Origin of the sequence: Escherichia sp. 20412-1, from assembly GCF_003027595.1 — a bacterium.
Taxonomy (GTDB): Bacteria; Pseudomonadota; Gammaproteobacteria; order Enterobacterales; family Enterobacteriaceae; genus Escherichia; species Escherichia marmotae.
Genome location: NZ_PYQM01000001.1, coordinates 56,268 through 285,594, shown reverse-complemented (window position 1 = coordinate 285,594; position 229,327 = coordinate 56,268). Strand labels below are relative to the sequence as shown.

The window sequence follows — 229,327 nt, the reverse complement described above, 5'->3', positions numbered from 1 at the left end:
CACCGCGACCGCTGCAATACGCGGGTCTTTAATCATCCGGCTGACACCATCGTTGTCAGCATTCAGCCAACCATATACGCCTTGTGGGATACCGGCATCTTGAAATACCTGGGCAATTAACTGTGCACAACCTGACACATTCGGCGCATGTTTAAGTAAGTAACTGTTACCCGCAAGAATGATAGGAACAGCACCGCGCATGACCTGCCATAACGGGAAGTTCCACGGCATAACCGCAAGGATTGTCCCCATTGGGCGATATTCAATGACCGCTTGCTGGTTCTCAACCAGTGTAGGTTCAGCTTTCAGCATTGCCGGGCCATGCTCTGCATACCAGTCGCACAAATTCGCTGATTTCACCACTTCGGCACGCGCCTGTTTGATGGGCTTACCCATTTCACGGGTGATCATTTGCGCCATCTCTTCGCTACGCGTACGCAGAGCCTTAGCGATATCACGCAGTTTCTTCGCCCGGTAATCTATGCTCGTCTCGCGCCAGTCGCGATAGCCTGTCGCCGCAAGCTGAAGAGCGTTTTCAATATCGTCAGCACCAGCCCACGGCAGTGAAGAAAGTTGTTCACCATTGGCTGGATTTATCGAAATGGCATGGGTCGCCGGAGTGATGGTCATTGGGGTATCTCCTTCATGAGTCAGGGTAAAAAGATACGCAGATTTACTCTTACTTTAAAATGAATAATATTAAGCCACTTATTCACGAATTGAGAATACTATGGATCTAACCCAACTGGAGATGTTTAACGCCGTTGCTGAGGCAGGCAGCATTACCCAGGCTGCGGCAAAAGTGCATCGTGTACCTTCTAATCTCACGACCCGTATACGCCAACTGGAAACAGAACTCGGCGTTGAACTGTTTATTCGCGAGAATCAGCGGTTACGGCTTTCTCCCGCCGGGCATAATTTTTTACGCTATAGCCAACAAATTCTCGCGCTGGTGGATGAGGCGCGGAACGTTGTAGCTGGCGATGAGCCGCAAGGTCTGTTTTCTCTCGGGTCGCTGGAAAGCACCGCCGCTGTGCGTATTCCGGCAACGCTGGCTGAATTTAACCGTCGCTACCCTAAAATTCAGTTTTCACTCTCTACCGGCCCATCCGGCACCATGCTGGACGGCGTACTGGAGGGAAAACTGAATGCGGCATTTATCGATGGGCCAATCAGCCATACTGCCATCGACGGGATACCGGTTTATCGCGAGGAGTTGATGATCGTCACGCCACAAGGGCATATGCCAGTAACCCGCGCCAGTCAGGTTAATGGCTGTAACATTTATGCCTTCCGTGCCAATTGCTCGTATCGCCGCCATTTTGAGCGCTGGTTTCATGCTGACGGCTCAGCGCCGGGGACTATTCATGAGATGGAGTCATATCACGGCATGCTGGCTTGTGTTATCGCGGGTGCAGGCATTGCGCTTATCCCTCGCTCTATGCTGGAAAGTATGCCAGGGCATCATCAGGTTGAAGCCTGGCCGTTAGGTGAGCAATGGCGTTGGTTAACAACCTGGCTGGTCTGGCGTCGCGGTGCGAAAACACGTCCGCTTGAGGCATTTATTGAGCTGCTGGATGTGCCAGACTAAGCATGATGAAAAAATTTTCTGCTCTGTATGTTGTACCTGCCACTCACGCAGTAGTTGGCACAACATGAAGCGGCAAAACGCGACACAGGTCACAAAGTCATTGTATTCAGATCATTAACCGTTTTAAGATCATTTCATTACCTTTTCGCAACTCACCCGATAATCTGTTATGACAACGAATATTGTTTCCCGCAAAGTGGCGTGGCTACGGGTAGTTACGCTGGCAGTCGCCGCCTTTATCTTCAATACCACTGAATTTGTTCCTGTTGGTCTGCTTTCTGACATTGCGCAAAGCTTCCATATGCAAACCGCACAAGTCGGTATCATGTTGACCATTTATGCGTGGGTAGTGGCGCTAATGTCACTGCCTTTTATGCTAATGACCAGTCAGGTCGAACGCCGCAAGTTGCTGATCTGCCTGTTTGTGGTGTTTATCGCCAGCCACATCCTGTCGTTTTTATCGTGGAGTTTTACTGTTCTGGTGATCAGCCGTATTGGCGTAGCTTTCGCTCATGCTATTTTCTGGTCGATTACGGCGTCACTGGCGATCCGTATGGCACCCGCCGGAAAGCGAGCGCAGGCATTGAGTTTAATTGCCACCGGCACAGCACTGGCAATGGTATTAGGTTTACCTATCGGGCGCATTGTGGGGCAATATTTCGGCTGGCGAACGACATTCCTCGCGATCGGTATCGGGGCGCTTCTTACCCTTCTGTGCCTCATCAAGCTACTGCCATTACTGCCCAGCGAACATTCCGGCTCATTAAAAAGCCTTCCGCAACTGTTCCGCCGCCCGGCATTGATAAGCATTTATTTGCTGACTGTGGTGGTCGTTACCGCCCATTACACGGCATACAGCTATATCGAACCTTTTGTGCAAAACGTTGCGGGATTCAGCGCCAACTTTGCCACGGCATTGCTGTTGATGCTCGGTGGCGCGGGCATTATTGGTAGCCTGATTTTCGGTAAGCTTGGTAACCAGTATGCATCTATTCTGGTCAGTGCTGCGATTGCGCTGTTGCTGGTGTGCCTGGCGTTACTGTTACCTTCGGCAAGTAGCGAGATACACCTCGGCGTACTGAGCATTTTCTGGGGGATCGCGATGATGATCATCGGGCTTGGGATGCAGGTTAAAGTGCTGGCGCTGGCACCGGATGCCACCGACGTTGCGATGGCGCTATTCTCCGGGATATTTAATATTGGCATTGGTGCCGGGGCGCTGGTGGGTAATCAGGTCAGTCTGCACTGGTCGATGTCGATGATTGGTTATGTGGGCGCAGTTCCGGCACTTGCCGCATTGATATGGTCGATCATAATATTCCGCCGCTGGCCTGTGGCACTCGAAGAACAGACACGATAATTGGAAGGCCCGAACGCGGTGCCGGATTCGGCGGGAACGCCTTATCCGGCCTACAAAACCACGCAAATTCAATACATTGCAGAGATCAGGCCTGATAAGCGTAGCGCATCAGGCAATTTTGCTTTTGTTATCAGTCTCAAAGGCCCATTCGGGCCTTTTTTAATGGTAAGTTTTAATAATTTCCAGGATGCCGTTAATAATAAACTGCACACCCATACAAACCAGTAAGAACCCCATCAGGCGGGAGATCGCTTCAATTCCTCCCTTGCCCACCAGCCGCATAATGGCACCAGAGCTACGCAGACTTCCCCATAAAATGACCGCCACCAGGAAAAAGATCAGCGGCGGCGCAACCATCAGTACCCAGTCCGCGAAAGTTGAGCTCTGACGCACAGTGGACGCCGAGCTAATGATCATCGCAATGGTTCCCGGCCCGGCAGTACTTGGCATTGCCAGCGGCACAAAAGCAATATTGGTGCTGGGTTCATCTTCCAGTTCTTCCGATTTACTTTTTGCCTCCGGAGAGTCCGTTGCCTTTTGCTGTGGAAAGAGCATACGAAAACCGATAAACGCAACGATTAGTCCGCCTGCAATCCGCAGACCGGGAATCGAAATGCCGAAGGTATCCATCACCAGTTGCCCGGCGTAATACGCCACCATCATGATGGCAAATACATACACTGAGGCCATCAACGACTGGCGATTACGTTCGGCACTGTTCATGTTGCCCGCCAGACCGAGAAACAACGCTACGGTAGTAAGCGGGTTAGCTAACGGCAGTAACACCACCAGCCCCAGACCAATCGCTTTAAACAAATCTAACATTGGTGATTGTTATCCTGTGTCTCTTAGTTATCAGCGAAAAGTATAAAGGGTAAACAAGGAGAAAGTTTCACTCTTTAACTTTCCTTGCATTGCGCTGACCAAAACTTGAACCGATTTAGCAAAACGTGGCATCTGCCAACCCATTCATTTGACTTATACTTGCCTAGGCAATATTATCCCCCGCAACTAATTACTTGCCAGGGCAACTAATGTGAAAAGTACCAGCGACCTGTTCAATGAAATCATCCCATTGGGTCGCTTAATCTATATGGTTAATCAGAAGAAAGACCGTCTGCTTAACGATTATCTGTCACCGCTGGATATCACTGCGGCACAGTTTAAGGTGCTCTGCTCTATCCGCTGCGCAGCGTGCATTACACCGGTCGAGCTGAAAAAAGTGTTGTCGGTCGACCTGGGAGCACTGACCCGTATGCTGGATCGCCTGGTCTGTAAAGGTTGGGTGGAACGGTTGCCTAACCCGAATGACAAGCGCGGCGTGCTGGTAAAGCTCACCGCCAGCGGCGCGGCAATATGTGAACAATGCCATCAATTAGTTGGCCAGGATCTGCATCAAGAATTAACAAAAAACCTGACGGCGGACGAAGTGGCAACGCTTGAGCATTTGCTTAAGAAAGTCCTGCCGTAAACAAAAAAAGAGGTATGACGATGTCCAGACGCAATACTGACGCTATTACTATTCATAGCATTTTGGACTGGATCGAGGACAACCTGGAATCACCACTGTCACTGGAAAAAGTGTCAGAGCGTTCAGGTTACTCCAAATGGCACCTGCAACGGATGTTTAAAAAAGAAACTGGCCATTCATTAGGTCAATACATCCGCAGCCGTAAAATGACGGAAATCGCGCAAAAGCTGAAAGAAAGTAACGAGCCAATACTCTATCTGGCAGAACGTTATGGTTTCGAGTCCCAGCAAACCCTGACCCGCACCTTCAAAAACTATTTTGATGTTCCGCCGCATAAATATCGAATGGCGAATATACAGGGCGAATCGCGCTTTTTACATCCGTTGAATCATTACAATAGTTAGTTAAAACGTGACAACGTCACTTGAGGCAATCATGAAACCACTTTTATCCGCAATAGCAACCGCGCTTATTCTCTTTTCCGCGCAGGGATTTGCGGAACAAACTACGCAGCCGGTCGTTACTCCCTGCGGCGATGAAGTGATTGTTCCTCCATCGCAGGAACAACCCCCTTTCGATTTAAATCACATGGGGACAGGCAGTGATAAGTCGGATGCGCTGGGCGTGCCTTATTATAATCAACACACCATGTAATTAATTCTGGCCCCGGGATATCGGGGCTTATTAGCCTCTCACCTTCACCGCTTTACGCCAGCGCAAACCAAACACATTGATATACAGCCCACCCATTATCAGCACCGCACCGAAAAATTGCAGACCCGTTAATCGTTCATCCAGCAATAATGCCGCACTTGCCAGACCAACTACCGGCACCAGTAACGATAACGGTGCAACACGCCAGGTTTCATAGCGACCCAGCAGCGTCCCCCAGATCCCATAACCGACAATTGTCGCCACAAACGCCAGATACATCAGAGACAAAATGGTGATCATGTCGATAGTGACCAGGCTGTGAATCATGGTTGCAGAACCATCGAGAATGAGTGAAGCGACAAAGAACGGAATAATGGGAATTAATGCACTCCATATCACCAGCGACATCACCGCCGGACGCGATGAATGCGACATGATCTTTTTATTGAAGATGTTGCCACACGCCCAGCTAAATGCTGCCGCCAGGGTCAACATAAAGCCGAGCATCGCTACATGCTGACCGTTCAGGCTATCTTCGATTAACACCAGTACACCAAAAATCGCTAAGGCGATCCCCGCCAGTTGTTTGCCATGCAGTCGCTCACCGAAAGTAAACGCGCCAAGCACGATAGTAAAAAACGCCTGAGCCTGTAATACCAGCGAGGCCAGTCCAGCCGGCATACCGAAGTTAATGGCGCAGAAGAGAAAGGCAAACTGCGCAAAACTGATGGTTAAACCATACCCCAGCAGTAAATTCAGCGGTACTTTCGGCCGTGCGACAAAAAAGATAGCCGGGAAAGCGACCAGCATAAAGCGCATACCGGCCAGCATCAGCGGTGGCATGTTGTGAAGTCCCACTTTGATGACCACAAAATTAAGCCCCCACACCACCACAACCAGTAGCGCCAATAACCCATCTTTTCGCGACATTCTACCGCCTCTGAATTTTCATCTTTTGTAAGCAATCAACTTAGCTGAATTTACTTTTCTTTAACAGTTGATTCGTTAGCCATCGTTTCCGACGGCATTAATGGCAAATAAGTCGCTATACTTCGGATTTTTGCCATGCTATTTCTTTACATCTCGAAAACAAAACATAACAAAACGCACCGCCGGACAGCCAAATGAACTTATCCCTGAGACGCTCTACCTGCGCCCTTCTCGCCTCATCGTTGTTATTAACCATCGGACGGGGTGCCACGCTACCGTTTATGACCATTTATTTGAGTCGCCAGTACGGTCTGGGAGTCGATCTGATCGGTTATGCGATGACAATTGCACTAACCATCGGCGTGGTTTTTAGCCTTGGATTTGGCATTCTGGCGGATAAGTTCGACAAGAAACGTTATATGTTACTGGCAATTACCGCCTTCGCCAGCGGTTTTATCGCCATTCCCCTGGTGGACAGCGTAACGCTGGTGGTGCTGTTCTTTGCTCTCATCAACTGCGCCTATTCCGTTTTTGCTACCGTGTTGAAAGCCTGGTTTGCCGATAATCTTTCATCCACCAGCAAAACGAAGATCTTCTCGATCAACTACACCATGCTCAACATTGGCTGGACCATCGGCCCACCGCTCGGCACGCTATTGGTGATGCAAAGCATCAATCTGCCCTTTTGGCTGGCCGCCATCTGTTCCGCGTTCCCCATGCTTTTCATTCAAATTTGGGTAAAGCGCAGCGAGAAAATTATCGCCACAGAGGCGGGTAGCGTCTGGTCGCCAAAAGTTTTGTTACAGGATAAAGCTCTGCTGTGGTTCACCTGCTCTGCTTTTCTTGCTTCTTTCGTGAGCGGTGCTTTTGCCTCGTGCATTTCACAATATGTGATGGTGATTGCTGATGGCGATTTTGCCGAAAAGGTGGTCGCGGTTGTTCTTCCGGTTAATGCTGCGATGGTGGTTACGTTGCAATATTCCGTGGGTCGTCGCATTAATCCGACCAACATTCGCGCATTAATGACGGTGGGCACCCTCTGTTTTGTCGTCGGTCTGATCGGGTTTATCTTTTCCGGCAACAGCCTGCTACTTTGGGGAATTTCAGCCGCGGTATTTACCCTCGGTGAGATCATTTATGCCCCTGGTGAGTACATGTTGATTGACCATATTGCGCCGCCGGGGATGAAAGCCAGTTATTTTTCCGCCCAGTCATTAGGCTGGCTTGGCGCAGCGATAAATCCACTGGTGAGTGGTATCGTGCTCACTACCATGCCGCCTTCCTCGCTGTTTGTCATCTTAGCGTTGGTGATCATTGCGGCGTGGATGCTGATGTTAAAAGGTATTCGCACCAGAACGTGGGGGCAGCCGGTGCTTTGTTGACGGACGAGCCGTGCCAGTGTGGTACGGCGCTGCGGATTATTTTCCTGCGACAACGGCGATTAATACGCGTACAGGATTATCTGCAAAATTCGGCTTTTAACATCGATAAAATTGCCTAGCTGACGGGGTTTAGTCATTCAGCGTTACTGCGTCATCATTTTCACCAGCGTTTTTTATTATCCCCTTCACAATATCGGAAAAACAACCGACCACCATCACATTAACCACCTAATTCAGCCTTCGTTTAGGTTACCTCTGCTAATATCTTCCTCATTGAGATGAGAATTAAGGTAAGCGAGGAAATACACCACACCATAAACGGAGGCAAATAATGCTGGGTAATATGAATGTTTTTATCGCCGTACTGGGAATAAATTTATTTTCTGGTTTTCTGGCCGCGTATTTCAGCCACAAATGGGATGACTAATGAACGGAGATAATCCCTCACCTAACCGGCCCCTTGTTACAGTTGTGTACAAGGGGCCTGATTTTTCTGACGGCGAAAAAAAACCGCCAGTAAACCGGCGGTGAATGCTTGCATGGATTGATTTGTGTTTTGCTTTTACGCTAACAGGCATTTTCCTGCACTGGTAGCGGATCGCTGACACAGTAGCATCACGTTTCTCAATGAATGTTAAACGGTGTTTAAACTCGAGTAATCACGCTCTGTTCATCAATAAACATGCAGCGGTTTCTTCCGGTCTGCTTACCTTCATACATTGCTCTGTCTGCTCTTCCGATTACCGCATCCAGCGACTCTTCAGGAAATGCCCGACTGACTCCAGCGGTCACGGTTATGTTGATATGCCCGTCAGAATGTGCAATTGCGTGGTTATCGACTAACTGGCAAATACGAACTCCGGCACGGCATGCCTCTTCATCATTAGCAGCTTTGACGATGATGATAAATTCTTCGCCGCCATAGCGATAAACCGTTTCGTAATCACGCGTCCAGGTAGCTAAGTAAGTTGCCAGCGTGCGTAATACCACATCGCCTATTAAATGCCCGTAGGTATCATTAACCAATTTAAATCGGTCTATATCCAGCAATATTAAATAGAGATTCAACGGCTCAGCATTGCGTAATTGATGATCAAAGGACTCATCAAGAACCCGACGACCGGGTAAGCCAGTCAGAACATCCATATTGCTACGAATAGTTAAAAGGTAAATTTTGTAATCGGTTAATGCCGCGGTAAAAGAAAGTAACCCGTCCTGAAATGCGTCAAAATGCGCTTCCTGCCAGCGATTTTCAACAATAGCCAGCATTAACTCCCGTCCGCAGATATGCATATGCTGATGCGCAGAATCCATTAGCCGAACGTAAGGTAATTCATCGTTATCGAGTGGCCCCAGATGATCAATCCACTGACCAAACTGGCACAGCCCATAAGAATGGTTATCTGTAATTTCTGGCTTACTGGCATCTTTCGCTACCACGCTGTGAAACATACTCACCAGCCACTGGTAATGGGCATCAATAGCCTTATTGAGATCTAACAAGATGGCATCGATTTCCGTTGTCTTCTTGATCATTGCCACTCCTTTTTCACAGTTCCTTGTGCGTTCTATTGTAACGGGAGAAAAGAAAACTTATGTCAACAATTCCATAGAAAAATATTTACTAAAGGATAAAAACATAACCGCGTGATTTAAAACAAAATACGCAGAAAAAAATAATTAAATCTGGCAAAACAGGTTCAATTTAAGCCAGAAGATATAATACTGATTATGCCGAAGGGGGGAAAACAATGGCCAGATGGATTAGAGCATCTGGCAGTATTATAATTCTACAAATGTACGGAGATACCGAATAACAATTCCAGACATAGCAGTGGGAAACTAAAAACAGAAATGAATAACATAGTATATATTGCCCCGGGCAGGAATCAGTCCGGGGCAATATGGGAGAGTTAAACATCCAGCCCGCGATGTTGCAACATTGGTGCAATCTGTGGTGCCTTACCGCGCCATTGACGATACAGACGTTCTAAATCTTCGCTGTTGCCTTTAGAGAGGATTGCCTCGCGAAAATATTGCCCATTTTCACGCGTTAATCCGCCCTGCTCAACAAACCACTGATAACCATCGTCTGCCAGCATTTGCGTCCACAGATACGCGTAGTAACCCGCCGCATATCCGCCGCCAAAAATGTGGGCGAAATAACTGCTGCGATAACGTGGCGGTACAGCAGGAAGATCCATATTTTCCGCCACCAGCGCCCGCTGTTCGAAATCGTCCACATCCTGCATCGCCTCATTCTCTTGCAAACAGTGCCAACGCATATCGAGAAGCGCAGCACTAAGCAGTTCGCTCATCTCATAGCCTTTATTGAACAGGCTGGCATTGCGCATTTTCTGTTGCAGAGTTTCCGGCATGGCTTCTCTGGTTTGATAATGTCGGGCATAGCGGGCGAACACCTGCGGATGCGTTGCCCAGTGTTCGTTGATTTGCGACGGAAATTCAACAAAATCACGCGGCGTATTGGTGCCGGAAAGCGTGGCATAACGCTGGCAGGCAAACAGACCATGCAATGTATGTCCAAACTCATGGAATAAGGTAATAACGTCATCCCACAGCAACAAGGCAGGCTCACCAGCGGCGGGTTTTTGATAATTGCAAACGTTATAAATTACCGGGCGCGTTTCATTGAGCGTAGATTGCTCGACAAAATTACCCATCCACGCGCCGCCACTTTTTGAATCACGGGCGAAGAAGTCACCGTAAAATAGCGCCAGTCCAACACCGTTATGATCAAAGATTTCCCAGACCCGCACATCCGGGTGATATACCGGTATATCAAACCGTTCGACAAACTTAATGCCGAAAAGCTGATTGGCGGTCCAGAATACCCCTTCATTCAGTACCGTGTTTAATTCAAAATAAGGTTTGAGTTGCGCCTCATCAAGATCGAATTTCTCACGACGTACCTGTTCGGCGTAAAACGCCCAGTCCCACGGCTGTGCGCTAAAACCGCCTTGCTGTTTTCCGATAACCGCCTGAATAGACGCTAATTCATCGCTCGCACGCTGACGCGCCGCCGGAACAATTTCCCGCATAAAGTTGAGTGCCGCTTCTGGCGTTTTTGCCATCTGGTCGGCTATTTTCCATGCGGCATAATGAGGGAAGCCAAGTAATGTTGCCTGTTGCGCGCGGATCTCCACCAGCCGTTGAATGATAGCGCGGGTATCGTTGGCATCATTTTTTTCCGCACGCGTCCAGGCTGCAGTGAACAGTTTTTCACGTGTGGAACGATCGCGGAGTTCCGCAAGCGCCGGTTGTTGCGTAGTGTTCAGCAGTGGGATAAGCCATTTGTTATCCAGACCTTTCTCGCGAGCCGCCCCGGCCGCCAGGGCAATCTCTTGCTCACTCATGCCTGCCAGTTGCTGAATATCGTCAACCACCACTCCACCGAATTTGTTCGCAGCTAATAAGCGCTGGTTAAACTGACTGGTCAGCGTCGCGGCTTCGGTGTTCAGCACTTTTAATTTTGCTTTATCCGCATCTTCAAGTTGGGCTCCGGCAAGGACAAAACGCTGATGAATAACGTCAACCAGTCTAATGGATTCACTATCAAGCCCCTGGGATCCGCGGCGCTGCCAGACTGCATCCACCCGCGCGAATAATTCGCCGTTCAGATAGATATCATTAGCCAGTTCCGCCAGTTCGGCGGAAAACTGTTCATCAAGACGCTGTAACTCATCGTTGGTATGCGCCGCTGTCATGGCAAAAAAGACGCTGGTGACGCGGGTAAGCAATTCACCGCTCTGTTCCAGCGCCAAAATCGTGTTAGTGAAATCAGGTGTCTGCGGGTTGATCGTGATAGCGGTAATCTCAGCCCGCTTTTGCCGCATCCCCTCGTCGAAAGCCGGACGATAGTGATGATCTGCAATTTGATCAAAACGGGGAGCCAGATACGGCAGTGTGCTTTGCACAAGGAAAGGGTTCATTGTTGTCATTTTCTTCTCCTGAACGCGAGGTGTCCCATAGCGTAGGCTGACTGGTAACGGAGTGCAAACCAGTATTACCTGCTCTTAAGCATCACGTGCTATGTTAAGGGACACACAAAAGCGTTGAGGAACAGTGAGATGATCGTTTTAGTAACTGGAGCAACGGCAGGTTTTGGTGAATGCATTACTCGTCGTTTTATTCAACAAGGCCATAAAGTTATCGCTACGGGTCGACGCCAGGAGCGGTTGCAGGAGTTAAAAGACGAGCTGGGCGATAACCTTTATATCGCCCAGCTCGATGTTCGTAATCGCGCCGCTATTGAAGAGATGATGGAATCGCTTCCTGCCGATTGGCGTGACATTGATATTCTGGTGAATAACGCCGGGCTGGCGCTGGGTATGGAACCTGCACATAAAGCCAGTGTCGAAGACTGGGAAACAATGATTGATACCAACAATAAAGGCCTGGTGTATATGACGCGTGCCGTGCTGCCTGGCATGGTTGAGCGTAATCGTGGTCATATTATTAACATTGGTTCAACGGCAGGTAGCTGGCCATATGCTGGTGGCAACGTTTATGGCGCAACAAAAGCATTCGTTCGTCAATTCAGCCTGAATCTGCGTACTGACCTGCATGGCACTGCGGTTCGTGTCACTGACATCGAGCCAGGTCTGGTCGGCGGTACTGAATTTTCCAATGTCCGCTTTAAAGGCGATGACGGTAAAGCGGAAAAAACCTATCAAAACACCGTTGCGCTGACGCCAGAAGATGTCTGTGAAGCCGTCTGGTGGGTGGCGACTCTCCCGGCTCACGTTAACATCAATACTCTGGAAATAATGCCAGTTACCCAGAGCTATGCCGGACTGAATATCCATCGCCATTAATTTTTATACCCGGCCTAACCGCCGGGTTATTGTTTGTCACAAAAAAGTGGTAGACTTGCTCAGTTAACCCACTCAAAAGCAAGAACGAATGACCGTCGAAACACAACTCAATCCCACGCAACCAGTCAATCAACAGATTTATCGTATTCTCCGTCGCGACATTGTGCATTGTCTGATTGCACCGGGTACGCCGTTATCGGAAAAAGAAGTTTCTGTTCGTTTCAATGTGTCGCGCCAGCCAGTTCGTGAAGCCTTCATTAAGCTGGCGGAAAATGGCCTGATTCAAATTCGCCCGCAACGTGGCAGCTACGTCAATAAAATCTCCATGACTCAGGTACGCAACGGTAGTTTTATCCGTCAGGCCATTGAGTGCGCCGTAGTCCGCAGAGCGGCGACCATGATTACCGATAGCCAGTGCTACCTGCTTGAGCAAAATCTCCACCAGCAACGTATAGCCATTGAACGCAAACAACTGGATGATTTTTTTGAACTTGATGATAACTTCCACCAAATCCTGACGCAGATTGCCGACTGTCAGCTCGCGTGGGACACCATTGAAAACCTGAAAGCGACCATTGACCGGGTACGCTATATGAGTTTTGACCACGTCTCGCCACCAGATATGTTGCTGCGCCAACACATGGATATTTTTACTGCGCTACAAAAGCATGATGTCACTGCGGTAGAAAAAGCAATGACACTGCATTTGCAGGAAATAAGTGAATCCGTGCAGCAAATCCGCCAGGAAAACAGCGACTGGTTTAGCGAAGAGTAATTCATGTCCTCTCATCCCACCCGGGATGAGACTCCATTCCCTTCTTCTGGTTCATGCAAGCATCAAAAAAGATGTGAACTTGATCATAAACAAAAAAATATTCACTCGACAGGAGTATTTATATTGCGCCCGTTACGTGGGCTTCGACTGTAAATCAGAAAGGAGAAAACACCTATGACGACCTACGATCGTAACCGTAACGCAATCACCACTGGCAGCCGTGTTATGGTTAGCGGCACCGGTCACACTGGCAAGATCCTGTCGATTGATACTGAAGGTCTGACCGCAGAGCAAATCCGCCGCGGAAAAACCGTGGTTGTTGAAGGTTGTGATGAAAAACTCGCGCCTCTGGACCTGATTCGTCTCGGCATGAACTAAGCGTGTGAATGCCGCCGATGGCGGCATTGCTGTTTTTACGCCACGGTTGCTTTCGCGCCTTCAGTCAATAAAGACAAATACGCCTCTGTTACTTTATCTGTGAATAAAGCATTGTTCGGCAAATCGTTACCAAAGATCGCCTCAATCGCTATCAATGCCCGCACGCGTTCTTTCCCTTCCTCACTATTTTGTACGGTCTGCTGGATCACAGACAATAACGGGTCGCTGATCTCAATTGGATTACCCAGCTCATCTACACCGCCGACATAACGCATCCAACCCGCGACACCAAGCGCCAGGAGATTAAATGAACTGCCATGCGCTAAATGCCAGCGCACAGAATCCAGCATACGTTGCGGCAGTTTCTGACTACCATCCATCGCAATCTGCCAGGTCCGATGGCGTAAAGCAGGGTTACTGTAGCGCTCAATCAATCGGTTAGCATAATCTTGCAGATCCACTCCCTGCACTTTCAGCGTCGGTGCCTGTTCCTGCAACATTAATGTAAGCGCTGCACGGCGATAATTATCATCTTCCATACAATCATTAATATGCTGATAACCCGCCAGATATCCCAGATAAGCCAGGAAGGAATGGCTGCCGTTGAGCATACGCAGTTTCATCTCTTCATATGGCAGTACATCACTAACCAGTTCGGCTCCCGCTTTTTCCCATTCCGGGCGTCCGGCAACAAAGTTATCTTCAATCACCCACTGGCGGAAAGGTTCACAGGCAACACCTGCCGGATCACGCACACCGGCGAGTTGTTCGATTTTATCCAGTGTTTCTGCCGTGACCGCGGGTACAATGCGATCCACCATTGTCGATGGGAAAGTCACGTTTTCTACAATCCATTGCGCCAGTTTTTCGTCGACAGCACGCGCATAAGAAGTGACAACGTCACGCATGACATGACCATTCTCAGGCATGTTATCGCACGACATCACCGTAAGTGCCTGTAACCCTGCCGCTTTACGTCGTGCCAACGCCTCGACGATAACCCCTGGTGCCGTTTTGGGCTGGTGAGGATTGTTCAGATCAGCGACGATCATTGGGTGATCCAACATTAACTGGCCGCTCGCCGGTGAGTGGAAATAACCTTTCTCCGTAATTGTCAGGGAGACAATAGCAATTTGCGGTTCACACATGGCAGCCAGTACCGCTTCCAAACCGTCGATTTGCACATGCAGCGCTTTTTTCACTACGCCAATGACACGAGCAGTCCAGGCATCTGCGGACATCTCCGCAACGGTATAGAGATTATCTTGCTGTTTTAGATCGACGATTTGCTGTTCCCCGCCGATTAAGTTGACCTCATAATATCCCCAGTCACTGCAATGTTCAGCGGCAAGAATATCGGCATACACGCCTTGATGCGCGCGATGAAATGCGCCAAAACCTAAATGAACAATTCGAGGTATCAAATTATTACGCTCATAGACAGGAAGCGTAGCCTTCGCTGATAACAAATTATTTCCCATGACAATTCCTTTAATTTAAATTTGGCAAGATGAGATGAATGGCTTGTTATATGAATAAAAAATCCCTTCTCCGTAAAAGAAGGGATTCAGGATTTACAGACTTCTTGAAGGTTGCGCAGCTCTTACAATACGTGGTTGATCTTCCGCGGCATCTTCCAACGCACTCAGATCGCGGTCTTTAACTTCTGGCATTTTCAGCGCGGAAATTAATCCGATAACAGAATAAGCCATAATCATTATTGCAATCGGATACCAGGATTCGGTCATGGTGCAGAAAATGCCTGCCAGAATAGGACCAAAACCTGAAGCAACAAGACCACCTATTTCTTTGGATATTGCCATTCGGGTAAAGCGACTTTTACAGCCGAACATTTCTGCCATAGTAATGTTTTCCAGGGCAAATAATCCCAACACCGCACAGTTGTGAATTACAATCAACGCAACCATGATGGTACTTGGAGCATAGCTTTTATCTACGATAATAGAAAGCATTGGCCACGCCAGTACAATGGCTGAAGTATTCATAATGATATAGGGAATACGACGGCCAATTTTATCGGATAACCAACCGAGGAAAGGTATCGTCATAAAACCAATAATGGAACTGATCATTAATGCATCTGTTGGAATTGCTTTATTGAACAGCAGAGTCTGCACTAAATATCCGGCAAGGAAGGTTTGAATCAAACCAGAGTTTCCTGCCTGTCCAAAACGCAGACCCGTTGCCAGCCAAAAAGATTTACTCTGGAACATACTGCCAGAAGGAACAGCTTTTGGCGCAGGCTGCTTACTGTCATTAACTTTCTCAAAAACCGGGCTTTCTTTCAGGTTCATGCGCAACCAGATAGCAAAGACCATCACCACAACACTAGCGAGAAACGGAATACGCCATCCCCATGCCAGCAACTCTTCTTTGCTGAGGATAAAGAACATAAAGGCCCAGATTGCCGTTGCACTCAAAGTACCGCAGTTCGTTCCCATCGCGACGAATGAGGAGATAATGCCGCGTTTGCCTTTCGGCGCATATTCCGCCAGCATCGTACCAGCTCCGGAAATCTCAGCACCAGCCCCCAACCCCTGAATAATACGTAGAGTCACCAGCAAGATTGGCGCAAAAACACCAATCTGTGCATAAGTCGGCAACACACCAATTAGGGTAGTACAGATCCCCATCATAGTGATGGTAATAAAGAGAACTTTTTTACGCCCTATTCTGTCGCCCATTTTGCCGAAAATAAATGCCCCAACAATGCGTGCTACATAACCAGCACCGTAGGTTCCCATTGCCAGAATTAACGCCATTGCGGCTGATGATTCCGGAAAAAATATTTCATGAAATACTAACGCTGCACCGAGCGAGTACAACTGAAAATCCATAAATTCAAGTGCCGTACCTAACCATCCTGATACCGCTGCCTTCACTAAATCCTTAGTGCTTCTTTCATGTTTTTCTATTGTCATAATTATTATCTCTAAATAAGAGGTAAGATGCGTACTGCTTATCCGCTGTTATTGATATTATTCAGAAAAAGTGAGTAAAACTTTGCAGCAATGCTTTTGATCATTTTCAAATAATGAAATAGCATCAGCGACATGTTGATAATCAAAGGTATGGGTAATTAATTTATCAGGGTTAATTAAACCTTTGCTTAGCCAGTCGATAACCACCGGAAATTTATTGGCATTTAACCGAGAAGAAAAAATAGAGAGTTCTTTACCAGTAATTCCCTGTTGAATAACTTCAGACGGCTCACTGGAGAATCCCATTAACACAATTCGTGCCGCAGGAGATGCCAGCATAACCGCTTCTTTCAGAATTGATGGATGACAAGCGGCATCAATAATTAATGTTGGTTTAATACCCTTTTCAGCGAATATTTCGCCAAGCGGTGTCTGGCTGTTATTAATCGCCCAATCTGCTCCGCTCTCTTTCGCTTTGTCCAGTCGTTCATCAATGCGATCGGCAACAATCACATTTTTAACGTTATAGACCCCCTTTAATACCTGAACAATAGTCAGACCAATTGGACCTGCGCCATAAACTAGCACGGTGTCATCTTCAGTCGGTTGACCGTGTCCGGTAACGTTCGCCGCAATGGTAAAGGGTTCGATCATTACCGCGAATTTATCAGCCACTGCATCGGGAATTTTCCACGCGTTTTTTGCCGGAACTACCGCATATTCGCTAAAACCGCCGTCGGTGTGAACACCTAATACTGCTAGCGTTGTGCAGACGTTCGGCTTACCAATTGAACACGGATAACAATGTCCGCAACTGACTACCGGATCTACCGCAACACGTTCGCCAACTCTGGTGTTCACTACGCCTTCACCTACGGCATCAATCACGCCAAAAAACTCGTGCCCAATGACGCGCGGATATTTCGCAAATGGATTATGACCGCGATAAATATGACTATCCGATCCACAAATCCCGGCGAGTTTCACTTTTACTCGCACTTCACCCGCTGATGGGGTAGGTATTTCCCGTTCGATAATCGCCAGTTGATTCGGTTTTTCAATTAAGATGCTTTTCATTATTTTACTCCTTACCAGTTCCATAACGTGCCATCTTCCAGACGTGCGACTGGCAGATAAGCAGGTTCGTAGGGATATTTCGCCGCCAGCTTTTCATCGAACTCGATGCCAATACCTGGCTTGTCACCCGGATGCATATAGCCGTTATCGAAGCTCCAGTTGTGCGGGAACACTTCGAGCATTTGTTCTGAGTAGCCCATGTATTCTTGTACGCCAAAATTCGGCACCCACAGGTCAAAGTGCAAAGCCGCAGCCATGCAGACTGGTGACAAATCGGAAGGGCCGTGTGAGCCTGTGCGCACCTGATAAAGCGAAGCAAAATCCGCAATCCGACGCATACCGGTAATGCCGCCTGCATGGGTCAGCGTGGTACGGATATAGTCGATAAGTTGCTCTTCAATGAGCTGTTTGCAGTCCCAAATGCTATTGAAGACTTCACCCACCGCAATTGGCGTGACGGTATGTTGGCGAATCAGACGGAAACACTCCTGGTTTTCTGCGGGGGTCGGATCTTCCATCCAGAACATGCGAAAATCTTCAATGCTTTTACCAAAGCGCGCCGCTTCAATAGGCGTTAAGCGATGATGCATGTCATGCAGCAAATGTTCATCAAAACCAAACTTGTTACGTACCGCGTCGAACAGTTTTGGCATGAAGTCGAGATATTTTTCCGTTGACCACAACTGCTCTTCTGGCCACTGCCCTTTGGTCGCAGGTTCATAGGCCTGCCCTTTTCCTTTGGACATACCGTAAGTCGTTTTCATGCCAGGAATACCGCACTGCACGCGGATGGCCTTGAATCCCAGTTCCTGATGACGGGCATAATCATCCAGTGCCTCATCAATACTGTGACCGGTGGTATGGCAATAGACCATCACCCCTTCGCGAGACGCGCCGCCGAGTAACTGGTAAAGCGGCATGTTGGCAGCTTTGGCTTTAATGTCCCATAGCGCCATATCAACGGCTGAAATGGCCGACATAGTCACCGGGCCGCGACGCCAGTAAGCACCTTTATAGAAAAACTGCCAGATATCTTCGATACGGTGGGCATCGCGGCCTATAAGTTGCGGACACAGGTGATCCTGCAAATAGGACGCAACGGAAAGCTCGCGTCCGTTGAGAGTGGCATCACCAAGACCGGTAATACCGTCCTCGGTGGTGATTTTTAAGGTGACGAAATTACGCCCCGGACAGGTAACAAAAACTTCAGCCCCTACAATCTTCATGTTCTATTCCTTGCATCGCTTATCGTGATGCATGAAATCTACGCAACTGAGCTACTACCATACAAGTATGAAGATCAAAAAAAGCCAGAACGATCACAAAAAAAGCGCATATTTGCGCCATGAATAGTTCTAAAAATAGTCAAAGCTTATTGTTTTTCAGTGCCCTGAAAACGCGTATGTCATTGATAATAAAATATCTTATAGACCAGAAAAATCAGGCACGTCCCCAGCCAGCAACAATAATCAACATACCGCAAAGCGCAATTATCGCGCCTGTCCAGTCGTAGAGACTGAGCTTCACCCCATCCACCACACGCAGCCAAATCAACGCCGTACAGACATAAACGCCACCATAAGCCGCATAAACTCGCCCACTTGCTGCGGGATGTAACGTTAACAGCCAGACAAACAGCGCCAGGGAAATCCCCGCCGGAACCAACAGCCAGACGCTGGCATTTCGTTTCAGCCATAACCAGGGTAAAAAGCAACCCATGATTTCACACAGGGCAGTAACAAAAAACAGTAACGTTGTTTTAATCATCTTTGTCACTTATTGACATCATGTATATTTATAGGGCGACATAATATCATCAACATATACATCCTTCTGTTACGTTTCGTGTTCACAGTGGATCGTGTAAAATCGCCTTTAATCATTCATACAAGGAATGAATCATGAATATCACTCTCTGCAAAAAACTCAGCCTGCTCGCTTTTCTGCTGCCTTGCGCACTGGCATTTAGCGCAACTACTCATGCAGAAACTAACAAACTGGTGATTGAATCTGGCGACAGCACACAGAGTCGCCAGCAGGCGGCGATGGAAAAAGAGCAATGGAATGACACGCGTAATCTGCGTCAGAAAGTCAACAAACGCACCGAGAAAGAATGGGATAAAGCTGACGCCGCATTCGATAACCGCGATAAATGTGAGCAGAGTGCCAACATTAATGCCTACTGGGAGCCGAATACTTTACGCTGTCTGGACCGTCGTACTGGCCGCGTAATCATCCCCTAACCTGTTATTGATATAAGGAATGTAAGGACACGTTATGACAAGCGCCCACAGTGTTAAGCTACGTCCGCTGGAGCGTGAAGATTTACGCTATGTGCATCAACTCGACAATAACGCCAGCGTAATGCGTTACTGGTTTGAGGAACCCTACGAAGCCTTCGTTGAACTCTCTGATCTGTACGATAAACATATTCACGATCAGAGTGAACGCCGTTTCGTCGTGGAATGTGATGGCGAAAAAGCCGGTCTGGTAGAGCTGGTGGAAATTAACCACGTCCATCGCCGCGCTGAATTTCAGATAATCATCTCCCCGGAATACCAGGGTAAAGGTCTGGCAACCCGCGCCGCGACATTAGCGATGGATTATGGCTTCACTGTTCTTAATCTCTATAAACTTTATCTGATCGTCGATAAAGAGAATGAAAAAGCGATTCATATTTACCGTAAGCTCGGTTTTACGGTCGAAGGTGAACTGATGCATGAATTCTTTATTAACGGTCAATATCGCAATGCCATTCGCATGTGCATATTCCAGCATCAGTATCTGGCGGAACATAAAACGCAGGGGCAGACTCTACTGAAACCGACCGCGCAATAGCATTAATAATAATCAATGGTATTTTTGATGGTGTAAACCCGTTCGACAGCGGGTTTTTCCCCCTCATCCACAATGATTAATTGGCAGTCCACCGGATTGGCGTGGCTGTCATATTCACAGGTCTGCCTGATATTACCAACCTGTTGATTATTCAGCAAAGTAATGGCCGTATAATCGAGTTTTTTGATCGGATCCTTTGACGGTGTCGCGGTGACAGATAACGTTTTGTCGTTGCTTATTGTCGTTTTACCCAGCGGATACCCCTGGCCATCATACCGATACTCCATCTTCATCTGTTTACTGCTGGCTTTAACCACGAAGCCATTATCATCGGTTTCCCAACTCACCCCTGCGGAAGGTAATTCCGCTAACTGACATTTCCCCTGTAAACGTACTCGCTTCTCCAGCGTCTGTGCATCACGGTAATAATTTGCGTCTAACACCAGGGCAACTACAGTATTATTCTCCAGATCCAGCAATTCGAGAGAATCAAAACAGCCTTCTTCCGATAAAGTACCTGAAACGCGCTTCGTTACTTCCCCTTGCTCATTTATTAATGTCTGAGTGAAATCCTTAACCGGACCACGCAGCGGATCAAAATCGAATTCATTAGAGAAACTGGCCATCTCTGGCGTAAAAGAGAGCGTTACTTCTGTGCGGTCACATCCTATAAGCGTTATCGCGAGCAAACATGGCAGTAATTTGGCATTCACATCAGTCACCTGACAGTAAAGATGATTCTCAATCATAGTAGCAAATACAGTAATTTACACGTGAAATGCTATGCTTAGGTAGTAATATTCATGTAAGGAGCCAATGATGAAAAACGTCGCCTGTAGTGCCGCACTTCTGCTCGCCCTGGCCTCATCCACAGTGCTCGCCGCGTCGGATTCTTGTGAGCGTATAAAAAGCGATATTTCACAGCGCATTATCAATAACGGCGTCCCGGAAAGCAGCTTCACTTTAAGTATTGTGCCGAATGATCAGGTTGATCAGCCTGATTCACAGGTCGTCGGGCATTGTGCCAACGACACGCATAAAATTCTCTATACCCGCACCACCAGCGGTAATGTTTCTGCCCACTCTCAACCAACCCATGATAGTGGCCCTGCCGAACCGCAGCAATAAACCTGTGGCTGCCTGATACGACGCTTACGCGTCTTATCAGGTCTACGTCCAGGTCTGGCGCGTGTGGTATTGTTATGCACTGGTCTAAGATGCAGGCTGTGTTCACTAATCCACGCCATAACCCTTGCCGGGTTTGTGCGGGAATGAATCCTCATACCTGATGGCGAGATGATCGGGCGTGCGCTCTTTTATGGCCTGCATATGACCGTCGGAATGGCCGTCGCAGGTTAACAAATTAGTGCGGGTTACCCCGCACGTTTCAGGATGATAAGAATGACGCATTTTTCACAACAAGATAATTTTTCTGTCGCGGCGCGCGTGCTGGGCGCGCTGTTTTATTACGCTCCAGAGAGTGCAGAAGCCTCTCCGCTGGTTTCTGCGTTAACCGGCGACGGCTGGGATACCCAGTGGCCCTTGTCACAAACGTCATTAGCACCGCTGGTAACGACTTTTAAGGAAGAGTGTGAAGAGTCGCGTAATCAGGCCTGGCAACGGCTGTTTGTCGGCCCGTATGCGCTACCGTCACCGCCGTGGGGATCTGTCTGGCTGGATCGCGAATCGGTGCTGTTTGGCGATTCTACATTGGCGCTCCGTCAATGGATGCGCGAAAAAGGCATTCAGTTTGAAATGAAACAAAACGAACCGGAAGATCATTTTGGTTCACTGCTATTGATGGCAGCATGGCTGGCAGAGAACGGTCGCCAGACCGAGTGCGAAGAATTGCTGGCGTGGCACCTTTTACCGTGGTCGACACGTTTTCTTGAGGTGTTTATCGAAAAAGCAGAACACCCTTTTTATCGCTCACTCGGTGAGCTGGCCCGTTTAACACTGGCACAATGGCAGTCACAATTGTTAATTCCTGTCGCGGTTAAGCCTCTGTTTCGTTGAATAATCGTTAGTATGACCGAAAGGCGGTAACTGCACGCCTTTCGGATAAAATAAGTGACAACGTCACGATTAATTTCTCATAAAGCACATACAGCTTTTGCTCCAGACCCCTTTTCCCGCAAAATAGATGCCTGTGTTTAATTTGCCATTTCTGCTCATGCATCATCTACACATCTACCCGGATCTACGCACCATGTTCCGCCGTCTGTTTATTGCGACGGTGATCGGTATTCTCGCGGCTCTTGCCGTCGCAGGGTTTCATCATGCGATGCTGTTGCTGGAGTGGTTGTTCCTGAACAATGATTCCGGAAGTCTGGTTAATGCTGCCATGAACCTTTCGCCGTGGCGTCGCCTGCTAACTCCGGCACTTGGCGGACTGGCAGCAGGTCTATTGCTGATGGGATGGCAGAAATTCACGCAACAACGCCCTCACGCGCCTACCGATTATATGGAGGCATTACAAACCGATGGGCAGTTTGATTATGCCACCAGTCTGGTCAAATCTTTCGCGTCTTTGCTAGTGGTGACGAGCGGCAGTGCCATTGGACGTGAAGGTGCGATGATCCTGTTGGCAGCGCTTGCCGCCTCCTGGTTTGCACAACGTCTTACACCGCGTGAAGAGTGGAAATTGTGGATTGCCTGTGGCGCTGCTGCGGGGATGGCTGCGGCCTATCGCGCCCCGCTTGCCGGAAGTTTGTTTATTGCTGAAGTGCTGTTTGGCACCATGATGCTGGCCTCTCTCGGTCCGGTGGTAATTTCCGCCGTAGTGGCACTGCTTGTCAGCCATCTTCTTAATAATAGCGATGCTTTGCTCTACAGCGTGCAACTCTCAGTAATAGTTAAGACCCGTGACTATGCGCTGATTATTAGTACTGGTGTACTGATGGGACTGTGCGGTCCACTGTTTTTAAAGCTAATGAACGCCAGTCATCGGGGCTTTGTTAATCTCAAACTTGCGCCCCCCTGGCAACTGACATTGGGAGGTTTGATCGTGGGACTGCTTTCCCTGCTCACACCGGCTGTGTGGGGCAACGGCTATAGTACGGTACAATCCTTTTTAACTGCCCCGCCACTGCTTACGGTCATTGCAGGGATCTTTCTTTGCAAACTTTTTGCCGTGCTGGCCAGCAGTGGTTCCGGCGCGCCAGGCGGTGTGTTTACGCCAACACTATTTATCGGACTGGCTATTGGTATGCTGTATGGTCGTAGCCTGGGGTTATGGCTTCCTGGCGGAGAAGAAATTACGCTGTTACTCGGGCTAACCGGGATGGCAACACTACTGGCTGCAACCACGCATGCGCCAATTATGTCGACATTGATGATATGCGAAATGACCGGAGAGTATCAGCTACTCCCCGGTTTATTAATTGCTTGTGTGATTGCGTCAGTAACGTCGCGGACGTTACACCGTGACTCTATCTACCGCCAACACACTGCGCAGCATGGGTAAGCGGATGTATTGCCCCAGTTCACGCTGTTCTGCGCGCGGCAAATAAGGCAGTTCGCCAATGAGCGGTGCCGGGAGTTTTTTACCCAATACATCTATGATTTCAGCGTAATGTGCTAACCCTGGGTTGATACGGTTAGCCACCCAGCCAATGAGCGGAAGACCATCGTTCGCAATCGCCTGTGCGGTCAGAAGCGCATGGTTAATACAGCCTTCCTGAATGCCCACCACCATCAACACCGGTAGCTGCTCCTGAACCACCCATTCAGAAAGCGGACGCAGGTCATTCATCAGACTACGCCAGCCGCCAGTGCCTTCGACCACCACATGGTCGACTTTATTCGTCAGGTTAGCCAGACCATTTGAAATGAGGGTGTAATTGATCGGGCAACTGTGCGCCACACTACTTTCTTCTTCGCTTAACGCAATGGGATTGACTGCTTCATAAGGCAGTTCAATAGATGAAACACTCTGCAACACCAGGGCATCTTTATTACGTAGCCCATCGGGTGTCTCTTTGCTCCCCTTCGCTACGGGTTTATACCCCGCAACCGTTTTTCCCTGGGAGGCTAACGCTTGTAGCAATGCGCGGGAAACCACCGTTTTCCCTACAGAAGTGTCTGTACCTGTTATAAAGAAACGCTTCAGCATCACTAACTCCACCGTTATGCTTCACAAATATAAGCCAGGAAAATAATTCAACTTTGGAAGTCTAAGTTATGCTTTCCTGCCCCAATTTGAGATAGCGCAAATTTTGGTAGAACAGTTAAAAAATGTTAACCCTGCAACAGACGAATCAACAAAGAACCGTTATACATAGCGTCTTTTACCAATGCGGCTCCCGCCATCGTCCCCTGATTAGAAAACTGAGTGCTTTCGACGCTAATGTGCTGGCTGTAGGCAGGAAGCGCCTGCTGACGGATGCTGTCAGAAATGACAGGGAACAGGATTTCTGCCGCTTTGCTTAACGGCGAACCAATCAGTATTTTTTGTGGGTTAAATAAATTCACCATGATGGCAAGAATGCGCCCAACATGCGCCCCCACACCGGTAATAATATCTTTTGCCAGCAGATCGCCCCGCAGTGCCGCCTGGCACAATGAGTCCACGGTTAACGGCTGTCCGTGTAACATCGAACTCATGGATTGATTCAAACGTAATTGCGCCAGTTCAAGAATGCTGTCAACACTGGCGATGGTTTCCAGGCAGCCGTGGTTACCGCAATAACAGCGTTTTCCATAGGGGTCGACCTGAGTGTGGCCTATCTCCACAAGGCTACTGCTTCCTGCGTGTAACAGATGACCATCGGTAATCACACCCGCTCCCACATTGTGATCGATAACCACCTGAATCACATCGCGCGCTCCGCGGGATGCGCCGAACAAGGCCTCGGCCATCGTCCATGCGCTGATATCATGCTGAATATAAACCGGTACACCGGTATGCTGCTCAAGCGCTTCACCGAGCGGCATCTCTTTTACGTCCTCGTAGAACGGCATACGATGTACAATACCATTTTCCGTATCAATAATTCCCGGCATGGTAATGGCAATAGAAGTCAGGCGCTCGAGTTTTTTCTGATGGCGAATAAAAAACTGATCAATATGAGTAATGATGCGATCCAACAGCGGTAATTCATCCTGCAGCGCCAACTCCAGCGAGTCTTCCACCACCAACTTGCTGCTTAAATCACGCAGTGCAAGAAAAATCTCGCCACGACTAATACGCAAAGAAAGATAGTGCCAGGCTTCCGTTTCTACTACCAACCCCACCGCCGGACGGCCACGGTTTCCAGCCTCTTTAATTTCCAGCTCTTGCACCAGGTGCGCTTCAAGCATTTCGCGGACAATTTTGGTAATACTGGCTGGCGCGAGCTGCGCCATGCGAGAAAGGTCGATACGCGAAATGGGACCAAGCTGATCAATCAGGCGATATACAGCACCTGCGTTGGTCTGCTTTATTTGATCAATGTGCCCCGGCTGGTTTTCAGCAACCACCTCATACTCCCTATATTTTCGCGCTCCGAAATAATCTGTAGGCTATGGTGAAGCACTTCAATGCGTAACGTCAAATTTTTACTTAGCCATGTGATTGACAGCACATTTTTCGGGATTTTTTGCTGAATTTTTCCTCATCAGAGAGCATTCAGTAGCTGAATACGAAAGTTACGTGCTGCCGGGCTTTGTTCATGATGTTTTGGCCAAACCAGCCACATCTCAGAAACCGCATCCTCTTCCGCAATAGATACCCAACGCATTTCATTGAGTTGTACGCGTTTGAAAGAAGCGGGCAAAATCGAAACGCCAAGACCCGCGGAAACCAGGCCGATGATAGTCATCGCCTCGCCGACTTCCTGGGTGATGACTGGGGTGAGATTGTAACGTCGCATCAGGCCGAGAATGTCATCATACAGCCCCGTCCCTACGTGCGGATCAAAAAAAACAAAGGGTTCTTTTGCCAGTTCTGCCAGCGTTACATTCGATTTATTGGCCAAAGGATGATCATGCGGGATCATCGCCATAAGTGGTTCATGCACAATGACCGCGTGGTCCAGCGTCTCCGGCAACACAGTATTTCGTAGCAACCCCATATCCAGCGTCCCTTCGATAAGGGGTGCTATTTGCTCGCGGGTGTTCATCTCGCGTGTCTGCAAATGAACATCAGGAAATTCGCGACGAAACAGCGATAAGGTATCAGATACTGCGCGAATAAATGGCGCTGATGAGGTAAAGCCAATGCGTAACTCTCCCGCCTCTCCCTGATGCAGGCGTTCAGCGCGAGCGGCAGCGTCATCCACCATAGACAGGATTTGCCGACTATCAGCAAGGAACTGCTTCCCTGCTGCCGTCAGCATTACGCTGCGATTGGTTCGTGCCAGCAGTCGCGCGCCAATTTGTTGCTCCAGTATCTGAATCTGCTGGCTTAGCGGCGGTTGTGAAATATTCAGTCGGGCAGCAGCGCGACCAAAATGCAGCTCTTCCGCAACAGCAATGAAGTAACGAAGGTGGCGCAATTCAATATTCATATTTTAAACATCTTATTTGAGACTATTAATATATTAGACATAACAATTCGATTTTCCTAATCTATTCCTAATCCCACATCACGGGCATATTTAGCAAGGATTTCAAGTGAGTCGTACTACAACTGTTGATGGCACTCCGGCAAGTGACACTGACAAGAAAAACCTTTCCCGGACAAACGAATTCATTAAACGCGGTACGCCGCAATTTATGCGTGTCACTCTGGCTCTATTCTCGGCCGGGCTGGCAACCTTTGCGCTTCTTTATTGTGTGCAGCCTATTCTTCCGGTGCTTTCGCAAGAATTTGGCTTAACGCCTGCTAACAGTAGTATTTCACTGTCAATTTCAACGATCATGCTTGCCATTGGTTTACTATTTACTGGCCCACTTTCCGATGCCATAGGTCGCAAGCCGGTGATGGTGACGGCACTACTGTTGGCCTCCATCTGCACGTTACTTTCGACGATGATGACTAGCTGGCACGGTATTTTGATTATGCGCGCCTTGATTGGTCTGTCGTTAAGCGGCGTAGCTGCCGTTGGCATGACCTACCTTAGCGAAGAGATCCACCCCAGTTTTGTGGCATTTTCAATGGGGCTGTACATCAGCGGCAACTCAATTGGCGGTATGAGTGGGCGCTTAATCAGCGGGGTATTTACTGACTTCTTTAACTGGCGAATTGCTCTGGCGGTTATTGGCTGTTTCGCTCTGACCTCAGCGTTAATGTTCTGGAAAATCCTCCCGGAGTCACGCCATTTCCGCCCATCCTCGTTGCGCCCAAAAACGCTGTTTATTAACTTCCGTCTGCACTGCCGTGATCAGGGATTACCCTTATTATTCGTCGAAGGTTTTTTGCTGATGGGGTCGTTCGTCACTCTGTTTAATTACATTGGTTATCGGTTGATGCTTCCCCCCTGGCATGTCAGTCAGGCCGTGGTTGGCTTATTATCGCTAGTCTATTTGACTGGCACCTGGAGTTCGCCAAAAGCAGGCACCATGACTACCCGCTTCGGTCGTGGTCCGGTGATGTTATTTTCGACAGGTGTCATGCTTTTTGGCCTTCTCCTGACATTGTTCAACCCACTGTGGTTGATTTTTGCCGGTATGATGCTTTTCTCTACAGGATTCTTTGCCGCTCACTCTGTCGCCAGTAGCTGGATTGGCCCACGTGCTAAACGCGCCAGAGGCCAGGCTTCCTCGCTGTATCTATTTTGTTACTATCTGGGTTCAAGTATTGCAGGGACATTAGGTGGCGTCTTCTGGCATAACTATGGCTGGAACGGCGTCGGTGCATTTATTGCCGTGATGTTGGTGGTCGCTATTCTGGTCGGAACACGTTTACATCATCGCCTGCACGCCTGAAAAATAAGCCCGGACTGAGTTAAAACCTGTCCGGGCTTATTGTCTGCTCAACTCAACGTTAATAACCATCCCAAAATAGACGAAGTGCCGGCCATTTCTCGCAGTGCATCTAACGCCATCAGGATAATAAGCACCCAAATAAACGGATTCATTTTGCTGTGTGTCATTTATTGTTAATACACGGTGATTCTACCAATTTATAGGTAATGAAAAAGTTAAGTCAATCAATACTACCGATATTGGTGGGAAAATCTCCTTAAGTCACAATGCGTTATTATTTCTCACGTCATCGCTACTCGCTTTGTACATATCGTTACATGCCGAAACCAACCACTCACGGAAGCCTGCTATTTCCAGAGATATAGTCATTACATCGGCCCCGCAGTGGGGTTGCATAAAAAACCAAATTGAGGGTATGACAATGAAAAAAGTATTAGCTCTGGTTGTTGCCGCTGCTATGGGTCTCTCTTCTGCTGCCTTTGCCGCAGAGACTGCGACCACGCCTGCTCCGACTGCTGCTACCAAAGCAGCACCTGCAAAAACCATTCATCATAAAAAACAGCATAAAGCAGCGCCCGCCCAGAAAGCGCAAGCGGCTAAAAAACATCATAAAAAAGCAAAAACTGAACAGAAAGCACCTGAGCAAAAAGCACAGGCCGCCAAAAAGCACAGCAAAAAACACAGCCAGCAACAACCGACAAAACCTGCAGCACAGCCAGCCGCATAAGTTTTCGACAGCAATAGTGGCGCGCCCCCTCGCGCCTGAAAATTACGGTGCTAAGCGGGTAACGTTTAGCACCGCCTTTAGCGGAGGGTACTATGGTGGGCCGTTATCGCTTTGAGTTCATTCTTATCATCCTTATTTTATGTGCGCTGATTGCCGCCCGTTTTTATCTTTCCTGAGCGTAGTTATCTGATTTTACTCCCACTTTCATCCCGTCCCGTCTATAGTATTTACGAGGGTTTGCTTTTAATAATCATAATTACTCGCCAGAGTGTGATATGCGTACAACCATTGCTGTAGTACTGGGTGCAATTAGTCTGACGTCTGCATTTGTGTTTGCGGATAAACCGGACGATCCTAAATCGGCTCATGATGAGGTCAGCACCCTATTTTTTGGTCATGATGATCGTGTACCGGTAAATAACACGACCCAATCGCCGTGGGATGCGGTTGGGCAACTGGAAACGGCCAGCGGCAATTTATGTACGGCGACGCTGATTGCCCCTAATCTCGCATTAACTGCGGGCCACTGTTTATTAACGCCACCAAAAGGTAAACCAGACAAAGCAATTGCGCTGCGTTTTGTTTCGAATAAAGGGCTATGGCGCTATGAGATCCACGATATTGAAGGTCGTGTTGATCCGACGCTAGGGAAACGGTTAAAGGCTGATGGTGATGGCTGGATTGTCCCGCCCGCAGCCGCGCCGTGGGATTTCGGTTTGATTGTGCTGCGCAATCCCCCTTCTGGCATTACGCCGTTGCCATTATTTGAGGGAGATAAAGCCGCGCTTACCGCCGCATTAAAAGCGGCTGGTCGTAAAGTGACTCAGGCGGGGTATCCCGAAGATCATCTTGATACCTTATACAGCCATCAAAATTGCGAAGTGACTGGCTGGGCGCAAACCTCGGTGATGTCGCATCAGTGCGATACCCTGCCGGGTGACAGCGGTTCGCCACTGATGCTGCATACTGATGACGGCTGGCAGTTAATTGGTGTGCAAAGTTCAGCTCCTGCAGCGAAAGATCGCTGGCGCGCCGATAACCGGGCCATTTCTGTCACCGGTTTTCGCGACAAGTTAGAAGAACTGACCCGGCAATAATGTTCAAACGCTGCCCGCATTGTCGGGCAGCGTGGTCATCAGGCGAGTTTCACCATGATCATTCCGGCCAATAGCAAGATCAGGCCAACCCAGCCTTTGCGATTTAAACGTTGACCAAACAAGATCCACCCCGCAGCTAAAGTGGCGGTAATACCAAACCCACCCCACAATGCATAGGCTACAGACAAGTCGATCCCTTTAACGGCCTGCGAAAGCGCGCTAAAGGCAGCAAGCACCGCCGCCAGCGAGAGCAAGCCATAAACTTTGCGGCGAAAGCCATCAGAAAATTTCAAAAAGACGTTAGCCATGATTTCCAGCACAGTTGCCAGTGCCAACCAGGCGGCATGAACCCATTCAAACTGCGCCACGGTTCACCTCCAGCGAGGGTTTACGTACTTTGCGTGTACCAGATTTAATCAACACAATCCCGACAACCAGGGTTGTTAACCCGGCAATTTTTAGCAGCGATAAGCTTTCATCGAATAACAGAACGCTAAATAGCGTAATAAATAAAATACCGATGCCTTCCCACAGAGCATAAGCCACACCAAGCGCTATTTTTTTCACGGCGAAAGAAAGAAATATATATGACAGTGAAATCATCACCAGCATTAAAATAAATCCACCGTTACCGTTACTGACGCTCGCCCATTTCATTGACAGCGTTCCGGTAATTTCTGTGGCAATAGCCAGACCTAATAAAGCCCAATAAATATACATCGTCCTTCCCCTGCAAGAGAATTATTTTAATGTTCGCTGAATTCAGCGAAACCAAAGAAAAGTATTCAGTCCAGCGCAGAGCGCCAGCTTTGACAGAAGAAAGGACTAAAGCGCGTTGCGCCAGTGTTGCTCGCCTGCGAGCAAGATGCTGGATGAGGTACGAAGATGGGTAAATGTAGAAAATAACGTCCTGAACAAATTGTCCATAATATTACAATTATCCGCAGTGTTGCTTCTCGTCATCGCGGATGATAATTGTCCTCGGTAGTTGTACACGCCTGATTTGTATCATAGCTTAAGAATTAACTCAAAACATTTTCATATCTTTACCTGAGTAGTTTGATTTTCGTTATAATGCCGCAGAAAAAATATTATTAGCGAAGAAAAAAACGGGGATAAACATGGCAAAGCCGATCATCACGCTCAATGGCCTAAAAATCGTCATTATGTTGGGAATGCTGGTCATTATTCTCTGCGGTATCCGGTTTGCCGCCGATATCATCGTCCCCTTTATCCTCGCCCTATTTATCGCAGTCATTCTTAACCCGCTGGTACAACGCATGGTTCGCTGGCGAGTACCGCGCGTACTGGCGGTGTCGATTTTAATGACCATCATCGTAATGGCGATGGTGCTTATGCTGGCCTATCTCGGTTCAACACTCAATGAACTGACCCGCACTTTGCCACAGTATCGCAGCTCAATCATAAAGCCTCTGCAAGCTCTGGAGCCTTTATTACAGCGCGTGGGTATTGATGTCTCAGTTGACCAACTGGCGCATTACATTGACCCGAACGCGGCGATGACGTTACTGACCAACTTACTGACGCAGTTATCTAACGCCATGTCATCAATATTTTTATTGCTGTTGACGGTGCTGTTTATGCTGCTCGAAGTTCCGCAACTGCCCGGCAAACTCCAGCAAATGATGGCACGTCCGGTCGAAGGAATGGCGGCGATTCAGCGCGCGATTGACAGTGTGTCGCATTACCTGGTGCTGAAAACGGCCATCAGCATCATCACCGGACTGGTCGCCTGGGCGATGCTCGCAGCACTGGACGTTCGCTTTGCTTTTGTCTGGGGATTGCTGGCCTTTGCGCTTAATTACATTCCTAATATTGGTTCGGTTCTTGCGGCTATTCCCCCTATCGCCCAGGTACTGGTGTTTAATGGTTTCTACGAAGCGTTGTTGGTGCTGGCGGGATATCTGCTGATTAATCTGGTCTTCGGTAATATTCTGGAACCACGCATTATGGGACGCGGATTGGGGCTTTCCACACTGGTGGTCTTTTTGTCGTTAATTTTTTGGGGATGGTTGTTAGGACCGGTGGGGATGCTGCTTTCGGTGCCGTTGACGATTATTGTCAAAATTGCGCTTGAACAAACAGCGGGAGGTCAAAGCATCGCCGTGCTGTTAAGCGATCTCAAGAAAGAGTAACGGCCTCCGCAGAGGCCGTTGAGGTTACAGTGCTTTCAGAATCGCATCCACGCTGGCTTTGGCGTCACCAAACAGCATGTGGGTGTTTTCCTTGAAAAACAGCGGGTTTTGCACACCAGCATAGCCGGTGTTCATCGAACGTTTAAAGACAATCACGTTCTGCGCTTTCCACACTTCCAGTACCGGCATTCCGGCAATTGGGCTTTTCGGATCGTCCTGCGCCGCCGGGTTAACCGTATCGTTCGCACCAATTACCAGCACGGTATCGGTATCAGCAAAGTCATCGTTGATCTCGTCCATTTCCAGCACGATGTCATACGGCACTTTCGCTTCTGCCAGCAATACGTTCATATGCCCAGGCAAACGCCCCGCAACCGGGTGAATACCGAAACGCACGTTGATACCGCGGGCACGCAGTTTCTCGGTGATTTCTGCCACCGGATATTGCGCCTGCGCGACTGCCATGCCGTAACCTGGGGTGATGATCACTGAATGCGAATTTTTCAGCAGTTCCGCCGTCTCTTCCGCCGTAATTTCGCGATGTTCACCCACTTCCTGATCGTCGCCGGTAGAGGAACCATCGGTGCCGAAACCACCCGCAATGACGCTGATAAAGGAACGGTTCATCGCCTTACACATGATGTAAGAAAGGATTGCCCCCGAAGAACCGACCAGCGCACCGGTCACAATCAGCAAGTCGTTGCTGAGCATAAAGCCCGCGGCCGCTGCCGCCCAACCAGAGTAAGAGTTCAGCATCGACACCACCACTGGCATATCTGCGCCACCGATGGAAGCCACTAAATGCCAGCCGAAGACCAGTGCAATGGCGGTCATTATCAGCAATGCCAGAACTTGCAGGCCAACGCTTTCGGTGCGGACAAACACAATCAGCAGCAGGAAGGAAACGACCAGAGCAGCCAGATTCATTTTGTGACGGTTTGGCAGCATCAGCGGTTTAGACGAAATTTTGCCGCACAACTTACCGAATGCCACGACCGAGCCGGTGAAGGTCACCGCACCAATGAAGATACCGAGGAATACTTCCGTCAGGTGAATGTTGGCCAGAATCGGAGCCATATCCGCATCGTGATGCAGATAGCTATTAAAACCAACCAGCACCGCCGCCAGCCCCACAAAACTATGCAGGATCGCCACCAGTTCCGGCATTTCAGTCATTTCGACCTTCTTCGCCAGGCGGATACCAATTGCGCCACCGATGACCATCGCCAGCAAGATCCAACCAACATTGCCAGTATCCGGCCCCAAAATAGTAGCGATTAACGCAATCGCCATCCCGGCGATACCGAAGTTGTTACCCTGGCGAGAGGTTTCATGTTTCGAAAGCCCGGCCAGGCTGAAGATAAACAGGATCGCGGCAACAATGTATGCAGCTGTAACTAATCCTCCAGACATATGTTACCCCTTAGTTTTTGCGGAACATTTTCAGCATACGCTGAGTCACGGTGAAGCCACCGAAAATATTAATGCTGGCTATAAGCACCGCGATAAAACTAAGGAAGCTAACCCAGCCGCCCTGGCCAATCTGCAACAGTGCTCCGACAACAATAATCCCTGAAATCGCGTTGGTGACCGACATCAGCGGCGTATGTAGCGCGTGCGATACATTCCACACCACGTAATAGCCCACAACGCACGCCAGCGCGAACACGGTGAAATGCCCGAGGAACTCTTTTGGTGCAACATTTGCCAGCCAACCGAAGAGGATGATTGCCAACGCCATCAGGGCGTATTTACGCCACGGTGAACAGGTGCATTTTTCCTCAGCTTTGACTTCCGGTGCGGCTTTCTGTGTCGCCTGTGGCTGGGCTGAAACCTGAATCGGCGGTGCCGGCCAGGTAATTTCGCCAGCACGAATCACGGTCACGCCGCGAATCACTACATCATCAAAATCAACAGTAATGTTGCCGTCTTTCTCCTTGCACAACAGCTTCAGCAGATTGACAAGGTTGGTGCCGTAAAGCTGTGAGGATTGTGTTGGCAGACGCCCCGGAAGATCGGTATAACCAATCACTTTGACGCCATTTTCCGTAGTGAAGATTTCACCCGGCACGGTGTATTCACAGTTACCGCCGTTTTGTGCGGCCAGATCGACAATCACACTGCCCGACTTCATGGAGTCAACCATTTCGCGGGTAATCAGTTTCGGTGCCGGTTTACCTGGAATAAGCGCGGTGGTCACAATGATATCGACCTCTTTTGCCTGCGCAGCAAAGAGTTCCATTTCTGCCTTGATGAACGCTTCCGACATCACTTTGGCATAGCCATCGCCGCTGCCTGCTTCCTCTTTGAAATCCAGTTCGAGGAATTCCGCGCCCATACTTTGAACTTGTTCTTTCACTTCCGGGCGGGTATCAAACGCACGCACAATCGCACCGAGACTGTTTGCCGCACCAATGGCCGCGAGACCCGCAACACCCGCACCAATCACCATCACTTTTGCCGGAGGCACTTTACCTGCCGCGGTGATTTGCCCGGTAAAGAAACGCCCAAACTCATGCGCCGCCTCAACAATGGCGCGATAGCCGGCGATGTTCGCCATCGAACTTAACGCGTCCAGTGATTGCGCGCGTGAGATACGCGGTACGGAGTCCATCGCCATCACGGTGACGTTACGTTCCGCAAGCTTTTGCATTAGCTCCGGATTCAGCGCAGGCCAGATAAAACTCACCAGCGTTGTTCCTGGATTCAGTAACGCAATTTCATCATCTAACGGCGCATTGACCTTCAGAATGATATCTGACTGCCAGACGTTATTCCCTTCTACTATTTCAGCGCCCGCTTGCACAAACGCTTTATCGTCAAAACTTGCCAGTTGACCCGCGCCGCTCTCTACCGCGACGGTAAAACCCAGTTTCAGCAACTGCTCCACTGTTTTGGGCGTTGCTGCAACACGGGTTTCATTGGTTAACCGTTCTCTTGGTATTCCAATTCGCATGATATTCCCTTCCATCGGTTTTATTGATGATGGTTTGCCTGTGTCAGGAACCACACAAGCCGCTCATATACGAGCTAAATGTTACTCCGTTAAAATAAATTAGTAACAAACGCCCTATAACGTACTGAAAATAATGCTTGCGATCTAGCGCCAAAAATCACTATTTCGGCGTTAACTCGAAAAATATTAACGATTCAGCCTTGATAGTGAGATAAACACCATAGAACAACGGATAAAGGGCGATAATTGTCTCCGATAGCCAGGTAAAACATGAGATCACCCCGGTGCAAACTGTCACTTAACATTAAATTAACTTATACAATTCAGCCGTTTCAGCCGTTGCATGTTGCTACGGTTACTTTTTAATCACAGATGGTTATTCGATCAGGTTTAAAATCAAATCAGGAAGTCTGATATGAAAAATCACGCAGACAGTTACACCGTTTAAATGCAATAATCAGCCACGTTTCTCGTTAATAACAATACCAGTACCTGGTTTGCGCAAGGCGAAGGATTATTTTTATGAAGCTTAAGAACACCCTCCTGGCGTCGGCACTGCTTTCTGCTACGGCATTCTCCGTTAACGCAGCAACAGAACTGACACCGGAGCAAGCGGCAGCGGTTAAACCTTTTGATCGTGTAGTGGTTACCGGACGTTTCAATGCCATTGGCGAGGCGGTGAAAGCCGTTTCCCGTCGTGCTGATAAAGAAGGTGCAGCCTCCTTTTATGTTGTCGACACGTCAGATTTCGGTAACAGCGGTAACTGGCGAGTGGTTGCCGATCTCTATAAGTCTGATGCTGAAAAAGCAGAAACCGAAAAAAATCGCGTGATTAACGGTGTGGTTGAACTGCCAAAAGACCAGGCCGTTCTGATTGAGCCGTTTGACACTGTCACCGTCCAGGGCTTCTACCGTAGCCAACCGGAAGTGAATGACGCCATCACCAAAGCGGCGAAAGCAAAAGGCGCATACTCTTTCTACATCGTTCGCCAAATCGATGCCAACCAGGGCGGTAACCAACGCATTACAGCGTTCATCTATAAAAAAGATGCTAAGAAACGTGTAGTCCAAAGCCCGGATGTGATCCCGGCAGACTCCGAAGCCGGACGTGCAGCCCTGGCTGCCGGTGGCGAAGCCGCGAAGAAAGTTGAAATCCCGGGTGTTGCCACTACCGCATCACCAAGTTCCGAAGTTGGTCGTTTCTTCGAAACTCAGTCCTCAAAAGGCGGACGTTACACTGTCACGCTTCCTGACGGCACTAAAGTCGAAGAACTGAACAAGGCAACCGCAGCGATGATGGTGCCGTTCGACAGCATTAAGTTCTCAGGTAACTACGGTAACATGACCGAAGTCTCCTACCAGGTTGCTAAACGTGCCGCGAAGAAAGGTGCGAAGTATTACCACATCACCCGCCAGTGGCAGGAACGTGGTAATAATCTGACCATCAGCGCAGACCTGTATAAATAACTATTCAGTATCCCAATGAGGCGGCTTTATGCCGCCTTTAGCATTTTTAGTCACAAATTTCCCCGTGACCATTGCATGCAGACACATCTCTTCGTAAAATCCCGCGCTTCAGTGGCAAACACCATTTTTATGCGTCCTGCCCTAATATTTATTCTTTTGAACACCTTTTAAACACTGGATATCGATGGAAAAGAAACTGGGACTGAGCGCACTCACCGCGCTGGTATTAAGCTCAATGCTGGGCGCAGGTGTTTTCAGTCTGCCACAAAATATGGCCGCGGTTGCCAGCCCGGCAGCACTGCTCATCGGTTGGGGCATTACTGGCGCTGGCATTTTATTACTCGCCTTTGCCATGCTGATCCTGACACGCATTCGTCCCGATCTTGACGGCGGCATCTTTACCTATGCTCGTGAAGGTTTTGGCGAACTCATTGGTTTCTGCTCCGCATGGGGATATTGGCTGTGCGCGGTTATCGCTAACGTCTCCTATCTGGTGATCGTCTTTTCTGCATTGAGTTTCTTCACCGATACGCCGGAACTGCGTCTGTTTGGCGATGGCAACACCTGGCAATCGATCGTCGGTGCATCCGCACTTTTGTGGATTGTTCACTTTTTGATCCTGCGCGGTGTACAGACCGCTGCCAGCATTAACCTGGTGGCAACGCTGGCAAAATTGTTGCCATTGGGACTGTTTATTGTACTGGCGCTGATGATGTTCAAACTGGACACCTTCAGACTCGACTTCTCTGGCCTTGCACTTGGTGTACCGGTGTGGGAACAGGTGAAAAACACCATGCTGATCACCCTGTGGGTATTCATTGGTGTGGAAGGTGCGGTGGTGGTTTCTGCGCGTGCGCGTAATAAACATGATGTCGGCAAAGCGACACTCCTGGCGGTACTTTCCGCGCTGGGCGTTTATTTACTGGTCACTCTGCTTTCGCTGGGCGTGGTTGCGCGTCCTGAACTGGCGGAAATTCGTAACCCGTCTATGGCGGGCCTGATGGTGAAAATGATGGGGCCGTGGGGCGAGATTATCATCGCTGCCGGATTGATCGTTTCCGTTTGTGGCGCATATTTAAGTTGGACCATTATGGCGGCAGAAGTCCCCTTCCTGGCAGCGACCCATAAAGCATTCCCGCGCATTTTTGCCCGCCAGAACGCACAGGCTGCGCCATCCGCCTCGCTGTGGCTGACCAACATCTGCGTGCAAATTTGTCTGGTGCTAATCTGGCTGACCGGTTCCGATTACAACACGTTGCTAACCATTGCCTCAGAAATGATTCTGGTGCCCTATTTCCTTGTTGGCGCGTTCTTGCTGAAAATCGCAACCCGCCCGCTGCATAAAGCGGTAGGTGTCGGTGCCTGCATTTATGGCTTATGGTTATTGTACGCCTCTGGTCCAATGCACCTGTTGTTGTCCGTCGTTCTGTATGCGCCGGGGTTGCTGGTATTCCTGTACGCGCGTAAAACGCATACACATGATAATGTTCTGAATCGTCAGGAAATGGTACTGATTGGCATGCTGTTAATTGCCGCAGTTCCGGCGACCTGGATGCTGGTGGGATAACGTTCGTCCCATCGTTGGATAGCAAAGGAGATAACGATGGGTAATACCCAGCCCTTGCCAATATTAATCACTGGCGGAGGCCGTCGCATCGGCCTCGCCCTCGCCCGGCATTTCATTAATCAAAAGCAACCGGTGATTGTCAGCTATCGGACGCACTATCCTGCCATTGATAGCCTGATTCAGGCGGGAGCACAGTGTATTCAGGCTGATTTTTCGACGAATGATGGCGTGATGGCGTTTGCCGATAAAGTATTAAAAAGCACCCACGGCCTGCGTGCCATTTTGCACAATGCCAGCGCGTGGATGGCAGAAAAACCAGGTACGCCACTGGCTGACGTGCTGGCCTGCATGATGCAAATCCACGTAAATACCCCATACCTTCTTAACCACGCTCTGGAAAGATTACTGCGTGGTCACGGGCACGCCGCCAGCGATATTATTCACTTCACCGATTATGTGGTGGAACGAGGCAGCGACAACCATATCGCCTATGCAGCAAGCAAAGCAGCCCTGGATAATATGACCCGCTCATTTGCCCGCAAGCTGGCACCGGAAGTGAAAGTGAATTCTATTGCACCGTCGCTGATCCTGTTTAATGAACATGATGATGCTGAATATCGCCAACAGGCGCTGAATAAATCGCTGATGAAAACCGCGCCTGGCGAGAAAGAGGTGATCGATCTGGTCGATTACTTGCTCACCAGTTGCTTTGTTACCGGGCGCAGTTTCCCGCTTGATGGAGGTCGACATCTGCGTTAATGCAGTTTCATCCAGCAAATAATCAGCACCCATGCGCTTAGTCCCCAGCACACCACAGAACCTACAAAAGCCGCGGGCAAGCGCATGATTCCAGTGAAATACCACAGCGACGCCAGATAAATAAAATAAGGAATGATCGACCACATACTGAAAATGATGGTTGCGCGTAAGGCTTCAATGCCGCGTTCGCTGGCAACAATATAATGCGCGATGAGCGCAAAGGTTGGGAAAAGCGGGATCAGCCCGGCTATGTAGTAATTTTTCGTTTTTGCTAATACACCAATCAACACCACCACCAGCGCACCAAGCGCGGCTTTGATTACCAGCCCCATCTTTTTACCTTAACACTTCCATAACAAGTCCTTAGTAGAATACCTGATGCAAACTTGTTTAGAAACGATTGATAGTAAGTAAAAACGGTGCAGTGTATTGTGACGTTTTTATATCTACCGTGAATAATATGAACACTATCGTATTTGTGGAAGATGACGCAGAAGTTGGTTCACTGATTGCCGCATACCTGGCAAAACATGATATGCAGGTAACCATAGAACCTCGCGGCGACCATGCAGAAGAAACGATCCTGCGGGAAAATCCGGATCTGGTGCTACTCGATATCATGCTACCAGGCAAAGACGGCATGACTATCTGTCGCGATTTAGGTTCTAAGTGGTCCGGACCAATCGTTCTGCTGACCTCCCTCGACAGTGATATGAACCACATTCTGGCGCTGGAAATGGGTGCCTGCGACTATATTCTCAAAACGACTCCTCCTGCAGTTCTGCTGGCTCGGCTACGTTTACATTTGCGTCAGAATGAGCAAGCGACGCTGACCAAAGGCATTCAGGAAACGCCTCTGACGCCCTACAAAGCATTGCATTTCGGCACGTTGATCATCGACCCTATTAACCGCGTAGTCACCCTTGCTAACACTGAGATTTCACTCTCTACCGCCGATTTCGAACTGCTCTGGGAATTAGCCACTCATGCGGGGCAAATTATGGATCGCGATGCGTTGTTGCGAAATTTACGCGGCGTCAGTTATGACGGTCTGGATCGTAGCGTGGACGTGGCTATTTCGCGGTTAAGAAAAAAACTGCTCGATAACGCTGCTGAACCGTATCGTATTAAAACTGTGCGTAACAAAGGCTATCTTTTTGCGCCCCATGCATGGGAATGAGCGATGAAAAAACTGTTTATCCAGTTTTATCTTTTACTGTTTGTCTGCTTTCTGGTGATGTCCCTGCTGGTTGGACTGGTGTACAAATTTACCGCCGAACGCGCGGGCAAACAGTCGCTGGATGATTTGATGAACAGTTCGCTGTACCTGATGCGTAGCGAGTTGCGGGAGATCCCCCCGCACGACTGGGGAAAAACGCTGAAGGAGATGGATTTAAATCTCTCTTTCGATCTGCGCGTCGAACCCTTGAGTAAGTATCATCTCGATGAAATTTCCATGCACCGACTGCGTGGCGGTGAGATTGTTGCTCTGGATGATCAGTACACTTTTTTGCAACGCATCCCACGCAGCCACTACGTGCTGGCCGTCGGTCCCGTTCCTTATCTCTATTACCTCCATCAAATGCGTTTGTTGGATATCGCGCTGATTGCCTTTATTGCCATCTCTCTCGCCTTTCCAGTATTTATCTGGATGCGTCCGCACTGGCAGGACATGTTAAAACTGGAAGCAGCGGCGCAACGATTTGGCGATGGCCATCTCAATGAACGCATTCACTTTGATGATGGTTCGAGCTTTGAACGACTGGGCGTAGCATTTAACCAGATGGCGGACAATATCAATGCATTAATTGCCAGCAAAAAACAGCTTATCGACGGGATTGCTCACGAACTGCGAACGCCGTTAGTGCGCCTGCGTTATCGGCTGGAGATGAGCGATAACCTGAGTGAAACAGAGTCTCAGGCTCTGAATCGTGATATCAGCCAACTGGAAGCCTTGATCGAAGAACTGCTGACCTATGCCCGATTAGACCGCCCGCAAAATGAGTTGCATCTTAGCGAGCCAGACCTACCGTTATGGCTGTCAACACATCTGGCCGATATCCAGGCTGTTAACCCCGACAAAACGGTACGGATAAAAACGCTCATGCAAGGTCATTATGCGGCGCTGGATATGCGCTTAATGGCGCGCGTGTTGGATAACTTGATCAATAACGCCCTGCGCTACTGCCATTCAACCGTAGAAACCAGCCTGCTACTGGCAGGAAACAGAGCGACATTAATTGTCGAAGATGATGGGCCAGGAATAGCCCCACAGGATCGCGAGCATGTCTTTGAACCCTTTGTGCGTCTCGATCCTAGCCGTGACCGTTCAACCGGCGGTTGTGGGTTGGGACTGGCGATTGTCCACTCTATTGCACTGGCAATGGGCGGCACGGTTAACTGTGACTCCAGCGAACTGGGTGGTGCCCGCTTCTCGTTTAGCTGGCCGTTATGGCATAACATCCCGCAATTTACCTCTGCCTGACACTACGCGCACGGTGGTCAAGTTACCGCCGTTGTGTTATATAATAAGTATGTTGTAACTAAAGTGGTGATTTTATGGCTCGTTACGATCTCGTTGACCGACTCAATACTACCTTTCGTCAGATGGAGCAAGAACTGGCCGCGTTTGCCGCTGAGCTTGAGCAGCACAAGTTGCTGGTTGCCCGCGTGTTCTCTTTACCGGAAGTCAAAAAAGCGGATGAGCATAATCCGCTGAATTGCATTGAAGTTAAGCAACATCTCGGCAAAGAGGCGCAGGCGCTGGCACTACGTCATTTCCGCCATTTGTTTATTCAGCAACAGTCCGAAAACCGCAGCAGCAAGGCCGCTGTTCGTCTGCCTGGCGTGTTGTGTTATCAGGTCGATAATCTTTCACAAGCGGCGCTGGCAAGTCATATTCAGCGCATCAATCAACTCAAAACCACTTTTGAACATATCGTCACGGTTGAGTCAGAACTCCCCACGGCGGCGCGTTTTGAATGGGTACATCGTCATTTGCCGGGACTGATTACCCTTAACGCTTACCGCACGCTCACGGTTCTTCACGATCCTGCCACTTTACGTTTTGGCTGGGCGAATAAGCATATCATTAAGAATTTGCATCGTGATGAAGTACTGGCTCAACTGGAAAAAAGCCTGAAATCACCACGCAGCGTCGCGCCGTGGACGCGCGAGGAGTGGCAAGGAAAACTGGAGCGTGAGTATCAGGATATCGCCGCCCTGCCGCAGGATGCGAAATTAAAAATCAAACGTCCGGTGAAGGTGCAGCCAATTGCCCGTGTCTGGTATAAGGGAGATCAAAAACAGGTACAACATGCCTGCCCTACGCCGCTTATCGCGTTGGTTAATCGGGATAATGGTGCTGGTGTGCCGGACGTTGGCGAGCTGCCAAATTATGATGCCGACAATGTGCAGCACCGTTACAAACCCCAGGCGCAGCCGCTTCGCTTAATCATTCCACGGCTGCACCTGTATGTTGCAGATTAACGCCCGACTTTCATACTGCCGACCATCTGTTCTGGTCGTACCCAACTATCAAACTCGGCTTCGCTAAGATACCCCAACGCAAGGGCTGCGGCTTTTAAAGTCAGCCCTTCTTTGTGTGCTTTTTTAGCGATCTCAGCGGCTTTGTCATAGCCAATGTGGGTGTTGAGCGCAGTCACCAGCATTAGCGACTCATTGAGCAATTGATTGATTCGCTCACGATTCGGCTCAATTCCCACTGCACAATGTTTGTTAAAACTTTCCATGCCATCCGCCAGTAAGCGCACCGATTGCAGGAAATTGTGGATCACCATCGGGCGGAAGACGTTCAGTTCGAAATTACCGGAAGCGCCACCGATGTTGATCGCCACGTCGTTTCCCATCACCTGACAGCAAAGCATGGTTAACGCTTCACACTGCGTTGGGTTCACTTTCCCTGGCATGATTGAGCTGCCCGGCTCGTTTTCCGGAATTGAGATTTCGCCAATGCCACAGCGAGGGCCTGAAGCCAGCCAGCGGACATCGTTCGCAATTTTCATCAGTGACGCCGCCAGCCCTTTCAACGCGCCATGAGCCTGAACCAGTGCATCGCAGGTCGCCAGTGCTTCAAATTTGTTCGGAGCAGTAACAAACGGCGCACAGGTAACTACCGAAAGCTCATCCGCTACGCGACGGGCATATTCCGGATGGGTATTCAGCCCCGTCCCTACCGCTGTACCGCCCAGCGCCAGTTCCGCCACATGCGGCAGGCTGTATTCAATATGTTTGAGATTATGCTCCAGCATCGCTACCCAGCCGGAAATCTCCTGGCCCAGTGTCAGCGGCGTGGCGTCCTGCAAGTGGGTACGACCAATTTTGACGATATCGGCAAATGCGCGCGATTTCTCATTCAGCGTTTGTGTCAGTGTTTTAAGCTGCGGGATGAGTTGCTTGCGTAGCGCCAGCAGCGCCGCAACGTGCATTGCTGTCGGAAAGACATCATTTGAACTTTGGCTTTTGTTCACGTCGTCGTTAGGGTGAATTTTACGTTCCATTCCGCGCACGCCACCGAGCAGTTCGCTCGCCCGATTGGCCAGCACTTCGTTCATATTCATGTTGCTTTGCGTGCCGGAACCCGTCTGCCAGATAGCCAGCGGAAATTCATCGTCATGCTGTCCTGCCAGCACTTCATCCGCTGCCTGACGGATAGCACTCGCTTTCTCTTCAGAGAGTAAACCTAAATCTTCGTTAACTTTTGCCGCTGCACGCTTAGTCAGCGCCAGCGCATGAATCAGTGAGGTGGGCATTTTCTCCGTGGAAATACGGAAATGCTCCAGCGAGCGTTGAGTTTGTGCGCCCCACAGCTTATCTGCCGGGACATCGATCGCACCCATCGAATCTTTTTCGCTGCGTACTGTATTCATGGCCTGCTCCTCACCTGATTAATTTTTTCTTTCTGTTTTGCTTTCGTTAAGCAACTTTTAGCTCACTCATTATTTACTATTTGGTAACAAATGTTTGGTCTTTCGTGCCATGTAAAAAAGCCGCCCCGAAGTAAAGGGCGGCTCAGATTGTTTGCAAAGTACGCTTTGTTCATGCCGGATACGGCGTGAACGCCTTATCCGCCCGCTTATTTCACGCAGCGGGTACACTGCGTGAGTTGAATCTGCTGGAAGAAGTCATTCCCTTTATCATCAACAAGGATAAATGCCGGGAAATCTTCCACTTCAATTTTCCAGATAGCTTCCATACCCAGTTCCGGATATTCAACACATTCCAGGCTCTTAATACTGCCCTGCGCCAGCACTGCTGCCGGGCCGCCGATACTGCCAAGGTAAAAGCCACCATGTTTTTTACAAGCATCGGTCACCTGTTGACTGCGATTACCCTTCGCCAGCATGATCATACTGCCGCCCTGCGCTTGCAGTTGATCGACGTAAGAATCCATCCGTCCGGCGGTCGTTGGGCCAAGAGAGCCGGAGGCATAACCTTCTGGCGTTTTTGCCGGACCAGCATAGTAAATCGGGTGATCTTTGATGTATTGCGGTAACCCTTCGCCGTTGTCCATGCGCTCTTTCAGTTTGGCGTGGGCAATATCACGACCGACAATAATCGTGCCGTTCAGCGACAAGCGGGTAGAAACGGGATACTGCGACAACTGTGCGAGGATCTCTTTCATCGGACGATTAAGGTCAACGCGCACCGCTTCGCCTTCCCCTGCTTTACGCAATTCTTCCGGGATATATTTGCCTGGATTATGTTCCAGTTTTTCGATCCAGATCCCCTGACGATTGATTTTCGCTTTGATATTACGGTCAGCAGAACAGGAAACGCCCATACCAACCGGACAGGATGCGCCGTGGCGTGGCAGACGAATCACGCGGATATCATGGGCAAAATATTTACCGCCAAACTGCGCCCCCAGACCAAGATTTTGCGCTTCAATCAGCAACTCTTTTTCCAGCTCCACATCACGGAACGCCTGACCGTGCTCATTCCCTTCCGTTGGCAGCTCGTCATAGTATTTAGCGGAAGCCAGTTTTACTGTTTTAAGGTTAGTTTCCGCAGATGTACCACCGATCACAAAGGCAATGTGATACGGAGGACACGCCGCCGTGCCCAGCGTACGCATTTTCTCAACCAGATAATTTTTCAGTTTCCCTGGCGTCAGTAACGCTTTGGTTTCCTGATAGAGATACGTCTTGTTTGCGGAACCGCCACCTTTGGCGATACAGAGGAATTTATACTCGTCGCCATCAACAGCATAAAGATCGATCTGCGCTGGCAGGTTAGTGCCAGTATTCACCTCTTTATACATATCCAGCGCTGCGTTTTGCGAGTAGCGCAGGTTATCTTCGATATAGGTGTTATAGACACCGCGCGCCAGCGCCGCTTCATCACCACCACCGGTCCATACACGCTGCCCTTTTTTACCGACGATTATCGCGGTGCCGGTATCCTGACAGGTTGGCAGAACGCCTTTTGCGGCGATGTCGGAGTTGCGCAGGAATTGCAGCGCCACATATTTGTCGTTTTCGCTGGCTTCCGGGTCGCGCAGGATATCGGCCACTTGCTGCTGGTGAGCCGGACGCAGCATAAATGACGCATCATGAAACGCCTGACGCGCCAACAAAGTTAACGCTTCTGGCGCGACTTTCAAAATCTCCTGCCCTTCAAATTCAGATACGCTAACGTGTTCGCTGGTCAGCAGGTAGTACTCGGTATCATCTTTTTTGAGTGGGAAAGGAGCCTGATAATGAAAGGGTTTGTTTGACATTGTTCTCTCACTTACTGCCTGGTTTGGTTATGCTCTGGGCGGGTGTTCCATTGCCCTGTTAAAAGCGAGTTACATTATCCTACACACTTTTTTAACAAAAACTGAGACTAGTACGACTTTTTGCGGCTCCAGGTTACTTCCCGTAGGATTCTTGCTTTAATAGCGGGATTAATTTCCACATTCAAACAGGGATTGATCATGCAAAAACTTATTAACTCAGTGCAAAACTATGCCTGGGGAAGCAAAACGGCACTGACTGAACTTTATGGCATGGAAAATCCATCCAACCAGCCGATGGCTGAATTGTGGATGGGCGCACATCCGAAGAGCAGTTCACGTGTGCACAATGCCGCCGGAGATATCGTTTCACTGCGTGATGAGATTGAGGGTGATAAATCAACTCTGCTGGGAGATGCCGTTGCCAGGCGTTTTGGCGAACTGCCTTTCCTGTTCAAAGTGTTATGCGCAGCCCAGCCGCTCTCCATTCAGGTTCATCCAAATAAACGCAATTCTGAAATCGGTTTTGCCAAAGAAAATGCCGCCGGCATTCCAATGGATGCCGCCGAGCGTAACTATAAAGATCCTAACCACAAGCCAGAGCTGGTTTTTGCCCTGACCCCTTTCCTCGCGATGAACGCGTTTCGTGAGTTTTCCGAGATTGTTTCCCTGCTCCAGCCCGTCGCGGGCGCGCATCCGGCGATTGCTCATTTTTTACAGCAGCCCAATGCCGAACGTTTAAGCGAACTGTTCGCCAGCCTGTTGAATATGCAGGGTGAAGAGAAATCCCGCGCGCTGGCGATTTTGAAATCGGCGCTCGACAGCCAACAGGGTGAGCCGTGGCAAACGATTCGTTTAATTGCTGAATTTTACCCGGATGACAGCGGCCTGTTCTCCCCACTGTTACTGAATGTGGTAAAACTGAACCCTGGTGAAGCGATGTTCCTGTTCGCAGAAACACCACACGCCTACCTGCAAGGCGTGGCGCTGGAAGTGATGGCGAACTCCGATAACGTGCTGCGTGCGGGTCTGACGCCAAAATATATTGATATTCCGGAGCTGGTTGCCAACGTTAAGTTTGAAGCCAAACCGGCCAGCCAGTTGCTGACCCAGCCGGTGAAACAAGGTGCAGAGCTGGACTTCCCGATTCCGGTTGATGATTTTGCTTTCTCGCTGCATGACCTTAGCGATGAAGAAACTACCATCAGCCAGCAAAGTGCCGCCATTTTGTTCTGCGTTGAAGGCGAAGCAACACTGGGTAAAGGTTCTCAACAGTTAGCGCTTAAACCGGGTGAGTCCGCATTTATTGCCGCCAATGAGTCGCCGGTGACGGTGAAAGGCCACGGACGTTTAGCGCGTGTTTACAACAAGCTGTAAGAGCTTACTGAAATAATTAACATCTCTTGCTAAGCTTATTAAAGGCTTATAACACTTCAGGCGGCCAGTCCGCCTGATTTCATTTATGGATAATCATTATGAATAAATCGCTGGTAGCGGTAGGCGTCATTGTTGCGCTCGGCGTAGTCTGGACAGGCGGCGCATGGTACACAGGCAAGAAGATTGAAACCCATCTCGAAGACATGGTCGCACAGGCGAACGCGCAACTCAAACTGACAGCTCCTGAATCCAACCTGGAAGTGAGTTATCAAAACTATCATCGCGGCGTGTTCAGCAGCCAGTTGCAATTAGTGGTGAAGCCCATCGCCGGGAAAGAAAATCCGTGGATTAAAAGTGGCCAGAGCGTCATCTTCAATGAATCTGTTGACCACGGTCCCTTCCCTCTGGCCCAGCTTAAAAAACTGAATTTGATCCCGTCGATGGCGTCGATTCAAACCACGCTGGTCAATAACGCTGTGAGCAAGCCACTGTTTGATATGGCAAAAGGAGATACACCTTTTGAGATTAACTCTCGCATCGGTTACAGCGGCGATTCCAGTTCAGATATCTCGCTCAAGCCACTGAATTACGAGCAAAAAGATGAAAAAGTCGCCTTTAGCGGCGGTGAGTTCCAGTTAAATGCTGACCGAGACGGTAAAGCCATCTCCCTTTCCGGGGAGGCGCAAAGCGGTCGGGTCGATGCAGTTAACGAATACAACCAGAAAGTGCAGTTGACCTTTAATAATCTGAAAACCGATGGTTCCAGCACGCTGGCAAGTTTCGGTGAGCGCGTGGGTAACCAAAAACTGTCGCTGGAAAAAATGACCATTTCAGTGGAAGGCAAAGAACTGGCTCTGTTGGAAGGCATGGAGATCAGTGGTAAATCAGACCTGGTTAATGACGGTAAAACGATCAATAGCCAACTGGATTACTCGCTAAACAGCCTGAAGGTACAGAATCAGGATCTGGGCAGCGGCAAGCTGACTTTAAAAGTCGGTCAGATTGACGGTGAAGCCTGGCATCAGTTTAGCCAGCAATATAACGCGCAAACACAGGCGTTACTGGCACAGCCAGAGATTGCCAACAATGCCGAACTTTATCAGGAGAAAGTGACGGAAGCCTTCTTTAGCGCCCTGCCGCTGATGTTAAAAGGCGATCCGGTAATTACGATTGCGCCGTTAAGCTGGAAAAACAGTCAGGGTGAAAGCGCGCTGAATTTGTCGCTGTTCCTGAAAGATCCGGCAGCGACTAAAGAAGCGCCGCAAACACTGGCGCAGGAAGTTGATCGCTCGGTTAAATCTCTGGATGCAAAACTGACCATTCCGGTCGATATGGCAACCGAACTGATGACTCAGGTGGCGAAGCTGGAAGGCTATCAGGAAGATCAAGCTAAAAAGCTGGCGAAACAGCAAGTTGAAGGTGCATCAGCAATGGGCCAGATGTTCCGTCTGACCACCTTGCAGGACAATGCCATCACCACCAGCCTGCAATATGCTAACGGTCAGATCACGTTGAATGGTCAGAAAATGTCGCTGGAAGATTTTGTCGGTATGTTTGCGATGCCAGCACTTACCGTTCCGGCTGTACCGGCCATCCCGCAACAGTAATTCACAGCCAAAACGCCGGAGAGTTTTCTCTCCGGCGTTTTTTCACTTCAACATAAAGTCATACTGAATACTCATTTTCACATCCCAGTAATTCAGGCGATTGCCCAGCGTACTACCATCGCGCTTTTCCCGTCCTTTATCGGCTGCAAGAAAGAAATTCATCCCTTGTAGCGGCCCTTCGCTGACCCGATAGTTCATACCGCCTAAGATACCTGCGCCTTCAATCCGCACATCTCGTTTACTGGATTCATAGCCGCGAGTCACAATCGGTGCCAATGTCAGCGTAAATTGCGGGGTTAAACGATAATTGACACCCAATTGCCAGGACTGCATACCTTCCCGGTTACGATCAAGACTTAACGAGAAAGGATAACCAATATCGGTGTCCACCACGGCTCCGTTCATCGCATGACGCAGATAACCACCGCTACCAAACACGCTTCCCCACGGCGCGCTCCACGTCAGTTGGCCGCTAACCAGCGCCGTTTCATTGGGCTGGTTGGTGTTACGACTTAAGCCTTCCAGTTGCGCATAAAAGCCGAGCAACTCCCCTTTCAGCGCATAATCCCGGGCGAGCGAAATGCTTTTCTCAAAAATAGTTTGTAGCTGATTAGAAACATCTTTCTGTGCCGATGCCCCCAAAGAATAACGGCTGGTATCATCATGCCAACTGGCAGCTAAAAAAGAACGAGCGCGATGTTTATCGTATTTTCCGGTCTGGCTGTTATAAACACCTTCATCACGGATACCGGTTGTTGAATCAGTCCATAAAAATACCCGGGAGCGCCACATTCCCCACAGTTCAATATTGGGCGTTAAAGCCCAATAACCTAATGCTCCTTCAGAAACGGTCGGTAATGTACGTTGCGAACTGCCAGCAATTAACGGAATACGATAAGGTAAACTACCATAACTATAATCTGTCCCGAAACGACCTAATTTAAGTAAACTCTTTTCACTCGGTTTTATTTTTACCGCACCCAATGCATAGCCAAAACTTTTATCGCCATCAAGATACCATCGGGTACTCATATCAGCACGAGCACCTAATTTATAAACATAATAGGCTCCACCTTCGACGCCAATAATATTAGCGTAATAACCGCTATTAAAATCGAGCAATCCTCCTTGCACCCATGCGTAAATATCTCTTCCCGCGCCAGCACTGGGCTTGTCAGCCCGGCGCAATTCATTTTTCAGTCTGATTCGTAGTCCCGCTTCATCGTCAGCCAGTTGTGCAGCGTAAGCGGAGGTAAGGCCAGAGGCAGCCGTCAGGGAAATAACGGCCATGGCCACTATTTTTCTCATAGTTGCACCTTTGATGTTCTGATTATTTTTATAAGATATTAATTAGTGATATCGCTGATTAATTGCTGCTGCATTTTTTTACGATTATCAATTTCGACCACAATTTCTTTGAATTTTTTATCAGTCAGCGGATAAAACCAAATTATAACGAATGCCAGTAGCATAAATCCGCAAGGGACTAAGGCAATTGATGTGCGGATCCCCATAATAACTTCCGGCGTTTGTGCCTGATTCGCAATATATCCGCTTAATCCCAAAATAAAGGCGGGAATTGAACCCCCTATTGCCTGTCCACATTTTCGGGTAAATGAGAATAATGAATAGGTAAGCCCTTCAATGCGTACACCGGTCAGGTATTCACCATATTCTACAGTATCGGCCTCCAGCGCCCACATCACCGTCATGGTAACGCCCTGACCAACTGAAGCGATGGCTAACGCGATCAGTGCCACCGGCAGCGACCAGACTGAAACCCAGAAGAACAGCAAATAACCACAAGTTCCCAGCAGAGCGCCAATCAGGAAGGTATTCTTTTTACCGATTCTGGCAACCATTCCCGGTACCAGCGGTGCCGATGCCACTGTGCCGACCAGGTTTTGCACCAACACCAGCACAGTAAACAACCCGGCATCATTCAGTACATAGCGCACGTAGAACAACGACGAAGCACTGACCGCGAAGGTCGAGATCAGCACGCATAGCGCGCCAATGCACAACATAAACAGCGGACGATTCCGTTTCAGCGTTTGCAGGCTGATCTTCAATGACGGCTGCGCCACGATACGCACTACATTCTCGCGCGTCGATTTAAAGCAAATGAAGTAAAGCACCATCCCGGCAATCGCCAGGGTAATCGTCCAGAAATGGTATACCGACACCATCTCCTCCGGGCTGGAGTGCTTAATGCTCGGGCCAATCAGAAAAGCCAGGCAGACAAAGGTCAGCGAAGCGGCAATCCCGCGAGCCGCGCCCAGACGGGCGCGGGATTGTGGTTGTTGGGTCATGGCAGTTGCCAGTGAGCCATAAGGTATATTGACCAGGCTGTAACAAAGCCCCAGCCCCATATAAGTCAAATATGCATACACCACTTTGCTGCTATGACTCCAGTCGGTCGGCACCCAGAAAACCAGCACGCTGAAGATCATTAACGGTGCAGTGCCGAACAGCAAGAAGGGGCGGAATTTGCCCCAACGGGTATTTACGCTGTCTACCACCCGTCCGGCGAAGACGTCAGCAAAAGCATCGAATACCCGCACCAGTAATAGCATGGTGCCCGCCGCAGCGGCACCGACGCCAGCGACGTCGGTGTAGTAACTCAACAGGAAGAGCGCCCCCATGGCGAAGGCGAAGTTATTGGCAACGTCACCGAGGCTGTAGCCGACGATGGTGCGCCATGAGAGTTGTTGATTCATTTTTTGCCTCCCTGCTGCGGTTTTTCACCGAAATTCATGCCAGTCCAGCGTTTTTGCAGCGAGAAAGCCGCCGATTTTGGTTTGCGGTCACGAGTGAAAATCCCTTTCTTGTTACCGCCAACGCGCAGAATGCCCTGCGAAGTTGCAAAATCAGCGAAGTTCCATACCTGTTCACCAACGACAGCACTAACGCGGTCAAAGACGCGGTGATACATATCCAGCCACGCGCACTGATACTCTTCACTCCACATATCGGTGTACATCGAGTGCAGACCGGCTAACGTATCCACCCCGTATTCGGTGATGATAATCGGCTGATGCAGTTTCTCCTGCCACGCAAGCAGTTCTTTTTCCAGTACCTTTTCTGCCGTCTCCAGATCGCCGCTTTGGACATACCAGCCGTAATAACGGTTCAGACACAGCACATCAAAGAGATCGCTGATGGTATCGGTGTGAGCGTCGCAGAACATCACATTGACGCAGGTGATCGGTCGTGTCGGGTCGAGTTTACGCGTTGCTTCTGCCAGTGGCGCGAAATATTCCCGGGCACCTTGCGGGCGGGTATCTGGTTCATTGGCAATGCTCCACATCACCACGCTTGGGTGGTTTTTGTCACGCGCAATCAGTTCTTTAATCGCCTGTAAGTGCGCCTGCTGGGTTTCCCCATTGACCGCCTCTTCGCTGTACAGTTCTTTCGGTTTGTTGCCCGCTTCGAAACCAATTCCTAAAGAAAGGTTAAAGCCGACGGCGGCAGTTTCATCAATCACCACAATGCCATGTTCGTCAGCCCAGTCGAGCATCTCTTCAGCGTAAGGGTAATGCGAGGTGCGGTAAGAGTTGGCACCAATCCAGTCCATCAATGCGTGATCGTGCACCATCAGCACGTTATCGAATCCCTTGCCACGCAAATCCGCATCTTCATGACGACCAAAGCCAGTGAAGTAGAACGGTTTGTGGTTGATCAGGAACTGTTCACCCTTTACTGCCACCGAGCGGATACCGACGCGCAGTGGATAGATGTCGCACTCTGTCTGGCTTTTTGCGGTGACGCACAGTTCATAGAGATACCCATCACCGGGTTGCCAGAGATTCGGGTTCACCACTTGCAAGGTTCCGCTGTGACCTTGTCCGGCTGCGACAACCTGCTGATCAGCATCACGCAGTTCGACGCTGATATCACCATTGGCCACCACCTGCCAGTCAATGGAAGCGTGGTTGCAGTCTTGCGCTACATGCGTCACCACGGTGATATCGTCCACCCAGGTGTTCGGCGTGGTATAGAGCATTACGCTGCGGTGGATCCCGGCGTAGTTAAAGAAATCATGGAAATAAGACTGCTTTTTCTTGCCGTTTTCGTCGGTAATCACCATTCCCGGCGGGATAGTCTGCCAGTTCAGCTCATTGTTCACACAAACGGTGATACGCACACTTTTTCCGGCAATCACATATGGAGTAACATCGGCTTCAAACGGCGTATAGCCGCCCTGATGCTCCATCACTTCCTGATTATTAACCCACACTTTGCCGTAATGAGTGACCGCATCGAAACGCAGCACGATACGCTGGCCCGCCCAACCTTTGGGTATAAAGACTTCGCGCTGATACCAGACATTGCCCACATAATTACGAATATCCGCATCAGCAAACTGATCGTTAAAACTGCCTGGTACGGCAATCGCCCGACTCTCTTGCAACGTGCTTTCCCACCAACGCTGATCATTTCCACAGTTTTCGCGATCCAGGCTGAATGCCCACAGACCGTCGAGTTTTTTGATTTCACGGGTTGGGGTTTCTACAGGACGTAACATAAGGGACTCCTCATTAAGATAAAAATACTGGTCAACCTTTAATTTGATTAGTTAACCAATTAAGCAATGCAAACAGTTATCTGTGAGAAACCCACGGAAGAGAAATGGAAATAAAAAGAACTGACACCGCGATCAAAAAACCAAAAACTGCAATACCCACAGCGTGACATGGATCGCATTAATCTCTAAAACAACGTTGACAGAAGCCACAAAATAAGCAACCGAACGCTCGTTCGAGTTGCTTAAAACGCTAAATTTCCGTGACATATGGTTGTGGTGTATGTGTTAACGGGATTTTGCGATCAGGCGAGAACGTTTTGGTATGGTGCTGTTAAGGACATTAAATGCGGGCGCAGTGGTCACCGGCCCGCGGCAAGAAGATATCAGGATGCGGTTAAAATACCGCCAATCATCGCACGTAATCCCTGGGCAAATGACGCGTCACCCGCCAGGTCTTCGGCTTCGATGTCGGCCAGTACGCCATAGGTCAGATCCAGCAATAAACGAGAGGTCATCGCCGTGTTAATGTCAGGACTTATCTCACCTTTTTGCTGGGCATCGCGCATACGCTGGGCGATGTATTCGGTGATTGTCAGATGCTTATTCCTGAGCATAGCGGCAACCTGCGGATTGCGCATTCCTTCCGCCATAATCTCTACCACCAGCGCCCGCTGGGCAAAGGCTTCATGCGTCAGGGAGACTATCGACTCGACCATATATTCTACAAAATGAATCCCTTCGATAGGGTCCCGGAAGCGGGCCAGCGCCCTCTCCTGATCCTGGAGGATAATTGCCTGAATCAAGGCTTCTTTAGAAATGAAATGGTGGTAAAGCGTCCCGGGACTTATACCGCAGGATTTACAGATGGCTTTCATCGAGGCACTGTGAAATCCATTTTCTGAAAAAATCTCTCTGGCAGCATTGAGGATCCGGATCCGTGTCGGTTGTGCTTCAGTCTGCATGTTATCCATCGTTAAACCAATATAGTTAGCATGAATAACTAGTTTACCGCGTTGTCAGGTGAGCGCCTATCATTGCTGTTGAATAGTGCGAAGGCACACCCGATTCGTTTACTATTTACACGATAATTGGTCAACCAATGAACATAGCCTGGTTACCAGTTTTCTGGCGTTTTTTCACTGCTGAACTCGCTGTACCGGTAAACAACACTCACTCAGTTGTTTACCGGCCTGCTAGCGATTAATTAAGCTCCTGTACCCCACCGCCGGATACGGTGAGTATTTGCCCGCTTATCCAACTGGCAGCAGGTGAACACAGAAACAGCGCCGCGTTAGCAATATCTTGCGGTTGACCCAGACGTCTGATTGGCGTGTGCTGCAACATTTTTTGTTCAATTTCTGGCGTAATAACGGATTTTAGAGCATCAGTTAATATTGCCCCCGGCGCAATGCCATTCACCCGAATATTTTTTTCACCCAGATCAAATGCCATATTTCTCACCAGATGACTGGCCGCAGCTTTAGATGACGCATAGGAAGTCATGTTTTTATTTTTATTTTCTGCAGCCATAGAAGTGATAGTCAGAATAACGCCTCCGCCATTTTTTTCCATTTCTGGTGCAATGAGTTGTGACAGATGGAAAAAAGAAAACACATTCAGTTCATAAGCGCGGCGGAAATCCGCCATTGGCATATCAAACGGTTTAGGACCACCGCCACCCGCGTTGTTAACCAGAATATCCACTTTGCCCAACTTACTGATGGCAAAGTCTGCCAGAGCAGATAATTCCTGTTCGGAAGTAATATCACAACGCCAGGCAAATGCCTGTCCACCAAGCTGTTGAATCTCATCAACAACATGATTTGCTGCATCGGCATTAATATCACTGACCACCACAGATGCACCTGCTGTCGCGAATGTAATGGCAATTTCTTTACCAATACCAGCACCCGCACCGGTGATGATGGCGCATTTTCCGTCGAGTCTCAGGTTGTCAGAATTAAACACATAAACCTCCTGTGAACTTCAGTAAATAAATTAAAAGGCACCGCCTGTGTGCCACATTTTTTATCATTAACCTCGGGGAAAAGACACTACCAGGTATAGCAGATAAAGAGAGATTATTTCGCCGTAATGAGCCGCGCGGGGATAATCAGATTTCGAGAGTGATTCTCTTCGTGACTGATTTTTTGCATCATGCGATCGGCAAGCGTAAAGCCCAGTTCCCGCGCAGGTGTGCAGGCCCAGACAATCGGAAAATCATCAAGAGAAGTTTGCGTTACATCAGTAAATGCCGCTAATGAAACCTGTTGCTCAAAATAACGATCGACCCCGCTTTCGCCGCTTTGCCGCCCTGCTTTCAGTAAACCAAACCACGCGCCCATCGCAATGGTTTCGTTGTAGCACACCACCGCGCTGATAGTCGGGTTATGGCGCAAAAGCGCCGTTATAGCTTCCGCAGCCAGCTTCTGGCTGGAAGAACATTCCAGTACCCAATCGCTGTGAAACGGCAGACCAAATTTTAATAGTGTTGCGCAATATCCACCCACTCGTTCCGCGCGGGTTAAAGAGGAACTTTGCCCTCCCAGCCAGGCGATACGCTGATGCCCATTGCGAATAAGGTGTTCCGTCAATAACTGCGCTGCCTGCATGTTATCCGGGCGAACAGTATCCACATCTTCAAGATAGCTGGCACGGGATGCAAAAATCACCGGGATGTCTTTTTCTTCTGCCATGCGCCGCAGGTCATCACTGCTTCCTGCCGCACCGGCAATCACCACACCATCGACCCCCTGATTCAGTAGCAGTGAAAATCGCTGGGCCAGTTGCTCGCCATCTTTACCGCCGTGGAGCAAAAAAACCATCCGCCCCTGTGCTTCCAGTGCCTCTGTCAGCCCGGCCGTTAATTCAGCGTAAAACGGCGAAGATAAGTCGCGCACAATTAAGCCAATTACGCCACTCTGCCCGCCGCGCAGCGCAGATGCCTGGCGATTTCGCACAAAGCCTAACTCTTCAATGGCCGCGTTAACCCGTTCTCCCGTGGCGGCAGATATTCGCCCTTTGCCACTAAGCACCAGCGAAACGGTACTGACTGACACGCCCGCAGCCAGCGCAACATCATGAATAGTGATTTTTTTGGCGGTAGCCATGCAGATGACCTACTCCCTGATTATGTGACAGATAAAACGTTTTACCTTTAATTTATCTTATACCCGCTATTATCGTTGCGTAATGTGATTTATGCCTCACTAAAATTTGATAAAACGTTTTATCTTCTCGCGCAATTTATTGAATCCAGACTGTTCTCAACAAGGAGTCGTTTTATGACGGCGAAAGCAGCACCGAAAGTCACGCTGTGGGAATTCTTCCAGCAGTTAGGCAAAACCTTTATGTTACCCGTGGCGTTATTGTCGTTCTGCGGCATTATGCTCGGAATTGGCAGTTCCCTTAGCAGCCACGATGTCATCACCCTAATCCCGGCATTGGGTAACCCCGTGTTGCAGGCCATCTTTACCTGGATGAGTAAGGTTGGCTCGTTTGCTTTTAGCTTTCTGCCAGTGATGTTCTGTATTGCAATCCCACTCGGGCTGGCGCGTGAAAACAAAGGTGTTGCAGCATTCGCGGGTTTTGTCGGTTACGCGGTCATGAACCTTGCGGTTAACTTCTGGTTGACCAATAAAGGCATTCTACCAACCACCGATGCAGCCGTTCTGAAAGCCAATAATATCCAGAGTATTCTTGGGATCCAGTCGATCGACACCGGGATCCTCGGTGCAGTGATCGCCGGTATCATTGTCTGGATGCTGCATGAGCGTTTCCATAATATCCGCCTGCCAGATGCGCTGGCGTTCTTCGGCGGCACCCGCTTCGTGCCCATTATCTCCTCACTGGTGATGGGACTTGTCGGTCTGGTAATTCCGTTAGTCTGGCCGATATTTGCTATGGGCATTAGTGGATTAGGTCATATGATCAATAGCGCAGGCAATTTCGGACCGATGCTGTTTGGTACTGGCGAACGTCTGCTGTTGCCGTTTGGTCTGCATCACATTCTGGTGGCATTAATTCGCTTTACTGATGCGGGCGGCACGCAGGAAGTCTGCGGTCAAACCGTAAGCGGCGCGCTGACTATCTTCCAGGCGCAATTAAGCTGCCCGACCACACACGGTTTCTCTGAAAGCGCTACGCGTTTCCTCTCCCAGGGAAAAATGCCTGCCTTCCTCGGCGGCCTGCCTGGTGCGGCATTAGCCATGTATCACTGCGCACGCCCGGAAAATCGCCATAAAATTAAAGGCCTGCTGATTTCTGGCCTGATCGCCTGTGTCGTTGGCGGCACCACAGAACCGCTGGAGTTCCTGTTCCTGTTCGTTGCGCCAGTCCTGTATGTCATCCACGCACTGTTAACCGGCCTCGGCTTCACTGTCATGTCCGTTCTCGGTGTCACCATCGGTAATACCGACGGTAATATCATCGACTTTGTGGTATTCGGTATTTTGCATGGTCTGTCGACTAAGTGGTACATGGTGCCAGTGGTGGCGGCAATTTGGTTTATTGTTTACTACGTCATCTTCCGTTTCGCTATCACCCGCTTCAATCTGAAAACACCGGGGCGCGACAGTGAAATCGCCAGCTCAATCGAAAAAGCCGTTGTCGGTACGCCGGGTAAATCAGGTTACAACGTTCCGGCAATCCTCGAAGCCCTGGGTGGTGCCGACAATATTGTCAGCCTTGATAACTGTATTACTCGCCTGCGTTTGTCTGTGAAAGATATGTCGCTTGTGAATGTGCAGGCGCTGAAGGACAATCGGGCAATTGGCGTAGTTCAATTGAATCAACATAACCTGCAGGTTGTTATTGGGCCGCAAGTTCAATCGGTAAAAGATGAAATGGCCGGTTTGATGCGCACTGTTCAGGCATAAGGATAAAATATGTTCGATTTTTCAAAGGTCGTGGATCGTCATGGAACATGGTGTACACAATGGGACTATGTCGCTGACCGTTTCGGCTCTGCGGATCTGCTGCCGTTCACGATTTCAGACATGGATTTTGCCACCGCACCCTGCATTATCGAGGCGCTGAATCAGCGCCTGATGCACGGTGTGTTTGGCTACAGCCGCTGGAAAAACGATGAGTTTCTCGCGGCAATTGCCCACTGGTTTTCCACCCAACATAACACAGCCATTGATACGCAGTCGGTGGTTTATGGTCCTTCTGTTATCTATATGGTGTCGGAATTGATTCGCCAGTGGTCTGCCGTCGGTGAAGGCGTGATGATCCATACCCCCGCTTACGACGCATTTTACAAAGCCATTGAAGGTAATCAGCGCACCGTGATGCCCGTTGCTTTAGAGAAGCGGGAGGACGGTTGGTTTTGCAATATGGCAAAACTGGAAGCTGTACTGGCGAAACCAGAATGTAAAATTATGCTCCTGTGTAGCCCGCAGAACCCCACGGGTAAAGTCTGGACTTGCGATGAACTGGAGATAATGGCAGACCTTTGCGAACGCTATGGTGTACGCGTTATCTCCGATGAAATCCATATGGATATGGTATGGGATGAGCAACCACATATTCCCTGGAGCAACGTGGCGCGCGGAGACTGGGCGCTGCTGACTTCTGGTTCGAAAAGTTTCAATATTCCTGCCCTGACCGGAGCTTACGGTATCATTGAAAACAGCGAGAGCCGCGAGACGTATTTATCAGCACTGAAAGGTCGTGATGGGCTTTCCTCCCCTTCTGTACTGGCATTAACAGCACATATCGCCGCCTATCAGCAAGGCGCAGCGTGGCTGGATGCCTTACGTGTCTATCTGAAAGACAATCTGAGGTATATCGCCAATACAATGAACGCCGCGTTCCCGGAACTCAACTGGCAGCCCCCACAATCCACTTATCTTGCCTGGCTTGATTTACGGCCTCTGAACATTGATGACAATGCACTGCAAAAAGTCCTGATTGAGCAAGAAAAAGTGGCGATCATGCCGGGATATACCTACGGCGAAGAAGGCCGTGGCTTTGTTCGTCTCAATGCCGGATGCCCTCGTTCGAAACTGGAAAAAGGTGTCGCCGGATTAATTAACGCCATCCGCACTGTACGTTGATTGCGATTGCGCAACGCAAATAATCGTTGCGCAATCGTAGATTTTTACCCTGCTTTGTTTTTATAATGGTGCGCACTTTTATATCCAGAAAAAGAGTGCGACCATGATTGATACCACCCTGCCATTAACTGATATCCATCGCCACCTTGATGGCAACATTCGTCCCCAGACCATCCTTGAACTTGGCCGCCAGTATAATATTTCACTTCCTGCACAATCGCTGGAAACGCTGCTCCCCCACGTTCAGGTCATCGCCAACGAACCCGATCTGGTCAGCTTCCTGAGCAAACTTGACTGGGGCGTTAAAGTTCTCGCTTCTCTTGATGCCTGCCGTCGCGTGGCATTTGAAAATATTGAAGATGCCGCTCGAAACGGCCTGCACTATGTCGAACTACGTTTTTCGCCAGGCTACATGGCGATGACGCATCAGTTGCCTGTTGCGGGCGTGGTCGAAGCCGTCATTGATGGCGTGCGTGAAGGTTGCCGCACTTTTGGTGTGCAGGCGAATCTTATCGGCATTATGAGTCGAACCTTTGGCGAAGCCGCCTGCCAGCAAGAACTGGAGGCATTTTTAGCCCACCGTGACCAGATTACCGCGCTGGATTTAGCCGGTGATGAACTTGGTTTCCCGGGGAGTCTGTTCCTTTCTCACTTCAATCGCGCACGTGATGCGGGTTGGCATATTACTGTTCATGCAGGTGAAGCTGCTGGCTCGGAAAGCATCTGGCAGGCTATTCGTGAACTGGGGGCGGAACGTATTGGACATGGCGTAAAAGCCATTGAAGATCGGGCGCTGATGGATTTTCTTGCCGAACAGCAAATTGGTATTGAATCCTGTCTGACCTCAAATATTCAGACCAGTACCGTAGCCTCTCTGGTGGCACATCCACTGAAAACGTTCCTTGAGCATGGTATTTGCGCCAGCATTAACACTGATGATCCGGGGGTTCAGGGCGTAGATATCATTCACGAATATACCGTCGCCGCACCCGCTGCGGGTTTATCTCGCGAGCAAATTCGCCAGGCGCAGATTAACGGTCTGGAAATGGCGTTTTTGAGCGCCGATGAGAAACGTGCTCTGAGAGAAAAAGTGACTGCGAAGTAAGAACATGCCTGATAAGGCGCGTAAGCGTCGTATCAGGCATTTGAATTCATCGCCGGATGCAGTGTAGTCGCTTTATCCGGCTCCAAAAATCGATTATCACGCCAGGCACAGCGTCGCGCGATGTTTGGCGGATTCGATACCAAGTTCAATGAGTTCCATCACCTGAATCGCCTGACTTGCCGGCACCGGATTTTCTCCGTCACCATTCAACGCATCACGAATAGCAGCGTAGTAAGCCGGATAATTTCCCGGCACCGTCAGCAGTGTTTCTTCGACGCGTTCCTCACCTTCAACACGGGTAAGTACGCCGTCACGCATATCATAGCCCCAATCTTCCTGCGGCAAACGTTCGCCATTTTTCAGCCGCTCTTCCTGTGGATCGAGTCCATACTTAACGTAGCTGCCGCGAGAACCATGAACGATATAGCGTGCCGACTCTGCTGCCGCCAACATAGTGCCGTGTAAAATGACCCGCCGCTGTGGGTAGGACAAAATGGCGTGGAAATAATCTGTCGACTGCGCTCCCGGGCGTAACTGTGCTAAATCTACGGTCATGCTGACGGGTAAGCCAAACAGCGTAATAGCCTGATCGAGCAAATGCGGCGCTAAATCGTACCAGATACCGCTACCGGGGCCGCCCTGTTCACGCCAGCGATCGCGCACCTGTGGACGGAAGCGGTCGAAATGAGACTCAAAGTAAGCCACTTCCCCCAGCAAGCCTTCCGCGAGCAAACCTTTTAGCGTCAGGAAATCGCTATCCCAGCGACGGTTATGAAACACTGACAACACGCGCCCAAGACTCTTTGCCAGAGCATCCAGCTCCCGTGCTTGTGACAGTGTCACGGTGAAAGGCTTATCAACAACCACATGTTTACCCGCTTCCAGTGCCGCTTTTGCTAACGGAAAATGGGTATCGTTGGGCGTAGGAATGACAATCAGGTCAATATTAGGATCATTAAAGAGATGCTTCGGTTCAGAGACAACCGTAACTGTTGGCCAATCAGCCTTCACTTTTGTTTCGTCACTGCTGGAGATCACCGCCAGCTCCAGCCCGGGCGTGCCCGCAATCAGGGGAGCATGGAAGGTTTTGCTCGCATAACCGTACCCAATCAACCCAACACGGATGTTGTCGCTCATGTCATTGCCTCTCATTGAAGTATGATGCTATTTGACACTATCCTTTACCCTCTCTCAACAGTTTAATAACCTGCCTGCAATACGGGGGGTTATTTAACTTAAGTCAAAAAAAGAGCGAATTTTCTGAAGGCAAAAGATAAATATCGCAAAAACATCAGTAAAAATCTTGCTGGAGCAATTATTGCTAAGTAACATTTACGGCCTTAGTTAATGGATCAATCAACATAGATGTGGGCAGTAATGAATCGTCTTATTGAATTAACAGGTTGGATCGTTCTTATCGTTTCAGTCATTCTTCTTGGCGTGGCGAGTCACATTGACAACTACCAGCCGCCTGAACAGAGTACCCCGGTACAACACAAGTAATCTCTGCGTTTGCAGGGCAACATGCAGCCCGTCCGGGTGCATGTTTTGACTTGTCGGGTATTTAAACCAGGAATTTATTATTTTGCACGGTGTTGTTGACGATTGTCAGGGATAGTAAAGCGCGTTACTCTTTTATTAGCAGTATTTCATCCCAGAATTATTTGCCATCAGCACATTCTTATTATTGCTTTAACGTTCACCTATGGTGAGATTTTATCATTACATATAATGCCTACCACTTTGGTATTAGTTATTTAATGGATCTTTTATGACAGCTCAGGAATACTTATTAAAATTTCGTAAAATCAATTCACTCGAAAGCCTGGAAAAACTCTACGATCATCTTAATTACACCCTGACGGACGATCAGGATATTATAAATATGTATCGTGCAGCCGATCACCGCCGAGCAGAGCTGGTTTCTGGCGGGCGTTTGTTTGACCTCGGGCAGGTTCCGAAATCGGTCTGGCACTACGTTCAATAAAGAAAGTAGCGATCGGTTATAAAAGCTTTATAATGACGCCCCTAAAATTAGATTTGCCCGTTTGCTGTCGCTATTCTGGAGAACTTATGACCACCACAACGCCACAACGTATTGGAGGCTGGTTGCTTGGCCCGTTAGCCTGGCTGTTAGTTGCCTTACTGAGTACGACGCTGGCGCTGTTGCTGTACTCCGCAGCGTTATCTTCTCCTCAAACATTTAAAACGCTCAGCGAACAATCCCTGACAACGCAAATCTCATGGGGCGTTTCGTTTATTACCGCCATCGCTATGTGGTATTACACACTGTGGTTAACCATCGCTTTCTTTAAACGTCGGCGTTGTGTTCCTAAACATTATATTATCTGGCTACTGATTTCCGTATTACTGGCAGTTAAAGCCTTCGCGTTTTCTCCGGTTGAAGATGGTGTAGCCGTTCGCCAGTTGCTGTTTACTTTGTTGGCAACTGCATTGATCGTCCCCTATTTCAAACGCTCGTCGCGGGTGAAAGCGACGTTTGTGAATCCGTAATAACCTTACAGTTAACCTGTTGTCGCCTGCTCTGGATTAACGGATAATAGGCGGCTTTTTTATTTCAGGCCGAAAAATGACTGACTACCTGTTACTGTTTGTCGGAACTGTACTGGTCAATAACTTTGTACTGGTCAAGTTTCTGGGGCTCTGTCCGTTTATGGGGGTTTCCAAAAAGCTGGAAACCGCGATGGGCATGGGGCTGGCAACAACATTTGTGATGACGCTGGCGTCTATTTGCGCCTGGCTTATCGACACGTGGATTTTAATCCCACTCAATCTGATTTATCTGCGCACCCTGGCGTTTATTCTGGTGATTGCCGTAGTCGTGCAGTTCACCGAGATGGTGGTGCGTAAAACCAGCCCGGTACTTTATCGGCTACTCGGGATTTTTCTGCCGCTTATCACCACCAACTGTGCGGTGCTCGGCGTAGCGTTGCTGAATATCAACCTCGGGCACAATTTCTTGCAGTCGGCGCTGTACGGTTTTTCTGCTGCTGTCGGCTTCTCGCTGGTGATGGTGCTTTTTGCCGCCATTCGCGAACGTCTTGCTGTGGCCGATGTTCCGGCCCCTTTTCGTGGTAATGCCATTGCGCTGATTACTGCGGGTCTTATGTCTCTGGCCTTTATGGGCTTTAGTGGTTTGGTAAAGTTGTAATGAATGCTATCTGGATTGCTGTTGCCGCCGTGAGCCTGCTGGGCCTGGTGTTTGGCGCCATTCTGGGTTATGCCTCCCGCCGTTTTGCGGTGGAAGACGATCCGGTCGTTGAGAAAATTGACGAAATTTTACCGCAAAGCCAGTGTGGTCAGTGCGGTTATCCAGGCTGTCGTCCGTATGCGGAAGCCATCAGTTGTAATGGCGAAAAAATCAACCGCTGCGCACCTGGTGGCGAAGCTGTGATGTTGAAAATTGCCGAGTTGCTTAATGTCGAGCCACAGCCGCTGGATGGCGAAGCGCAAGAGTTGACGCCTGCGCGCATGGTGGCAGTTATTGATGAAAATAACTGTATTGGCTGCACTAAGTGCATTCAGGCGTGTCCGGTAGACGCCATTGTTGGCGCTACCCGCGCAATGCATACAGTGATGAGCGATCTGTGCACGGGCTGCAATCTTTGCGTTGACCCATGCCCTACACACTGCATCTCCTTACAACCGGTCGCAGAAACGCCTGACTCCTGGAAATGGGATCTGAACACCATTCCCGTGCGCATCATTCCCGTGGAACACCATGTTTAAGTTATTTTCTGCTTTCAAAAAAAATAAAATCTGGGACTTCAACGGCGGTATTCATCCACCGGAAATGAAAACCCAGTCCAACGGTACGCCTCTACGCCAGGTGCCACTGGCGCAGCGATTTGTCATTCCGCTGAAGCAACATATTGGCGCTGAAGGTGAGCTGTGTGTTAGCGTCGGGGATAAAGTGCTGCGCGGTCAGCCACTCACTCGCGGTCGCGGCAAAATGCTGCCGGTTCACGCACCAACCTCCGGCACCGTTACAGCTATTGCCCCCCACTCTACGGCTCATCCTTCAGCATTAGCTGAGTTAAGCGTGATTATTGATGCTGATGGTGAAGACTGCTGGATCCCACGTGACGGCTGGAGCGATTACCGCTCACGTAGCCGGGAAGAGTTAATTGAACGTATTCATCAGTTTGGCGTCGCCGGGCTGGGGGGGGCGGGCTTCCCTACGGGTGTTAAATTGCAGGGTGGCGGCGATAAAATCGAAACCTTGATTATCAATGCTGCCGAGTGCGAACCATATATTACCGCCGATGACCGTCTGATGCAGGATTGCGCCGCTCAGGTGGTGGAAGGCATTCGCATTCTTGCGCATATCCTACAACCGCGCGAAATTCTTATCGGTATTGAAGATAACAAACCACAGGCGATTTCCATGCTGCGCGCAGTGCTGGCAGACTCCCGCGATATCGCTCTACGGGTTATTCCAACTAAATATCCTTCCGGCGGTGCCAAACAGTTAACGTACATCCTGACCGGGAAGCAGGTGCCACACGGCGGCCGTTCATCAGATATCGGTGTGTTAATGCAAAACGTCGGCACCGCTTACGCGGTGAAACGCGCAGTTATCGATGGCGAGCCCATTACCGAGCGCGTGGTGACGCTGACTGGTGAAGCCATTGCACGTCCGGGCAACGTCTGGGCGCGACTGGGTACACCTGTGCGTCATTTATTGGATGATGCCGGATTCCGTCCTTCTGCTGATCAAATGGTGATTATGGGCGGCCCGCTAATGGGCTTTACATTGCCGTGGCTGGATGTGCCGGTCGTCAAAATCACTAACTGCCTGCTGGCGCCGTCGGCCAGTGAACTCGGTGAACCGCAGGAAGAACAAAGCTGCATCCGCTGTAGCGCCTGTGCTGACGCCTGCCCTGCCGATCTTCTGCCGCAACAGTTGTACTGGTTCAGCAAAGGTCAGCAGCACGATAAAGCCACCGCGCACAACATTGCCGACTGTATTGAATGTGGGGCCTGCGCCTGGGTTTGCCCGAGCAACATTCCACTGGTGCAATATTTCCGTCAGGAAAAAGCAGAAATTGCCGCCATTCGTCAGGAAGAGAAACGCGCCGCAGAAGCAAAAGCGCGTTTTGAAGCCCGTCAGGCACGTCTGGAGCGCGAAAAAGCCGCGCGTCTTGAACGACATAAGAGCGCGGCGGTACAACCTGCAGCCAAAGACAAAGACGCGATTGCTGCCGCACTGGCACGTGTGAAAGAGAAGCAGGCCCAGGCCACGCAGCCTATTGTGATCAAAGCTGGCGAACGTCCGGATAACAGCGCAATTATTGCAGCACGGGAAGCGCGTAAAGCGCAAGCCAGAGCGAAGCAGGCAGAATTACAACAGATCAACGACGCAACAACCGTTGCTGATCCGCGCAAGGCTGCCGTCGAGGCCGCTATTGCCCGCGCCAAAGCGCGTAAACTGGAACAGCAGCAGGCTAACGCCGAGCCGGAAGAACAGGTTGATCCGCGTAAAGCTGCCGTCGAGGCCGCTATTGCTCGTGCCAAAGCGCGTAAACTGGAACAGCAGCAGGCTAACGCCGAGCCGGAAGAACAGGTTGATCCGCGCAAAGCTGCCGTCGAGGCCGCTATTGCTCGTGCCAAAGCACGAAAACTGGAACAGCAGCAGACTAACGCCGAGCCGGAAGAACAGGTTGATCCGCGCAAGGCTGCCGTCGAGGCCGCTATTGCCCGCGCCAAAGCGCGTAAACTGGAACAACAGCAGGCTAACGCCGAGTCAGAAGAACAGGTTGATCCGCGCAAAGCGGCAGTTGCCGCGGCTATTGCCCGCGTTCAGGCAAAAAAAGCCGCCCAGCAAAAGGTTGTAAACGAGGACTAAATGGTATTCAGAATAGCTAGCTCCCCATATACCCATAACCAGCGCCAGACATCGCGCATTATGCTGCTGGTACTGCTCGCAGCCGTGCCTGGAATCGCGGCACAACTGTGGTTTTTTGGCTGGGGCACTCTCGTTCAGATCCTGCTGGCATCGGTCAGTGCATTGTTAGCCGAAGCGCTTGTGCTTAAGCTGCGCAAGCAGTCAGTAGCCGCAACGTTAAAAGATAACTCAGCATTACTAACAGGCTTATTGTTGGCGGTAAGTATTCCACCTCTCGCGCCGTGGTGGATGGTCGTGCTGGGTACGGTGTTTGCGGTGATCATCGCTAAACAGTTGTATGGCGGTCTGGGGCAAAACCCATTCAACCCGGCAATGATTGGTTATGTAGTATTACTGATCTCCTTCCCGGTACAGATGACCAGTTGGTTGCCGCCGCATGAGATTGCGGTCAACATCCCTGGATTTATCGACGCTGTGCAGGTTATCTTCAGCGGCCATACCGTCAGCGGCGGTGATATGAACACGCTACGCTTAGGCATTGATGGTATCAGCCAGGCGACGCCGCTGGATACGTTCAAAACCTCTGTCCGCGCCGGTCATTCGGTTGAGCAAATTATGCAGTATCCGATCTACAGCGGTATTCTGGCAGGCGCTGGCTGGCAATGGGTAAACCTCGCCTGGCTGGTTGGCGGCGTGTGGTTGCTATGGCAGAAAGCGATTCGCTGGCATATTCCCGTCAGCTTCTTAGTGACGCTGGCGCTATGCGCAACGCTGGGCTGGTTGTTCTCACCGGAGACGCTGGCATCACCGCAAATTCATCTGCTGTCTGGCGCGACCATGCTTGGCGCATTCTTTATTCTGACCGATCCGGTGACCGCTTCTACGACTAATCGTGGTCGTCTGATTTTTGGCGCACTGGCGGGCTTATTAGTCTGGTTGATCCGCAGTTTCGGCGGCTATCCTGACGGCGTGGCTTTTGCTGTCCTGCTGGCGAACATCACGGTTCCTCTGATCGATTACTATACGCGTCCGCGCGTTTACGGCCATCGCAAAGGATAAACCATGCTGAAAACTATCCGAAAACACGGTATTACGCTGGCACTGTTTGCCGCCGGTTCAACAGGTTTAACGGCGGCCATCAACCAGATGACCAAAACGACGATTGCTGAACAGGCCAGCCTGCAACAAAAGACGTTATTTGATCAGGTGTTGCCAGCCGAACGCTATAACAATGAGCTGGCACAAAGTTGCTATTTAGTGAATGCGCCTGAGCTGGGTAAAGGTGAACATCGGGTTTACATCGCTAAACAGGATGGCCAGCCGGTAGCTGCCGTTCTGGAAGCGACTGCGCCGGATGGCTATTCAGGCGCGATTCAGCTACTGGTCGGAGCCGATTTTAACGGCACTGTACTTGGCACACGCGTGACAGAACATCACGAAACGCCAGGGCTTGGCGATAAAATCGAACTGCGCCTCTCTGACTGGATCACTCATTTTGCGGGTAAAAAAATCAGCACCGCAAATGACGCTCACTGGGCGGTAAAGAAAGATGGCGGTGATTTCGACCAGTTCACCGGCGCGACCATTACGCCTCGCGCGGTGGTGAATGCGGTAAAACGCGCCGGGTTGTACGCCCAAACGTTACCAGAACAACTTTCTCAACTTCCTGCCTGTGGAGAATAGACCGTGAGCGAAATTAAAGACGTTATTGTTCAGGGGTTATGGAAGAACAACTCCGCACTGGTTCAGTTGCTCGGTCTCTGCCCGCTGCTGGCAGTCACGTCAACTGCCACCAACGCACTGGGTTTAGGGCTTGCGACTACGCTGGTGTTGACTCTCACCAACCTGACTATCTCGACGCTGCGTCACTGGACGCCAGCCGAGATCCGTATCCCTATTTACGTGATGATCATCGCCTCGGTGGTCAGTGCCGTACAAATGCTGATCAACGCCTACGCCTTTGGTCTGTATCAATCGTTAGGAATTTTTATTCCGCTGATTGTCACTAACTGTATCGTTGTTGGTCGCGCTGAAGCCTTCGCTGCAAAAAAAGGTCCGGCGCTTTCGGCGCTGGACGGATTTTCGATTGGCATGGGTGCAACCTGCGCAATGTTCGTGCTGGGTTCACTGCGCGAAATTATCGGCAACGGAACGTTATTTGACGGTGCCGATGCGCTGTTGGGTAACTGGGCAAAAGTATTGCGCGTGGAGATCTTCCACACTGATTCCCCTTTCCTGCTCGCAATGTTACCACCAGGGGCATTTATTGGCCTGGGACTGATGCTGGCAGGAAAATACCTGATTGATGAAAAAATGAAAAAGCGCCGCACTGAAGCAGCCGCTGAACGCGAGTTGCAAAACGGTGAAACAGGGAATGTCTGATGAACAAAGCAAAACGACTGGAGATCCTCACCCGCCTGCGTGAGAACAATCCTCATCCCACAACCGAGCTTAATTTCAGTTCGCCTTTTGAATTGCTGATTGCTGTACTACTTTCTGCCCAGGCCACTGATGTCAGCGTTAATAAAGCAACAGCGAAGCTCTACCCGGTAGCCAATACGCCTGCCGCGATGCTCGAACTGGGTGTTGAAGGCGTGAAAACGTATATCAAAACCATTGGGTTATATAACAGCAAAGCGGAAAATATCATCAAGACCTGCCGTATCTTACTGGAGCAGCATAATGGCGAAGTTCCGGAAGATCGCGCTGCGCTGGAAGCATTGCCCGGCGTTGGACGCAAAACAGCTAACGTGGTGTTGAATACCGCTTTCGGCTGGCCGACCATTGCTGTAGATACCCACATTTTCCGTGTCTGCAACCGCACCCAATTTGCTCCCGGGAAAAACGTCGAACAAGTTGAGGAAAAACTGCTAAAAGTAGTTCCTGCAGAATTTAAAGTCGACTGCCATCACTGGTTAATCCTTCACGGGCGTTATACCTGCATTGCCCGCAAACCGCGCTGTGGCTCCTGCATTATTGAAGATCTTTGTGAATACAAAGAGAAAGTTGACATCTGACACAAACAGGTACTGCCGTTTCTTCATCCATTACCGCTACTCATCCTCTTCAAAAACAACTTTCTAACGTTAATGATGCCGCCTCGCTGCGGCATCATTAGGCAATCCGTTTGTGAATAACCAAAAATGCAGGTTAATTGTTTTTTTAATAGCGAAATTTTCTATTCATTTGTGATCGAAATCACACTGATACACAAATGTAAAAATAATGCACCTCAAAAGTTAAATTTGACAAAGCATTGATTCAATCCGACCTGAAACCTACAAAACATTACACTGGCTATTTTTCAGATAATGGACTATCCCACTACATGAAACACCTTATAGCAGAACATATCGCCAAAGAGGAATTATTACCCGGCTCCAGTAGTGAAAAAATCTGCCGTTACGTTTTTTGAAAAATTTAACGCTGGATAACATTTCCCAAAACCGATGAATTCTCCAGGCCAGTTATATGTAACAGATTATTACAAAGGACTTGTCTGAAAGTGCAAGATAGTGAACATTACCTGCCGTTTCCCCTCCCACTATAACAATTGCGCGTATGTTTTTTAGACATCACGCGAGAATGCACCCCCGTTAATATGGGATGTAAAAAAAGAGGTAAAAGTGTCCACTGCAAACCAAAAACCAACAGAAAGCGTTAGTTTGAACGCTTTCAAACAACCGAAGGCGTTCTATCTCATCTTCTCGATTGAGTTATGGGAACGTTTTGGTTATTACGGCCTACAAGGAATTATGGCTGTCTACCTGGTTAAACAACTGGGTATGTCTGAAGCGGATTCAATCACACTTTTCTCTTCCTTTAGTGCCCTGGTTTATGGTCTGGTCGCTATCGGCGGCTGGTTAGGTGACAAGGTACTGGGTACTAAACGCGTCATTATGCTTGGCGCTATCGTGCTGGCGATTGGCTATGCGCTGGTTGCGTGGTCTGGTCACGACGCAGGTATCGTCTATATGGGTATGGCGGCAATTGCTGTCGGTAACGGCCTGTTTAAAGCCAACCCGTCTTCGCTGCTCTCGACTTGCTATGAGAAAAACGACCCGCGTCTGGACGGTGCATTTACCATGTACTACATGTCCGTCAACATCGGTTCTTTCTTCTCTATGATTGCAACCCCGTGGCTGGCGGTTAAATACGGCTGGAGCGTCGCGTTTGCGCTTAGCGTAGTCGGTCTGTTGATCACCATTGTTAACTTTGCCTTCTGCCAGCGCTGGGTTAAACAGTACGGTTCGAAACCTGACTTTGAACCAGTCAACTACCGTAACCTGCTGCTGACCATTATTGGCGTTGTGGCACTGATCGCGGTTGCAACCTGGCTGCTGCACAACCAGGAAGTTGCACGTATGGCGCTGGGCGTTGTTGCCTTCGGTATCGTTGTTATCTTCGGTAAAGAAGCGTTCGCCATGAAAGGTGCTGCGCGTCGTAAAATGATCGTTGCCTTCATTCTGATGCTTGAAGCAATCATCTTCTTCGTGCTGTACAGCCAGATGCCGACGTCGCTGAACTTCTTTGCGATTCGTAACGTTGAACACTCCATTCTGGGGATGGCGGTTGAACCTGAACAGTATCAGGCGCTGAACCCATTCTGGATCATCATTGGTAGCCCGATTCTGGCCGCTATCTATAACAAGATGGGCGACACTCTGCCGATGCCGACCAAATTTGCAATCGGTATGGTGATGTGTTCCGGCGCATTCCTGATCCTGCCAGTGGGCGCGAAATTCGCTTCTGACGCCGGTATCGTTTCTGTAGGCTGGCTGGTAGCAAGCTATGGCCTGCAGAGTATCGGTGAACTGATGATCTCCGGTCTGGGTCTGGCAATGGTTGCTCAGCTCGTTCCTCAGCGTCTGATGGGCTTCATTATGGGTAGCTGGTTCCTGACCACTGCCGGTGCAAACCTGATTGGTGGTTATGTTGCGGGCATGATGGCTGTTCCGGATAACGTAACCGATCCGCTGATGTCGCTGGATGTGTATGGCCGCGTGTTCTTGCAGATTGGTGTCGCCACTGCCGTTATCGCAGTGCTGATGCTGCTGACCGCACCGAAACTGCATCGCATGACTCAGGACGATGCTGCAGACAAAGCAGCGAAAGCTGCCGTAGCATAAATTTCAGGGAAACTCTTTTACAAGCCGCTAACTTTTCGTTAGCGGCTTTTTTTTTATTCAACAACGCACTACCATTCTTTAAACCACAGCCAAAAGGAGTTACCGATGAAACTGTTCTATAAACCGGGCGCCTGCTCTCTTGCTTCCCATATCACCCTGCGTGAGAGCGGAAAGGATTTTACGCTCGTCAGTGTGGATTTGATGAAAAAACGCCTCGAAAATGGTGATGATTACTTTGCCATTAACCCTAAGGGACAGGTTCCTGCGTTACTGCTCGATGATGCCACGCTACTGACAGAAGGCGTGGCGATTATGCAATACCTTGCCGATAGCGTACCCGACCGTCAATTACTGGCTCCGGTAAATAGTATTTCGCGCTATAAAACCATCGAATGGCTGAACTATATTGCCACCGAACTACATAAAGGCTTTACCCCGCTGTTTCACCCGGCTACACCAGAAGAGTTCAAACCGATTGCGCGCGCACAACTGGAGAAAAAACTGCAGTATGTTAACGACGCGCTGAAAGATGAGCACTGGATCTGTGGGCAACGTTTTACTATTGCTGATGCCTACCTGTTTACGGTTCTGCGCTGGGCATACGCGGTGAAACTGAATCTGGAGGGTTTAGAGCACATTGCGGCATTTATGCAACGTATGGCTGAACGTCCGGCGGTGAAAGCTGCGTTGACGGCGGAAGGATTGCAGTAATAGTCATCGGCCCACAGGAAACTGTGGGCCGAAAAGAGGTATTTCAGAGTTTCGTTGCGCTGAAATAATGTTCCGGTTTGGCTATACGATCTTGTGCTGCAACCACCTGCAGCTCATATTCCTGCATTGCTTTGGTGGTCACCATAATTTCGTATACTGCGGCAGTCACATGTTCCAGCGCCTGTTGCAACGTTGCGCCCTGCAACAGTTTCACCAACAGTAAACCGCTCGTCACATCACCAACACCGACCGGCTGACGCATACCAAAATCTACCAGCGGACGGCTGATATGCCAGGCTTCATCGGCAGTAACCAGCAGCATTTCAAAACGATCGCGGCTGTAACCCGCACGCGCCAGGTGTTTAACCAACACAATTTGTGGCCCTTGCGTAATGAGTTCGCGCGCAGCTTTAACGGCTTCTTCGACGGTATGTACCGGATGCTCACAGAGGATTTCCAGCTCCACCAGATTCGGCGCGATGATATCGCTGGCAGGCAGACCGTGACGCACATGAAACTCCGCCACACCCGGCGCGACGATGCAACCTTTTTCAGGATGCCCCATTACCGGATCGCAAAAATATTTCGCCTGTGGATTCGCCGCTTTCACCTGACGGACAATACCGAGGATATGTTCCCCCTGTTCCGCCGACCCCAGATAACCACTGAGTACAGCATCACAGGTATGTAATTTATCGATGGCGGCAATGCCCTGAACAATTTCGGTTAAATGGCTGGGCGGCATTACGCAGCCAGTCCATTTGCCGTATTGGGTGTGATTAGAAAATTGAACGGTATTCAACGGCCAGACATTCGCGCCCAGGCGGCGCATCGGAAACTCTGCCGCACTGTTACCCGCATGACCATAGACAACGTGAGACTGGATAGCGAGAATATTTTTCATCGTGTTCCCTGTATAAAAACCAGGGGAGTGATTTCTCACTCCCCTTTTCCACTTAGTGCATTATTTCCAGCAAATCAGACAGTAATTCTTTTTGCCACGACGCAGTAAGGTATAACGACCAAACAGACGATCTTCTTCTTTAAAGAAGTATTCAGGATCGGACTGTTTTTCACCGTTAATGGTGATGGCATTGGACGCGATAGTTTTACGCGCCTGACCACGGGACGGTTGAAGCTCAGAATCGACCAGTGCCTGCATCAGATCAGCGCCTTTTTCCATCTCAACCATCGGTACGCCGTCCTGCGCTAGCTGTTCGAAGTCCGCTTCACTAAGCGCACTCAAAGAACCGCTGAACAGGCATTCGGTAATACGTTTCGCGGCTTGCAAACCCTCTTCACCGTGAACCAGACGCGTCACCTGCTCCGCCAGTACATACTGGGCGCGTGGTGCTTTACCACTGTTCTTATCTTCCTCTTCGAGGGCATTGATCTCTTCAATGCTCATGAAGGTGAAGAACTTCAGGAAGCGGTAAACGTCGGCATCAGCGGTATTGATCCAGAACTGGTAGAACTTGTACGGACTGGTTTTCTTCGGGTCCAGCCATACGGCTCCGCCTTCAGTTTTACCAAACTTAGTGCCGTCAGCCTTGGTGATCAAAGGAACGGTCAGGCCAAACACCTGATTCTGATGCAGACGGCGAGTCAGATCGATACCAGAGGTGATGTTCCCCCACTGGTCAGAACCGCCAATCTGCAACGTCACACCATACTGTTTATTCAGGCAGGCGAAGTCATAGCCCTGCAACAGGTTATAAGAAAACTCGGTGAACGAAATACCTTGATCTTCACGGTTGAGACGCTGCTTAACCGCTTCTTTGTTGATCATCTGGTTAACGGAGAAGTGCTTACCGATATCGCGCAGGAAGGTCAGCACGTTCATATTGCCGAACCAGTCATAGTTGTTCGCGGCGATAGCAGAATTTTCTCCACAGTCGAAATCGAGGAACGGGGCAACCTGCTTGCGGATTTTGTCCACCCACTCCTGAACAGTTTCTTCGGTGTTCAGCTTACGCTCGGCAGCTTTGAAGCTCGGGTCGCCAATCAGACCCGTCGCGCCGCCTACCAGCGCAACCGGCTTGTGGCCCGCTTGCTGGAAGCGTTTCAGGCATAACAATGGAACAAGATGCCCCAAATGCAAGCTGTCAGCGGTAGGATCGAAGCCGCAATAGAGCGCGATCGGGCCTTGCGCCAGTCGCTCTGCTAACGCTTCTTCGTCCGTCACCTGGGCCACCAGCCCCCGCTCTTGCAATTGTTTAATCAAGTTACTGCTTGCCATCAAAATCTCCATGTATATAACGACTGCACCTTTGCCGGTACACGACTTTTCGCCAGATGCGAAAGAGACATAGAATAAAGTGCCGGAATCAGGAGTGCCAGCGATTAAAGCAAGATTTTTGCATCTTTTCAGGGTGCGAGACGATCGATTTTCCACGCCTCATTTTCACGCTGGTACAAAAAGCGGTCATGCAGACGATGCTCACCACCCTGCCAGAACTCAACCTGCTCAAGACTGACGCGGAAACCGCCCCAGAAACTCGGTAAAGGGACTTCACCCTGCTGAAACTTCTGCTTCAGCTCAAGGAATTTACTCTCAAGGATCCCGCGCGCGGAAATACGGCTGGACTGCTTCGATACCCACGCGCCAATCTGGCTGTCACGGGGACGGCTATGAAAATATTTCATCACTTCGAGAGTCGAAAGACGTTCCGCTTTACCGATAACCATCACCTGGCGCTCAAGAGTATGCCAGGGGAAAAGCAGGCTAACGCGCGGATTTTGTTCGATTTGATGCGCTTTGCGACTACCAAGGTTAGTGTAAAACACCATACCTTTTTCGTCGTAATGTTTGAGTAAAACGATGCGCTGATAAGGCTGACCATGTTCATCAACGGTCGCGACGACCATCGCAGTAGGATCAGCCAACTTAGCTTCACACGCCTGGGAGAGCCAGCGTTCGAAAAGGGTTAATGGATCGGCGGGAAGATCGCGGCGGCGTAAACCGCCTTTGGTGTATTCACGCCGCAGATGCGCGATTTGCTGCAATTCGTCGTTATCAGACATGGTTTTCTTTACGGATTGTCAGTGGGTGACGCTATTGTGCGCCGCCCCTGGAAAAATCTCAACGCTGTGGATTTTGTAACTGACAGTTATTCAAGACAATGCGGTCACGCTTATAGACCGTCGCCTCATTGCCTTTCGACCAGAAAACGTAGATACCGTCGGTATAACGCGCGCCTGATGCTGAAATGCCCTGTTTAAGGTGCAGTAATTGATTGTCGTAGACAAAACTGACTTCCTGACGTGGATTATTCAGTTTTACCGTCAACGGTTTTTCATCACACTGGTATTCCAGCGTATCGGTTTGCATGCGCTCAACCAGTTGATTGAACGCGCTACAGCCGGTGAGAAGCACCGGTAAACAGATCAGTAACAGTTTTTTCATAAACATATCCCGAAGACTTTCCTGGTCCGGAGAGCAAAACGCTCTCCTCAACATCCAAGTGTAACGGCAGAAGCAGTAGGAAAAATTCAGTTAACTCTGATATCGCGGGTTTGCGGGAAAAATTGCGCCCAATACCGTCGCCTCGCTTGCGCCAGTGACCGAGGGCAGATTGCCTGGCAGCCCCGCCAGCGTCCGCCAGGCAAGCCAGGCGAAGGCCAATGCTTCCATGTCATCACCGCTAATGCCGACAGCATCAGTGGTGGTCACTTCCGTTCCTGGCAGCAAGGCAGCAAGTCGCGTCATCACTAATGGATTACGGCTTCCGCCACCACATACCATCAAACGATCACAACCACCACTCAATAACACCTGTTCAGAAATGGTCACTGCTGTCAGTTCCACCAGCGTCGCCTGGACATCGCGCGCATCAACGCCCGGGAATTGACGCAGGTGACGCTCCAGCCAACCGTAGTTAAAGTATTCACGCCCGGTGCTTTTTGGCGCAGGCTGGGAAAAATACGCATCACTAAGCATATTTTGCAGCAGAGGGAGAATGACCTTGCCCGCGCGTGCCCACTCAGCGTCTTTATCGTAAGGTTTACCCGCCTGACGCCAGATCCACGCATCCATCAGCATGTTACCCGGTCCGGTATCGTAGCCACCCACCGGTTGCCCAGGAATGAGCAGTGACAAATTGGCAATACCACCAATGTTGAGCACCATACGCCGCTCAGTAGGATGAGCCAGCAATGCATGATGAAACGCTGGCACCAGCGGTGCGCCCTGTCCACCCAGGGCGATATCGCGACGGCGAAAATCCCCGACGACAGTAATTCCAGTGCGCGCCACAATTTGGTTGTTATCCCCAATCTGTAGAGTATGCGGCGCGACGCCCGTGGGTTCGTGCCATACAGTCTGACCGTGACAACCAATAGCAACGATATCTTTCGGCTGCAAATTTTCTTCTTTGAGCAATGCGTTAACGGCATCGGCAAACAGGCGACCAAGTTGAGTATCCAGTTGACCAAACTGCGAAAGTGTAAGCTGCTGTCCCTGGCAAATATCCAGCACCGCTTGTTTAAGTGATGGAGGGATCGGCCAACTCAAACTTGCCAACTGCGCCACCCTGTGTTCATCGATTGTCGCCAGCACAACATCGACACCATCCAGACTAGTGCCTGACATTACGCCAATAAAGCGGCCTGATTTCATAGTTCATCCTTTTTCAACCTGACGTTTGCGCTCCACTCAAACACAAACCTCTCGCGAATTCCATGCATGAGTGCCGATTTTTACCGTTGGTAGGAAAACATTATATTTATATCAATAACTACTATGAATGTTTTGTTTATACTTGGTTAACCGTATTCTAATTATGATTCCATCATGTTTTAGTGGAACATGTAATCATAGTTATACCAATGCCATTTACTTTGGCCATGAGGGATGCTTGTGAGGCGTTTCATGGTAATCAGGAGATTTTTCAATGATTAAGCGCGTACTGGTTGTATCAATGGTCGGTCTGTCTCTTGTCGGTTGTGTCAACAACGATACCCTTTCTGGTGATGTCTATACCGCCTCTGAAGCGAAGCAAGTGCAGAATGTCAGCTATGGCACAATCGTTAATGTACGACAGGTACAAATTCAGGGTGGTGATGATTCCAACGTTATCGGCGCAATCGGCGGTGCGGTTCTCGGTGGCTTCCTTGGAAATACCGTTGGCGGCGGAACCGGGCGTTCTCTGGCTACCGCGGCAGGTGCTATCGCAGGCGGTGTAGCCGGTCAGGGCGTGCAGAGCGCAATAAACAAAACCCAGGGTGTGGAGTTGGAAATTCGTAAAGATGATGGCAACACCATCATGGTGGTACAGAAACAGGGCAATACCCACTTCTCTCCGGGACAACGTGTCATTCTGGCCAGCAACGGCAGCCAGGTGACTGTTTCCCCGCGCTAAACACGTTAACGTGTGGTCAGGTAACTGGCCACACGCCTCCTTCATTTCACCCTTTGGCCTGTAACTCTATGATGTTATGCTCAATTTTTACAATGAGCTTAATCAATTGTTCCAGCTCCTCTGCGGAAATCCCATGCAAAATTTCCGCCCGGGTTTTGTTAATCACAGCTTCCATTTCGCTAATCAGCGGCTCCGCCTTTTCCGTCAGTTTAATGCGTTTGGCCCGACGATCACTGGCACAAGTTTGACGCGAAATTAACCCTTTTTCTTCCAGTTGGTCCAACGTACGAACCAGTGAAGGCTGCTCAATGCCGATCGCTTTTGCCAGTTGAATTTGCGACTGGTCTGGAGGTAACTGATGGATATTGTGCAACGTTACCCAATGGGTTTGCGTTAACTCCAGCGGTTTCAGGCGATGGTCTATCAGAGCACGCCATATGCGCACCAACCGTGCCAGATCAGAACCTAGTGGCGATTCCAATTTCATCTCCTTATAATTAGCTTGCTAAGATATTATACAGCTTTTAGAATAGTGTGCAGCAATTGTATTGCTAAAACAAATGTATTGCTGCATTTGCTTACCATCAGACATGCTTTTCAGAAATAGCGAGTAACTTTCTCGCACATAAAGAATATTTATTAATCTAAAGCAATATATTCAGCCGTAAAGGAATCTATTTTGTGAAGTTTATGCATAGTGCAACAGGATTACCCTTACAAGATCTGGTGTTCGGTGCATCCATCTACTTTCCTCCGTTTTTCAAAGCGTTCGCGCTTGGATTTGTCATCTGGCTCGTTATACACCGCCTGCTTCGCGACAAAATCTACGCCGGAGACATCTGGCATCCCTTGTTAATGGATTTGTCGCTGTTTGCGATTTGCGTTTGCTTTGCCCTGGCAATACTGATTGCGTGGTAACTATGTCAATTAAAACCATTAAATATTTCTCAACAATTATTGTAGCGGTTTTTGCAGTTCTTGCCGGATGGTGGCTATGGAACTACTACATGCAGTCCCCCTGGACACGCGACGGAAAAATACGCGCAGAACAGGTTTCTATCACGCCACAGGTGTCTGGACGTATTGTTGAGCTGAATATAAAAGACAACCAGTTGGTTAACGCGGGTGATATTCTGTTCTCTATCGATAAAACGCCCTTTCAGATTGCTGTGCTTAATGCCCAGGCTCAGTTGGCAAAAGCGCAATCTGACCTCGCCAAAGCCAATAATGAAGCTAACCGTCGCCGCCATCTCTCACAAAACTTTATCTCTGCCGAAGAGCTGGATACCGCTAACCTCAATGTTAAAGCGATGCAGGCAAGTGTCGATGCCGCACAAGCAACGCTGAAACAGGCACAATGGCAACTGGCGCAAACGGAAATTCGCGCCCCGGTGAGTGGATGGGTCACTAATCTCACCACCCGCATCGGTGACTACGCCGACACCGGAAAACCACTGTTTGCTCTGGTGGACAGCCACTCGTTTTACGCCATTGGTTATTTTGAAGAAACCAAATTGCGCCATATCCGGGGCGGTGCGCCAGCACAAATTACACTCTACAGCGACAATAAAACGTTACAGGGTCACGTTTCCAGTATTGGTCGGGCGATTTATGATCAGAGTGTGGAAAATGATTCCAGCCTGATTCCCGACGTTAAACCTAACGTTCCCTGGGTTCGTCTCGCCCAACGTGTTCCTGTTCGTTTTGCTCTCGATAACGTCCCCGGCGATGTCACGCTGGTATCCGGCACCACCTGTAGTATCGCTGTAGGCCCGTAATGAACGTACCGCCATGGTCGCTGCACAATTTCCCCTGGTTCAGAGCCACGCTGGCGCAATGGCGTTATGCGTTACGCAACACCATTGCCATGTGTCTGGCGCTGACGGTTGCCTATTATTTAAATCTTGATGAACCTTACTGGGCAATGACCTCGGCGGCGGTGGTCAGCTTCCCCACCGTTGGCGGTGTCATCAGCAAAAGCATGGGACGTATTGCTGGCAGTTTGCTCGGAGCTATCGCGGCACTGATTCTTGCCGGACATACTCTCAACGAGCCGTGGTTTTTTCTGTTGAGCATGTCTGCGTGGCTTGGCTTTTGTACCTGGGCCTGCGCGCATTTCACGAATAACGTGGCCTATGCATTTCAACTGGCGGGCTATACTGCGGCCATTATCGCCTTTCCGATGGTCAATATTACTGAAGCCAGCCAGCTATGGGATATCGCTCAGGCACGTGTTTGTGAAGTGATTGTCGGTATTCTTTGCGGCGGCATGATGATGATGATCCTGCCGAGCAGTTCTGATGCCACCGCTCTTTTAACCGCACTGAAAAACATGCATGCTCGTTTACTGGAGCATGCCAGTTTGCTTTGGCAGCCCGAAACGACCGATGCCATTCGCACAGCACATGAATCGGTAATTGGGCAAATACTGACCATGAATTTGCTGCGTATTCAGGCGTTCTGGAGCCACTATCGTTTCCGCCAGCAAAATGCACGCCTGAATGCGCTACTCCACCAGCAATTACGTATGACCAGCGTCATCTCCAGCCTGCGACGTATGTTGCTCAACTGGCCCTCACCGCCCGGTGCCACACGGGAAATTATCGAACAGTTACTGACGGTGCTCGCCAACTCGCAAACAAATTTTTACACCGTTGCGCGCATTATTGCCCCGCTACGCCCAACCAACTTAGCCGACTACCGGCACGTCGCCTTCTGGCACCGATTACGTTATTTTTGCCACCTTTATCTGCAAAGTAGTCAGGAATTGCATCGCCTGGAAAGCAGCTCAGATGATCATACCAGGCTCCCTCGCGCATCTGGTCTGGCACGTCATACCGATAATGCCGAAGCTATGTGGAGCGGACTGCGTACATTTTGTACATTGATGATGATTGGCGCATGGAGTATTGCCTCGCAATGGGATGCTGGTGCCAATGCATTAACGCTGGCAGCAATTAGTTGCGTACTTTACTCCGCAGTCGCGGCACCGTTTAAGTCGTTGTCGCTACTGATGCGCACGCTGGTATTACTTTCGCTATTCAGTTTTGTGGTTAAGTTTGGCCTGATGGTTCAGATTAGCGATCTGTGGCAATTTTTGCTGTTTCTCTTCCCGCTACTGGCGACAATGCAGCTTCTCAAGTTGCAGATGCCAAAACTGGCCGCGCTGTGGGGACAACTGATTGTATTTATGGGGTCGTTTATCGCTGTCACTAATCCTCCGGTGTATGATTTTGCTGATTTTCTTAACGATAACCTGGCAAAAATCGTTGGCGTGGCGCTGGCATGGTTAGCATTCGCCATTTTGCGACCGGGGTCCGATGCCCGCAAAAGCCGCCGTCATATTCGCGCACTGCGACGGGATTTTGTCGATCAACTTAGCCGTCACCCAACCCTGAGTGAAAGCGAATTTGAATCGCTCACTTATCATCACGTCAGCCAGTTGAGTAACAGCCAGGACGCGCTGGCTCGCCGTTGGTTATTACGCTGGGGCGTGGTGCTGCTGAACTGTTCACATGTTGTCTGGCAATTGCGCGACTGGGAATCACGTTCCGATCCTTTATCGCAGGTGCGAGATAACTGTATTTCATTGTTGCGAGGAGTGATGAGCGAGCGTGGCGTTCAGCAAAAATCACTGGCGGCCACACTTGAAGAGTTACAGCGAATCTGCGACAGCCTTGCCCGCCATCATCAACCCGCTGCCCGTGAGCTGGCGGCGATTGTCTGGCGACTGTACTGCTCGCTTTCGCAACTTGAGCAGGCACCACCACAGGGTACGCTAGCCTCTTAATTAATAACACCACAGGCATAGCGTTCACCGCCGCCGCCCAGCGGTTTTGGTTGATCGGACATATTATCGCCGCCAACGTGGATCATCAGCGCCTTGTCTTTAACTTCGTCGAGTGATTTCAGACGAGGCGCAATGACGGCATCGGTTGCTTTACCGTCATTGTTGACCACCAGCGCAGGCAGATCGCCTAAATGCCCTGCACCTTCTGGCCCTTCATGTTTACCGGTATTTTTGGGATCAAGATGTCCGCCTGCAGATTGCGCCGCAGTAGCTTTGCCATCTTTCGTTGCTGGCTGGCAGCTTCCTTTGGCATGAACATGGAAGCCATGCTCACCGGGCGGTAATGCTTTCAGATCGGGCGAAAATTCCAGACCTTTATCGGTTTCAGTAATCGTTATGCTGCCAATTGACTGCCCAATCCCCTGTGATGTGACGAGGTTCATCTCGACTTTTTCACTGGCGGCTTGCGCGCCGGTCGCAACAACCAGCGTCAGAATAGCCAGACTAAAACGTTTCATAAGACCTCCGCTCAATGTGCATACCTGAATAAGTGTAAACCAGTGACACATATTTGAACGGAGGCGATTCCGAAAGTGCTTACGGGACGTCGTAACCTAATGCCGCTTTACGGATACGGAACCACTGCTGGCGTGTCATTTTCAGGGATTCCGCTTCAACGGCGGCACGCACACGCTCAATTTTACCGGAGCCAATAATCGGCAGCGGCTGCGATGGCAGACGCAATATCCAGGCATAAACCACCTGCTCGATAGAACCCGCGTTTAATTCTTCCGTCACCACAGCAAGTTCATCACGTAGCGGCCTGAAATAATCATCATTAAATAAACGGCCACCGCCAAGACAAGACCAGGCCATCGGGCGAATACGCAGTTGTTGTAGTTGATCGAGCGTACCATCCAGCAACAACGGCTGATGCACCGGAGAAATTTCCACCTGATTAGTGGCAAGAGTAAATGGCAAACGCGATTGCAGCAGGGCAAATTGCGCAGGCGTGAAGTTCGATACGCCAAAATGGCGCACTTTGCCGCTCTGATGCAAATGTTTAAACGCATCCGCCACTTCATCGGCATCCATTAACGGGTCGGGACGGTGGATTAACAGTAAATCCAGATGATCGGTCGCGAGATTAATTAGCGACTGTTCGGCACTTTTAATAATATGGTCGCGATCGGTGATGTAATGGCCAATAACGTTTTCTTCACGCGCAGTCGTCGCGATGCCGCATTTGCTGACAATTTCCATCCGTTCACGCAAATGCGGTGCCAGTTTCAGCGCCTCGCCAAATGCCGCTTCGCACTGATAGCCGCCATAAATATCAGCGTGATCCACGGTGGTCACACCGAGATCCAGATGCTCTTCAATAAAACTAACTAACTGGCGTGCGGACATATTCCAGTCCATCAGTCGCCAGTAGCCCATCACAAAACGGGAAAACTCCGGGCCTTGCGGCGCAATAGTAATACGCTGAACCATAATCGCTTCCTCTTATCAGATATGAGAGGAGTATACGCAAGATTGCTCTCAAAAGAGTGATGGTTGCTCTGGTTCGTCTGATGACGTTGGCCTGTTCGCGCGTAATTTACGCATAAGTCGTTGTCGGCAAAGTCGCAGAACCTCCTGTTTTTCACCATCACTCATTTTATTCCAGTTAAAACGCTCATCCCGGCTACGAAAACAGCCACGGCAAAATCCGCGTTCGTCAGACTGGCAAATTCCCCGGCATGGGCTCTGGACGGGAAAGAACTCTAATTGCTCCGCCACCTCGCCCTCCTTATATAAGATTATTACCACTATTGAAGCTGTTAATGCCCAAAGTAGCAACTTTGCTTGCACTAGACCGACCGGTCTACTACACTCAAGCGCATGAACAAACATCCTGAACACGATACTCGCGAACACCTCCTGGCAACCGGAGAGCAACTCTGCCTGCAGCGTGGGTTTACCGGAATGGGGTTAAGCGAATTACTGAAGACCGCCGAAGTGCCAAAAGGGTCTTTCTACCACTACTTTCGTTCTAAAGAGGCGTTTGGTGTTGCCATGCTTGAACGCCATTACGCGGCATACCACCAACGACTGACGGAGTTGCTGCAATCTGGCGAGGGAAATTACCGCGACCGTATTCTGGCCTATTACCAGCAAACGCTGAACCAGTTCTGCCAGCATGGGACGATCAGCGGCTGTCTGACAGTAAAACTTTCTGCTGAAGTGTGCGACCTGTCAGAAGATATGCGCAGCGCGATGGATAAAGGTGCGCGCCAGGTAATCGCTCTGCTCGCCCAGGCGCTGGAAAATGGCCGCGATAGCCACTGTTTAACCTTTTGCGGAGATCCGCTGCAACAGGCGCAAGTTCTCTATGCGCTGTGGCTGGGGGCCAATCTGCAAGCCAAAATTTCGCGCAGCTCCGGGCCTCTGGAAAACGCGCTAACACATGTCAAAACCATTATTGCGACGCCTGCCGTTTAGCAGACATTTTTTATTTTATCACCAGACGACCGGGAGTCTTTATGTCATCTGAAAAACTGTATTCCCCACTGAAAGTGGGCGCAATCACGGCGGCAAACCGTATCTTTATGGCTCCTCTGACGCGCCTGCGTAGCATTGAACCGGGTGATATCCCTACTCCGTTGATGGCGGAATATTATCGCCAACGCGCCAGTGCAGGTTTGATCATTAGCGAAGCCACCCAGGTTTCCGCCCAGGCAAAAGGGTATGCGGGCGCGCCAGGCATTCATAGTCCGGAGCAAATCGCCGCGTGGAAAAAAATTACCGCCGGTGTTCATGCTGAAAATGGTCATATCGCCGTGCAACTTTGGCACACGGGGCGCATTTCTCACGCCAGCCTGCAACCTGGTGGCCAGGCACCGGTAGCGCCTTCTGCACTTAGTGCGGGTACACGAACTTCTCTGCGCGATGAAAATGGTCAGGCGATCCGCGTCGAAACCACCATGCCGCGTGCGCTGGAGCTGGAAGAAATCCCGGGTATTGTCAACGATTTCCGCCAGGCTATCGCCAACGCCCGTGAAGCCGGTTTTGATCTGGTGGAACTCCACTCCGCTCACGGTTATTTACTGCATCAGTTCCTCTCTCCATCCTCCAACCATCGTACCGATCAGTACGGCGGCAGCGTGGAAAATCGCGCTCGTCTGGTGCTGGAAGTTGTTGATGCCGGGATTAAAGAATGGGGTGCCGATCGCATTGGTATTCGCGTTTCGCCAATTGGTACTTTCCAGAACACCGATAACGGCCCGAATGAAGAAGCCGATGCGCTGTATCTGATTGAACAACTGGGTAAACGCGGCATTGCTTATCTGCATATGTCCGAACCAGACTGGGCAGGCGGCAAACCATATACCGAGGCGTTCCGCGAAAAAGTACGCGCCCGTTTCCACGGCCCGATTATCGGGGCTGGTGCATATACGGTAGAAAAAGCAGAAACGCTGATCGGCAAAGGGTTAATTGATGCGGTGGCGTTTGGTCGTGACTGGATTGCAAACCCGGATCTGGTCGCTCGATTGCAGCGCAAAGCTGAGCTTAACCCACAGCGTGCCGAAAGTTTTTACGGCGGCGGTGCGGAAGGTTATACCGACTACCCTACGCTGTAATCCAACATTGCGAGCGGCGCAAAACCGCCGCTATACTAAAACAACATTTTGAATCTGTTAGCCATTTTGAGGATATAAAGATGCGTCTTCTTCACACCATGCTGCGCGTTGGCGATCTGCAACGCTCCATCGATTTTTATACCAACGTGCTGGGCATGAAACTGCTGCGTACCAGCGAAAATCCAGAATACAAATACTCGCTGGCGTTTGTTGGCTACGGCCCGGAAACAGAAGAAGCGGTAATTGAACTGACCTATAACTGGGGCGTGGATAAATACGAACTTGGCACCGCTTATGGTCACATCGCCCTTAGCGTCGATAACGCCGCAGAAGCTTGCGAAAAAATCCGTCAGAACGGCGGTAACGTTACCCGTGAAGCGGGTCCGGTAAAAGGCGGTACTACGGTTATCGCTTTTGTGGAAGATCCAGACGGTTACAAAATTGAATTGATTGAAGAGAAAGACGCCGGTCGCGGTCTGGGCAACTAATCTCCTGCCGGGCGTGAACTCATCGCGCCCGCATCTTTACTGCATCAGCGGGTAATATTTGTCATAATGCACGCTGCAATTTTTCCGTATTAAGAGAATCAGATGTCCGATAACGCTCAACTTACCGGTCTGTGCGACCGTTTTCGTGGTTTTTATCCTGTTGTGATCGATGTCGAAACCGCCGGATTTAACGCCAAAACCGATGCACTGCTTGAGATCGCCGCCATCACCCTGAAAATGGATGAACAAGGCTGGCTGATGCCGGACACCACATTACATTTTCACGTCGAGCCGTTTGTCGGCGCTAATTTGCAACCAGAAGCCCTCGCCTTCAATGGTATTGACCCGAACGATCCCGATCGCGGTGCAGTCAGCGAATATGAGGCGTTGCATGAGATTTTCAAAGTTGTCCGTAAAGGCATTAAAGCGAGCGGCTGTAACCGCGCCATTATGGTGGCGCACAATGCCAATTTCGACCACAGTTTTATGATGGCTGCCGCAGAACGCGCCTCACTGAAACGTAACCCGTTCCACCCTTTTGTCACTTTCGACACCGCGGCACTGGCCGGGCTGGCTCTCGGACAAACCGTATTATCAAAAGCCTGCCAGACCGCTGGCATGGATTTTGACAGCACCCAGGCGCATTCCGCGCTGTACGACACTGAACGCACCGCCGTGCTGTTTTGTGAAATCGTCAACCGCTGGAAACGACTGGGCGGCTGGCCGCTCCCTGCCGCTGAAGAGGTGTAATCGAGTCGATGCCTGATGACATGTAATGACTCAGGCATCTATAGTGAGGCTATTCCACGAATCATGCATGATATTCACGGGGAATAGCGTTAATTGTTGTTCCGGGAAGTCGCCACCTGGTTCTCGAACGCTGTCACGATGAAATTGGCGACTGGCGTATTATTTTACACTCCCCTTATGGGCGACGAGTGCATGAACCGTGGGCGGGGGCGCTGGTAGTCATTGCTGGCGGAAAATTGTTGCTCTACCTGGCACAAGGCGGCAAGAAGATGCTGGTATGGCAAGAAAAAGATGAACTGCTCCCCCCAGAAGTATTCCACGCACTGGCAACCGCACTACGCCGCGAACCACGGCTACGCTTTACATTGACAGAAGTGAATGATCAACCGGTACGGCAAACGCCGATGTTTACGCTGCTGCGTGAGGCGGGATTTTCCAGTTCGCCACAAGGGCTGGATTGGGGATAAAAAACACTGACGGATGCCCGTTAGCCTCCGTCAGTATTGCGGGACGGATTATTCCGCGTCCGGCTCTTCAGACTTGTATTTAGCGGCGGTTTCTTTGATTAGCTGCTGCAGTTCGCCACGCTGATACATTTCGATCACGATATCACAGCCACCTACCAGCTCGCCGTCCACCCACAACTGTGGGAAAGTCGGCCAGTTAGCGTATTTCGGCAGTTCCGCGCGAATGTCCGGATTCTGCAGGATATCAACGTAGGCAAAACGTTCGCCACATGCGGCAAGCGCCTGAACTGCCTGGGCAGAAAAACCGCAGCTTGGCAGTTTCGGTGAACCTTTCATGTACAGCAGGATCGGATTTTCAGCAATCTGGCGTTGGATTTTTTCGATAGTGGTGCTCATTGTCTTGCTTCCTCAAACTTCTTTACGGCAGTAATCTGACATTGTAGCGGGTCAGTGCGGCAACGGAAAATAACATTTTCATCACGCTTTTGCTATTTTATCCCTTTGCTCTATTTGTTGCATTTCAAATATTCGTTTCTTCGCTGTTGCGCTGCAAACTGGCGTATTTATGACCATTTCCAGCTTTCACTGCTGCATTTTTTTACGCTCACCGACGAAATATATTTTTTAACAATAAAAGCTATTAACTTTCTCTTCTTCTATGCATTAGAATCATCAAGTTTTGTAAATCAGACGCAGGCATGATAGACCTGCCTTAACAGAGGGACGCTCAGTGGCGCGGATAAACCGTATTTCGATCACGCTCTGTGCTTTACTTTTTACCACCCTGCCTTTAACGCCTATGGCCCATGCTTCAAAGCAAGCCAGGGAGAGTTCTGCTACTACTCACATCACCAAAAAAGCAGATAAAAAGAAAAGCACGGCAACCACCAAAAAGACCAATAAAGCCAGCCAGAAAACAGCGAAAAAAGCCGCCAGTAAAAGTACCACTAAAAGTAAAACTGCTTCTTCCGTAAAAAAATCCTCCATTACCGCTTCTAAAAACGCCAAAAACCGCAGCAAACAAGTTGTGAATAAAACAGCGGCAGCCAGCTTTACGGAAAAGTGCACTAAACGTAAGGGTTATAAAACACATTGCGTGAAAGTTAAAAATGCCGCACCAGGAACCCTCGCTGACGCGCATAAAGCCAAAGTACAGAAAGCCACTACCGTGGCAATGAATAAACTGATGCAACAAATTGGCAAGCCATATCGCTGGGGCGGCAGCTCACCGCGTACCGGTTTCGATTGTAGCGGGCTGGTTTATTACGCCTATAAAGATCTGGTGAAGATCCGTATTCCACGTACAGCTAACGAAATGTATCACCTGCGTGACGCCGCACCGATCGATCGCAGTGAATTGAAAAATGGCGACCTGGTCTTCTTCCGCACTCAGGGTCGCGGAACCGCCGATCACGTTGGCGTGTATGTTGGCAACGGCAAATTTATTCAGTCTCCGCGCAGTGGACAGGAAATTAAAATCACTTCTTTAAGCGAAGATTACTGGCAGCGCCACTATGTAGGTGCTCGTCGGGTAATGACCCCAAAAACACTTCGCTAAAACTTTACCCTGTTGTTACAGCAACAGGGTAAGTTCATCTTTTGTCTCACCTTTTATTTTGCTACCCTATCCTTACGCACAATAAGGCTATTGTACGTATGCCAATTAATAATAAAGGAGAGTAGCAATGTCATTTGAATTACCTGCACTACCATATGCTAAAGATGCTCTGGCACCGCACATTTCTGCGGAAACTATCGAGTATCACTACGGCAAACATCATCAAACTTATGTCACTAACCTGAACAACCTGATCAAAGGTACTGCGTTTGAAGGTAAATCACTGGAAGAGATTATTCGTAGCTCTGAAGGTGGCGTATTCAACAACGCTGCTCAGGTCTGGAACCATACTTTCTACTGGAACTGCCTGGCACCGAACGCCGGTGGCGAACCGACTGGTGAACTGGCTGACGCTATCGCCGCTTCTTTTGGTAGCTTTGCCGATTTTAAAGCGCAGTTTACTGATGCTGCGATCAAAAACTTTGGTTCTGGCTGGACCTGGCTGGTGAAAAACAGCGATGGCAAACTGGCTATCGTTTCTACTTCTAATGCCGGTACTCCGCTGACCACCGATGCGACCCCGCTGCTGACCGTTGATGTCTGGGAACACGCTTACTACATCGACTATCGCAATGCGCGTCCTGGCTACCTGGAACACTTCTGGGCGCTGGTGAACTGGGAGTTCGTGGCGAAAAATCTCGCGGCATAATAACTGATGGCAAATGCAACATTGCCTGATGCGTTACGCTTATCAGACCTACGCGGATGAGGCGTTAACACCACATCTGGCAAGATAAATCGCACTTTGCCTGCAAACTGTAACGCAGAAGGTTATCCTTCTGCGTTTTTGTTTTATTAGCTGTTGGCAACGCAAACTGCTTCAGGTTGTTTTCTGGCTGACATAAACACCAACAATAATGCCAGTCCCGCGACAATCGCCCCCATCACCGGCACAAAACTGTCCCCCAGACCACCGGAAATCACCGCACCACCAGCAGCCGCTCCCAATGCATTTCCAAGGTTAAAGGCACCAATATTCACCGATGATGACAGACCCGGCGCTTCGCTGGCGACTCGCATCACTCGCATCTGCAAGGGCGGTACGACCGCAAAGGTTGCCGCGCCCCACACTACCATGCTGATTGCCGCACCGAACTCATTACGGGCCAGGAACGGGATTGCCAGCATAATCACCATCAGCAGCAACAAAAATCCCTTCAGCGTGCCGTTGACCGAACGATCTGCCAGTTTACCGCCGAGATAGTTACCGATAGAGAATCCGACACCAATCAGCACCAGCATGGCTGTAACAAACACCGGCGTCGCGTGGGTGATACTTTGCAGCACCGGAGAAATATAAGTGTAGAGCGTAAACATTGCGCCAGCCCCCAACACCGTCGTCAGTAAAGCCGATAACACCTGCGGACGCAGCAGCACCGCCAGCTCTTTTTTCACTTCTGGTCGCGCCCCTGCGCCACCTTTCGGTAAAGAGAAGTACAGGCTAATCATCGAAATCACGCCCAACCCCGCCGTTGCCAGGAACGACATTCGCCAGCCAATAGTTTCACCCAGCCAGGTCGCCGCCGGAACACCGCCGATATTCGCCAAAGTTAAGCCCATAAACATGGTCGCAACTGCGCTGGCCTGTTTATGTTTTGGCACAACGCTTGCGGCCACAACTGACCCCAGGCCAAAAAATGCACCGTGATTCAGACTGGTCAAAATACGTGAAAGCAGCAGTGTCATGTAATCCGGGGCAATGGCAGAAAGTACATTACCAAGGGTAAAAATCGCCATCAGGAAAATCAGCGCGCTGCGGCGGGCACGATGAGAAAGTAATAATGTCATCAGCGGCGCGCCAACCATCACACCAACCGCATAGGCACTGATTAACATTCCGGCAGCAGGAATCGAGACATCCACACCGCGCGCAATGACGGGCAACAGGCCCATTGGCGAGAACTCCGTTGTCCCGATACCAAACGCGCCAATCGCCAGCGCCAGCAACGGATAGTTAATTTTCATGCCTAATCTCCACCTCTTCGCGTCATCACGCGATGTTCATCAAAGTGGCGAAAGCATGACATCAATCACAAAAGAATGAAAATAACAAAAAGAGAAAACACTTTTGCCATTTTGCTAACAAAGAGGAGAGAGATGCGAGGGAGAACGCGCTCCCTCGAGGGGAAATCAGTGCAGCGCGGCAGTCAAACCCACTGCCACGATCAAACCAAGAACGATAATGGTTGTTACCAATGAAAATTTAAGGTCGGTGCTCATCAAGTTTTCTCCTTTTTTATTACCACACAAAAAATGATATTACTCATTTTTACACAGTGTGATGAAAAAATCTCCCGGCATTTATAATGATAAGTGTTTTTACTACTTCCCCTTTTCATCAAGATCGGCCAAAATTCCACGCTTACACTATTTGCGTACTGGCCATTGACCCCTTCCTGACGCTCCGTGTCATTTTTCCGGCGTACCGCAACACTTTCGTTGTGCGTAAGGTGTGTAAAGGCAAACGTTTACCTTGCGATTTTGCAGGAGCTGAAGTTAGGGTCTGGAGTGAAATGGAATGGCAACAATAAAAGATGTAGCGAAACGAGCAAACGTTTCCACTACAACTGTGTCACACGTTATAAACAAAACGCGTTTTGTCGCGGAAGAGACTCGTAACGCTGTGTGGGCAGCGATTAAAGAATTACACTACTCTCCTAGCGCGGTGGCGCGTAGCCTGAAGGTTAACCACACCAAGTCTATCGGTTTGCTGGCGACCAGCAGCGAAGCGGCCTATTTTGCCGAGATCATTGAAGCGGTAGAAAAAAATTGCTTCCAGAAAGGCTACACACTGATTCTGGGCAATGCGTGGAACAATCTTGAGAAACAGCGGGCCTATCTGTCGATGATGGCGCAAAAACGCGTCGATGGCCTGCTGGTCATGTGTTCTGAGTATCCGGAACCATTGCTGGCGATGCTGGAAGAGTATCGCCATATCCCGATGGTGGTGATGGACTGGGGCGAAGCAAAAGCGGACTTTACCGATGCAGTTATCGATAACGCTTTTGAAGGCGGCTACATGGCCGGGCGCTATCTGATTGAACGCGGTCATCGCGAAATTGGCGTTATTCCTGGTCCGCTGGAGCGCAACACCGGCGCTGGCCGTCTGGCGGGTTTTATGAAAGCGATGGAAGAAGCCATGATCAAGGTGCCGGAAAACTGGATTGTGCAGGGTGACTTTGAGCCTGAATCGGGTTATCGCGCCATGCAGCAAATCCTGTCGCAACCGCACCGCCCTACTGCTGTCTTCTGTGGCGGCGATATCATGGCTATGGGCGCACTTTGCGCCGCTGATGAAATGGGTCTGCGCGTACCGCAAGATATTTCGCTGATCGGTTATGATAACGTGCGCAACGCCCGTTATTTTACTCCGGCGCTGACGACTATCCATCAGCCAAAAGATTCGCTGGGCGAAACGGCGTTCAACATGCTGTTGGATCGTATCGTCAACAAACGCGAAGAACCGCAGTCAATTGAAGTTCATCCGCGGCTTATTGAACGCCGCTCCGTGGCTGACGGCCCGTTCCGCGACTATCGTCGTTAATCATCCGTTGCGGGAGTCTCTTCCGGCTCCCGCAGCCATTCCTTATTCAGCGTCTCGCTATCACCGAGATACTCCAGCAGCCAGGTTAACGCAGGCGACATATCATTCTGCTGCCAGGTCAGACAACATGCCGAATCAGGGAATGGATTTTCCAGTTCTAATGCTACCCACTTCCCCTCGTTCAGCCACGGTTTAGCGAAATGGGTCGGCACCATGCCAATGCATAACCCGGCCGAGATACAGGTTGCCGATGATTCCCAGTCCGGGACAACCAGGCGCTTTTGGTTATCGAGCAGCCAGGTAATACGTTTGGGCAGCGTCCGTGACGTGTCTTCGCGCACCAGTGACGGCCAGTTGCGCAACGTATCATCGCTGAACGGCCCATTCATCGACGCAAGCGGATGGTGGCGGGCAACAACACAACTCCAGCTCAACATTCCCATATCACGGAAGGCGTAACGCCCACCTACCGGAATCGCCCGTGTCGCACCAATCGCCAGTTCCACACGTCCGTCGGAAAGCGCATCCCAGACACCGTTAAACACCTCCTGAAAAACCAGAAGTTCGACGTCATCAAAATGGCGATAGAAATCAACAATCATCTGCCGCGTGCGTTCTGGCCTGACAATATTATCTACCGCGATGGCTAACTGACCGCGCCAACCGTTCGCTATCTGCTGACATTGCTGGCGAGTGATCTGCATTTTTTTGACAACAGAGCGCCCTTCTTTGAGAAACCACGCCCCGGCAGCGGTCAGTTCCACGTCACGATGACGCCTTTCAAAAAGCGGCACTGCCAGCCACTCTTCCAACTGACGAACGGTATAGCTGACCGCAGAAGGAACGCGATGCAACTCCTGGGCCGCGGCGCTAAAACTACCATTACGCGCCACCGCATCAACCACTTCGAGAGAATACTCAGACCACATAGTTTGCCTGCAAAATTTTTGAAACCAGTCATCAAATATTACCGTTTCACAACACGAATTTCACTCCCTACACTTTGCGACGGTGTTTAATTGAGAGATTTAGAGAATATACATGCAACCTGGGAAAAGATTTTTAGTCTGGCTGGCGGGTTTGAGCGTACTCGGTTTTCTGGCAACCGATATGTATCTGCCTGCTTTCGCCGCCATTCAGGCCGATCTGCAAACGCCTGCGTCTGCTGTCAGTGCCAGCCTTAGTCTGTTCCTTGCCGGTTTTGCCGCAGCCCAGCTCTTGTGGGGGCCGCTCTCCGACCGATATGGTCGTAAACCGGTGTTATTGATCGGCCTGACAATTTTTGCTCTGGGTAGTCTGGGGATGTTATGGGTGGAAAACGCCGTCACTCTGCTGGTATTGCGGTTCGTGCAAGCTGTGGGGGTCTGCGCCGCGGCAGTTATCTGGCAGGCGTTGGTGACGGACTACTACCCTTCACAAAAAGTGAATCGTATTTTCGCCACTATCATGCCGTTAGTGGGACTGTCTCCGGCGCTTGCTCCTCTTTTAGGTAGCTGGCTGCTGGTCCATTTTTCCTGGCAGGCGATTTTCGCCACCCTGTTTGCCATTACCGTAGTACTGATTCTGCCCATTTTCTGGCTTAAACCCACGACTAAAGCACGTAATGATAGCCAGGATGGTCTGACCTTTACCGATCTGCTGCGTTCAAAAATCTATCGCGGAAACGTACTGATTTATGCTGCCTGTTCAGCCAGTTTCTTTGCCTGGCTGACCGGTTCTCCGTTCATCCTTAGCGAAATGGGTTACAGCCCGGCCGTCATTGGTTTAAGTTATGTCCCGCAAACTATTGCGTTTCTGATTGGTGGTTATGGCTGTCGCGCCGCGTTGCAGAAATGGCAAGGTAAGCAGTTGTTGCCGTGGCTACTGATGCTGTTTGCTGTCAGCGTCGTGGCAACCTGGGCGGCAGGATTCATTAGCCATGTTTCACTGGTCGAAATTCTGGTCCCATTCTGTGTGATGGCGATTGCCAACGGCGCAATCTACCCGATTGTTGTCGCACAGGCGTTGCGGCCCTTCCCACATGCAACCGGACGCGCCGCAGCCTTGCAGAACACTCTGCAACTGGGACTGTGCTTCCTCGCAAGCCTGGTGGTTTCCTGGCTTATCAGCGTTAGCACACCTCTGTTCACCACCACTAGCGTGATGTTATCAACTGTGGTGCTGGCCGCTCTGGGTTACATGATGCAACGTTGTAAAGAACGAGACTGCCAGAATCAAAGCAATGCCGAAGTCGCTCATAGTGAATCGCATTGATATATATCGATATCTTTATACTTAGGCCGCTAACAAAATTTTGTTGTATGATTGAAATTAGCGGCCTATACTAATTTTCAGTTGTTAAGATTACGATAAATATTATGTTTCTACGGGGACAGGAGTGTTCCCGGTTTACTATGGATGGTCATTTCGGCAAGGGTTCCTCCTTTCCCTCTGTTCTACGTCGGATTATAGACTCGCGGTTTTTTCTGCGAGATTTCTCACAAAGCCCAAAAAGCGTCTACGCTGTTTTAAGGTTCTGATCACCGACCAGTGATGGAGAAACTATGAGTTCATCGTGTATAGAAGAAGTCAGTGTACCGGATGACAACTGGTATCGTATCGCCAACGAATTACTTAGCCGTGCTGGCATTGCTATTAATGGCCCTGCTCCGGCAGATATTCGTGTTAAAAACCCCGATTTTTTTAAACGCGTCCTGCAAGAAGGATCGTTAGGGTTAGGCGAAAGTTATATGGATGGTTGGTGGGAATGTGACCGACTGGATATGTTTTTTAGCAAGGTCTTGCGCGCAGGTCTCGAAAACCAACTCCCCCATCATTTCAAAGACACACTGCGCATTGCTGGTGCACGCCTTTTCAATCTACAAAGTAAAAAACGTGCCTGGATAGTTGGCAAAGAGCATTACGATCTCGGTAATGACTTGTTTAGCCGCATGCTTGATCCCTTCATGCAATACTCCTGCGCTTACTGGAAAGATGCCGATAATCTGGAATCAGCCCAGCAAGCGAAGCTCAAAATGATCTGTGAAAAATTGCAGTTAAAACCGGGTATGCGCGTACTGGATATTGGCTGTGGTTGGGGCGGTCTGGCACATTACATGGCGTCTAATTATGACGTAAGTGTGGTGGGTGTCACGATTTCTGCCGAACAGCAAAAAATGGCTCAGGAGCGCTGCGCAGGTCTGGATGTCACCATCTTGCTGCAAGATTACCGGGACCTGAACGACCAGTTTGACCGTATTGTTTCGGTTGGAATGTTCGAACATGTCGGGCCGAAAAATTACGATACCTATTTCGAAGTGGTGGATCGTAATCTGAAACCGGAAGGTATTTTCCTGTTGCATACTATCGGCTCGAAAAAAACCGACCTGAATGTTGACCCGTGGATAAATAAATATATTTTTCCGAACGGTTGTCTGCCCTCTGTTCGGCAAATTGCTCGCTCCAGCGAACCGCATTTCGTGATGGAAGACTGGCATAACTTTGGTGCCGATTACGACACCACGTTAATGGCCTGGTATGAGCGATTCCTCGCCGCATGGCCAGAAATTGCTGATAACTACAGTGAGCGCTTTAAACGGATGTTTACCTATTATCTGAATGCTTGCGCTGGTGCTTTCCGCGCCCGCGATATTCAGCTCTGGCAAGTGGTGTTCTCACGTGGGATCGAAAGCGGTCTTCGGGTTGCACGCTAAATGTCATTCTATCGCCCCCGTTTTGGGGGCGATGTCATTTCAAATCAGGCTTCAGTATCTTATTGATTCAAGGCCTGCTCACGCATTGCCAGCACACGTTCTACTGTATCTACCACTGCCTGAGTTTGTGGATCGATTTCGATATTGACACGCGCGCCGAGTTTTTTCTTACCGAGGGTGGTACGTTCCAGCGTTTCCGGAATTAAATGCACACAGAAACGGGTCGACGTTACTTCGCCTACGGTCAGGCTAATACCGTCGATTCCGATAAATCCTTTATACAGGATATATTTCATCAACTGACTATCCTGCACTTTAAACCAGATCTGGCGATTATTTTCAGAGGTTAATATTTTCGCGACTTCGGCGGTGGTCATAATATGACCCGACATTAAATGCCCACCTATTTCATCACTGAATTTCGCCGCACGTTCTACATTTACCCAATCCCCAACCTGTAAATCGCCAAGATTGGTAATGCGTAACGTCTCTTTCATCAGGTCAAAACTGATATGGTTACCGTTGATTTCCGTCACGGTCAGGCAACAACCGTTGTGTGCTACAGACGCACCGGTCTCCAGACCATCAAGCATGTAGTCAGGTAACTCAACCACATGAGTACGAAAATTTGGTTTCTCGTCAATCGACACCAGTTTTGCAGTGCCCTGCACTATCCCCGTAAACATACTTACAACTCCTGAAATCAGTTAAGGCATTCTGTTCAGCACAATAGCAGGTGGGAAACACCCTTGCCAGTAAAGGGGGCTGAATGGTTATTTTTTCACTGGAGAATTAATAAATCCTCGCTACAATAGACTGAATTTCCCCTGCTTCTTCTTTTTGCTGCCCATTCAGGCGGCTTTTTAGTCTCTCATATAACAACAATATAAAAGGTGTTCACGTGCAGAAGTATATCAGTGAAGCGCGTCTGTTATTAGCATTAGCAATCCCGGTGATTCTCGCGCAAATCGCCCAAACCGCAATGGGTTTTGTCGATACCGTGATGGCGGGCGGCTATAGTGCCACCGACATGGCGGCGGTGGCTATCGGTACGTCAATCTGGCTTCCGGCCATCCTCTTTGGCCACGGACTGCTACTGGCATTAACGCCGGTTATCGCGCAATTAAATGGTTCTGGTCGCCGTGAGCGCATTGCGCACCAGGTGCGACAAGGTTTCTGGCTTGCCGGTTTCGTTTCAGTGCTCATTATGGTGGTACTGTGGAATGCGGGTTATATCATCCGCTCCATGCAAAATATCGATCCGGCGCTCGCTGATAAAGCGGTAGGTTATCTGCGAGCACTGTTGTGGGGCGCACCGGGCTATCTATTCTTCCAGGTCGCACGTAACCAGTGTGAAGGTCTGGCAAAAACCAAACCTGGGATGGTGATGGGTTTTATTGGCCTGTTGGTGAACATTCCAGTGAACTATATCTTTATTTATGGTCATTTTGGGATGCCAGAACTCGGTGGCGTCGGCTGTGGTGTGGCGACTGCGGCTGTGTATTGGGTGATGTTCCTCGCTATGGTTTCTTATATTAAACGTGCCCGCTCCATGCGCGATATCCGCAACGAAAAAGGCACCGCTAAACCGGATCCAGCCGCCATGAAACGCCTGGTGCAACTTGGTCTTCCTATCGCGCTGGCGCTGTTCTTTGAAGTGACGCTGTTTGCTGTGGTGGCGCTGTTGGTATCCCCACTCGGTATTGTCGATGTGGCAGGCCACCAGATTGCACTGAACTTCAGTTCGTTGATGTTCGTTCTTCCAATGTCACTGGCTGCAGCGGTAACCATCCGCGTAGGTTATCGTCTGGGTCAGGGTTCGACGCTGGATGCACAAACAGCCGCACGGACAGGGCTTATGGTTGGCGTTTGTATGGCGACTCTGACCGCAATTTTCACGATTTCACTGCGGGAGCAAATCGCCCTGTTGTATAACGATAACCCAGAGGTTGTGACGCTGGCGGCTCACTTGATGTTACTGGCAGCGGTGTATCAGATTTCTGACTCCATACAGGTGATCGGCAGTGGGATTTTGCGTGGTTATAAAGATACGCGTTCCATTTTCTATATCACCTTTACGGCTTACTGGGTGCTGGGTTTGCCGAGCGGCTACATTCTGGCTCTGACCGATCTGGTGGTTGAACCAATGGGGCCAGCAGGCTTCTGGATCGGTTTTATTATCGGCCTGACTTCTGCTGCCATTATGATGATGCTGCGTATGCGTTTTCTGCAACGTTTACCGTCAGCCATTATTCTGCAACGAGCCGCTCGTTAATAAAGACAAGGCGCAACCTTCGCGGGTTGCGCCTTTGTTTTCATGCAGGCCGGAGCGTTGCGCCAATCCCGTCTTCGTCTGGCTGAAGTTTAAGCGCGCTACAGACAGGTTGCCGACTGGCATCCGTTATCTCAACGTGAATATCACCGCTAACTTCCCCTTTCACACTGATAGAGTCAGGCGAAATCTCTTTCGCACTGGTTTGCAGGCAGATCGTTCCTTCTCCGCGCAGGCTTTTCGCTTTCAGTTGTACATGCGTTGCTGCCGCCGTGATCAGCCACACTTTTCCACCGTCAAGCTTTAACTCTCCAATACGAAAAGTGACACTGTCACCCTTCACCGTGCTACCATCGAGGATTAACACGCCCCCCTGCTGTACCGTAACCGTTGACTGCTGTAAATCGGCACCATAACCAATAATCAAAGAGCTACTTTCTTGTACGGCGACGTTACCCATCAGTTCAACTGGCGCACAATCCTCTTCCACTACAAATTTATCGTCCGCGCTGGTGGGAGACATAACAATCATCGTGCCACCTTTCACCACCACATTTTCCACCGTCCCCGCATGAATTTCAGCCCGTCCCCCCGTATTCACCGCCAAATCTTTAGCCTTACCGGAACTGTAGAGCTGTAGACCGTCCGTCCCCAGGCGATAAACGGCGCTATTCTCAACCAGGGTGTGGATGTCTTCTCCACCAAGATTATTCATGGCACCGCCCACAAGTGTCGTATCGCTGGCTTTCCCCGCCAGCATAAAGACACCGCCCTGGTTAATCATACTGTTGGAAGCTTCTCCACCTGGGTAAACCAACAATTCACCGCCTTCATCCACTATTGCAGATGAAGTTGTTCCGTTAACCAACAAACCACCAGCCTGATCGAGAATAATTTTTTCTGCCCGATGACCTTCCAGTACGCGCAAGTTACCGCCGTTCTCCAGCAACAAACCGCAGGCATAGCCCTGATCAACGCTAAATTCACCTTCAGGGTGGCGGCCATTAACAGTGGCGAGCGTTGAAAGGCTAATTGCTCCACCGTCGGACTGAACAATATCTGTGGCAATGGCCCCGTCACTGACTGATAACGTGCCATTGTTGCCGTACTGTGCCCCCCTGGCGATCCCGCCTGCTTCCACTTTCAGCCAGCCCGCACCAGTCACTATGGTGTTTTCTGCCCTTCCGCCAGCCTCAATAATCAACTCACCGTCCGTAAGTTGAGTCGCACTGACGACCTCGCCTGTCTTAACAATTTGCACGTTCCCGTCGCTCATCAAATTTTTTTCATCAGATCCCATGATTTATTCCTTTGCTGCATCTGTGTGCCCTTATCACCACCTAAGTGTAAAGGCTACGAAGGATTTATCCACGCCAGAATTGATATGGAGGCAAACGGCACGGTTTACATCCTGATGCGCGAGGCCATTGACTGTGTCAGATGTAAATATGACTCTGAACAAAAACCGCCCTTTAAAATCAACAAAATATAGACGATTTGCTTAAAAGCTCTGCAAACGGTCGAAATGGTGCAGAAAATTACGTTTTACCTCTTGCCACCTTTCCACTCTGCCGCTAATATTCGTCCCCGTTGTCACCTACAACGTTGCGTTCATAGCTCAGTTGGTTAGAGCACCACCTTGACATGGTGGGGGTCGTTGGTTCGAGTCCAATTGAACGCACCATCCTGCGTCCGTAGCTCAGTTGGTTAGAGCACCACCTTGACATGGTGGGGGTCGGTGGTTCGAGTCCACTCGGACGCACCAGATTTTCTTAGTCTGGTCTCCTCATTTTTATTCCCTTATTTATTCTCTGTATCCAATACGTTAAAAGATTTACACTATTTTCGTATGTGTTATCAGAAGGAGAATAACGATGGCGACTTTGTTACAGCTTCACTTTTCATTTAATGGTCCCTTTGGCAATGAAATGGCCGAACAGCTTAAACCGCTTGCCGAGTCGATTAATCAGGAACCCGGTTTTCTGTGGAAGGTGTGGACGGAAAGTGAAAAGAACCACGAAGCCGGTGGCATCTATCTCTTTGCTGATGAAAAAAGCGCTCTTGCCTATCTGGACAAACATACAGCTCTCCTGAAAAATCTCGGTGTCGATGAAGTTATTGCCAAAGTTTTCGATGTCAATGAGCCACTGAGTCACATCAATCAGGCAAAACTCGCCTGACAGATCTTAATGAAGGGCGGTTAGCGCCCTTTTCATCCCTGTCTGAAATTTCTCATTTTATATAGATTTCAACCAAACTTATCTGATAACGCTAAATTCGAAAGAATGCACACAGGTAAGTAACAATGAAAAAAATCGCCATTGTGGGTGCCGGACCAACAGGGATTTATACTTTCTTCTCACTTTTACAACAACAAACGCCGCTTTCTATTTCCATCTTCGAGCAGGCCGACGAAGCCGGTGTCGGTATGCCGTACAGCGATGAAGAAAATTCTAAAATTATGCTGGCAAATATTGCCAGTATTGAAATACCACCGATTTATTGTACTTATCTGGAATGGTTACAAAGGCAAGAGGCCAGTCACCTGCAACGTTACGGCGTTAAAAAAGATACCTTGCACGATCGCCAGTTTTTACCGCGTATTCTGCTGGGTGAGTATTTTCGCAATTGCTTTTTACAATTAGTTGAACAAGCCCGGCAGTTGAATTTTGAGATAAACGTGTATGAATCATGTCAGGTGACCGATCTGCAGGTCACAGACTCCGGTGTCATTCTTGCCACAAATCAGGATCTACTCACAGAGACGTTCGATTTAGCGCTGATAGCTACCGGTCACGTCTGGCCTGATGAAGAAGAAGTCACCCGAACGTATTTCCCCAGCCCGTAGTCAGGATTACTGGAAGCGAAAATTGATGCCTGTAACGTCGGCATTATAGGCACATCCTTGAGCGGACTGGATGCAGCAATGGCGGTTGCCATTCAGCACGGTTCGTTTATTGAAGAAGATAATCAACACGTTCGCTTTCAACGCGATAGTAACAGTGAAAATCTGCATATTACGTTGATGTCCCGTACAGGTATTTTGCCGGAAGCCGATTTCTATTGCCCTATCCCCTACAAACCATTACGCATCGTCACAGAACAGGCTTTAAATAGAGAAATAGAAAAAGGTGCAGACGGTCTGTTGGATCGGGTATTCAAATTGATACAACAAGAAATTAGTTCTGCCGATCCTGACTGGAGTCAACGTATAGCGTTAGAGAGCCTCAATGTAGATACCTTTGCTCAAGCCTGGTTTGCCGAGCGTAAACAACATGATCCTTTTGGCTGGGCGGAAGAGAACTTAGCCGAAGTCGAGCAAAATAAACGGGAAAAACATACTGTCCCCTGGCGTTATGCCATTCTGCGTTTGCATGAAGCCGTACAGGAAATTGTGCCGCATCTGAATGTACACGACCATAAACGATTCAGTAAAGGACTTGCCAGAGTCTTTATCGATAATTATGCGGCAATCCCTTCAGAATCTATTCGTCGCCTGCTGGCCTTGCGCGAGGCGGGGATCATTCATATTCTCGCCCTTGGTGAGGACTACGAGATGGAAACCAACGAAACGCACACCGTTCTGAAAACAGCAGACAACAGCTACTCGTTTGATGTTTTTATTGATGCCCGGGGTCAACGTCCACTCAAAATACAAGATATTCCTTTCCCTGGGCTGCGCGAACAGTTGCAGAAAACAGGCGAGGAAATCCCTGATGTTGGTGAAGATTATTCGTTACAGCAGCCTGAAGAATTACGGGGGCGCGTGGCATTCGGCGCGTTACCCTGGCTGATGCACGACCAGCCTTTCATTCAGGGGCTTACGGCTTGTGCAGAAATTGGCAAGGCTATGGCACAGGCCATCGCAAAGCCTGCTTCCCGTTCACGCCGGCGTCTTACGTTTGATTAAAGGTAAAGTTATCAGCACTCAACAAACTGATGTTGCTCATTGAGACGATAGCGAACTCCGGCACAAATATTATTTTCGCCTTCAACGGCGACGGCAAAGCGCACTCTTTCGCCGTCATGATATGCCAGCACGGCGCTGCAACCTGGACCGAGAATATTAGCCATGATTTTTCCTTTGCAAGACTCACACAGTAATATCTTTCCACTCGGTTATTTTTTACTTTTGGTATTTACGGTGGCCATCATCCACGGACATGCCGTAGTACAGGCACTACAGCCAATACGCTATAAATTAAAATACATATCGAAATTATGATAATTCCCTTTTATACCTTTCTTAAAACAAATCCTCATAGAGCAATAAAATAATAGAGGATGAAGTATTGCACTCCATCCCCGAACAATTATTTCACCAGTGCGTTAATAACTGTTTCCATCGCTTGCTTTTCCAATTCGCTACGCTGAATACGTTTATTTGCTAATGCTGTACGCAACACACCAGCGATGACTATGTGCTTTGGCTCCTGACCCAAATCGCGCATCTCCAGAACCACCTTCCCTACCACTCTGCACATTTCGCGGTACAGCTCGTCATCTTTTGTCCGGTTGCCCATTATTCATACCCATTTATCATGCCAGTCATCAGCATATATCAATCTCATCAATTAAACAAAAAACAAACAAAATCAAACAAATAACCCGATAAATTATTTTAATTGTATCAGTTGAATGGTATGACTTTGCGCCAGCAGACCTTCTCTCTCCAGCTATCGTTTTCACGTTGCGCAAACAGTGATGTTTTTGCGTAATCTCTTTCTGAGGACGTTAAATCTTTGATAACAATTTATTGTGAATATGGATGATTGTTTTTTGAAACGCTGTTTTTGTTTTCCTTTTGGATTAAATTCAGCGTATAATGCGCGCCAATTGACTCTTGAATGGTTTCAGCACTTTGGACTGTAGAACTCAACGACTCAAAAACAGGCACTCACGTTGGGCTGAGACACAAGCACACATTCCTCTGCACGCTTTTTCGATGTCACCTATCCTTAGAGCGAGGCATCATCACTTTCGTAATACCGGATTCGCTTTCCGGCAGTGCGCCCAGAAAGCAAGTTTCTCCTATCCTTCTCAACTTAAAGACTAAGACTGTCATGAAAAAGACCAAAATTGTTTGCACCATCGGACCAAAAACCGAATCTGAAGAGATGTTAGCTAAAATGCTGGACGCAGGCATGAACGTCATGCGTCTGAACTTCTCTCATGGTGACTATGCAGAACACGGTCAGCGCATTCAGAATCTGCGCAACGTGATGAGCAAAACCGGCAAAACTGCCGCTATCCTGCTCGATACCAAAGGTCCGGAAATCCGCACCATGAAACTGGAAGGCGGTAATGACGTTTCTCTGAAAGCAGGCCAGACCTTTACTTTCACCACTGACAAATCTGTTATCGGCAACAGCGAAATGGTTGCGGTAACTTATGAAGGTTTCACTACCGACCTGTCCGTCGGCAACACCGTGCTGGTTGACGATGGTCTGATCGGTATGGAAGTTACCGCTATCGAAGGTAACAAAGTTATCTGTAAAGTACTGAACAACGGTGACCTGGGCGAAAACAAAGGTGTGAACCTGCCGGGCGTTTCTATTGCCCTGCCGGCACTGGCTGAAAAAGACAAACAGGATCTGATCTTCGGTTGCGAACAAGGTGTAGACTTTGTTGCAGCTTCCTTTATCCGTAAGCGTTCTGACGTTATCGAAATCCGTGAACATCTGAAAGCGCACGGTGGCGAAAACATCCAAATCATCTCCAAAATCGAAAACCAGGAAGGCCTCAACAACTTCGACGAAATTCTCGAAGCCTCTGACGGCATCATGGTTGCACGTGGTGACCTGGGCGTAGAAATCCCGGTTGAAGAAGTTATCTTCGCCCAGAAGATGATGATCGAAAAATGTATCCGTGCACGTAAAGTCGTTATTACTGCGACCCAGATGCTGGATTCTATGATCAAAAACCCGCGTCCTACCCGTGCAGAAGCCGGTGACGTCGCGAACGCCATCCTTGACGGTACTGACGCAGTCATGCTGTCTGGTGAATCCGCAAAAGGTAAATACCCGCTGGAAGCTGTTTCTATCATGGCAACCATTTGCGAACGTACTGACCGCGTGATGAACAGCCGTCTCGAGTTCAACAACGATAACCGTAAACTACGCATTACCGAAGCAGTTTGCCGTGGCGCGGTTGAAACGGCTGAAAAACTGGATGCTCCGCTGATCGTCGTCGCAACCCAGGGCGGTAAATCTGCTCGTGCAGTGCGTAAATACTTCCCGGATGCAACTATCCTGGCCCTGACCACTAATGAAAAAACTGCACATCAATTAGTGTTGAGCAAAGGCGTTGTACCGCAACTGGTTAAAGAAATCACCTCTACTGATGATTTCTATCGTCTGGGTAAAGAACTGGCTCTGCAGAGCGGTCTGGCGCACAAAGGCGACGTTGTAGTAATGGTTTCTGGCGCACTTGTCCCGAGCGGCACTACCAACACTGCATCTGTTCACGTCCTGTAATATTGCTTTTGTGAATTAATTTGTATATCGAAGCGCCCTGATGGGCGCTTTTTTTATTTAATCGATAATCAGAAACAATAAAAAATCAAATCGGATTTCACTATATAATCTCACTTTATCTAAGATGAATCCGATGGAAGCATCCTGTTTTCTCTCAATTTTTTTATCTAAAACCCAGCGTTCGATGCTTCTTTGAGCGAACGATCAAAAATAAGTGCCTTCCCATCAAAAAAATATTCTCAACATAAAAAAGTTTGTGTAATACTTGTAACGCTACATGGAGATTAACTCAATCTAGAGGGTATTAATAATGAAAGCTACTAAACTGGTACTGGGCGCGGTAATCCTGGGTTCTACTCTGCTGGCAGGTTGCTCCAGCAACGCTAAAATCGATCAGCTGTCTTCTGACGTTCAGACTCTGAACGCTAAAGTTGACCAGCTGAGCAACGACGTGAACGCAATGCGTTCCGACGTTCAGGCTGCTAAAGATGACGCAGCTCGTGCTAACCAGCGTCTGGACAACATGGCTACTAAATACCGCAAGTAATAGTACCTGTGAAGTGAAAAATGGCGCACATTGTGCGCCATTTTTTTTGCCTGCTAATGACTGCTATTGCGTCGCGCGTAACATATTTCCCTGCTCAGGCTCGCCATTCTGCGCTGACTCAACTGCGGACGCATTGCTGGCTGCGGGCGTCGCTCCGTTGCTCACCGCAACCGGATACCCTGCCCGACGATATAATGCTTTATCAACTAGCGTCTGATCTACCGCCTTATTATCTTTGAATTGTGTAAAACCAACGGGCAGTTTATACGGCATCGTCTGAACGTTCTGCTGTTCCTCTGCCGATAGCGGTCGATGCACTTCCACATAACGCATTCCGTTCGGTTCTACGGAGTATTTCACCGGCTCATTGATCACTTTAACCGGCGTTCCCGTTCTCACGCTGGAGAACAACGCTTTAATATCCGGCGCATTCATACGAATACAGCCCGAACTGACGCGCAAACCAACGCTGTCCGGCGCGCTGGTGCCATGAATGAGATACTCGCCATTACCATGCGCCAGGCGCAGTGCGTAGCGTCCTAGTGGGTTATTTGGCCCGGCGGGTACAACTGGCGGTAATTTGATGCCTCGCTCCAGTGAGCGTTGACGAATACCTGCAGTTGGCGTCCAGGTAGGATTCGGGATTTTTTGCCCTACCCGTGTTTCCATCACCGGCGTTTCCAGTCCCTGCAAACCAATTCCTATCGGGTAGACCTGTACGATATTTTCTCCCGGCGGATAATAATAAAGTCGCAGCTCAGCAAGGTTAACAATAATTCCCTGACGCGGCGCATCAGGTAATAACAATTGCGAAGGGATGGTTATCATCGTGCCAGGTTTTGGTACTGGTGCAATGGTGTTATTGGCTTCAAGGATCAACATTGCCGCAGTATCAAAACGTCGTGCGATAGCCTGAAGGTTTTTATCCCCCTCTTGAACCGTATAGGTTTGATTCTGCCCAACCAGTCGGCTTCCGGTTGGTGGAAGCGGATAATCTACCGCCCAGGCCGCGTGGATGGCGCTAAAAGCACCGATAAGAGTCAGTGTAAGCAGAGACGCGCGTTTCATTGTAAACCTCCTGTATTTGCCGGAGACTCACGCTGAGACGTCGGATGGTGCTTTTGCTTACCTGAAGCCAAAACACTCCTGTGCTGGCCAGAGTAAACATCGACCATCCGGCAATGTGAGTCATCCGGATGAAAGCTGTTCTTTTAGTTTAGCTAAGTGCAGCGGCTTTGGCGCGAATTGCACGAATCATCGCTTCCAGACCTTGTGAGCGAGACGGGGTGAGATGTTGGGTGAGCGCCATTTTTTCAAACCACGGACGCACGTCAAAATTAATAATATCCTGCGGCGTCATCTGGTCGTAGAGAATAAAGACGACCGCGATAAGCCCTTTCACAATGGCGGCATCGCTGTCGCCCTGTAATTCAATAATTCCCTGCGCATTCTGGCGCATCACAATCCACACCTGACTCTGGCAGCCCTGAATGCTATTTTGCGGGCTTCTGTCTTCGTCACGTAATTCAGGCAGACGCTGGCCCAGCTCAATAATGTAGAGGTATTTTTCTTCCCAATTGGTGCAACGTAAAAAATTACGCAGCAATTTTTCTTTATCTGGCAACACAGCCATAGAGCCTCCCTGTTATCCCAGCAGACGGTGAATACGTTGTAATCCTGTTACCAGACGATCCACTTCTTCATGGGTGTTATACATAGCCAACGATGCCCGACACATAGCGGGTACGTTGTAATACGCCATTAATGGCATCGCGCAGTGATGACCGGTACGCACAGCAATGCCATAGTTATCAAGAAAACTGCCGACGTCATAGGCATGATGTTTACCGAGATTAAAGGCAATAACGCCAAGTCTGTTCTGTGGGCCATAGAGAGTAAGATCCGGCACTGCTGCCAGTTGTGACAGCGCGTAATGCATCAGATTCTGTTCATACTCAGCAATGTGCTTAAGCCCCAGCGCCGAAACATATTCCAGCGCCGCGCCAAGTCCAATAATGCCGCCGGTATTGGGCGTACCTGCTTCAAACCGCCACGGCGCTTTGGCCCAGGTGGTGCCTTCGCTAAGACTAACGGTGGCGATCATTGATCCGCCCCCTTCCCACGGCGGCATCTCCTGCAACAAGGCTTCTTTAACATAAAGAATGCCAATCCCGGTGGGACCGTACAGTTTATGCCCGGAGAAAACGTAGAAATCGCAATCCAGCACCTGCATATCCACCGGATGATGCATCACTGCCTGAGCGCCATCCACCAGCACTTTTGCGCCATGCTGATGCGCAAGAGCAATCATTTCCGGTAGCGGATTTTCCGTCCCCAGCACATTAGACACGTGAGTAATCGCCAGCAGGCGGGTTTTCTCATCGAACAGATTAGGCAGCGTCTCCAGTTGCAGCGTGCCATCGGGGTTGAGGGGGATCACCCGCAACTCTGCACCAACGCGCGCACAAAGCATTTGCCAGGGAACGATGTTAGCGTGGTGCTCCATCTGACTGATAATGATGTTATCGCCCGCCCGCACGTTGCTGTTGCCCCAGCTATTGGCCACCAGATTGATGCCTTCCGTTGTACCGCGAACGAACACCAGTTCTTCCGCCGAGCGGGCATTGATAAACAGCGACGCCCGCTTGCGTACGTTCTCCATTTTCTCGGTCGCCTGGGCGCTCAACGTATGAATACCGCGATGCACCGCCGCATAGCCGTGACGATAGAACCCGGCTTCAGCGTCAATCACCTGGCTCGGTTTCTGCGCGCTGGCGGCGCTGTCGAGATAAGCCAGCGGCAGACCGTTCACCTCACGCGAAAGCACCGGAAAGTCGGCCCGCACTTTGTCGACGGAAAAAGTCATCTTGCACCTCCCGGCAGCCGTTGACCGATACGGGCCAGCACCTGCTGTTTAAGCCCCTCATCACGCAATGCTTCTGTCAGTTCAGCAGCAAAGGCGTAGATAATCATCTGCAGGGCATCCTGCTGATTGATCCCGCGCGAACGCAGATAGAACATCTGTTCGTCATTGATGCGCCCGACCGTTGCGCCGTGGCTACATTTCACATCATCAGCATAGATTTCCAGTTGCGGTTTGGTATCCACTTCCGCCAGCTTGCCCATCAACAGATTATTGTTGGTCATCTGGCCGTCAGTTTTAATGGCGTGCTGCGCGACGTTAATCAAACCATTAAATACCGCGCGCCCTTTGTCGCTGACGATGGTTTTGTGCACCTGACGGCTGTTACAAAACCCTTTATTATGTTCAAGCCAGGTGCGGGTATCACATACCTCGTTTTTCACCGGCATCGCCAGGCTATTAATACGTAACGTGCTGTTTTCGCCATTGAGTTGCGTACTGGTGTTATGGCGTAAAACAGCGCCACCAAGCAGGAAGCTGTGGCTAAATACGGAGGCATCGCCCGCCAGCAGCAAATCGTTATGTGCAAAGTGGTGGCTTACAGGATTTTCAAACGCGAGCTTGATATGCTGCAAGTGGGCGTTCGCGGCAACGTTGATAGTGAACCGCGCTCCGGTAAAATGACGAGCGTCATTCAGGCTGACAAAATGTTCAATCACCGTGGCTTCGGCACCTTCCGCCAGATCCAGATGATGCCGATAGTGGGCGGTGTTCACTTCTTCACCTGCCACGCCCTGGGTAATATGCATTAACAGCAATGGCTTCGCGGGCCGTTGACCGCGCTTCACGGCAATATGTGTCACGCTTTGTGCCAGGCTTTCCGTCAGATGCAGAAACACTTCCGGCTGTATGGCATCAGGCAGTCCCTGACGTTCGTCGTTAATACTCACCTCATAGCCGCTGCCTTCGGTCGTATCGCTAAGTGATGGCACGTAGCGTCCATCGACAAACACCAGCCGCACGGCGTCTAAAGTGAGTGCTAAAGCATCTCGCTGTTGCGGGGATATCTCACCCGCAATGCTGACAAACTGGCTATTGGTCAGCCCTTCCAGTGGCGTATATTTCCAGTGCTCATGTTTACGTGTCGGCAGTCCGGTACGCAGCAGTTGTTGTAAATGCTGCTGTGCTTGCGGGGAGCGTTTCGCCCCTCCGGTCTCAAACAAGTGATACCACTGTTGCAGCATGTTACTGCTGTTCGCTAAGCCAGCCATAACCCTGCTCCTCCAGTTGTTTGACCAACGTGAAATCACCGGATTTCACAATTCGCCCCTGATACAAAACATGGACATAATCAGGTTTGATGTAATCAAGAATGCGCTGGTAATGCGTAACGATGATGAACGAGCGTTTGCCATCACGCAGCGAGTTCACACCATCAGCAACCACTTTTAATGCGTCAATATCCAGCCCGGAGTCCGACTCATCAAGAATACACAGTTCCGGCTCCAGCACGGCCATTTGCAAAATATCGTTGCGCTTTTTCTCGCCCCCGGAAAACCCAACGTTAACCGAACGGGTTAATAAATCTTCCGGCATTTTCAGCAGGGCGATTTTCTCTTCCATCAAATCCTGAAAATCGAAGCGGTCGAGTGTTTCCTGGCCGCGATAGCTGCGCACCGCATTGAGCGCCGTTTGCAGGAAAAACTGGTTACTGACGCCAGGGATTTCCACCGGATACTGGAAGGCCATAAAGATACCTTCACCTGCACGATCTTCCGGCGACAACTCAAGCAAATCTTTGCCTTTAAACTCAACCGTCCCCCCCGTCACTTCATAATCTTCGCGCCCGGCAAGCGTTGCCGATAAGGTACTTTTCCCCGAACCGTTTGGCCCCATAATGGCGTGAACTTCACCTGGACGAACGTCGAGGCTTAATCCGCGCAGGATAGCTTTATCTTCCACGCTGACGTGTAAATCTTTAATACTTAACATATTTATTCCTTATCCGACGCTATGTTCAAGACTGATGGCGAGGAGTTTTTGTGCTTCAACGGCAAATTCCAGCGGCAGTTCAGAGAACACATCTTTGCAGAAACCGTTAACAATCATCGAGATGGCGTCCTCTTCACTGATCCCGCGTTGCAGGCAATAAAACAACTGATCTTCGCCAATGCGCGACGTAGTCGCCTCGTGCTCCAGTTGCGCGCTGTTATTGCGACACTCGACATACGGGAAAGTATGCGCCCCGCAGTTAGCGCCAATCAGCATTGAGTCGCACTGAGTGAAATTGCGCGCATTGGTTGCCGTTGGCATGATTTTCACCAGGCCGCGATAACTGTTCTGGCTGTGCCCTGCGGAGATCCCTTTCGAGATAATGGTCGATTTGGTGTTCTTACCGATGTGGATCATCTTGGTGCCGGTATCAGCCTGCTGATGGCCACTGGTCAGCGCCACCGAGTAGAACTCACCGATTGAGTTATCGCCGCGCAGAATGCAGCTTGGGTATTTCCAGGTAATCGCTGAACCGGTTTCCGATTGCGTCCACGACATTTTACTGTTTTCTCCTTCACACAAGGCGCGCTTGGTGACGAAGTTGAGAATACCGCCAGTATTGTTATCGCCTGGGAACCAGTTTTGCACCGTGGAATATTTCACCTCGGCGTTTTTATGGATGATGACTTCCACCACCGCCGCGTGTAGCTGATAGCTATCTCGCACTGGTGCGGAGCAGCCTTCGATGTAGCTGACATAACTGTCTTCGTCGGCTATCAGAATAGTGCGCTCAAACTGCCCGGTTTTTTCTGCGTTAATACGGAAATAGGTCGAAAGTTCCATTGGGCAGCGCACACCTTTAGGTACATAAATAAACGTACCGTCGGAAGCTACTGCCGCATTGAGTGCGGCAAAGAAATTGTCATTACCTGGCACCACAGTGCCGAGATATTTCCTCACCAGTTCCGGGTGTTCATGAATCGCTTCGCCAAAGGAGCAGAAGATGATCCCTTGCTCTGCCAGTTTTTCACGGTAGGTGGTGGCAACCGAAACAGAATCGAAAATAGCATCCACCGCCACCTCTTTGCCTTCACGCACCGGTACGCCCAACTGCTCAAATGCCGCTTCCACCTCTTTACTTAAAAAAGCGTTCGCACCCGTTTGTTGCACGGCACCAGGTTCCGACGCACAAGTATCATCACAGTTACCGCACGATGGTGCCGAGTAATAGCTGTAATCCTGATAATTCAGCTTGTCATAGTGGCCTTTCAGCCAGTGCGGTTCTTCCATCTCCAGCCATGCGCGGTAGGCATTGAGCCGAAATTCCAGCATCCATTCTGGCTCATTACGCTTAGCCGAAATTGCGCGCACCACTTCTTCGTTTATGCCCTTAGCCAGCTCATCAGTAGCTAACTGGGTGAAGAATCCTTCTTTATAATTCAGTGGGCCGCCGGTCCAGGTTTTGACATCGTCAGTTGCTTCAGTATTACGAGACATAGTACCGCCTATACCCCAAAGCTTTCGCCACAGCCACATTCATTCTGGGCTTTCGGGTTGTGAAATTTGAATATCTGATTAAGTCCTTCGTGAACGAAATCGACTTCCGTGCCATCAATAAACGGCATCGCTTGCAGCGGGACGAACAACTTCGCGCCGTCGTGTTCAAACAGCAGATCGTCTTTGTCCGGCTCGCTGACGCTGTCGAGTACATAGCCAAAGCCCGCACAGCCCGTTTGTTTAACACCTAATCGCACGCCGACCATGCCCGACTGCTTCGCCACCAACTCACGGATGTGTGCTGCCGCTGCCGGTGTTAGCGTTAAGCCTTGCCAGGCGAAATCCTCTGGATTAAACGTTCCTGAATGCATGTCCATCGATTTACCTCACTTAAATCGCTTACCGCGGATAACAGCATGTTAGTGATAATGATTATCAGTTCAACCCAGCAAACGCAGGGGCTTTCCCGTAAAACATGCTTTTTGCCTGCATTTAATAAGCATAGACCCTGATTTGTGGGTTAACAGGTACGCTAAGAATTAGGTATCTCATTGTTAGATAATGATTATTATAGAAATAGAGTTAAGGCGGTGATGGAAAAGGAAAAGTTGTATCGAAAATGACTATTTAAGGGATAGGTAAAAAAGTAGCGAGTTCAGAAATAAGAAAACCCTTAAGTCTGTTCGACACAGACTTAAGGGTTTCTACCCCATCCGGCGCTTATCTCCGGCACTCACAGTGGCTTAGCTCTTGAAGGGGCGATAAGAATAATCTCATAAGACCAGGCCACCGTTTTAACACAAACTGCGATTTGTATTCTTTTTAAGCGAGATCAAGCGGGTAAAATAAGCAGCATTAAGGAAGCCGTCGAGCCTGAACGGAGGTTAATCCAGGTCGATTTGGCGAGCTTTCGGCATTACACCACAATCAATGCACGCCCAGACGCCAGGCGAAGTAGATTTCTTCTTTTAATTCAGCAGAAGAGAGTGTGAGCAGGTCAGCGAATTCAAGTTCTAATTGTTTCAGTCGTTTGAGATATTGGGCAGGAGAAAGATTGCTCTGGTCACGGCGTAAAAATTCCATAGCCAGTTGGGTGGGATCAAGTTGAGTAGACATAGCATCCTCGTTTGTAGACAAGACCTGCACAGTATACCACCGTTTACTGCGCAGATAATAACCAAAAACAATATGCGTCACATTTTTCTGGTGACAACGTCACAAAATGGCGGTCGTCAATCGTGACGAACAGCACAAACGCTCTTTCTCATCGAAGATTTCAATCTGCCAGACCTGGTGCCTTGAACCGAGATGCAGCGGTTTGCAAACGCCGCGAACCCGCCCTTCTCGCGCCGACCGGACATGGTTGGCATTGATTTCCAGACCAACGACTTTTTGCTCGCCTTCGGTACATAAATAACCGGCAACGGAACCGATACTCTCAGCCAGAACCACAGACGCCCCGCCATGCAGCAACCCAAAAGGCTGCTTCGTCCGCTGATCTACTGGCATTGTCGCTTCCAGCGTGTCATCACCAATATGTTCAAAGCGAATATCCAGTAACCCCACCATGTTTCCTTCACCCATGACATTCAGCGCCTCAAGGGTGATTTTACGTTTCCATATCATTTAATAATCTCCAGTAATGCCTGCACAGGATGGCGTACCCCCGTGCCTTCAACCCGTTTTACCTGGCTTCGGCAGGAATATCCGGTTGCCAGGCAGCGATTACGCGGCAGTCGCTGCATCGCCTGATGCCAGGATAACTCATAGATCCCGAGCGAATTTTTATGATTTTTCGCTTCATGTCCGTAAGTCCCCGCCATGCCGCAGCAACCCACACTGACATTTTCCAGCTTCGCGCCAAAACGGGCAAATATCGTGGCCCACTGCGCTGGCGCACCCGGCAAGGCGGTGACTTCGGTACAGTGGCCAAAGAAATACCACGGCTCGCCACTAACCGCTGCCACCGGCTGTGGCTGAAGTGCGTTTGCCAGCCATTCATTTGCCAGTAAGACCTGAAAATCACCGCGCTCCTCGCCCAGCGCCAGCTTATATTCGTCGCGATAACAAAGCACCAGAGCTGGATCGACGCCCACCATTGGCATTCCCAGCTTCGCCATGCGGTTGAGGAAATCCGCCGTCTTTTTCGCTGTCTTTGCAAAACGATTGAGAAAGCCTTTGATATGCTGCGCTTTACCATTTGGTGAGAACGGCAGTAACACGGGCTGGAAACCTAATTTCTCGACCAGACGGACAAAATCCGCTACCACCTGTGCATCGTAATAACTGGTGAAAGGGTCTTGCACCACCAGCACCGTGCGTGCTTTCTGCTCAGCATTAAGCACTTCAAGCTGTTCCAGCGTCATGTTTGCCGAGCGATGCCCCACCATTTGTTGTTGCAACGACGGCACCGAAAGCAGCGGCAAGTCGACCATGCCGATATGTTTTTTCGACAGTTTGCGCACCAGCGGTTGGTTAATGAAGAAGTTAAACGTCTTCGGCGCTCGCGCCATCAGTGGCGCATAACTCTCGACCGTCGCCACCAGATGGTCACGCAGCGGGCGTAAATAACGGGTGTGATAAAGTTGCAGGAAACGAGAGCGGAACTCCGGCACATCAATTTTGATAGGGCACTGGGTTGAACAGGCTTTACAGGCCAGGCAGCCAGACATCGCCTCTTTGACTTCGTGGGAGAAGTCATACTCACCTTTATTGGCATGCCAGCTATTACGAGTGCGGGCAATCAACGTGCGCAAACTGGCTCGCGTTTCAGGCAGTTCTTGTTCCAGTTTTAATGGGTCAACACCACGGTCAGCCAGCAAACGCAACCATTCGCGCACCAGCGTCGCGCGCCCTTTCGGTGAATGGATACGATTCTGGGTTATCTTCATCGACGGGCACATTGGGCTACGAGCATCAAAGTTGAAGCATAAACCGTTGCCGTTACATTCCATTGCCCCGCGCCACTGCTGACGAACTGCGATAGGGATCTGCCGGTCAAACGTACCGCGTTTCACCGCGTCCACTTTCATCATCGGCGCGTCGATACCTTCTGGCGGACAAATTTTCCCCGGATTAAGCCGATTATGCGGATCAAACGCCGCTTTAACTTTGCGCAGTTCAGCGAAAAGTTCCTCACCGAAAAACGCCGGGCTGTATTCGGCACGAAAACCTTTACCGTGCTCCCCCCACAACAAACCCCCGTATTTCGCGGTAAGCGCCACCACGTCATCAGAGATTTGTTTCATCAAAATCTCTTGTTGCGGATCGCACATATCCAGCGCCGGACGGACGTGCAAGACCCCCGCATCGACGTGGCCAAACATGCCATAGCTTAAACCGTGACTGTCGAGCAGTGCGCGAAATTCAGCAATATAATCCGCCAGATGTTCCGGCGGTACGCAGGTATCTTCGGCAAATGGGATCGGTTTGGCTGCCCCTTTAGCATTGCCAAGCAGGCCAACAGCTTTTTTACGCATCGCATAAATGCGCTCGACTCCAGCCAGCTCACGACACACCTGCCAGCCGATCACGCCCGCTTGCTGGCTGGCGATCAGCTCATCCAGCCGCGCACAGAGTGCGTCTACCCGCTCGTCGATCAACGCCTCATCGTCCCCGGCAAATTCAACAATGTTCAGCCCGAGCATCTCTTTGTCGGGCACATCGGTAATCAGTTCGCTAACGGAATGCCAGACGATATCTTCCCGCGCCAGATTCAGCACTTTAGAGTCCACCGTCTCTACTGAAAGCGCGCGCGCCTCAACCATAAACGGCGCATTACGCAGCGCGGAGTCAAAAGAGTCATATTTGACATTCACCAGACGGCGCACTTTAGGCAAACGAGTAATATCCAGTCGCGCTTCGGTAATAAAGGCCAGCGTCCCTTCTGAACCCGTCAGAATACGAGTCAGGTCGAACTCGGTCATCTCATCGTTAAAGACATGGCGCAGATCGTAACCGGTAAGAAAACGGTTAAGTTTGGGGAACTTGTCGATAATTAACTGCCGCTGCTGGCGGCAGCGTTGATAAACCGTTTTATAGATACGCCCGATAGCGGTGTTGGTTTTACCCAGCGTTTCAGCCAGTTCTACGGGTAAAGGTTGCGTATCGAGAATATCGCCCCCCAACAACACCGCCCGCACGCCCAGCACGTGATCTGACGTTTTGCCATAGACCAGCGATCCCTGACCGGAAGCATCGGTATTAATCATCCCGCCGAGCGTTGCCCGGTTGCTGGTCGAAAGCTCCGGTGCAAAGAAATATCCGAACGGTTTCAGATACTGGTTAAGTTGATCTTTAATCACCCCAGCTTCAACGCGCACCCAGCCCTCTTCAGGATTAATTTCGATGATGCGGTTCATATGGCGAGACATATCAACAATAATCCCCTGGTTGAGCGCCTGACCGTTAGTGCCGGTGCCACCGCCGCGTGGGGTGAAGATCAGCGATGAATAGCGTTCCTGCGCAGCCAGACGGGCGATTAACGCCACATCTGCGGTTGAACGTGGAAATACCACCGCATCGGGGAGAAGTTGGTAAATGCTGTTGTCGGTCGACATTGTCAGACGATCGGCATAACTTGTCGCCGTATCGCCAGTAAAACCCTGTTGCTCCAGCTCTTGCAAAAAATTAAGCACCAGTTGAACGACGCCGGGTGCCTGGGAAATCTGTGGAATCATTATATTGACCCTTTCCTGCGGTCTGTGATGAGAGATTAATCGTTTGCGTGTTATGTCACTTGTTGTACCACATTTTTTTCTTACACGCCCATCAGAATTAAGGGCAGAATCGGCCTGTTAAAAACCGCTGAAATTGCTCATCATTATGCAGGTGAGTTTCACGTGTTCACGTCGCGTCGACGATTTGACGCACAAAAAAGGTGAAAAGTAGTTATGGTAAATGTTCGTCAGCCCAGGGATGTCGCACAAATTCTGCTTTCGGTGCTGTTTTTAGCCATCATGATTGTTGCATGTCTGTGGATTGTTCAACCCTTTATTCTCGGCTTTGCATGGGCCGGTACGGTGGTTATCGCCACCTGGCCGGTATTGTTACGTTTGCAAAAAATCATGTTTGGCCGCCGCTCTCTCGCCGTTCTGGTAATGACGCTGTTGTTGGTGATGGTGTTTATCATCCCTATTGCCTTACTGGTTAACAGTATTGTCGATGGCAGCGGTCCGGTAATTAAAGCCATTTCCAGCGGTGACATGACGTTACCCGATTTAGCGTGGCTTAATACCATTCCGGTGATTGGCGCGAAGCTGTATGCAGGCTGGCACAATTTGCTGGATATGGGGGGGACGGCGATCATGGCGAAAGTCCGTCCTTATATTGGCACCACCACCACCTGGTTCGTCGGACAAGCGGCACATATTGGTCGCTTTATGGTGCATTGTGCGCTGATGCTGTTATTCAGCGCCCTGTTGTACTGGCGCGGTGAACAGGTAGCGCAAGGTATTCGCCATTTTGCGACTCGTCTGGCAGGCGCTCGCGGTGATGCCGCTGTACTGCTGGCGGCGCAGGCTATCCGCGCAGTAGCGCTGGGCGTTGTGGTGACTGCGTTAGTACAAGCCGTTCTTGGTGGGATCGGTCTGGCCGTTTCCGGCGTTCCTTACGCCACGCTGCTGACGGTATTAATGATCCTCTCCTGCCTTGTCCAGCTTGGTCCGTTGCCGGTGTTGATTCCGGCGATCATCTGGCTTTACTGGACCGGCGATACCACCTGGGGCACGGTATTGTTAGTGTGGAGTGGCGTGGTCGGCACACTGGATAACGTTATTCGCCCGATGTTAATTCGCATGGGAGCAGATTTACCGCTCATCCTCATCCTCTCCGGGGTCATCGGTGGTTTGATTGCCTTCGGTATGATCGGCTTGTTTATTGGTCCGGTACTTCTGGCTGTTTCCTGGCGTCTGTTTGCCGCGTGGGTGGAAGAAGTCCCGCCGCCGACTGACCAGCCGGAGGAAATTATCGAAGAACTGGGCGAAGTTGAAAAAACGAATAAGTAAATCTCTCATCAGGCGGCTTTGCCGCCTGATTGTTAATCAGGGCTAATTAATATTTCCTTTTTTTCATTCACCCTCTTGCTTACTGCCATTCAGCAACGCTTACCTGTCGCAAATCCTTTACAGTTTTTAAACTAATGAGACGAATCTGATCGACGCAAAAAGTCCGTATGCCTACTATTAGCTCACGGTTATAAATCAACATATTGATTTATAAGCATGGAATCCCCTGAGTGAAAAACGAATTGCTGTGTGTAGTCTTTGCCCATCTCCCATGATGGGCTTTTTTTTAACACTTTTTCGCCCCAACAACTCGCCTCTCGATATCTCCAGGAATATTGCACAAGATACTGTGATTCTCTTCAAGCCGTTAGCTGGCTGATAGTGTTATTTATATTTTATCCTTTTATTCATGCAGCCATTACACAATGAACGCTTATGAACTCCAGGCACTACGCCATATTTTTGCCATGACTATTGATGAATGCGCGACCTGGATTGCCCTGACGGGTGACAGTGAAAGCTGGAAACAGTGGGAAGACGGCAAACGTGCCATTCCTGATCGCGTTGTTGAACAACTGCTGGCTATGCGTCAGCAAAGAAAAAAACATCTTCACGCTATCATAAAGAAAATAAATAACCGCATCGGCAATAATACCATGCGTTCCTTCCCTGACTTAACTGCGTTTCAACGTGTCTACCCTGATGGCAATTTTATTGACTGGAAGATTTATCAATCGGTAGCCGCTGAATTATATGCGCACGATCTGGAACGCCTGTGTTGATATTTTAACGGGATACGACGGACGTCATGACAAAAATAATAAACGGATGCTGACATAACAACAGCAACTTTTAAGCAATATTGCTAAGTAGATCTTATGAAAAATCCCTATCTCCCTACCGCACTGGGACTGTATTTCAATTACCTGGTGCATGGTATGGGCGTCATTTTGATGAGCCTGAATATGGCCTCGCTTGAGACGCTTTGGCAGACTAATGCCGCGGGCGTCTCGATAGTTATCTCATCGCTGGGCATTGGTCGATTAAGTGTCTTGCTTTTTGCAGGATTATTATCCGATCGCTTTGGTCGCCGCCCTTTTATTATTCTGGGTATGTGCTGCTATATGGCCTTCTTTTTTGGCATCCTGCACACCAATAACATCATTATTGCTTATGTTTTTGGTTTCCTGGCGGGCATGGCGAACAGTTTTCTCGATGCTGGTACCTATCCCAGTTTGATGGAAGCCTTTCCTCATTCACCGGGTACAGCCAATATTTTAATTAAAGCCTTTGTCTCCAGCGGGCAATTTTTATTGCCGCTAATTATCAGCCTGTTAGTGTGGGCTGAAATGTGGTTCGGTTGGTCTTTTATGATTGCCGCAGCAATTATGATCGTTAACGGTCTGTTTTTATATCGCTGTACCTTTCCACCACATCCGGGCCGTCGCTTGCCTGTGGTAAAGAAAGCGACCACTTCTGCGGGGCATCGCTGCTCAATTATTGATTTAGCCAGTTACACCCTCTATGGCTATATTTCAATGGCAACCTTTTATCTGGTTAGCCAGTGGCTGGCACAATACGGGCAATTTGTCGCTGGCATGTCATACACCATGTCGATCAAATTACTCAGTATCTATACCGTGGGTTCGCTGCTGTGTGTATTTATTACGGCTCCACTCATTCGTAAAACCGTTCACTCAACAACATTGTTGATGCTGTACACTTTTATCTCATTTATCGCCCTGCTTACCGTCTACCTGCATCCCACATTTTATGTGGTGATAATATTTGCTTTCGTCATCGGTTTTACCTCCGCAGGTGGTGTTGTACAAATTGGCCTGACGTTAATGGCGGAACGTTTTCCCCATGCCAAAGGCAAAGCTACGGGGATCTATTACAGTGCGGGCAGTATTGCGACCTTTACTATCTCGTTGATTACTGCCCATCTTTCGCAAAGAAGTATTGCCGATATTATGTGGTTCGATACCGCCATCGCTGCTATCGGCTTTTTACTGGTGCTGTTTATTGGCGTACGCAGTCGAAAAGAAGCACAACATCCATCATTAAAGGAGAATGTTTCTATAGGCGGGTAATGCAATATTCTTTTCAGGTCATGCAAGATTTTACGGATAAATTACTCTTTCTGCGCTAATTAAGGAAAATCGCGATCAAAAACAAACTATCACATGCAATATTCCTGGAAACATAAACTTTATGCCATGTACCCAGAGAAAATTATCTTCAGTATAGTGATTATGAAAACCGTCGAAATACAACACGGACGGTAACAAAATTATCTTTCAGCAAGGAGCTGTGAAAATGTCTCAAAATAAGGCTTTCAGCACGCCATTTATCCTGGCTGTTCTTTGTATTTACTTCAGTTATTTCCTACATGGTATTAGTGTTATTACACTTGCACAAAACATGTCATCTCTGGCAGAAAAATTTTCTACCGATAACGCCGGTATCGCCTATTTAATTTCCGGTATCGGTCTGGGTCGTCTGATCAGCATTTTATTCTTCGGTGTAATCTCCGATAAATTTGGTCGGCGAGCAGTAATATTCATGGCCGTCGCCATGTATATGCTGTTTTTCTTTGGTATTCCGGCCTGCCCAAGTTTAGCTCTCGCTTACGGTCTGGCAGTGTGCGTTGGTATCGCCAACTCGGCCCTGGATACCGGTGGATATCCGGCGTTGATGGAATGCTTCCCGAAAGCCTCGGGTTCAGCCGTAATATTGGTTAAGGCGATGATATCGTTCGGACAAATGCTCTATCCGATGCTGGTGAGTTATATGCTGTTGAATAACATCTGGTACGGTTATGGGCTGATTATTCCAGGCATCGTGTTTGTGCTGATCATGCTGATGCTATTGAAAAGTAAATTCCCAGGTCAGTTGGTGGATGCCAGCGTAGCTGGTGAACTACCGCAAATGAACAGTAAGCCGTTAGTCTGGTTGGAAGGTGTTTCATCAGTACTGTTCGGTGTTGCCGCGTTCTCGACCTTTTATGTAATTGTCGTGTGGATGCCCAAATATGCGATGGCATTTGCCGGTATGTCGGAATCCGAGGCATTAAAAACTATCTCTTATTACAGTATGGGTTCGCTGGTCTGTGTCTTTATTTTTGCCGCACTATTGAAAAAAATGGTACGTCCCATCTGGGCTAACGTGTTTAACTCAGCACTGGCAACGGTAACCGCTGCTATCATTTATCTGTACCCTTCTCCACTGGTGTGTAATGCAGGGGCTTTTGTTATCGGCTTTTCTGCTGCTGGCGGTATTTTACAGCTTGGCGTTTCAGTCATGTCAGAGTTCTTCCCGAAAAGCAAAGCCAAAGTCACCAGTATTTATATGATGATGGGTGGTCTGGCCAATTTTGTTATTCCGCTGATTACCGGTTATCTGTCGAATATAGGTCTGCAATACATCATCGTTCTCGATTTTACTTTCGCGCTGCTGGCCCTGATTACCGCAATTATTGTTTTCATCCGCTATTACCGCGTTTTCATTATTCCTGAAAATGATGTCCGGTTTGGCGAACGCAATCTTAGCACCCCGGTTAGACACAATTAAGCAAAGAAATTAGAGGAGTTAATTATGGATGTTACCGCTAAATACGAATTGATTGGCCTGATGGCCTATCCTATCCGCCACAGTTTATCGCCTGAAATGCAAAACAAAGCCTTAGAAAAAGCGGGATTACCATTTACCTATATGGCCTTTGAAGTGGATAACGATAGCTTTGCCGGTGCAATTGAAGGATTAAAAGCCTTAAAAATGCGCGGAACCGGTGTTTCGATGCCAAACAAACAACTGGCGTGTGAATATGTTGATGAATTAACACCTGCGGCAAAACTGGTTGGCGCTATCAATACCATCGTTAATGATGATGGCTATCTGCGTGGCTATAACACCGACGGCACGGGCCATATTCGCGCCATTAAAGAGAGCGGTTTTGATATCAAAGGCAAAACGATGGTGCTGCTAGGTGCCGGTGGTGCATCAACGGCAATTGGCGCGCAGGGCGCGATTGAAGGTTTAAAAGAGATTAAAATCTTCAACCGTCGGGATGAATTCTTCGATAAAGCCCTCGCCTTCGCGCAACGAGTCAACGAAAACACCGATTGTGTCGTCACCGTTACCGATCTCGCCGATCAGCAAGCCTTTGCTGAAGCCTTGTCTTCCGCCGACATTTTAACCAACGGCACAAAAGTGGGTATGAAGCCTCTTGAAAATGAATCATTAGTTAACGATATCAGTTTGTTACATCCAGGACTGCTGGTCACTGAATGCGTGTATAACCCGCATATGACGAAGTTATTGCAGCAGGCGCAACAAGCAGGTTGCAAAACGATTGATGGATACGGCATGTTGTTGTGGCAAGGGGCTGAACAGTTCACGTTATGGACTGGCAAAGATTTCCCTCTGGAATACGTTAAACAGGTCATGGGGTTCGGCGCCTGACAGGCTGACCGCGTGCAGAAAGGGTAAAAAATGAAAACCGTAACTGTAAAAGATCTCGTCATTGGTACGGGCGCACCAAAAATCATCGTCTCGCTGATGGCGAAAGATATCGCCAGCGTGAAATCTGAAGCTCTCGCCTATCGTGAAGCGGACTTTGATATTCTGGAATGGCGTGTGGACCACTTTGCCGACCTCTCCAGCGTGGAGTCTGTCATGGCAGCGGCAAAAATCCTCCGTGAGATCATGCCAGAAAAACCATTGCTGTTTACCTTCCGTAGCGCTAAAGAAGGCGGCGAGCAGGCGATTTCCACTGAGGCTTATATTGCACTCAATCGCGCAGCCATCGACAGCGGTCTGGTCGATATGATCGATCTGGAGTTATTTACCGGCGATGATCAGGTTAAAGAAACCGTCGCCTATGCACATGCGCATGATGTGAAGGTTGTCATGTCCAACCATGACTTCCATAAAACGCCGGAAGCCGAAGAGATTATTGCCCGTTTACGTAAAATGCAGTCCTTCGACGCCGATATTCCTAAAATTGCGTTGATGCCGCAAAGCACCAGCGATGTCCTGACGTTGCTCGCCGCTACCCTGGAGATGCAGGAGCAGTATGCCGATCGACCAATCATCACGATGTCGATGGCAAAAACTGGCGTAATTTCCCGTCTGGCTGGTGAAGTATTTGGTTCGGCCGCAACGTTTGGCGCAGTAAAAAAAGCCTCTGCGCCTGGGCAAATATCGGTGAATGATTTGCGCACAGTATTAACTATTTTGCACCAGGCGTAATAAATAACGTACCGGCGGGAGTAATCTTCCCCGCCGTATTAAAAAATTTTTTTTAAAGAGTATTTGATAAAAATATTCTGTGGGTATCTGTGCGCTATTTTTAATTCTTGCGCAGAGAAATCCACACCTGAATCAGGAAAAAATAATGAAACCTGTAAAACCACCTCGTATTAATGGACGCGTGCCGGTCCTGTCGGCACAGGAAGCGGTAAGTTATATTCCCGACGAAGCAACACTTTGTGTATTAGGTGCAGGTGGCGGTATTCTGGAAGCCACCACATTAATTACCGCTCTTGCTGACAAATATAAACAAACCCAGACACCGCGTAATTTATCGATTATTAGCCCTACAGGGCTTGGCGATCGCGCCGATCGTGGTATTAGTCCGCTGGCGCAAGAAGGTCTGGTGAAATGGGCATTATGCGGCCATTGGGGACAATCACCGCGTATTTCTGAACTCGCAGAACAAAATAAAATTGTTGCCTATAACTATCCACAAGGTGTGCTCACTCAAACATTGCGCGCCGCTGCTGCCCACCAGCCAGGAATTATTAGCGATATTGGTATCGGAACGTTTGTCGACCCTCGCCAACAAGGCGGCAAACTGAATGAAGTGACTAAAGAAGATCTGATTAAACTGGTCGAGTTTGATAGTAAAGAATATCTCTATTACAAAGCGATCGCGCCAGATATTGCCTTTATTCGCGCCACCACCTGCGACAGCGAAGGCTACGCTACCTTTGAAGATGAAGTGATGTATCTCGACGCATTGGTTATTGCCCAGGCGGTGCACAATAACGGTGGTGTCGTGATGATGCAGGTGCAGAAGATGGTTAAGAAAGCCACGCTGCATCCTAAAGCTGTCCGTATTCCAGGTTATCTTATCGATATTGTGGTGGTCGATCCGGACCAAACCCAACTGTATGGCGGTGCGCCAGTTAATCGTTTTATTTCTGGTGACTTCACACTGGATGACAGTACCCAACTTAGCTTGCCTCTTAATCAGCGTAAATTAGTCGCGCGACGCGCATTGTTTGAAATGCGCAAAGGTGCTGTGGGGAATGTTGGTGTCGGTATTGCCGACGGTATTGGCCTGGTCGCCCGGGAAGAAGGTTGTGCTGATGACTTTATTCTGACGGTGGAAACAGGCCCAATTGGCGGTATTACTTCGCAAGGTATCGCCTTTGGCGCGAACGTGAATACCCGCGCCATTCTGGATATGACTTCCCAGTTCGATTTTTATCACGGCGGTGGTCTGGATGTCTGTTATTTGAGTTTTGCCGAAGTCGACCAGCACGGTAACGTCGGTGTGCATAAATTCAATGGCAAAATCATGGGTACCGGTGGATTTATTGATATCAGTGCCACCTCGAAGAAAATCATTTTCTGCGGCACGTTAACTGCGGGCAGTTTAAAAACAGAAATTGCCGATGGTAAATTAAATATCGTCCAGGAAGGACGGGTAAATAAATTTATCCGTGAACTACCGGAAATTACTTTTAGCGGAAAAATCGCGCTCGAACGGGGACTGGATGTTCGTTACATCACCGAACGTGCTGTATTCACCCTGAAAGAAGACGGTCTGTATTTAATCGAAATCGCCCCTGGCGTCGATTTGCAAAAAGATATTCTCGACAAAATGGATTTCACCCCAGTTATTTCGCCAGAACTAAAACTGATGGACGAAAGATTATTTATCGATGCGGCGATGGGTTTTGTCCTGCCTGAAGCGGCTCATTAACAGGAGTATCACGATGGATTTTTCTTTAACTGAAGAACAAGAACTGCTGCTGGCCAGTATTCGCGAACTGATTACGACTAACTTTCCGGAAGAGTATTTCCGCACCTGCGATCAAAACGGGACATATCCGCGTGAGTTTATGCGGGCGCTGGCGGATAACGGTATTTCCATGCTTGGCGTGCCGGAAGAATTTGGTGGTATCCCTGCGGATTACGTCACCCAGATGCTGGCGCTGATGGAAGTGTCAAAATGCGGTGCTCCGGCGTTTTTGATTACCAACGGTCAGTGTATTCACAGCATGCGCCGTTTCGGTTCTGAGGAGCAGCTACGTAAAACGGCAGAAAGCACGCTGGAAACCGGCGACCCCGCCTATGCCCTGGCGTTGACGGAACCCGGTGCTGGCTCAGATAACAACAGCGCCACCACCACTTACACGCGTAAAAATGGCAAGGTTTACATCAACGGACAGAAAACCTTTATTACCGGTGCGAAAGAGTACCCGTATATGCTGGTGTTGGCGCGCGATCCAGAACCGAAAGATCCGAAAAAAGCCTTCACCCTGTGGTGGGTTGAGTCCAGTAAGCCCGGCATTAAGATCAATCCGCTGCATAAAATCGGCTGGCATATGCTTAGCACCTGCGAAGTTTATCTCGACAACGTGGAAGTTGAAGAGAGCGACATGGTAGGCGAAGAAGGAATGGGTTTCCTCAATGTGATGTACAACTTTGAGATGGAGCGCCTGATCAACGCCGCGCGCAGCACCGGCTTTGCCGAATGCGCATTCGAAGATGCCGCCCGCTATGCCAACCAGCGTATCGCTTTTGGTAAGCCAATTGGTCATAACCAGATGATCCAGGAAAAACTGGCACTAATGGCGATTAAGATCGACAACATGCGCAATATGGTGCTGAAAGTGGCGTGGCAAGCTGATCAGCATCAGTCACTGCGCACCAGCGCGGCGCTGGCAAAACTGTACTGCGCGCGTACTGCGATGGAAGTCATTGACGATGCGATTCAAATCATGGGCGGTCTGGGCTACACCGATGAGGCGCGCGTCTCCCGCTTCTGGCGTGATGTCCGCTGTGAACGAATTGGCGGTGGTACTGACGAGATTATGATTTACGTTGCAGGTCGGCAGATCCTGAAAGATTACCAGAATAAATAATCTTCAGGCGGCGCAGCTTCAGATAAAAACTGCGCCGCCACATTTACCCGGCAAAACTTACAGGTGCAGAAAATTCAGACAAGATTTCTTGTTCCGCAAAACAGTTTTTAAATTGCCTGCGATAATCGCCTGGCGAACAGCCGACATGGCGCAAAAACAATTTGGCAAAGTGGTCGACATTTTCATAACCCACGCGCCATGAGATTTCTGCCTGCGACAAATCGGTATTGGTCAGCAGCCATTTTGCTTCGGTCATACGCCGTTGAATCACATAGTTGATGGGAGAAATACGATACTCTTTAGTAAATTCATGGCAAATATAACTGACGCTGGCACGAAATTTTTTCGATAACTGTTCTAAAGTGATTTTTTCGCGGTAATTATTATTAAGATAAAAGAGAATATCTTTTATCAGGACATCTTTTTTAATATACCCCTGCTCCGAACGATAAGCATTTTTAAAGTTTTCGTAATAGAGAATCGCTAACGTATAGGAAAATGCATCCCACACTGAAGATGTGTTGCCATTTTTACTTTGCGGTAAAATCACACTTAATTCATTAAAAAGCGTTTTGATGACCTCTTTTCCCTGCCCTGCGGCAATTACCGGGCAAGAATGCGGTTGCAGTAACTGATTTTCTTCTGCGCCCTGAAACTGAAAACCGTATAGCGCACAGGTACAGGTCGTTGCCGGGTCGTTAGCATCTGAGGCCACCGCGTGCAGCCTGCCACGTTCTATCACTACAATGTCATCGGCATGTGCCACATATAACGAAGAATCAATGGTAAATCTTGCCACCCCTTTCTTAACATAGATCAGCTCGGTTTCATTATCATGAACGTGATGTCCCGACTCCCATTTAGGATCATCACTAAACGCAAAGCGCGAAAGTCGTGGTATTTTACCGGCGACAAACAGCGTTTCGCTGGCATTATCAAAACAGCGTTGATACATGACAACCTCCCTATTCCATAAGCAAGCAAAAGCAATATATGCAGGATAAAATACGGTGTGTACTGCACTTATACAACTGCGTTTAGCGAGAGCTAAACAAGATTATTTACACTGAATGCAAGATAGTACGTCCACGACGGCATAATATTGCCGCTTATTGTGCTTTTGTTTTAACGATCTCATTTTTTTTGCAAGATTGTTTGCAAGGAAAACAGATTGCTCCGTCGAAAACCCCTTCCTGCTATCGCACACTATTTTCAGGCAATTTTTACCTTCCATCGGAGATGGTTCCGTATGCGACCCACAGGAGAAATCATGAAAATAATAACCTGCTTTAAGCTGGTGCCTGAAGAACAGGACATTGTTGTCACTCCCGAGTACACCCTCAATTTCGACAATGCCGACGCCAAAATTAGCCAGTTCGATCTCAATGCCATTGAAGCCGCAAGCCAGCTTGCAATGGATGATGATGAGATAGCCGCGCTGACCGTTGGCGGCTCATTGTTGCAGAACTCAAAAGTGCGTAAAGACGTGTTATCCCGCGGACCGCACTGTCTGTATATGGTGCAGGATGCCCAGCTTGAGCATGCTCTCCCCCTTGATACGGCTAAGGCACTGGCCGCGGCGGCAGAAAAGATCGGCTTCGATTTACTGATCTTCGGTGAAGGTTCTGGCGATCTCTATGCCCAACAGGTTGGTTTACTGGTAGGGGAAATTCTGCAGCTTCCGGTAATTAACGCTGTCAGCGCCATTCAACGTCAGGGCGACAGCCTGATTATCGAACGCGCTCTGGAAGAGGAAGTTGAAGTCGTTGAGCTTTCACTGCCAGCAGTGCTGTGTGTCACGTCCGATATTAACGTGCCACGTATTCCTTCAATGAAAGCCATTCTCGGCGCGGGCAAAAAAACGGTACATCAGTGGCAGGCGAGTGATATCGGCTGGAGCCAGGCCACGCCGCTTGCTGAACTGATCGGCGTTCGCGTACCGCCGCAAACAGAACGCAAACACATCATTCTCGATAACGATTCGCCGGAAGCCATTGCCGAGCTGGTGGAACATCTGAAGAAAGCCCTGAACTAAAGCCAACGGAGAAGAAACGATGAATCAATTAAACAACGTCTGGGTCTTTAGCGATAATCCTGAACGTTATGCTGAACTGTTTGGCGGCGCGCAGCAATGGGGCCAACAGGTTTATGCCATTGTACAAAATACCGACCAGGCACAGGCTGTTATGCCTTATGGTCCAAAATGTATTTATGTTCTTGAGCAAAACGATGCACTGCAACGCACTGAAAATTACGCTGAAAGCGTTGCTGCCCTGCTGAAAGATAAACACACCTCTATGCTACTGCTGGCCGCGACAAAACGCGGTAAAGCGCTGGCTGCACGGTTAAGTGTGCAACTGAATGCGGCGCTGGTGAACGATGCCACTGCGGTTGATGTGGTCGATGGTCACGTTTACGCCGAGCACCGTATGTATGGCGGGCTAGCGTTCGCCCAGGAAAAGATCAATAGCCCGCTGGCGATCATTACCCTTGCGCCCGGTGTTCAGGAACCTTGCACCAGTGACGCCTCGCATCAGTGTCCGATTGAAACTGTGCCTTACGTTGCTCCGCGTCATGAAATTCTTAGTCGCGAACGCCGTGCGAAAGCGGCAAGCAGCGTGGACCTGAGCAAAGCAAAACGCGTGGTCGGCGTCGGTCGTGGTCTGGCGGCGCAGGATGACCTGAAAATGGTCCACGAACTGGCAGCGACACTCAATGCCGAAGTCGGCTGTTCACGCCCGATTGCCGAAGGCGAGAACTGGATGGAGCGTGAACGTTATATCGGTGTCTCCGGCGTGTTGCTGAAATCCGACCTCTACCTGACGCTGGGGATCTCCGGGCAGATCCAACATATGGTTGGCGGCAATGGCGCAAAAGTGATTGTCGCCATCAATAAAGATAAAAACGCGCCAATCTTCAACTATGCCGACTACGGTCTGGTGGGCGATATCTACAAAGTCGTCCCTGCCCTGATTAGCCAGTTGAGTCGCTAATTCCCTTTCAACCACATCTCCCGCTGTAAACGCAGCGGGAAGGGAGCATAACGCATGTCGGATGACAAATTTGATGCCATTGTGGTCGGTGCGGGCGTTGCCGGTAGCGTTGCCGCATTGGTCATGGCGCGAGCCGGACTGGATGTCCTGGTGATCGAACGCGGCGACAGTGCCGGATGTAAAAATATGACCGGCGGGCGTCTTTATGCCCACACGCTTGAAGCGATCATTCCAGGCTTTGCTGCATCAGCGCCGGTAGAACGCAAAGTCACACGCGAGAAAATCTCCTTCTTAACCGAAGAGAGCGCCGTTACCCTCGATTTTCACCGCGAGCAGCCAGATGTTCCGCAACACGCTTCTTATACCGTATTGCGCAATCGTCTCGACCCGTGGTTGATGGAACAAGCCGAACAGGCGGGCGCGCAGTTTATCCCGGGCGTTCGCGTCGATGCGCTGGTTCGTGAAGGTAACAAGGTCACTGGCGTCCAGGCCGGGGATGATATTCTTGAAGCCAATGTGGTGATTCTGGCTGATGGTGTTAATTCGATGCTTGGCCGTTCGCTGGGAATGGTTCCCGCCTCCGATCCGCATCATTACGCTGTTGGCGTTAAAGAAGTCATTGGCATCACGCCGGAGCAAATCAACGATCGCTTTAACGTCACTGACGATGAAGGTGTCGCCTGGCTGTTTGCCGGTTCCCCTTCTGACGGCCTAATGGGCGGCGGATTCATCTACACCAATCACGATTCCGTATCGTTGGGTCTGGTTTGTGGATTGGGTGATATCGCCCATGCGCAAAAAAGCGTGCCGCAAATGCTGGAGGATTTTAAACAGCACCCCGCCATTCGCCCACTGATTAGCGGTGGCAAACTGCTTGAATATTCCGCGCATATGGTGCCGGAAGGCGGTCTGGCAATGGTACCGCAACTGGTCAACGATGGTGTGATGATCGTCGGTGACGCAGCAGGCTTCTGCCTCAATCTGGGCTTTACGGTTCGCGGAATGGATTTAGCCATCGCATCGGCCCAGGCGGCAGCCACAACGGTGATTGCCGCCAAAGAACGCGCGGATTTTTCTGTCACTAGCCTGGCGCAATACAAACGCGAACTGGAACAAAGCTGTGTCATGCGTGATATGCAGCATTTTCGCAAGATCCCGGCGCTGATGGAAAACCCGCGCCTGTTTAGTCAGTATCCGCGCATGGTCGCCGATATCATGAACGACATGTTCACTATTGACGGTAAACCAAACCAGCCGGTACGAAAAATGATTCTCGGACATGCGAAGAAAATCGGGCTGATTAATCTGCTGAAAGATGGCATTAAGGGAGCAACCGCGCTATGAGCCAGAACGCTACGGTCAACGTTGACGTCAAATTAGGCGTCAACAAATTCCATGTTGATGAGGGCCACCCACATATCATTCTGGCAGCAAATCCCGACATCAATGAATTTCAAAAATTAATGAAAGCCTGCCCTGCCGGACTGTATAAGCAGGATGACGCGGGAAACATTCATTTTGATTCCGCCGGTTGTCTGGAGTGCGGCACCTGTCGGGTGCTGTGTGGCAACACTATTCTCGAACAATGGCAATACCCCGCAGGCACCTTCGGTATTGATTTCCGTTACGGCTAATTACGCTTCCCACAGGCCCGCACCTCGGGCCTGACGTTCTGTTTCGAGAGTCCAAAATGAAAGTGACATTAACGTTTAACGCGCAGCGTCGTGCAGCCTATCGACAACAAGGATTGTGGGGAGACGCTTCGCTGGTCGACTACTGGCGGCAGACTGCATGCGCGATGCCAGACAAAATAGCCGTTGTCGATAATCATGGCGAATCGTACACCTATAGCGCACTCGATCACGCCGCGAACTGTCTGGCAAGCTGGTTACTGGCTAACGGTATTGAATCGGGCGATCGTATCGCTTTTCAATTGCCTGGCTGGTGTGAATTTACTGTTATCTATCTTGCCTGCCTGAAAACCGGTGCGGTTTCCGTGCCGTTGTTGCCTTCCTGGCGAGAAGCTGAACTGGTGTGGGTGCTCAATAAGTGTCAGGCAAAAATGTTTTTTGCACCGACATTGTTTAAACAAACGCGTCCGGTAGATTTAATCCTGCCACTGCAAAATCAGCTTCCACAACTACAACAGATCGTCGGCGTGGATAAGCTGGCTCCCGCCACCTCGTCTCTCTCGTTAAGTCAGATTATTGCCGACAATCCCCCGCTGGTCGCCGCAACATCGGTCCACGGCGATGAATTAGCGGCGGTGCTATTTACCTCCGGAACTGAGGGCATGCCAAAGGGCGTGATGCTAACGCATAATAATATTCTCGCCAGCGAACGGGCTTATTGTGCACGGCTTAACCTGACCTGGCTGGATGTCTTTATGATGCCTGCACCACTCGGTCACGCGACGGGGTTTCTGCATGGCGTAACAGCGCCGTTTTTGATTGGCGCCCGCAGCGTGTTGTTAGATATTTTTACCCCGGAAGCCTGTCTCTCGCTGCTTGAGCAACAACGTTGCACCTGTATGCTCGGAGCAACGCCGTTTGTTTATGACCTATTGAATCTACTTGAGAAACAGCCTGCCGACCTTTCTGCGCTGCGTTTCTTTCTTTGCGGCGGCACCACGATCCCCAAAAAAGTGGCGCGTGAATGCCAGCAGCGCGGCATTAAATTATTAAGCGTTTATGGTTCCACAGAAAGCTCGCCACATGCAGTGGTGAATCTCGACGATCCTTTGTCGCGCTTTATGCACACCGATGGTTACGCTGCCGCTGGGGTGGAGATCAAAGTGGTCGATGATGCACGCAAAACCTTACCGCCAGGTTGCGAAGGTGAAGAGGCCTCGCGTGGCCCTAATGTGTTTATGGGTTATTTTGATGAACCTGAATTAACCGCTTGCGCGCTGGATGAAGAGGGCTGGTATTACAGTGGCGATCTCTGCCGCATGGATGAGGCTGGCTATATAAAAATAACCGGACGCAAGAAAGATATTATTGTCCGCGGCGGCGAAAATATTAGCAGCCGTGAAGTGGAAGATATTCTATTGCAGCATCCTAAAATTCACGATGCTTGTGTGGTTGCAATGCCCGATGAACGCTTAGGTGAACGTTCATGCGCCTATGTCGTGCTGAAAGCACCGCATCATTCATTATCGCTGGAAGATGTAGTGGCATTTTTTAGCCGTAAACGGGTCGCGAAATATAAATATCCTGAACATATCGTGGTGATCGAAAAATTACCGCGGACTGCATCAGGTAAAATACAAAAGTTTTTGTTACGCAAAGATATTATGCGGCGATTAACTCAGGATGTCTGCGAAGTGATTGAATAAGTTTCATCTTCAGGGATCACGTAAACCCGGCGACTGAACGCCGCCGGGTATTTATTTTACTTTTTCAGTTCAGCCAGACTTAACCATGTTTGCACCACGGTATCCGGGTTCAGGGACAAGCTATCGATCCCTTCCTCCATCAACCATGCAGCAAAGTCCTCGTGGTCAGACGGACCCTGACCGCAAATCCCGACATATTTGCCCTGTTTCTTCGCGGCACGGATCGCCATTGATAACAGTGCTTTCACGGCGTCATTGCGCTCATCGAACAGTTCAGAAACTACGCCGGAGTCACGATCCAGACCGAGCGCCAACTGTGTCATATCGTTTGAGCCGATAGAAAAACCATCGAAATATTCGAGGAACTGTTCAGCGAGCAAGGCGTTGGACGGAATTTCACACATCATGATGATCTTCAGCCCGTTCTCACCACGTTTCAGCCCCTGACGCGCCAGTTCTTCAACCACCGCTTTCGCCTGCTCAACGGTACGCACGAACGGGATCATGATCTCAACGTTGGTTAACCCCATGTCGTTGCGCACACGTTTCACCGCTTCACACTCCAGCGCGAAGCAGTCGCGGAAACTTTCGGAAACGTAGCGCCCCGCGCCACGGAAGCCAAGCATCGGGTTCTCTTCATGCGGCTCGTAACGCTCGCCGCCCACCAGGTTGGCGTATTCGTTAGATTTAAAGTCCGAGAGACGAACAATGACGCGCTTCGGATAAAACGCAGCGCCCAGCGTCGCGATCCCTTCGGTCAGACGACCAACATAAAATTCACGCGGAGAATCAAAACCTTTCATCATCTCGCGGATTTCGTTTTGCAACTGCGGTTCCTGGTCGTCAAACTCGAGCAGTGCGCGCGGGTGAACGCCAATCATGCGGTTGATGATAAATTCCAGACGCGCCAGACCCACGCCTTCGTTTGGCAGGCAGGCGAAGTCAAACGCACGATCCGGGTTACCGACGTTCATCATCACTTTCAGCGGCAGATCCGGCATGGTTTCCACGCTGGAGCTTTTCACGCTGAATTCCAGCAGTTCGGCATAAACGTAACCGGTGTCGCCTTCGGCACAGGAAACGGTAACCTTCTCACTGTCTTTCATCCGTTCGGTTGCATCACCACAGCCGACTACCGCCGGAATACCCAGTTCACGAGCGATGATCGCCGCGTGACAGGTACGCCCACCACGGTTAGTGACGATGGCCGACGCTTTCTTCATGATCGGTTCCCAGTCCGGGTCGGTCATGTCGGTGACCAGCACATCACCTGGTTCGATGCGGTTCATTTCGCTGATGTCATGAATGACTTTCACCGGGCCTGCGCCAATGCGATGGCCGATAGCACGGCCTTCTGCGATAATCTTGCCCTGTGAATGCAGGGTATAACGTTCCGTGACCTGGCCGCGTGAACGCACGGTTTCTGGACGCGCCTGCACAATGAACAATTTGCCGGTGTGACCATCTTTTGCCCACTCAATGTCCATCGGGCGACCGTAGTGTTTCTCAATTTGTACGGCCTGTTTTGCCAGTTCCTGCACTTCTTCGTTGGTCAGCGAGAAGATGTCACGCTGTTCCTGTGGCACATCTTCAATTTTAACCTGTTTGCCATGTTCCTGAGTCGGCGCGTAGACCATGCGGATTTTTTTCGACCCCATCGTGCGGCGCACGATAGCCGGACGATTCGCCGCCAGCGTTGGTTTATGCACGTAAAATTCATCCGGGTTAACCGCGCCCTGCACCACCATTTCACCGAGGCCCCATGCGGAAGTGATAAACACCACCTGGTCGAAACCGGATTCGGTATCAATGGAGAACATCACGCCAGAGGATGCGAGGTCGGAACGCACCATCCGCTGAACACCGGCGGAGAGCGCCACGCCACGGTGATCGTACCCCTGGTGAACGCGATAAGAGATAGCGCGATCATTAAACAGGGACGCAAAGACATGTTTCACAGCTACGAGGACGGCGTCAAACCCCTGAACGTTAAGGAAAGTTTCCTGCTGACCGGCAAAGGAGGCATCCGGCATGTCTTCTGCGGTGGCGGAGGAACGCACTGCAAAAGAGGCGTTTTCGTCATTGGCAGAAAGCTGGGCATAGGCTTCGCGGATGGCATTTTCCAGCTCAGGCTGGAAGGGAGTGTCGATAATCCACTGGCGGATTTGCGCGCCCGCTTTCGCAAGCTGGGTAACATCGTCAATATCCGTTTTATCCAGCAGTTCATAAATGCGCTGGTTTACGCCGCTTTGATCCAGAAACTGGTTAAACGCATCGGCGGTTGTGGCAAAACCATTCGGAACGGAAACACCCATTCCGGAAAGGTTAGTAATCATTTCACCCAGGGAGGCATTTTTGCCCCCAACCCTGTCTACATCATTCATGCCGAGTTGGTTATACCAAAGCACCAGCGGTGACGAGCCATTGTTGGACATCGAACAATCCTTTTGTGATAAATGAACGGTTTGAGAAACACATTTCTGCGCATTTATCTTTGCATATTTAACCGGATGAAAAAAACGGTGAATCGTTCAAGCAAATATATTTTTTTGCTTTTTAAGACTGCTCCCAGCGTTGCGCAAATCCACTATCTTCGATAATTCCCACATAAACCATCGGTATAAACGAAACCATAAAAATGAAATGCTATTTTCATAAAAAATAAAATTGAAGGTTCATTTTATAAACCAGTCATAACGTTCTACGCTTCTGTGCATTTTTAATTTATGCTTTCATAGAATTATGTCTGCATCTCGGGAAGAACAAAATGGATAATGCTGTTGATCGCCACGTTTTTTATATTTCTGATGGTACGGCAATTACTGCGGAGGTATTAGGTCACGCAGTCATGTCGCAATTTCCCGTTACTATCAGCAGCATTACGCTGCCGTTTGTCGAAAATGAGAGCCGTGCACGGGCGGTGAAAGATCAGATCGACGCGATTTACCAGCAGACGGGCGTGCGCCCGCTGGTCTTTTACTCCATTGTGTTACCGGAGATTCGCAACATCATTTTGCAAAGCGAAGGGTTTTGTCAGGATATTGTTCAGGCGCTGGTTGCTCCGCTACAACAAGAGATGAAGCTGGACCCGACACCAATTGCTCACCGTACCCACGGCCTGAACCCTAATAATCTTAATAAATATGATGCGCGCATTGCGGCGATTGATTACACCCTCGCCCATGATGACGGCATTTCGTTGCGCAATCTGGATCAGGCGCAAGTGATCCTGCTCGGCGTCTCTCGCTGTGGTAAAACACCTACCAGCCTTTACCTCGCGATGCAGTTTGGCATTCGCGCAGCAAACTACCCCTTTATTGCCGATGATATGGACAACCTGGTCCTGCCTGAGTCGCTCAAACCACTTCAGCATAAGTTGTTCGGCCTGACTATTGACCCGGAGCGGCTGGCAGCCATTCGCGAAGAACGTAGAGAGAACAGCCGCTATGCCTCGTTGCGTCAGTGCCGGATGGAAGTCGCAGAAGTGGAAGCGTTGTACCGTAAAAATCAGATCCCGTGGATCAACAGTACCAATTATTCGGTAGAAGAGATTGCCACCAAAATCCTTGATATCATGGGACTTAGTCGGAGAATGTACTAGAAAACTAGTATAGAAGTTCGTTTTTTTGTTACTATGCCGTCAATTGCGCGAGGTGTTGCCTGCCTCGCACTTGAAATCAGCAGGGATTGGTTTATCGTGATGCGCATCACTTCCTGGCAACCCTGCCGTTGAAGCAACAAATTTCTGAGACTTGTAATGAACAGAACTGACGAACTCCGTACTGCGCGTATCGAGAGTCTGGTAACGCCCGCTGAACTCGCGCTGCGGTATCCCGTAACGCCTGGCGTTGCCAGCCATGTAATTGATTCCCGGCGCAGAATTGAAAAAATATTGAATGGTGAAGACAAGCGACTGTTGGTCGTTATTGGTCCCTGTTCGATCCACGATCTTACCGCTGCAATGGAGTACGCCACCCGTCTGCAGGCGCTGCGTAATCAGTACCAGTCACGGCTGGAAATCGTAATGCGCACTTATTTTGAAAAACCGCGCACCGTTGTCGGCTGGAAAGGATTAATTTCCGACCCGGATTTAAACGGCAGCTATCGCGTAAATCACGGCCTCGAACTGGCGCGCAAGTTACTGTTGCAGGTGAATGAACTGGGTGTGCCCACTGCCACTGAGTTTCTCGATATGGTGACCGGTCAGTTTATTGCCGATCTGATTAGCTGGGGGGCGATTGGCGCACGCACAACCGAAAGCCAGATCCACCGTGAAATGGCTTCAGCTCTCTCCTGCCCGGTAGGTTTTAAAAATGGCACTGATGGCAACACGCGGATTGCCGTAGATGCAATCCGTGCTGCCCGCGCCAGCCATATGTTCCTCTCGCCAGACAAAAACGGCCAGATGACCATTTACCAGACCAGCGGCAACCCGTATGGCCACATTATTATGCGTGGCGGCAAAAAACCGAATTACCATGCCGATGATATCGCCGCCGCCTGCGATACATTGCACGAGTTTGATTTACCAGAACATCTGGTGGTGGATTTCAGCCACGGCAATTGCCAGAAGCAGCATCGTCGCCAGTTAGAAGTCTGTGAAGATATTTGTCAGCAAATCCGCAATGGCTCTACGGCGATTGCCGGCATTATGGCGGAAAGTTTCCTGCGCGAAGGTACGCAAAAAATTGTCGGCGGTCAGCCGCTCACCTATGGCCAATCCATTACCGACCCGTGTTTAGGCTGGGAAGATACCGAACACCTGATCGAAAAACTCGCCTCTGCGGTAGATACCCGCTTCTGAATGCGTGCCCATTCCGTCGGGAATGGGCATTTCTGCTCAACCTGTTGTCTTCTCAACGAATTATTACTTGCCCTGACGCAATATTATATTGCTAATAAGAATCATTATTATATCAATTATTATTAATTTTTATGAGCTATACGGATAGCAGCAGACTCACGCCTAAAACGGATGCAAATCAGAAGGCTCCTTCCCCACAGCCCATTCGGCGGATTGCCAGCCAGACACTGCTAGGTCCGGATGGCAAGCTCATCATTGATCATGACGGACAAGAATATCTGCTACGTAAAACACAGGCAGGCAAACTGTTGCTGACCAAGTAGCGTTTAACTTGAACAACTGACTTCCAGCCGTTTGCCCCAGTCCGGTGGACGGCTGACATAATCATCATCTCTGTCGCTGAAAGGATTTCGCAACGCCTCATGCAGGCGATGTAACTCCGTCATATCGCCTTGTTCTGCCGCCTCGATGGCCCGTTGTGCCAGCCAGTTACGCAACACCAGCGCCGGATTGACGCTCTGCATAAGTTGCTGACGTTCGCTGTCGGTGACTTCATCTTGCTGCAAACGCGCCCGATAACGCGCAAACCAGTTATCAAACGCCGCACGATCAATAAATTCATCACGCAGTGGTGATGCCGCGCTGTGCTGCCCGGTCAGACTCAACATGCGGAATGTGCGGGTATAATCGCTGCGCTCTCGCGCCATCAGGCTGAATAATTCACTCAGCAAAACGTTATCCTCTTTTTGCTCCGTCATGAAGCCCAGTTTTCGGCGCATCCGTTGCCCATATTGGCTCAACAAAACCTGCTGATAGCTGTCCAGTGCCTCATTCAACGCATCCACAGAAATAAATGGCGATAATGTCTGTGCCAGACGCTGTAAATTCCACAACGCGACGGCAGGTTGATTATCAAAACTGTAACGCCCTTGATGATCCGAGTGATTACAGATAAAGCCCGGTTCGTAATCATCAAGAAAACCAAACGGTCCGTAATCGAGCGTCAATCCGAGAATTGACATATTGTCAGTGTTCATCACGCCATGTGCAAAGCCGACTGTCTGCCAGTTAGCAATTAACGACGCGGTACGTGCAACAACATCGGTAAACCAGAGACGGTATTTGTTCTCATCATCCTGAAGGTGCGGCCAGTAATGACGAATGGCAAAATCAGCCAACTGGCGAACTTTTTCCGGCTCGCGGCGATAATAAAAGTGCTCGAAGTGGCCAAATCGTAAGTGACTGCGCGCCACACGCATCAGCATCGCGCCCGATTCCACCGTTTCCCGATAAACCGGCGTATCGCTGGTGACAATACTTAAAGCGCGCGTCGTTGGAATGCCCAGGTAATGCATCGCCTCGCTGGCGAGGCTTTCGCGAATCGTAGAGCGTAATACCGCCCGTCCATCGCCCATTCGCGAATAAGGCGTCAGCCCCGCACCTTTCAAATGCCAGTCCATTGTGGTGCCATCGGCAAGCTGTTGCTCACCAAGTAGAATGCCGCGCCCGTCACCCAACTGGCCCGCCCAGACGCCAAACTGATGACCACTGTAGACCTGCGCCAGTGGTGACATGCCCGGTAGTAATGTTTCTCCTCCCCAGACGCCCGCGCCACTTTCAAACAGCGACGATGGAATACCCAGCGTATTAGCCAGTTCGGCGTTATACCAGATCAGCCGGGCATTATTTAAAGGCGTGGGGGAAAGTGATGTATAAGTTGCAGGTAATTCATCACGCCAGCGAGTAATAAAAGACAGGGTCATAGATCCTCCTGTCTGATAGTGTAGACGGTAACCCTCGTCTTAAACACCAGCAAACAAAGGGGTTATCGCTGAACCAGAGTTGTTACCTTGCTTACGGGAACGGCTGGCCATAAGCTTCCTTGTAGGGCATGGAAACCATACGGCGTTATTTTCGCCAACATTCCTGAGGTATCAATACCCGCCGCAATGATATAGTTGCAACAGGGTGATATTTGCGCATGAATAGCACGAATAAATGGCGCGAAGGATGTATTAGCTATTTGTTGCTGAACAAAGCCTTTATCCAACATAACTCGGGTGAAAAGACCATCAAATATCGCTTTCATGGTACTGTTTCCCGCACCTAAATTTCCCAATACCAATGGAAAAATTTGCGATAAGTGCAAAAGGTTGTAATTATCTTTCCCCTCATTAAGCTGTGGATAATTTTCATTAATCCGCAATTCAACAAAGGGGATTTTTAATAGTTGGGCTGCGTAATTATTATCAATTAATAATAACCTTGCCACTTGCGGTGTCAAATTAACCCATGCAAAGAGTTTGTGTCGAATAAAAAAATGTTGGCATGATTTAAGTAATTCCAACTGCTCGACAAATAACTGCCAATGCTGCTCCTCGGAAAGTTGCGCCATGACCCGCGTCGTCGGGATGCGAACCGTACCGTCTTCACTGGAGAAATGGGTTATTAATTCAATCCCAACAAGATTTTGCTGACTATCTCTTATCGGCAGAAAATAGCAATCAGAATGATAAACATTCTCCAGTAGAACCTTCATGGTAACCACCCTTCTCCAGGAATGTTTTTGCAATTCCGGCTAAAAAAGATGAGACCATAAGGCATAAAAAATACAGATCGGATAACTTTCATTTTTTCCTTGTTAACCACTTTTTCAGGGGTCCCTTTTAAGATTATCCTAATTATAAACGAATATTCCATTTACGGAATTTTTGTCTGAAAAATACTACTTTATTCAGAAGTAAAAGGACGGCGATGTATCATCACCGTCCTTTTTGACATACTAGATCCGTCTTGCTTGCCAGAAATTTTTCTGCCAGTAGACATTATCAAGGGAAGAGCGCATCACCCCTTTGCTGGTAGAAGCATGAATAAATTGGTTGTTGGTATCATAAATACCCACATGTAAACCATTTTGCCCGGAGCCAGTTTTGAAAAAAACCAGATCGCCTGGCAGCAACTCTTCTTTATCAATTTGAGTACCGATAGAGGCCTGCTGCTTTGTTTCACGCGGCAACTGCAAATCGAAACGATCGCGCATCGTTACGACCACAAAGCCTGAGCAGTCCACCCCACGACGACTCATGCCGCCATAACGATAAGGTGTGCCATGCCAGCTTTGTAGTTGATCGTTCAAACCGGCAATGACGGTAATAGAGTCAGAAAGTCTGGCATTTGGCGGCGGCGCTTTGTGATGGCTACACCCAACCAGAAACAGTGCTGTGATTAAAATAAGGCAGAAACGCATTCCGTACGAATCCTCTGTTTTTTATTCTTGCATTAATTTAGCGTCGAAATTACCCGATTTTCAAGATGCTATTGCTATCAGGCAGTCGAAATCAGCATTCTGTGTCCTTCAATGTCCAGACGGCGGAAATTCATCCCGTAAGCCTGGGCCAAGTTCGGCGGCGTCAAAACTTCATCCCGGCGTCCACTGGCTAACAGTTTCCCTTGTTTAAGTAACCAGGCCCGATGCGCGTGACGCAATGTGTGATTGAGATCGTGACTGCTCATCACTATCGCCAGTCCTTGCTGGCACAGCGCGCTCAGAATTTTGTCTAACGCACTTTGCTGGGCAACATCAAGGCTGTTCATGGGTTCATCGAGAAGCAGCAATTGACCATCAGGATTGGCTTGCGGCGTGATTTGCAGTACCACCGCAGCAAGACGCACTCGTTGCCATTCACCGCCGGAAAGTTGATTAGTGTTACGTCCGAGCTTGTCATCAAGGGCCAGCGCCCCGGCAACATCATTTAGCAGGTCAGTACGCGTTTTATCATGCTGATGCATGGTCAGGTAATGCCATACCGGCATAGCAAATGGCGGCGTTTGTTGCTGCGAAAGGTAAGCACGATGCAGCGCGAGCTTCGCCGCGGACCATGCTTCCAGTGGCTGGCCAGCAAACTGAATGTTTCCCATACCGCTGGTCATTCCGGCCATCCGCGCCAGCAACGTACTCTTGCCTGCGCCGTTCGGCCCCACCAGATGCAGGATCTCCCCTGCCCGGACTTCGCCAGAAAGCGGCCCCAGGCGGGTTGATTCCGCAACATCCTGTAACTGCATCACAATAGACATTATTTCGCCAACGCCAGTTTAATGCTTTCCATCACAATAGGATCTTCCGGCGTCATATCCGGGGAAAAACGCTGGATAACCTTACCATCCCTGCCCACTAAGAATTTTTCAAAATTCCATAAAATATCATCAGGATACAGTGGTGCCCGCCCCTTACTGGCCAGGCGCGTATAGAATCCGCTTTCTTCCGGCGCAACGGCGGTCGGCGCTGCGGCAATCAATTTTTGGTACAGCGGATGACGACCTTCGCCATTAACTTCAACCTTACTGAACATCGGGAACGTCACACCCCAGGTCGTTGTACAGTAAGTTTTAATTTCTTCATCGCTGCCCGGCTCTTGCTCAAGAAACTGGTTGCACGGAAATCCCAATACTATAAAACCACGATCGGCCCAAGCTTTCTGAATGTTCTCTAACTGTTCATATTGCGGCGTTAAGCCACACTTTGAGGCGACATTGACAATCAGTAGCACATTACCGGCATATTTCTCCAGCGTGGTCACTTCACCGTCAATCGTCTTCACTACGGTGGTCAGTATGGAATCTTGCATCGTGTCTCCTGGATGAGGTCAGTAAAAATCTTAGCTTTTAATCATAGACCGTCTTTTGCGGCTAACGCCCTGCTTTTAACAATAACCAGATAAACACCGGCGCTCCCAAGGTTGCGGTGACCACACCAATGGGCAACTCGGCGGAAACCAGCGCCAGGCGAGCGACAATATCAGCGAGAAGCAATGCGGTAGCTCCCGCCAACGCACAGCCGGGAAGCAATACACGATGATCGGTTAACCCGCACAGCCGCAGAATATGCGGGATCACCAACCCAATAAATCCGATAGCACCAGCAAGCGCCACACTGACGCCGACCATCCAGCCGGTCGCGGCCACCAGCACATTGCGCCAGAACCACAGAGGCAAACCTAACTGTCGCGCCGGGATCTCACCAAGCGCTAACATATTCATCGGTCTGGACTGGCAGCAGACCCACAGCAGCACGGGAATCAACGCCAGCATCAACCAACTTTGCCGCCACTCAACGCCGCCAAAGCCGCCCATCATCCAATACATCAACTGCCGTAAATCAACAGAAGTGGAAAAGTAGATGGCCCACGTCATTAATGCACTACAGATAATCCCTAATGCAACCCCCGCCAGCAATAATCGGCTGGTCGAAAGATGACGACGAGCAAAACGTAAGAGAATTAAAGTGATAATGAGCGCACCAGCAATAGCACAAAGTCCCAGCGCCCACTCAGGTAATTGCCCTTGCCCCAGCAATACAGCAGCAATAAGCCCCACACCTGCACCGTTAGAGACGCCGAGTAGCCCGGGTTCTGCCAATGGGTTTTCAAATAACGCCTGCATCACTGCACCGGACAATGCCAGCGCCGCTCCAACCAATAGCACAGCCAGCGTGCGCGGAAGACGTATTTGCCAGATAAAAAGCTCGCCTCGGGGGGTAAACCAGTCATCTGGCGAGATCCATTGTTCACCAGCACAAAGGCTTAAAAGAAGCGCCAGCAGCATTAATGCTGACAAGGTAAATAACCAGCGTACATTTTGTCGCTGTTGTTGGCGGGCAAGTGTCAGCATGATATCCGTTCAGCTTCAGAATAATGCTGTTGATTTTACGGTGACTCAGCGGGAGTGAAAAGAAAAAAGGCCGCAGAGCGGCCTTTTTAGTTAGATCAGATTACTCGTCTTTGGGCGAAGCGTTTTCGACCCGGCTTTTTAACTTCTGCCCTGGTCTGAAGGTCACCACGCGCCGTGCTGTAATGGGAATATCTTCGCCCGTTTTCGGGTTACGTCCCGGACGTTGATTCTTATCACGCAGATCGAAGTTACCAAAGCCAGAGAGTTTTACCTGCTCGCCGTTTTCCAGAGCGCGACGGATCTCTTCGAAAAACAGTTCAACCAGTTCTTTGGCATCCCGCTTGCTAAGCCCAAGCTTATCAAACAGATATTCTGACATTTCAGCTTTTGTAAGCGCCATAGGTTCAATCCCTCAATGATGCCTGGAATCGCTCTTTTAATGCCTCTACACATTTGGCGACGGTAGCGGCAATCTCCTCTTCTTCGAGTGTACGGCTGGTATCTTGCAGGATCAGGCTTATGGCGAGGCTCTTATACCCCTCCGCAACACCCTTACCGCGGTACACGTCAAATAAGTTTACGCCAACTACCTGATTTACGCCAACTTTCTTACATTCGGATAAAATATCCGCAGCGGGAACGTTTTCTGCGACCACAACCGCGATGTCGCGACGGTTCGCCGGGAAGCGAGAAATCTCGCGCGCTTGAGGCACCACGCGGTCTGCGAGCTTGCTCCACTCCAGTTCGAACACCAGAGTGCGACCGTTGAGATCCAGTTTACGTTCCAGTTCAGGATGAACAACCCCAACAAAACCAATGCGTTCACCTTTCAGATAAATCGCTGCGGATTGTCCAGGATGCAGCGCCGGATTCGCTTCTGCACGGAACTCAACCTCATTCAGTTTACCAGTCAGGTCGAGAACGGATTCCAGATCACCTTTCAAATCATAGAAATCAACGGTCTCTTTTGCCAGGTTCCAGTGCTCTTCATAACGGTTACCGCAAATAACACCAGCTAACATCAGATCCTGACGAATGCCCAATGGTGCCTGGGTGTCCGGAACAAAACGCAGGCCACTTTCGAAAATACGCACACGGTTTTGCTGACGGTTCTGGTTGTACACTACCGTTGCCAGCAGGCCAGTCCACAAAGAAAGGCGCATTGCTGACATTTCAACCGAGATCGGACTTGGCAGCAGTAACGCTTCTGCACCCGGGTGGATCATCTGCTGAACTTTCGGATCCACGAAGCTGTAGGTGATCACTTCCTGATAGCCTTTGTCGTTGAGAAGCGTTTTCACACGCTTGAGCGACAGGTCAGCTTCGCGGTGAGTGCCCATAATCAGGCTCGCCTGCACCGGCTCGTCCGGAATGTTGTTGTAGCCATAAACACGAGCGACCTCTTCGACCAGATCCTCTTCAATCTCCATGTCGAAACGCCAGCTCGGCGCAACTGCCTGCCACTCGTCCTTACCTTCGGTCACTTTGCAGCCGAGGCGACGCAGAATGTCGGTAACCTGCTCATCGGCAATATGATGGCCGATCAGGCGATCCAGTTTGCTGCGACGTAAAGTGATAGTCGCACGCTTCGGCAGCGTTGCTTCGTTGGTGATATCGATAACCGGACCTGCTTCACCGCCGCAAATGTCAATCAGCAGACGAGTCGCACGTTCCATTGCTTTATGCTGCAGTGCCGGATCAACACCACGCTCGTAACGGTGAGACGCATCGGTATGCAGGCCATGACGACGAGCACGACCGGTGATAGACAGCGGGCTGAAGAAAGCGCATTCCAGCAAAACGTTTTGCGTTTCTTCATTTACGCCAGAATGTTCGCCGCCGAAGATGCCACCCATTGCCAGTGCCTTGTTGTGGTCAGCAATAACCAGAGTGTCAGCATTCAGCTTCGCTTCAGTGCCATCGAGCAACACCAGCGTTTCACCCTCTTTCGCCATCCGCACCACAATACCGCCTTCAATGCGATCTTTATCGAAAGCGTGCATCGGTTGACCCAGTTCAAGGAGCACGTAGTTGGTCACGTCAACGACCGCATCGATAGAACGAATGCCGCAGCGACGCAGTTTTTCTTTCATCCACAGCGGAGTTGGGGCTTTAACGTTAATGCCTTTTACGACGCGACCAAGATAACGCGGGCAGGCTTCAGGCGCTTCTACTGCAATCGGCAACGTATCGTCAATGGTTGCACCAACCGGAATGATTTCCGGTTCAACCAGCGGCAACTGGTTCAGCACAGCAACGTCGCGCGCAACACCAATGATGCCTAAGCAGTCGGCACGGTTTGGCGTAACGCTGATTTCGATAGTGTTATCATCGAGTTTCAGGTATTCACGAATGTCAGTACCAATCGGCGCATCCGCTGGCAGTTCAATAATGCCGTTATGATCGTCAGAAATGCCCAGCTCGGAGAAAGAGCACAGCATCCCTTCAGACGGTTCGCCACGCAGTTTCGCCGCTTTAATTTTAAAATCACCCGGCAGAACAGCACCAATGGTCGCTACCGCCACACGCAGACCCTGACGGCAGTTTGGTGCGCCACAGACAATATCCAGCAGGCGATCACCACCAACGTTGACTTTCGTCACTCGCAGTTTGTCAGCGTTTGGATGCTGTGCGCACTCAACTACTTCACCAACAACCACGCCATGGAAGCTACCGGCAACCGGTTCTACACCGTCAACTTCCAGACCCGCCATAGTGATTTGATTCGCCAGCGCATCGCTATCAATCGCTGGGTTCACCCATTCGCGTAACCACAGTTCACTGAATTTCATAATCTATTCCTGCCTTATTTAAACTGTTTGAGGAAACGCAGATCGTTTTCGAAGAATGAACGCAGGTCGGTGACGCCGTAACGCAACATAGTCAGGCGCTCCATCCCCATCCCAAAGGCAAAACCGGAGTAAACTTCCGGGTCGATACCGACGTTACGCAGCACATTTGGATGCACCATGCCGCAACCCAGCACTTCCAACCATTTGCCGTTTTTACCCATAACGTCCACTTCTGCAGACGGTTCGGTGAACGGGAAGTAGGAAGGACGGAAGCGGATCTGCAAATCTTCTTCAAAGAAGTTACGCAGGAAGTCGTGCAGTGTGCCTTTCAGGTTGGTAAAGCTGATGTTGGTGTCAACAATCAGGCCTTCCATCTGATGGAACATCGGTGTGTGAGTCTGGTCGTAGTCGTTACGATAAACACGGCCAGGTGCGATGATACGAATCGGTGGCTGCTGGGCTTTCATGGTGCGGATCTGTACGCCAGACGTCTGGGTACGCAGCAGGCGAGTAGCATCAAACCAGAAAGTGTCGTGGTCAGCGCGCGCCGGGTGGTGACCTGGAATGTTCAGAGCATCAAAGTTATGATAATCGTCTTCGATTTCCGGCCCGGTAGCCACGGTAAAGCCAAGCTCACCGAAGAAACTTTCGATACGGTCGATAGTACGGGTCACCGGATGCAGACCGCCGTTTTCAATACGACGCCCCGGCAAGGAGACATCAATAGTTTCTGCTGCCAGACGCGCATTCAACGCCGCGCTTTCCAGCTCGACTTTACGCGCATTCAGCGCCTGCTGCACCTGCTCTTTTGCTTCGTTGATAACCGCACCGGCTGCCGGACGCTCTTCTGGCGGCAGCTCACGCAGGGTCGTCATCTGAAGGGTCAAGTGCCCTTTTTTACCCAAATATTCGACGCGCACATTGTCTAACGCGGCAACATCTGACGCCTGGCTAATGGCCGCCTTCGCACTGGCAACCAGTTCTGCGAGATGTGACATGGTTTTCCTCATTGTGTCGGTGGTGACACTGGTTCGTTGGACTTAGAGCCTATCCCATCAGGCTATTTTACTTGCCATTTTGTCCCGGACAGTGCTCGAAATCCTCACGTACTTAAGTACGCTCCGGTTTCTCCGCGCTGGCCGTGTCCAAACTGACTGCGACAATTACGCCTGATGAGACAGGTTTTTTATTTTTCAGAACGCGCATACAAAAAAAGCCTCCACTGGGAGGCTTTCAGGCGCTGTTTTCCGTTTCTCTTCTCACGCGCTAGCCTCCTGGAGTCAGGTGCTAAAGTAAAAAAAGAAGCGGAAAATAGCAGCATTCATTGCTTGCGTTACCTTTTGGAACTTTTCAAAAGACCTTTATTGAAAAGGCTACGACGATAAAAGTCAATGTTCTGATAGTGTTGAAACGAAAAGAGGGAGACAAGCTCCCTCTTTCAACTGGCTTATGCCAGAGCTGCTTTCGCTTTTTCAACCAGAGCGGTGAACGCTACTTTGTCGAATACTGCGATGTCAGCCAGGATCTTACGGTCGATTTCAACAGAGGCTTTTTTCAGGCCATTGATGAATTTGCTGTAAGAAATACCGTTCTGACGTGCTGCTGCGTTGATACGCGCAATCCACAGTTGACGGAACTGACGCTTACGTTGACGACGGTCACGGTAAGCATACTGACCAGCCTTGATAACAGCCTGGAAGGCAACGCGGTATACGCGAGAACGCGCACCGTAGTAGCCTTTAGCTTGTTTCAAAATTTTCTTGTGACGTGCGCGTGCAATAACACCACGTTTTACGCGAGCCATATGTGCTCTCCTGTATCTATTCTAATTAAAAAGTTAAAAAACGTTAACGGCTTATGCGTACGGCAGGCACGCGATTACTAGGCCCAGATCGCCTTTAGAAACCATGGCTTTCGGACGCAGGTGACGTTTACGTTTGGTCGCTTTTTTGGTCAGAATGTGACGCAGGTTAGCGTGCTTGTGCTTAAAACCACCTTTACCGGTTTTTTTGAAGCGCTTAGCAGCACCGCGTACGGTCTTAATTTTTGGCATTTTAATAACTTCCACTTCGCATTGTTGATAAACAGAAACAAAGGCGAATCACCCTGTGAGCCGAGGCCCACAGGAATGATTACTTGATGGCCTTACTGTTTCTTCTTAGGAGCGAGCACCATGATCATCTGGCGGCCTTCGATCTTCGTTGGGAAGGATTCGACCACTGCCAGTTCTTGCAAATCGTCTTTCACGCGATTAAGCACTTCCATACCGATTTGCTGGTGCGCCATCTCACGACCGCGGAAACGCAGTGTGATTTTGGCTTTATCACCCTCTTCCAGAAAGCGAATCAGGCTGCGGAGTTTTACCTGATAGTCGCCTTCATCTGTACCAGGACGGAATTTAATTTCCTTAACCTGGATAACTTTTTGCTTTTTCTTCTGTTCCTTAGAAGACTTGCTCTTTTCATAGAGGAATTTGCCGTAATCCATGATACGACAAACCGGCGGCTCGGCGTTAGGGCTGATCTCGACTAAGTCTACTCCGGCTTCTTCAGCTTTCTCCAGAGCTTCTCTCAGACTCACAATACCAAGCTGCTCGCCTTCCAGACCTGTTAAGCGAACTTCCTGGGCGCGAATTTCGCCATTAATACGGTTAGGGCGCGCCGTTTGAACTCGTTTTCCGCCTTTAATACCTTATTCCTCCAATTGTTTAAGACTGCGGCTGCGAATCTCTTGTTGCAGCTTCTCGATCACTTCATTTACGTCCATGCTTCCCAGGTCTTTACCACGGCGGGTGCGAACGGCAACTTTGCCAGATTCCACCTCTTTATCACCACAGACCAACATATACGGGACGCGACGCAAAGTGTGCTCGCGGATTTTAAAGCCAATCTTCTCATTTCTCAAGTCTGCTTTAACACGAATGCCCGCATTTGATAGTTTTTGCGTCAATTCGTTAACGTATTCAGACTGCGAATCAGTAATGTTCATGATAACAACCTGAACCGGCGCAAGCCAGGTCGGGAAGAAACCAGCGAACTCTTCGGTCAGGATACCGATGAAACGTTCCATAGACCCCAGAATTGCGCGGTGAATCATTACCGGAACCTTACGCTCGTTGTCTTCGCCCACATAGGAGGCGCTCAGACGAGACGGCAAGGAGAAGTCCAGCTGTACCGTACCGCACTGCCATGCACGATCGAGGCAGTCATACAGGGTAAATTCAATTTTCGGACCGTAGAAAGCGCCTTCACCCAGTTGATATTCAAACGGGATGTTGTTTTCTTCCAGCGCAACTGCCAGGTCCGCCTCAGCACGATCCCACATTTCGTCGCTGCCAATACGTTTTTCAGGACGAGTGGAAAGTTTGACCACGATTTTCTCGAAGCCAAAAGTGCTGTACATATCATAGACTAAACGGATACATCCGTTAACTTCATCGCGAATTTGTTCTTCAGTACAGAAGATATGCGCGTCATCCTGGGTGAAACCACGTACACGCATCAGTCCATGCAGAGAACCTGACGGCTCGTTACGGTGGCAGCTACCGAACTCGGCCATACGCAGCGGCAGATCGCGATACGACTTCAGCCCCTGGTTGAAAATTTGTACGTGACCCGGGCAGTTCATCGGCTTAATGCAGTATTCACGGTTCTCTGAAGACGTGGTGAACATCGCATCTTTGTAGTTTTCCCAGTGTCCGGTTTTTTCCCACAGGACGCGGTCCATCATGAACGGACCTTTTACTTCCTGATACTGGTACTCTTTCAGTTTAGAACGTACGAACACCTCCAGTTCACGGAAGATTGTCCAGCCGTCGTTGTGCCAGAACACCATACCCGGCGCTTCTTCCTGCATATGATACAGGTCAAGCTGCTTACCGATTTTACGGTGGTCGCGTTTCGCGGCTTCTTCCAGGCGCTGCAGGTAAGCGTTGAGGGCTTTTTTGTCTGCCCACGCAGTACCGTAAATACGCTGCAACATTTTGTTGTTGCTATCGCCGCGCCAGTAAGCCCCTGCCGTTTTCATCAGTTTGAAGTGATGGCAGAAACGCATGTTCGGTACGTGCGGACCGCGGCACATATCGACATATTCTTCATGAAAATAGAGACCCGGCAGGTCATCATGGGCAATATTTTCGTCCAGGATGGAGACTTTATAGCTCTCGCCGCGTTTAACAAACGTTTCACGCGCTTCGTGCCAGCTAACTTTCTTCTTAATGACGTCGTAGTTTTTCTCAGCAAGCTCATGCATCCGCTTCTCGAGTGCTTCGACATCTTCCTGGGTTAACGTGCGGTCAAGATCAACGTCATAATAGAAACCGTTGTCAATAACCGGGCCGATTGCCATTTTGGTATGCGGCCAAAGTTGTTTAATTGCGTGCCCTAACAGGTGCGCGCAGGAGTGACGAATGATCTCCAGACCTTCTTCGTCTTTAGCGGTAATGATCGCCAGTTTAGCGTCGTTTTCAATCAAATCGCACGCATCTACCAGTTCGCCATTAACGCGCCCTGCGATACAGGCTTTCGCCAGACCTGGACCAATGTCCAGCGCAACATCCATGGGGCTTACAGCGTGGTCGTAATGGCGTTGGCTGCCATCAGGAAGAGTAATAACAGGCATGTTATATCCTTATTTGCAGTGGTGACCCACACGAAAGATCACATACAAAGATTCATATGAAATTTACCAAAAAGGTTTGGGTTGATTCCCGCTTCACTCTGCGAAATATGTCACAGCATACCGGTTGGTGATGCCAGACCTACACCCACTTTCTGATAATACCGCCTGGCAGTTTACACGGTATTTGTTGTCGGGCAAAGCGACAATCACCATGATCGATATGATATAAATCAACACAGGCAACACCTGCCCATTTTGTTACACTCGATTATCGACTACTCGAAATACGCAGGAAAATCGCATGCCGACAAAACGTTTTGACAAAAAACACTGGAAGATGGTGGTGGTACTACTGGCTATCTGTGGCGCGATGCTGTTACTGCGTTGGGCAGCAATGATTTGGGGCTGAATGGTAAGACTCTATCTGCTAACGTAAAAGCCAGACCGCACGTCGCAGTCCGGCAGTAATAGTTACATTTTATATCCCAGCGATAACGTTGTTCGGCGGTCAGTATGTTCTGGGGCCGATTCAGGCGGTTCAGAGTTCCACGTGACGTTGTAAGCCACTTTAAGACCGAAATGCTCATTGATGGCAACATTCAGCGCACTTTCCGAGTTTAACGTCGTGTCTTCCGCGCCAAAGACGGAAACACCTTGGGTAAATTTAGTGTTGTCGGTCAACTGCCACGCATAAGCCCCGGAAGCATAACCCAGCGGCTGAGTTTCACTGGCATTGTCGGTATATTTGTCGTAACGCACGCCAGGACCGAATTCAAAGCGGAAACTGTGTACCGGACCATTCAAAAACTGGCGACCATAACCCGCAGTCAGCACATCGCGTTCGCGATAACCGTTATAACGGTCTGTCAGCCAACTAGCCTGACCAAATAAATAGTCATAGTCAGTTAAATTAAAACGGCTACGCCCGCCCACCGCATATTTTTCCGAAGAACGTTCATCATTAGAAGACGTATTGCTGGCGTTCCCCCACAGCGACCAGGCAGTAGTATACCCATACCAGGTCATAGTGGTATCAGCCGTTAGTGAAGAACTTTTCGTGTTACCTGATTGTGCAAGGTAACCTGCATTCAGATTACCTTCGAAAGGTTTTTTGGCGCTGGCAGGGTCGTCCATGACAGTAAAAACGGAATCATCGGCAGTTGCATTCAGAGACGCAAACATACCCCCCGCCAACATAACGATGGCAGGAACTGTCTTCAAAAGCTTCATTTATTAAAAGTCCGTACAACAAAAAAAGAGACCATCGCGGTCCCGGAAACTTTCTTGAGGATCAAAGAGTAGCGTCCCTGGAAAGGTAACAAATTATAAAAAGGAGTGAAAAACTTAGCAATGACTTCTTATTTCATTTTTTGAATAAGCACATTGCGAAAACAGATATTTATTTATATATCTTTACCCGATTAATTTTATATAAATATCCAATAAATCATATTGTTAATTTCTTCACTTTCCACTGATTCAGTGCCAGACTGAAATCAGCCTAAGGAGGAAATGATGGTACGTATCTATACGTTGACACTTGCGCCTTCTCTCGATAGCGCAACAATTACCCCGCAAATTTATCCCGAAGGAAAACTGCGCTGTACCGCCCCGGTGTTTGAGCCTGGTGGCGGCGGTATTAACGTCGCCCGCGCCATTGCTCACCTTGGGGGTAGCGCCACGGCAATCTTCCCGGCTGGCGGCGCAACCGGCGAACATCTGGTTTCACTGCTGGCTGATGAAAATGTCCCGGTTGCCACTGTCGAAGCAAAAGACTGGACCCGCCAGAATCTGCACGTACATGTAGAATCTACGGGTGAGCAGTACCGATTTGTCATGCCTGGCGCGACGTTAAGTGAAGATGAATTTCGTCAACTTGAAGAACAGGTTCTGGAAATTGAATCAGGGGCTATCCTGGTCATAAGCGGCAGTCTGCCCCCAGGTGTGAAGCTGGAAAAATTAACTCAACTTATCTCCGCTGCACAAAAACAAGGGATTCGTTGCATTGTCGACAGTTCCGGCGATGCACTAAGCGCGGCACTGGCCATTGGCAATATCGAACTGGTGAAACCTAACCAGAAAGAGCTCAGCGCACTGGTCAATCGCGAACTCACCCAGCCAGATGATGTGCGCAAAGCCGCGCAGGAAATCGTAAATAGTGGTAAGGCCAAACGGGTTGTTGTTTCTCTTGGCCCGCAAGGGGCGTTGGGAGTGGACAGCGAAAACTGCATTCAGGTAGTGCCGCCACCGGTGAAAAGCCAGAGTACCGTCGGTGCAGGTGACAGCATGGTCGGCGCGATGACGCTGAAGCTGGCGGAAAATGCCCCTCTTGAAGAAATGGTTCGTTTTGGCGTAGCCGCAGGTAGTGCCGCCACGCTCAATCAAGGAACTCGCCTGTGCTCCCATGACGATACGCAAAAAATTTACGCTTACCTTTCCCGCTAATAGAGATATTCCCCCAACATTGGGGGAATCACCACAAACCTGTCAGCAACGCGTTTCTCCGACTATGCTAAAAAATCACGTGATAACAAAGAGGTGAATTATGGCCGGTGGCGACCTTGTCCGCTATGTCATTACCGTCATGTTGCATGAAGACACATTAACTGAAATTAATGAGTTAAATAACTTTCTGACACGCGACGGTTTTTTACTGACCATGACGGATGATGACGGAAATATCCATGAGCTGGGAACGAACACCTTTGGGCTTATCAGTACTCAAAATGAAGATGAAATAAGAGAGCTGGTTGCCGGGCTTACCCAAAGTGCAACCGGCAAATCCCCGGAAATCACAATAACCACCTGGGAGAAATGGTATAGCGACAGAAAATAAATGGTTTTTGGGCAATAATCAGTCTGTGGTGTGCGTTAGCTCGTGTTTTTTCACCGCATTCTTGCGCTAACTTTATGATCTGGCAGACAACATGGGAGAGACATCATGTGGCAGGCAATCAGTCGTCTTTTGAGCGAGCAGTTAGGTGAAGGCGAAATCGAACTGCGTAATGAACTGCCTGGCGGGGAAGTCCATGCCGCATGGCATTTGCGCTATGCTGGACGTGATTTTTTCGTCAAATGTGATGAAAGGGACCTGCTTTCCGGTTTTACCGCCGAAGCCGATCAACTGGAATTATTATCACGCAGTAAAACCGTTACTGTGCCCAGAGTCTGGGCTGTTGGCGCTGACCGGGACTACAGTTTTTTGGTGATGGACTATCTCCCGCCTCGCCCGTTGGATGCACATAACGCATTTATTTTAGGGCAGCAAATTGCGCGCCTGCATCAATGGAGTGATCAGCCACAATTTGGCCTCGATTTCGATAACGCACTTTCGACTACTCCACAACCCAACACCTGGCAACGTCGCTGGGCAACGTTTTTTGCTGAACAACGTATTGGCTGGCAACTGGAACTGGCGGCAGAAAAAGGGATCGCCTTCGGCAATATCGACGCCATCGTCGAACACATTCAGCAACGTCTGGCCTCACATCAGCCGCAGCCGTCACTGTTACACGGTGATTTATGGTCCGGAAACTGTGCGCTGGGTCCGAATGGCCCGTACATCTTCGATCCCGCTTGTTACTGGGGTGACAGAGAGTGCGATCTGGCGATGTTGCCGCTGCACACTGAACAACCGCCGCAAATCTATGACGGCTATCAGTCAGTTTCACCGCTACCGGCTGATTTCCTCGAACGTCAACCAATTTACCAGCTCTACACGTTACTTAATCGTGCAAGGTTGTTTGGCGGGCAGCATTTGGTTATTGCTCAGCAGTCACTGGATAGATTATTAGCGGCGTGATGTGAGTTGATGATAATGGCCGCTTCGCGCGGCCTTTTGATTAAATAAACCCAAGCAGAGAAAAAAACACATACCCAGCAGCAATACAAATGACCGGCAGGATATAGAGTGAAAAAAACTGCAAGAAAATGGTATGGTGCGGAACAACAATGCGTGACTCAATCTGTTCACGCGTTAACCCCTCGTCTCCTTTAGCCTTCTCCAGAATGAGTTGATCCTCAACACCTTCACGTAAGAAACGCGCCTGGCGGCTCATACGGGCACCGGAATCTTGCAACGCAAGTCCAACAAATATCAGGATGAAAATCACCCAGAACATAATATTCACACCGCCATTAAAATTGGGCGTCGGTGAGTTGTACCAGAACAGATTCAAAAAAGGCGTATTCGCCTGCATCATATCGATCATGACATGGGTAAAGTCGAGCATGACCGCATTAATGCCTTCCTGATTTTCCTGCCGGGTATTCATAAATTTCAGCAAAGAAATCAGCGTAGAGATCAGTGCGGGTATAAAAATCACCCAACCGAAAATCCTTTTCAAAACAGCAATGCGTCCAGCTTGTTGATACGTCATGAGTTCTCCTTGATTAAGACGCGTCGATTCACTTAGTTTACCTGTAGATATCTGTTTTCGCCCATTCTTTAAAGGCGATATGATAGGCGCTTAATCATAAGCACTGCTTAATACCTTACACTTAATGCTCTAAAGGAGAGGTTGTAATGTCAACCCCGCGACAGATTCTTGCTGCAATTTTCGATATGGATGGATTACTTATCGACTCTGAACCTTTATGGGATCGAGCCGAACTGGATGTGATGGCAAGCCTGGGGGTGGACATCTCCCGTCGTAACGAGCTACCGGACACCTTAGGTTTACGCATCGATATGGTGGTTGATCTGTGGTACGCCCGGCAACCGTGGCGTGGGCCGGGTCGTCAGGAAGTGGTAGAACGGGTTATTGCTCGTGCCATTTCACTGGTTGAAGAGACTCGGCCATTACTGCCTGGTGTGCGTGAGGCCGTTGCGCTGTGCAAAGAACACGGTTTATTGGTTGGCCTGGCCTCTGCGTCGCCGTTACATATGCTGGAAAAAGTGCTGACCATGTTTGACTTACGTGGCAGTTTCGATGCCCTCGCCTCCGCAGAAAAACTGCCTTACAGCAAACCGCACCCGCAAGTGTATCTCGACTGCGCAGCAAAGCTGGGTATTGATCCGCTGGCCTGCGTGGCGCTGGAAGATTCTGTAAACGGTATGATCGCCTCTAAAGCAGCCCGTATGCGTTCCATCGTCGTTCCTGCGCCAGAAGCGCAAAATGATCCACGTTTTGTGTTGGCAAACGTGAAGCTTTCATCTCTCACCGAACTCACCGCGGAAGACCTCCTCGGCTAATAAAAATCGGGCAGTGTCATCACTGCCCCTGGTTTTTTATCTGAATTTTTATTCAACTGGCGGATTTATCATCATTTTGTGATAAAGAGTTACACCGTCACCACTTCCGCGCACTGTATAAAAATCCTATACTGTACGTATCGACAGTTTAGTGAGTTTTATCATGACGGCGGAAGGTCACCTTCTTTTTTCTATTGCTTGCGCGGTATTTGCCAAAAATGCCGAACTAACGCCCGTGCTGGCACAGGGTGACTGGTGGCATATTGTCCCTTCCGCAATCTTAACGTGTCTGTTACCGGACATCGACCACCCAAAATCGTTTCTTGGGCAGCGATTAAAGTGGATATCAAAACCCATTGCCCGGGCATTTGGACACCGTGGATTTACCCACAGTCTGCTGGCGGTCTTTGCGTTGCTGGCGACCTTTTATCTTAAAGTTCCGGAAAGCTGGTTTATTCCGGCTGATGCTTTGCAAGGTATGGTGCTGGGTTATTTGAGCCATATCCTTGCCGATATGCTGACACCGGCTGGCGTTCCCCTCCTCTGGCCATGTCGCTGGCGCTTCCGCCTGCCAATTCTGGTGCCACAAAAGGGCAATCAACTGGAACGTTTTCTCTGCATGGCATTATTTGTCTGGTCGGTGTGGATGCCCCATTCATTGCCCGAAAACAGTGCCGTGCGTTGGTCATCGGAAATGATCAATACCTTGCAGATCCAGTTTCATCGCCTTATTAAGCATCAGGTTGAATATTAAAGCGGCAAAAACCGTCTTTCTGGAATAAGCAATTCCATTTGAATATAAGAGCCAGCTCACAGTTCTGTTAATCTTGCGACAACACTATGACTGTTACACAGTGATAGAAATAATAAGATCAGGAGAACGGGGATGAACTTTCCATTAATTGCGAACATCGTGGTGTTCGTTGTGCTGCTGTTTGCGTTGGCCCAGACTCGCCACAAACAGTGGAGTCTGGCAAAAAAAGTGCTGGTGGGTCTGGTGATGGGCGTGGTCTTTGGCCTTGCTCTGCACACCATTTATGGTTCTGACAGCCAGGTACTTAAAGATTCTGTACAGTGGTTTAACATTGTCGGTAACGGCTATGTTCAGCTACTGCAAATGATCGTCATGCCGTTAGTATTCGCCTCTATTCTGAGCGCGGTTGCTCGCCTGCATAACGCATCTCAGTTAGGCAAAATCAGTTTTCTGACCATCGGTACGCTGCTGTTTACCACGCTGATTGCGGCGCTGGTCGGTGTGCTGGTGACCAACCTGTTTGGTCTGACTGCTGAAGGTCTGGTTCAGGGTGGCGCAGAGACGGCGCGTCTGAACGCTATCGAAAGCAACTATGTTGGTAAAGTTGCAGACTTAAGTGTTCCGCAACTCATTCTGTCCTTTATCCCGAAAAACCCGTTTGCCGATTTGACTGGTGCCAATCCGACGTCAATTATCAGCGTGGTAATTTTTGCCGCCTTCCTTGGTGTCGCCGCGCTAAAACTGCTGAAAGATGATGCGCCGAAAGGTGAACGCGTCTTAACCGCTATCGACACGCTGCAAAGCTGGGTGATGAAACTGGTTCGCCTGGTCATGCAATTGACCCCTTACGGCGTGCTTGCGCTGATGACCAAAGTCGTTGCCGGTTCCAATCTGCAAGACATCATTAAGCTGGGTAGCTTCGTTGTCGCGTCCTACCTGGGTCTTATCATTATGTTTGCGGTACATGGCATTCTGCTGGGTATTAACGGCGTAAGCCCGCTGAAATACTTCCGTAAAGTATGGCCAGTACTGACGTTTGCCTTCACCAGTCGCTCCAGCGCCGCGTCTATTCCGCTGAACGTAGAAGCGCAAACGCGTCGTCTGGGTGTTCCTGAATCCATTGCCAGTTTCGCCGCTTCTTTCGGTGCGACCATTGGTCAGAACGGCTGTGCTGGTTTGTATCCGGCAATGCTGGCGGTGATGGTTGCGCCTACAGTTGGCATTAACCCACTGGATCCAGTGTGGATTGCGACACTCGTCGGTATCGTCACGGTGAGTTCAGCAGGTGTTGCAGGTGTTGGTGGTGGTGCGACATTCGCCGCGTTGATTGTTCTGCCAGCAATGGGCTTACCGGTAACGCTGGTGGCTCTGCTAATCTCCGTTGAACCGCTTATCGATATGGGCCGAACTGCATTGAACGTTAGCGGCTCAATGACCGCAGGTACGCTGACCAGCCAGTGGCTGAAGCAAACCGATAAGTCCATTCTGGACAGCGAAGACGACGCCGAGCTGGCACACCGTTAATCCTGGTTTATAACGCAAAACGCCTGTCATCCGACAGGCGTTTATTTATTCTTCGATCTCATTTTCTTGCCGCACCTGATTTGCCCAACGCTGGGCCGACTCCGGTACGCTAAACGCCGGTGAGCGCAGGAATGATTCCCCCACCAGGACAAACGCCACATACTTGCCGCGCAGTATCCAGACATCACGAAACGAATCCATTTTAACCGCATGTTCTGGCGGCGCGGGTTCTGTGCGCGGAACATAGCTAATAATCGGGCGGTTTTGCTGACGTAGCGGTTTCTTCATTACTGGCTTCACTAAACGCATATTAAAAATCAGAAAAACTGTAGTTTAGCCGATTTAGCCCCCGTCCGTCCTGCTTTGCGTACATTCCCAAAAACCTTCTCTGGCACCACTTCCAGAGCGAGATCCCCCTGGTGGTCTATAGTTAGAAGGTTTTTTGACCAAAACAGCGGCCCTTTCAGCAATGAAATAAGGAGACGAGTTCAATGTCGCAACATAACGAAAAGAACCCACATCAGCACCAGTCCCCCCTGCACGATTCGAGCGAAGCGAAACCCGGGATGGACTCACTGGCACCTGAGGACGGCTCTCATCGTCCAGCGGCTGAACCGACCCCGCCTGGTGCGCAACCTACTGCGCCAGGTAGCCTGAAAGCGCCGGATACGCGTAATGAAAAAATAAATTCCCTGGAAGATGTGCGTAAAGGCAGCGAGAATTATGCACTGACCACCAATCAGGGCGTACGCATAGCCGACGATCAAAACTCCCTGCGTGCCGGTAGCCGTGGGCCTACGCTGCTGGAAGATTTTATTCTGCGTGAGAAAATCACTCACTTTGACCACGAACGCATCCCGGAGCGTATTGTTCACGCACGCGGTTCTGCTGCTCACGGCTATTTCCAGCCGTATAAAAACTTGAGCGACATCACCAAAGCCGATTTTCTGTCTGATCCGAACAAAATCACTCCGGTATTTGTGCGCTTCTCTACCGTTCAGGGGGGCGCTGGCTCGGCAGATACCGTGCGTGATATCCGTGGTTTCGCCACCAAGTTCTATACCGAAGAAGGTATTTTTGATCTCGTTGGCAACAACACGCCGATCTTCTTTATTCAGGATGCACACAAATTCCCCGATTTTGTTCATGCGGTAAAACCGGAGCCGCACTGGGCGATCCCACAGGGAGGCAGCGCCCACGACACTTTCTGGGATTATGTTTCCCTGCAACCTGAAACCCTGCATAACGTAATGTGGGCGATGTCAGACCGTGGGCTCCCCCGCAGTTATCGCACAATGGAAGGCTTCGGCATTCACACCTTCCGCCTGATTAACGCCGAAGGTAAAGCAACCTTTGTGCGTTTCCACTGGAAACCACTGGCAGGTAAAGCCTCGCTGGTATGGGATGAGGCGCAGAAACTGACGGGGCGAGACCCGGACTTCCACCGTCGCGAACTGTGGGAAGCGATTGAAGCGGGCGACTTCCCGGAATATGAACTTGGCTTCCAGTTAATTGCGGAAGAGGATGAATTCAAATTCGACTTCGACCTGCTTGACCCAACAAAACTTATCCCGGAAGAGTTAGTCCCCGTTCAGCGCGTCGGTAAAATGGTACTCAATCGTAACCCGGATAACTTTTTTGCCGAAAATGAACAAGTGGCTTTCCATCCTGGACACATTGTCCCCGGTCTGGATTTCACCAACGATCCGCTGTTGCAGGGGCGTTTGTTCTCCTACACCGACACACAAATCAGCCGTCTTGGCGGGCCGAATTTCCATGAAATTCCAATTAACCGCCCAACCTGCCCGTACCACAATTACCAGCGTGACGGCATGCATCGGATGGGAATCGACACTAACCCAGCAAACTACGAACCGAATTCGATCAACGATAACTGGCCGCGAGAAACACCGCCGGGGCCGAAACGCGGAGGTTTTGAATCCTATCAGGAGCGCGTAGAAGGCAATAAGGTGCGCGAGCGTAGCCCATCGTTTGGCGAATATTATTCCCATCCGCGCCTGTTCTGGTTAAGCCAGACACCATTCGAACAGCGCCATATTATCGATGCTTTCAGCTTTGAGTTGAGTAAAGTTGTACGCCCATATATTCGTGAGCGCGTTGTTGACCAGCTAGCGCATATCGATCTCAACCTGGCGCAAGCGGTAGCAAAAAATCTCGGTATTGCACTGACAGACGACCAACTGAACATTACGCCACCACCGGACGTGAACGGGCTGAAAAAAGATCCTGCGTTAAGTCTGTATGCCATTCCGGATGGGGATGTGAAAGGCCGTGTGGTCGCGATTTTGCTTAATGATGAGGTGAGATCGGCAGACCTTCTGGAAATGCTCAAGGCGCTGAAAGCTAAAGGCGTTCATGCCAAACTGCTTTATTCACGGATGGGAGAGGTGACAGCAGATGACGGTACAGTATTGCCAATAGCCGCTACCTTTGCTGGAGCCCCCTCACTGACGGTTGATGCGGTTATTGTCCCATGCGGCAATATCGCGGATATCGCAGACAACGGCGACGCAAACTACTACCTGATGGAAGCCTATAAACACCTTAAACCGATAGCCCTGACGGGAGATGCACGCAAGTTCAAGGCAACAATCAAGGTCGATGACCAGGCTGAAGAAGGGATTGTTGAAGCCGACAGAGCTGACGGCAATTTTATGAATGAGTTACTGACTCTGATAGCGGCGCACCGCGTCTGGTCACGTATCCCTAAGATTGACAAAATCCCTGCCTGAATATAGGCGGCGCAGTTGCGCCGCCTTTGCCTGATGCACTGCGCTTATCAGGTCTGGCGTAATAATTCATAATATATTGAAATTGCGACACTTTGCTGGCCGGATAAGGTATTTACGCTACATCCGGCAAAACAACATTACCTACACATCAAGATAACTACCCAACCGATAACCTCGCTCGGCAATGGCATACTTCAACGATGCTGATGTCAACACTTCCAGCTCCGTTAACCGTGGAAAACAGTAAGCACTCTGGCGAATCGTATTATCAATAAACGCCGGATGGCACATCACTTCCAGCGAGCGCTCACCGCGATGACTGGAATCATCCACCGCTTGCAGGAACAGGGACTCGCTGATCTCTTCACCATAGAATGCGCTACTGAAGCCCTGCGAACTGCGCAATTTAGCCGGTAAATCACTATCGTTAAATACTGGCTGACGATCGATGCGCAACGCAATCCCCTCTTCAGCGGCAAACCTGGCCACAATCGGGAAAATCTGCGGAAACATATGCACATGATGATGACTATCAAGATGGGTAGGTTTGCGCCCAAACAGCTCAATGAAACGCAGATACTGGCTGGCAAGTTCCTGAGCAATTTCCTCCAGTGGTAAAGCATCTTCTTTTGCCAGTTGCCAGATCCATTTCCCCAACACGCCTTCGCGGGTTAAACCGGGCATTGCAGTTAGCGGCTTGCCTAGGGTGAGGACAAAATGCATCCCGACGGCCAGGCTCGGCTCATCACGACTCAACTGCACCGCATGGTCGATGGCTTCACCATTTACCAGCGCCGTCGTCGACGTGACAATCCCGTTGCGACAGGCCTCGATAATGCCGTAGTTCTGACCTTTACTTAAGCCAAAATCATCTGCATTAACAATCAGTAAGCGTTCCATAATCAGCCCCGGTTAATGTGCTTTTTTGAGATCTACAATACAGTCAGCAAAGTTTGGTAGCCACTTCTCGTGCGCCAGAATCATCTCACGTGCCAGCAACTCTGCGTCATGATCGGAATGCACCAACGGGCTAAGGTTTAGCGCCAGTAACACATCGTTAAATTCACCGCTAAGTGCTGCGTTGCTGGCGGCAATTTCAAAGCCTTTAATGGTGTGGATCAGCCCCATGACTTTGTCATCAAAATGGGTAATTCGCGGATGTGGCGTCGCGCCATTGCGACCCAGCGTACAGGTCATTTCTACCGCCCAGTCAGTCGGAATATTATCAATATGCCCATGATGCGGGATATTAATGTAATGTTCCGTTTGCTTGTCGTTGTAGATAGCGTTAATCACCTCGCACGCCGCGTCTGAGTAATAAGCCCCACCGCGCTGCTCCAGCTCTTTCGGTTTAACTTTCAGCTCCGGGTTTTTATACAGCTCAAAGAGTTGTTTCTCGACTTTCTGCACTATCTGCGCACGCGCACCGCCTTTGTAGTATTCACCCATTTCAATCGCCAGCATCTCTTTTTGCTTGAAGTAATAAAGCAGATAAGAACATGGCAACAGATTCAGCGAACGAATTAAGCCTTCGCTAAACGGCAGATCGAAAATGTTTTTTACGCCAGACGCTTTTAACTGCCCGGATGCCACGCCGTCGAGCAATTCGGCAAAGCGCGATTTGCCATTTACCAGCACATCCTTAATAAACACCATATGGTTCAGGCCGAACAGATCGATAGATAAATCATCGCTCTCATTCAACGCTAAAACATCGCTGATAAACATTTTCATACCCACAGGAATATTACACACGCCGATAAAGCGTTTAAATCCAGTGTGACGATAAACCGCTTCAGTGACCATTCCCGCCGGGTTAGTAAAGTTGATAACCCACGCATTCGGACATAGTTCTTCAACATCGTTCACAATATCGAAAATCACCGGAATGGTGCGCAGACCTTTAAACAGGCCTCCCGCACCGTTGGTTTCCTGGCCAAGATAGCCATGACTTAACGGAATGCGTTCATCCAGTTCACGTGCCGGTAATTGACCTACGCGCAGTTGGGTAGTGACAAAATCAGCCCCTTTCAGCGCCTCACGACGATCAAGCGTTTTATAAAGCTTTATCGGTACGCCAGCGTTATCAATCATGCGCTGACAGAGTTCAAAAATAATATCCAGTTTCGCTTTACCACCTTCGACATCCACCAGCCATAATTCAGTAACCGGCAATTCGTGATAACGCTTAATAAACCCTTCCAGTAACTCCGGGGTATAACTACTCCCGCCACCAATAGTGACGATTTTTAATTTCTGGCTCATAATTTCTCCCTTCATCAGGAAATACTGATATTCTTCATGCCTGCCTCTGTGTCAGGAATATCCCGGCTTCCCCAGGATAAACAAGGCACGCATGTAAATTTAATGATCAGCGATAACAGCTACTGATTAAATTCAGTCAATTTCTTACGATAGCTATTTGGCGTAAAAGACGTTAGTTTCTTAAACGTTTTAATGAACAGACTTGGGCTACTATAACCAGCTTCAAATGCAATATCCGTCACAGAATAGTTGGTCATTTCCAGTTGTTTTTTGGCAAAGTTAATGCGGATTTCATTAATAATCTGCATCGGCGTTTTGCCATAGTATCGCTGAGTCGCACGCGTCAAATACTCCTGCGATTTAGCCGATAACGTCACCATGTTTTCCAACGCATTTTCACTGAACTGCACTTTATCATGCATCTTTTCAACCGTATTTTTTAGCCACTGTGGCACATCATCAATCACCTGTTCTTCGCGGTAATGGCGTAAACGGTTAATGACATAAAAAGTGACTATCTCAACAAATTCTTCCAGCCCGGTTTCACTGAAATTCAATGAAGAAATTACCGTTTCCACATAAGTGAGAAAAGCATTATTAGTGCGGTAAACCTGTGGAGCAACAAAGCAATAAGGTAACAACGGTAAATAATGCTGTTCAAAAAAATGTTTACTGATCCCAACGTTCAATATGCGCGTGGCACCAAACTCATAAAAACTTTGATGGTGTGATCCTAACGGAATAAAAACAAAATCGCCCCGTTCCAGCAACACACGCTTGCCGTTAATCTCCTGGAAATAACGACCGGTTAAAACCAGGGTAAATTCATAATAGTCATGCTGATGCAACCCAGTAATACTTTCGGTTTTATTGTAGATAAACACATGGAAATTTTTGCCATTAAATAATTGCTGTTCACGGGCAGTGGCAATTTCCGGCGCGTTAATCACTGGCTGCATCATTGACTCCTTATGCTTTCAGTTTTTCATGAAGCTCAATTAATTCACTAATCAGTTCACGCGCGAGCATTGAAGTCATTAAATGATCCTGCGCGTGGACCAGCACCAGGCTAACTTTCATCTTTCCTTCGCCCTGATCGCCTTCAATCAGCTTCGTCTGTACCAGATGCGCTTCATTCAAGGCCATCCGCGATTGATCCATCATCGTTCTGGCGGCTGCAAAATCGCCCTGCTTCGCCTGCTTCAGCGCGGCATACGCCAGACTACGTGCCTGTCCGGAGTTGATGATAAGCCCCATCACCACTTCTTCCAGTTCTTCGGCTTCGGTTTGCGTGTCAGGAATGTTTTCGAGATCCATCATACATCGTTCCTCTCTATTCTTACCGGCACGAGTTGCCCGCGCCGGTGTCGATTAAAATTTCAGGGCGTTAGCAATATCTTCTTCACTCTCTTCTTTATCAATCACGTTCTGCGCTTTGTTCGCCACCACAACAAATGGCAGATAAATCAGCGTTGCGATACCAAGGTTGAAGAGTGCGACCAGCAATGCGGCGACGCTACCGTTAGTATTAAAGAAGGCTCCCAGACCGGTTGGCATGGTCCACGGCGCAATGTTGGTCACCGGCGGGATAATGCCCATGTAGTACGTCGCCAGGGTAATTGCCGCCAGAATTGGTTGCACCAGCACGAACGGGATAAACATTACCGGATTCATGATAATCGGCAGACCAAACAGAATCGGTTCGTTAATCTGGAAGATGCCTGACGGCAGTGCCAGTTTTGCCACCTGACGATAATCAGCACGACGAGAAGCGATAAAAATGGCCAGAATAAGCCCCAGGGTCGCGCCGCTGCCGCCGAGGAAAATAAAGGAGTCCAGCATCGGCTTGGCCCAGATATGGAAAGTCTTACCGGCTGCCAGCGCCGCTTCGACGGAACCATATTGCTGGTAGGTGGCGATGTTTTCCAGCGCCCACGGCGTCATAATGCCGTTGTCCAGGGCGGTCAACGCCAGCGCGCCATGAATACCAAAGAACCAGAGCAGCGGAACAAAGATCACATAGGCCCAGCCAACCACGCTACCCAACGATGCCAGCGGCGTCGAAATGGTATCCATAATAATCTGGTGGAAGTTAGTGCCCCAGGTAGTCAGCGCCCAGGCAATAATCCCCATCACGGAAAGAATAATAAAGCCGGGAATTAATGCAGAGAAAGAACGCGATACCGATGTCGGTACACTGTCGGGTAATTTAATGACCCAGTTGCGGCGGACAATAAAGGTAAACATTTCTGCTACCACCAGGCCGATAATAATCCCGGAGATAATATTCGCGCCGCCTAACCAGTTTGCGCCGACCGCATAGGCTTCACCGACGCTATAAGGAGTGACGGTCATAAATGCCGCAACGGATAACAATCCTGCCGCCAGTGCATCGACTTTACGCTCTTCTGCCAGCGCCATGCCGATAAAGAACGGTGTCATTAAAGACATAATCCCTAACGTTCCGTTATAAACGTTGCCGCCAATACCCTTCAGCCCATTGAGTGTTTCAATAGTTGAGGCATCAAGGCGAATACCTAACGAGTAAAAAAACGACCCCTCCCCAAAGCTCAGAAAAACGTTATTGATTAATACAAACATGGCCCCTGCGAGGGTTAACGGCATTAAGCGAATAAAGCCGTTTTTGATTGCATTAACGTGTGGCTGCTTTCCTATTTTGACTGCAAAAGGGAGGAGTACCTTTTCAAGCGATGCAATAACATTACTCATAGAAAAATACCCTTAAAAACCGCAATTAAAATATTGCGGTATAGATTTATGAAATAACTCTTTGACGGAAAATTTAAAAATTAATTTGCTGCGGCTTTTTTAATTGCTGCAACTGCAGCCTTAAGCACGCCTAAACCATCGACTTTGCCATATAACAGTGAGTCAATTACTTCAACCGGTTTGTTGGGTAACAAACGCTGGATTTCGGGCAACATATAAGCAATCTGCGGCCCCAATAACACGACATCGGCATTCTGACCTTTTTCACCAGCCAGTGTTTCCGGAAATGCTTCAATAATGACCGGAACTTCATATTTTTCTGCCTGAGCGCGCATTTTTGATACCAGTAAAGAGGTAGACATGCCCGCAGAACAAAACAGATAAATGTGTTTCTTTTCCATAAAACTGCCCTCATCAACGACTATCTGTCAGCCAGACACTCCGCAAGTCTTAACCTGCTTCCATGCTCTGGGTAACTTGCGAAACCAACATGACTTTTTTTGGTGGCTGAAAAGAGTATACGGTATTGACCTGAACGATAGTATTTCCTTGACCTCATAAATTGTCTCTCCTTGACCTGCCGTTATGACCTTCTTCACATTTCAGTTAAATAATTCGCGACAATAAATAAGAACAAGGGTCAAAAAAAAACCGGCGCAATGGCCGGTTTCTGTTGTAACTCAAGCTTTCTGGCGAAGAAATTACTTCGCTGCTTGTGGATCGGTGTCGTATTCGGCACAGGTCTGATAGCCGGAGTTGATGACATGTCCGGTATCATCTAACGCGACAAAATAGGTTTCTGCTTTACCATCACGTTGACCCAGGATATAGGTCTGGCAAGTACCACGAGCATGGATCATGCTCACTTCAGACGAAGGTTTACCCGCAATTTGTGCAACCTGCGCCCGGCTCATGCCTTTTTTGACGTCTTTCACCACAGGCTGTACAAACTGGTCTTTGGTACGATCATACGCCGTACAACCTGCCAGCATGGTTAATACCGCCGCTGCACCCAGAATTCCTGCCATATTCTTGTTCATATTTCGTCCTCTTGTTTATCAGCGTGTTAGATAAGCCTGGAATACATCGGGGGCTTTTTCAAGCCCGTGAACGAAACGGCTCCGCTTTCAGAGGATTCCTGTATGACGTTTTAACCGCCATTCAACTTGCTGTCGCTTGTCGTTTCTGTAGCAACGGGTTAGCTTTAAGGAAGTTTTATTTTTTTGTCTGGAGGGGTTCAATGACATTGCAACAACAAATAATAAAGGCGCTGGGCGCAAAACCGCAGATTAATGCCGAAGAGGAAATTCGCCGCAGTATCGATTTTCTGAAAAGCTATCTGCAAACCTATCCGTTCATTAAATCACTGGTACTTGGTATTAGTGGCGGTCAGGACTCCACGCTTGCCGGGAAACTGTGTCAGATGGCGATTAACGAACTTCGTCAGGAAACGGGCAACGAGGCACTGCAATTTATTGCAGTTCGCCTGCCCTACGGTGTTCAGGCCGATGAACAGGATTGTCAGGATGCCATTGCCTTTATTCAACCGGATCGCGTATTAACCGTTAATATCAAGGGCGCGGTATTGGCCAGCGAACAGGCACTGCGCGAAGCGGGTATTGAATTAAGTGATTTCGTTCGTGGCAATGAAAAAGCACGTGAGCGGATGAAAGCACAATACAGCATTGCAGGCATGACCTACGGCGTCGTGGTGGGCACCGATCATGCGGCAGAAGCCATTACCGGATTCTTCACTAAATACGGTGACGGAGGCACTGACATTAACCCGCTATACCGTTTGAACAAGCGTCAGGGTAAACAATTACTGGCAGCGTTAGGTTGCCCGGAGCATCTCTATAAGAAAGCACCAACCGCCGATCTGGAAGATGATCGTCCGTCACTGCCGGATGAAGTCGCGCTTGGCGTCACTTATGACAACATTGATGACTATCTGGAAGGGAAAACCGTACCGGAACAGGTCGCCAGAACCATTGAGAATTGGTATCTGAAAACCGAGCATAAACGCCGCCCGCCCATTACCGTTTTTGATGATTTCTGGAAAAAATAACGCAGACATGCTGTGTCAGATATCACCAGTGTTATCGGGCGCAGCATTCTAATAATGAATCACTGAACTTGATCCGGTGAATAGCCTGCAAGCCAGCTAATTTCACTGAACAGCAGTTTGCCTTGCGGTTGTAAAAGCCGCAGGGTGTGCCTGCCATCGTACCAGCATGCGCCCTGGTCGGTAGTCAACAGCTTGTCGCCCAGTTGCCACGCTCCGCTAATAACAAACACCACCCCACCACGTGAGCCAAAAGTGGTGAACGTGCGATCGGCAATTCTGACTTTCGCCTTACAGGCATCAAGGCGCGTCATAATGTTGAAATCCATCGACATCTGCCCTTCGGTCAGTTTTGCTTTTACCACCTGGTCCGCCGCGAAGGCAAAAGGCTGTAACGGTTTTAAGGTATGGCTAAAATGGCCTGCGCTTTCAAGGAGCATCTCGCCACCTTCCAACAGCGTCACACTCCTTTCCATGCCCGGAAACAAAGAAAACTCACCATTTGCGGCAATGGAAGCAATGCTGGCGCGCCAGTAAAAATCACGTTTTGCCGGGGGAAAGCTACAGATTTCGCGAGTTTCACCGGCAGCGTTTCGCCACAGGTTCACCGACATTTTACGCATATCAAAGTATTCCATACTCGCTCCCGGCATGCTCTTTTCATTGTTATCGTTCAGGCAACCGGGGATTGTTATCGGCAACTCGGGTGATTTACCTTAGTGGTGATTAGGCTTTTTTTGCAAAAGTTGAACAGCAGAAAAGAAAACCGCCGATCCTGTCCACCGCATTACAGCAAGGTAGTGGACAAGACCGGCGGTCTTAAGTTGTCAGGCTGAAAGATTATTCAGCAGTTGCAGGCATTTTACCCTTTGCCGCAGGGCGTTCTGTCAGACGCTTCTCAAAATTGGCATTAAATTGCTTTTTCTGCTCCGGCGTCAGGATGTTGTAAATCTTGTTCTGGGTTTCCAGGTGCGCCAGCATGTTAGCTTTGCGCTGCTCTTCCATTTTTGCGATCTGCGCTTCAGCTTTTGCTTTGTCGAAGGTATCGCTGGCAATAATGTCATGCATTGCGCGGCGTTCTTCCAGCGGCGGACGTTTCATCTGATCACGCTGACCTTTCATGATTTCGCGGATCTGCTGTTTCTGCGCGTCGGTCAGGTTCAGGTCTTTAAACATCATGTCGTGATGTGGACCAAATTTACCTTTATGGTGCATCATCGGCTTGGCGTCAGCCGGTGCTGCGGTAGTGGTATCAGCGGCATGGGCCAGGTTAGCCGCGCCAAAAGCCAGGGTAGAGGCAACAAACAGTGCAGTTAATTTACGCATATTCAATATCCTTCCTTTCAGTTATTTATTACGGCTTTCTTAAGTAACGTGCCGTGTTGACGAGATTAACTTTACTGACTTTAGCGTCAATTAATCAGAGCAACGGTAAATCAATGAAAGTGTAAAAAACACTTTTGCGCCAATTATGGAGAAAAAAAGAAAATTTGATGGAGAGTGATGAATAAATATTACAACACGCTGATTTTGCAGAAATTATGAAGAACTATACCTGATAGCTGGTGATAATTAAAGCAAATAACCAGGATTAATCCGTATTATTTCATTAAAAACCCAGTAAATACCCGCAGATGATTTCTGCAGGTAAGCATCAGATTATTTGTTCCAGCATTAACCCTGCACGCAATCCCAGCGCCACCAATGGATTAGGGAATAACACATATTCAACATCATGAGTCACCGTAAAGCGTTCTTCGCCATCCTGCGCTAACAACGTCCCCTTCTTAAACGCCGTGAAGTTCAATGTCTCGCTCGCCATATGCAGTTCAAAATCAGTGGAGTGGCGGGTAATTTGCGAAACCACCCGGTAACGTAATGGCGGCTTTTTATCAAAACCGACGCTCATCCCGGATAACAGCGCGGCAATCGCGCTGGACGTTGGCGCAAACTGGCAAAGATCGTTTTGCCCAAACGGCAACGCTTTGCCAAGTTCCAGCGTACACGCCTGGGTGCCAAAATGTTCGGCGCTAAAATGGGTAAACGTGCCGCCAGGCGTCTGGTGAAACACCAGTGCCTCCAGCCCCGCTGCGCCCAGCCACGTCAGAAACTTCTCATCCCAGGGAATGTCACGTTGCGGTAAAACACCAAAACGCGGATGGTATGAACCACGAATTGCGGTATGCAAATCAAGGTGCCAACGAACGGACTCTTTACCCTGTTGATAAAAATCTTCCAGACTCTGTTCCAGTTCGCGGGCGCGACAGGTTTCGCCGCTTTCGGCAAATAGCTGCCAGCGTCCGCCAAACATTCGATTCATATCGCTATGACAATAACGCTTACCTTGCTTCAGGGCAGGAGGATTTCCGAGGATCGCCAGCAGCCGCCAGCGCAACTGAATCTCACCGTGATAAATTGCCCCAAGCAACGCCTCCAGCATCTCAACAGGTGCTGTTTCATTACCGTGGATCCCCGCTGATATCACCAGCGCACCTTGCGGTGGGGTGACTGGCGTCAGTTCCAGCAGCCCGTCCCCCAGCCAGCGCCAGTGGACACCGTTGCTTTCTCTCGCTGTTACGGCTGGTTTTTTACCCGTTAACGTCAGGGCAAGAAAATTATCCATTGCCACTCCCCTCCCGTTGGAACGGGTAAACCGAACCGAGATTCAGCAAACGAGTCAGTGCATCCAGAGCTTCCCTTCCTTCGCGCAGCAATTGCGGATCGGCAAGATCGGCAGCGGTAAGACGATCGCGGTAGTAACGATCCACCCAGTCATTGAGCGCATTAAACTGTGTCTCGTTCATCATCACCGCCGGATTCACCGCCTGACGTTCTTCTGCCGTCAGCACCACGCGCAAACGCAGGCACGCAGGGCCGCCACCGTTTGCCATACTTTCGCGTAAATCAAAAACTTTCAGTTCACTGATCGGGTTATCGGCAACAAGTAATTCATTGAGATAACGCCATACCCCGGCATGTTCCCGACACTCCTGCGGCAGCACCAACACCATCGAACCGTCATCACGGCTCAACAACTGGCTGTTAAACAGATAGGTCGAGACAGCATCCGCTACGGAAACCTGTGCCGACGGAACTTCTATTGCCATAAAGCCGCTCACCCGCGCACACAGATTTGCCAGTAATTGCGCCTGACGGGCGAATGCCTGCTGATGGCAAAACAGCACCTGGCGGTTGCTCACGGCAATCACATCATTATGAAAAACCCCCTGATCGATAACTTCCGGGTTTTGTTGAGCGAAAATTACCTGTTGTGGATTAACCTGATTCAGCCTTGCTACCGCCTCGCTGGCTTCGCGGGTTTGCCGCGCCGGATAACGGGAAGGTCGCGTGCCAGTGCCCTCTTCCCGGCCATAGACGAAAACCTGTATACCCGGATCACCATAGTTACCACTGAGCCGATTGTGGTTTGCCGCCCCTTCATCACCGAGCAGCGCCACTTGAGGCAGTGCCGAATGCACGGTGAATTTCTCTTCATCAATAAAAATGGCTTTTAACAGCAATTCGGTGGTCGGTGCTTCCAGCGAACGGTGAAATTTGTTGTTCAGATTGGCAACCGTCAGGTGCACTTTGCCATCCAGCGTGTCGGCAGAAGGTGCCACCGTCGCCGCATTCGCGACCCACATTGGCGAAGCGGAACTGACACTGGAAAGCCAGTGCGGCGCCTGACGGGCAACTTTTTCCAGCACTTGCTCATCGCTGCCGCTGAATCCCAGTTGACGCAAAACCGGAATAAACGGGCGCTCGTGAGGCGGGATCACCGCCTGCGGGAATCCCGCATCGGCAAGGGCTTTCATTTTCAGCAAGCCCTGTTTTGCCGCCAGTCGCGGGTTAGATACCTGAAAACGGTGGCGGGTAGAAGCTTCATTACCAAACGACAGGCCAGCGTAATGATGCGTCAGCCCCACCAGCCCGTCGAAATTAACTTCCCGGGCGTTCATGGCACCACCTCATCGGAAAAATCCAGCCCGGGGTTAAGCGTAGTGGGCAGCGTTAACGAGTCCGATTCCAGGCTTGCCATCGGCCAGGCACAATAATCAGCGGCATACCATGCACTGGGGCGATGATTGCCGGAAGCGCCTACGCCACCAAATGGTGCAGTACTGGCCGCACCGGTCAGCGGTTTGTTCCAGTTAACGATCCCCGCTCGTGCCTCCAGTAACAGTTGTTCGAATTTTTCCCGCACTGGTGAAACCAGCCCACAAGAGAGGCCAAAGCGAGTGTTGTTCGCCATCTTAATCGCCTCATCGAAGGTGTCATAACGCCAGACACGCAGTAACGGCCCGAACACTTCTTCATCCGGCACACCAGAAATACCCGTCATGTCAATGATTCCAGGTGAAAGCAGTGAAGTACCTGGTTGCAGTAAGCGTGGCGTAAGCAACGTCCGCCCGCCCATGTTTTCCAGCTCCTGCCAAGCGGTAACAACATGCTGCGCGGCCTGTTCAGAAATCAGCCCGCCGATAAACGGCTGTGGTTCGTCATCCCAGTTGCCCGGTGTTAATCGCTGGCTGACGGCAACCAGGCGAGCAAGAAACGCATCGCCCTGCGCTCCACTTTTCAACAATATACGACGGGCGCAGGTGCAGCGTTGTCCGGCAGTAACAAATGCCGACTGGATAGTCAGATGCACTGCGGCGTCGATATCCGCCACTTCATCAATAATCAGCGGGTTATTGCCGCCCATTTCGAGGGCGAGGATTTTTTCTGGCTGACCGGAAAGCTGACGATGCAACTGGTAGCCAGTGTTGGCGCTACCGGTAAACAGCAAACCATCGAGATCTTCCAGCGCACTCAGCGCCTGACCGGTTTCGCGCCCACCCTGCACCAGATTCAGCACCCCTGGCGGCAATCCAGCCTGCTGCCATAAGCGCATTACCGCTTCGCTGCTCCACGGTGTCAGCTCACTGGGTTTAAAGATAATTGTGTTGCCTGCCAGCAACGCCGGAACAATATGCCCGTTAGGTAAATGCCCAGGAAAATTGTACGGACCAAACACCGCCAGCACACCGTGTGGGCGATGGCGTAAGCTTGCCGCCCCATCTGGCATTTCACTGCGCTGATCACCCGTGCGCACGTGATATGCCTTGATTGAAATAGCAATTTTATTAATCATCGCCGTCACTTCGGTTGCCGCCTCCCAACGCGGCTTACCCGTTTCTCTGGCAATAATCGTCGTTAATTCAGCTTTATTGCTTTCCAGCAGTCCGGCAAATCGTTCAACTCTTACCTGACGATCGCCAAAGGAGAGCCGCGCCCAACGCGGAAACGCTGCGCGAGCAGCACGACATGCCAGCGCCACCTGAGCAGCATCGGCATCATTGCCTTGCCATAAAACGTCGCCAGATACCGGATTACGCTTCACGCGCAGCGCACCCAGGCCCGTCACCCAGTCGCCGTTGATCCATAAAGTCATACTGTTTTCTCCTCTGCGCACAGGCGTACCAGACGAACGTGATCCCCGGCATGACACTTGAGAGCGTCCAGTTGTGCGGCGGTTAAAATCAAACGCTCGGTAGCCGGATCGCTACGCACCAGCACCACGCGGAAATGATGATAATTTTCATTGGCGACCAGACAGGCCGGAAAATCGCCCTGTGCGGGTTGCCCTTCTGCCACTTCCACCAGCCGGCTTTTGCGAATGGCGCGAACGCGGTCAATGTCACACTCCAGCGTCGGCCCACCGTCGAAAATGTCGATATAGTTGCGGTAGCGAAAGCCCTCTTTTTCCAGCACCGCCCGCGCGGGTGCCGTTTGCGGATGTACCTGACCGATAACGTCTTGCGCTTCCTGGGATAAAAAGTCCGTATAGATCGGATGTTTTGGCATCAACTCAGCAATAAATGCCTTTTGACCAGTACCGCAGAGAAAATCGGCTCGGCTAAAATCCATCGAAAAGAAGCGTTTACCGAGGCTTTGCCAGAACGGCGAATAGCCGTGTTCGTCAATCACCCCACGCATTTCGGCAACCACTTTGTCGTTAAACTTGTCGCGAAAGGCTGCCATAAACATGAAGCGAGATTTCGACAACAAATAGCCGTTGCCCTCTTTGCGCCAGTCCGGATCGAGAAACAGCGTGCACAATTCGCTACTTCCGGTGTGATCATTACTGAGAAAAAGCGTCGGTAGCGCGTTATAAACATTCAGCTCTTTCGAAGCATGAACCAGCGTGCCGACGCGATAGTTGTACCAGGGATCGTTTAGCCCAACAGCCACCTCAATGGCGCAAATGCCCGCCACCGTACCTGTTTCACTCTCTTCCAGCACGAACACATAACCCTGCTCACTTTTGGGTAATTCGCCTTGCCATGTTTTGATGGCTCTATCGATACGCGCCAAAAGTGTGGCTTCATTGGCAGGAAGCGACGTTAAACCGCCGCCCGTTTTACTGGCAAGTTGCATTAACGCCGCGACATCGCTGCGCTCAACGGGACGGATGACCATCATGATGAACCTCGGCTAACAACGCGTTCACAGGCCAGCGCAAAGCGATCCAGCCCGGTAGCCATATCTTCTTCGCTGACATTCAGCGCCGGAGCAAAACGCACCACGCTGCCGCCCGCAATCAGCACCATCACGCCTGCTTTTGCCGCTTCCTGAGAAATCTGTTTCGCTTGTCCGGCATAGTCGGCATTCAGAACACAGCCAATCAGCAGACCCAGGCCACGAATTTCACTGAACAAACCGCAGCGATGATTAATAGCGTTAAGCCGCTCAACAAACCCGTCGTGGCGCTGTTTGACGCCATTACGCATTTCCGGCGTATTGATAAGATCCAGCACTTTGCCCGCCACTGCTGATGCCAGCGGATTACCGCCATAGGTGGTGCCGTGGGTGCCAACGGTCATCACGCTGGCGCACTCCTCCGTTGCCAGCAGCGCACCAACGGGGAAACCGCCGCCCAGCGCTTTGGCAGTGGTCAGCAGATCGGGGGCTACGCCGTAGTGCATATAGGCATACAGTTCACCGGTACGCCCGACGCCGGTTTGTACCTCATCAAAAATCAGCAATGCATTGTGGCGGTCACACAATTCTCGCAGCCCCTGTAAAAACGCTTTGCTGGCTGGCACCACGCCGCCTTCACCCTGCACTGGCTCGACAATTACCGCGCAGGTGGCGTCGTCAATCAGCGCACTGGCAGAATTGAGATCGTTATACGCGGCATGACGGATGTCCGGCGGCAGTGGCGCAAAATCCTGAGAATAGGCTGGCTGGCCGCCTGCGCTAACGGTAAACAGCGTGCGCCCGTGGAACGCATTGTTAAACGCCACGATGCCGCTCTTATGGCTGCCGTAGCGGTCATGGGCGAATTTGCGCGCCAGTTTCAACGCTGCTTCGTTGGCCTCCGCACCGGAGTTACAAAAGAACACGCGATCGGCAAACGTCGCGTCGATAAGTTTTTTCGCCAGTCGCAGCACTGGTTCGTTGGTATAGCCGTTACCGGTATGCCAGAACTTACTCGCTTGCTCGTTTAGCGCCTCGCGCAATTCCGGATGCGCATGGCCCAGCGCGTTCACTGCAATGCCACCCGCGAAATCGATATACTCTTTCCCCTGCTGATCCCACAAGCGCGAACCTTCGCCGCGTACCGGAATAAACGGTGCCGGAGCGTAAACAGGTATCATCCATTCATCAAAGTTTTCACGCGTAATTGACTGAGACATAGCGACCCCACAGTAAATAAATAGTTATTTATATGTTAATTATAAGTAATGTTTTCGCTGTAAATGTAGATTGCAGGGTTCGTGCCAGCCAGGGGTAAAATTGCATAAGCGACGGCGGCCAACTGAAAATCAACGAGTTATAACCAACTGACATGCACTTAAAGTGCATATAAAGTGAATACGTTTGCGATACGGATGAATAAAAAGAATAAAAAACGCAATGTTATGCAGAAGTAAAATATAATTCTGGAATTGTGATCATTGACGAAATTTACTGGGAATTACTGCGCCATTCTGACGCAGACCGCACCAAAAGCGGGCATTTTTTGCGCCATCGTTGACATCATTAACAACCATCGATCAAATCACTTAACAACGGGCGGTAAGTACAGCGAATTTCTGCTACCATCCACGCACTCTTAATATGAATAAACGGCAGCGACTATGAAATTTGTCTCTTTTAATATCAACGGTCTGCGCGCCAGACCTCACCAACTTGAAGCCATCGTCGAAAAGCACCAACCGGATGTGATTGGTCTGCAGGAGACAAAAGTTCATGACGATATGTTTCCGCTCGAAGAGGTGGCAAAGCTCGGCTACAACGTGTTTTATCACGGGCAGAAAGGCCATTATGGCGTGGCGCTGCTGACCAAAGAGACGCCGATTGCTGTGCGTCGCGGCTTCCCGGGCGACGGCGAAGAGGCTCAACGGCGGATTATTATGGCAGAAATCCCCTCGCCGCTGGGCAATGTCACCGTGATCAACGGCTACTTCCCACAGGGCGAAAGCCGCGACCATCCAATTAAATTCCCGGCAAAAGCGCAGTTCTACCAGAACCTGCAAAACTATCTGGAAACTGAGCTTAAGCGCGATAATCCGGTGCTGATTATGGGCGATATGAACATCAGCCCCACCGACCTGGATATCGGCATTGGCGAAGAGAACCGCAAACGCTGGCTGCGTACCGGTAAATGCTCCTTCCTGCCGGAAGAACGCGAATGGATGGACAGACTGATCGGCTGGGGGCTGGTAGATACCTTCCGTCACGCTAATCCGGAAACAGCAGATCGCTTTTCGTGGTTTGATTACCGCTCAAAAGGTTTTGACGATAACCGTGGTCTGCGTATCGACCTGCTGCTCGCCAGCCAGCCGTTGGCGGAATGCTGCGTAGAAACCGGCATCGACTATGAAATCCGCAGTATGGAAAAACCGTCAGATCACGCACCTGTGTGGGCGACCTTCCGCCGCTAATTTATCTGCTCTCCTGACCCGCACGAGGTCAGGAGAATTAACCTTGAGAAAAATCAACAAACTGTCAGTAATGATTTGTTGCCTGCCTTCCTTTGTTATACCGTCACTGCGTTTTTAGTTGTCTGACCACTTCTCTATTATCAAGTTTGATATAGGAAACTCTACGATGAACGCTGAGCGTAAATTTCTTTTTGCCTGTCTGCTTTTTGCACTGATAATTTACGCTATCCACGCTTTCGGTTTATTCGATCTGGTCACCGATTTACCCCACTTACAAACGCTCATTCGCCAGAGCGGATTTTTCGGTTATAGCCTCTATATTCTGTTATTCATTATCGCTACCCTCTTTCTGTTACCCGGTAGCGTACTGGTGATCGCCGGTGGAATAGTCTTTGGCCCGTTGTTGGGAACGCTACTTTCGTTAATTGCCGCTACGCTGGCCTCGTCGTGCTCATTCCTGCTGGCGCGCTGGCTGGGGCGTGACTTGCTGCTGAAATACGTCGGTCATAGCCATACTTTTCAGGCTATTGAAAAAGGTATTGCGCGTAATGGTATCGATTTTCTTATTCTGACCCGCTTAATCCCGCTGTTTCCTTACAATATTCAAAATTACGCTTACGGATTAACTGCTATAGCCTTCTGGCCTTTTACCCTTATTTCGGCATTAACTACCCTGCCTGGGATTATTATTTATACCGTGATGGCCAGCGATCTCGCCCGTGAAGGCATTACCGTGCACTTTATTTTAAACCTCTGTCTGGCTGGACTGACGCTGTTTATTCTCGTCCAACTCGCCAAACGCTACGCCCGCTTTAAACACGTGGATCTGACTGCTTCTGACAGCCAACCGCTTACTCACCCTAAAAACGAAGGATAGAACGATGTTGCAACAATATTCAGTGTCATGGAAAAAAGGACTGGCTGCGCTGTGTTTACTGGCAGCGGCAGGGCTTAGCGGCTGTGATCAAAAAGAGAATACCGAGGCCAAAGTGGAATACGATGGGCTTTCGGCCAGTGAGCCACTGCGCGTCGATACACAGGCACATACGGTAACTATGCTGGTGCAAATTAATGGTCGTTTCCTCACCGACGATACCCGTCACGGCATTGTGTTTAAAGACGGCTCCAACGGGCATAAATCACTGTTTATGGGATATGCCACCCCGAAAGCATTTTATGATGCTCTGAAACAGGCCGGTGGCACACCGGGCGAAAATATGACTATGGATAACAAAGAAGCTACCCATGTTGCAGGCAGCAAACTGGATATTTCGGTGAACTGGCAAGGGGCGGCAAAAGCGTATTCCTTCGATGAAGTGATTGTTGATAGTAATGGCAAGAAACTGGACATGCGCTTTGGTGGCAATTTAGCGGCGGCAGAAGAGAAAAAAACCGGTTGTCTGGTGTGCCTGGATAGCTGCCCGGTCGGTATTGTCAGCAATGCGACATACACTTATGGTGCGGTGGAAAAACGTGGCGAAGTGAAATTCAAAGGCAATGCGTCAGTTCTCCCGGCAGATAGCACGCTGGCAACGGTGACCTTTAAAATCACAGAATAAAACATGGATAAAGGATGATGAAGATGCATTCGCGTAAAATCTGGTACTACCGTACAGCCATCATCATCCTGTTGTTCGCTACGCTGCTCGCATGGGCGCTGGTTCCTGGCGTCCATGACTTTATCAACCGCAGCCTTGCGGCGTTTGCCGCTGTGGACCAACAGGGTATAGAACGATTTATTCAGTCTTACGGCACACTGGCGGCAGTTGTCTCATTCTTGTTGATGATTTTGCAGGCCATTGCCGCACCGCTGCCTGCGTTTTTGATCACCTTTGCCAATGCGTCGCTGTTTGGCGCATTCTGGGGGGGCTTGCTGTCGTGGACCAGTTCGATGGCGGGTGCGGCGCTGTGCTTTTTTATCGCCAGAGTGATGGGCCGCGAAGTAGTGGAAAAGTTAACCGGTAAAACCGTGCTCGATAGCATGGACGGCTTTTTCACTCGCTACGGCAAACATACCATCCTGGTATGTCGGTTATTGCCTTTTGTCCCTTTTGATCCAATCAGCTATGCTGCCGGCCTGACATCAATACGTTTTCGTCCGTTTTTTATCGCCACCGGGCTTGGTCAGTTACCCGCAACCATTGTCTATTCCTGGGCGGGCAGCATGTTAACGGGCGGCACATTCTGGTTTGTTACCGGACTGTTTATCCTGTTTGCCCTGACTGTGGTGATTTTCATGGCGAAAAAAATATGGTTTGAGCGCCAGAAGAGGAATGTCTGATGGGTTTACCGCCGCTTAGCAAAATTCCTTTAATTTTACGTCCGCAGGCGTGGCTACATCGTCGCCATTACGGTGAGGTGCTAAGTCCGATTCGCTGGTGGGGGCGGATCCCATTTATCTTCTATCTGGTGTCGATGTTTGTCGGCTGGCTGGAGCGCAAACGCTCCCCGCTCGATCCGGTGGTGCGATCGCTTGTCAGCGCGCGCATTGCGCAAATGTGCCTGTGTGAGTTTTGCGTAGACATCACCAGCATGAAAGTCGCTGAACGAACCGGCAGCACCGATAAACTGCTGGCGGTGGCCGACTGGCGGCAAAGCCCGCTGTTCAGCGATGAGGAGCGGCTGGCGCTGGAATACGCCGAAGCCGCCAGCGTTACGCCGCCAACGGTAGATGATGCCCTGCGCACCCGACTGGCAGCCCATTTTGACGCTCAGGCGCTCACCGAACTGACGGCATTAATCGGCCTGCAAAACCTGTCGGCCCGTTTTAATTCTGCTATGGCCATTCCCGCCCAGGGACTGTGCCGACTTCCTGAAAAACGTTCTTAAGGAGAAATGATGCGCCATTGTGGGTGGTTGCTGGGACTGTTATCGCTGTTTTCTTTGGCAACACATGCCAGTGACTGGCAGGAAACTAAGAACGACGCCAAAGGGCAAATCGTCTGGTTTAACGCCTGGGGCGGCGACACCGCGATTAACCGCTATCTCGACTGGGTCAGCGGTGAGATGAAAACGCATTACGATATAAACCTGAAGATTGTTCGCCTGGCTGATGCCGCTGACGCAGTAAAACGCATTCAGACCGAAGCAGCCGCCGGACGTAAAACGGGCGGCTCGGTAGATCTCTTGTGGGTAAATGGTGAAAATTTCCGCACGTTAAAAGAGGCGAATTTGCTGCAAACCGGCTGGGCGGAAACATTACCTAACTGGCGTTATGTCGACACGCAACTACCTGTACGGGAAGATTTTTCTGTCGCTACCGAGGGGGCAGAATCCCCCTGGGGCGGCGCACAACTTACGTTTATCGCTCGCCGCGATCTGACACCACAACCACCGAAAACACCGCAAGCCTTGCTGGAGTTTGCCAAAGCCAATCCAGGCGCAGTTACCTATCCACGCCCACCAGACTTTACCGGCACAGCATTTCTTGAACAGTTGTTGATTATGCTGACGCCAGATCCCGCTGCATTAAAAGAAGCGCCGAACGATGCTACTTTCGCCCAGATTACTGCACCGCTGTGGCAGTATCTCGATGCGCTGCATCCGTATTTGTGGCGCGAAGGAAAGGATTTCCCCCCTTCGCCCGCGCGAATGGATGCCCTGCTGAAATCCGGCACATTGCGCCTGTCGCTGACCTTTAACCCCGCTCATGCCCGGCAAAAAATAGCCAGTGGCGATTTGCCAGCGAGCAGTTACAGCTTTGGCTTTAGCGAGGGAATGATTGGCAACGTGCATTTCGTCACCATTCCTGCCAACACCAGTGCCAGTGCTGCGGCGAAGGTGGTCGCCAACTTCCTGCTCTCACCCGAAGCGCAACTGCGTAAAGCGGATCCTGCGGTCTGGGGCGATCCTTCTGTTCTTGAACCACAAAAACTGCCTGCCGGGCAGCGCGAAACATTACAATCAAGAATGCCGCAGGATCTGCCGCCAGTACTGGCGGAACCGCATGCTGGTTGGGTAAATGTGCTGGAACAAGAATGGCTACGCCGTTACGGTACGCATTAATTTTATTGCTGTGGGTGGTGATGGCGGTGATTTACGCACCGCTGATCCCGGCAGCTCTCACGCTGATAACGCCTGCCTTGTCGTTGACACACTGGCAGGCGTTATTTGCCGATCCGCAGTTATCACAGGCAATACTGGCAACGCTGGTGTCGACAACTATCGCGGCGGTAGGTGCGTTGTTGATTGCCCTGCTGGTGATTGTGGCGCTGTGGCCTGGCGCGAAATGGCTGCATTTGTGCGCCCGTCTGCCGTGGCTGCTCGCCATCCCCCACGTCGCTTTTGCCACCAGCGTCCTGCTACTGTTTGCCGAAGGCGGCCTGGTTTATCAGTTTTTCCCTTTCCTCACTCCGCCGACAGACAGATTGGGTATCGGTCTGGGCATTACTCTGGCGGTGAAAGAAAGCGCATTTCTGCTGTGGATTTTGGCGGCAGTATTGAGTGAAAAAAGGCTGTTGCAACAAGTCATCGTGCTGGATTCACTGGGCTACAGCCGCTGGCAATGCCTGAACTGGCTGCTGTTACCCTCAGTCGCTCCCGCACTGGCAATGGCGATGCTGGCAATTGTGGCCTGGTCGCTATCGGTCGTGGATATCGCAATTATCCTTGGGCCGGGTAATCCACCGACGCTGGCGGTAATTAGCTGGCAGTGGTTAACCCAGGGCGACACCGATCAACAGATAAAAGGCGCACTTGCCAGCCTGCTGCTGATGCTGTTACTCGCCACCTGTGTTTTGCTGGGCTATCTTTTATGGCGCACCTGGCGGCGCACAATTCCCCGCAAAGATGGCGTTCGCAAACCAGCCACGCCTTTATTGCCCGGTAGTACGCTGGCGAGATTATTACCATTAACTGGCGTGCTCTGTGTGGTTCTGCTGGCGATCCTTGCAGATCAATCGACGATCAATGACGAGGCGCTATTCAATAGCCTGACGATGGGACTGGCAACGACATTCATCGCTTTGATCCTATTACTGCTGTGGCTGGAATGGGGAGCAAAGCGTCGCCAGTTGTGGTTATGGCTGCCCATTTTATTACCAGCGCTGCCGCTGGTGGCAGGCCAGTACACGCTGGCGCTGTGGTTACATCTGGATGGCTGCTGGGCTGTGGTGGTGTGGGGACATCTGCTGTGGGTGATGCCGTGGATGTTGTTTATCCTGCAACCGGCCTGGCAGCGTATTGACTCACGGTTAATTCTGATTGCCCAAACGCTGGGTTGGTCGCGAGGCAAAATATTCTTTTACGTGAAATGCCCGCTCATGCTGCGTCCTGCGCTTATTGCCTTCGCTGTCGGATTTTCAGTCAGCATTGCGCAATATATGCCGACGCTGTGGCTGGGCGCGGGGCGCTTCCCGACGCTGACGACTGAAGCAGTGGCGTTAAGCAGTGGCGGCAGCAACGGTATCCTCGCCGCTCAGGCTTTATGGCAACTGCTATTACCACTTATTATTTTTGCCCTTACCGCCCTGCTTGCAAAATGGGTAGGTTTTGCCAGACAAGGACTCCGTTAATGCTCTGCGTAAAAGATGTTTCGCTACGTTTGCCTGAAACCTGCTTACTGGAAAACGTTAATTTCACAGTCAATAAAGGTGACGTTGTCACGTTAATGGGCCCGTCTGGCTGCGGAAAATCTACGCTGTTTTCCTGGATGATTGGCGCACTGGCGGGACAATTTTCTTGCACCGGTGAGCTATGGCTCAATGAGCAACGCCTCGACACCCTGCCCACCGCCCGGCGTCAGATTGGTATTCTTTTCCAGGATGCGCTGTTGTTTGATCAGTTCAGCGTTGGACAAAATTTACTACTGGCACTACCGTCAACGCTCAAAGGTGCCGCAAGACGCAATGCAGTGGATGATGCGCTTGAGCGTGCGGGAATTGGCGGAACTTTCCATCAGGACCCGGCCACGCTGTCTGGTGGCCAACGTGCGCGGGTGGCTCTGCTGCGCGCCCTTCTCGCCCAGCCAAAGGCATTATTGCTTGATGAACCGTTCAGCCGTCTTGACGTAGCTCTGCGCGATAATTTTCGTCAGTGGGTATTCAATGAAGTCCGCGAACTGGCGATCCCCGTCGTTCAAGTCACCCACGATTTTCAGGATGTTCCTGCCAATAGTCCCGTTCTGGATATGGCTCAGTGGTCAGAAAATTACAACAAACTGCGATAACGCAAAGTTTTTCCCGATGCGTCAGTTCAGAATGGCGCACTCAAAACTACAATGTCGGGATTTTCGATGAAACGTGTTTCTCAAATGACCGCGCTGGCAATGGCTTTAGGGCTGGCTTGCGCTTCTTCGTGGGCCGCTGAACTGGCGAAGCCTCTTACACTTGACCAGCTTCAACAACAAAATGGCGCAGCAATAGATACCCGCCCCAGCGCGTTTTATAACGGCTGGCCACAAACCTTAAATGGCCCTTCCGGCCATGAACCTGCCGCCTTAAACCTTTCTGCAAGCTGGCTCGACAAAATGAGCACTGAACAGCTCAACGCGTGGATTAAGCAACATAACCTGAAAGCCGATGCGCCGGTGGCGTTATACGGTAATGACAAAGACGTCGAAGCCGTTAAAACGCGTCTGCAAAAAGCAGGCTTTACGCATATCTCCATCTTGAGTGGCGCGCTAAGCGAACCTTCCCGTCTGCAAAAATTGCCGCACTTTGAGCAACTGGTTTACCCGCAATGGCTGCATGACCTGCAACAAGGCAAAGAAGTTACGGCGAAACCTGCGGGTGACTGGAAAGTGATCGAAGCAGCATGGGGCGCTCCGAAACTTTACCTCCTCAGCCATATTCCTGGTGCCGATTACATTGACACCAACGAAGTGGAAAGCGAACCACTGTGGAATAAAGTCTCTGACGAACAACTTAAAGCAATGCTGGCAAAACATGGCATTCGTCATGACACCACAGTAATTCTGTACGGGCGCGACGTTTACGCCGCCGCGCGCGTGGCGCAGATTATGCTCTACGCTGGCGTGAAAGATGTGCGCTTGCTGGACGGTGGTTGGCAAACCTGGTCTGATGCGGGTCTGCCCGTTGAACGCGGTACGCCACCGACAGTGAAACCCGAACCTGACTTCGGCGTGAAGATCCCGGCGCAACCGCAACTGATGCTCGATATGGAACAGGCGCGCGGTCTGCTGCATCGCCAGGATGCGTCACTGGTCAGCATTCGTTCATGGGCTGAATTTATCGGCACCACCAGCGGCTATGACTACATCAAGCCAAAAGGTGATATCCCTGGCGCACGTTGGGGTCATGCGGGCAGCGACTCAACGCATATGGAAGATTTCCATAACCCAGACGGCACTATGCGTACTGCGGATGACATCACAGCGATGTGGAAAGAATGGAACATCCTGCCGGATCAACAAGTCTCGTTCTACTGCGGCACCGGCTGGCGCGCATCAGAAACCTTTATGTATGCGCGGGCAATGGGCTGGAATAATGTCTCTGTTTACGACGGCGGTTGGTACGAATGGAGCAGCGATCCGAAAAACCCGGTAGCAACCGGTGAACGCGGCCCGGACAGTAGCAAATAACACTGCAATTACTGACGCTGAAGCCCCTTCAGCGTCAGATACCCACTCCACACCCGTGTAAATGTCGTCATCCAGCACAGCGCGCCAAATATCCACGCAAACCACGGGAAATACGCTGGAAAGAGGCAACTCAGAACAAACAGCAAAATCGTCTCGCTGCCTTCAGTTAATCCCCCCAGATAGTAAAACGATTTGTGCGCATAACCGGGGTTATCAATCTGATGCTTCGCCGCCAGCGCAGCAAAAGCAAGAAAACTGCTGCCCGTGCCGATAAACGCAAACAGCAGCCAGCCGCCCGCCAGCGCATTTTGTTCTGGTGCCGCGAGAATAAAGCCAAACGGCACCAGCGCATAAAAGAGAAAATCGAGAGAAATATCAAGAAAACCGCCTGCGTCAGTTAATCCTCTACGCCGCGCCAGCGCGCCATCAAGACCATCAAGTAATCTGTTCAGCAAAATGGCGATCAGCGCAGGCAGATACCAGCCCAACGCCAGAAACGGCAGTGCCAGCACACCAACAGCAAACCCGACTAACGTTAAACCATCTGGCGTGATGCCGGGTTTATCAAGCACCTGCACGCATTGATGCAGCAAAGGTTTAATCCGGGGGTGAAGATGGCGGTCTAACACGGGCACTCCTTAAATATAAAGCCCTTCAGCTCGGGCAACACTGCGGATATTATGGCATTTTTCGCTTATCTGCCTGTGGGTAATTTATGAAAATGATTGATGTTGTTGCCGCCATTATCGAACGGGATAGCAAAATTTTACTCGCACAGCGCCCCGCTCATAGCGATCAGGCGGGGTTATGGGAGTTTGCAGGTGGCAAAGTCGAGCCGGATGAAAGCCAGCCGCAGGCGCTGGTGCGGGAATTGCGCGAAGAACTCGGCATCGAAGCTACTGTCGGTGTTTACGTTGCCAGCCATCAGAAGGAAGTGTCTGGCCGGATTATCCATCTTCATGCCTGGCACGTACCGGACTTCCACGGTACGTGCCAGGCACTCGAACATCAGGCGCTGGTCTGGTGTTCGCCAGAAGAGGCTTTGCAATATCCGCTGGCCCCTGCTGATATTCCACTTTTACAGGCGTTTATGGCTTTACGCGCCGCCAGACCAGCGGATTGGTACTAATGGTTTTGTCATCCCGCTGGCATTGCAGCAATATCCCCTCCGCTTTAATCACTGCCCCCTCCGAATAGTTTTGATCCTGATAAACGCAGCACTGGTTACAGGGCTGCACCGATTGTCCGCCAGAACTAAACACCTCCGGCGGCACATTCACCTCTACATCCGGACGATATTGCGGGTTGGCCAGCGCAAAGAATGGAAATGCCAATGTTACGGCGAATAATGCTCTACTCACAGGAAACTCCTTATATTCGTTGTCTCTGCTACTGATAACGGTAACCGGGTAGAAAAACTTTAGCGTCTGGTTGCCGGATGCGACGTGCACGTCTTATCCGCCTCGAACCACTCTTGAAAATGCGCACGGTTTTCCAGGTCTGATAAAACGCACCAGAGTCACAGCAAACATTAGGTGACGTTTATAAAACCCGCAGATCATTAATTTGCTTTCCTGCGTCATTTTTTTCTTGCTTACCGTCACATTCTTGATGGTATAGTCGAAAACTGCAGAAGCATCTAAAACAAACAACACCAGCACAATCGTATTAATATATAAGGGTTTTATATCTATGGATCAGACATATTCTCTGGAGTCATTCCTCAACCATGTCCAAAAGCGCGACCCGAATCAAACCGAGTTCGCGCAAGCCGTTCGTGAAGTCATGACCACACTCTGGCCTTTTCTTGAACAAAATCCAAAATATCGCCAAATGTCGTTACTGGAGCGCCTGGTTGAACCGGAGCGCGTGATTCAGTTTCGCGTAGTCTGGGTTGACGATCGCAATCAGGTACAGGTTAACCGCGCATGGCGTGTCCAGTTCAGCTCCGCCATCGGCCCGTACAAAGGCGGTATGCGCTTCCATCCTTCAGTAAACCTCTCCATCCTTAAATTCCTCGGCTTCGAACAAACCTTTAAAAATGCTCTGACTACCCTGCCAATGGGCGGTGGTAAAGGTGGTAGCGATTTCGATCCGAAAGGGAAAAGCGAAGGCGAAGTGATGCGTTTCTGCCAGGCGCTGATGACTGAACTGTATCGCCACCTGGGCGCGGATACCGACGTTCCGGCGGGCGATATCGGCGTTGGTGGCCGTGAAGTCGGCTTTATGGCGGGGATGATGAAAAAACTGTCTAACAATACCGCCTGCGTCTTCACCGGTAAGGGGCTTTCTTTTGGCGGCAGTCTGATTCGTCCGGAAGCCACCGGTTACGGTCTGGTTTATTTCACTGAAGCGATGCTGAAACGCCACGGTATGGGTTTTGAAGGAATGCGTGTTTCCGTTTCTGGCTCCGGCAACGTCGCCCAGTACGCTATCGAAAAAGCGATGGAATTTGGCGCTCGCGTGGTTACAGCATCAGACTCCAGCGGCACCGTGGTTGATGAAAGTGGATTTACCAAAGAGAAACTGGCGCGTCTTATCGAAATCAAATCCAGCCGTGATGGTCGCGTTGCGGATTACGCCAAAGAATTTGGTCTGGTCTATCTCGAAGGCCAACAACCGTGGTCTGTGCCGGTTGATATCGCCCTGCCGTGCGCGACCCAGAACGAACTGGATGTTGACGCTGCACATCAGCTTATCGCCAACGGCGTTAAAGCGGTGGCCGAAGGGGCAAATATGCCAACGACCATCGAAGCGACTGAGCTGTTCCAGCAGGCAGGCGTGCTGTTTGCGCCAGGTAAAGCGGCTAATGCAGGTGGCGTTGCAACATCGGGGCTGGAAATGGCGCAAAACGCTGCGCGTCTGGGCTGGAAAGCCGAAAAAGTTGATGCGCGTTTACACCACATTATGCTGGATATCCACCATGCCTGTGTTGAGCATGGTGGTGAAGGTGAGCAAACTAACTACGTGCAGGGCGCGAATATTGCTGGTTTTGTGAAGGTTGCCGATGCGATGCTGGCGCAAGGGGTGATTTAAGTCATCAGGCGTTTGTGCCGGATGCGGCGTGAACGCCTTATCCGGCCTACGAAAACCCTCTGAATCAGAGAACAGCTCTGTAGGCCTGATAAGACGCGCAAGCGTCGCATCAGGCATTTGTCCGGGTGCGACGTAAACACCCTGAAAATCTTCAGCATCACGCCTTTATGTTATCGCTCCACTGCCCGCATCTTCCGATGGTGGGCTTTTTTTCGGCGTTCGCTTGCGTGGTGAAGCCTTTTTCTTCTCTTCGCCGCTGCCCGGAGCCACTATGCCGCGAAACTGCCGCACCGGCGTGCGCTTAGCCTGATCAATCAGTTGGTACAGCGTCCCCACCAGCGGCTGCATAAAGTCCTGGTAGCGGCACTGTTTTTCGCTGATTTGCGTCAGCACCGATTCCCAGTGCGCTGTCATGTCCGGTCGCGTCGCCATTTCTGGCAGCGAATGGAATAACGCTTTTCCGGCATCAGTAGAGTGGATGTAGCGCCCTTTTTTGGTCAGGAAGCCGCGCTTGAACAGCAGTTCAATAATCCCCGCGCGAGTCGCTTCTGTGCCCAGACCATCGGTCGCACGAAGGATCTTCTTCAGATCTTTGTCCTGCACAAAGCGCGCAATCCCGGTCATTGCCGAAAGCAGTGTTGCATCGGTGAAATGGCGCGGCGGCTGGGTTTGCCGCTCTACCACTTCGCCCTTCTCGCACAGCAACTCATCGTCTTTTGCCACCACAGGAAGTGGCGTGCCGTCGTTTTCTTCGTCACGCTCTTTGCTGCCTAACAGCGTGCGCCAGCCCGCTTCGGCAAGAAAACGTGCTTTTGCAACAAATTTGCCTTTTGCTATGTCCAGTTCGATCACACACTTGCGGAACACCGCGTCCGGGCAGAATTGCATCAGATACTGACGAGCAATCAGACTATAAACCTTCGCTTCGTTCTCCGTCAGGTTGATAGCCGAACTCCGCGCGGTCGGGATGATGGCGTGGTGGGCATCCACCTTTTTGTCATCCCAGCAGCGGTTGCGTAAATCTGGATCAACCACGGGCTGCGGCAGAAGACTCGGCGCATGGACACTGATGGCATTCATCACCGCATGGCGTCCGGCAAAATGTTCCTCCGGCAAATAACGACAATCGGAACGTGGATAGGTAATCAGCTTGTGCGTTTCGTACAATTTCTGACAGATATCAAGCACGTTCTGCGCACTCAGGCCAAAACGTTTTGCCGCTTCAATCTGTAACGTCGAAAGCGAAAATGGCAGCGGCGCGGATTCTGATTCCCGTTTATCGTTATAACTGGTGACAATCGCCGGTTGGCCGCTGATGCGGTTAACGACATGCTCCGCCAGCGGACGATGCAACAAACGCCCCTCTTCATCCTGGTACGGCTCACACGCTTCGCTCGGTTGCCAGATGGCGGTAAACCGCTCATCGGCAGGCGTCACGATATGCGCTTTGACTTCAAAGAAATCTTTCGCGACGAAGTTTTCAATCTCTTCGTCGCGGCGCACCACCAGCCCAAGCACTGGCGTCTGCACGCGCCCAACGGAAAGTACCCCCTGGTAGCCAGCATTACGCCCCAGAATGGTATATGCGCGGGTCATATTAATGCCGTACAACCAGTCGGCACGCGCTCGCGCCAGCGCAGAAACGCACAACGGTACAAACTCACTGTTGGAACGAAGACGATCGATCGCCCGCTCAACCGCCTGCGGGTTCAGGTCGTTGATTAAACAACGCTGAACTTGCTGGCGCTTTTCCGGCGCAAGTTGCAGGTAATCCAGCACTTCATCCACCAGCAATTGCCCTTCACGATCCGGGTCTCCGGCATGAACGATTTCGCTGGCTTCGTGCAGAAAGCGTTTGATGACGTTAAGTTGTTTGGTCACGGAAGGCCGCGGTTGCAATTGCCACTTTTCCGGGACAATCGGCAGATCTGCCAGATTCCAGCGCGCATAGCGGCTGTCGTAGGCGTCTGGCTGCGCCTGCTCAAGCAGGTGACCGATACACCAGGTCACCACCTGACCATTGCCGCATTCGATAAAGCCATCGCCTTTACGGTGCGGTTTGGGCAGGACATCAGCAATAGCGCGCGCCAGACTCGGTTTTTCGGCAATAAATAACCGCATTGAATTAACGGATCTCAACCATGGCACGACCACCGCGCGCAGGCACCAGTTCGCCAATCGCTGTCAGTTCGATACCAAATTCGGCTGCGGTAGCTTTAACTTCGTTTTCCGCCTCTGGCATAACCGCCAGTAGCAGGCCGCCGGAGGTTTGCGGATCGCACAGCAGATCGCGCACTTCGCGTGGCATTTCACCCATCAGATGACCGTAGCTGGCAAAGTTGCGTTCGGTGCCCCCCGGCACAGCGCCCAGCTTAATGTACTCTTCCACGCCCGGCAGTTTCGGGATTGCTTCATAGTCAATGCGCGCCTGCACGCCTGCGCCCTGGCACATTTCGCTTAAATGGCCCAGCAGACCAAAACCGGTAACGTCGGTCATCGCTTTTACGCCTTCAATGTTGGCAAAGGACGCTCCCGCGATATTCATCCGACACATCACTTCCGTCGCCAGTCCCTGATGTTCCGGTTTCAGCAGTGATTTTTTCTCGGCAGTGGTAAGAACACCAATCCCCAGCGGTTTCGTCAGGAACAGTTTACATCCCGCTTGTGCGGTACTGTTTTTCTTCACCCGTTCAGTCGGTACGATCCCCGTCACCGCCAGACCAAAAATCGGTTCCGGCGCGTCGATGGAGTGACCACCGGCCAGCGCGATACCCGCCTGACGGCATGCATAACGGCCACCTTCGGTCACTTCACGGGCAATTTCCGGGGACAGTTTGTTAATCGGCCAGCCGAGGATCGCAATTGCCATAATCGGTTTGCCGCCCATCGCAAAAATATCGCTGATGGCGTTAGTCGCCGCAATGCGACCAAAATCGAAAGGATTATCAACAATCGGCATAAAGAAGTCGGTGGTGCTGATGACGCTGGTGCCATTGCCCAGATCGTACACCGCCGCGTCGTCGCGGGTTTCGTTACCCACAAGCAAATTCGGATCAACAAACTTCGCCTGCTCACTGTGCAGGATGGTTTCCAACACTTTTGGGGAAATTTTACAGCCGCAACCAGCTCCGTGGCTGTATTGGGTCAAACGAATCGAGTTCTCGCTCATGGACATCTCCTGTCAATGCAATCCGGGTATGGTAACCCTCATTCCGTGAAGTGATAAGTGAGAGTGTCTGAATTCCTGCGTCTTTGCTCACAATCCACTCAGTTTCACCGCAATTATCAGAAATAAGTCACAAACGGTGTCGGGTCCGGAACGTTAATTGACGTTGACGCTTTCAACTGCGGTGTGCCGAGGTAGAGAAACCCGACGATTTTATCCTGATCCCGACAACCGAATGCATCACGTACCACCGGGCTTTCGGTTAACGCCCCACTACGCCAGATCCCGCCAAAGCCCTGGGCAACCGCAGCCATTTGCATTGCCATGACCGCGCAACCGGCAGACATTTCCTGTTCCCAGCGCGGGACTTTATGATTTTCTTCGCATTTCGCCACCACCGTTATGATAAGTGGCGCGCGGAACGGCGCATTACGGGCTTTGTCGATCGCTTTCTCATCACTCCCCGCAGCAACTGCGCCCTGTTCCAGAACGGCGCTGAAACGTTCGCACCCTTCCCCCTCAATCACAAAAAAATGCCACGGTTGCATGGACTTATGGTCCGGCGCACGCATCCCCGCACGCAGGATGTTTTGCAGTTGCTCACCTGTTGGTGCGGGTTCCGCCAGGCGGGAGGCGCTACGGCGATTGATCAATAGTTCGAGTGCATCCATTTGATTAACTCCTGTCATGATGTTTATTCACAAAATTAACACGAGAGTGGATTTTGTTACAGCACAGGCCGCGATTCCTGCTGACAAGTGCCGGTTGGGTCATTACGATAACCACATCTATTGCACCTGCGACAGGTGTAACTTTTAGTCTGGGAGAATACATGCGAACCCTTTGGCGACTTATTGCCGGATTTTTTAAATGGACGTGGCGTCTACTGAATTTTGTCCGTGAAATGGTACTTAACCTGTTTTTTATTTTTCTCGTGCTTGTTGTCGTGGGTATCTGGATGCAGGTCAGTGGTAGCGATAGCAAAGAAACCGCCAGTCGTGGCGCGTTGCTGCTCGATATCTCCGGCGTGATCGTCGATAAGCCTGACAGTTCGCAGCGGTTTAGCAAGCTGAGCCGTCAGTTACTTGGTGCCAGTTCTGATCGTTTGCAGGAAAACTCACTGTTTGACATTGTAAACACCATTCGCCAGGCAAAAGATGACCGGAACATCACCGGTATCGTGATGGATCTGAAAAACTTCGCGGGCGGCGATCAGCCTTCCATGCAGTACATTGGTAAAACCCTGAAAGAGTTTCGTGACAGCGGCAAACCGGTTTATGCCATTGGCGAGAACTACAGCCAGGGGCAATATTATCTTGCCAGTTTTGCCAACAAAATCTGGCTATCACCACAAGGCGTGGTTGATCTGCATGGTTTTGCGACCAACGGACTGTATTACAAGTCATTGTTGGATAAGTTAAAAGTTTCCACCCATGTGTTCCGCGTCGGTACGTATAAATCTGCCGTTGAGCCGTTTATTCGTGATGATATGTCACCGGCAGCCCGCGAGGCTGACAGCCGCTGGATTGGTGAGCTGTGGCAAAACTATCTCAACACTGTGGCTGCTAATCGTCAGATCACCGCCCAGCAAGTATTCCCTGGCGCACAAGGGGTGCTTGATGGCTTAACCAAAACCGGTGGCGATACCGCGAAGTACGCGCTGGATAACAAACTGGTCGATGCACTGGCATCAAGTGCCGAAATCGAAAAAGCCCTGACCAAAGAGTTCGGCTGGAGTAAGGCGGATAAAAATTATCGCGCCATCAGTTATTACGATTATGCTTTGAAAACTCCGGCAGATACCGGCGACAGCATCGGTGTCGTCTTCGCAAATGGCGCAATTATGGATGGCGAAGAAACCCAGGGTAATGTTGGCGGCGACACAACCGCAGCGCAAATCCGCGACGCTCGTCTTGACCCGAAAGTGAAAGCGATTGTTCTGCGTGTTAATAGCCCTGGCGGCAGCGTTACTGCGTCTGAAGTGATTCGATCTGAACTGGCAGCAGCCCGAGCGGCTGGCAAGCCTGTGGTTGTATCGATGGGCGGCATGGCGGCATCTGGTGGTTACTGGATCTCCACGCCGGCCAATTACATTGTGGCTAACCCCAGCACTCTGACCGGTTCTATCGGTATCTTCGGCGTGATCACTACCGTAGAAAACAGTCTGGATTCGATTGGTGTACATACTGATGGCGTTTCAACCTCACCTCTGGCGGATGTTTCCATTACTAAAGCACTGCCGCCGGAAGCGCAGCAGATGATGCAGTTAAGCATTGAGAACGGTTATAAACGCTTCATCACGCTGGTTGCGGATTCGCGTAACTCGACGCCAGAGCAGATCGATAAAATCGCTCAGGGCCACGTCTGGACTGGTCAGGATGCGAAAGCTAACGGTCTGGTCGATAGTCTCGGTGATTTCGATGATGCAGTTGCCAAAGCGGCAGAACTGGCCAAAATGAAACAGTGGCATCTGGAATATTACGTCGATGAACCAACCTTCTTCGACAAAGTGATGGACAACATGTCAGGTTCTGTACGGGCGATGTTGCCAGATACGCTCCAGGCTATGTTGCCTGCACCGCTGGCCTCGGTGGCTTCAACCGTTAAAAGCGAAAGCGACAAGCTGGCGGCCTTTAACGATCCGCAAAACCGTTACGCGTTTTGCCTGACCTGCGCCAACGTGCGGTAATCCCTGCAAATATGTGGCCGATATGCTGTCGGCCACACTCCTGAACCGGACTGTCTTTCACTTCCTCTCTCCACTACATTGCCTTGCTCATTCTGCATCTGATAAGGAGTCATCAGTGAATAAGGCACCCTCTTTAATTGCCGCTATTGTCCTCGGACTGGGGATCAGCGCCTGTGGTTATTTCGTTGGCGATGGAGTTAAGCATTTAAAAACTAACAACCGTTATGTGAACGTGCGGGGGCTTTCGGAAAAAGAAGTTCGCGCAGATACGGCTGAATTAACCATTGCGATTAACTTTAAGGGCAATGTTCCCGGCGAGCTTTTCCCAAAACTGGAAGACGCGCAGAAAAAAATTGTTGCCGAACTCAACGCTCAGGGGATTAGCAGCACAGAGATAAACCTGGGCCAATGGACAAGCAAGCGAACGGACTCCTTTTATCTCAAAGATGATCCAACGATGCCTCGCTATAATGCCGACGGGTCAGTGACGATAAAAACCCATAACGTTGCTGCCGTCGAAAAAGTCGTCGCTAAACTAAACGAACTGCAAGTCGCCACGGATGGTGCTATCGCTGATAGCAAAATCGCCTATCGTTTTAATGGCATTGGCGCACTTCGCGCTGAGATGATTGCCGCCGCGACAAAAGACGCACGTAACGCAGCATTACAGTTTGCGACGGATTCAGGTAGTCAGGTGGGGTCAATCAGCGATGCTTCGCAAGGGGTGTTCCAGATCTTCGCCAGTGGCAGTGATGAAGATGATCCTACGGCGATTAATAAAACGGTGCGCGTGGTAACGACCGTAACCTATGCGTTGCAGGATTAATCACTTTTCTCCGGCGGGACGCTACACCCTCTGTTCCGCCAGACTTTTCTCATATCCACAGAGTATCCAGGTGCGCTCCCTGCCCCTCACGTATATACTTTTGCTCTTTCGATATCATTCATATCAATATCATGCAAAAGAAATCAATTTACGTTGCCTACACGGGCGGAACCATCGGAATGCAGCGTTCCGAGCAGGGTTATATTCCAGTGTCAGGTCATCTGCAACGCCAGTTGGCGTTGATGCCGGAATTCCATCGCCCGGAGATGCCAGATTTCACTATTCATGAATATACGCCGCTAATGGATTCTTCCGATATGACGCCGGAAGACTGGCAGCATATCGCTGAAGACATTAAAGCGCACTATAACGAGTACGATGGTTTTGTCATTCTGCACGGCACCGATACCATGGCATATACCGCCTCTGCACTGTCGTTCATGCTGGAGAATCTTGGTAAACCGGTCATTGTGACAGGGTCACAAATCCCGTTAGCCGAGCTACGCTCTGACGGACAAATCAATCTGCTGAATGCGTTGTACGTTGCTGCTAACTACCCGATCAACGAAGTAACGCTGTTTTTTAATAACCGCCTGTATCGCGGAAACCGAACCACTAAAGCCCATGCCGATGGTTTTGATGCCTTTGCTTCCCCCAATCTTCCACCGTTACTGGAAGCAGGTATCCATATTCGTCGTTTGAATACACCACCCGCCCCGCACGGTGATGGAGAACTGATCGTTCATCCAATTACGCCACAACCGATCGGCGTGGTGACAATTTATCCGGGGATCTCTGCCGATGTTGTGCGTAATTTCCTGCGCCAACCGGTTAGGGCGTTGATTCTTCGCTCTTACGGCGTGGGTAATGCGCCGCAAAACAAAGCTTTCCTGCAAGAATTACAGGAGGCCAGCGATCGCGGTATCGTGGTGGTTAATCTGACGCAATGTATGTCCGGTAAAGTGAATATGGGGGGATATGCCACCGGTAACGCCCTCGCCCACGCCGGCGTTATTGGCGGCGCGGATATGACTGTGGAAGCCACTCTCACCAAGCTGCACTATCTACTTAGCCAGGGACTGGATACTGAAACCATTCGCAAGGCTATGAGCCAAAACCTACGCGGCGAGCTGACGCCGGATGATTAAGCAACTGTCTTGTTCGGGTTTCAGATGAGTGGCTCAGTGTATGCGCCAAACGCTTAATCACGGGCTATAAACCCCAGGAGACAACAGGCTGCATACACATTGCCAAATCTAATCGCTGTTATATTAACCAATTTTCAAGATACAAGGAGATTGCAATGCCCCATCGCGCCCTGTTACTGGTCGATTTACAAAATGATTTCTGTGCCGGTGGCGCGCTCGCCGTGCCAGAAGGTGACAGCACTGTGGATGTTGCTAACCGCTTGATTGACTGGTGTCAGTTGCGCGGTGAACCAGTTATCGCCAGTCAGGACTGGCATCCGGCTAATCACGGCAGTTTTGCCAGCCAGCATCAGGTGGAGCCATACAGCCAGGGGACGCTCGACGGTTTGCCGCAAACATTCTGGCCTGAACACTGCGTGCAGAGCATTGAAGGCGCGCAATTACATCCGTTACTCAATCAAAATGCGATCGCAGCAGTGTTCCATAAAGGCGAAAACCCTTTAGTTGACAGTTACAGTGCTTTTTTTGATAACGGACGTCGGCAGAAAACCGCGCTCGATGGCTGGTTACGCGACCATGAAATCAATGAATTGATCGTTATGGGGCTGGCTACTGACTATTGTGTGAAGTTTACCGTGCTGGACGCGTTGCAGTTAGGTTATAGCGTGAGCGTGATTACCGATGGCTGTCGTGGCGTAAATATTCAGCCGCAGGACAGTGCACACGCATTTATGGAGATGTCAGCGGCTGGAGCAACACTGTACACGCTGGCGGACTGGGAAGAGACGCAGGGATAATTTTGCTGGCCTACGATTCAGTACTGACGTTGTAGGCCAGATAAGACACATCAACGGCGCATCTGGCGTGCTCGTAGTTAAATCAAACAATCAACTCGTAACAGTAAAGATTATCCCTCTCTTCATAAACGTCTGATAAAGGGAACAAATCTCTTACTTAAACATGGCTATCGGCTTTGCCGAGATACCAAAATCTTCTTTCAACTGTTGTTTGCTCTTCATGACCATCTGACCGTTAGTGTCGATTGTCATATGCTGCGCATCGGTATTGTTTCGGGCCTGCCATAACATCACCAGTTGCAGGCAGTTCTCTTTTTGTTCTTCAGTCAGCGCAACACCATCTGGCCATTTTCCCAGTTCAACGGCAGTCGATAAACGCTGGTAAACCTCAGGCGTCATGCTGTTGATTATTTCATCAAGATCCATAATTTTCCCGCTCCTGTGGAATAAGTTGCTGAATCGTTTTTTCAACCGTTGATTTCTTCGCCATTTTCGTCATCAGTAAAGCGCAATGATGCCGAGTTAACACAATAACGTTCGCCTGTGGGTTGCGGGCCGTCGGGAAAGACGTGCCCCAGATGGGCATCACAGTTTCCGCAACGAATTTCTATCCGCTGCATACCATGTGACAAGTCTTTGATATAACGGATCGAATCTTCACTCACCGGCTCATAAAAACTGGGCCAGCCACAGCCTGAATCATACTTGGTTTGGGAGTGAAACAGAGGTGCATCGCAAATCAAACAGTGGTAAACACCGCCGCGCTTGTTATGCAGTAAACGTCCAGTGAATGGCGGCTCCGTCCCGTGATTCTGAGTCACGTAAAACTGCATCTCGGACAAATTTTTTTTCAGTTCTTCTGCCGAAGGTTTGTTAGCCATTTGCTCACATCTCACTTTAATCACGCTCACATTACGTGACTTATTCTAACAAAACATTAACACCTACTGGCAAAATTTTGTCCTAAACTTGATCTCGACGAAATAGCTGCACCTAAATCGTGATGAAAATCACATTTTTATCATAATTGTCCTTTAAAATTCTGGGCGCCGCCCTCATGTGGTTTCAAGCCCAAAGGAAGAGTGAGGCGAGTCAGTCGTGTAATGCCAAGGCACAGGATTGATTTGTCGCAATGATTGACACGATTCCGCTTGACGCTGCGTAAGGTTTTTGTAATTTTACAGGCAACCTTTTATTCACTAACAAATAGCTGGTGGAATATATGACTATCAAAGTAGGTATCAACGGTTTTGGCCGTATCGGTCGCATTGTTTTCCGTGCTGCTCAGAAACGTTCTGACATTGAGATCGTTGCAATCAACGACCTGTTAGACGCTGATTACATGGCATACATGCTGAAATATGACTCCACTCACGGTCGTTTCGACGGCACCGTTGAAGTGAAAGACGGTCATCTGATCGTAAACGGTAAAAAAATCCGTGTTACCGCTGAACGTGATCCGGCTAACCTGAAATGGGACGAAGTTGGTGTTGACGTTGTCGCTGAAGCAACTGGTCTGTTCCTGACTGACGAAACTGCTCGTAAACACATCACCGCTGGTGCGAAAAAAGTGGTTATGACTGGTCCGTCTAAAGACAACACTCCGATGTTCGTTAAAGGCGCTAACTTCGACAAATATGCTGGCCAGGACATCGTTTCTAACGCTTCCTGCACCACCAACTGCCTGGCTCCGCTGGCTAAAGTTATCAACGATAACTTCGGCATCATCGAAGGTCTGATGACCACCGTTCACGCTACTACCGCTACTCAGAAAACCGTTGACGGCCCGTCTCACAAAGACTGGCGCGGCGGCCGTGGCGCTTCCCAGAACATCATCCCGTCCTCTACCGGTGCTGCTAAAGCTGTAGGTAAAGTACTGCCAGAACTGAATGGCAAACTGACTGGTATGGCGTTCCGTGTTCCGACTCCGAACGTATCCGTAGTTGACCTGACCGTTCGTCTGGAAAAAGCTGCAACTTACGAGCAGATCAAAGCTGCCGTTAAAGCTGCTGCTGAAGGCGAAATGAAAGGCGTTCTGGGCTACACCGAAGATGACGTAGTATCTACCGATTTCAACGGCGAAGTTTGCACTTCCGTGTTCGATGCTAAAGCGGGTATCGCTCTGAACGACAACTTCGTGAAACTGGTATCCTGGTACGACAACGAAACCGGTTACTCCAACAAAGTTCTGGATCTGATCGCTCACATCTCCAAATAAGTTGAGATGACTCTGTGATCTAAAAAGAGCGACTTCGGTCGCTCTTTTTTTTACCTGATGAAATGAAGTTAAAGGACTGCGTCATGATTAAGAAAATTTTTGCCCTTCCGGTCATCGAACAAATTTCCCCTGTCCTCTCCCGTCGTAAACTGGATGAACTGGACCTTATTGTGGTCGATCATCCCCAGGTAAAAGCCTCTTTTGCATTACAGGGCGCACACCTTCTCTCCTGGAAACCTACAGGTGAAGAAGACGTTCTGTGGTTGAGTAATAACACGCCGTTTAAAAATGGCGTCGCCATTCGCGGCGGCGTGCCGGTTTGTTGGCCGTGGTTTGGTCCGGCAGCACAGCAAGGTCTGCCTGCTCACGGTTTTGCCCGCATTCTGCCGTGGACGCTGAAATCGCACAGTGAAGATGCCGATGGCGTAGCGCTGACTTTTGAACTGACACAAAGCGACGAGACGAAAAAATACTGGCCGCACGACTTTACGCTGTTAGCGCATTTCCGCGTGGGTAAGACTTGTGAAATTGATCTTGAAGCGCACGGCGAATTTGAAACCACCTCTGCCCTGCATACCTACTTTAACGTGGGTGATATTGCTAAGGTGAGCGTCAGTGGCCTGGGCGATCGCTTCATTGATAAAGTCAATGACGCGAAAGAAGGCACTTTGACCGGGGGGATTCAGACATTCCCGGATCGTACCGATCGCGTGTATCTGAATCCGCAAGATTGTAGTGTGATTAATGACGAAGCGTTGAACCGCATTATTACCGTTGGTCACCAGCATCATCTGAACGTTGTTGGCTGGAATCCAGGTCCGGCGCTTTCAGTCAGCATGGGCGATATGCCAGATGACGGCTACAAAACCTTTGTCTGCGTAGAAACCGCTTACGCCTCTGAAGCACAAAAAACGTCCAAAGATATGCCCTCTCGTCTGGCACAATCCATCCGCGTTGCCAAACGCTAATCTGCGCTAGTTTTGTGTGCCGGATGCGATGTATCCGGCACTGCTCAGCATCACACCATATCCAGCGCAGTTTTTACTTTTGGTGCCGGATACGCTTTGTCCAGCATCGCTAATTCTTCTGGCGAAAGCACAATCTCCAGCACAGCCGCATTTTGTTGAACATGCGCGATAGTTGCCGCTTTTGGAATCGCCATCACGCCTTGATGGCTGATTACCCACGCCAGCAGAACTTGCGCCGCGCTGACATTGTGGGCATGTGCGATTTCGTTGACGACCGCGTTTTTTAGCAGTCCATTGCGCAACCGCCCAGCCTGGGCTAACGGGCTGTAAGCCATCACCGGCATCTGCTGTTGCTGGCACCAGGGGAGTAAATCGAACTCAATACCCCGTGAGCCAAGATGATAAAGCACCTGATTAGTCGCACACTGATTTCCCCCCGGCACCTGCCAGAGCTCCTGCATATCGGCATAATCAAGATTAGAAACGCCCCAGCGGCGGATTTTGCCCTGGGCGATCAATTTTTCCATCGCGGCAACAGTTTCTTCAAAAGCGAAACTGCCAGACCAGTGTAATAAATAAAGATCGAGATAATCGGTATTAAGACGGCGTAAGCTGGCTTCGCAGGCATTAATCGCTTTTTGTCCGCCAGCATTCCACGGATAGACCTTAGAGACGAGAAAGGCCTTATCACGCAGGCCAGTTAATGCTTCACCAACTACCTTTTCAGCACCACCGTCCGCATACATTTCGGCGGTATCAATGAGGGTTAAACCGAGTTCAATGCCCGCGCGCAGTGCAGCGACTTCTGTTTTGCGCTGACTGACATCTTCGCCCATAAACCATGTTCCCTGCCCTATGGCTGGCACTGAGTCCCCATCACTAAACTGAATCATTTTTTGTTGCATTGTTTCCTCCCAGGTTACGCACCACCGTAATGCAAAACAGGGCGTGACGCCCTGTTTTTATGCACAAAATGCCCTGGAAAGATGCACTATCAGAATTTGTAGGTGATCCCGGTCGAAATCAGACCTGTCCAGGACTTATCAACCATCGGGCTATCGGTAACTTCATCGGACAGACGGGTGTAGCGCGCAGTACCGTAAATGCTCCAGTCGCCCATGAAGTTGTAGTTGGCGCTCAGTTCCAGATACGGACTCCAGCTATCATTCGGGTTATAGCCACGCAGACCGCTGCGCGCAGACTCTTTACGCGATACGCCATAATAGTATTCGTTATGGTTTTCGCTGTTCCACTGCACACCGATACCCGGGGTCAGAGTCAGACCACCGTTAGTGTAACGGTACAACCAGGCCGTATCCCAGACGATACCGTTGCTGTTATCCAGTGTGTCGGCTGCCAGAGAGGTACGCAGATAACCGTACTGGGTAAAGTGAGCGTAGGACAGACCGGCCATCATAGTGCTCTTACGATCATCCAGGTGGCGCATCTGGTGGTTGCCACTGTCTTTAGCTTTGAAGTAGAGCGGCGACCAGTAAGCGGTAATCGAAAGTTTATCCGTTGCATCGTTCCACAGGTAGTAACCACCACCTAAGCCACGGAACCAGAAGTTATCGCCTTCATAGTTGATTACCGGTACTGGGTAAACATCGGTATCGTAATCTTTATAAGGGTGTTCAACGACACCTACGCCTGCGCCCAGGGAAAATTTACCTTCAGCGTGTGCTACGCCTGCAGACGTTGCGATAAGCACTCCAAGTGCCAGAAGTTTGAGTTTGGTCACAATTAATCATTCCTTAAACAAATGTTTAGCGGGCGACAAAGTTTACCCGTCAATACATCGAAACCCAACCTTTTTACATTTTCATTTCTAAAGGTAACTGTTTAATTTTCCTGACGCTGGTGACATCAGGCTTACACCTGAATGAATTTTGCATTACCGACGGCAATATTCTTTACATTAGTTATGCAATTTTTATGGGTGAGTTGTTGATATGCCATTGAAATCCAGAAAGCCGTGCAGGCAAGTTTTCCATTTGCCATCTACGCTTAATTTTGAAGGTGTATCACCGGGCACGTTCTTCTCGCAGTCGGTAAGATGGCATGAGAGTTGCTGTGTTTTAGCAAGAGACGTCGTTCAGTTTACCTCTTCCGGGAGCCTCTACTATTCATATGAACGGCTCTTAACCTGTGCTAAAAAACGAAAGGACGGCATACCATGAATATATTCGATCACTATCGCCAGCGATATGAAGCTGCCAAGGACGAAGAGTTCACACTGCAGGAGTTTCTTACCACTTGTCGGCAAGATCGCAGTGCTTATGCCAACGCGGCTGAGCGGCTACTGATGGCTATTGGTGAGCCTGTCATGGTCGATACAGCCCAGGAACCCAGACTTTCTCGACTCTTCTCGAACCGGGTCATCGCACGTTATCCGGCGTTTGAAGAGTTTTACGGCATGGAAGACGCGATTGAACAGATTGTCTCTTATCTGAAACACGCGGCTCAGGGGCTGGAAGAGAAGAAACAAATTCTGTATCTGCTGGGGCCTGTGGGTGGGGGGAAATCGTCGCTTGCGGAGCGACTGAAATCATTAATGCAACTCGTGCCTATTTATGTATTGAGCGCCAATGGTGAGCGCAGCCCGGTCAACGATCATCCGTTCTGTCTGTTCAATCCACAGGAAGATGCGCAGATCCTCGAAAAAGAGTACGGCATTCCGCGCCGCTACCTCGGTACTATCATGTCGCCGTGGGCCGCGAAGCGCCTGCATGAATTTGGTGGCGATATCACTAAATTTCGGGTTGTGAAGGTCTGGCCGTCGATTCTACAACAAATTGCCATCGCTAAAACGGAGCCCGGCGATGAGAACAACCAGGATATCTCAGCGCTGGTAGGGAAAGTCGATATTCGTAAGCTCGAACACTACGCGCAGAACGATCCAGACGCCTATGGTTATTCCGGTGCGCTGTGCCGCGCCAACCAGGGGATCATGGAATTTGTCGAGATGTTTAAAGCACCGATTAAAGTGCTGCATCCTCTGTTGACCGCCACCCAGGAAGGCAACTACAACGGGACGGAAGGTATCTCCGCCCTGCCGTTCAACGGGATTATTCTCGCCCACTCGAACGAATCCGAATGGGTCACTTTCCGTAACAATAAAAACAACGAGGCCTTCCTCGACCGTGTCTATATCGTGAAGGTGCCGTACTGCTTGCGCATTTCCGAAGAGATTAAAATCTACGAGAAATTACTTAATCATAGTGAACTGACTCACGCACCATGCGCACCTGGCACGCTGGAAACTCTGTCACGTTTTTCCATTCTTTCGCGTCTGAAAGAGCCAGAAAACTCCAGCATTTATTCAAAGATGCGCGTTTATGATGGCGAAAGTCTGAAAGATACCGATCCGAAAGCCAAATCGTATCAGGAGTATCGGGATTACGCGGGCGTCGATGAAGGGATGAACGGTCTGTCCACTCGTTTTGCGTTTAAGATCCTCTCTCGCGTGTTCAACTTCGATCACGTGGAAGTGGCAGCTAACCCGGTCCATCTGTTCTACGTTCTTGAACAGCAGATTGAGCGCGAGCAGTTCCCGCAAGAGCAGGCAGAACGCTATCTGGAGTTCCTGAAAGGTTATCTGATCCCGAAATATGCCGAGTTTATCGGCAAAGAGATCCAGACGGCTTATCTGGAGTCTTATTCCGAATATGGACAGAACATTTTCGATCGTTATGTCACCTATGCGGATTTCTGGATCCAGGATCAGGAGTATCGCGACCCGGATACCGGTCAGTTGTTTGATCGCGAGTCGCTGAACGCCGAGCTGGAGAAAATCGAAAAACCAGCGGGGATCAGCAATCCGAAAGATTTCCGTAACGAGATTGTCAACTTCGTGCTGCGCGCCAGAGCAAATAACAGCGGACGCAATCCGAACTGGACCAGTTATGAAAAACTGCGCACGGTTATTGAGAAAAAAATGTTTTCCAATACCGAAGAATTACTGCCAGTCATTTCGTTTAACGCTAAAACCTCAACCGACGAGCAGAAGAAACACGACGATTTTGTCGACCGTATGATGGAGAAAGGCTACACCCGTAAACAGGTGCGTTTACTGTGCGAATGGTATTTGCGCGTACGTAAATCCTCTTAACAACCATGGCCCGGAGCACATGCTCATGGGTCTACAACGACAGCGAACCGTAGGCCGGATAAGCGAAGCGTGTCCGGCAATACAGGTGCAGCATACAGTTGGCAAATGCAGTACGGGGGGCATATGACCTGGTTTATTGACCGGCGTCTGAACGGCAAAAACAAAAGCATGGTGAATCGCCAGCGTTTTTTACGCCGTTATAAAGCGCAAATTAAACAGTCGATCTCCGAGGCCATTAATAAGCGTTCGGTGACTGACGTCGACAGCGGCGAGTCCGTCTCCATTCCAACGGAAGATATTAGCGAACCGATGTTTCATCAGGGGCGTGGCGGCCTGCGCCATCGCGTTCACCCGGGTAACGACCATTTCATCCAGAACGATCGCATTGAACGTCCCCAGGGCGGCAGCGGCGGTTCCGGTAGTGGTCAGGGCCAGGCTAGTCAGGACGGTGAAGGTCAGGATGAATTTGTCTTCCAGATTTCGAAAGACGAATATCTCGACCTGCTGTTTGAAGATTTAGCCTTACCGAATTTAAAACAGAACCAGCAACGCCAATTGACCGAGTTTAAAACGCATCGGGCGGGTTATACCGCTAACGGCGTTCCGGCCAATATCAGCGTGGTGCGTTCATTGCAAAACTCACTGGCGAGACGTACCGCGATGACCGCAGGTAAACGGCGGGAACTTCATGCTCTGGAAGAAGATTTGGCAATCATCAGCAACAGTGAACCTGCGCAATTGCTGGAAGAGGAACGGCTACGCAAAGAGATTGCCGAATTACGCGCCAAAATTGAACGCGTTCCGTTCATCGACACCTTCGATTTACGTTATAAGAACTACGAAAAACGACCCGATCCCTCCAGTCAGGCGGTAATGTTTTGTCTGATGGACGTTTCTGGTTCAATGGATCAATCCACCAAAGATATGGCCAAACGTTTTTATATTTTGCTGTATCTGTTCCTGAGCAGAACTTACAAGAACGTGGAGGTCGTTTACATCCGCCACCATACCCAGGCGAAAGAAGTCGATGAACATGAGTTTTTCTACTCGCAGGAAACGGGGGGCACCATTGTTTCCAGCGCTCTGAAACTGATGGATGAGGTGGTGAAAGAGCGTTATAACCCGGCACAATGGAATATTTATGCCGCGCAGGCGTCGGACGGTGATAACTGGGCCGATGACTCTCCGCTTTGCCATGAAATTCTGGCGAAAAAATTGTTGCCCGTTGTTCGTTATTACAGCTATATCGAAATTACCCGTCGCGCTCATCAGACATTGTGGCGGGAATATGAGCATCTGCAATCTACATTCGAAAACTTTGCGATGCAGCATATCCGCGATCAGGATGATATTTATCCGGTGTTTCGCGAACTATTTCATAAACAAAATGCAACTACTAAAGACTAAAACCATCAGCCAGGTCATTATTCCCTGGCTGATTTTTAGTTAATTGTAAATACAGTTATTTATTATCTACATTAGCTTACAAACAACTTAAATATAACAGCGTAACCTTTACAGAACTTAGTTTCATGAAACAATCATTCGGAAAAATGATTCTGTTAGCACGCTTTTCTCAATGCTATACTTTAATTCTTTTTTACTGATAATGATAATTGATCCCGGTCAAAACTCCATTTCTCTGCAATCAATAAAATCGACTACTCAGATTGCTCTCCTTTTTTATGGTTCCCATGGGTACACAAAAATTAAAAGCACACAGCTTTTTTATTTTCAGCTTACTATTGACATTAATTTTATTTTGCATTACCACCTTATATAATGAAAACGCCAATATAAAGCTCATCCCTCAGATGAACTACCTGATGGTCGTTGTGGCTTTATTTTTCCTTAACGCCGTCATTTTCCTTTTCATGTTAATGAAGTATTTTACTAATCGAGATATTTTCCCAACCCTAATTTTAAGTCTTGCTTTTTTAAGTGGCCTTGTCTATTTAACTGAAACGATCGTTATTATTCACAAGCCTATCAGCGATAGTACGCTGATCCAGACGAAATCGAATGACGTTTCCATTTTCTATCTTTTTCGCCAACTAAGTTTTATTAGCTTAGCATCGCTGGCTCTTTTCTGTTATGACCGAAACAGCATTCTGACAAACAACAAGAAAAAAACCTGCATCCTGTTGCTGGCACTAATACCTTTTATGTTGTTTCCATTACTGGCGCACAACCTGAGCAGTTATAATCCTGACTATGCCTTATATGTCGTAGATTACTGCCCGAATAATAATACTGCGAGTTGGGGTATTAACTACACCAAGATTCTGGTTTGTCTGTGGGCATGTTTACTATTTTTTATTATCACACGGACAGGTTTAGCGAGCGAACTTTGGCCGTCAATCGCGTTATTATGTCTGGCCTCACTCTGTTGTAACTTGTTGCTACTGACTCTGGATGAATATAATTACACCATCTGGTATATCAGCCGCGGTATTGAGGTTTCCAGTAAACTGTTTGTGGTTTCTTTCCTGATTTATAACATTTTTCAGGAACTACAACTTGCCAGTAAACTGGCGGTTTATGATGTACTGACCAATATTTATAACCGCCGTCACTTTTTCAACAGTGTAGAGTCATTACTCTCTCGCCCTGTTGTGAAGGATTTTTGTATCATGCTGGTAGATATTAACCAGTTCAAACGCATAAATGCTCAGTGGGGTCATCATGTGGGCGATAAAGTTCTGGTTTCAATTGTCGATATTATCCAGCAAAGTATCCGCCCCGATGACATCTTCGCGCGTCTGGAAGGTGAAGAGTTCGGTTTACTATTTACCGAATTGAATGCTGCCCAGGCAAAAATTATCGCCGATCGGGTGCGTAAAAATGTCGAACTACTGACCGGTTTTAGTAATAGATATAATGTCCCTGAACAAATGACCATCAGCATTGGCTGTGTTTTTTCCACTGGCGACACGCGTAATATCTCGCTTGTCATGACGGAAGCTGATAAAGCGTTACGAGAAGCGAAAAATGATGGTGGCAACAAAGTGATTATTCATTATATTTGAGTGCAAAATTATTCACAGCCATGCGTTTTGCGTGGCTTTGGCATACAATTTATTATCAATACCCCTAAATTTCCCCTCCCCAGCGGCGCAGAGATGAGTATAATTAGCGCCCCTGTACCAGGCCGCAATCGAACTTTATCTGGTTTTCTCGTTTCACTAACCGAAGGAGTGCCATTTATCATGAAATTGCACCATAGAATGCTCCGGCATTTTATCGCCGCAAGTGTCATTGTGCTGACATCTTCCTTCCTTATTTTTGAACTTGTCGCCAGCGACAGGGCAATGAGTGCTTATTTGCGCTATATCGTCCAGAAAGCAGATTCCTCCTTTCTCTACGACAAGTATCAAAATCAGAGTATCGCCGCACATGTGATGCGCGCGCTTGCTGCGAAACAGTCTGAGGTGTCGCCAGAACAGCGACGTGCCATCTGTGAAGCTTTTGAATCTGCCAACAATACCCATGGCTTAAACCTGACAGCCCATACTTACGCGGGTTTACACGGAACATTGCAGACTGCATCCACTGACTGCGACACGATTGTGGAAGCTGCGGCGCTATTACCGGCATTTGATCAGGCAGTTGAAGGCAACCGCCATCAGGATGATTATGGTTCCGGTCTTGGCATGGCCGAAGAGAAATTTCACTATTATCTCGATCTCAATGACCGCTATGTCTATTTTTATGAGCCAGTCAATGTTGAGTACTTCGCGATGAATAACTGGTCCTTCCTGCAATCAGGAAGCATTGGCATTGATCGTAAAGATATTGAAAAAGTGTTTACCGGACGTACTGTGTTATCGAGCATTTACCAGGATCAGCGTACTAAACAGAACGTGATGAGTTTGCTGACACCGGTTTATGTTGCAAGGCAGTTAAAAGGTATTGTACTGCTGGATATTAATAAGAATAATCTACGAAATATCTTTTACACTCATGATCGCCCTCTCCTCTGGCGTTTTCTTAATGTCACGCTAACCGATACAGATTCGGGACGGGACATTATTATCAACCAGAGCGAAGATAACCTGTTTCAGTATGTCAGTTACGTCCACGACTTACCTGGCGGTATTCGCGTTTCGTTATCCATTGATATTCTTTACTTTATCACGTCTTCGTGGAAAAGCGTTCTGTTCTGGATTTTGACAGCGTTAATTTTGCTGAATATGGTCCGGATGCACTTCCGCTTGTACCAGAACGTGACGCGCGAAAATATCAGTGATGCGATGACCGGACTGTATAATCGCAAAATATTAACGCCTGAACTGGAGCAGCGTTTGCAGAAACTGGTGCAATCCGGTTCTTCTGTCATGTTTATTGCAATTGACATGGACAAGTTAAAGCAAATTAATGACACCCTTGGTCATCAGGAGGGCGATTTAGCGATTACATTATTAGCCCAGGCGATTAAGCAGTCGATTCGTAAAAGCGATTATGCCATCCGTCTCGGTGGCGATGAATTTTGCATCATTCTGGTCGATTCTACGCCGCAAATTGCCGCGCAACTGCCTGAACGTATCGAAAAACGCCTGCAACATATCGCACCGAAGAAAGAGATCGGCTTCTCTTCCGGTATTTACGCGATGAAAGAAAACGATACGTTACATGATGCGTATAAAGCTTCTGATGAACGTTTATATGTCAATAAGCAGAACAAAAACAGCCGTTCATGATAATCTTCTGTGGTTATTTGGTTATAATTCCAGGAGCGTGAAATGACTGAAATGACTAAAGGAAGCGTGACGCATCAGCGGTTAATCGCTTTATTATCACAAGAAGGTGCTAACTACCGCATCGTTACCCACGAAGCGGTAGGTAAATGCGAAGCGGTGTCAGAAATTCGTGGCACCGCTTTGGGTCAGGGAGCTAAAGCACTGGTGTGTAAAGTCAAAGGTAATGGCGTAAATCAGCATGTTCTGGCGATCCTCGCAGCCGATCAACAGGCTGATCTTAGTAAACTCGCCAGTCACATCGGTGGGCTACGCGCTTCGCTGGCCAGCCCGGCGGAAGTCGATGAACTGACAGGCTGTGTCTTTGGCGCTATCCCCCCCTTCAGCTTCCACCCAAAACTCAAACTGGTTGCCGACCCACTACTCTTTGAGCGATTCGATGAGATTGCCTTCAACGCAGGCATGCTGGATAAATCTGTAATTCTGAACACCACAGATTACTTGCGCATTGCGCAACCAGAACTGGTCAAATTCCGCCGTACTGCGTAACTAGCTGGTCCGTTCAATAAGCAGAACGGACAGTACTAACACAACTGCAATGGCAAAAAACGATGACGTGATAATCAGTGTCTCAACGAGCATTTGATCGTTCATGGTTTTCCCCCAGAAGATACCTGTTTTCACGTTATTGTTAGCGTGTACAAGTGGCAATTTGATGACAATTTGCCCGATTTTTTATGCATAACACGTAATTTTTTTCTGCTTCCTTTCAGCAGCAGGCGTAAAGTAGGCGGGTTATTATTTTTTGGCAAGGAAACCACGATGTTTGATGTCACTTTGCTGATCCTGCTCGGCTTAGCTGCGCTGGGCTTTATCAGCCACAACACCACTGTCGCCGTTTCAATTCTGGTGTTGATCATTGTCCGCGTCACACCGTTAAGCACCTTTTTTCCGTGGATCGAAAAACAGGGACTGAGTATCGGGATAATCATTCTGACCATTGGCGTAATGGCTCCTATTGCCAGCGGAACACTGCCCCCCTCGACACTGATTCACTCGTTTCTGAACTGGAAATCGCTGGTAGCGATTGCCGTGGGAGTGATTGTCTCCTGGCTTGGCGGACGCGGCGTGACGTTAATGGGCAGCCAGCCGCAACTGGTCGCCGGGCTGCTGGTAGGCACAATTTTAGGTGTGGCACTGTTTCGCGGTGTACCGGTCGGCCCGCTTATTGCCGCGGGACTGGTCTCTCTGATCATCGGGAAACAGTAGACTGTTTTCGAACTCAGAACTGGCACAACAAAAAACCAACAGCCACAAAGTGCTATAGTGACGTGGTAAATCATGCGTGAAAGGGAGAACAAACACGATGAATATTCAGTGTAAACGCGTTTATGATCCGGCTGAACAGAGCGATGGTTATCGCGTACTGGTCGACCGCCTCTGGCCGCGTGGTATCAAAAAAACTGATTTAGCACTTGATGAGTGGGATAAAGAGATCACCCCATCAACAGAGTTGCGCAAAGCCTTTCACGGAGAAGTGGTCGATTTTAAAACCTTTCGCGAACAATATCTTGCTGAACTGGCGCAACACGAGTCGGAAGGGAAACGGCTGGCGGAAATCGCTCAAAAACAGCCGCTGACCCTGCTCTACTCGGCAAAAAATACCACGCAAAACCATGCACTGGTACTGGCCGACTGGCTACGCAGCTTGTGATTTTAGCATGGCATCCGGCTGTTATTTTTCACCAGCCGGATGATCCCGCCGCCATAACGCCCATTCATCAATCGTTTCACCACCCGGCAATTTGCAATTGTTACTGACCCCTTGCGGTGTCTGCACCGGAATGAGCGTACCGCCTTTCTGCTGACAGTAGACCGAAGCCGGATTCGCCATGCCAACCTGCGGCGGTTTTGGCGCATCCGGCTGAGAAGTAGTTGAACACCCTGCCAGAATTAGCAGGCAAGGCAGAGCAAAACTGAGAATTTTCATATATTGATCCCGCACATTTATCTACGCCTTAGAATATCGCGGTATCGTTTTGTTTTGCAGCACTATTTCTTTTACATTCACTTAAAATATATTACAGCTAGTTTCATCTTCGTTGATGATGTTTTATCATGCCTGTAAAGATTAAATAATCAGCATTTTACCCGCAGCATCCTGGAGTTCTTTCGTGTCAGATCAGATCATTGCCCGCGTTTCGCAGTCACTCGCCTCAGAACATTCTCTCGAAAGTCTGGTTCGGCAGCTTCTGGAGATGCTGGAAATGGTCACCGACATGGAGTCGACTTATCTGACAAAAGTGGATATTGACGCGCGCCTGCAACATATTCTGTTCGCCCGTAATAGCCAGAAAATGCACATTCCGGAGAATTTTACTGTCTCGTGGGATTACTCGTTGTGCAAACGCGCCATTGATGAAAACTGTTTTTTCAGCGATGAAGTTCCCGATCGTTGGGGTGACTGCATCGCAGCCCGCAATCTCGGCATCACGACATTCCTGAGCACGCCGGTTCACTTACCGGATGGTTCATTCTATGGCACGCTTTGCGCCGCCAGCAGCGAGAAGCGTCCGTGGAGTGAGCGCGCAGAGCAGGTTTTACAGTTATTCGCCGGGCTGATTGCACAATATATTCAAAAAGAGGCGCTGGTTGAGCAATTACGTGAAGCCAATGCCGCTTTGATTGCGCAGTCGTATACTGACTCTTTAACTGGGCTACCTAATCGGCGGGCGATTTTTGATAACCTGAAGACGCTGTTTTCTCTTGCCCGGCATCTGAAGCGTAAAGCCATGATTGCCTTTATCGACCTGGATAACTTCAAACTAATCAATGACCGTTTTGGCCACAATCGCGGCGATCTGTTTCTTATTCAGGTTGGTGAGCGCCTCAATAAGCTGCATCAAAATGGCGAGATTATTGGTCGTCTCGGCGGCGATGAATTTTTAGTCGTATCTCTGGTTAATGAAAACGCGGATATCCCATCACTGCGTGAGCGTATTCAACAGCAAATACGTGGAGAATATCACTTGGGCGATATTGAGCTGTTTTATCCTGGTGCCAGTCTTGGCATAGTTGAAGTGGATCCTGAAACAACCGACGCAGACAGTGCCCTGCATGCTGCCGATATCGCGATGTATCAGGAGAAAAAACACAAAGAGAAAACACCTTTTATCGCGCATTCAGACAGGCATTCCTGAGGCATATTCACATCCTTTTCTTTGGTGGTAACATGCGAATCGGTATTATCTTTCCCGTCGTAATCTTTATTACGGCAGTCGTATTTTTAGCGTGGTTTTTTATTGGCGGCTATGCGGCCCCAGGGGCATGAAGATGAAAAAAACAACGATTATCATGATGGGCGTGGCGATTATTGTCGTTCTTGGCACCGAGCTGGGATGGTGGTAACACTACGTCGGTAAAAATAGCAAAGGCTGCCTGTCGGCAGCCTTTGTGTTTTTCAGCATTAACTTTTGACTTTTCTGTAGATAAACAACACGACAAGCGCACCAATCACGGCAACAACAAAACTACCAAAGTTAAAGCCATCGACTTTGCCAAAACCAAACAGTGTACTGATCCATCCACCAACTACGGCACCGATAATTCCCAGCAGGATGGTCATAAAGAATCCACCACCATCTTTACCAGGCATGATCCACTTCGCCAGAATACCGGCAATAAGTCCAAAAATAATCCATGACAGAATGCCCATTGTTTCCTCACTTATCTGTTTTGCATTAGCGGGTTAGTCGCTGATAAAAAGCATAGCACAACATAAGAGAAGCAAGAATTGTGATGTGTGTCACAGAGGATTTTTTTTGCGATGGCGCTGAATTAGCGCCATCTGACATTAGCAATTATTACCAACCACAAACATCATGTTCGTTTTCCGTGTCATATGAACGCACGGTATTGACGAGATCTTTTATTACTTCAGCCGCCACTTCTGGCACCAGCAAGGTCATCGGCGTCTCTGTTTCGTAATCGACAGAAACACCATTACTGTTATTGGTGACGGTTACGGTTACGGTATACGTTGCTTTGCCCATGATTCATTTCCCGCTATGAATGACTTTCCGTTGTTTTGCACCTTCCATCAGGACTTCAGGAGCAACGAAGAAGTCAATGTTGAAATAAGTATCGTCAGTCATGGCTTCAATATTGTGCCACTTTTCTGGCGGGAACACCGCGAATTGACCTGCTTCGATAAGGATCACCTGATCAGGTTCTGCGCTGTGTTCATCGGCGTAGCCGAGATATTTGACCGCCCCATGCATAACGGACAGGCGTGGATAAACACCCGGACGCGTTCCTTTATCAAGATGACGTTCGAATATTCCGGCAGGCGCAGTTTGTTTATTCCAGAAAGGTGTTGAGCGCGTATGAATGTAGTTCTGTGGGATTTGCAGCATCCTTTTCCCTCCTTCAGTAAATATGCTGAAAACCATTTATTTCAGCCGTTTCAGAGTACGCCTGATAATTTGCATTTTAAATACCATTTATTGGTTACTTTTTAGCATCATCAAACGGTGAATACAGATGCATTTCAGGAGGGAAGCCCGCAGCATCGCGGGCTGAAAGCATTAAGACTGCAGCGTCGCCAGTCGTGCGGCAAAACCAACAAACATCAGACCAATCAGCGAGTTGCCCACTTTGGCTAGTTTCTTCTTGGTGCGAATGTATTGCGTGACAAATGCACCTGAAATAATCAGGAAGCTCAAATAACAGAAGCTTACCAATTCCAGTGTTGTCGCCAAAATAAAGAATGAAATCCCAGTATGTGGCGCATTGACATCAATAAACTGTACGAAAAACGACACATAGAACAAAATGGCTTTCGGATTGGTCAGACTCAAAATTAATGCGCGCTTGAAGATGGCACCATATTGTGGCTCATCTGATTTAGCCTCGTTATTTTTACCTTTCAGGGTGGCGTAAAGAATTTTACCCCCCAGATAGAGCAAATAAAACGCGCCAAGATAACGTACGATATTGAATAATATCGGTGTGGTCTTAATTAAGGTTGCGACACCAGCCCACGCCAGAAACATCAATACCGCGTCACCGATAAATACACCACAGGCCGCAAGATAACCGCCTTTCACTCCACTGCTGACGCTATTTTTAAGCACAAACAGGGTATTCGGCCCTGGCACCAACACGATAAAAATGGCACCAACCAGATAGGTCCAGTAATTCAGAACCCCATATTCTGCGAACACATTAACCTCTTTAATTCTCTTTGGATCATGCGCGATTAAAGGTGAATATGCTAACCAATCCGCAACGGCTTAGAAAGGAGAAAATCAGGTTTTAACCTGACAATAACTGGACAATTGAATTGTTATTCATGCCTGGTCCAGTGAAAAATTCGGATAGTGTTGGGAAAAATACTGGCGTAAAAACTCTACCGTTATCCGCACCTTCGCTGACATCGCCAGCCTTGATACATATACCGCCCAGACATTCGCTGGCTGGTAATATTCCGGTAGCACTTGCGCTAAATGACCACTGGCAATATTTTCACTGACATCCCACCAGGAGCGCAGCGCAATCCCCTGGCCATCGAGGCACCACTGATGCACAATTTACCCATGGTTAGACAACATCGGCCCGGTAACTTTAATCGTATACTGCCCTTCTTTATTGCACAATTGCCAGACACCAAACCTGGCAGCGATTGAAGAAGTGATTGCTCACGGGCCAAAAACACCGGATATGAAAGGCAATGCCACCACGCCACAATTTACTGACGCTATTTGCAAAATTATTTTGCGTTAAGGTCAAACCAGTTTATTTGAACCGACTGGTGTTGGATTTGTAGTTTATCCGAAGCCGGATGCAGCGCATAACGCACCTTGTCCGGCTTACGCACGTTTTATTGCGGATATTCCTGCAATAAATTGTGTAATGCTTCCGCCATCAGCGCACCACGCCAGCCGGAAATCAGCTCTGGCAAATTATTCTGTGGTTTTAATTTCCAGTGCCAGTTCAGCAGTTGGTTGATTTGCCGACGCGATGCCAGCAATTCGACGCTGATCTTGTGCGTTTCACTCACGTCAGTAATCAGCGACTTAATCGCTTTAAACGCTTTGCGATAACCGGGCATATCCATCAGGTTAAGCATCGGCTGCGGCAAGGCCTCTTCTGGCAATGCCTGCGCTTTCTCTACCAGCGCCAGCAACGTCTTACCGTGGAAGCGGATTTCGCTACCGGATAAGCCCAGGCTATCCAGCTCGCCCAGACTGCCCGGCATATAACGCGCTACCGACCACAAATGCTCTTCACGCACGACAAAGTTCACCGCCAGATCGCGCTCCCGAGCCTTACGCAGCCGCCAGTCGGCTAGCAGTTGCAGACAGGCGAGTTGGCGCGTGCGTAATTGCCAGGCATTGGTGATATCACGCCATGCGTCTTCTGGCGCAACGATCTCCTGACGACGCGTTTGCATCAGGCGGCATTCATCCAGTGCCGCAGGTAGCCAACCAGAGGCTTCCGTTTCAACCATCAGCTTTGCGGCGATCGGTAACAGATACCAGACGTCCGCCGCCGCGTATTCGCATTGACGCTCGGTTAGCGGTCTGGCCAGCCAGTCGGTGCGCGATTCGCTCTTGTCGAGCGTAACGCCGGAATACTCTTCCACCATAGAGGCAAAGCCCCATGACATCGGGCGTCCACAGAATGCGGCGAGGATTTGCGTGTCAATCAGAGGTTGTGGTAACTCACCAAAGACATTGAGGAACACTTCCAGATCTTCACTGCCCGCATGGAGAAATTTGGTGATGGAAGGATCGCGCAGGATCGCTTTCAGCGGTGACCAGTCGGTGATCCCGAGTGGATCGATTAGCGCCAGATGTTCTCCATCAAAAAGTTGAATCAACCCAAGTTGCGGGTAATAGGTGCGCGTACGTACAAATTCAGTATCCAGGGCTATCGCCGGAAAGGCACGGACGGCTTCACACAAAGAAGCCAGCGCATCGTCCGTGGTAATCATTTGGTAATTCAAATTGTATTCTCTTTAGTGGGCGTCAAAAAAAACGCCGGATTAACCGGCGTCTGACGACTGACTTAACGCTCAGGCTTTATTGTCCACTTTGCCGCGCGCTTCGTCACGTAATTCTCGTCGCAAAATTTTTCCGACGTTAGATTTCGGTAACTCATCACGAAACTCCACCAGCTTCGGTACTTTATAGCCTGTGAGCTGACGGCGGCAAAAAGTCACCAGTGATTCTTCCGTGAGTGACGAGTCTTTTTTCACCACGAAGATTTTCACCGCTTCACCGCTGGAACCGGAAGGTACGCCAACAGCCGCCACTTCCTGTACACCTGGGTGCTGCATGACCACATCTTCAATCTCATTGGGGTAGACGTTAAAGCCAGAAACCAGAATCATGTCTTTTTTACGATCGACAATGCGCAGGAATCCTTCTTCATCCATCACCGCGATGTCGCCGGTGTGTAACCAGCCATTTTTGATGATTTCATCGGTAGCATCCGGACGCTGCCAGTAGCCCAGCATCACCTGCGGCCCTTTGACACAAAGCTCACCCGGTTGACCCGGCGGTACTTCGTTATCGTCGTCATCAACCAACTTGGCTTCGGTCGACGGCACCGGCAAACCAATGCTACCGCTATGATAATCAATATCATACGGGTTAACGCTGACCAGCGGTGCACACTCGGTCAGGCCATAACCTTCCAGCAGATATTGTCCGGTCAGTTTCACCCAGCGTTCTGCCACCACTTGCTGAACAGGCATCCCACCACCAGCGGAAAGATGCAGACTGGAGAAATCCAGTTGCTGGAATTCTTTATTGTTCAGCAACGCGTTGAACAACGTGTTAACGCCGGTGATCGCGGTAAACGGATATTTCGCCAGCTCTTTCACCAGCCCCGGAATATCACGTGGGTTAGTAATAAGCAGATTCTGCCCGCCCAGTTCGATAAACAGCAGGCAGTTAATGGTCAATGCGAAAATGTGATACAGCGGCAATGCCGTCACCACCAGCTCTTTACCCGGATACAACAGCGGCCCGTAGGTCGCGTTAACCTGTTCCAGATTTGCCAGCATGTTGCGGTGAGTCAGCATTGCGCCTTTCGCCACGCCAGTGGTGCCGCCGGTGTATTGCAGGAAGGCTAAATCTTCCGGCACCAGTTCAGGTTTTACGTACTGCATCCGGTAACCATTATGCAGAGCGCTACGAAATGAAATGGCATCTGGCAGATGATATTTCGGCACCAGACGCTTGATGTATTTAACAACGAAGTTAACCAGCGTCCCTTTCGCCGTAGAAAGCTGATCGCCCATACGTGTCAGAATCACGTGCTGGACAGCGGTTTTATCAACCACTTTTTCCAGGGTATGGGCAAAGTTGGACACGATGACAATCGCAGATGCGCCGCTGTCGTTGAGCTGATGCTCAAGCTCGCGCGGGGTATATAACGGATTGACGTTTACGACGATCATCCCGGCGCGCAAAATGCCGAACAGCGCCACCGGATATTGCAATAAGTTAGGCATCATCAGCGCAACGCGATCGCCCTTCTTCAGCCCCAGCCCTTGTTGTAAATACGCGGCGAACGCACGGCTGCGCTCTTCCAGTTTGCGGAAGGTCATCACCTCCCCCATATTCACAAACGCGGGCTTGTCGGCATAGCGCGCGACCGATTGCTCAAACATATCTACCAGAGATTGATAACGGTCAGGGTTGATCTCCGTCGGAACATCCGCGGGATAACGGTTAAGCCAAACCTTCTTCAATTCTTCACCTCTAAAATGCGTGTTCGTCGTCATCGCAACCCCAAGTGGTATACATGTTATTAACATAATATTAACTCATCATACCAGCTTGATAATTCCCCAACGAAAAGGTTGCGAAGCGCGTCACTATTTATTTTTATCTTTACTCTAAGAATGCAGAAACAGCGGACCAGCCGCTGTTTCTTTTTCTTTAAAAACAAGCAATTATTCAGTTACAACTGTTTGTACTCTTGCAGGGCCGGGATTATACCAGCCCCATCCGCCGTAGCCATAGGGCCAGCCACGGCCACCATAAAACCACGGATCAATCGGCTGCGGCGGCATAATCACCTGCTGGGTTAAATGCCAACGCTTATAGCCCGTTACCTGCATAACCATAAATTTATAGGGTGTATTGCCGATTTTACCGTCAACCGTACCGGTGATTGGCCCGACAACCGTCACCAGTTGTCCGCGGAAATCAACTGGATCAAGAAAACCGTTCACATCGGCATAAATGCGCCCGCGAGAAGGTTCCCCCAACGTCGGCCTGGCTCCGCTATCGAGCGGTACGGTGGCAATTTCCAGACGGGTTTTCCCCTGCTGGTTTTGTACCGCAACCACTTTGCCGCCAAAGCGCGCTTCCTGACCAACATACAATTGCGGCGCACTCATCACCCGAACTAAATCTTGTTGCGGCGTGGGACTGCTGCCTTTAATGGCATCCGGCACAGTGACACAACCGCTCAACATTAGCGCAAACGTACCTGCCAGTATGCCTTTGATAACATTCTTTTGAACCGCCATGATGCGACTCCTTTTTTTCTCAGGGCATACTCTTAAGATTCATTCTTTGCCCGGAAGTTTCTTCCACGCGACGTTGTTACGCAAATAAACCGGCTCGGCATGTTCCACTGCCACCGTTTTGCCTTCAGCAAAGAGCTGGCAGGCAATCGGCAGCATATCTTCTGCGGCGGGCAGTAACACTTCGCCATCGCGCAAAACCAGCCCGCTCTCTTTACCGAGATCCGGCCAGGCTTGCCAGCCTGTCCCCACCGTCACCCATTCACCGGAAAGCTGCTGCATCCGCTCATGAACGAGTTCTGGTTTGAGTACAGCTTCGGTTTCTTCACCGTGCCAGATACCATTTTCATCACGCTGATATTCGGCCCAGTAAACTTCGCCCATTCGCGCGTCAATGGCCGCCAGCACACGGGTCGCGCCATTTTTGCGCCATGCCCCTTGCGCCATGGTCATTAGCGTGGAGACGCCAATCATCGGCAGCTCCGCGCCAAGCGCCAGCCCTTGTGCAATACCAATACCGATACGCACACCGGTGAAGCTACCGGGACCACGCCCGTAAGCTAATGCGTTTATGTTAGTCAGGGAGGTTCCGCTGGTGGTCAGGATATCCTGCACCATCGGTAAGATTCGTTGAGTATGTTCACGTGGGCAAAGCTCAAAATGAGCGTTGACAGTGCCGTCATTCCACAGGGCGACAGAGCAGGCCTCTGTCGCGGTATCGATAGCCAGAATTCGCATGGGTCTTCGTGCTTAGATCAATAAAAAGGCGCGCATCATACCATACTCCATCACAAATTACCTGGAGGAAGGTATCGCAAGGAAACGAACCGCACGGGCTATATCACGGGTGCGCGGCGCAGGCGGCAGGCTGGCGAGGAACGTCGCGCCGTAAGGGCGCATCACCAGCCGATTGTCGCAAATCACCAGCACACCGCGATCGTCGGCGTCGCGAATCAGTCGCCCTACCCCCTGTTTGAGAGTAATGACCGCATCTGGCAGTTGCACTTCATCGAACGGGTCGCCACCGCGCAAACGACAATCTTCCATTCGCGCTTTTAGTAGTGGGTCGTCCGGCGAGGTAAACGGCAACTTGTCGATAATCACCAGTGACAGCGTATCGCCGCGCACATCCACCCCTTCCCAGAAACTACTGGTTGCGACAAGAAGCGCGTTACCGGCACTGACAAACTGCTGCAACAATTGCCCTTTACTGGTTTCACCCTGCAACAAAACGGGAAGCGTCATGGTGGCACGGAACTGCTCGGCCAGATCACGCATCATGGCGTGTGAGGTGCAAAGCATAAAGCAGCGCCCATTGTTGGCTTCGATGAGCGGTCGCAACATTGCTGCCAGTTGCCGTGCGGAACCCGGTTGATTAGTTTGCGGCAGGTTACGCGGCACACAGAGTAACGCCTGGCGGCTGTAATCAAATGGGCTGGGTAACAGCAACGACTCGGCCTGTTCGATGCCAAGCCGGGAGGTAAAATGATGCAGATCGTCATTCACTGACAACGTTGCCGAGGTAAAAATCCAGCTTCCGGGTTTTTGTGCCATTAACTCTTTGAATTTATCCGCCACGCTGAGCGGCGTCAGCGCCAGAGTGAAATGACGTGAGGTGCATTCGTACCAGTAACTGTAGCCCGGTTGGTTGATCTCTTTCAGCCGCTTCAGACGTGTGCGATATAACGTGGCACGTTCAAATGCCGCATCCAGCAACGCGGAACGACCCAGCGACAATTTCGCCACGTCGTAACAGAGTTCAAGCGTGTCATCGAGCAGTAAAAACGCCCGCTGAATTTGCGGATTGGCTAACAATTCGCGCAGATTGCCACGATAACCCGGCTCACCGAGTTGCAGGCGAAAATCCTGCGCACTCTGAGCAAGGCGGTCGGCGCACTTTTGTAACTGTTGAGTGTCTTTTAATTCAGTGCGATAGGCGATGGTGATGTCTTTTGCCAGGTCGAGCAGTTGTCGGCTGGAAAGTGACTGACCAAAGTACTGGCTGGCAATATCCGGCAACTGATGGGCTTCGTCGAAGATCATCACGTCCGCTTCCGGGATCAGTTCGCCAAATCCGCTCTCTTTGACCACCATATCCGCCAGAAACAAATGATGGTTTACCACCACTACATCGGCGTCCATCGCTTTTTTGCGTGCTTTGACCACAAAGCAATCTTTATACATCGGGCAGTCGCTGCCGAGGCAGTTATCGTTAGTGCTGGTGACCAGCGGCCATGCCTGAGAATCTTCCGCAACGCTGACGCAGGTGCTGATATCTCCATCGACGGTTTGATTGGACCAGGAGCGTAGCAGGATCACATCGCTTAAGATTTGTACCGGCAGATCGCCGCCCGCCAGCGCCTGCTGTTCGAGACGTTCGAGGCAGAGGTAGTTTGAACGTCCTTTCAACAATGCCACATTGCCGGTGTATTTCAGCGCCTTTGACACCGTCGGCAAATCACGGCTGTAGAGTTGATCTTGTAATGCTTTCGAGCCAGTCGAGATAATGACTTTCTTTTTCGCCCGCAGCGCAGGGGCAAGGTAAGCGTAGGTTTTGCCCGTACCGGTTCCCGCTTCCACCACCAGCGGTTGGCTTTTTTCTATCGCCCCGGTGACGGCTACCGCCATCTGTCGCTGTGGTTCACGCGGCTTAAAGCCTGGTATCGCTTTCGCCAACTGACCGTCTGGTGCAAAATCGTCCGTCACACTACCCCCTGTTGATTTGAACAGGGATTATGTCAGGCTAGGCTATTTTTCGCCAGTTGAAGTGATGACGGCGACTTCACATTGTGGCAGTCTTTGCAGCACAAAAATGGAATGATAATGAGGACAAAATGATGACTATCGTTCGTATAGACGCCGAAGCCCGCTGGTCTGATGTGGTGATCCACAACAACACGCTCTACTACACTGGCGTACCGGAAAACCTCGACGCCGATGCTTTTGAGCAAACGGCAAATACACTGGCGCAAATTGACGCGGTGCTGGAAAAACAGGGCAGCAATAAGTCGAGCATTCTGGATGCCACCATTTTTCTGGCCGATAAAAACGACTTTGCGGCAATGAATAAAGCGTGGGATGCCTGGGTTGTCGCGGGTCATGCTCCGGTACGCTGCACGGTGCAAGCGGGACTGATGAATCCGCAGTATAAAGTTGAAATTAAGATTATTGCGGCGGTTTAATTCCGGAAGAGAATTATCGAAAATACTGGTCGATCATGAACAAATCGACCAGTGCTTAAGCTCTTACTTTAGATGGACGGTGCCCCAGTCGGGGGCTTTATTATTTATTTTTTTGATTTCAAGTTTATTTATAAAGAAACGATATTAATCATAAAAACTAAACCACGTGTTAATCACTCAATTAACCTAACCTGTTTTCCGCTGTTGCCCTTACTTACCTGAACAACCAAGCTACGGTACTACGATTCTCTGTTAATTTCGGCACATCACTAGATAACCCGCCATGACCTGCTACCTTTAAAATACCTGAATGTCAACAGGTTAACGAATGAGATATTGTCATAATCCTTTTGATATTAGGCACAATTTAATGTCATATATAGCCTTATCGAAAACGTGGTTAATTTAAGGACAAGAATATGCCTGCTGTAATAGATAAAGCCCTGGATTTCATTAGTGCTATGGATATATCAGCACCAACCCCCAGCTCTATGAATGAAAGTACGGCGAAGGGAATATTTAAATATTTGCATGCTCTGGGTGTACCCGCGACGGCCACCGATATTACTGCGCGAGCTGAACAGGAAGGCTGGAATCCTGGATTCACGGAAAAAATGGTTGGCTGGGCAAAAAAAATGGAGTCTGGTGAACGCGTGGTGATTAAAAACCCTGAATACTTCTCGTCTTATATGCAGGAAGAACTTAAAGCCCTTGTGTGAGTCAAAACTCCAGCACTAAAAATCAATCCGGACGCTTTCATTGATCTTAGAAAAGCGTCCTTTTTTCTCGTTATCAATAAAACCGCTGAATTCAATCAAGCAAAACAGCCCCGCGTTTCTTTGGTTCAAACGCTGCAGGCCAAATGGTTCGCTTGTCATAATGCACCCCGTTGAAACAAACATTCTGAAGATCTGTCCCAGCGAAATTAGCACCTCTTAAATCGGCAGCGGTAAAATCTGCCCCACAAAGTCGTGAATGTCTAAAATCAGCAGCAATGGGGCGTGACTGATAAAAATTACAATTCGTCAGATCGGCGTGATTTAGCCAGGCACACATCAGGGCGGCAGACGAGAGGTCGGCCCCAATAAGGGAGGATGTGATGAAACTGATATTACGCAGATGCGCATCATTAAACCGAGCACCATCCAGACACATGCCATCAAAAATAGCGCGATGTAAATTCATGCCGGAAAAATCCCAGCCGATGAGGCTATCCGTATCAAGATACAGAACGTCATCCGTGACGAAATCGATACGGATCATTGTGTATTACTCGTCTTCATCCTCAAAACGCGCCACAATCCGTTCGCCGGAATGGTTGGCGCGTAACTCTTCGGCTACCAGTGCGATTGCCTGACCGCTGCTCATCCCCTGTGCCATCAATTCCTGAATCCGCTCAACGGCTTTTTGCTGCTGTTCATGGGTGAGTGAAGGTAAACCTGCAAACATTGTTAACTCCTGCTAAATTGTTGGCGCTAATTATTTCATGCTACCCGGCACATAGCCAGTAGAGTCAGGACTAATGAAGACGTTATCTCCCGCTGTGATTACTTTACCCTGGCGTCAGGACGCCGCTGAATTTTATTTCTCCCGCTTGAGCCACTTGCCGTGGGCGATGCTTTTGCACTCCGGCTATGCCGATCATCCGCATAGTCGGTTTGATATTGTGGTGGCAGACCCCGTTTGCACCTTAACAACTCACGGTAATGAAACCGTGGTGTGTGAAGGAGAAACCCGTACAACGACCACTGATGACCCGTTAAAGGTACTCCAACAGGCGCTGGAGCATGCAAACATTCACCCGTTGCATAATGGTAATTTGCCATTTCAGGGTGGCGCACTGGGTTTATTTGGCTATGACCTGGGCCGCCGTTTTGAGTCCCTGCCGGAATTGGCGCTGAGAGATATCAACCTTCCTGATATGGCGGTAGGTATCTACGACTGGGCGTTGATTGTCGACCACCAGCACCGGGTTGTTTCTTTGCTGAGTCATAATGATGTCAATGCCCGTCTGGCGTGGCTGGAAAACCAGCAAATTACACCGCAGGGTGATTTCACGCTAACCTCTGCCTGGCAATCTAATATGAGCCGCGAACAGTATGGCGAGAAATTTCGCCAGGTGCAGGAATATCTGCACAGCGGCGATTGTTACCAGGTGAATCTTGCCCAGCGTTTTCAAGCTACCTATTCTGGTGATGAGTGGCTGGCGTTCGTTAAACTCAACCAGGCCAACCGTGCACCATTTAGTGCCTTCCTGCGCCTGGAGCAAGGTGCGATTTTAAGCCTCTCGCCAGAACGTTTTATTCTTTGTGCTGATGGTGAGATCCAGACCCGTCCGATTAAAGGCACTCTGCCGCGTCTGGCCGATCCTCAGGAAGATAGCAAACAGGCAGAAAAACTGGCGAACTCACCGAAAGATCGCGCCGAAAACCTGATGATTGTCGATTTAATGCGTAATGATATTGGCCGTGTTGCCGTCGCAGGTTCGGTAAAAGTGCCGGAGCTGTTCGTGGTGGAGCCCTTCCCTGCAGTGCATCATCTGGTCAGCACCATAACGGCACGCCTTCCCGAGCAGTTGCATGCCAGCGATCTGCTGCGCGCGGCTTTTCCCGGAGGCTCAATCACCGGCGCACCGAAAGTACGGGCAATGGAAATTATCGACGAACTGGAACCTCAGCGACGCAACGCCTGGTGTGGCAGCATTGGCTATTTAAGTTTTTGCGGCAATATGGACACCAGCATCACTATCCGCACCCTGACCGCGGTTAACGGGCAAATTTACTGCTCTGCGGGCGGCGGTATTGTCGCCGATAGCCAGGAAGAGGCGGAATATCAGGAAACTTTTGATAAAGTTAATCGTATTCTGAAGCAACTGGAGAAGTAAGACGTGGAATACCGTAGCCTGACGCTTGATGATTTTTTATCACGCTTTCAACTTTTGCGCCCGCAAATTAACCGGGAAACCTTAAATCATCGTCAGGCTGCTGTGTTAATCCCCATCGTGCGCCGACCGCAACCGGGTTTGTTACTTACTCAGCGTTCAATTCACCTGCGTAAACACGCCGGACAGGTGGCGTTTCCAGGTGGCGCAGTAGATGACACCGACGCGTCAGTTATCGCCGCCGCGCTACGCGAAGCCGAAGAAGAAGTCGCTATACCGCCTTCAGCCGTTGAAGTTATCGGCGTGCTGCCGCCCGTCGATAGCGTAACGGGTTACCAGGTAACCCCAGTCGTCGGTATTATCCCGCCCGATTTACCCTATCGCGCCAGTGAAGATGAAGTCTCCGCTGTGTTTGAAATGCCGCTCGCTCAGGCATTACATCTGGGGCGCTATCACCCTTTAGATATCTACCGCCGTGGCGATTCACATCGGGTATGGCTTTCCTGGTACGAACAGTATTTTGTATGGGGAATGACCGCAGGCATAATTCGTGAGCTGGCGCTGCAAATTGGTGTGAAACCCTGACTATACTTATCTTTACATCTACAAAACACTACTTGAGACAATCATCGCAATATTAGTTAAATCGCGGTTTTTGATTAGTTTAATTCATGTGAATAGTTAAGCCGATCGCCGCGTTCCCTCTTACACTATGCGCTGTTATTAGTTCGTTACTGGAAGTCCAGTCACCTTGTCAGGAGTATTATCGTGATTAGTCTATTCGACATGTTTAAGGTGGGGATTGGTCCCTCATCTTCCCATACTGTAGGGCCTATGAAGGCGGGTAAACAGTTCGTCGATGATCTGGTCGAAAAAGGCTTACTGGATAGCGTTACCCGCGTTGCCGTGGACGTTTACGGTTCTCTATCGCTGACGGGTAAAGGCCATCATACCGATATCGCCATTATTATGGGTCTTGCAGGTAACGAACCTGCCACCGTGGATATCGACAGTATTCCCGGTTTTATTCGCGACGTAGAAGAGCGCGAACGTCTGCTGCTGGCGCAGGGACGGCATGAAGTGGATTTCCCCCGTGACAATGGGATGCGTTTTCATAACGGCAACCTGCCGCTGCATGAAAACGGGATGCAGATCCACGCGTATAATGGCGATAAAGTTGTTTACAGCAAAACTTATTATTCCATCGGCGGCGGTTTTATCGTCGATGAAGAACATTTTGGTCACGATGCCACCAACGAAGTCAGTGTGCCGTATCCGTTTAAATCTGCAACCGAGTTGCTGGCGTACTGTAATGAAACTGGCTATTCCCTTTCCGGCCTGGCAATGCAGAACGAACTGGCGCTGCACAGTAAGAAAGAGATCGATGACTATTTCGCGCATGTCTGGCAGACCATGCAGGCGTGTATCGATCGCGGAATGAATACCGAAGGCGTATTGCCTGGGCCGCTGCGTGTTCCGCGCCGTGCATCTGCCCTGCGCCGGATGCTGGTTTCCAGCGATAAACTGTCTAACGATCCGATGAATGTTATCGACTGGGTGAACATGTTTGCGCTGGCAGTGAACGAAGAAAACGCCGCAGGTGGGCGCGTGGTGACAGCGCCTACCAACGGTGCGTGCGGCATTGTTCCGGCAGTGTTGGCCTATTACGACCACTTTATTGAATCGGTCAGCCCGGATATCTATACCCGCTATTTTATGGCCGCTGGGGCAATTGGCGCGTTGTATAAAATGAACGCTTCTATTTCCGGTGCTGAAGTGGGTTGTCAGGGCGAAGTCGGCGTAGCCTGTTCAATGGCCGCCGCAGGCCTGGCTGAATTGTTGGGCGGTAGCCCGGAACAGGTTTGTGTGGCAGCGGAAATTGGGATGGAACACAACCTCGGTCTGACCTGCGATCCGGTGGCCGGTCAGGTTCAGGTGCCATGCATTGAGCGTAATGCTATTGCATCGGTGAAGGCGATCAACGCCGCACGCATGGCTTTACGCCGCACCAGTGCTCCGCGCGTCTCGCTGGATAAAGTCATCGAGACAATGTACGAAACCGGTAAGGATATGAACGCCAAGTACCGTGAAACCTCTCGCGGTGGTCTGGCAATAAAAGTCCAGTGTGACTAATACTTTTCTTTCGCCCATCTGCAACGGATGGGCGAATTTCCCCCGCTTTCTCGTCTGCTGTAAATTTCCCCACTACACTTCCACTGTTGCGTCAGGCGTTTGTTGCCATACGCTTACAGGGCGGCCCGCATGCAAAAAGCACAACGGATCATCAAAACTTATCGCCGTAATCGAATGATTGTTTGTACAATTTGCGCACTCTTTACGCTTGTGGCGACACTAAGCGTGCGATTTATTTCACAGCGTAATTTAAATCAACAGCGGGTGATACTTTTCGCCAATCACGCGGTTGAAGAGCTGGATAATATATTGCAACCCCTTCAGGCGGGACGCGAGATGTTACTTCCGTTGATTGGCCTCCCTTGCTCAGTCACTCATTTGCCTCTACGCAAACAAGCCGCAAAACTGCAAACGGTGCGTTCTATTGGTCTGGTACAAAACGGTACACTTTACTGCTCCAGTATCTTTGGCTATCGCAATGTTCCGGTTCATGATATTCAGGCCGATTTGCCCGCCCCACAGGCTCTTTTGCGCCTTACCACCGATCGCGTATTGATTAAAGGTAGTCCAGTGCTGATCCAGTGATATCCCTCTCAATCACATACTGGCGATGGCGTTCTGGAGATGATCAACATTGACCTATTGACGACGATGTTACTGGAACCGCAGTTGCCGCAAATTAGAAACGCCAGCCTGACGGTGGCTGATCGCCATTTACTCTATGGTGACGGTCTGGTTGACGCTTTACCTCCACTTAATGGCAATGAACGTTACCAGGTTTCATCGCAGAACTTCCCTTTTACCATCAGCGTTAGCGGCCCTGGTGCGACAGCGCTGGCGTTACATCATCTTCCCAGCCAGTTTCCACTGGCGGTACTGTTGAGTTTACTGGTGGGTTACATCGCATGGCTGGCAACCGCCCATAGAATGAGCTTTTCGCGCGAAATTAATCTTGGCCTCGCGCAACATGAATTCGAGCTATTCTGTCAACCTTTACTAAACGCTCGTAGCCAGCAATGTGTTGGTGTAGAAATATTGCTGCGCTGGAATAACCCGCGTCAGGGGTGGATCTCACCAGATGTATTTATCCCTATCGCGGAAGAACATCATCTGATAGTGCCGCTTACCCGTTATGTGATGATGGAAACCATCCGCCAAATCCACGTTTTTCCAATGAGCAGCCAGTTTCACATTGGGATTAACGTCGCCCCCAGCCATTTTCGCCGCGGCGTGTTATTGAAGGATCTCAATCAATATTGGTTTAGTGCTAACCCGATTCAGCAACTCATCCTCGAAATCACCGAGCGCGATGCCTTACTGGATGTCGATTATCGGATTGCCCGCGAACTGCATCGTAAAAACGTCAAACTGGCGATTGATGACTTCGGCACCGGCAACAGTTCGTTTTCCTGGCTGGAAACGTTACGCCCTGATGTGCTGAAAATCGATAAGTCTTTCACCGCTGCAATTGGTTCCGATGCGGTTAACTCGACGGTAACCGATATCATCATCGCATTGGGGCAAAGACTGAATATTGAACTGGTGGCGGAGGGCGTAGAAACGCAAGAACAGGCGAAGTATTTACGCCGTCATGGGGTGCATATTTTACAAGGGTATTTGTACGCGCAGCCGATGCCACTGCGTGATTTCCCAAAATGGCTGGCGGGCAGCCAACCGCCGCCCGCCCGGCATAATGGGCATATCACGCCCGTCATGCCATTTCGTTAATGATTATTCGTCTTCGTCGTGCGCCAGTTGCTCTTTAACAATGCGAACCAGATCAACACGATAATCGTTAGCTTCAACAATGGTGATATGTAACGGCCCTACGTCAATCACATCGCCAGCACGCGGGATGTGACCATTTGCAGAAATCACCAGACCTGCCACCGTCGCGATATCATCGTCATCGGCAAGGTGCTCAACATCAAGCGCCTGCTGTAAGGCATGTAAGTCTGTACCGCCTTTTACCAGCCAGCCGTCGCCGTCAGTAATGATTTCCGGCGTTTCATCAGCGTCCGGGAACTCACCGGCAATGGCTTCCAGCACATCCAGAGGCGTGACCAGGCCTTGCACCACACCAAACTCGTTGGTAACGATAACAAAACTACCGCGAGCACGACGCAGCACGCCCAGCAGGTTGATCGGATCGAGGGTTTCCGGAACGATAATCGCCGGAGAAGCCGAGGCAATTGCTGCGACATCAACGCCATCTTCCAGCGCCACCAGCAGTTCTTTAGCACGCACGATACCGATGATTTCATCCAGTTCACCGCGACATACCGGGAACAGACTATGTGGCGAAGAAAGCAACTGCTCACGGATTTCATCAACACCGAGATTAGCGTCAACCCAGCTAATTTCGCCGCGCGGTGTCATAATCCCACGCAGAGAGCGAGACGCCAGTGTCAGCACGCCGTTAATCATATATCGCTCTTCTTCCGCAAACGCGCCTTCCGGCACAGGGATCGGCATCGGGTTATCGGCATCGTGCTGAACGTTCGCCTGACGTTTACCCCCCATCAAACGCAGGATGGCATCGGCAGTACGCGCACGCAGCGGTAAAGCTGACTGATGACGAATAAAGTTACGGCGCGCAATTTGGTTAAACACTTCGATGATGATCGAGAAGCCAATCGCGGCATACAGGTAACCTTTCGGAATATGGAAGCCAAACCCTTCAGCAACCAGGCTCAGACCAATCATTAACAAGAAGCTCAGGCAGAGCACCACCACTGTAGGATGCTGGTTAACGAATCTCGTCAACGGTTTCGACGCCAGCAACATGACCGCCATCGCAATCACCACCGCCGCCATCATCACCGGCAGGTGGTTGACCATCCCAACTGCGGTAATCACCGCATCCAGCGAGAAGACGGCATCGAGAATGACAATCTGCGTTACTACCACCCAGAAGCTGGCATAACCTTTACCGTGACCGGAATCATGATCGCGGTTTTCCAGCCGTTCATGCAGCTCCGTTGTCGCTTTAAACAGCAAGAATATCCCCCCGAACAACATAATCAGGTCGCGACCAGAGAAGGAAAAATCCATCACGGTAAATAGCGGTTTGGTCAGCGTGACCATCCATGAAATCAGCGACAGCAGTCCCAGACGCATGATCAGCGCCAGCGACAGTCCTAACAAACGAGCTTTATCACGTTGTTTCGGTGGCAGTTTGTCGGCAAGGATGGCGATGAAAACCAGGTTATCGATACCCAGCACGATTTCAAGAACGACAAGCGTGAGTAGCCCCACCCAAATCGAGGGGTCCATTAAGAATTCCATGACAAGCTCCTGCTTAAGGAATAGCTATTCGGCGCCAGAAATAATGCAGGCGTAACAACAAAATGCAAACAAAAGGTGCGGCAAAAAGTGCCAGAAAGGCAGGCGCTGAAAGGCCTGATGCTGAAATGACGTCGGTGACGATCCATACTGCGGGCTGCTGCCCTATACTCCTTGGTTGTTAAACGGGAGTTAAACATATCAGAGAGACCTCTGATTTGGCAAAGATTTACCTTCCTTTGCAAACAAATGTGACGAAAATATTTTCTCTTTCGGAATTTTGATAATCCAAAGTTAAATTACGGATCTTCATCACATAAAATATTTTTTTCGATATCTAAAATAAATCGCGAAACGCAGGGGGTTTTTGGTTGTAACCCTTATCTGAATCGATTCGATTGTGGACGACGATTCAAAAATACATCTGGCACGTTGAGGTGTTAACAATAATAAAGGAGGTAGCAAGTGACCATTGCTATTGTTATAGGCACACATGGTTGGGCTGCAGAGCAGTTGCTTAAAACGGCAGAGATGCTGTTAGGCGAGCAGGAAAACGTCGGCTGGATCGATTTCGTTCCAGGCGAAAATGCCGAAACGCTGATCGAAAAGTACAACGCTCAGTTGGCAAAACTCGACACCACTAAAGGCGTGCTGTTTCTCGTTGATACATGGGGAGGCAGCCCGTTCAATGCTGCCAGCCGCATTGCCGTCGACAAAGAGCATTATGAAGTGATCGCAGGCGTTAACATTCCAATGCTGGTGGAAACGTTAATGGCTCGTGATGATGACCCGGGCTTTGATGAACTGGTGGCGCTGGCAGTAGAAACAGGCCGTGAAGGTGTGAAAGCACTGAAAGCCAAACCGGTTGAAAAAGCAGCTCCCGCCCCCGCTTCGGCGGCACCCAAAGCGGCCCCAACTCCGGCAAAACCAATGGGACCAAATGACTACATGGTTATTGGCCTTGCGCGTATCGACGACCGTCTGATTCACGGTCAGGTAGCTACCCGCTGGACCAAAGAAACCAATGTCTCCCGTATTATTGTTGTTAGTGATGAAGTGGCTGCGGATACCGTTCGTAAGACACTGCTCACCCAGGTCGCACCTCCGGGCGTAACAGCACACGTGGTTGATGTTGCCAAGATGATTCGCGTCTACAACAACCCGAAATATGCTGGCGAACGTGTAATGCTGTTATTCACCAACCCGACAGATGTTGAGCGCCTCGTTGAAGGCGGCGTGAAAATTACCTCTGTTAACGTCGGTGGTATGGCATTCCGTCAGGGCAAAACCCAGGTGAATAACGCGGTTTCGGTTGATGAAAAAGATATCGAAGCGTTCAAGAAACTGAATGCACGCGGTATCGAACTGGAAGTCCGTAAGGTTTCCACCGATCCGAAACTGAAAATGATGGATCTGATCAGCAAAATCGATAAGTAACGTATTGTGTTGATTATCACTCAGTTTTCACACTTAAGTCTTACGTAAACAGGAGAAGTACAATGGAGATTACCACTCTTCAAATTGTGCTGGTATTTATCGTAGCCTGTATCGCAGGTATGGGATCTATCCTCGATGAATTTCAGTTTCACCGTCCG

General features: G+C 49.8%; 232 protein-coding genes, 2 tRNA genes, 1 other RNA gene, 11 pseudogenes and 1 other annotated feature (2 of these 247 only partly in view). Of the genes and pseudogenes, 131 read left to right on the top strand and 115 right to left on the bottom strand.

Translation table 11 applies throughout. The features are described from left to right. A protein-coding gene (gene sad / locus C7B16_RS01590; protein WP_107179286.1) for a succinate-semialdehyde dehydrogenase crosses the window boundary here: on the bottom strand, positions 1-630 show its start. The gene continues 759 nt to the left of window position 1, outside the view; the window shows 630 of its 1,389 coding nt (coding positions 1-630); its start codon is at positions 628-630; its stop codon lies beyond the left edge, outside the window. A 100-nt stretch (positions 631-730) separates the two neighbouring features. Between sad and ptrR the strand changes: the two genes are divergently transcribed. Together ptrR and ydeA are read left to right on the top strand one after the other, a co-directional pair. Next, positions 731-1,591, top strand: coding sequence for a putrescine utilization regulator PtrR (gene ptrR, locus C7B16_RS01585; RefSeq protein WP_107179285.1), 861 nt, complete (start codon positions 731-733; stop codon positions 1,589-1,591). Between the two features lie 169 nt (positions 1,592-1,760). Next, positions 1,761-2,951 (top strand): L-arabinose MFS transporter, encoded by a 1,191-nt coding sequence (gene ydeA, locus C7B16_RS01580; RefSeq protein WP_000210461.1) that lies wholly within the window; start codon positions 1,761-1,763, stop codon positions 2,949-2,951. Positions 2,952-3,110: 159 nt separating this feature from the next. On the opposite strand, the gene marC is transcribed toward ydeA, so the two are convergent. Next, the gene (marC, locus tag C7B16_RS01575) at positions 3,111-3,776 is read right to left on the bottom strand and encodes an NAAT family transporter MarC (RefSeq protein ID WP_000885037.1); all 666 of its coding nucleotides are present in this window, start codon (positions 3,774-3,776) and stop codon (positions 3,111-3,113) included. A gap of 211 nt (positions 3,777-3,987) precedes the next feature. Here marC and marR point away from each other — a divergent pair, with 211 nt between their 5' ends. The 3 genes from marR to marB are packed head-to-tail and all read left to right on the top strand — an operon-like array spanning position 3,988 to position 5,076. Continuing rightward, the gene (gene marR, locus C7B16_RS01570) at positions 3,988-4,422 is read left to right on the top strand and encodes a multiple antibiotic resistance transcriptional regulator MarR (protein WP_000843428.1); all 435 of its coding nucleotides are present in this window, start codon (positions 3,988-3,990) and stop codon (positions 4,420-4,422) included. Positions 4,423-4,442: 20 nt separating this feature from the next. Continuing rightward, the gene (marA, locus tag C7B16_RS01565) at positions 4,443-4,826 is read left to right on the top strand and encodes an MDR efflux pump AcrAB transcriptional activator MarA (protein WP_000091195.1); all 384 of its coding nucleotides are present in this window, start codon (positions 4,443-4,445) and stop codon (positions 4,824-4,826) included. Between the two features lie 31 nt (positions 4,827-4,857). Beyond that, the gene (gene marB, locus C7B16_RS01560) at positions 4,858-5,076 is read left to right on the top strand and encodes a multiple antibiotic resistance protein MarB (RefSeq protein WP_000803534.1); all 219 of its coding nucleotides are present in this window, start codon (positions 4,858-4,860) and stop codon (positions 5,074-5,076) included. Positions 5,077-5,106: 30 nt separating this feature from the next. Here marB and eamA read toward each other — a convergent pair whose 3' ends face one another. Then, entirely contained in the window at positions 5,107-6,006 is a 900-nt protein-coding gene (eamA, locus tag C7B16_RS01555) for an O-acetylserine/cysteine exporter (protein WP_000087186.1), read from the bottom strand. A gap of 194 nt (positions 6,007-6,200) precedes the next feature. On the opposite strand from eamA, the gene ydeE reads away from it, so the two are divergent. The 4 genes and pseudogenes from ydeE to mgtT all read left to right on the top strand — a co-directional run bounded on the left by ydeE (position 6,201) and on the right by mgtT (position 7,919). After that, entirely contained in the window at positions 6,201-7,388 is a 1,188-nt protein-coding gene (ydeE, locus tag C7B16_RS01550; RefSeq protein ID WP_001054142.1) for an efflux MFS transporter YdeE, read from the top strand. 41 nt (positions 7,389-7,429) lie between these two features. After that, positions 7,430-7,612, top strand: a pseudogene (locus tag C7B16_RS01545) (helix-turn-helix domain-containing protein); the annotation flags it as partial. 107 nt (positions 7,613-7,719) lie between these two features. Then, positions 7,720-7,815 carry a protein MgtS gene (mgtS, locus tag C7B16_RS01540; RefSeq protein ID WP_107179284.1) on the top strand — a complete coding sequence of 32 codons (96 nt, stop codon included), beginning with the start codon at positions 7,720-7,722 and terminating at the stop codon, positions 7,813-7,815. Then, a complete protein-coding gene (gene mgtT / locus C7B16_RS24965; protein WP_214678605.1) occupies positions 7,815-7,919 on the top strand; it encodes a protein MgtT in 105 nt (34 codons plus the stop codon). Before mgtS ends, mgtT begins: the two co-directional genes overlap by 1 nt. Positions 7,920-8,033: 114 nt before the next feature. Here the strand turns inward: mgtT and dgcZ are convergent, their stop codons facing one another. Next, positions 8,034-8,924 carry a diguanylate cyclase DgcZ gene (gene dgcZ / locus C7B16_RS01535; protein WP_000592792.1) on the bottom strand — a complete coding sequence of 297 codons (891 nt, stop codon included), beginning with the start codon at positions 8,922-8,924 and terminating at the stop codon, positions 8,034-8,036. Positions 8,925-9,301: 377 nt separating this feature from the next. Continuing rightward, a complete protein-coding gene (gene dcp / locus C7B16_RS01530; protein ID WP_107179283.1) occupies positions 9,302-11,347 on the bottom strand; it encodes a peptidyl-dipeptidase Dcp in 2,046 nt (681 codons plus the stop codon). 129 nt (positions 11,348-11,476) lie between these two features. On the opposite strand from dcp, the gene ydfG reads away from it, so the two are divergent. The 3 genes from ydfG (at position 11,477) to ydfZ (ending at position 13,376) form a co-directional block, all read left to right on the top strand. Next, complete coding sequence (gene ydfG / locus C7B16_RS01525) at positions 11,477-12,223, top strand: bifunctional NADP-dependent 3-hydroxy acid dehydrogenase/3-hydroxypropionate dehydrogenase YdfG (RefSeq protein ID WP_107179282.1); 747 nt, start codon at positions 11,477-11,479, stop codon at positions 12,221-12,223. 88 nt (positions 12,224-12,311) lie between these two features. Next, positions 12,312-12,998, top strand: coding sequence for a GntR family transcriptional regulator (locus C7B16_RS01520; RefSeq protein WP_000215557.1), 687 nt, complete (start codon positions 12,312-12,314; stop codon positions 12,996-12,998). 174 nt (positions 12,999-13,172) lie between these two features. Next, positions 13,173-13,376 carry a putative selenium delivery protein YdfZ gene (gene ydfZ / locus C7B16_RS01515; protein ID WP_000214710.1) on the top strand — a complete coding sequence of 68 codons (204 nt, stop codon included), beginning with the start codon at positions 13,173-13,175 and terminating at the stop codon, positions 13,374-13,376. Between the two features lie 35 nt (positions 13,377-13,411). Here ydfZ and C7B16_RS01510 read toward each other — a convergent pair whose 3' ends face one another. From C7B16_RS01510 to C7B16_RS01490, 5 genes are all read right to left on the bottom strand, one after another. Continuing rightward, positions 13,412-14,857 (bottom strand): mannitol dehydrogenase family protein, encoded by a 1,446-nt coding sequence (locus C7B16_RS01510; RefSeq protein ID WP_107179281.1) that lies wholly within the window; start codon positions 14,855-14,857, stop codon positions 13,412-13,414. Between the two features lie 93 nt (positions 14,858-14,950). After that, on the bottom strand, positions 14,951-16,318 hold the full coding sequence (ydfJ, locus tag C7B16_RS01505) for an MHS family MFS transporter YdfJ (RefSeq protein WP_105275944.1): 1,368 nt from the start codon (positions 16,316-16,318) through the stop codon (positions 14,951-14,953). Between the two features lie 57 nt (positions 16,319-16,375). Beyond that, positions 16,376-17,395 (bottom strand): Zn-dependent oxidoreductase, encoded by a 1,020-nt coding sequence (locus tag C7B16_RS01500; RefSeq protein WP_107179280.1) that lies wholly within the window; start codon positions 17,393-17,395, stop codon positions 16,376-16,378. Between the two features lie 11 nt (positions 17,396-17,406). Next, the gene (rspA, locus tag C7B16_RS01495) at positions 17,407-18,621 is read right to left on the bottom strand and encodes a starvation-sensing protein RspA (RefSeq protein WP_000706280.1); all 1,215 of its coding nucleotides are present in this window, start codon (positions 18,619-18,621) and stop codon (positions 17,407-17,409) included. A gap of 214 nt (positions 18,622-18,835) precedes the next feature. Then, the gene (locus C7B16_RS01490) at positions 18,836-19,162 is read right to left on the bottom strand and encodes a YnfA family protein (RefSeq protein ID WP_001516354.1); all 327 of its coding nucleotides are present in this window, start codon (positions 19,160-19,162) and stop codon (positions 18,836-18,838) included. A 134-nt stretch (positions 19,163-19,296) separates the two neighbouring features. On the opposite strand from C7B16_RS01490, the gene C7B16_RS01485 reads away from it, so the two are divergent. After that, on the top strand, positions 19,297-19,638 hold the full coding sequence (locus tag C7B16_RS01485; protein ID WP_107179279.1) for a DUF1283 family protein: 342 nt from the start codon (positions 19,297-19,299) through the stop codon (positions 19,636-19,638). A gap of 34 nt (positions 19,639-19,672) precedes the next feature. Beyond that, the gene (gene speG / locus C7B16_RS01480) at positions 19,673-20,233 is read left to right on the top strand and encodes a spermidine N1-acetyltransferase (protein ID WP_000199502.1); all 561 of its coding nucleotides are present in this window, start codon (positions 19,673-19,675) and stop codon (positions 20,231-20,233) included. 2 nt (positions 20,234-20,235) lie between these two features. Here the strand turns inward: speG and C7B16_RS01475 are convergent, their stop codons facing one another. After that, on the bottom strand, positions 20,236-20,946 hold the full coding sequence (locus C7B16_RS01475; protein WP_107179278.1) for a YnfC family lipoprotein: 711 nt from the start codon (positions 20,944-20,946) through the stop codon (positions 20,236-20,238). A 106-nt stretch (positions 20,947-21,052) separates the two neighbouring features. On the opposite strand from C7B16_RS01475, the gene C7B16_RS01470 reads away from it, so the two are divergent. The 4 genes and pseudogenes from C7B16_RS01470 to clcB all read left to right on the top strand — a co-directional run bounded on the left by C7B16_RS01470 (position 21,053) and on the right by clcB (position 23,699). After that, entirely contained in the window at positions 21,053-21,361 is a 309-nt protein-coding gene (locus C7B16_RS01470) for a DUF1161 domain-containing protein (RefSeq protein WP_000799836.1), read from the top strand. Between the two features lie 147 nt (positions 21,362-21,508). Next, a pseudogene (locus C7B16_RS25170) lies at positions 21,509-21,592 on the top strand (hypothetical protein); the annotation flags it as partial. 42 nt (positions 21,593-21,634) lie between these two features. Beyond that, positions 21,635-22,249 carry a Tat proofreading chaperone DmsD gene (dmsD, locus tag C7B16_RS01460; RefSeq protein ID WP_000148720.1) on the top strand — a complete coding sequence of 205 codons (615 nt, stop codon included), beginning with the start codon at positions 21,635-21,637 and terminating at the stop codon, positions 22,247-22,249. Positions 22,250-22,406: 157 nt separating this feature from the next. Continuing rightward, positions 22,407-23,699, top strand: a complete 1,293-nt coding sequence (clcB, locus tag C7B16_RS01455) for a voltage-gated ClC-type chloride channel ClcB (protein ID WP_107179293.1) — start codon at positions 22,407-22,409, stop codon at positions 23,697-23,699. Here clcB and bioD read toward each other — a convergent pair. From bioD to C7B16_RS01440, 3 genes are all read right to left on the bottom strand, one after another. Further along, positions 23,652-24,347: a dethiobiotin synthase gene (gene bioD / locus C7B16_RS01450; protein ID WP_000919218.1), complete on the bottom strand. Its 696-nt coding sequence runs from the start codon at positions 24,345-24,347 to the stop codon at positions 23,652-23,654. The two genes, clcB and bioD, sit on opposite strands and share 48 nt — an antisense overlap. Positions 24,348-24,472: 125 nt before the next feature. Then, complete coding sequence (gene mlc, locus C7B16_RS01445) at positions 24,473-25,693, bottom strand: sugar metabolism global transcriptional regulator Mlc (protein WP_000225254.1); 1,221 nt, start codon at positions 25,691-25,693, stop codon at positions 24,473-24,475. Positions 25,694-25,830: 137 nt separating this feature from the next. Further along, positions 25,831-26,721 (bottom strand): LysR family transcriptional regulator, encoded by an 891-nt coding sequence (locus tag C7B16_RS01440; protein WP_001516353.1) that lies wholly within the window; start codon positions 26,719-26,721, stop codon positions 25,831-25,833. Positions 26,722-26,827: 106 nt separating this feature from the next. Here C7B16_RS01440 and C7B16_RS01435 point away from each other — a divergent pair, with 106 nt between their 5' ends. Beyond that, a complete protein-coding gene (locus C7B16_RS01435; RefSeq protein WP_000091861.1) occupies positions 26,828-28,081 on the top strand; it encodes an MFS transporter in 1,254 nt (417 codons plus the stop codon). A 47-nt stretch (positions 28,082-28,128) separates the two neighbouring features. Here the strand turns inward: C7B16_RS01435 and C7B16_RS25765 are convergent, their stop codons facing one another. After that, on the bottom strand, positions 28,129-28,233 hold the full coding sequence (locus C7B16_RS25765; RefSeq protein ID WP_212632918.1) for a KPN_01571 family protein: 105 nt from the start codon (positions 28,231-28,233) through the stop codon (positions 28,129-28,131). 269 nt (positions 28,234-28,502) lie between these two features. On the opposite strand from C7B16_RS25765, the gene asr reads away from it, so the two are divergent. From asr to C7B16_RS01420, 3 genes are all read left to right on the top strand, one after another. Then, on the top strand, positions 28,503-28,808 hold the full coding sequence (gene asr / locus C7B16_RS01430; RefSeq protein WP_000756318.1) for an acid resistance repetitive basic protein Asr: 306 nt from the start codon (positions 28,503-28,505) through the stop codon (positions 28,806-28,808). A gap of 92 nt (positions 28,809-28,900) precedes the next feature. Next, positions 28,901-28,984, top strand: a complete 84-nt coding sequence (locus C7B16_RS01425) for a hypothetical protein (RefSeq protein WP_000233090.1) — start codon at positions 28,901-28,903, stop codon at positions 28,982-28,984. Between the two features lie 99 nt (positions 28,985-29,083). Next, positions 29,084-29,905, top strand: a complete 822-nt coding sequence (locus tag C7B16_RS01420; RefSeq protein WP_001260827.1) for a trypsin-like serine peptidase — start codon at positions 29,084-29,086, stop codon at positions 29,903-29,905. Between the two features lie 38 nt (positions 29,906-29,943). Here C7B16_RS01420 and mdtI read toward each other — a convergent pair whose 3' ends face one another. After that, a complete protein-coding gene (gene mdtI / locus C7B16_RS01415; protein ID WP_000046672.1) occupies positions 29,944-30,273 on the bottom strand; it encodes a multidrug/spermidine efflux SMR transporter subunit MdtI in 330 nt (109 codons plus the stop codon). After that, positions 30,260-30,625 carry a multidrug/spermidine efflux SMR transporter subunit MdtJ gene (gene mdtJ, locus C7B16_RS01410; protein WP_000276139.1) on the bottom strand — a complete coding sequence of 122 codons (366 nt, stop codon included), beginning with the start codon at positions 30,623-30,625 and terminating at the stop codon, positions 30,260-30,262. The genes mdtI and mdtJ overlap by 14 nt, the downstream gene beginning before the upstream one ends. A gap of 401 nt (positions 30,626-31,026) precedes the next feature. Between mdtJ and tqsA the strand changes: the two genes are divergently transcribed. Continuing rightward, positions 31,027-32,061, top strand: coding sequence for an AI-2 transporter TqsA (tqsA, locus tag C7B16_RS01400; RefSeq protein ID WP_001516351.1), 1,035 nt, complete (start codon positions 31,027-31,029; stop codon positions 32,059-32,061). A 24-nt stretch (positions 32,062-32,085) separates the two neighbouring features. On the opposite strand, the gene pntB is transcribed toward tqsA, so the two are convergent. Continuing rightward, a complete protein-coding gene (pntB, locus tag C7B16_RS01395; protein WP_000014047.1) occupies positions 32,086-33,474 on the bottom strand; it encodes a Re/Si-specific NAD(P)(+) transhydrogenase subunit beta in 1,389 nt (462 codons plus the stop codon). A gap of 10 nt (positions 33,475-33,484) precedes the next feature. After that, complete coding sequence (gene pntA, locus C7B16_RS01390; RefSeq protein ID WP_001516350.1) at positions 33,485-35,017, bottom strand: Re/Si-specific NAD(P)(+) transhydrogenase subunit alpha; 1,533 nt, start codon at positions 35,015-35,017, stop codon at positions 33,485-33,487. Positions 35,018-35,539: 522 nt separating this feature from the next. Between pntA and ydgH the strand changes: the two genes are divergently transcribed. The 3 genes from ydgH to folM all read left to right on the top strand — a co-directional run bounded on the left by ydgH (position 35,540) and on the right by folM (position 38,810). Continuing rightward, a complete protein-coding gene (gene ydgH / locus C7B16_RS01385; RefSeq protein ID WP_001516349.1) occupies positions 35,540-36,484 on the top strand; it encodes a DUF1471 family protein YdgH in 945 nt (314 codons plus the stop codon). Positions 36,485-36,668: 184 nt separating this feature from the next. Next, positions 36,669-38,051 carry an amino acid permease gene (locus C7B16_RS01375; RefSeq protein WP_000412361.1) on the top strand — a complete coding sequence of 461 codons (1,383 nt, stop codon included), beginning with the start codon at positions 36,669-36,671 and terminating at the stop codon, positions 38,049-38,051. Between the two features lie 36 nt (positions 38,052-38,087). Then, positions 38,088-38,810: a dihydromonapterin reductase gene (folM, locus tag C7B16_RS01370; protein WP_107179277.1), complete on the top strand. Its 723-nt coding sequence runs from the start codon at positions 38,088-38,090 to the stop codon at positions 38,808-38,810. Here folM and C7B16_RS01365 read toward each other — a convergent pair. Continuing rightward, positions 38,807-39,142 carry a GlpM family protein gene (locus C7B16_RS01365; protein ID WP_000524883.1) on the bottom strand — a complete coding sequence of 112 codons (336 nt, stop codon included), beginning with the start codon at positions 39,140-39,142 and terminating at the stop codon, positions 38,807-38,809. The genes folM and C7B16_RS01365 overlap by 4 nt on opposite strands. Before the next feature lie 128 nt (positions 39,143-39,270). Here C7B16_RS01365 and rstA point away from each other — a divergent pair, with 128 nt between their 5' ends. The 3 genes from rstA (at position 39,271) to tus (ending at position 42,299) form a co-directional block, all read left to right on the top strand. Then, positions 39,271-39,990, top strand: coding sequence for a two-component system response regulator RstA (gene rstA, locus C7B16_RS01360; protein WP_107179276.1), 720 nt, complete (start codon positions 39,271-39,273; stop codon positions 39,988-39,990). A gap of 3 nt (positions 39,991-39,993) precedes the next feature. Then, a complete protein-coding gene (gene rstB, locus C7B16_RS01355) occupies positions 39,994-41,295 on the top strand; it encodes a two-component system sensor histidine kinase RstB (protein WP_000732531.1) in 1,302 nt (433 codons plus the stop codon). Positions 41,296-41,369: 74 nt separating this feature from the next. After that, a complete protein-coding gene (gene tus, locus C7B16_RS01350) occupies positions 41,370-42,299 on the top strand; it encodes a DNA replication terminus site-binding protein (RefSeq protein WP_107179275.1) in 930 nt (309 codons plus the stop codon). Here the strand turns inward: tus and fumC are convergent. Together fumC and fumB are read right to left on the bottom strand one after the other, a co-directional pair. Further along, positions 42,296-43,699 carry a class II fumarate hydratase gene (gene fumC / locus C7B16_RS01345; protein WP_107179274.1) on the bottom strand — a complete coding sequence of 468 codons (1,404 nt, stop codon included), beginning with the start codon at positions 43,697-43,699 and terminating at the stop codon, positions 42,296-42,298. The two genes, tus and fumC, sit on opposite strands and share 4 nt — an antisense overlap. Positions 43,700-43,905: 206 nt before the next feature. Then, positions 43,906-45,552, bottom strand: a complete 1,647-nt coding sequence (fumB, locus tag C7B16_RS01340; RefSeq protein ID WP_001516347.1) for a class I fumarate hydratase — start codon at positions 45,550-45,552, stop codon at positions 43,906-43,908. A gap of 198 nt (positions 45,553-45,750) precedes the next feature. Here fumB and manA point away from each other — a divergent pair, with 198 nt between their 5' ends. Together manA and C7B16_RS01330 are read left to right on the top strand one after the other, a co-directional pair. Next, a complete protein-coding gene (gene manA / locus C7B16_RS01335; protein ID WP_001516346.1) occupies positions 45,751-46,926 on the top strand; it encodes a mannose-6-phosphate isomerase in 1,176 nt (391 codons plus the stop codon). 98 nt (positions 46,927-47,024) lie between these two features. After that, positions 47,025-48,533 carry a YdgA family protein gene (locus tag C7B16_RS01330; protein ID WP_016248682.1) on the top strand — a complete coding sequence of 503 codons (1,509 nt, stop codon included), beginning with the start codon at positions 47,025-47,027 and terminating at the stop codon, positions 48,531-48,533. A gap of 42 nt (positions 48,534-48,575) precedes the next feature. On the opposite strand, the gene uidC is transcribed toward C7B16_RS01330, so the two are convergent. From uidC to malI, 6 genes are all read right to left on the bottom strand, one after another. Beyond that, complete coding sequence (gene uidC, locus C7B16_RS01325; RefSeq protein ID WP_016248681.1) at positions 48,576-49,841, bottom strand: glucuronide uptake porin UidC; 1,266 nt, start codon at positions 49,839-49,841, stop codon at positions 48,576-48,578. A gap of 38 nt (positions 49,842-49,879) precedes the next feature. Then, positions 49,880-51,253 carry a glucuronide transporter gene (gene uidB / locus C7B16_RS01320; protein WP_001075870.1) on the bottom strand — a complete coding sequence of 458 codons (1,374 nt, stop codon included), beginning with the start codon at positions 51,251-51,253 and terminating at the stop codon, positions 49,880-49,882. Then, positions 51,250-53,061, bottom strand: a complete 1,812-nt coding sequence (uidA, locus tag C7B16_RS01315) for a beta-glucuronidase (protein ID WP_001516343.1) — start codon at positions 53,059-53,061, stop codon at positions 51,250-51,252. The genes uidB and uidA overlap by 4 nt, the downstream gene beginning before the upstream one ends. A gap of 383 nt (positions 53,062-53,444) precedes the next feature. Next, positions 53,445-54,032, bottom strand: a complete 588-nt coding sequence (gene uidR, locus C7B16_RS01310) for a DNA-binding transcriptional regulator UidR (protein WP_061091139.1) — start codon at positions 54,030-54,032, stop codon at positions 53,445-53,447. A gap of 229 nt (positions 54,033-54,261) precedes the next feature. Next, complete coding sequence (hdhA, locus tag C7B16_RS01305; protein ID WP_000483368.1) at positions 54,262-55,029, bottom strand: 7-alpha-hydroxysteroid dehydrogenase; 768 nt, start codon at positions 55,027-55,029, stop codon at positions 54,262-54,264. Positions 55,030-55,142: 113 nt separating this feature from the next. Then, on the bottom strand, positions 55,143-56,171 hold the full coding sequence (gene malI, locus C7B16_RS01300; RefSeq protein ID WP_107179273.1) for a mal regulon transcriptional regulator MalI: 1,029 nt from the start codon (positions 56,169-56,171) through the stop codon (positions 55,143-55,145). Between the two features lie 174 nt (positions 56,172-56,345). Here malI and malX point away from each other — a divergent pair, with 174 nt between their 5' ends. From malX to add, 3 genes are all read left to right on the top strand, one after another. After that, positions 56,346-57,938 carry a PTS maltose transporter subunit IICB gene (gene malX, locus C7B16_RS01295; RefSeq protein ID WP_107179272.1) on the top strand — a complete coding sequence of 531 codons (1,593 nt, stop codon included), beginning with the start codon at positions 56,346-56,348 and terminating at the stop codon, positions 57,936-57,938. 9 nt (positions 57,939-57,947) lie between these two features. Next, a complete protein-coding gene (locus C7B16_RS01290; protein WP_001516339.1) occupies positions 57,948-59,120 on the top strand; it encodes a MalY/PatB family protein in 1,173 nt (390 codons plus the stop codon). A 103-nt stretch (positions 59,121-59,223) separates the two neighbouring features. After that, positions 59,224-60,225, top strand: coding sequence for an adenosine deaminase (add, locus tag C7B16_RS01285; RefSeq protein ID WP_107179271.1), 1,002 nt, complete (start codon positions 59,224-59,226; stop codon positions 60,223-60,225). 96 nt (positions 60,226-60,321) lie between these two features. Here add and C7B16_RS01280 read toward each other — a convergent pair whose 3' ends face one another. Next, positions 60,322-61,362 (bottom strand): oxidoreductase, encoded by a 1,041-nt coding sequence (locus tag C7B16_RS01280; RefSeq protein ID WP_001282501.1) that lies wholly within the window; start codon positions 61,360-61,362, stop codon positions 60,322-60,324. 240 nt (positions 61,363-61,602) lie between these two features. Between C7B16_RS01280 and blr the strand changes: the two genes are divergently transcribed. From blr to gstA, 12 genes are all read left to right on the top strand, one after another. Next, the gene (gene blr, locus C7B16_RS01275; RefSeq protein ID WP_032141301.1) at positions 61,603-61,728 is read left to right on the top strand and encodes a division septum protein Blr; all 126 of its coding nucleotides are present in this window, start codon (positions 61,603-61,605) and stop codon (positions 61,726-61,728) included. A 268-nt stretch (positions 61,729-61,996) separates the two neighbouring features. After that, entirely contained in the window at positions 61,997-62,212 is a 216-nt protein-coding gene (gene ydgT, locus C7B16_RS01265) for a transcription modulator YdgT (protein WP_000126621.1), read from the top strand. 86 nt (positions 62,213-62,298) lie between these two features. Further along, entirely contained in the window at positions 62,299-62,739 is a 441-nt protein-coding gene (locus C7B16_RS01260; protein WP_001516338.1) for a DUF2569 domain-containing protein, read from the top strand. A 76-nt stretch (positions 62,740-62,815) separates the two neighbouring features. Then, a complete protein-coding gene (rsxA, locus tag C7B16_RS01255; RefSeq protein WP_000133193.1) occupies positions 62,816-63,397 on the top strand; it encodes an electron transport complex subunit RsxA in 582 nt (193 codons plus the stop codon). Beyond that, the gene (gene rsxB / locus C7B16_RS01250; protein ID WP_000991825.1) at positions 63,397-63,975 is read left to right on the top strand and encodes an electron transport complex subunit RsxB; all 579 of its coding nucleotides are present in this window, start codon (positions 63,397-63,399) and stop codon (positions 63,973-63,975) included. The genes rsxA and rsxB overlap by 1 nt, the downstream gene beginning before the upstream one ends. Further along, on the top strand, positions 63,968-66,094 hold the full coding sequence (rsxC, locus tag C7B16_RS01245; RefSeq protein WP_107179270.1) for an electron transport complex subunit RsxC: 2,127 nt from the start codon (positions 63,968-63,970) through the stop codon (positions 66,092-66,094). Before rsxB ends, rsxC begins: the two co-directional genes overlap by 8 nt. After that, positions 66,095-67,153, top strand: coding sequence for an electron transport complex subunit RsxD (rsxD, locus tag C7B16_RS01240; protein ID WP_001516335.1), 1,059 nt, complete (start codon positions 66,095-66,097; stop codon positions 67,151-67,153). Positions 67,154-67,156: 3 nt separating this feature from the next. Continuing rightward, positions 67,157-67,777: an electron transport complex subunit RsxG gene (gene rsxG / locus C7B16_RS01235; RefSeq protein ID WP_000920812.1), complete on the top strand. Its 621-nt coding sequence runs from the start codon at positions 67,157-67,159 to the stop codon at positions 67,775-67,777. A gap of 3 nt (positions 67,778-67,780) precedes the next feature. Further along, positions 67,781-68,476, top strand: coding sequence for an electron transport complex subunit RsxE (gene rsxE, locus C7B16_RS01230; protein ID WP_001289639.1), 696 nt, complete (start codon positions 67,781-67,783; stop codon positions 68,474-68,476). After that, positions 68,476-69,111 carry an endonuclease III gene (gene nth / locus C7B16_RS01225; protein ID WP_001030339.1) on the top strand — a complete coding sequence of 212 codons (636 nt, stop codon included), beginning with the start codon at positions 68,476-68,478 and terminating at the stop codon, positions 69,109-69,111. Before rsxE ends, nth begins: the two co-directional genes overlap by 1 nt. Before the next feature lie 609 nt (positions 69,112-69,720). Further along, on the top strand, positions 69,721-71,223 hold the full coding sequence (dtpA, locus tag C7B16_RS01215; protein WP_000100948.1) for a dipeptide/tripeptide permease DtpA: 1,503 nt from the start codon (positions 69,721-69,723) through the stop codon (positions 71,221-71,223). A 105-nt stretch (positions 71,224-71,328) separates the two neighbouring features. Then, positions 71,329-71,934 carry a glutathione transferase GstA gene (gene gstA, locus C7B16_RS01210; protein ID WP_000765734.1) on the top strand — a complete coding sequence of 202 codons (606 nt, stop codon included), beginning with the start codon at positions 71,329-71,331 and terminating at the stop codon, positions 71,932-71,934. A 43-nt stretch (positions 71,935-71,977) separates the two neighbouring features. Here the strand turns inward: gstA and pdxY are convergent, their stop codons facing one another. The 5 genes from pdxY to anmK all read right to left on the bottom strand — a co-directional run bounded on the left by pdxY (position 71,978) and on the right by anmK (position 76,552). Further along, on the bottom strand, positions 71,978-72,838 hold the full coding sequence (gene pdxY / locus C7B16_RS01205; protein WP_000789755.1) for a pyridoxal kinase PdxY: 861 nt from the start codon (positions 72,836-72,838) through the stop codon (positions 71,978-71,980). A gap of 60 nt (positions 72,839-72,898) precedes the next feature. Further along, positions 72,899-74,173: a tyrosine--tRNA ligase gene (gene tyrS, locus C7B16_RS01200; protein WP_001516333.1), complete on the bottom strand. Its 1,275-nt coding sequence runs from the start codon at positions 74,171-74,173 to the stop codon at positions 72,899-72,901. Positions 74,174-74,301: 128 nt separating this feature from the next. Beyond that, complete coding sequence (gene pdxH / locus C7B16_RS01195) at positions 74,302-74,958, bottom strand: pyridoxamine 5'-phosphate oxidase (protein WP_001516332.1); 657 nt, start codon at positions 74,956-74,958, stop codon at positions 74,302-74,304. Between the two features lie 58 nt (positions 74,959-75,016). Next, positions 75,017-75,346: a C-type lysozyme inhibitor gene (mliC, locus tag C7B16_RS01190; RefSeq protein ID WP_000480882.1), complete on the bottom strand. Its 330-nt coding sequence runs from the start codon at positions 75,344-75,346 to the stop codon at positions 75,017-75,019. Positions 75,347-75,430: 84 nt separating this feature from the next. Then, complete coding sequence (gene anmK / locus C7B16_RS01185; RefSeq protein WP_000835033.1) at positions 75,431-76,552, bottom strand: anhydro-N-acetylmuramic acid kinase; 1,122 nt, start codon at positions 76,550-76,552, stop codon at positions 75,431-75,433. 274 nt (positions 76,553-76,826) lie between these two features. Here anmK and slyB point away from each other — a divergent pair, with 274 nt between their 5' ends. Beyond that, entirely contained in the window at positions 76,827-77,294 is a 468-nt protein-coding gene (slyB, locus tag C7B16_RS01180; RefSeq protein WP_000597202.1) for an outer membrane lipoprotein SlyB, read from the top strand. Between the two features lie 46 nt (positions 77,295-77,340). On the opposite strand, the gene slyA is transcribed toward slyB, so the two are convergent. Then, positions 77,341-77,775, bottom strand: coding sequence for a transcriptional regulator SlyA (gene slyA, locus C7B16_RS01175; RefSeq protein WP_001516330.1), 435 nt, complete (start codon positions 77,773-77,775; stop codon positions 77,341-77,343). 200 nt (positions 77,776-77,975) lie between these two features. Here slyA and C7B16_RS01170 point away from each other — a divergent pair, with 200 nt between their 5' ends. The 3 genes from C7B16_RS01170 to C7B16_RS01160 are packed head-to-tail and all read left to right on the top strand — an operon-like array spanning position 77,976 to position 81,084. After that, entirely contained in the window at positions 77,976-78,212 is a 237-nt protein-coding gene (locus C7B16_RS01170) for a DUF1656 domain-containing protein (RefSeq protein ID WP_000670973.1), read from the top strand. Positions 78,213-78,214: 2 nt separating this feature from the next. Continuing rightward, positions 78,215-79,072 (top strand): HlyD family secretion protein, encoded by an 858-nt coding sequence (locus tag C7B16_RS01165; RefSeq protein WP_000023825.1) that lies wholly within the window; start codon positions 78,215-78,217, stop codon positions 79,070-79,072. Then, a complete protein-coding gene (locus tag C7B16_RS01160; protein WP_001516329.1) occupies positions 79,072-81,084 on the top strand; it encodes an FUSC family protein in 2,013 nt (670 codons plus the stop codon). The genes C7B16_RS01165 and C7B16_RS01160 overlap by 1 nt, the downstream gene beginning before the upstream one ends. Here the strand turns inward: C7B16_RS01160 and sodC are convergent. The 3 genes from sodC to C7B16_RS01145 form a co-directional block, all read right to left on the bottom strand. Further along, positions 81,081-81,602 (bottom strand): superoxide dismutase [Cu-Zn] SodC, encoded by a 522-nt coding sequence (gene sodC, locus C7B16_RS01155; protein WP_000819798.1) that lies wholly within the window; start codon positions 81,600-81,602, stop codon positions 81,081-81,083. The two genes, C7B16_RS01160 and sodC, sit on opposite strands and share 4 nt — an antisense overlap. Positions 81,603-81,681: 79 nt before the next feature. After that, positions 81,682-82,578 (bottom strand): aldo/keto reductase, encoded by an 897-nt coding sequence (locus tag C7B16_RS01150; RefSeq protein ID WP_061091133.1) that lies wholly within the window; start codon positions 82,576-82,578, stop codon positions 81,682-81,684. Between the two features lie 48 nt (positions 82,579-82,626). After that, positions 82,627-82,866 carry a DUF1289 domain-containing protein gene (locus tag C7B16_RS01145; protein WP_024191872.1) on the bottom strand — a complete coding sequence of 80 codons (240 nt, stop codon included), beginning with the start codon at positions 82,864-82,866 and terminating at the stop codon, positions 82,627-82,629. A 102-nt stretch (positions 82,867-82,968) separates the two neighbouring features. On the opposite strand from C7B16_RS01145, the gene nemR reads away from it, so the two are divergent. From nemR to C7B16_RS01120, 6 genes and pseudogenes are all read left to right on the top strand, one after another. Further along, complete coding sequence (gene nemR / locus C7B16_RS01140; RefSeq protein ID WP_061091132.1) at positions 82,969-83,568, top strand: DNA-binding transcriptional regulator NemR; 600 nt, start codon at positions 82,969-82,971, stop codon at positions 83,566-83,568. 41 nt (positions 83,569-83,609) lie between these two features. Further along, positions 83,610-84,707, top strand: coding sequence for an N-ethylmaleimide reductase (nemA, locus tag C7B16_RS01135; protein WP_000093624.1), 1,098 nt, complete (start codon positions 83,610-83,612; stop codon positions 84,705-84,707). An 80-nt stretch (positions 84,708-84,787) separates the two neighbouring features. After that, positions 84,788-85,195: a lactoylglutathione lyase gene (gloA, locus tag C7B16_RS01130; protein ID WP_001237802.1), complete on the top strand. Its 408-nt coding sequence runs from the start codon at positions 84,788-84,790 to the stop codon at positions 85,193-85,195. Between the two features lie 102 nt (positions 85,196-85,297). Beyond that, the gene (gene rnt, locus C7B16_RS01125; RefSeq protein WP_001282288.1) at positions 85,298-85,945 is read left to right on the top strand and encodes a ribonuclease T; all 648 of its coding nucleotides are present in this window, start codon (positions 85,298-85,300) and stop codon (positions 85,943-85,945) included. An 83-nt stretch (positions 85,946-86,028) separates the two neighbouring features. Further along, positions 86,029-86,109 (top strand): annotated as a pseudogene (locus C7B16_RS25760) (hypothetical protein); the annotation flags it as partial. Between the two features lie 39 nt (positions 86,110-86,148). Then, positions 86,149-86,412 (top strand): annotated as a pseudogene (locus tag C7B16_RS01120) (hypothetical protein); the annotation flags it as partial. A 48-nt stretch (positions 86,413-86,460) separates the two neighbouring features. Here C7B16_RS01120 and grxD read toward each other — a convergent pair. Continuing rightward, complete coding sequence (gene grxD, locus C7B16_RS01115) at positions 86,461-86,808, bottom strand: monothiol glutaredoxin 4 (RefSeq protein WP_000108172.1); 348 nt, start codon at positions 86,806-86,808, stop codon at positions 86,461-86,463. Between the two features lie 334 nt (positions 86,809-87,142). On the opposite strand from grxD, the gene mepH reads away from it, so the two are divergent. Together mepH and sodB are read left to right on the top strand one after the other, a co-directional pair. Continuing rightward, the gene (gene mepH, locus C7B16_RS01110) at positions 87,143-87,970 is read left to right on the top strand and encodes a peptidoglycan DD-endopeptidase MepH (RefSeq protein ID WP_001516328.1); all 828 of its coding nucleotides are present in this window, start codon (positions 87,143-87,145) and stop codon (positions 87,968-87,970) included. Between the two features lie 127 nt (positions 87,971-88,097). After that, positions 88,098-88,679 carry a superoxide dismutase [Fe] gene (sodB, locus tag C7B16_RS01105; protein ID WP_000007276.1) on the top strand — a complete coding sequence of 194 codons (582 nt, stop codon included), beginning with the start codon at positions 88,098-88,100 and terminating at the stop codon, positions 88,677-88,679. A 146-nt stretch (positions 88,680-88,825) separates the two neighbouring features. On the opposite strand, the gene C7B16_RS01100 is transcribed toward sodB, so the two are convergent. After that, entirely contained in the window at positions 88,826-89,995 is a 1,170-nt protein-coding gene (locus C7B16_RS01100) for an MFS transporter (RefSeq protein WP_107179269.1), read from the bottom strand. A gap of 165 nt (positions 89,996-90,160) precedes the next feature. Next, complete coding sequence (gene cydH, locus C7B16_RS01095) at positions 90,161-90,250, bottom strand: cytochrome bd-I accessory subunit CydH (RefSeq protein ID WP_000102278.1); 90 nt, start codon at positions 90,248-90,250, stop codon at positions 90,161-90,163. A 298-nt stretch (positions 90,251-90,548) separates the two neighbouring features. On the opposite strand from cydH, the gene purR reads away from it, so the two are divergent. Continuing rightward, positions 90,549-91,574 carry an HTH-type transcriptional repressor PurR gene (purR, locus tag C7B16_RS01085; protein ID WP_000190977.1) on the top strand — a complete coding sequence of 342 codons (1,026 nt, stop codon included), beginning with the start codon at positions 90,549-90,551 and terminating at the stop codon, positions 91,572-91,574. Here purR and punR read toward each other — a convergent pair. Beyond that, complete coding sequence (gene punR / locus C7B16_RS01080; RefSeq protein WP_000269487.1) at positions 91,571-92,503, bottom strand: DNA-binding transcriptional activator PunR; 933 nt, start codon at positions 92,501-92,503, stop codon at positions 91,571-91,573. The two genes, purR and punR, sit on opposite strands and share 4 nt — an antisense overlap. Before the next feature lie 112 nt (positions 92,504-92,615). On the opposite strand from punR, the gene punC reads away from it, so the two are divergent. Both punC and cfa read left to right on the top strand, forming a co-directional pair. Then, a complete protein-coding gene (punC, locus tag C7B16_RS01075; RefSeq protein ID WP_016261990.1) occupies positions 92,616-93,827 on the top strand; it encodes a purine nucleoside transporter PunC in 1,212 nt (403 codons plus the stop codon). 290 nt (positions 93,828-94,117) lie between these two features. Next, entirely contained in the window at positions 94,118-95,266 is a 1,149-nt protein-coding gene (gene cfa / locus C7B16_RS01070) for a cyclopropane fatty acyl phospholipid synthase (RefSeq protein ID WP_000098885.1), read from the top strand. 59 nt (positions 95,267-95,325) lie between these two features. Here cfa and C7B16_RS01065 read toward each other — a convergent pair whose 3' ends face one another. Further along, positions 95,326-95,952 carry a riboflavin synthase gene (locus C7B16_RS01065; protein ID WP_000493961.1) on the bottom strand — a complete coding sequence of 209 codons (627 nt, stop codon included), beginning with the start codon at positions 95,950-95,952 and terminating at the stop codon, positions 95,326-95,328. Between the two features lie 215 nt (positions 95,953-96,167). Between C7B16_RS01065 and mdtK the strand changes: the two genes are divergently transcribed. After that, positions 96,168-97,541, top strand: coding sequence for a multidrug efflux MATE transporter MdtK (mdtK, locus tag C7B16_RS01060; protein WP_001174974.1), 1,374 nt, complete (start codon positions 96,168-96,170; stop codon positions 97,539-97,541). A 40-nt stretch (positions 97,542-97,581) separates the two neighbouring features. Here the strand turns inward: mdtK and C7B16_RS01055 are convergent, their stop codons facing one another. Further along, positions 97,582-98,838, bottom strand: coding sequence for an AIDA repeat-containing protein (locus C7B16_RS01055; RefSeq protein ID WP_107179268.1), 1,257 nt, complete (start codon positions 98,836-98,838; stop codon positions 97,582-97,584). Between the two features lie 307 nt (positions 98,839-99,145). On the opposite strand from C7B16_RS01055, the gene C7B16_RS01050 reads away from it, so the two are divergent. The 4 genes and pseudogenes from C7B16_RS01050 (at position 99,146) to C7B16_RS25160 (ending at position 101,448) form a co-directional block, all read left to right on the top strand. Then, positions 99,146-99,222: transfer RNA gene (locus C7B16_RS01050), tRNA-Val, on the top strand. A gap of 4 nt (positions 99,223-99,226) precedes the next feature. Next, a tRNA-Val gene (locus C7B16_RS01045) sits at positions 99,227-99,303 on the top strand. 109 nt (positions 99,304-99,412) lie between these two features. Next, the gene (locus C7B16_RS01040; RefSeq protein WP_107179267.1) at positions 99,413-99,718 is read left to right on the top strand and encodes a monooxygenase; all 306 of its coding nucleotides are present in this window, start codon (positions 99,413-99,415) and stop codon (positions 99,716-99,718) included. A gap of 125 nt (positions 99,719-99,843) precedes the next feature. Then, a pseudogene (locus C7B16_RS25160) lies at positions 99,844-101,448 on the top strand (FAD-NAD(P)-binding protein). A gap of 11 nt (positions 101,449-101,459) precedes the next feature. Here the strand turns inward: C7B16_RS25160 and C7B16_RS24750 are convergent. The 3 genes and pseudogenes from C7B16_RS24750 to fumD form a co-directional block, all read right to left on the bottom strand. Further along, positions 101,460-101,606 (bottom strand): annotated as a pseudogene (locus C7B16_RS24750) (hypothetical protein); the annotation flags it as partial. Positions 101,607-101,660: 54 nt separating this feature from the next. After that, a pseudogene (locus C7B16_RS25155) lies at positions 101,661-101,729 on the bottom strand (hypothetical protein); the annotation flags it as partial. Between the two features lie 122 nt (positions 101,730-101,851). Further along, entirely contained in the window at positions 101,852-102,061 is a 210-nt protein-coding gene (gene fumD / locus C7B16_RS01020; RefSeq protein ID WP_000528337.1) for a fumarate hydratase FumD, read from the bottom strand. 338 nt (positions 102,062-102,399) lie between these two features. On the opposite strand from fumD, the gene C7B16_RS25150 reads away from it, so the two are divergent. From C7B16_RS25150 to lpp, 3 genes are all read left to right on the top strand, one after another. After that, positions 102,400-102,594 carry a hypothetical protein gene (locus C7B16_RS25150; RefSeq protein ID WP_242664678.1) on the top strand — a complete coding sequence of 65 codons (195 nt, stop codon included), beginning with the start codon at positions 102,400-102,402 and terminating at the stop codon, positions 102,592-102,594. A 7-nt stretch (positions 102,595-102,601) separates the two neighbouring features. Next, positions 102,602-104,014 carry a pyruvate kinase PykF gene (gene pykF / locus C7B16_RS01015; protein ID WP_000751442.1) on the top strand — a complete coding sequence of 471 codons (1,413 nt, stop codon included), beginning with the start codon at positions 102,602-102,604 and terminating at the stop codon, positions 104,012-104,014. A gap of 310 nt (positions 104,015-104,324) precedes the next feature. Continuing rightward, the gene (lpp, locus tag C7B16_RS01010; RefSeq protein ID WP_000648420.1) at positions 104,325-104,561 is read left to right on the top strand and encodes a murein lipoprotein Lpp; all 237 of its coding nucleotides are present in this window, start codon (positions 104,325-104,327) and stop codon (positions 104,559-104,561) included. A gap of 63 nt (positions 104,562-104,624) precedes the next feature. On the opposite strand, the gene ldtE is transcribed toward lpp, so the two are convergent. The 10 genes from ldtE to C7B16_RS00960 form a co-directional block, all read right to left on the bottom strand. Next, positions 104,625-105,629, bottom strand: a complete 1,005-nt coding sequence (gene ldtE, locus C7B16_RS01005; RefSeq protein WP_000817073.1) for a L,D-transpeptidase LdtE — start codon at positions 105,627-105,629, stop codon at positions 104,625-104,627. Between the two features lie 148 nt (positions 105,630-105,777). Beyond that, a complete protein-coding gene (gene sufE / locus C7B16_RS01000) occupies positions 105,778-106,194 on the bottom strand; it encodes a cysteine desulfuration protein SufE (RefSeq protein ID WP_001516323.1) in 417 nt (138 codons plus the stop codon). Positions 106,195-106,206: 12 nt separating this feature from the next. Next, entirely contained in the window at positions 106,207-107,427 is a 1,221-nt protein-coding gene (gene sufS, locus C7B16_RS00995) for a cysteine desulfurase SufS (RefSeq protein ID WP_107179264.1), read from the bottom strand. Continuing rightward, a complete protein-coding gene (gene sufD / locus C7B16_RS00990) occupies positions 107,424-108,695 on the bottom strand; it encodes a Fe-S cluster assembly protein SufD (RefSeq protein ID WP_061091129.1) in 1,272 nt (423 codons plus the stop codon). The genes sufS and sufD overlap by 4 nt, the downstream gene beginning before the upstream one ends. Beyond that, complete coding sequence (sufC, locus tag C7B16_RS00985) at positions 108,670-109,416, bottom strand: Fe-S cluster assembly ATPase SufC (RefSeq protein WP_000948879.1); 747 nt, start codon at positions 109,414-109,416, stop codon at positions 108,670-108,672. Before sufC ends, sufD begins: the two co-directional genes overlap by 26 nt. Positions 109,417-109,425: 9 nt before the next feature. After that, the gene (sufB, locus tag C7B16_RS00980; protein WP_001516322.1) at positions 109,426-110,913 is read right to left on the bottom strand and encodes a Fe-S cluster assembly protein SufB; all 1,488 of its coding nucleotides are present in this window, start codon (positions 110,911-110,913) and stop codon (positions 109,426-109,428) included. 8 nt (positions 110,914-110,921) lie between these two features. Further along, positions 110,922-111,290, bottom strand: coding sequence for a Fe-S cluster assembly scaffold SufA (sufA, locus tag C7B16_RS00975; protein WP_000367150.1), 369 nt, complete (start codon positions 111,288-111,290; stop codon positions 110,922-110,924). Positions 111,291-111,840: 550 nt separating this feature from the next. Beyond that, on the bottom strand, positions 111,841-112,029 hold the full coding sequence (locus tag C7B16_RS00970) for a YdiH family protein (RefSeq protein ID WP_001516321.1): 189 nt from the start codon (positions 112,027-112,029) through the stop codon (positions 111,841-111,843). A 99-nt stretch (positions 112,030-112,128) separates the two neighbouring features. After that, complete coding sequence (gene menI, locus C7B16_RS00965) at positions 112,129-112,539, bottom strand: 1,4-dihydroxy-2-naphthoyl-CoA hydrolase (RefSeq protein ID WP_000637992.1); 411 nt, start codon at positions 112,537-112,539, stop codon at positions 112,129-112,131. Beyond that, a complete protein-coding gene (locus C7B16_RS00960) occupies positions 112,536-115,592 on the bottom strand; it encodes an FAD-binding and (Fe-S)-binding domain-containing protein (protein WP_107179263.1) in 3,057 nt (1,018 codons plus the stop codon). The genes menI and C7B16_RS00960 overlap by 4 nt, the downstream gene beginning before the upstream one ends. 213 nt (positions 115,593-115,805) lie before the next feature. Between C7B16_RS00960 and ydiK the strand changes: the two genes are divergently transcribed. From ydiK to C7B16_RS00915, 9 genes and pseudogenes are all read left to right on the top strand, one after another. Next, positions 115,806-116,918 (top strand): AI-2E family transporter YdiK, encoded by a 1,113-nt coding sequence (gene ydiK / locus C7B16_RS00955; RefSeq protein WP_107179262.1) that lies wholly within the window; start codon positions 115,806-115,808, stop codon positions 116,916-116,918. A gap of 184 nt (positions 116,919-117,102) precedes the next feature. Next, an RNA gene (gene rprA / locus C7B16_RS00950) (antisense sRNA RprA) lies at positions 117,103-117,208 on the top strand. Positions 117,209-117,343: 135 nt separating this feature from the next. Then, the gene (locus C7B16_RS00945) at positions 117,344-117,700 is read left to right on the top strand and encodes a YdiL family protein (RefSeq protein WP_000995294.1); all 357 of its coding nucleotides are present in this window, start codon (positions 117,344-117,346) and stop codon (positions 117,698-117,700) included. A 96-nt stretch (positions 117,701-117,796) separates the two neighbouring features. Next, a complete protein-coding gene (locus tag C7B16_RS00940) occupies positions 117,797-119,011 on the top strand; it encodes an MFS transporter (protein ID WP_107179261.1) in 1,215 nt (404 codons plus the stop codon). 226 nt (positions 119,012-119,237) lie between these two features. Continuing rightward, positions 119,238-120,504: pseudogene (locus C7B16_RS00935) on the top strand (MFS transporter). An 11-nt stretch (positions 120,505-120,515) separates the two neighbouring features. Next, a complete protein-coding gene (ydiB, locus tag C7B16_RS00930; protein ID WP_000383450.1) occupies positions 120,516-121,382 on the top strand; it encodes a quinate/shikimate dehydrogenase in 867 nt (288 codons plus the stop codon). Between the two features lie 30 nt (positions 121,383-121,412). Next, positions 121,413-122,171 (top strand): type I 3-dehydroquinate dehydratase, encoded by a 759-nt coding sequence (aroD, locus tag C7B16_RS00925; RefSeq protein ID WP_000860190.1) that lies wholly within the window; start codon positions 121,413-121,415, stop codon positions 122,169-122,171. A gap of 145 nt (positions 122,172-122,316) precedes the next feature. Further along, positions 122,317-123,912 (top strand): acetyl-CoA--acetoacetyl-CoA transferase subunit alpha/beta, encoded by a 1,596-nt coding sequence (locus C7B16_RS00920; RefSeq protein WP_016248664.1) that lies wholly within the window; start codon positions 122,317-122,319, stop codon positions 123,910-123,912. A gap of 13 nt (positions 123,913-123,925) precedes the next feature. Continuing rightward, positions 123,926-125,077, top strand: a complete 1,152-nt coding sequence (locus tag C7B16_RS00915; protein WP_000347861.1) for an acyl-CoA dehydrogenase — start codon at positions 123,926-123,928, stop codon at positions 125,075-125,077. 43 nt (positions 125,078-125,120) lie between these two features. On the opposite strand, the gene C7B16_RS00910 is transcribed toward C7B16_RS00915, so the two are convergent. Further along, positions 125,121-126,032, bottom strand: a complete 912-nt coding sequence (locus C7B16_RS00910) for an AraC family transcriptional regulator (protein WP_000284772.1) — start codon at positions 126,030-126,032, stop codon at positions 125,121-125,123. A gap of 315 nt (positions 126,033-126,347) precedes the next feature. On the opposite strand from C7B16_RS00910, the gene C7B16_RS00900 reads away from it, so the two are divergent. From C7B16_RS00900 to fadK, 5 genes are read left to right on the top strand one after another with little or no spacing between them, the layout of a single operon-like run. Then, complete coding sequence (locus C7B16_RS00900; RefSeq protein ID WP_000692120.1) at positions 126,348-127,112, top strand: electron transfer flavoprotein; 765 nt, start codon at positions 126,348-126,350, stop codon at positions 127,110-127,112. Positions 127,113-127,131: 19 nt separating this feature from the next. After that, complete coding sequence (locus tag C7B16_RS00895; protein WP_001072708.1) at positions 127,132-128,070, top strand: electron transfer flavoprotein subunit alpha; 939 nt, start codon at positions 127,132-127,134, stop codon at positions 128,068-128,070. A 54-nt stretch (positions 128,071-128,124) separates the two neighbouring features. Beyond that, the gene (locus tag C7B16_RS00890; protein WP_001278500.1) at positions 128,125-129,414 is read left to right on the top strand and encodes an FAD-dependent oxidoreductase; all 1,290 of its coding nucleotides are present in this window, start codon (positions 128,125-128,127) and stop codon (positions 129,412-129,414) included. Further along, positions 129,411-129,704: a ferredoxin family protein gene (locus C7B16_RS00885; RefSeq protein ID WP_000081086.1), complete on the top strand. Its 294-nt coding sequence runs from the start codon at positions 129,411-129,413 to the stop codon at positions 129,702-129,704. The genes C7B16_RS00890 and C7B16_RS00885 overlap by 4 nt, the downstream gene beginning before the upstream one ends. A gap of 56 nt (positions 129,705-129,760) precedes the next feature. After that, a complete protein-coding gene (gene fadK / locus C7B16_RS00880) occupies positions 129,761-131,407 on the top strand; it encodes a medium-chain fatty-acid--CoA ligase (protein ID WP_000869242.1) in 1,647 nt (548 codons plus the stop codon). Positions 131,408-131,463: 56 nt separating this feature from the next. Here fadK and ppsA read toward each other — a convergent pair whose 3' ends face one another. Further along, a complete protein-coding gene (gene ppsA / locus C7B16_RS00875) occupies positions 131,464-133,842 on the bottom strand; it encodes a phosphoenolpyruvate synthase (protein ID WP_107179260.1) in 2,379 nt (792 codons plus the stop codon). A 332-nt stretch (positions 133,843-134,174) separates the two neighbouring features. On the opposite strand from ppsA, the gene ppsR reads away from it, so the two are divergent. From ppsR to hemP, 3 genes are all read left to right on the top strand, one after another. After that, entirely contained in the window at positions 134,175-135,008 is an 834-nt protein-coding gene (gene ppsR / locus C7B16_RS00870; protein ID WP_107179259.1) for a posphoenolpyruvate synthetase regulatory kinase/phosphorylase PpsR, read from the top strand. Between the two features lie 156 nt (positions 135,009-135,164). Further along, entirely contained in the window at positions 135,165-136,211 is a 1,047-nt protein-coding gene (gene aroH, locus C7B16_RS00865; RefSeq protein WP_001516314.1) for a 3-deoxy-7-phosphoheptulonate synthase AroH, read from the top strand. Positions 136,212-136,342: 131 nt separating this feature from the next. Then, the gene (gene hemP / locus C7B16_RS00860) at positions 136,343-136,534 is read left to right on the top strand and encodes a hemin uptake protein HemP (protein WP_001516313.1); all 192 of its coding nucleotides are present in this window, start codon (positions 136,343-136,345) and stop codon (positions 136,532-136,534) included. Positions 136,535-136,537: 3 nt separating this feature from the next. Here hemP and selO read toward each other — a convergent pair whose 3' ends face one another. The 14 genes from selO to thrS all read right to left on the bottom strand — a co-directional run bounded on the left by selO (position 136,538) and on the right by thrS (position 149,290). Beyond that, positions 136,538-137,974 carry a protein adenylyltransferase SelO gene (selO, locus tag C7B16_RS00855; RefSeq protein WP_001516312.1) on the bottom strand — a complete coding sequence of 479 codons (1,437 nt, stop codon included), beginning with the start codon at positions 137,972-137,974 and terminating at the stop codon, positions 136,538-136,540. A gap of 62 nt (positions 137,975-138,036) precedes the next feature. Continuing rightward, a complete protein-coding gene (locus C7B16_RS00850) occupies positions 138,037-138,750 on the bottom strand; it encodes an EAL domain-containing protein (protein ID WP_000866247.1) in 714 nt (237 codons plus the stop codon). 243 nt (positions 138,751-138,993) lie between these two features. Beyond that, positions 138,994-139,458: a C40 family peptidase gene (locus tag C7B16_RS00845; protein WP_001209789.1), complete on the bottom strand. Its 465-nt coding sequence runs from the start codon at positions 139,456-139,458 to the stop codon at positions 138,994-138,996. Between the two features lie 77 nt (positions 139,459-139,535). Then, a complete protein-coding gene (gene btuD / locus C7B16_RS00840) occupies positions 139,536-140,285 on the bottom strand; it encodes a vitamin B12 ABC transporter ATP-binding protein BtuD (protein ID WP_000029478.1) in 750 nt (249 codons plus the stop codon). Beyond that, entirely contained in the window at positions 140,285-140,836 is a 552-nt protein-coding gene (gene btuE, locus C7B16_RS00835) for a bifunctional thioredoxin/glutathione peroxidase (RefSeq protein WP_001154204.1), read from the bottom strand. The genes btuD and btuE overlap by 1 nt, the downstream gene beginning before the upstream one ends. A gap of 61 nt (positions 140,837-140,897) precedes the next feature. Continuing rightward, positions 140,898-141,878 carry a vitamin B12 ABC transporter permease BtuC gene (btuC, locus tag C7B16_RS00830; protein ID WP_000956546.1) on the bottom strand — a complete coding sequence of 327 codons (981 nt, stop codon included), beginning with the start codon at positions 141,876-141,878 and terminating at the stop codon, positions 140,898-140,900. Positions 141,879-141,978: 100 nt separating this feature from the next. Continuing rightward, positions 141,979-142,278, bottom strand: a complete 300-nt coding sequence (gene ihfA, locus C7B16_RS00825; RefSeq protein ID WP_001229265.1) for an integration host factor subunit alpha — start codon at positions 142,276-142,278, stop codon at positions 141,979-141,981. Between the two features lie 4 nt (positions 142,279-142,282). Then, positions 142,283-144,670, bottom strand: a complete 2,388-nt coding sequence (pheT, locus tag C7B16_RS00820) for a phenylalanine--tRNA ligase subunit beta (RefSeq protein WP_000672317.1) — start codon at positions 144,668-144,670, stop codon at positions 142,283-142,285. 14 nt (positions 144,671-144,684) lie between these two features. Then, positions 144,685-145,668: a phenylalanine--tRNA ligase subunit alpha gene (gene pheS / locus C7B16_RS00815; RefSeq protein ID WP_000018602.1), complete on the bottom strand. Its 984-nt coding sequence runs from the start codon at positions 145,666-145,668 to the stop codon at positions 144,685-144,687. Between the two features lie 208 nt (positions 145,669-145,876). Continuing rightward, positions 145,877-146,001: a sequence feature (Phe leader region), on the bottom strand. Further along, positions 145,951-145,995 (bottom strand): pheST operon leader peptide PheM, encoded by a 45-nt coding sequence (gene pheM, locus C7B16_RS24745; protein ID WP_001386830.1) that lies wholly within the window; start codon positions 145,993-145,995, stop codon positions 145,951-145,953. Its footprint overlaps the feature before it by 45 nt. Before the next feature lie 116 nt (positions 146,002-146,117). Next, positions 146,118-146,474 carry a 50S ribosomal protein L20 gene (rplT, locus tag C7B16_RS00805; protein ID WP_000124850.1) on the bottom strand — a complete coding sequence of 119 codons (357 nt, stop codon included), beginning with the start codon at positions 146,472-146,474 and terminating at the stop codon, positions 146,118-146,120. 51 nt (positions 146,475-146,525) lie between these two features. Next, positions 146,526-146,723, bottom strand: coding sequence for a 50S ribosomal protein L35 (rpmI, locus tag C7B16_RS00800; RefSeq protein WP_001124225.1), 198 nt, complete (start codon positions 146,721-146,723; stop codon positions 146,526-146,528). Between the two features lie 92 nt (positions 146,724-146,815). Further along, complete coding sequence (gene infC / locus C7B16_RS00795) at positions 146,816-147,358, bottom strand: translation initiation factor IF-3 (protein WP_001700733.1); 543 nt, start codon at positions 147,356-147,358, stop codon at positions 146,816-146,818. Between the two features lie 3 nt (positions 147,359-147,361). Continuing rightward, a complete protein-coding gene (gene thrS, locus C7B16_RS00790; protein ID WP_001144185.1) occupies positions 147,362-149,290 on the bottom strand; it encodes a threonine--tRNA ligase in 1,929 nt (642 codons plus the stop codon). A gap of 301 nt (positions 149,291-149,591) precedes the next feature. On the opposite strand from thrS, the gene yniD reads away from it, so the two are divergent. After that, a complete protein-coding gene (yniD, locus tag C7B16_RS00785; protein ID WP_001142445.1) occupies positions 149,592-149,699 on the top strand; it encodes a small membrane protein YniD in 108 nt (35 codons plus the stop codon). A 62-nt stretch (positions 149,700-149,761) separates the two neighbouring features. On the opposite strand, the gene C7B16_RS00780 is transcribed toward yniD, so the two are convergent. Continuing rightward, positions 149,762-150,520, bottom strand: a complete 759-nt coding sequence (locus C7B16_RS00780; RefSeq protein WP_000771407.1) for a DUF481 domain-containing protein — start codon at positions 150,518-150,520, stop codon at positions 149,762-149,764. A gap of 285 nt (positions 150,521-150,805) precedes the next feature. Here C7B16_RS00780 and pfkB point away from each other — a divergent pair, with 285 nt between their 5' ends. From pfkB to C7B16_RS00765, 3 genes are all read left to right on the top strand, one after another. Beyond that, positions 150,806-151,735, top strand: a complete 930-nt coding sequence (gene pfkB, locus C7B16_RS00775; protein ID WP_107179258.1) for a 6-phosphofructokinase II — start codon at positions 150,806-150,808, stop codon at positions 151,733-151,735. Between the two features lie 100 nt (positions 151,736-151,835). Further along, the gene (ghoS, locus tag C7B16_RS00770; RefSeq protein ID WP_000896961.1) at positions 151,836-152,126 is read left to right on the top strand and encodes a type V toxin-antitoxin system endoribonuclease antitoxin GhoS; all 291 of its coding nucleotides are present in this window, start codon (positions 151,836-151,838) and stop codon (positions 152,124-152,126) included. 105 nt (positions 152,127-152,231) lie between these two features. Further along, on the top strand, positions 152,232-153,092 hold the full coding sequence (locus C7B16_RS00765; RefSeq protein WP_000267664.1) for a fructosamine kinase family protein: 861 nt from the start codon (positions 152,232-152,234) through the stop codon (positions 153,090-153,092). A 40-nt stretch (positions 153,093-153,132) separates the two neighbouring features. Here C7B16_RS00765 and C7B16_RS00760 read toward each other — a convergent pair whose 3' ends face one another. Beyond that, positions 153,133-153,669: a YniB family protein gene (locus tag C7B16_RS00760; protein ID WP_000222161.1), complete on the bottom strand. Its 537-nt coding sequence runs from the start codon at positions 153,667-153,669 to the stop codon at positions 153,133-153,135. A 146-nt stretch (positions 153,670-153,815) separates the two neighbouring features. Here C7B16_RS00760 and hxpB point away from each other — a divergent pair, with 146 nt between their 5' ends. From hxpB to tcyP, 3 genes are all read left to right on the top strand, one after another. Then, the gene (hxpB, locus tag C7B16_RS00755; RefSeq protein WP_107179257.1) at positions 153,816-154,484 is read left to right on the top strand and encodes a hexitol phosphatase HxpB; all 669 of its coding nucleotides are present in this window, start codon (positions 153,816-153,818) and stop codon (positions 154,482-154,484) included. 163 nt (positions 154,485-154,647) lie between these two features. Further along, positions 154,648-155,238, top strand: a complete 591-nt coding sequence (locus C7B16_RS00750) for a metal-dependent hydrolase (RefSeq protein ID WP_001516308.1) — start codon at positions 154,648-154,650, stop codon at positions 155,236-155,238. Positions 155,239-155,370: 132 nt separating this feature from the next. After that, entirely contained in the window at positions 155,371-156,762 is a 1,392-nt protein-coding gene (gene tcyP, locus C7B16_RS00745; RefSeq protein WP_016261973.1) for a cystine/sulfocysteine:cation symporter, read from the top strand. 45 nt (positions 156,763-156,807) lie between these two features. On the opposite strand, the gene cedA is transcribed toward tcyP, so the two are convergent. After that, complete coding sequence (gene cedA, locus C7B16_RS00740; RefSeq protein ID WP_001241549.1) at positions 156,808-157,071, bottom strand: cell division activator CedA; 264 nt, start codon at positions 157,069-157,071, stop codon at positions 156,808-156,810. 182 nt (positions 157,072-157,253) lie between these two features. Here cedA and katE point away from each other — a divergent pair, with 182 nt between their 5' ends. Continuing rightward, positions 157,254-159,515, top strand: coding sequence for a catalase HPII (gene katE / locus C7B16_RS00735; RefSeq protein ID WP_107179256.1), 2,262 nt, complete (start codon positions 157,254-157,256; stop codon positions 159,513-159,515). 141 nt (positions 159,516-159,656) lie between these two features. On the opposite strand, the gene chbG is transcribed toward katE, so the two are convergent. The 7 genes from chbG to osmE form a co-directional block, all read right to left on the bottom strand. Beyond that, positions 159,657-160,415: a chitin disaccharide deacetylase gene (chbG, locus tag C7B16_RS00730; protein ID WP_000440424.1), complete on the bottom strand. Its 759-nt coding sequence runs from the start codon at positions 160,413-160,415 to the stop codon at positions 159,657-159,659. Positions 160,416-160,427: 12 nt separating this feature from the next. Beyond that, positions 160,428-161,780, bottom strand: coding sequence for a 6-phospho-beta-glucosidase (gene celF, locus C7B16_RS00725; protein ID WP_107179255.1), 1,353 nt, complete (start codon positions 161,778-161,780; stop codon positions 160,428-160,430). Between the two features lie 119 nt (positions 161,781-161,899). Further along, positions 161,900-162,742, bottom strand: coding sequence for a transcriptional regulator ChbR (chbR, locus tag C7B16_RS00720; protein ID WP_107179254.1), 843 nt, complete (start codon positions 162,740-162,742; stop codon positions 161,900-161,902). 7 nt (positions 162,743-162,749) lie between these two features. Then, positions 162,750-163,100 (bottom strand): PTS N,N'-diacetylchitobiose transporter subunit IIA, encoded by a 351-nt coding sequence (gene chbA / locus C7B16_RS00715; RefSeq protein ID WP_001516303.1) that lies wholly within the window; start codon positions 163,098-163,100, stop codon positions 162,750-162,752. Positions 163,101-163,151: 51 nt separating this feature from the next. Continuing rightward, positions 163,152-164,510, bottom strand: a complete 1,359-nt coding sequence (chbC, locus tag C7B16_RS00710) for a PTS N,N'-diacetylchitobiose transporter subunit IIC (protein WP_016248655.1) — start codon at positions 164,508-164,510, stop codon at positions 163,152-163,154. Positions 164,511-164,590: 80 nt separating this feature from the next. Continuing rightward, positions 164,591-164,911, bottom strand: a complete 321-nt coding sequence (gene chbB, locus C7B16_RS00705; protein WP_000412169.1) for a PTS N,N'-diacetylchitobiose transporter subunit IIB — start codon at positions 164,909-164,911, stop codon at positions 164,591-164,593. A gap of 300 nt (positions 164,912-165,211) precedes the next feature. Then, the gene (gene osmE / locus C7B16_RS00700; RefSeq protein WP_001039038.1) at positions 165,212-165,550 is read right to left on the bottom strand and encodes an osmotically-inducible lipoprotein OsmE; all 339 of its coding nucleotides are present in this window, start codon (positions 165,548-165,550) and stop codon (positions 165,212-165,214) included. A 200-nt stretch (positions 165,551-165,750) separates the two neighbouring features. On the opposite strand from osmE, the gene nadE reads away from it, so the two are divergent. After that, complete coding sequence (gene nadE, locus C7B16_RS00695; RefSeq protein WP_107179253.1) at positions 165,751-166,578, top strand: ammonia-dependent NAD(+) synthetase; 828 nt, start codon at positions 165,751-165,753, stop codon at positions 166,576-166,578. A gap of 59 nt (positions 166,579-166,637) precedes the next feature. On the opposite strand, the gene ves is transcribed toward nadE, so the two are convergent. The 7 genes from ves to astC all read right to left on the bottom strand — a co-directional run bounded on the left by ves (position 166,638) and on the right by astC (position 174,257). Then, positions 166,638-167,213 carry an environmental stress-induced protein Ves gene (gene ves, locus C7B16_RS00690; protein ID WP_016248653.1) on the bottom strand — a complete coding sequence of 192 codons (576 nt, stop codon included), beginning with the start codon at positions 167,211-167,213 and terminating at the stop codon, positions 166,638-166,640. A 202-nt stretch (positions 167,214-167,415) separates the two neighbouring features. Continuing rightward, positions 167,416-167,901, bottom strand: a complete 486-nt coding sequence (gene spy, locus C7B16_RS00685) for an ATP-independent periplasmic protein-refolding chaperone Spy (RefSeq protein WP_001228965.1) — start codon at positions 167,899-167,901, stop codon at positions 167,416-167,418. A gap of 328 nt (positions 167,902-168,229) precedes the next feature. Further along, on the bottom strand, positions 168,230-169,198 hold the full coding sequence (astE, locus tag C7B16_RS00680; RefSeq protein WP_001516299.1) for a succinylglutamate desuccinylase: 969 nt from the start codon (positions 169,196-169,198) through the stop codon (positions 168,230-168,232). Further along, a complete protein-coding gene (astB, locus tag C7B16_RS00675; protein WP_107179252.1) occupies positions 169,191-170,534 on the bottom strand; it encodes an N-succinylarginine dihydrolase in 1,344 nt (447 codons plus the stop codon). The genes astE and astB overlap by 8 nt, the downstream gene beginning before the upstream one ends. Then, positions 170,531-172,009 (bottom strand): succinylglutamate-semialdehyde dehydrogenase, encoded by a 1,479-nt coding sequence (astD, locus tag C7B16_RS00670; protein ID WP_001516297.1) that lies wholly within the window; start codon positions 172,007-172,009, stop codon positions 170,531-170,533. Before astD ends, astB begins: the two co-directional genes overlap by 4 nt. Beyond that, positions 172,006-173,040: an arginine N-succinyltransferase gene (gene astA, locus C7B16_RS00665; protein WP_000989393.1), complete on the bottom strand. Its 1,035-nt coding sequence runs from the start codon at positions 173,038-173,040 to the stop codon at positions 172,006-172,008. Before astA ends, astD begins: the two co-directional genes overlap by 4 nt. After that, positions 173,037-174,257 carry a succinylornithine/acetylornithine transaminase gene (gene astC, locus C7B16_RS00660; protein WP_105267744.1) on the bottom strand — a complete coding sequence of 407 codons (1,221 nt, stop codon included), beginning with the start codon at positions 174,255-174,257 and terminating at the stop codon, positions 173,037-173,039. Before astC ends, astA begins: the two co-directional genes overlap by 4 nt. A gap of 444 nt (positions 174,258-174,701) precedes the next feature. Here astC and xthA point away from each other — a divergent pair, with 444 nt between their 5' ends. The 9 genes from xthA to ynjE all read left to right on the top strand — a co-directional run bounded on the left by xthA (position 174,702) and on the right by ynjE (position 183,048). Next, on the top strand, positions 174,702-175,508 hold the full coding sequence (gene xthA / locus C7B16_RS00650; protein WP_000673938.1) for an exodeoxyribonuclease III: 807 nt from the start codon (positions 174,702-174,704) through the stop codon (positions 175,506-175,508). Between the two features lie 166 nt (positions 175,509-175,674). After that, entirely contained in the window at positions 175,675-176,385 is a 711-nt protein-coding gene (locus tag C7B16_RS00645; RefSeq protein ID WP_016242631.1) for a TVP38/TMEM64 family protein, read from the top strand. Between the two features lie 4 nt (positions 176,386-176,389). Next, positions 176,390-177,067 (top strand): lipoprotein YdjY, encoded by a 678-nt coding sequence (gene ydjY, locus C7B16_RS00640; RefSeq protein WP_016248649.1) that lies wholly within the window; start codon positions 176,390-176,392, stop codon positions 177,065-177,067. A 14-nt stretch (positions 177,068-177,081) separates the two neighbouring features. Next, positions 177,082-177,789 carry a TVP38/TMEM64 family protein gene (locus C7B16_RS00635; protein ID WP_016248648.1) on the top strand — a complete coding sequence of 236 codons (708 nt, stop codon included), beginning with the start codon at positions 177,082-177,084 and terminating at the stop codon, positions 177,787-177,789. Beyond that, positions 177,789-178,337 (top strand): carboxymuconolactone decarboxylase family protein, encoded by a 549-nt coding sequence (locus tag C7B16_RS00630; RefSeq protein WP_000524099.1) that lies wholly within the window; start codon positions 177,789-177,791, stop codon positions 178,335-178,337. Before C7B16_RS00635 ends, C7B16_RS00630 begins: the two co-directional genes overlap by 1 nt. Positions 178,338-178,346: 9 nt before the next feature. Then, on the top strand, positions 178,347-179,513 hold the full coding sequence (locus tag C7B16_RS00625) for an ABC transporter substrate-binding protein (protein ID WP_107179251.1): 1,167 nt from the start codon (positions 178,347-178,349) through the stop codon (positions 179,511-179,513). Next, a complete protein-coding gene (locus tag C7B16_RS00620; RefSeq protein WP_016261962.1) occupies positions 179,486-181,021 on the top strand; it encodes an ABC transporter permease subunit in 1,536 nt (511 codons plus the stop codon). Before C7B16_RS00625 ends, C7B16_RS00620 begins: the two co-directional genes overlap by 28 nt. After that, positions 181,021-181,674 (top strand): ATP-binding cassette domain-containing protein, encoded by a 654-nt coding sequence (locus tag C7B16_RS00615; RefSeq protein WP_107179250.1) that lies wholly within the window; start codon positions 181,021-181,023, stop codon positions 181,672-181,674. The genes C7B16_RS00620 and C7B16_RS00615 overlap by 1 nt, the downstream gene beginning before the upstream one ends. Before the next feature lie 66 nt (positions 181,675-181,740). Then, positions 181,741-183,048: a thiosulfate sulfurtransferase YnjE gene (gene ynjE / locus C7B16_RS00610; protein WP_001516290.1), complete on the top strand. Its 1,308-nt coding sequence runs from the start codon at positions 181,741-181,743 to the stop codon at positions 183,046-183,048. A gap of 8 nt (positions 183,049-183,056) precedes the next feature. Here ynjE and C7B16_RS00605 read toward each other — a convergent pair whose 3' ends face one another. Further along, positions 183,057-183,677, bottom strand: a complete 621-nt coding sequence (locus C7B16_RS00605) for a CDP-alcohol phosphatidyltransferase family protein (protein WP_001516289.1) — start codon at positions 183,675-183,677, stop codon at positions 183,057-183,059. 86 nt (positions 183,678-183,763) lie between these two features. Between C7B16_RS00605 and C7B16_RS00600 the strand changes: the two genes are divergently transcribed. Continuing rightward, positions 183,764-184,177: a pyrimidine (deoxy)nucleoside triphosphate diphosphatase gene (locus tag C7B16_RS00600; protein ID WP_107179249.1), complete on the top strand. Its 414-nt coding sequence runs from the start codon at positions 183,764-183,766 to the stop codon at positions 184,175-184,177. Here C7B16_RS00600 and C7B16_RS00595 read toward each other — a convergent pair. After that, a complete protein-coding gene (locus tag C7B16_RS00595; RefSeq protein WP_000085224.1) occupies positions 184,137-184,409 on the bottom strand; it encodes a YnjH family protein in 273 nt (90 codons plus the stop codon). The two genes, C7B16_RS00600 and C7B16_RS00595, sit on opposite strands and share 41 nt — an antisense overlap. A 331-nt stretch (positions 184,410-184,740) precedes the next feature. Here C7B16_RS00595 and gdhA point away from each other — a divergent pair, with 331 nt between their 5' ends. Continuing rightward, on the top strand, positions 184,741-186,084 hold the full coding sequence (gdhA, locus tag C7B16_RS00585) for an NADP-specific glutamate dehydrogenase (protein ID WP_000373052.1): 1,344 nt from the start codon (positions 184,741-184,743) through the stop codon (positions 186,082-186,084). Positions 186,085-186,249: 165 nt separating this feature from the next. On the opposite strand, the gene topB is transcribed toward gdhA, so the two are convergent. From topB to C7B16_RS00565, 3 genes are all read right to left on the bottom strand, one after another. After that, positions 186,250-188,205 (bottom strand): DNA topoisomerase III, encoded by a 1,956-nt coding sequence (gene topB, locus C7B16_RS00580; RefSeq protein WP_016248644.1) that lies wholly within the window; start codon positions 188,203-188,205, stop codon positions 186,250-186,252. Positions 188,206-188,209: 4 nt separating this feature from the next. After that, positions 188,210-189,253: a selenide, water dikinase SelD gene (selD, locus tag C7B16_RS00575; RefSeq protein ID WP_001516286.1), complete on the bottom strand. Its 1,044-nt coding sequence runs from the start codon at positions 189,251-189,253 to the stop codon at positions 188,210-188,212. A 116-nt stretch (positions 189,254-189,369) separates the two neighbouring features. Further along, positions 189,370-189,921 (bottom strand): NAD(P)H nitroreductase, encoded by a 552-nt coding sequence (locus C7B16_RS00565; protein ID WP_107179248.1) that lies wholly within the window; start codon positions 189,919-189,921, stop codon positions 189,370-189,372. Between the two features lie 161 nt (positions 189,922-190,082). On the opposite strand from C7B16_RS00565, the gene sppA reads away from it, so the two are divergent. The 4 genes from sppA to pncA all read left to right on the top strand — a co-directional run bounded on the left by sppA (position 190,083) and on the right by pncA (position 194,710). Continuing rightward, positions 190,083-191,939, top strand: coding sequence for a signal peptide peptidase SppA (gene sppA / locus C7B16_RS00555; protein ID WP_107179247.1), 1,857 nt, complete (start codon positions 190,083-190,085; stop codon positions 191,937-191,939). A gap of 115 nt (positions 191,940-192,054) precedes the next feature. Continuing rightward, the gene (locus tag C7B16_RS00550; RefSeq protein WP_001030440.1) at positions 192,055-192,765 is read left to right on the top strand and encodes an SIMPL domain-containing protein; all 711 of its coding nucleotides are present in this window, start codon (positions 192,055-192,057) and stop codon (positions 192,763-192,765) included. A gap of 131 nt (positions 192,766-192,896) precedes the next feature. Continuing rightward, positions 192,897-193,913, top strand: a complete 1,017-nt coding sequence (gene ansA, locus C7B16_RS00545; protein ID WP_001516285.1) for an asparaginase — start codon at positions 192,897-192,899, stop codon at positions 193,911-193,913. A 155-nt stretch (positions 193,914-194,068) separates the two neighbouring features. Next, a complete protein-coding gene (pncA, locus tag C7B16_RS00540) occupies positions 194,069-194,710 on the top strand; it encodes a bifunctional nicotinamidase/pyrazinamidase (RefSeq protein WP_107179246.1) in 642 nt (213 codons plus the stop codon). Between the two features lie 153 nt (positions 194,711-194,863). Here pncA and C7B16_RS00535 read toward each other — a convergent pair whose 3' ends face one another. Both C7B16_RS00535 and msrB read right to left on the bottom strand, forming a co-directional pair. After that, positions 194,864-195,136, bottom strand: coding sequence for a YeaC family protein (locus C7B16_RS00535; RefSeq protein WP_010376102.1), 273 nt, complete (start codon positions 195,134-195,136; stop codon positions 194,864-194,866). A 41-nt stretch (positions 195,137-195,177) separates the two neighbouring features. Further along, positions 195,178-195,591, bottom strand: coding sequence for a peptide-methionine (R)-S-oxide reductase MsrB (msrB, locus tag C7B16_RS00530; RefSeq protein ID WP_001284624.1), 414 nt, complete (start codon positions 195,589-195,591; stop codon positions 195,178-195,180). A 341-nt stretch (positions 195,592-195,932) separates the two neighbouring features. Between msrB and gapA the strand changes: the two genes are divergently transcribed. Both gapA and C7B16_RS00520 read left to right on the top strand, forming a co-directional pair. Next, a complete protein-coding gene (gene gapA, locus C7B16_RS00525; protein WP_000153502.1) occupies positions 195,933-196,928 on the top strand; it encodes a glyceraldehyde-3-phosphate dehydrogenase in 996 nt (331 codons plus the stop codon). Between the two features lie 83 nt (positions 196,929-197,011). After that, the gene (locus C7B16_RS00520) at positions 197,012-197,896 is read left to right on the top strand and encodes a D-hexose-6-phosphate mutarotase (protein WP_016248642.1); all 885 of its coding nucleotides are present in this window, start codon (positions 197,012-197,014) and stop codon (positions 197,894-197,896) included. Between the two features lie 50 nt (positions 197,897-197,946). Here the strand turns inward: C7B16_RS00520 and yeaE are convergent, their stop codons facing one another. Beyond that, the gene (yeaE, locus tag C7B16_RS00515) at positions 197,947-198,801 is read right to left on the bottom strand and encodes a methylglyoxal reductase YeaE (protein ID WP_001186329.1); all 855 of its coding nucleotides are present in this window, start codon (positions 198,799-198,801) and stop codon (positions 197,947-197,949) included. An 89-nt stretch (positions 198,802-198,890) separates the two neighbouring features. Next, positions 198,891-199,637 (bottom strand): scaffolding protein MipA, encoded by a 747-nt coding sequence (mipA, locus tag C7B16_RS00510; RefSeq protein WP_000163778.1) that lies wholly within the window; start codon positions 199,635-199,637, stop codon positions 198,891-198,893. Between the two features lie 435 nt (positions 199,638-200,072). On the opposite strand from mipA, the gene yeaG reads away from it, so the two are divergent. From yeaG to yeaK, 5 genes are all read left to right on the top strand, one after another. Beyond that, positions 200,073-202,007, top strand: coding sequence for a protein kinase YeaG (gene yeaG / locus C7B16_RS00505; RefSeq protein ID WP_001019882.1), 1,935 nt, complete (start codon positions 200,073-200,075; stop codon positions 202,005-202,007). A 123-nt stretch (positions 202,008-202,130) separates the two neighbouring features. Beyond that, positions 202,131-203,414, top strand: a complete 1,284-nt coding sequence (locus C7B16_RS00500; protein ID WP_000219671.1) for a YeaH/YhbH family protein — start codon at positions 202,131-202,133, stop codon at positions 203,412-203,414. 278 nt (positions 203,415-203,692) lie between these two features. Continuing rightward, a complete protein-coding gene (locus C7B16_RS00495) occupies positions 203,693-205,036 on the top strand; it encodes a GGDEF domain-containing protein (RefSeq protein ID WP_001516280.1) in 1,344 nt (447 codons plus the stop codon). A gap of 180 nt (positions 205,037-205,216) precedes the next feature. After that, positions 205,217-206,707 carry a diguanylate cyclase DgcJ gene (gene dgcJ / locus C7B16_RS00490; protein WP_001516279.1) on the top strand — a complete coding sequence of 497 codons (1,491 nt, stop codon included), beginning with the start codon at positions 205,217-205,219 and terminating at the stop codon, positions 206,705-206,707. A 42-nt stretch (positions 206,708-206,749) separates the two neighbouring features. Beyond that, positions 206,750-207,253 carry a mischarged aminoacyl-tRNA deacylase gene (yeaK, locus tag C7B16_RS00485; protein ID WP_016248639.1) on the top strand — a complete coding sequence of 168 codons (504 nt, stop codon included), beginning with the start codon at positions 206,750-206,752 and terminating at the stop codon, positions 207,251-207,253. On the opposite strand, the gene yoaI is transcribed toward yeaK, so the two are convergent. Further along, positions 207,254-207,358 (bottom strand): small membrane protein YoaI, encoded by a 105-nt coding sequence (yoaI, locus tag C7B16_RS00480; RefSeq protein WP_050558860.1) that lies wholly within the window; start codon positions 207,356-207,358, stop codon positions 207,254-207,256. A gap of 168 nt (positions 207,359-207,526) precedes the next feature. Here yoaI and C7B16_RS00475 point away from each other — a divergent pair, with 168 nt between their 5' ends. Beyond that, complete coding sequence (locus tag C7B16_RS00475; protein WP_001516278.1) at positions 207,527-207,973, top strand: DUF441 domain-containing protein; 447 nt, start codon at positions 207,527-207,529, stop codon at positions 207,971-207,973. Between the two features lie 97 nt (positions 207,974-208,070). Then, on the top strand, positions 208,071-208,418 hold the full coding sequence (locus C7B16_RS00470) for a DUF488 domain-containing protein (protein ID WP_001516277.1): 348 nt from the start codon (positions 208,071-208,073) through the stop codon (positions 208,416-208,418). 21 nt (positions 208,419-208,439) lie between these two features. Here C7B16_RS00470 and C7B16_RS00465 read toward each other — a convergent pair whose 3' ends face one another. Further along, positions 208,440-208,694 carry a DUF333 domain-containing protein gene (locus tag C7B16_RS00465; protein ID WP_001516276.1) on the bottom strand — a complete coding sequence of 85 codons (255 nt, stop codon included), beginning with the start codon at positions 208,692-208,694 and terminating at the stop codon, positions 208,440-208,442. 184 nt (positions 208,695-208,878) lie between these two features. Here C7B16_RS00465 and C7B16_RS00460 point away from each other — a divergent pair, with 184 nt between their 5' ends. From C7B16_RS00460 to yoaJ, 3 genes are read left to right on the top strand one after another with little or no spacing between them, the layout of a single operon-like run. Continuing rightward, positions 208,879-209,904, top strand: coding sequence for a sensor domain-containing diguanylate cyclase (locus C7B16_RS00460; RefSeq protein WP_107179245.1), 1,026 nt, complete (start codon positions 208,879-208,881; stop codon positions 209,902-209,904). 32 nt (positions 209,905-209,936) lie between these two features. Continuing rightward, positions 209,937-210,035: a YoaK family small membrane protein gene (locus C7B16_RS00455; RefSeq protein ID WP_001219350.1), complete on the top strand. Its 99-nt coding sequence runs from the start codon at positions 209,937-209,939 to the stop codon at positions 210,033-210,035. A 2-nt stretch (positions 210,036-210,037) separates the two neighbouring features. Then, complete coding sequence (gene yoaJ, locus C7B16_RS00450) at positions 210,038-210,112, top strand: protein YoaJ (RefSeq protein ID WP_001386836.1); 75 nt, start codon at positions 210,038-210,040, stop codon at positions 210,110-210,112. A 58-nt stretch (positions 210,113-210,170) separates the two neighbouring features. Here yoaJ and C7B16_RS00445 read toward each other — a convergent pair whose 3' ends face one another. From C7B16_RS00445 to C7B16_RS00425, 5 genes and pseudogenes are all read right to left on the bottom strand, one after another. Further along, positions 210,171-210,419 (bottom strand): GlsB/YeaQ/YmgE family stress response membrane protein, encoded by a 249-nt coding sequence (locus tag C7B16_RS00445; RefSeq protein WP_000512152.1) that lies wholly within the window; start codon positions 210,417-210,419, stop codon positions 210,171-210,173. A gap of 148 nt (positions 210,420-210,567) precedes the next feature. Further along, positions 210,568-210,756, bottom strand: a complete 189-nt coding sequence (locus tag C7B16_RS00440; protein ID WP_107179244.1) for a DUF1869 domain-containing protein — start codon at positions 210,754-210,756, stop codon at positions 210,568-210,570. Positions 210,757-210,759: 3 nt separating this feature from the next. Then, on the bottom strand, positions 210,760-211,119 hold the full coding sequence (yeaR, locus tag C7B16_RS00435) for a DUF1971 domain-containing protein YeaR (RefSeq protein ID WP_000939314.1): 360 nt from the start codon (positions 211,117-211,119) through the stop codon (positions 210,760-210,762). 171 nt (positions 211,120-211,290) lie between these two features. Further along, the gene (gene leuE / locus C7B16_RS00430) at positions 211,291-211,929 is read right to left on the bottom strand and encodes a leucine efflux protein LeuE (RefSeq protein WP_000457213.1); all 639 of its coding nucleotides are present in this window, start codon (positions 211,927-211,929) and stop codon (positions 211,291-211,293) included. A gap of 126 nt (positions 211,930-212,055) precedes the next feature. Next, positions 212,056-212,376: pseudogene (locus C7B16_RS00425) on the bottom strand (LysR substrate-binding domain-containing protein); the annotation flags it as partial. Position 212,377: 1 nt separating this feature from the next. Here C7B16_RS00425 and C7B16_RS25145 point away from each other — a divergent pair. Then, positions 212,378-212,488, top strand: a pseudogene (locus C7B16_RS25145) (tartrate dehydrogenase); the annotation flags it as partial. 97 nt (positions 212,489-212,585) lie between these two features. Here the strand turns inward: C7B16_RS25145 and rnd are convergent. The 5 genes from rnd to C7B16_RS00395 all read right to left on the bottom strand — a co-directional run bounded on the left by rnd (position 212,586) and on the right by C7B16_RS00395 (position 218,957). Next, positions 212,586-213,701, bottom strand: coding sequence for a ribonuclease D (gene rnd / locus C7B16_RS00415; protein WP_001516274.1), 1,116 nt, complete (start codon positions 213,699-213,701; stop codon positions 212,586-212,588). An 81-nt stretch (positions 213,702-213,782) separates the two neighbouring features. Continuing rightward, positions 213,783-215,468: a long-chain-fatty-acid--CoA ligase FadD gene (gene fadD / locus C7B16_RS00410; protein ID WP_010376141.1), complete on the bottom strand. Its 1,686-nt coding sequence runs from the start codon at positions 215,466-215,468 to the stop codon at positions 213,783-213,785. Between the two features lie 204 nt (positions 215,469-215,672). Then, entirely contained in the window at positions 215,673-216,254 is a 582-nt protein-coding gene (gene yeaY, locus C7B16_RS00405; RefSeq protein ID WP_000290579.1) for a Slp family lipoprotein YeaY, read from the bottom strand. 39 nt (positions 216,255-216,293) lie between these two features. Beyond that, a complete protein-coding gene (tsaB, locus tag C7B16_RS00400; protein WP_001221005.1) occupies positions 216,294-216,989 on the bottom strand; it encodes a tRNA (adenosine(37)-N6)-threonylcarbamoyltransferase complex dimerization subunit type 1 TsaB in 696 nt (231 codons plus the stop codon). Between the two features lie 57 nt (positions 216,990-217,046). Next, a complete protein-coding gene (locus C7B16_RS00395; RefSeq protein ID WP_000128825.1) occupies positions 217,047-218,957 on the bottom strand; it encodes an ATP-dependent DNA helicase in 1,911 nt (636 codons plus the stop codon). A 131-nt stretch (positions 218,958-219,088) separates the two neighbouring features. On the opposite strand from C7B16_RS00395, the gene C7B16_RS00390 reads away from it, so the two are divergent. Then, a complete protein-coding gene (locus tag C7B16_RS00390; RefSeq protein WP_010376144.1) occupies positions 219,089-219,433 on the top strand; it encodes a RidA family protein in 345 nt (114 codons plus the stop codon). A gap of 419 nt (positions 219,434-219,852) precedes the next feature. Next, on the top strand, positions 219,853-220,152 hold the full coding sequence (locus tag C7B16_RS00385; protein WP_001112001.1) for a DUF1889 family protein: 300 nt from the start codon (positions 219,853-219,855) through the stop codon (positions 220,150-220,152). A gap of 91 nt (positions 220,153-220,243) precedes the next feature. On the opposite strand, the gene C7B16_RS00380 is transcribed toward C7B16_RS00385, so the two are convergent. Together C7B16_RS00380 and C7B16_RS00375 are read right to left on the bottom strand one after the other, a co-directional pair. Continuing rightward, positions 220,244-220,696 carry a pentapeptide repeat-containing protein gene (locus tag C7B16_RS00380; RefSeq protein WP_000618094.1) on the bottom strand — a complete coding sequence of 151 codons (453 nt, stop codon included), beginning with the start codon at positions 220,694-220,696 and terminating at the stop codon, positions 220,244-220,246. Positions 220,697-220,702: 6 nt separating this feature from the next. Then, a complete protein-coding gene (locus tag C7B16_RS00375; protein WP_000457334.1) occupies positions 220,703-220,882 on the bottom strand; it encodes a YoaH family protein in 180 nt (59 codons plus the stop codon). 73 nt (positions 220,883-220,955) lie between these two features. Here C7B16_RS00375 and pabB point away from each other — a divergent pair, with 73 nt between their 5' ends. The 4 genes and pseudogenes from pabB to C7B16_RS00355 all read left to right on the top strand — a co-directional run bounded on the left by pabB (position 220,956) and on the right by C7B16_RS00355 (position 226,175). Next, a complete protein-coding gene (gene pabB, locus C7B16_RS00370) occupies positions 220,956-222,317 on the top strand; it encodes an aminodeoxychorismate synthase component 1 (RefSeq protein WP_001516272.1) in 1,362 nt (453 codons plus the stop codon). A 3-nt stretch (positions 222,318-222,320) separates the two neighbouring features. Then, a complete protein-coding gene (locus C7B16_RS00365) occupies positions 222,321-222,899 on the top strand; it encodes a CoA pyrophosphatase (protein WP_000456725.1) in 579 nt (192 codons plus the stop codon). A gap of 183 nt (positions 222,900-223,082) precedes the next feature. After that, the gene (sdaA, locus tag C7B16_RS00360) at positions 223,083-224,447 is read left to right on the top strand and encodes an L-serine ammonia-lyase (protein ID WP_000624308.1); all 1,365 of its coding nucleotides are present in this window, start codon (positions 223,083-223,085) and stop codon (positions 224,445-224,447) included. Positions 224,448-224,576: 129 nt separating this feature from the next. Beyond that, positions 224,577-226,175 (top strand): annotated as a pseudogene (locus tag C7B16_RS00355) (EAL domain-containing protein). A gap of 3 nt (positions 226,176-226,178) precedes the next feature. Here C7B16_RS00355 and yoaE read toward each other — a convergent pair. Further along, positions 226,179-227,735 carry a CNNM family cation transport protein YoaE gene (gene yoaE / locus C7B16_RS00350; protein WP_000395006.1) on the bottom strand — a complete coding sequence of 519 codons (1,557 nt, stop codon included), beginning with the start codon at positions 227,733-227,735 and terminating at the stop codon, positions 226,179-226,181. After that, positions 227,723-227,881 carry a protein YoaL gene (locus tag C7B16_RS25580; RefSeq protein ID WP_269471531.1) on the bottom strand — a complete coding sequence of 53 codons (159 nt, stop codon included), beginning with the start codon at positions 227,879-227,881 and terminating at the stop codon, positions 227,723-227,725. The genes yoaE and C7B16_RS25580 overlap by 13 nt, the downstream gene beginning before the upstream one ends. A gap of 316 nt (positions 227,882-228,197) precedes the next feature. On the opposite strand from C7B16_RS25580, the gene manX reads away from it, so the two are divergent. Next, positions 228,198-229,169 (top strand): PTS mannose transporter subunit IIAB, encoded by a 972-nt coding sequence (gene manX / locus C7B16_RS00335; protein WP_061090869.1) that lies wholly within the window; start codon positions 228,198-228,200, stop codon positions 229,167-229,169. A 62-nt stretch (positions 229,170-229,231) separates the two neighbouring features. Beyond that, positions 229,232-229,327, top strand: partial view of a PTS mannose transporter subunit IIC gene (gene manY, locus C7B16_RS00330; RefSeq protein ID WP_000406934.1) — the 5' portion only. 705 nt of this gene lie beyond the right edge of the window; 96 of the gene's 801 nt are visible here — the first part of the coding sequence; its start codon is at positions 229,232-229,234; its stop codon lies beyond the right edge, outside the window.

What these genes read in the sequence shown, in the direction of transcription:
- ptrR (WP_107179285.1), top strand. Translation starts at nt 731, where the DNA reads ATGGATCTAACCCAACTGGAGATGTTTAACGCCGTTGCTGAGGCAGGC.
- ydeA (WP_000210461.1), top strand. Translation starts at nt 1,761, where the DNA reads ATGACAACGAATATTGTTTCCCGCAAAGTGGCGTGGCTACGGGTAGTT.
- marC (WP_000885037.1), bottom strand. Translation starts at nt 3,776, where the DNA reads ATGTTAGATTTGTTTAAAGCGATTGGTCTGGGGCTGGTGGTGTTACTG.
- marA (WP_000091195.1), top strand. Translation starts at nt 4,443, where the DNA reads ATGTCCAGACGCAATACTGACGCTATTACTATTCATAGCATTTTGGAC.
- marB (WP_000803534.1), top strand. Translation starts at nt 4,858, where the DNA reads ATGAAACCACTTTTATCCGCAATAGCAACCGCGCTTATTCTCTTTTCC.
- eamA (WP_000087186.1), bottom strand. Translation starts at nt 6,006, where the DNA reads ATGTCGCGAAAAGATGGGTTATTGGCGCTACTGGTTGTGGTGGTGTGG.
- ydeE (WP_001054142.1), top strand. Translation starts at nt 6,201, where the DNA reads ATGAACTTATCCCTGAGACGCTCTACCTGCGCCCTTCTCGCCTCATCG.
- mgtS (WP_107179284.1), top strand. Translation starts at nt 7,720, where the DNA reads ATGCTGGGTAATATGAATGTTTTTATCGCCGTACTGGGAATAAATTTA.
- mgtT (WP_214678605.1), top strand. Translation starts at nt 7,815, where the DNA reads ATGAACGGAGATAATCCCTCACCTAACCGGCCCCTTGTTACAGTTGTG.
- dgcZ (WP_000592792.1), bottom strand. Translation starts at nt 8,924, where the DNA reads ATGATCAAGAAGACAACGGAAATCGATGCCATCTTGTTAGATCTCAAT.
- dcp (WP_107179283.1), bottom strand. Translation starts at nt 11,347, where the DNA reads ATGACAACAATGAACCCTTTCCTTGTGCAAAGCACACTGCCGTATCTG.
- ydfG (WP_107179282.1), top strand. Translation starts at nt 11,477, where the DNA reads ATGATCGTTTTAGTAACTGGAGCAACGGCAGGTTTTGGTGAATGCATT.
- C7B16_RS01520 (WP_000215557.1), top strand. Translation starts at nt 12,312, where the DNA reads ATGACCGTCGAAACACAACTCAATCCCACGCAACCAGTCAATCAACAG.
- ydfZ (WP_000214710.1), top strand. Translation starts at nt 13,173, where the DNA reads ATGACGACCTACGATCGTAACCGTAACGCAATCACCACTGGCAGCCGT.
- C7B16_RS01510 (WP_107179281.1), bottom strand. Translation starts at nt 14,857, where the DNA reads ATGGGAAATAATTTGTTATCAGCGAAGGCTACGCTTCCTGTCTATGAG.
- ydfJ (WP_105275944.1), bottom strand. Translation starts at nt 16,318, where the DNA reads ATGACAATAGAAAAACATGAAAGAAGCACTAAGGATTTAGTGAAGGCA.
- C7B16_RS01500 (WP_107179280.1), bottom strand. Translation starts at nt 17,395, where the DNA reads ATGAAAAGCATCTTAATTGAAAAACCGAATCAACTGGCGATTATCGAA.
- rspA (WP_000706280.1), bottom strand. Translation starts at nt 18,621, where the DNA reads ATGAAGATTGTAGGGGCTGAAGTTTTTGTTACCTGTCCGGGGCGTAAT.
- C7B16_RS01490 (WP_001516354.1), bottom strand. Translation starts at nt 19,162, where the DNA reads ATGATTAAAACAACGTTACTGTTTTTTGTTACTGCCCTGTGTGAAATC.
- C7B16_RS01485 (WP_107179279.1), top strand. Translation starts at nt 19,297, where the DNA reads ATGAATATCACTCTCTGCAAAAAACTCAGCCTGCTCGCTTTTCTGCTG.
- speG (WP_000199502.1), top strand. Translation starts at nt 19,673, where the DNA reads ATGACAAGCGCCCACAGTGTTAAGCTACGTCCGCTGGAGCGTGAAGAT.
- C7B16_RS01470 (WP_000799836.1), top strand. Translation starts at nt 21,053, where the DNA reads ATGAAAAACGTCGCCTGTAGTGCCGCACTTCTGCTCGCCCTGGCCTCA.
- dmsD (WP_000148720.1), top strand. Translation starts at nt 21,635, where the DNA reads ATGACGCATTTTTCACAACAAGATAATTTTTCTGTCGCGGCGCGCGTG.
- clcB (WP_107179293.1), top strand. Translation starts at nt 22,407, where the DNA reads ATGCATCATCTACACATCTACCCGGATCTACGCACCATGTTCCGCCGT.
- bioD (WP_000919218.1), bottom strand. Translation starts at nt 24,347, where the DNA reads ATGCTGAAGCGTTTCTTTATAACAGGTACAGACACTTCTGTAGGGAAA.
- C7B16_RS01440 (WP_001516353.1), bottom strand. Translation starts at nt 26,721, where the DNA reads ATGAATATTGAATTGCGCCACCTTCGTTACTTCATTGCTGTTGCGGAA.
- C7B16_RS25765 (WP_212632918.1), bottom strand. Translation starts at nt 28,233, where the DNA reads ATGAATCCGTTTATTTGGGTGCTTATTATCCTGATGGCGTTAGATGCA.
- asr (WP_000756318.1), top strand. Translation starts at nt 28,503, where the DNA reads ATGAAAAAAGTATTAGCTCTGGTTGTTGCCGCTGCTATGGGTCTCTCT.
- C7B16_RS01425 (WP_000233090.1), top strand. Translation starts at nt 28,901, where the DNA reads ATGGTGGGCCGTTATCGCTTTGAGTTCATTCTTATCATCCTTATTTTA.
- C7B16_RS01420 (WP_001260827.1), top strand. Translation starts at nt 29,084, where the DNA reads ATGCGTACAACCATTGCTGTAGTACTGGGTGCAATTAGTCTGACGTCT.
- mdtJ (WP_000276139.1), bottom strand. Translation starts at nt 30,625, where the DNA reads ATGTATATTTATTGGGCTTTATTAGGTCTGGCTATTGCCACAGAAATT.
- tqsA (WP_001516351.1), top strand. Translation starts at nt 31,027, where the DNA reads ATGGCAAAGCCGATCATCACGCTCAATGGCCTAAAAATCGTCATTATG.
- pntB (WP_000014047.1), bottom strand. Translation starts at nt 33,474, where the DNA reads ATGTCTGGAGGATTAGTTACAGCTGCATACATTGTTGCCGCGATCCTG.
- pntA (WP_001516350.1), bottom strand. Translation starts at nt 35,017, where the DNA reads ATGCGAATTGGAATACCAAGAGAACGGTTAACCAATGAAACCCGTGTT.
- ydgH (WP_001516349.1), top strand. Translation starts at nt 35,540, where the DNA reads ATGAAGCTTAAGAACACCCTCCTGGCGTCGGCACTGCTTTCTGCTACG.
- C7B16_RS01375 (WP_000412361.1), top strand. Translation starts at nt 36,669, where the DNA reads ATGGAAAAGAAACTGGGACTGAGCGCACTCACCGCGCTGGTATTAAGC.
- folM (WP_107179277.1), top strand. Translation starts at nt 38,088, where the DNA reads ATGGGTAATACCCAGCCCTTGCCAATATTAATCACTGGCGGAGGCCGT.
- C7B16_RS01365 (WP_000524883.1), bottom strand. Translation starts at nt 39,142, where the DNA reads ATGGGGCTGGTAATCAAAGCCGCGCTTGGTGCGCTGGTGGTGGTGTTG.
- rstA (WP_107179276.1), top strand. Translation starts at nt 39,271, where the DNA reads ATGAACACTATCGTATTTGTGGAAGATGACGCAGAAGTTGGTTCACTG.
- rstB (WP_000732531.1), top strand. Translation starts at nt 39,994, where the DNA reads ATGAAAAAACTGTTTATCCAGTTTTATCTTTTACTGTTTGTCTGCTTT.
- tus (WP_107179275.1), top strand. Translation starts at nt 41,370, where the DNA reads ATGGCTCGTTACGATCTCGTTGACCGACTCAATACTACCTTTCGTCAG.
- fumC (WP_107179274.1), bottom strand. Translation starts at nt 43,699, where the DNA reads ATGAATACAGTACGCAGCGAAAAAGATTCGATGGGTGCGATCGATGTC.
- fumB (WP_001516347.1), bottom strand. Translation starts at nt 45,552, where the DNA reads ATGTCAAACAAACCCTTTCATTATCAGGCTCCTTTCCCACTCAAAAAA.
- manA (WP_001516346.1), top strand. Translation starts at nt 45,751, where the DNA reads ATGCAAAAACTTATTAACTCAGTGCAAAACTATGCCTGGGGAAGCAAA.
- C7B16_RS01330 (WP_016248682.1), top strand. Translation starts at nt 47,025, where the DNA reads ATGAATAAATCGCTGGTAGCGGTAGGCGTCATTGTTGCGCTCGGCGTA.
- uidC (WP_016248681.1), bottom strand. Translation starts at nt 49,841, where the DNA reads ATGAGAAAAATAGTGGCCATGGCCGTTATTTCCCTGACGGCTGCCTCT.
- uidB (WP_001075870.1), bottom strand. Translation starts at nt 51,253, where the DNA reads ATGAATCAACAACTCTCATGGCGCACCATCGTCGGCTACAGCCTCGGT.
- uidA (WP_001516343.1), bottom strand. Translation starts at nt 53,061, where the DNA reads ATGTTACGTCCTGTAGAAACCCCAACCCGTGAAATCAAAAAACTCGAC.
- uidR (WP_061091139.1), bottom strand. Translation starts at nt 54,032, where the DNA reads ATGGATAACATGCAGACTGAAGCACAACCGACACGGATCCGGATCCTC.
- malI (WP_107179273.1), bottom strand. Translation starts at nt 56,171, where the DNA reads ATGGCTACCGCCAAAAAAATCACTATTCATGATGTTGCGCTGGCTGCG.
- malX (WP_107179272.1), top strand. Translation starts at nt 56,346, where the DNA reads ATGACGGCGAAAGCAGCACCGAAAGTCACGCTGTGGGAATTCTTCCAG.
- C7B16_RS01290 (WP_001516339.1), top strand. Translation starts at nt 57,948, where the DNA reads ATGTTCGATTTTTCAAAGGTCGTGGATCGTCATGGAACATGGTGTACA.
- add (WP_107179271.1), top strand. Translation starts at nt 59,224, where the DNA reads ATGATTGATACCACCCTGCCATTAACTGATATCCATCGCCACCTTGAT.
- C7B16_RS01280 (WP_001282501.1), bottom strand. Translation starts at nt 61,362, where the DNA reads ATGAGCGACAACATCCGTGTTGGGTTGATTGGGTACGGTTATGCGAGC.
- blr (WP_032141301.1), top strand. Translation starts at nt 61,603, where the DNA reads ATGAATCGTCTTATTGAATTAACAGGTTGGATCGTTCTTATCGTTTCA.
- ydgT (WP_000126621.1), top strand. Translation starts at nt 61,997, where the DNA reads ATGACAGCTCAGGAATACTTATTAAAATTTCGTAAAATCAATTCACTC.
- C7B16_RS01260 (WP_001516338.1), top strand. Translation starts at nt 62,299, where the DNA reads ATGACCACCACAACGCCACAACGTATTGGAGGCTGGTTGCTTGGCCCG.
- rsxA (WP_000133193.1), top strand. Translation starts at nt 62,816, where the DNA reads ATGACTGACTACCTGTTACTGTTTGTCGGAACTGTACTGGTCAATAAC.
- rsxB (WP_000991825.1), top strand. Translation starts at nt 63,397, where the DNA reads ATGAATGCTATCTGGATTGCTGTTGCCGCCGTGAGCCTGCTGGGCCTG.
- rsxC (WP_107179270.1), top strand. Translation starts at nt 63,968, where the DNA reads ATGTTTAAGTTATTTTCTGCTTTCAAAAAAAATAAAATCTGGGACTTC.
- rsxD (WP_001516335.1), top strand. Translation starts at nt 66,095, where the DNA reads ATGGTATTCAGAATAGCTAGCTCCCCATATACCCATAACCAGCGCCAG.
- rsxG (WP_000920812.1), top strand. Translation starts at nt 67,157, where the DNA reads ATGCTGAAAACTATCCGAAAACACGGTATTACGCTGGCACTGTTTGCC.
- nth (WP_001030339.1), top strand. Translation starts at nt 68,476, where the DNA reads ATGAACAAAGCAAAACGACTGGAGATCCTCACCCGCCTGCGTGAGAAC.
- gstA (WP_000765734.1), top strand. Translation starts at nt 71,329, where the DNA reads ATGAAACTGTTCTATAAACCGGGCGCCTGCTCTCTTGCTTCCCATATC.
- pdxY (WP_000789755.1), bottom strand. Translation starts at nt 72,838, where the DNA reads ATGAAAAATATTCTCGCTATCCAGTCTCACGTTGTCTATGGTCATGCG.
- tyrS (WP_001516333.1), bottom strand. Translation starts at nt 74,173, where the DNA reads ATGGCAAGCAGTAACTTGATTAAACAATTGCAAGAGCGGGGGCTGGTG.
- pdxH (WP_001516332.1), bottom strand. Translation starts at nt 74,958, where the DNA reads ATGTCTGATAACGACGAATTGCAGCAAATCGCGCATCTGCGGCGTGAA.
- mliC (WP_000480882.1), bottom strand. Translation starts at nt 75,346, where the DNA reads ATGTTTATGAAAAAACTGTTACTGATCTGTTTACCGGTGCTTCTCACC.
- anmK (WP_000835033.1), bottom strand. Translation starts at nt 76,552, where the DNA reads ATGAAATCAGGCCGCTTTATTGGCGTAATGTCAGGCACTAGTCTGGAT.
- slyB (WP_000597202.1), top strand. Translation starts at nt 76,827, where the DNA reads ATGATTAAGCGCGTACTGGTTGTATCAATGGTCGGTCTGTCTCTTGTC.
- C7B16_RS01165 (WP_000023825.1), top strand. Translation starts at nt 78,215, where the DNA reads ATGTCAATTAAAACCATTAAATATTTCTCAACAATTATTGTAGCGGTT.
- C7B16_RS01160 (WP_001516329.1), top strand. Translation starts at nt 79,072, where the DNA reads ATGAACGTACCGCCATGGTCGCTGCACAATTTCCCCTGGTTCAGAGCC.
- sodC (WP_000819798.1), bottom strand. Translation starts at nt 81,602, where the DNA reads ATGAAACGTTTTAGTCTGGCTATTCTGACGCTGGTTGTTGCGACCGGC.
- C7B16_RS01150 (WP_061091133.1), bottom strand. Translation starts at nt 82,578, where the DNA reads ATGGTTCAGCGTATTACTATTGCGCCGCAAGGCCCGGAGTTTTCCCGT.
- nemR (WP_061091132.1), top strand. Translation starts at nt 82,969, where the DNA reads ATGAACAAACATCCTGAACACGATACTCGCGAACACCTCCTGGCAACC.
- nemA (WP_000093624.1), top strand. Translation starts at nt 83,610, where the DNA reads ATGTCATCTGAAAAACTGTATTCCCCACTGAAAGTGGGCGCAATCACG.
- gloA (WP_001237802.1), top strand. Translation starts at nt 84,788, where the DNA reads ATGCGTCTTCTTCACACCATGCTGCGCGTTGGCGATCTGCAACGCTCC.
- rnt (WP_001282288.1), top strand. Translation starts at nt 85,298, where the DNA reads ATGTCCGATAACGCTCAACTTACCGGTCTGTGCGACCGTTTTCGTGGT.
- grxD (WP_000108172.1), bottom strand. Translation starts at nt 86,808, where the DNA reads ATGAGCACCACTATCGAAAAAATCCAACGCCAGATTGCTGAAAATCCG.
- sodB (WP_000007276.1), top strand. Translation starts at nt 88,098, where the DNA reads ATGTCATTTGAATTACCTGCACTACCATATGCTAAAGATGCTCTGGCA.
- C7B16_RS01100 (WP_107179269.1), bottom strand. Translation starts at nt 89,995, where the DNA reads ATGAAAATTAACTATCCGTTGCTGGCGCTGGCGATTGGCGCGTTTGGT.
- cydH (WP_000102278.1), bottom strand. Translation starts at nt 90,250, where the DNA reads ATGAGCACCGACCTTAAATTTTCATTGGTAACAACCATTATCGTTCTT.
- purR (WP_000190977.1), top strand. Translation starts at nt 90,549, where the DNA reads ATGGCAACAATAAAAGATGTAGCGAAACGAGCAAACGTTTCCACTACA.
- punR (WP_000269487.1), bottom strand. Translation starts at nt 92,503, where the DNA reads ATGTGGTCTGAGTATTCTCTCGAAGTGGTTGATGCGGTGGCGCGTAAT.
- punC (WP_016261990.1), top strand. Translation starts at nt 92,616, where the DNA reads ATGCAACCTGGGAAAAGATTTTTAGTCTGGCTGGCGGGTTTGAGCGTA.
- cfa (WP_000098885.1), top strand. Translation starts at nt 94,118, where the DNA reads ATGAGTTCATCGTGTATAGAAGAAGTCAGTGTACCGGATGACAACTGG.
- C7B16_RS01065 (WP_000493961.1), bottom strand. Translation starts at nt 95,952, where the DNA reads ATGTTTACGGGGATAGTGCAGGGCACTGCAAAACTGGTGTCGATTGAC.
- C7B16_RS01055 (WP_107179268.1), bottom strand. Translation starts at nt 98,838, where the DNA reads ATGGGATCTGATGAAAAAAATTTGATGAGCGACGGGAACGTGCAAATT.
- C7B16_RS01040 (WP_107179267.1), top strand. Translation starts at nt 99,413, where the DNA reads ATGGCGACTTTGTTACAGCTTCACTTTTCATTTAATGGTCCCTTTGGC.
- fumD (WP_000528337.1), bottom strand. Translation starts at nt 102,061, where the DNA reads ATGGGCAACCGGACAAAAGATGACGAGCTGTACCGCGAAATGTGCAGA.
- pykF (WP_000751442.1), top strand. Translation starts at nt 102,602, where the DNA reads ATGAAAAAGACCAAAATTGTTTGCACCATCGGACCAAAAACCGAATCT.
- lpp (WP_000648420.1), top strand. Translation starts at nt 104,325, where the DNA reads ATGAAAGCTACTAAACTGGTACTGGGCGCGGTAATCCTGGGTTCTACT.
- ldtE (WP_000817073.1), bottom strand. Translation starts at nt 105,629, where the DNA reads ATGAAACGCGCGTCTCTGCTTACACTGACTCTTATCGGTGCTTTTAGC.
- sufE (WP_001516323.1), bottom strand. Translation starts at nt 106,194, where the DNA reads ATGGCTGTGTTGCCAGATAAAGAAAAATTGCTGCGTAATTTTTTACGT.
- sufS (WP_107179264.1), bottom strand. Translation starts at nt 107,427, where the DNA reads ATGACTTTTTCCGTCGACAAAGTGCGGGCCGACTTTCCGGTGCTTTCG.
- sufD (WP_061091129.1), bottom strand. Translation starts at nt 108,695, where the DNA reads ATGGCTGGCTTAGCGAACAGCAGTAACATGCTGCAACAGTGGTATCAC.
- sufC (WP_000948879.1), bottom strand. Translation starts at nt 109,416, where the DNA reads ATGTTAAGTATTAAAGATTTACACGTCAGCGTGGAAGATAAAGCTATC.
- sufB (WP_001516322.1), bottom strand. Translation starts at nt 110,913, where the DNA reads ATGTCTCGTAATACTGAAGCAACTGACGATGTCAAAACCTGGACCGGC.
- sufA (WP_000367150.1), bottom strand. Translation starts at nt 111,290, where the DNA reads ATGGACATGCATTCAGGAACGTTTAATCCAGAGGATTTCGCCTGGCAA.
- C7B16_RS00970 (WP_001516321.1), bottom strand. Translation starts at nt 112,029, where the DNA reads ATGTCTACTCAACTTGATCCCACCCAACTGGCTATGGAATTTTTACGC.
- menI (WP_000637992.1), bottom strand. Translation starts at nt 112,539, where the DNA reads ATGATATGGAAACGTAAAATCACCCTTGAGGCGCTGAATGTCATGGGT.
- C7B16_RS00960 (WP_107179263.1), bottom strand. Translation starts at nt 115,592, where the DNA reads ATGATTCCACAGATTTCCCAGGCACCCGGCGTCGTTCAACTGGTGCTT.
- ydiK (WP_107179262.1), top strand. Translation starts at nt 115,806, where the DNA reads ATGGTAAATGTTCGTCAGCCCAGGGATGTCGCACAAATTCTGCTTTCG.
- C7B16_RS00945 (WP_000995294.1), top strand. Translation starts at nt 117,344, where the DNA reads ATGAACGCTTATGAACTCCAGGCACTACGCCATATTTTTGCCATGACT.
- C7B16_RS00940 (WP_107179261.1), top strand. Translation starts at nt 117,797, where the DNA reads ATGAAAAATCCCTATCTCCCTACCGCACTGGGACTGTATTTCAATTAC.
- ydiB (WP_000383450.1), top strand. Translation starts at nt 120,516, where the DNA reads ATGGATGTTACCGCTAAATACGAATTGATTGGCCTGATGGCCTATCCT.
- aroD (WP_000860190.1), top strand. Translation starts at nt 121,413, where the DNA reads ATGAAAACCGTAACTGTAAAAGATCTCGTCATTGGTACGGGCGCACCA.
- C7B16_RS00920 (WP_016248664.1), top strand. Translation starts at nt 122,317, where the DNA reads ATGAAACCTGTAAAACCACCTCGTATTAATGGACGCGTGCCGGTCCTG.
- C7B16_RS00915 (WP_000347861.1), top strand. Translation starts at nt 123,926, where the DNA reads ATGGATTTTTCTTTAACTGAAGAACAAGAACTGCTGCTGGCCAGTATT.
- C7B16_RS00910 (WP_000284772.1), bottom strand. Translation starts at nt 126,032, where the DNA reads ATGTATCAACGCTGTTTTGATAATGCCAGCGAAACGCTGTTTGTCGCC.
- C7B16_RS00900 (WP_000692120.1), top strand. Translation starts at nt 126,348, where the DNA reads ATGAAAATAATAACCTGCTTTAAGCTGGTGCCTGAAGAACAGGACATT.
- C7B16_RS00895 (WP_001072708.1), top strand. Translation starts at nt 127,132, where the DNA reads ATGAATCAATTAAACAACGTCTGGGTCTTTAGCGATAATCCTGAACGT.
- C7B16_RS00890 (WP_001278500.1), top strand. Translation starts at nt 128,125, where the DNA reads ATGTCGGATGACAAATTTGATGCCATTGTGGTCGGTGCGGGCGTTGCC.
- C7B16_RS00885 (WP_000081086.1), top strand. Translation starts at nt 129,411, where the DNA reads ATGAGCCAGAACGCTACGGTCAACGTTGACGTCAAATTAGGCGTCAAC.
- fadK (WP_000869242.1), top strand. Translation starts at nt 129,761, where the DNA reads ATGAAAGTGACATTAACGTTTAACGCGCAGCGTCGTGCAGCCTATCGA.
- ppsA (WP_107179260.1), bottom strand. Translation starts at nt 133,842, where the DNA reads ATGTCCAACAATGGCTCGTCACCGCTGGTGCTTTGGTATAACCAACTC.
- ppsR (WP_107179259.1), top strand. Translation starts at nt 134,175, where the DNA reads ATGGATAATGCTGTTGATCGCCACGTTTTTTATATTTCTGATGGTACG.
- aroH (WP_001516314.1), top strand. Translation starts at nt 135,165, where the DNA reads ATGAACAGAACTGACGAACTCCGTACTGCGCGTATCGAGAGTCTGGTA.
- hemP (WP_001516313.1), top strand. Translation starts at nt 136,343, where the DNA reads ATGAGCTATACGGATAGCAGCAGACTCACGCCTAAAACGGATGCAAAT.
- selO (WP_001516312.1), bottom strand. Translation starts at nt 137,974, where the DNA reads ATGACCCTGTCTTTTATTACTCGCTGGCGTGATGAATTACCTGCAACT.
- C7B16_RS00850 (WP_000866247.1), bottom strand. Translation starts at nt 138,750, where the DNA reads ATGAAGGTTCTACTGGAGAATGTTTATCATTCTGATTGCTATTTTCTG.
- C7B16_RS00845 (WP_001209789.1), bottom strand. Translation starts at nt 139,458, where the DNA reads ATGCGTTTCTGCCTTATTTTAATCACAGCACTGTTTCTGGTTGGGTGT.
- btuD (WP_000029478.1), bottom strand. Translation starts at nt 140,285, where the DNA reads ATGTCTATTGTGATGCAGTTACAGGATGTTGCGGAATCAACCCGCCTG.
- btuE (WP_001154204.1), bottom strand. Translation starts at nt 140,836, where the DNA reads ATGCAAGATTCCATACTGACCACCGTAGTGAAGACGATTGACGGTGAA.
- btuC (WP_000956546.1), bottom strand. Translation starts at nt 141,878, where the DNA reads ATGCTGACACTTGCCCGCCAACAACAGCGACAAAATGTACGCTGGTTA.
- ihfA (WP_001229265.1), bottom strand. Translation starts at nt 142,278, where the DNA reads ATGGCGCTTACAAAAGCTGAAATGTCAGAATATCTGTTTGATAAGCTT.
- pheT (WP_000672317.1), bottom strand. Translation starts at nt 144,670, where the DNA reads ATGAAATTCAGTGAACTGTGGTTACGCGAATGGGTGAACCCAGCGATT.
- pheS (WP_000018602.1), bottom strand. Translation starts at nt 145,668, where the DNA reads ATGTCACATCTCGCAGAACTGGTTGCCAGTGCGAAGGCGGCCATTAGC.
- rplT (WP_000124850.1), bottom strand. Translation starts at nt 146,474, where the DNA reads ATGGCTCGCGTAAAACGTGGTGTTATTGCACGCGCACGTCACAAGAAA.
- rpmI (WP_001124225.1), bottom strand. Translation starts at nt 146,723, where the DNA reads ATGCCAAAAATTAAGACCGTACGCGGTGCTGCTAAGCGCTTCAAAAAA.
- thrS (WP_001144185.1), bottom strand. Translation starts at nt 149,290, where the DNA reads ATGCCTGTTATTACTCTTCCTGATGGCAGCCAACGCCATTACGACCAC.
- yniD (WP_001142445.1), top strand. Translation starts at nt 149,592, where the DNA reads ATGCCGACAAAACGTTTTGACAAAAAACACTGGAAGATGGTGGTGGTA.
- C7B16_RS00780 (WP_000771407.1), bottom strand. Translation starts at nt 150,520, where the DNA reads ATGAAGCTTTTGAAGACAGTTCCTGCCATCGTTATGTTGGCGGGGGGT.
- pfkB (WP_107179258.1), top strand. Translation starts at nt 150,806, where the DNA reads ATGGTACGTATCTATACGTTGACACTTGCGCCTTCTCTCGATAGCGCA.
- ghoS (WP_000896961.1), top strand. Translation starts at nt 151,836, where the DNA reads ATGGCCGGTGGCGACCTTGTCCGCTATGTCATTACCGTCATGTTGCAT.
- C7B16_RS00765 (WP_000267664.1), top strand. Translation starts at nt 152,232, where the DNA reads ATGTGGCAGGCAATCAGTCGTCTTTTGAGCGAGCAGTTAGGTGAAGGC.
- C7B16_RS00760 (WP_000222161.1), bottom strand. Translation starts at nt 153,669, where the DNA reads ATGACGTATCAACAAGCTGGACGCATTGCTGTTTTGAAAAGGATTTTC.
- hxpB (WP_107179257.1), top strand. Translation starts at nt 153,816, where the DNA reads ATGTCAACCCCGCGACAGATTCTTGCTGCAATTTTCGATATGGATGGA.
- C7B16_RS00750 (WP_001516308.1), top strand. Translation starts at nt 154,648, where the DNA reads ATGACGGCGGAAGGTCACCTTCTTTTTTCTATTGCTTGCGCGGTATTT.
- tcyP (WP_016261973.1), top strand. Translation starts at nt 155,371, where the DNA reads ATGAACTTTCCATTAATTGCGAACATCGTGGTGTTCGTTGTGCTGCTG.
- cedA (WP_001241549.1), bottom strand. Translation starts at nt 157,071, where the DNA reads ATGCGTTTAGTGAAGCCAGTAATGAAGAAACCGCTACGTCAGCAAAAC.
- katE (WP_107179256.1), top strand. Translation starts at nt 157,254, where the DNA reads ATGTCGCAACATAACGAAAAGAACCCACATCAGCACCAGTCCCCCCTG.
- chbG (WP_000440424.1), bottom strand. Translation starts at nt 160,415, where the DNA reads ATGGAACGCTTACTGATTGTTAATGCAGATGATTTTGGCTTAAGTAAA.
- celF (WP_107179255.1), bottom strand. Translation starts at nt 161,780, where the DNA reads ATGAGCCAGAAATTAAAAATCGTCACTATTGGTGGCGGGAGTAGTTAT.
- chbR (WP_107179254.1), bottom strand. Translation starts at nt 162,742, where the DNA reads ATGATGCAGCCAGTGATTAACGCGCCGGAAATTGCCACTGCCCGTGAA.
- chbA (WP_001516303.1), bottom strand. Translation starts at nt 163,100, where the DNA reads ATGATGGATCTCGAAAACATTCCTGACACGCAAACCGAAGCCGAAGAA.
- chbC (WP_016248655.1), bottom strand. Translation starts at nt 164,510, where the DNA reads ATGAGTAATGTTATTGCATCGCTTGAAAAGGTACTCCTCCCTTTTGCA.
- chbB (WP_000412169.1), bottom strand. Translation starts at nt 164,911, where the DNA reads ATGGAAAAGAAACACATTTATCTGTTTTGTTCTGCGGGCATGTCTACC.
- osmE (WP_001039038.1), bottom strand. Translation starts at nt 165,550, where the DNA reads ATGAACAAGAATATGGCAGGAATTCTGGGTGCAGCGGCGGTATTAACC.
- nadE (WP_107179253.1), top strand. Translation starts at nt 165,751, where the DNA reads ATGACATTGCAACAACAAATAATAAAGGCGCTGGGCGCAAAACCGCAG.
- ves (WP_016248653.1), bottom strand. Translation starts at nt 167,213, where the DNA reads ATGGAATACTTTGATATGCGTAAAATGTCGGTGAACCTGTGGCGAAAC.
- spy (WP_001228965.1), bottom strand. Translation starts at nt 167,901, where the DNA reads ATGCGTAAATTAACTGCACTGTTTGTTGCCTCTACCCTGGCTTTTGGC.
- astE (WP_001516299.1), bottom strand. Translation starts at nt 169,198, where the DNA reads ATGGATAATTTTCTTGCCCTGACGTTAACGGGTAAAAAACCAGCCGTA.
- astB (WP_107179252.1), bottom strand. Translation starts at nt 170,534, where the DNA reads ATGAACGCCCGGGAAGTTAATTTCGACGGGCTGGTGGGGCTGACGCAT.
- astD (WP_001516297.1), bottom strand. Translation starts at nt 172,009, where the DNA reads ATGACTTTATGGATCAACGGCGACTGGGTGACGGGCCTGGGTGCGCTG.
- astA (WP_000989393.1), bottom strand. Translation starts at nt 173,040, where the DNA reads ATGATGGTCATCCGTCCCGTTGAGCGCAGCGATGTCGCGGCGTTAATG.
- astC (WP_105267744.1), bottom strand. Translation starts at nt 174,257, where the DNA reads ATGTCTCAGTCAATTACGCGTGAAAACTTTGATGAATGGATGATACCT.
- xthA (WP_000673938.1), top strand. Translation starts at nt 174,702, where the DNA reads ATGAAATTTGTCTCTTTTAATATCAACGGTCTGCGCGCCAGACCTCAC.
- C7B16_RS00645 (WP_016242631.1), top strand. Translation starts at nt 175,675, where the DNA reads ATGAACGCTGAGCGTAAATTTCTTTTTGCCTGTCTGCTTTTTGCACTG.
- ydjY (WP_016248649.1), top strand. Translation starts at nt 176,390, where the DNA reads ATGTTGCAACAATATTCAGTGTCATGGAAAAAAGGACTGGCTGCGCTG.
- C7B16_RS00635 (WP_016248648.1), top strand. Translation starts at nt 177,082, where the DNA reads ATGATGAAGATGCATTCGCGTAAAATCTGGTACTACCGTACAGCCATC.
- C7B16_RS00630 (WP_000524099.1), top strand. Translation starts at nt 177,789, where the DNA reads ATGGGTTTACCGCCGCTTAGCAAAATTCCTTTAATTTTACGTCCGCAG.
- C7B16_RS00625 (WP_107179251.1), top strand. Translation starts at nt 178,347, where the DNA reads ATGCGCCATTGTGGGTGGTTGCTGGGACTGTTATCGCTGTTTTCTTTG.
- C7B16_RS00620 (WP_016261962.1), top strand. Translation starts at nt 179,486, where the DNA reads ATGGCTACGCCGTTACGGTACGCATTAATTTTATTGCTGTGGGTGGTG.
- C7B16_RS00615 (WP_107179250.1), top strand. Translation starts at nt 181,021, where the DNA reads ATGCTCTGCGTAAAAGATGTTTCGCTACGTTTGCCTGAAACCTGCTTA.
- ynjE (WP_001516290.1), top strand. Translation starts at nt 181,741, where the DNA reads ATGAAACGTGTTTCTCAAATGACCGCGCTGGCAATGGCTTTAGGGCTG.
- C7B16_RS00600 (WP_107179249.1), top strand. Translation starts at nt 183,764, where the DNA reads ATGAAAATGATTGATGTTGTTGCCGCCATTATCGAACGGGATAGCAAA.
- gdhA (WP_000373052.1), top strand. Translation starts at nt 184,741, where the DNA reads ATGGATCAGACATATTCTCTGGAGTCATTCCTCAACCATGTCCAAAAG.
- topB (WP_016248644.1), bottom strand. Translation starts at nt 188,205, where the DNA reads ATGCGGTTATTTATTGCCGAAAAACCGAGTCTGGCGCGCGCTATTGCT.
- selD (WP_001516286.1), bottom strand. Translation starts at nt 189,253, where the DNA reads ATGAGCGAGAACTCGATTCGTTTGACCCAATACAGCCACGGAGCTGGT.
- C7B16_RS00565 (WP_107179248.1), bottom strand. Translation starts at nt 189,921, where the DNA reads ATGGATGCACTCGAACTATTGATCAATCGCCGTAGCGCCTCCCGCCTG.
- sppA (WP_107179247.1), top strand. Translation starts at nt 190,083, where the DNA reads ATGCGAACCCTTTGGCGACTTATTGCCGGATTTTTTAAATGGACGTGG.
- ansA (WP_001516285.1), top strand. Translation starts at nt 192,897, where the DNA reads ATGCAAAAGAAATCAATTTACGTTGCCTACACGGGCGGAACCATCGGA.
- pncA (WP_107179246.1), top strand. Translation starts at nt 194,069, where the DNA reads ATGCCCCATCGCGCCCTGTTACTGGTCGATTTACAAAATGATTTCTGT.
- C7B16_RS00535 (WP_010376102.1), bottom strand. Translation starts at nt 195,136, where the DNA reads ATGGATCTTGATGAAATAATCAACAGCATGACGCCTGAGGTTTACCAG.
- msrB (WP_001284624.1), bottom strand. Translation starts at nt 195,591, where the DNA reads ATGGCTAACAAACCTTCGGCAGAAGAACTGAAAAAAAATTTGTCCGAG.
- gapA (WP_000153502.1), top strand. Translation starts at nt 195,933, where the DNA reads ATGACTATCAAAGTAGGTATCAACGGTTTTGGCCGTATCGGTCGCATT.
- C7B16_RS00520 (WP_016248642.1), top strand. Translation starts at nt 197,012, where the DNA reads ATGATTAAGAAAATTTTTGCCCTTCCGGTCATCGAACAAATTTCCCCT.
- yeaE (WP_001186329.1), bottom strand. Translation starts at nt 198,801, where the DNA reads ATGCAACAAAAAATGATTCAGTTTAGTGATGGGGACTCAGTGCCAGCC.
- yeaG (WP_001019882.1), top strand. Translation starts at nt 200,073, where the DNA reads ATGAATATATTCGATCACTATCGCCAGCGATATGAAGCTGCCAAGGAC.
- C7B16_RS00500 (WP_000219671.1), top strand. Translation starts at nt 202,131, where the DNA reads ATGACCTGGTTTATTGACCGGCGTCTGAACGGCAAAAACAAAAGCATG.
- C7B16_RS00495 (WP_001516280.1), top strand. Translation starts at nt 203,693, where the DNA reads ATGGTTCCCATGGGTACACAAAAATTAAAAGCACACAGCTTTTTTATT.
- dgcJ (WP_001516279.1), top strand. Translation starts at nt 205,217, where the DNA reads ATGAAATTGCACCATAGAATGCTCCGGCATTTTATCGCCGCAAGTGTC.
- yeaK (WP_016248639.1), top strand. Translation starts at nt 206,750, where the DNA reads ATGACTGAAATGACTAAAGGAAGCGTGACGCATCAGCGGTTAATCGCT.
- yoaI (WP_050558860.1), bottom strand. Translation starts at nt 207,358, where the DNA reads ATGAACGATCAAATGCTCGTTGAGACACTGATTATCACGTCATCGTTT.
- C7B16_RS00475 (WP_001516278.1), top strand. Translation starts at nt 207,527, where the DNA reads ATGTTTGATGTCACTTTGCTGATCCTGCTCGGCTTAGCTGCGCTGGGC.
- C7B16_RS00470 (WP_001516277.1), top strand. Translation starts at nt 208,071, where the DNA reads ATGAATATTCAGTGTAAACGCGTTTATGATCCGGCTGAACAGAGCGAT.
- C7B16_RS00465 (WP_001516276.1), bottom strand. Translation starts at nt 208,694, where the DNA reads ATGAAAATTCTCAGTTTTGCTCTGCCTTGCCTGCTAATTCTGGCAGGG.
- C7B16_RS00455 (WP_001219350.1), top strand. Translation starts at nt 209,937, where the DNA reads ATGCGAATCGGTATTATCTTTCCCGTCGTAATCTTTATTACGGCAGTC.
- C7B16_RS00445 (WP_000512152.1), bottom strand. Translation starts at nt 210,419, where the DNA reads ATGGGCATTCTGTCATGGATTATTTTTGGACTTATTGCCGGTATTCTG.
- C7B16_RS00440 (WP_107179244.1), bottom strand. Translation starts at nt 210,756, where the DNA reads ATGGGCAAAGCAACGTATACCGTAACCGTAACCGTCACCAATAACAGT.
- yeaR (WP_000939314.1), bottom strand. Translation starts at nt 211,119, where the DNA reads ATGCTGCAAATCCCACAGAACTACATTCATACGCGCTCAACACCTTTC.
- rnd (WP_001516274.1), bottom strand. Translation starts at nt 213,701, where the DNA reads ATGATTACCACGGACGATGCGCTGGCTTCTTTGTGTGAAGCCGTCCGT.
- yeaY (WP_000290579.1), bottom strand. Translation starts at nt 216,254, where the DNA reads ATGGCGGTTCAAAAGAATGTTATCAAAGGCATACTGGCAGGTACGTTT.
- tsaB (WP_001221005.1), bottom strand. Translation starts at nt 216,989, where the DNA reads ATGCGAATTCTGGCTATCGATACCGCGACAGAGGCCTGCTCTGTCGCC.
- C7B16_RS00390 (WP_010376144.1), top strand. Translation starts at nt 219,089, where the DNA reads ATGACTATCGTTCGTATAGACGCCGAAGCCCGCTGGTCTGATGTGGTG.
- C7B16_RS00385 (WP_001112001.1), top strand. Translation starts at nt 219,853, where the DNA reads ATGCCTGCTGTAATAGATAAAGCCCTGGATTTCATTAGTGCTATGGAT.
- C7B16_RS00380 (WP_000618094.1), bottom strand. Translation starts at nt 220,696, where the DNA reads ATGATCCGTATCGATTTCGTCACGGATGACGTTCTGTATCTTGATACG.
- C7B16_RS00375 (WP_000457334.1), bottom strand. Translation starts at nt 220,882, where the DNA reads ATGTTTGCAGGTTTACCTTCACTCACCCATGAACAGCAGCAAAAAGCC.
- pabB (WP_001516272.1), top strand. Translation starts at nt 220,956, where the DNA reads ATGAAGACGTTATCTCCCGCTGTGATTACTTTACCCTGGCGTCAGGAC.
- yoaE (WP_000395006.1), bottom strand. Translation starts at nt 227,735, where the DNA reads ATGGAATTCTTAATGGACCCCTCGATTTGGGTGGGGCTACTCACGCTT.
- C7B16_RS25580 (WP_269471531.1), bottom strand. Translation starts at nt 227,881, where the DNA reads ATGGATCGTCACCGACGTCATTTCAGCATCAGGCCTTTCAGCGCCTGC.